Annotated in this window: 186 protein-coding genes and 7 tRNA genes (1 of these 193 cut by a window edge); 115 read left to right on the plus strand and 78 right to left on the minus strand. The window is 36.7% G+C overall.

Features of this window, described 5'->3' with window-relative positions; translation table 11 throughout:
• Position 1 precedes the first annotated feature (1 nt).
• Together K350_RS0118310 and K350_RS0118315 are read right to left on the minus strand one after the other, a co-directional pair.
• A tRNA-Leu gene (locus K350_RS0118310) sits at positions 2–85 on the minus strand.
• Positions 86–167: 82 nt separating this feature from the next.
• A tRNA-Gly gene (locus K350_RS0118315) sits at positions 168–240 on the minus strand.
• A 146-nt stretch (positions 241–386) separates the two neighbouring features.
• Between K350_RS0118315 and K350_RS0118320 the strand changes: the two genes are divergently transcribed.
• A complete protein-coding gene (locus K350_RS0118320) occupies positions 387–1,541 on the plus strand; it encodes a formimidoylglutamase (protein WP_028981132.1) in 1,155 nt (384 codons plus the stop codon).
• Entirely contained in the window at positions 1,541–2,017 is a 477-nt protein-coding gene (locus K350_RS0118325) for an RDD family protein (protein ID WP_028981133.1), read from the plus strand. Before K350_RS0118320 ends, K350_RS0118325 begins: the two co-directional genes overlap by 1 nt.
• A 1-nt stretch (position 2,018) precedes the next feature.
• Here the strand turns inward: K350_RS0118325 and K350_RS0118330 are convergent, their stop codons facing one another.
• Positions 2,019–2,855: a DUF3108 domain-containing protein gene (locus K350_RS0118330; protein ID WP_081671063.1), complete on the minus strand. Its 837-nt coding sequence runs from the start codon at positions 2,853–2,855 to the stop codon at positions 2,019–2,021.
• 253 nt (positions 2,856–3,108) lie between these two features.
• Between K350_RS0118330 and K350_RS0118340 the strand changes: the two genes are divergently transcribed.
• Both K350_RS0118340 and K350_RS0118345 read left to right on the plus strand, forming a co-directional pair.
• Entirely contained in the window at positions 3,109–3,480 is a 372-nt protein-coding gene (locus K350_RS0118340) for a DMT family protein (RefSeq protein ID WP_028981135.1), read from the plus strand.
• A gap of 52 nt (positions 3,481–3,532) precedes the next feature.
• Positions 3,533–4,525, plus strand: coding sequence for an AAA family ATPase (locus tag K350_RS0118345; RefSeq protein ID WP_028981136.1), 993 nt, complete (start codon positions 3,533–3,535; stop codon positions 4,523–4,525).
• A 231-nt stretch (positions 4,526–4,756) separates the two neighbouring features.
• On the opposite strand, the gene K350_RS0118350 is transcribed toward K350_RS0118345, so the two are convergent.
• Positions 4,757–6,754, minus strand: coding sequence for a T9SS type A sorting domain-containing protein (locus K350_RS0118350; protein ID WP_028981137.1), 1,998 nt, complete (start codon positions 6,752–6,754; stop codon positions 4,757–4,759).
• Between the two features lie 443 nt (positions 6,755–7,197).
• On the opposite strand from K350_RS0118350, the gene K350_RS31475 reads away from it, so the two are divergent.
• Positions 7,198–8,490 (plus strand): pectate lyase family protein, encoded by a 1,293-nt coding sequence (locus tag K350_RS31475; RefSeq protein ID WP_051313310.1) that lies wholly within the window; start codon positions 7,198–7,200, stop codon positions 8,488–8,490.
• A 195-nt stretch (positions 8,491–8,685) separates the two neighbouring features.
• Here the strand turns inward: K350_RS31475 and K350_RS0118365 are convergent, their stop codons facing one another.
• The gene (locus K350_RS0118365) at positions 8,686–9,384 is read right to left on the minus strand and encodes a clusterin-associated protein 1 (RefSeq protein WP_051313312.1); all 699 of its coding nucleotides are present in this window, start codon (positions 9,382–9,384) and stop codon (positions 8,686–8,688) included.
• Between the two features lie 104 nt (positions 9,385–9,488).
• On the opposite strand from K350_RS0118365, the gene K350_RS0118370 reads away from it, so the two are divergent.
• From K350_RS0118370 to K350_RS29480, 5 genes are all read left to right on the plus strand, one after another.
• A complete protein-coding gene (locus K350_RS0118370; RefSeq protein ID WP_028981140.1) occupies positions 9,489–10,400 on the plus strand; it encodes a TIGR01777 family oxidoreductase in 912 nt (303 codons plus the stop codon).
• 135 nt (positions 10,401–10,535) lie between these two features.
• A complete protein-coding gene (locus K350_RS0118375) occupies positions 10,536–11,366 on the plus strand; it encodes an LOG family protein (RefSeq protein ID WP_081671064.1) in 831 nt (276 codons plus the stop codon).
• Positions 11,367–11,369: 3 nt separating this feature from the next.
• Positions 11,370–12,404, plus strand: coding sequence for a lytic transglycosylase domain-containing protein (locus tag K350_RS29475; protein WP_051313314.1), 1,035 nt, complete (start codon positions 11,370–11,372; stop codon positions 12,402–12,404).
• A 74-nt stretch (positions 12,405–12,478) separates the two neighbouring features.
• Complete coding sequence (gene uvrA, locus K350_RS0118385) at positions 12,479–15,349, plus strand: excinuclease ABC subunit UvrA (protein ID WP_081671065.1); 2,871 nt, start codon at positions 12,479–12,481, stop codon at positions 15,347–15,349.
• Between the two features lie 175 nt (positions 15,350–15,524).
• The gene (locus tag K350_RS29480; RefSeq protein ID WP_245598675.1) at positions 15,525–16,922 is read left to right on the plus strand and encodes an NAD(P)/FAD-dependent oxidoreductase; all 1,398 of its coding nucleotides are present in this window, start codon (positions 15,525–15,527) and stop codon (positions 16,920–16,922) included.
• On the opposite strand, the gene K350_RS0118395 is transcribed toward K350_RS29480, so the two are convergent.
• Entirely contained in the window at positions 16,919–17,242 is a 324-nt protein-coding gene (locus K350_RS0118395; protein WP_156027095.1) for an FEKKY domain-containing protein, read from the minus strand. The two genes, K350_RS29480 and K350_RS0118395, sit on opposite strands and share 4 nt — an antisense overlap.
• A gap of 229 nt (positions 17,243–17,471) precedes the next feature.
• Here K350_RS0118395 and K350_RS0118400 point away from each other — a divergent pair, with 229 nt between their 5' ends.
• The 6 genes from K350_RS0118400 to K350_RS0118425 all read left to right on the plus strand — a co-directional run bounded on the left by K350_RS0118400 (position 17,472) and on the right by K350_RS0118425 (position 26,294).
• On the plus strand, positions 17,472–18,413 hold the full coding sequence (locus tag K350_RS0118400) for a hypothetical protein (protein ID WP_028981144.1): 942 nt from the start codon (positions 17,472–17,474) through the stop codon (positions 18,411–18,413).
• 91 nt (positions 18,414–18,504) lie between these two features.
• Entirely contained in the window at positions 18,505–19,185 is a 681-nt protein-coding gene (locus K350_RS0118405; RefSeq protein WP_028981145.1) for a winged helix-turn-helix domain-containing protein, read from the plus strand.
• Between the two features lie 2 nt (positions 19,186–19,187).
• Positions 19,188–20,552, plus strand: coding sequence for a sensor histidine kinase (locus tag K350_RS0118410; protein WP_028981146.1), 1,365 nt, complete (start codon positions 19,188–19,190; stop codon positions 20,550–20,552).
• A 188-nt stretch (positions 20,553–20,740) separates the two neighbouring features.
• Entirely contained in the window at positions 20,741–22,024 is a 1,284-nt protein-coding gene (locus K350_RS29485) for a TolC family protein (protein ID WP_051313316.1), read from the plus strand.
• An 11-nt stretch (positions 22,025–22,035) separates the two neighbouring features.
• Positions 22,036–23,115, plus strand: a complete 1,080-nt coding sequence (locus K350_RS0118420; protein WP_028981147.1) for an efflux RND transporter periplasmic adaptor subunit — start codon at positions 22,036–22,038, stop codon at positions 23,113–23,115.
• Between the two features lie 68 nt (positions 23,116–23,183).
• The gene (locus K350_RS0118425) at positions 23,184–26,294 is read left to right on the plus strand and encodes an efflux RND transporter permease subunit (protein WP_028981148.1); all 3,111 of its coding nucleotides are present in this window, start codon (positions 23,184–23,186) and stop codon (positions 26,292–26,294) included.
• Positions 26,295–26,412: 118 nt separating this feature from the next.
• On the opposite strand, the gene pbpC is transcribed toward K350_RS0118425, so the two are convergent.
• The 7 genes from pbpC to hemW all read right to left on the minus strand — a co-directional run bounded on the left by pbpC (position 26,413) and on the right by hemW (position 40,464).
• The gene (pbpC, locus tag K350_RS0118430) at positions 26,413–28,749 is read right to left on the minus strand and encodes a penicillin-binding protein 1C (RefSeq protein WP_051313318.1); all 2,337 of its coding nucleotides are present in this window, start codon (positions 28,747–28,749) and stop codon (positions 26,413–26,415) included.
• 13 nt (positions 28,750–28,762) lie between these two features.
• On the minus strand, positions 28,763–34,468 hold the full coding sequence (locus K350_RS0118435) for an alpha-2-macroglobulin family protein (RefSeq protein WP_028981150.1): 5,706 nt from the start codon (positions 34,466–34,468) through the stop codon (positions 28,763–28,765).
• Between the two features lie 182 nt (positions 34,469–34,650).
• Positions 34,651–35,304, minus strand: coding sequence for a hypothetical protein (locus tag K350_RS0118440; protein ID WP_028981151.1), 654 nt, complete (start codon positions 35,302–35,304; stop codon positions 34,651–34,653).
• 4 nt (positions 35,305–35,308) lie between these two features.
• Complete coding sequence (locus K350_RS0118445; protein WP_028981152.1) at positions 35,309–36,940, minus strand: M1 family metallopeptidase; 1,632 nt, start codon at positions 36,938–36,940, stop codon at positions 35,309–35,311.
• A 41-nt stretch (positions 36,941–36,981) separates the two neighbouring features.
• Complete coding sequence (locus tag K350_RS0118450; protein WP_028981153.1) at positions 36,982–38,823, minus strand: glycoside hydrolase family 15 protein; 1,842 nt, start codon at positions 38,821–38,823, stop codon at positions 36,982–36,984.
• A gap of 86 nt (positions 38,824–38,909) precedes the next feature.
• Positions 38,910–39,287, minus strand: a complete 378-nt coding sequence (locus K350_RS0118455; RefSeq protein ID WP_081671066.1) for a hypothetical protein — start codon at positions 39,285–39,287, stop codon at positions 38,910–38,912.
• Between the two features lie 55 nt (positions 39,288–39,342).
• On the minus strand, positions 39,343–40,464 hold the full coding sequence (gene hemW / locus K350_RS0118460) for a radical SAM family heme chaperone HemW (protein WP_028981155.1): 1,122 nt from the start codon (positions 40,462–40,464) through the stop codon (positions 39,343–39,345).
• Positions 40,465–40,537: 73 nt separating this feature from the next.
• On the opposite strand from hemW, the gene K350_RS29490 reads away from it, so the two are divergent.
• The 9 genes from K350_RS29490 (at position 40,538) to porN (ending at position 51,147) form a co-directional block, all read left to right on the plus strand.
• Complete coding sequence (locus tag K350_RS29490) at positions 40,538–42,274, plus strand: BamA/TamA family outer membrane protein (RefSeq protein ID WP_156027096.1); 1,737 nt, start codon at positions 40,538–40,540, stop codon at positions 42,272–42,274.
• A 25-nt stretch (positions 42,275–42,299) separates the two neighbouring features.
• Entirely contained in the window at positions 42,300–43,340 is a 1,041-nt protein-coding gene (locus tag K350_RS0118470) for an MraY family glycosyltransferase (protein WP_028981156.1), read from the plus strand.
• Positions 43,333–44,508, plus strand: coding sequence for a DUF4271 domain-containing protein (locus K350_RS0118475; RefSeq protein ID WP_211236764.1), 1,176 nt, complete (start codon positions 43,333–43,335; stop codon positions 44,506–44,508). Before K350_RS0118470 ends, K350_RS0118475 begins: the two co-directional genes overlap by 8 nt.
• Positions 44,509–44,523: 15 nt before the next feature.
• Positions 44,524–45,312: a uroporphyrinogen-III synthase gene (locus tag K350_RS0118480; RefSeq protein WP_028981158.1), complete on the plus strand. Its 789-nt coding sequence runs from the start codon at positions 44,524–44,526 to the stop codon at positions 45,310–45,312.
• 142 nt (positions 45,313–45,454) lie between these two features.
• On the plus strand, positions 45,455–46,495 hold the full coding sequence (locus K350_RS0118485) for a PorP/SprF family type IX secretion system membrane protein (protein WP_028981159.1): 1,041 nt from the start codon (positions 45,455–45,457) through the stop codon (positions 46,493–46,495).
• Between the two features lie 190 nt (positions 46,496–46,685).
• Positions 46,686–47,717 carry a T9SS ring complex lipoprotein PorK/GldK gene (porK, locus tag K350_RS0118490; protein ID WP_028981160.1) on the plus strand — a complete coding sequence of 344 codons (1,032 nt, stop codon included), beginning with the start codon at positions 46,686–46,688 and terminating at the stop codon, positions 47,715–47,717.
• A 113-nt stretch (positions 47,718–47,830) separates the two neighbouring features.
• Positions 47,831–48,631: a type IX secretion system motor protein PorL/GldL gene (porL, locus tag K350_RS0118495; protein ID WP_028981161.1), complete on the plus strand. Its 801-nt coding sequence runs from the start codon at positions 47,831–47,833 to the stop codon at positions 48,629–48,631.
• Between the two features lie 47 nt (positions 48,632–48,678).
• Positions 48,679–50,265: a type IX secretion system motor protein PorM/GldM gene (gene porM / locus K350_RS0118500; protein WP_028981162.1), complete on the plus strand. Its 1,587-nt coding sequence runs from the start codon at positions 48,679–48,681 to the stop codon at positions 50,263–50,265.
• A gap of 18 nt (positions 50,266–50,283) precedes the next feature.
• The gene (porN, locus tag K350_RS0118505) at positions 50,284–51,147 is read left to right on the plus strand and encodes a type IX secretion system ring subunit PorN/GldN (RefSeq protein ID WP_028981163.1); all 864 of its coding nucleotides are present in this window, start codon (positions 50,284–50,286) and stop codon (positions 51,145–51,147) included.
• 61 nt (positions 51,148–51,208) lie between these two features.
• On the opposite strand, the gene uvrC is transcribed toward porN, so the two are convergent.
• From uvrC to porW, 3 genes are read right to left on the minus strand one after another with little or no spacing between them, the layout of a single operon-like run.
• Positions 51,209–53,017, minus strand: a complete 1,809-nt coding sequence (uvrC, locus tag K350_RS29495) for an excinuclease ABC subunit UvrC (protein ID WP_051313322.1) — start codon at positions 53,015–53,017, stop codon at positions 51,209–51,211.
• Between the two features lie 11 nt (positions 53,018–53,028).
• A complete protein-coding gene (locus tag K350_RS0118515) occupies positions 53,029–55,320 on the minus strand; it encodes a penicillin-binding protein 1A (protein WP_051313324.1) in 2,292 nt (763 codons plus the stop codon).
• Between the two features lie 2 nt (positions 55,321–55,322).
• The gene (gene porW, locus K350_RS29500) at positions 55,323–57,923 is read right to left on the minus strand and encodes a type IX secretion system periplasmic lipoprotein PorW/SprE (protein WP_156027097.1); all 2,601 of its coding nucleotides are present in this window, start codon (positions 57,921–57,923) and stop codon (positions 55,323–55,325) included.
• 84 nt (positions 57,924–58,007) lie between these two features.
• Between porW and K350_RS0118525 the strand changes: the two genes are divergently transcribed.
• From K350_RS0118525 to K350_RS0118565, 10 genes are all read left to right on the plus strand, one after another.
• Positions 58,008–58,859: a murein hydrolase activator EnvC family protein gene (locus K350_RS0118525; RefSeq protein ID WP_037576398.1), complete on the plus strand. Its 852-nt coding sequence runs from the start codon at positions 58,008–58,010 to the stop codon at positions 58,857–58,859.
• Between the two features lie 10 nt (positions 58,860–58,869).
• Positions 58,870–59,295, plus strand: a complete 426-nt coding sequence (locus K350_RS0118530) for a bactofilin family protein (protein WP_037576401.1) — start codon at positions 58,870–58,872, stop codon at positions 59,293–59,295.
• On the plus strand, positions 59,246–59,476 hold the full coding sequence (locus K350_RS33120) for an AtpZ/AtpI family protein (RefSeq protein ID WP_367113571.1): 231 nt from the start codon (positions 59,246–59,248) through the stop codon (positions 59,474–59,476). Before K350_RS0118530 ends, K350_RS33120 begins: the two co-directional genes overlap by 50 nt.
• A 377-nt stretch (positions 59,477–59,853) precedes the next feature.
• Positions 59,854–60,879, plus strand: coding sequence for a F0F1 ATP synthase subunit A (gene atpB / locus K350_RS0118535; RefSeq protein ID WP_051313327.1), 1,026 nt, complete (start codon positions 59,854–59,856; stop codon positions 60,877–60,879).
• A 68-nt stretch (positions 60,880–60,947) separates the two neighbouring features.
• On the plus strand, positions 60,948–61,199 hold the full coding sequence (gene atpE, locus K350_RS0118540) for an ATP synthase F0 subunit C (protein ID WP_028981168.1): 252 nt from the start codon (positions 60,948–60,950) through the stop codon (positions 61,197–61,199).
• Positions 61,200–61,291: 92 nt separating this feature from the next.
• Positions 61,292–61,783: a F0F1 ATP synthase subunit B gene (locus K350_RS0118545; protein WP_028981169.1), complete on the plus strand. Its 492-nt coding sequence runs from the start codon at positions 61,292–61,294 to the stop codon at positions 61,781–61,783.
• 1 nt (position 61,784) lies between these two features.
• The gene (atpH, locus tag K350_RS0118550; protein ID WP_028981170.1) at positions 61,785–62,345 is read left to right on the plus strand and encodes an ATP synthase F1 subunit delta; all 561 of its coding nucleotides are present in this window, start codon (positions 61,785–61,787) and stop codon (positions 62,343–62,345) included.
• Positions 62,345–63,925, plus strand: a complete 1,581-nt coding sequence (gene atpA, locus K350_RS0118555) for a F0F1 ATP synthase subunit alpha (RefSeq protein ID WP_028981171.1) — start codon at positions 62,345–62,347, stop codon at positions 63,923–63,925. Before atpH ends, atpA begins: the two co-directional genes overlap by 1 nt.
• A 2-nt stretch (positions 63,926–63,927) precedes the next feature.
• On the plus strand, positions 63,928–64,818 hold the full coding sequence (gene atpG, locus K350_RS0118560) for an ATP synthase F1 subunit gamma (RefSeq protein WP_028981172.1): 891 nt from the start codon (positions 63,928–63,930) through the stop codon (positions 64,816–64,818).
• Positions 64,819–64,885: 67 nt separating this feature from the next.
• On the plus strand, positions 64,886–65,731 hold the full coding sequence (locus tag K350_RS0118565; RefSeq protein ID WP_156027099.1) for a UbiA family prenyltransferase: 846 nt from the start codon (positions 64,886–64,888) through the stop codon (positions 65,729–65,731).
• Here the strand turns inward: K350_RS0118565 and K350_RS0118570 are convergent.
• From K350_RS0118570 to K350_RS0118595, 5 genes are all read right to left on the minus strand, one after another.
• On the minus strand, positions 65,715–66,887 hold the full coding sequence (locus tag K350_RS0118570) for an AIR synthase related protein (RefSeq protein ID WP_028981174.1): 1,173 nt from the start codon (positions 66,885–66,887) through the stop codon (positions 65,715–65,717). The two genes, K350_RS0118565 and K350_RS0118570, sit on opposite strands and share 17 nt — an antisense overlap.
• 78 nt (positions 66,888–66,965) lie before the next feature.
• Positions 66,966–69,026 (minus strand): CHU_0125 family OmpA-like outer membrane integrity protein, encoded by a 2,061-nt coding sequence (locus tag K350_RS29505; protein WP_081671068.1) that lies wholly within the window; start codon positions 69,024–69,026, stop codon positions 66,966–66,968.
• A gap of 140 nt (positions 69,027–69,166) precedes the next feature.
• Complete coding sequence (locus tag K350_RS0118585) at positions 69,167–69,670, minus strand: hypothetical protein (protein ID WP_028981175.1); 504 nt, start codon at positions 69,668–69,670, stop codon at positions 69,167–69,169.
• 1 nt (position 69,671) lies between these two features.
• A complete protein-coding gene (locus K350_RS0118590) occupies positions 69,672–70,469 on the minus strand; it encodes a (Fe-S)-binding protein (RefSeq protein ID WP_028981176.1) in 798 nt (265 codons plus the stop codon).
• A gap of 21 nt (positions 70,470–70,490) precedes the next feature.
• Entirely contained in the window at positions 70,491–71,813 is a 1,323-nt protein-coding gene (locus tag K350_RS0118595) for a 4Fe-4S dicluster domain-containing protein (protein ID WP_028981177.1), read from the minus strand.
• A gap of 77 nt (positions 71,814–71,890) precedes the next feature.
• Here K350_RS0118595 and K350_RS0118600 point away from each other — a divergent pair.
• The 3 genes from K350_RS0118600 to K350_RS0118610 all read left to right on the plus strand — a co-directional run bounded on the left by K350_RS0118600 (position 71,891) and on the right by K350_RS0118610 (position 73,760).
• Positions 71,891–71,963, plus strand: a tRNA-Phe gene (locus tag K350_RS0118600).
• 281 nt (positions 71,964–72,244) lie between these two features.
• Positions 72,245–73,150, plus strand: a complete 906-nt coding sequence (locus K350_RS0118605) for a UbiA prenyltransferase family protein (RefSeq protein WP_156027100.1) — start codon at positions 72,245–72,247, stop codon at positions 73,148–73,150.
• A 13-nt stretch (positions 73,151–73,163) separates the two neighbouring features.
• Positions 73,164–73,760: an HAD-IB family hydrolase gene (locus K350_RS0118610; RefSeq protein WP_028981179.1), complete on the plus strand. Its 597-nt coding sequence runs from the start codon at positions 73,164–73,166 to the stop codon at positions 73,758–73,760.
• On the opposite strand, the gene K350_RS0118615 is transcribed toward K350_RS0118610, so the two are convergent.
• The 5 genes from K350_RS0118615 to K350_RS0118640 form a co-directional block, all read right to left on the minus strand.
• Positions 73,757–75,265, minus strand: coding sequence for a hypothetical protein (locus K350_RS0118615; protein WP_028981180.1), 1,509 nt, complete (start codon positions 75,263–75,265; stop codon positions 73,757–73,759). The two genes, K350_RS0118610 and K350_RS0118615, sit on opposite strands and share 4 nt — an antisense overlap.
• A 3-nt stretch (positions 75,266–75,268) precedes the next feature.
• A complete protein-coding gene (locus tag K350_RS29510) occupies positions 75,269–76,882 on the minus strand; it encodes a pseudouridine synthase (RefSeq protein WP_051313331.1) in 1,614 nt (537 codons plus the stop codon).
• Positions 76,883–76,979: 97 nt separating this feature from the next.
• Complete coding sequence (scpB, locus tag K350_RS29515) at positions 76,980–77,729, minus strand: SMC-Scp complex subunit ScpB (protein WP_051313333.1); 750 nt, start codon at positions 77,727–77,729, stop codon at positions 76,980–76,982.
• A gap of 1 nt (position 77,730) precedes the next feature.
• Complete coding sequence (locus tag K350_RS0118630) at positions 77,731–78,114, minus strand: TraR/DksA family transcriptional regulator (RefSeq protein WP_028981181.1); 384 nt, start codon at positions 78,112–78,114, stop codon at positions 77,731–77,733.
• A gap of 393 nt (positions 78,115–78,507) precedes the next feature.
• On the minus strand, positions 78,508–81,048 hold the full coding sequence (locus K350_RS0118640; RefSeq protein WP_028981182.1) for a lamin tail domain-containing protein: 2,541 nt from the start codon (positions 81,046–81,048) through the stop codon (positions 78,508–78,510).
• Positions 81,049–81,117: 69 nt separating this feature from the next.
• Between K350_RS0118640 and K350_RS0118645 the strand changes: the two genes are divergently transcribed.
• Positions 81,118–82,113, plus strand: coding sequence for an aspartate-semialdehyde dehydrogenase (locus K350_RS0118645; RefSeq protein ID WP_028981183.1), 996 nt, complete (start codon positions 81,118–81,120; stop codon positions 82,111–82,113).
• A gap of 325 nt (positions 82,114–82,438) precedes the next feature.
• On the plus strand, positions 82,439–83,317 hold the full coding sequence (locus K350_RS0118650; protein ID WP_245598676.1) for a YicC/YloC family endoribonuclease: 879 nt from the start codon (positions 82,439–82,441) through the stop codon (positions 83,315–83,317).
• Positions 83,318–83,324: 7 nt separating this feature from the next.
• On the opposite strand, the gene K350_RS0118655 is transcribed toward K350_RS0118650, so the two are convergent.
• The 20 genes from K350_RS0118655 to mutL form a co-directional block, all read right to left on the minus strand.
• Positions 83,325–83,693 carry a hypothetical protein gene (locus K350_RS0118655; protein WP_028981185.1) on the minus strand — a complete coding sequence of 123 codons (369 nt, stop codon included), beginning with the start codon at positions 83,691–83,693 and terminating at the stop codon, positions 83,325–83,327.
• Complete coding sequence (locus K350_RS29520) at positions 83,694–84,959, minus strand: M28 family metallopeptidase (protein ID WP_037576406.1); 1,266 nt, start codon at positions 84,957–84,959, stop codon at positions 83,694–83,696. It lies immediately after the preceding gene.
• Positions 84,960–85,020: 61 nt separating this feature from the next.
• Positions 85,021–85,404: a VanZ family protein gene (locus tag K350_RS0118665; protein ID WP_081671072.1), complete on the minus strand. Its 384-nt coding sequence runs from the start codon at positions 85,402–85,404 to the stop codon at positions 85,021–85,023.
• An 8-nt stretch (positions 85,405–85,412) separates the two neighbouring features.
• Positions 85,413–85,793, minus strand: a complete 381-nt coding sequence (gene gcvH / locus K350_RS0118670; protein ID WP_028981187.1) for a glycine cleavage system protein GcvH — start codon at positions 85,791–85,793, stop codon at positions 85,413–85,415.
• 57 nt (positions 85,794–85,850) lie between these two features.
• On the minus strand, positions 85,851–92,978 hold the full coding sequence (sov, locus tag K350_RS0118675) for a T9SS outer membrane translocon Sov/SprA (protein WP_051313335.1): 7,128 nt from the start codon (positions 92,976–92,978) through the stop codon (positions 85,851–85,853).
• Positions 92,979–92,989: 11 nt separating this feature from the next.
• Positions 92,990–93,586 carry a Holliday junction branch migration protein RuvA gene (gene ruvA, locus K350_RS0118680; protein ID WP_028981189.1) on the minus strand — a complete coding sequence of 199 codons (597 nt, stop codon included), beginning with the start codon at positions 93,584–93,586 and terminating at the stop codon, positions 92,990–92,992.
• Complete coding sequence (locus tag K350_RS0118685) at positions 93,583–95,862, minus strand: NADP-dependent malic enzyme (protein WP_028981190.1); 2,280 nt, start codon at positions 95,860–95,862, stop codon at positions 93,583–93,585. Before K350_RS0118685 ends, ruvA begins: the two co-directional genes overlap by 4 nt.
• A 351-nt stretch (positions 95,863–96,213) precedes the next feature.
• The gene (locus K350_RS0118690; RefSeq protein ID WP_037576409.1) at positions 96,214–97,674 is read right to left on the minus strand and encodes a lytic transglycosylase domain-containing protein; all 1,461 of its coding nucleotides are present in this window, start codon (positions 97,672–97,674) and stop codon (positions 96,214–96,216) included.
• A 1-nt stretch (position 97,675) separates the two neighbouring features.
• Positions 97,676–99,100, minus strand: coding sequence for an Asp-tRNA(Asn)/Glu-tRNA(Gln) amidotransferase subunit GatA (gene gatA / locus K350_RS0118695; protein WP_028981192.1), 1,425 nt, complete (start codon positions 99,098–99,100; stop codon positions 97,676–97,678).
• A 21-nt stretch (positions 99,101–99,121) separates the two neighbouring features.
• Positions 99,122–99,325 carry a Sec-independent protein translocase subunit TatA/TatB gene (locus tag K350_RS0118700; protein WP_028981193.1) on the minus strand — a complete coding sequence of 68 codons (204 nt, stop codon included), beginning with the start codon at positions 99,323–99,325 and terminating at the stop codon, positions 99,122–99,124.
• 193 nt (positions 99,326–99,518) lie between these two features.
• On the minus strand, positions 99,519–100,784 hold the full coding sequence (locus K350_RS0118705) for a murein hydrolase activator EnvC family protein (RefSeq protein WP_028981194.1): 1,266 nt from the start codon (positions 100,782–100,784) through the stop codon (positions 99,519–99,521).
• A complete protein-coding gene (gene lolB1 / locus K350_RS0118710; protein WP_028981195.1) occupies positions 100,771–101,538 on the minus strand; it encodes a lipoprotein insertase outer membrane protein LolB1 in 768 nt (255 codons plus the stop codon). The genes K350_RS0118705 and lolB1 overlap by 14 nt, the downstream gene beginning before the upstream one ends.
• Positions 101,531–103,246 (minus strand): tetratricopeptide repeat protein, encoded by a 1,716-nt coding sequence (locus tag K350_RS0118715; RefSeq protein ID WP_028981196.1) that lies wholly within the window; start codon positions 103,244–103,246, stop codon positions 101,531–101,533. Before K350_RS0118715 ends, lolB1 begins: the two co-directional genes overlap by 8 nt.
• Before the next feature lie 8 nt (positions 103,247–103,254).
• Positions 103,255–104,259, minus strand: a complete 1,005-nt coding sequence (locus tag K350_RS0118720) for a sugar phosphate nucleotidyltransferase (RefSeq protein ID WP_028981197.1) — start codon at positions 104,257–104,259, stop codon at positions 103,255–103,257.
• Between the two features lie 59 nt (positions 104,260–104,318).
• Positions 104,319–104,753, minus strand: coding sequence for a dUTP diphosphatase (gene dut, locus K350_RS0118725; protein ID WP_028981198.1), 435 nt, complete (start codon positions 104,751–104,753; stop codon positions 104,319–104,321).
• A 35-nt stretch (positions 104,754–104,788) separates the two neighbouring features.
• Positions 104,789–106,291, minus strand: a complete 1,503-nt coding sequence (locus K350_RS0118730) for an oligosaccharide flippase family protein (RefSeq protein WP_028981199.1) — start codon at positions 106,289–106,291, stop codon at positions 104,789–104,791.
• Between the two features lie 75 nt (positions 106,292–106,366).
• On the minus strand, positions 106,367–107,149 hold the full coding sequence (locus tag K350_RS0118735; RefSeq protein ID WP_028981200.1) for an enoyl-CoA hydratase/isomerase family protein: 783 nt from the start codon (positions 107,147–107,149) through the stop codon (positions 106,367–106,369).
• 42 nt (positions 107,150–107,191) lie between these two features.
• A complete protein-coding gene (locus tag K350_RS0118740) occupies positions 107,192–108,082 on the minus strand; it encodes a rhomboid family protein (protein WP_028981201.1) in 891 nt (296 codons plus the stop codon).
• A gap of 1 nt (position 108,083) precedes the next feature.
• Positions 108,084–108,875 carry a rhomboid family intramembrane serine protease gene (locus tag K350_RS0118745; RefSeq protein WP_051313589.1) on the minus strand — a complete coding sequence of 264 codons (792 nt, stop codon included), beginning with the start codon at positions 108,873–108,875 and terminating at the stop codon, positions 108,084–108,086.
• 8 nt (positions 108,876–108,883) lie between these two features.
• Complete coding sequence (gene mutL, locus K350_RS0118750) at positions 108,884–110,767, minus strand: DNA mismatch repair endonuclease MutL (RefSeq protein WP_028981203.1); 1,884 nt, start codon at positions 110,765–110,767, stop codon at positions 108,884–108,886.
• A 262-nt stretch (positions 110,768–111,029) separates the two neighbouring features.
• Here mutL and K350_RS0118755 point away from each other — a divergent pair, with 262 nt between their 5' ends.
• From K350_RS0118755 to K350_RS0118765, 3 genes are all read left to right on the plus strand, one after another.
• Positions 111,030–114,032 carry a serine hydrolase domain-containing protein gene (locus K350_RS0118755; RefSeq protein ID WP_028981204.1) on the plus strand — a complete coding sequence of 1,001 codons (3,003 nt, stop codon included), beginning with the start codon at positions 111,030–111,032 and terminating at the stop codon, positions 114,030–114,032.
• A gap of 72 nt (positions 114,033–114,104) precedes the next feature.
• Positions 114,105–115,247: an N-acetyl-alpha-D-glucosaminyl L-malate synthase BshA gene (bshA, locus tag K350_RS0118760; protein ID WP_028981205.1), complete on the plus strand. Its 1,143-nt coding sequence runs from the start codon at positions 114,105–114,107 to the stop codon at positions 115,245–115,247.
• 57 nt (positions 115,248–115,304) lie between these two features.
• Complete coding sequence (locus K350_RS0118765) at positions 115,305–115,937, plus strand: sterol desaturase family protein (protein ID WP_028981206.1); 633 nt, start codon at positions 115,305–115,307, stop codon at positions 115,935–115,937.
• A 12-nt stretch (positions 115,938–115,949) separates the two neighbouring features.
• Here the strand turns inward: K350_RS0118765 and K350_RS0118770 are convergent, their stop codons facing one another.
• The 5 genes from K350_RS0118770 to K350_RS0118790 form a co-directional block, all read right to left on the minus strand.
• Positions 115,950–116,702 (minus strand): response regulator, encoded by a 753-nt coding sequence (locus K350_RS0118770; RefSeq protein WP_028981207.1) that lies wholly within the window; start codon positions 116,700–116,702, stop codon positions 115,950–115,952.
• 7 nt (positions 116,703–116,709) lie between these two features.
• The gene (locus K350_RS0118775; RefSeq protein ID WP_028981208.1) at positions 116,710–117,207 is read right to left on the minus strand and encodes a response regulator; all 498 of its coding nucleotides are present in this window, start codon (positions 117,205–117,207) and stop codon (positions 116,710–116,712) included.
• 347 nt (positions 117,208–117,554) lie between these two features.
• On the minus strand, positions 117,555–120,185 hold the full coding sequence (locus tag K350_RS0118780; protein WP_028981209.1) for a cation-translocating P-type ATPase: 2,631 nt from the start codon (positions 120,183–120,185) through the stop codon (positions 117,555–117,557).
• Positions 120,186–120,372: 187 nt separating this feature from the next.
• A tRNA-Asn gene (locus K350_RS0118785) sits at positions 120,373–120,449 on the minus strand.
• Positions 120,450–120,559: 110 nt separating this feature from the next.
• Positions 120,560–120,633: transfer RNA gene (locus tag K350_RS0118790), tRNA-Asn, on the minus strand.
• Positions 120,634–120,900: 267 nt separating this feature from the next.
• On the opposite strand from K350_RS0118790, the gene K350_RS0118795 reads away from it, so the two are divergent.
• From K350_RS0118795 to K350_RS0118810, 4 genes are all read left to right on the plus strand, one after another.
• A complete protein-coding gene (locus tag K350_RS0118795) occupies positions 120,901–121,341 on the plus strand; it encodes an Hsp20/alpha crystallin family protein (protein WP_028981210.1) in 441 nt (146 codons plus the stop codon).
• 108 nt (positions 121,342–121,449) lie between these two features.
• Positions 121,450–122,961 (plus strand): Do family serine endopeptidase, encoded by a 1,512-nt coding sequence (locus K350_RS0118800; RefSeq protein ID WP_028981211.1) that lies wholly within the window; start codon positions 121,450–121,452, stop codon positions 122,959–122,961.
• A gap of 129 nt (positions 122,962–123,090) precedes the next feature.
• A complete protein-coding gene (amaB, locus tag K350_RS0118805) occupies positions 123,091–124,659 on the plus strand; it encodes an L-piperidine-6-carboxylate dehydrogenase (RefSeq protein ID WP_051313339.1) in 1,569 nt (522 codons plus the stop codon).
• Positions 124,660–124,739: 80 nt separating this feature from the next.
• Positions 124,740–125,153, plus strand: coding sequence for a response regulator (locus K350_RS0118810; RefSeq protein WP_028981213.1), 414 nt, complete (start codon positions 124,740–124,742; stop codon positions 125,151–125,153).
• A gap of 6 nt (positions 125,154–125,159) precedes the next feature.
• Here the strand turns inward: K350_RS0118810 and K350_RS0118815 are convergent, their stop codons facing one another.
• The 3 genes from K350_RS0118815 to K350_RS0118830 form a co-directional block, all read right to left on the minus strand.
• Positions 125,160–126,599 (minus strand): hypothetical protein, encoded by a 1,440-nt coding sequence (locus K350_RS0118815; protein WP_028981214.1) that lies wholly within the window; start codon positions 126,597–126,599, stop codon positions 125,160–125,162.
• Positions 126,600–127,072: 473 nt separating this feature from the next.
• Positions 127,073–127,146, minus strand: a tRNA-Ala gene (locus K350_RS0118825).
• 46 nt (positions 127,147–127,192) lie between these two features.
• Complete coding sequence (locus K350_RS0118830) at positions 127,193–127,738, minus strand: C40 family peptidase (protein ID WP_051313341.1); 546 nt, start codon at positions 127,736–127,738, stop codon at positions 127,193–127,195.
• A 44-nt stretch (positions 127,739–127,782) separates the two neighbouring features.
• Here K350_RS0118830 and K350_RS0118835 point away from each other — a divergent pair, with 44 nt between their 5' ends.
• The 5 genes from K350_RS0118835 to K350_RS0118855 all read left to right on the plus strand — a co-directional run bounded on the left by K350_RS0118835 (position 127,783) and on the right by K350_RS0118855 (position 134,474).
• The gene (locus K350_RS0118835) at positions 127,783–129,180 is read left to right on the plus strand and encodes an FAD-binding oxidoreductase (protein ID WP_028981216.1); all 1,398 of its coding nucleotides are present in this window, start codon (positions 127,783–127,785) and stop codon (positions 129,178–129,180) included.
• Positions 129,181–129,199: 19 nt separating this feature from the next.
• Positions 129,200–131,101, plus strand: a complete 1,902-nt coding sequence (gene asnB, locus K350_RS0118840; RefSeq protein WP_028981217.1) for an asparagine synthase (glutamine-hydrolyzing) — start codon at positions 129,200–129,202, stop codon at positions 131,099–131,101.
• 131 nt (positions 131,102–131,232) lie between these two features.
• Positions 131,233–132,345, plus strand: coding sequence for a GDP-mannose 4,6-dehydratase (gene gmd / locus K350_RS0118845; RefSeq protein ID WP_028981218.1), 1,113 nt, complete (start codon positions 131,233–131,235; stop codon positions 132,343–132,345).
• A 1-nt stretch (position 132,346) separates the two neighbouring features.
• A complete protein-coding gene (fcl, locus tag K350_RS0118850; RefSeq protein ID WP_028981219.1) occupies positions 132,347–133,273 on the plus strand; it encodes a GDP-L-fucose synthase in 927 nt (308 codons plus the stop codon).
• Between the two features lie 103 nt (positions 133,274–133,376).
• Complete coding sequence (locus K350_RS0118855; protein ID WP_028981220.1) at positions 133,377–134,474, plus strand: DegT/DnrJ/EryC1/StrS family aminotransferase; 1,098 nt, start codon at positions 133,377–133,379, stop codon at positions 134,472–134,474.
• 10 nt (positions 134,475–134,484) lie between these two features.
• Here K350_RS0118855 and K350_RS0118860 read toward each other — a convergent pair whose 3' ends face one another.
• Genes K350_RS0118860 through K350_RS0118870 form a run of 3 tightly spaced genes read right to left on the minus strand, consistent with a single transcriptional unit; the run spans position 134,485 to position 137,235 of the window.
• Positions 134,485–135,522: a Gfo/Idh/MocA family protein gene (locus K350_RS0118860; RefSeq protein WP_028981221.1), complete on the minus strand. Its 1,038-nt coding sequence runs from the start codon at positions 135,520–135,522 to the stop codon at positions 134,485–134,487.
• Positions 135,523–135,529: 7 nt separating this feature from the next.
• A complete protein-coding gene (locus tag K350_RS0118865; RefSeq protein WP_028981222.1) occupies positions 135,530–136,108 on the minus strand; it encodes an acyltransferase in 579 nt (192 codons plus the stop codon).
• A 5-nt stretch (positions 136,109–136,113) separates the two neighbouring features.
• Positions 136,114–137,235: a DegT/DnrJ/EryC1/StrS family aminotransferase gene (locus K350_RS0118870; protein ID WP_037576415.1), complete on the minus strand. Its 1,122-nt coding sequence runs from the start codon at positions 137,233–137,235 to the stop codon at positions 136,114–136,116.
• 237 nt (positions 137,236–137,472) lie between these two features.
• Between K350_RS0118870 and K350_RS0118875 the strand changes: the two genes are divergently transcribed.
• The 14 genes from K350_RS0118875 to K350_RS0118940 are packed head-to-tail and all read left to right on the plus strand — an operon-like array spanning position 137,473 to position 150,655.
• Positions 137,473–138,315 carry an ABC transporter permease gene (locus tag K350_RS0118875; protein WP_051313343.1) on the plus strand — a complete coding sequence of 281 codons (843 nt, stop codon included), beginning with the start codon at positions 137,473–137,475 and terminating at the stop codon, positions 138,313–138,315.
• A gap of 5 nt (positions 138,316–138,320) precedes the next feature.
• Complete coding sequence (locus tag K350_RS32575) at positions 138,321–139,526, plus strand: ABC transporter ATP-binding protein (RefSeq protein WP_028981225.1); 1,206 nt, start codon at positions 138,321–138,323, stop codon at positions 139,524–139,526.
• Positions 139,526–140,137, plus strand: a complete 612-nt coding sequence (locus K350_RS29525) for an acyltransferase (protein ID WP_051313345.1) — start codon at positions 139,526–139,528, stop codon at positions 140,135–140,137. The genes K350_RS32575 and K350_RS29525 overlap by 1 nt, the downstream gene beginning before the upstream one ends.
• A 6-nt stretch (positions 140,138–140,143) precedes the next feature.
• On the plus strand, positions 140,144–140,950 hold the full coding sequence (locus K350_RS0118890; protein WP_051313347.1) for a TylF/MycF/NovP-related O-methyltransferase: 807 nt from the start codon (positions 140,144–140,146) through the stop codon (positions 140,948–140,950).
• A 1-nt stretch (position 140,951) separates the two neighbouring features.
• A complete protein-coding gene (locus K350_RS0118895; RefSeq protein ID WP_028981227.1) occupies positions 140,952–141,851 on the plus strand; it encodes an NAD-dependent epimerase/dehydratase family protein in 900 nt (299 codons plus the stop codon).
• On the plus strand, positions 141,830–142,984 hold the full coding sequence (locus K350_RS0118900) for a glycosyltransferase (protein ID WP_028981228.1): 1,155 nt from the start codon (positions 141,830–141,832) through the stop codon (positions 142,982–142,984). Before K350_RS0118895 ends, K350_RS0118900 begins: the two co-directional genes overlap by 22 nt.
• A complete protein-coding gene (locus K350_RS0118905) occupies positions 142,981–143,928 on the plus strand; it encodes a glycosyltransferase family A protein (protein WP_028981229.1) in 948 nt (315 codons plus the stop codon). Before K350_RS0118900 ends, K350_RS0118905 begins: the two co-directional genes overlap by 4 nt.
• On the plus strand, positions 143,925–144,968 hold the full coding sequence (locus K350_RS0118910; RefSeq protein WP_028981230.1) for a glycosyltransferase family 61 protein: 1,044 nt from the start codon (positions 143,925–143,927) through the stop codon (positions 144,966–144,968). The genes K350_RS0118905 and K350_RS0118910 overlap by 4 nt, the downstream gene beginning before the upstream one ends.
• A gap of 1 nt (position 144,969) precedes the next feature.
• Positions 144,970–145,734 (plus strand): FkbM family methyltransferase, encoded by a 765-nt coding sequence (locus tag K350_RS0118915; protein ID WP_028981231.1) that lies wholly within the window; start codon positions 144,970–144,972, stop codon positions 145,732–145,734.
• The gene (locus K350_RS0118920) at positions 145,735–146,697 is read left to right on the plus strand and encodes a DUF6625 family protein (RefSeq protein WP_028981232.1); all 963 of its coding nucleotides are present in this window, start codon (positions 145,735–145,737) and stop codon (positions 146,695–146,697) included.
• Complete coding sequence (locus tag K350_RS0118925) at positions 146,694–147,569, plus strand: alpha-1,2-fucosyltransferase (RefSeq protein WP_028981233.1); 876 nt, start codon at positions 146,694–146,696, stop codon at positions 147,567–147,569. The genes K350_RS0118920 and K350_RS0118925 overlap by 4 nt, the downstream gene beginning before the upstream one ends.
• A complete protein-coding gene (locus K350_RS31480; RefSeq protein WP_051313348.1) occupies positions 147,559–148,557 on the plus strand; it encodes a glycosyltransferase family 2 protein in 999 nt (332 codons plus the stop codon). Before K350_RS0118925 ends, K350_RS31480 begins: the two co-directional genes overlap by 11 nt.
• Positions 148,557–149,435: a glycosyltransferase family 2 protein gene (locus tag K350_RS0118935; RefSeq protein ID WP_028981234.1), complete on the plus strand. Its 879-nt coding sequence runs from the start codon at positions 148,557–148,559 to the stop codon at positions 149,433–149,435. Before K350_RS31480 ends, K350_RS0118935 begins: the two co-directional genes overlap by 1 nt.
• A complete protein-coding gene (locus K350_RS0118940) occupies positions 149,435–150,655 on the plus strand; it encodes a glycosyltransferase (RefSeq protein WP_028981235.1) in 1,221 nt (406 codons plus the stop codon). Before K350_RS0118935 ends, K350_RS0118940 begins: the two co-directional genes overlap by 1 nt.
• On the opposite strand, the gene K350_RS29535 is transcribed toward K350_RS0118940, so the two are convergent.
• The gene (locus K350_RS29535) at positions 150,652–152,013 is read right to left on the minus strand and encodes a hypothetical protein (protein ID WP_156027101.1); all 1,362 of its coding nucleotides are present in this window, start codon (positions 152,011–152,013) and stop codon (positions 150,652–150,654) included. The two genes, K350_RS0118940 and K350_RS29535, sit on opposite strands and share 4 nt — an antisense overlap.
• Before the next feature lie 158 nt (positions 152,014–152,171).
• Entirely contained in the window at positions 152,172–153,356 is a 1,185-nt protein-coding gene (locus K350_RS0118950; protein ID WP_081671073.1) for an acyltransferase family protein, read from the minus strand.
• Between the two features lie 239 nt (positions 153,357–153,595).
• On the opposite strand from K350_RS0118950, the gene K350_RS0118955 reads away from it, so the two are divergent.
• Genes K350_RS0118955 through K350_RS0118970 form a run of 4 tightly spaced genes read left to right on the plus strand, consistent with a single transcriptional unit; the run spans position 153,596 to position 156,986 of the window.
• Positions 153,596–154,717 (plus strand): glycosyltransferase family 4 protein, encoded by a 1,122-nt coding sequence (locus K350_RS0118955; RefSeq protein WP_245598677.1) that lies wholly within the window; start codon positions 153,596–153,598, stop codon positions 154,715–154,717.
• 9 nt (positions 154,718–154,726) lie between these two features.
• Positions 154,727–155,713: a polysaccharide deacetylase family protein gene (locus tag K350_RS0118960; protein ID WP_028981238.1), complete on the plus strand. Its 987-nt coding sequence runs from the start codon at positions 154,727–154,729 to the stop codon at positions 155,711–155,713.
• Entirely contained in the window at positions 155,710–156,483 is a 774-nt protein-coding gene (locus tag K350_RS0118965) for a formyl transferase (RefSeq protein ID WP_037576419.1), read from the plus strand. The genes K350_RS0118960 and K350_RS0118965 overlap by 4 nt, the downstream gene beginning before the upstream one ends.
• A gap of 29 nt (positions 156,484–156,512) precedes the next feature.
• Positions 156,513–156,986, plus strand: coding sequence for an Lrp/AsnC family transcriptional regulator (locus K350_RS0118970; RefSeq protein ID WP_028981240.1), 474 nt, complete (start codon positions 156,513–156,515; stop codon positions 156,984–156,986).
• A 49-nt stretch (positions 156,987–157,035) separates the two neighbouring features.
• On the opposite strand, the gene K350_RS0118975 is transcribed toward K350_RS0118970, so the two are convergent.
• Positions 157,036–158,229, minus strand: coding sequence for a tetratricopeptide repeat protein (locus tag K350_RS0118975; RefSeq protein WP_028981241.1), 1,194 nt, complete (start codon positions 158,227–158,229; stop codon positions 157,036–157,038).
• Positions 158,230–158,522: 293 nt separating this feature from the next.
• On the opposite strand from K350_RS0118975, the gene K350_RS0118980 reads away from it, so the two are divergent.
• From K350_RS0118980 to dnaJ, 6 genes are all read left to right on the plus strand, one after another.
• The gene (locus K350_RS0118980; RefSeq protein ID WP_028981242.1) at positions 158,523–159,440 is read left to right on the plus strand and encodes a M20/M25/M40 family metallo-hydrolase; all 918 of its coding nucleotides are present in this window, start codon (positions 158,523–158,525) and stop codon (positions 159,438–159,440) included.
• Positions 159,441–159,552: 112 nt separating this feature from the next.
• Entirely contained in the window at positions 159,553–160,080 is a 528-nt protein-coding gene (hpt, locus tag K350_RS0118985) for a hypoxanthine phosphoribosyltransferase (protein ID WP_028981243.1), read from the plus strand.
• Positions 160,081–160,129: 49 nt separating this feature from the next.
• The gene (locus K350_RS0118990) at positions 160,130–160,708 is read left to right on the plus strand and encodes an adenylate kinase (protein WP_028981244.1); all 579 of its coding nucleotides are present in this window, start codon (positions 160,130–160,132) and stop codon (positions 160,706–160,708) included.
• Between the two features lie 48 nt (positions 160,709–160,756).
• On the plus strand, positions 160,757–161,746 hold the full coding sequence (gene obgE / locus K350_RS0118995) for a GTPase ObgE (RefSeq protein ID WP_028981245.1): 990 nt from the start codon (positions 160,757–160,759) through the stop codon (positions 161,744–161,746).
• Between the two features lie 114 nt (positions 161,747–161,860).
• A complete protein-coding gene (locus K350_RS0119000) occupies positions 161,861–162,424 on the plus strand; it encodes a nucleotide exchange factor GrpE (protein WP_028981246.1) in 564 nt (187 codons plus the stop codon).
• A 3-nt stretch (positions 162,425–162,427) separates the two neighbouring features.
• Positions 162,428–163,570 carry a molecular chaperone DnaJ gene (gene dnaJ / locus K350_RS0119005; protein ID WP_028981247.1) on the plus strand — a complete coding sequence of 381 codons (1,143 nt, stop codon included), beginning with the start codon at positions 162,428–162,430 and terminating at the stop codon, positions 163,568–163,570.
• Positions 163,571–163,688: 118 nt separating this feature from the next.
• Here dnaJ and msrB read toward each other — a convergent pair whose 3' ends face one another.
• Complete coding sequence (gene msrB / locus K350_RS29540; RefSeq protein ID WP_037576423.1) at positions 163,689–164,180, minus strand: peptide-methionine (R)-S-oxide reductase MsrB; 492 nt, start codon at positions 164,178–164,180, stop codon at positions 163,689–163,691.
• 240 nt (positions 164,181–164,420) lie between these two features.
• On the opposite strand from msrB, the gene K350_RS0119015 reads away from it, so the two are divergent.
• Positions 164,421–171,539: a T9SS type B sorting domain-containing protein gene (locus K350_RS0119015; RefSeq protein WP_028981248.1), complete on the plus strand. Its 7,119-nt coding sequence runs from the start codon at positions 164,421–164,423 to the stop codon at positions 171,537–171,539.
• A gap of 477 nt (positions 171,540–172,016) precedes the next feature.
• Here K350_RS0119015 and K350_RS0119025 read toward each other — a convergent pair whose 3' ends face one another.
• A complete protein-coding gene (locus K350_RS0119025; protein WP_037576426.1) occupies positions 172,017–172,565 on the minus strand; it encodes an RNA polymerase sigma factor in 549 nt (182 codons plus the stop codon).
• Positions 172,566–172,921: 356 nt separating this feature from the next.
• Between K350_RS0119025 and K350_RS29545 the strand changes: the two genes are divergently transcribed.
• Positions 172,922–174,310 carry a PQQ-dependent sugar dehydrogenase gene (locus K350_RS29545; RefSeq protein WP_051313353.1) on the plus strand — a complete coding sequence of 463 codons (1,389 nt, stop codon included), beginning with the start codon at positions 172,922–172,924 and terminating at the stop codon, positions 174,308–174,310.
• A gap of 161 nt (positions 174,311–174,471) precedes the next feature.
• Here the strand turns inward: K350_RS29545 and K350_RS0119035 are convergent, their stop codons facing one another.
• The gene (locus K350_RS0119035) at positions 174,472–175,305 is read right to left on the minus strand and encodes a hypothetical protein (protein ID WP_245598678.1); all 834 of its coding nucleotides are present in this window, start codon (positions 175,303–175,305) and stop codon (positions 174,472–174,474) included.
• Between the two features lie 124 nt (positions 175,306–175,429).
• A complete protein-coding gene (locus K350_RS0119045; protein ID WP_028981252.1) occupies positions 175,430–176,101 on the minus strand; it encodes a porin family protein in 672 nt (223 codons plus the stop codon).
• Between the two features lie 457 nt (positions 176,102–176,558).
• Here K350_RS0119045 and K350_RS0119050 point away from each other — a divergent pair, with 457 nt between their 5' ends.
• Entirely contained in the window at positions 176,559–178,166 is a 1,608-nt protein-coding gene (locus K350_RS0119050) for a hypothetical protein (protein ID WP_028981253.1), read from the plus strand.
• A 277-nt stretch (positions 178,167–178,443) separates the two neighbouring features.
• Here the strand turns inward: K350_RS0119050 and K350_RS31485 are convergent, their stop codons facing one another.
• Positions 178,444–179,121, minus strand: coding sequence for a hypothetical protein (locus K350_RS31485; protein WP_051313355.1), 678 nt, complete (start codon positions 179,119–179,121; stop codon positions 178,444–178,446).
• 155 nt (positions 179,122–179,276) lie between these two features.
• On the opposite strand from K350_RS31485, the gene K350_RS0119060 reads away from it, so the two are divergent.
• The 3 genes from K350_RS0119060 to K350_RS0119070 are packed head-to-tail and all read left to right on the plus strand — an operon-like array spanning position 179,277 to position 181,650.
• Complete coding sequence (locus tag K350_RS0119060; RefSeq protein WP_028981254.1) at positions 179,277–179,771, plus strand: T9SS type A sorting domain-containing protein; 495 nt, start codon at positions 179,277–179,279, stop codon at positions 179,769–179,771.
• A 2-nt stretch (positions 179,772–179,773) separates the two neighbouring features.
• Complete coding sequence (locus K350_RS0119065) at positions 179,774–180,856, plus strand: hypothetical protein (protein ID WP_037576429.1); 1,083 nt, start codon at positions 179,774–179,776, stop codon at positions 180,854–180,856.
• A gap of 32 nt (positions 180,857–180,888) precedes the next feature.
• On the plus strand, positions 180,889–181,650 hold the full coding sequence (locus K350_RS0119070) for a hypothetical protein (RefSeq protein WP_028981256.1): 762 nt from the start codon (positions 180,889–180,891) through the stop codon (positions 181,648–181,650).
• A gap of 61 nt (positions 181,651–181,711) precedes the next feature.
• On the opposite strand, the gene K350_RS0119075 is transcribed toward K350_RS0119070, so the two are convergent.
• The 3 genes from K350_RS0119075 to K350_RS0119085 are packed head-to-tail and all read right to left on the minus strand — an operon-like array spanning position 181,712 to position 186,556.
• The gene (locus K350_RS0119075; protein WP_028981257.1) at positions 181,712–182,878 is read right to left on the minus strand and encodes a PepSY-associated TM helix domain-containing protein; all 1,167 of its coding nucleotides are present in this window, start codon (positions 182,876–182,878) and stop codon (positions 181,712–181,714) included.
• Between the two features lie 47 nt (positions 182,879–182,925).
• Complete coding sequence (locus K350_RS0119080; RefSeq protein ID WP_028981258.1) at positions 182,926–184,164, minus strand: DUF4374 domain-containing protein; 1,239 nt, start codon at positions 184,162–184,164, stop codon at positions 182,926–182,928.
• A gap of 22 nt (positions 184,165–184,186) precedes the next feature.
• Positions 184,187–186,556, minus strand: a complete 2,370-nt coding sequence (locus K350_RS0119085; RefSeq protein WP_028981259.1) for a TonB-dependent receptor — start codon at positions 186,554–186,556, stop codon at positions 184,187–184,189.
• A 299-nt stretch (positions 186,557–186,855) separates the two neighbouring features.
• On the opposite strand from K350_RS0119085, the gene K350_RS0119090 reads away from it, so the two are divergent.
• Positions 186,856–187,440, plus strand: a complete 585-nt coding sequence (locus K350_RS0119090) for a YdeI/OmpD-associated family protein (protein ID WP_211236765.1) — start codon at positions 186,856–186,858, stop codon at positions 187,438–187,440.
• A gap of 72 nt (positions 187,441–187,512) precedes the next feature.
• On the plus strand, positions 187,513–188,391 hold the full coding sequence (locus K350_RS0119095; RefSeq protein ID WP_028981261.1) for a DUF72 domain-containing protein: 879 nt from the start codon (positions 187,513–187,515) through the stop codon (positions 188,389–188,391).
• Between the two features lie 139 nt (positions 188,392–188,530).
• Here the strand turns inward: K350_RS0119095 and tnpA are convergent, their stop codons facing one another.
• A complete protein-coding gene (tnpA, locus tag K350_RS29555; protein WP_051313357.1) occupies positions 188,531–188,911 on the minus strand; it encodes an IS200/IS605 family transposase in 381 nt (126 codons plus the stop codon).
• Between the two features lie 141 nt (positions 188,912–189,052).
• On the opposite strand from tnpA, the gene K350_RS0119105 reads away from it, so the two are divergent.
• Entirely contained in the window at positions 189,053–189,967 is a 915-nt protein-coding gene (locus tag K350_RS0119105) for an ABC transporter ATP-binding protein (protein WP_051313359.1), read from the plus strand.
• Entirely contained in the window at positions 189,960–191,207 is a 1,248-nt protein-coding gene (locus K350_RS0119110) for an ABC transporter permease (RefSeq protein WP_028981263.1), read from the plus strand. The genes K350_RS0119105 and K350_RS0119110 overlap by 8 nt, the downstream gene beginning before the upstream one ends.
• On the opposite strand, the gene K350_RS0119115 is transcribed toward K350_RS0119110, so the two are convergent.
• A complete protein-coding gene (locus K350_RS0119115; protein ID WP_028981264.1) occupies positions 191,204–191,710 on the minus strand; it encodes a phosphoribosyltransferase family protein in 507 nt (168 codons plus the stop codon). The genes K350_RS0119110 and K350_RS0119115 overlap by 4 nt on opposite strands.
• A 164-nt stretch (positions 191,711–191,874) precedes the next feature.
• On the opposite strand from K350_RS0119115, the gene K350_RS0119125 reads away from it, so the two are divergent.
• The 14 genes from K350_RS0119125 to K350_RS0119190 all read left to right on the plus strand — a co-directional run bounded on the left by K350_RS0119125 (position 191,875) and on the right by K350_RS0119190 (position 204,299).
• Positions 191,875–192,117: a type B 50S ribosomal protein L31 gene (locus tag K350_RS0119125; RefSeq protein ID WP_028981265.1), complete on the plus strand. Its 243-nt coding sequence runs from the start codon at positions 191,875–191,877 to the stop codon at positions 192,115–192,117.
• A gap of 79 nt (positions 192,118–192,196) precedes the next feature.
• The gene (locus K350_RS0119130) at positions 192,197–193,357 is read left to right on the plus strand and encodes a GlmU family protein (RefSeq protein ID WP_028981266.1); all 1,161 of its coding nucleotides are present in this window, start codon (positions 192,197–192,199) and stop codon (positions 193,355–193,357) included.
• Between the two features lie 80 nt (positions 193,358–193,437).
• On the plus strand, positions 193,438–194,562 hold the full coding sequence (locus tag K350_RS0119135) for a DNA polymerase III subunit (protein WP_028981267.1): 1,125 nt from the start codon (positions 193,438–193,440) through the stop codon (positions 194,560–194,562).
• Between the two features lie 11 nt (positions 194,563–194,573).
• Positions 194,574–195,026 carry an ATP-dependent zinc protease family protein gene (locus K350_RS0119140; RefSeq protein ID WP_028981268.1) on the plus strand — a complete coding sequence of 151 codons (453 nt, stop codon included), beginning with the start codon at positions 194,574–194,576 and terminating at the stop codon, positions 195,024–195,026.
• Positions 195,027–195,030: 4 nt separating this feature from the next.
• A complete protein-coding gene (gene rimK / locus K350_RS0119145; protein ID WP_028981269.1) occupies positions 195,031–195,936 on the plus strand; it encodes a 30S ribosomal protein S6--L-glutamate ligase in 906 nt (301 codons plus the stop codon).
• Positions 195,937–195,980: 44 nt separating this feature from the next.
• Positions 195,981–196,904: a hydroxymethylbilane synthase gene (gene hemC, locus K350_RS0119150; protein ID WP_037576433.1), complete on the plus strand. Its 924-nt coding sequence runs from the start codon at positions 195,981–195,983 to the stop codon at positions 196,902–196,904.
• A 45-nt stretch (positions 196,905–196,949) separates the two neighbouring features.
• The gene (locus K350_RS0119155) at positions 196,950–197,582 is read left to right on the plus strand and encodes a peptidylprolyl isomerase (RefSeq protein ID WP_028981271.1); all 633 of its coding nucleotides are present in this window, start codon (positions 196,950–196,952) and stop codon (positions 197,580–197,582) included.
• Complete coding sequence (locus K350_RS0119160; RefSeq protein WP_028981272.1) at positions 197,579–198,490, plus strand: SDR family oxidoreductase; 912 nt, start codon at positions 197,579–197,581, stop codon at positions 198,488–198,490. The genes K350_RS0119155 and K350_RS0119160 overlap by 4 nt, the downstream gene beginning before the upstream one ends.
• Positions 198,491–198,838: 348 nt before the next feature.
• The gene (locus tag K350_RS0119165; protein WP_028981273.1) at positions 198,839–199,726 is read left to right on the plus strand and encodes a ComEA family DNA-binding protein; all 888 of its coding nucleotides are present in this window, start codon (positions 198,839–198,841) and stop codon (positions 199,724–199,726) included.
• 86 nt (positions 199,727–199,812) lie between these two features.
• Complete coding sequence (locus tag K350_RS0119170) at positions 199,813–201,114, plus strand: polysaccharide deacetylase family protein (RefSeq protein ID WP_028981274.1); 1,302 nt, start codon at positions 199,813–199,815, stop codon at positions 201,112–201,114.
• Positions 201,115–201,165: 51 nt separating this feature from the next.
• Positions 201,166–202,107, plus strand: a complete 942-nt coding sequence (locus tag K350_RS29560) for a GNAT family N-acetyltransferase (RefSeq protein WP_051313361.1) — start codon at positions 201,166–201,168, stop codon at positions 202,105–202,107.
• Positions 202,104–203,120 carry a polysaccharide deacetylase family protein gene (locus K350_RS29565; protein ID WP_051313362.1) on the plus strand — a complete coding sequence of 339 codons (1,017 nt, stop codon included), beginning with the start codon at positions 202,104–202,106 and terminating at the stop codon, positions 203,118–203,120. Before K350_RS29560 ends, K350_RS29565 begins: the two co-directional genes overlap by 4 nt.
• A 7-nt stretch (positions 203,121–203,127) precedes the next feature.
• The gene (upp, locus tag K350_RS0119185; RefSeq protein ID WP_342665056.1) at positions 203,128–203,781 is read left to right on the plus strand and encodes a uracil phosphoribosyltransferase; all 654 of its coding nucleotides are present in this window, start codon (positions 203,128–203,130) and stop codon (positions 203,779–203,781) included.
• Positions 203,782–203,897: 116 nt separating this feature from the next.
• Positions 203,898–204,299, plus strand: a complete 402-nt coding sequence (locus K350_RS0119190) for a small multi-drug export protein (RefSeq protein WP_245598679.1) — start codon at positions 203,898–203,900, stop codon at positions 204,297–204,299.
• A gap of 137 nt (positions 204,300–204,436) precedes the next feature.
• Here K350_RS0119190 and K350_RS0119195 read toward each other — a convergent pair whose 3' ends face one another.
• From K350_RS0119195 to K350_RS0119215, 4 genes are all read right to left on the minus strand, one after another.
• Entirely contained in the window at positions 204,437–205,855 is a 1,419-nt protein-coding gene (locus tag K350_RS0119195) for a T9SS type A sorting domain-containing protein (protein WP_028981277.1), read from the minus strand.
• A 137-nt stretch (positions 205,856–205,992) separates the two neighbouring features.
• On the minus strand, positions 205,993–206,757 hold the full coding sequence (gene map / locus K350_RS0119200; protein ID WP_028981278.1) for a type I methionyl aminopeptidase: 765 nt from the start codon (positions 206,755–206,757) through the stop codon (positions 205,993–205,995).
• Positions 206,758–207,148: 391 nt separating this feature from the next.
• Positions 207,149–208,381: a multidrug effflux MFS transporter gene (locus K350_RS0119205; protein WP_028981279.1), complete on the minus strand. Its 1,233-nt coding sequence runs from the start codon at positions 208,379–208,381 to the stop codon at positions 207,149–207,151.
• A 511-nt stretch (positions 208,382–208,892) separates the two neighbouring features.
• Positions 208,893–209,276, minus strand: a complete 384-nt coding sequence (locus K350_RS0119215) for a VOC family protein (RefSeq protein ID WP_037576439.1) — start codon at positions 209,274–209,276, stop codon at positions 208,893–208,895.
• Positions 209,277–209,742: 466 nt separating this feature from the next.
• Here K350_RS0119215 and K350_RS0119220 point away from each other — a divergent pair, with 466 nt between their 5' ends.
• The 5 genes from K350_RS0119220 to K350_RS0119240 all read left to right on the plus strand — a co-directional run bounded on the left by K350_RS0119220 (position 209,743) and on the right by K350_RS0119240 (position 214,307).
• Complete coding sequence (locus K350_RS0119220; RefSeq protein WP_028981282.1) at positions 209,743–210,249, plus strand: NADH-quinone oxidoreductase subunit A; 507 nt, start codon at positions 209,743–209,745, stop codon at positions 210,247–210,249.
• 4 nt (positions 210,250–210,253) lie between these two features.
• Positions 210,254–210,781 carry an NADH-quinone oxidoreductase subunit NuoB gene (gene nuoB / locus K350_RS0119225; RefSeq protein WP_028981283.1) on the plus strand — a complete coding sequence of 176 codons (528 nt, stop codon included), beginning with the start codon at positions 210,254–210,256 and terminating at the stop codon, positions 210,779–210,781.
• Between the two features lie 125 nt (positions 210,782–210,906).
• On the plus strand, positions 210,907–211,401 hold the full coding sequence (locus K350_RS0119230) for an NADH-quinone oxidoreductase subunit C (RefSeq protein ID WP_028981284.1): 495 nt from the start codon (positions 210,907–210,909) through the stop codon (positions 211,399–211,401).
• A 1-nt stretch (position 211,402) separates the two neighbouring features.
• Positions 211,403–212,623 carry an NADH-quinone oxidoreductase subunit D gene (locus tag K350_RS0119235; protein ID WP_028981285.1) on the plus strand — a complete coding sequence of 407 codons (1,221 nt, stop codon included), beginning with the start codon at positions 211,403–211,405 and terminating at the stop codon, positions 212,621–212,623.
• A 175-nt stretch (positions 212,624–212,798) separates the two neighbouring features.
• Positions 212,799–214,307, plus strand: a complete 1,509-nt coding sequence (locus K350_RS0119240; RefSeq protein ID WP_028981286.1) for a bifunctional ADP-dependent NAD(P)H-hydrate dehydratase/NAD(P)H-hydrate epimerase — start codon at positions 212,799–212,801, stop codon at positions 214,305–214,307.
• 2 nt (positions 214,308–214,309) lie between these two features.
• On the opposite strand, the gene K350_RS0119245 is transcribed toward K350_RS0119240, so the two are convergent.
• A complete protein-coding gene (locus K350_RS0119245; RefSeq protein WP_028981287.1) occupies positions 214,310–214,549 on the minus strand; it encodes a hypothetical protein in 240 nt (79 codons plus the stop codon).
• A 253-nt stretch (positions 214,550–214,802) separates the two neighbouring features.
• On the opposite strand from K350_RS0119245, the gene K350_RS29570 reads away from it, so the two are divergent.
• The 3 genes from K350_RS29570 (at position 214,803) to K350_RS0119260 (ending at position 216,554) form a co-directional block, all read left to right on the plus strand.
• On the plus strand, positions 214,803–215,249 hold the full coding sequence (locus K350_RS29570; RefSeq protein ID WP_051313364.1) for a rhodanese-like domain-containing protein: 447 nt from the start codon (positions 214,803–214,805) through the stop codon (positions 215,247–215,249).
• A 324-nt stretch (positions 215,250–215,573) separates the two neighbouring features.
• A complete protein-coding gene (locus tag K350_RS0119255; RefSeq protein WP_028981288.1) occupies positions 215,574–215,933 on the plus strand; it encodes a DUF1622 domain-containing protein in 360 nt (119 codons plus the stop codon).
• Between the two features lie 129 nt (positions 215,934–216,062).
• Positions 216,063–216,554: a hypothetical protein gene (locus tag K350_RS0119260; protein ID WP_156027102.1), complete on the plus strand. Its 492-nt coding sequence runs from the start codon at positions 216,063–216,065 to the stop codon at positions 216,552–216,554.
• Between the two features lie 157 nt (positions 216,555–216,711).
• Here K350_RS0119260 and K350_RS0119265 read toward each other — a convergent pair whose 3' ends face one another.
• Complete coding sequence (locus K350_RS0119265; RefSeq protein WP_028981290.1) at positions 216,712–217,197, minus strand: DUF5004 domain-containing protein; 486 nt, start codon at positions 217,195–217,197, stop codon at positions 216,712–216,714.
• 367 nt (positions 217,198–217,564) lie between these two features.
• Here K350_RS0119265 and K350_RS0119275 point away from each other — a divergent pair, with 367 nt between their 5' ends.
• A complete protein-coding gene (locus tag K350_RS0119275) occupies positions 217,565–217,750 on the plus strand; it encodes a hypothetical protein (RefSeq protein ID WP_028981291.1) in 186 nt (61 codons plus the stop codon).
• Positions 217,751–217,979: 229 nt separating this feature from the next.
• Here the strand turns inward: K350_RS0119275 and asnS are convergent, their stop codons facing one another.
• Complete coding sequence (asnS, locus tag K350_RS0119285) at positions 217,980–219,368, minus strand: asparagine--tRNA ligase (protein WP_028981292.1); 1,389 nt, start codon at positions 219,366–219,368, stop codon at positions 217,980–217,982.
• Positions 219,369–219,538: 170 nt separating this feature from the next.
• On the opposite strand from asnS, the gene rpoN reads away from it, so the two are divergent.
• The 3 genes from rpoN to K350_RS0119300 are packed head-to-tail and all read left to right on the plus strand — an operon-like array spanning position 219,539 to position 222,472.
• Positions 219,539–221,008: an RNA polymerase factor sigma-54 gene (rpoN, locus tag K350_RS0119290; RefSeq protein WP_028981293.1), complete on the plus strand. Its 1,470-nt coding sequence runs from the start codon at positions 219,539–219,541 to the stop codon at positions 221,006–221,008.
• 59 nt (positions 221,009–221,067) lie between these two features.
• Complete coding sequence (locus tag K350_RS0119295) at positions 221,068–221,688, plus strand: hypothetical protein (protein WP_156027103.1); 621 nt, start codon at positions 221,068–221,070, stop codon at positions 221,686–221,688.
• A gap of 7 nt (positions 221,689–221,695) precedes the next feature.
• Positions 221,696–222,472 carry an enoyl-CoA hydratase/isomerase family protein gene (locus K350_RS0119300; protein WP_028981295.1) on the plus strand — a complete coding sequence of 259 codons (777 nt, stop codon included), beginning with the start codon at positions 221,696–221,698 and terminating at the stop codon, positions 222,470–222,472.
• 16 nt (positions 222,473–222,488) lie between these two features.
• Here K350_RS0119300 and K350_RS0119305 read toward each other — a convergent pair whose 3' ends face one another.
• Positions 222,489–223,196 (minus strand): outer membrane beta-barrel protein, encoded by a 708-nt coding sequence (locus K350_RS0119305; protein ID WP_028981296.1) that lies wholly within the window; start codon positions 223,194–223,196, stop codon positions 222,489–222,491.
• 128 nt (positions 223,197–223,324) lie between these two features.
• Here K350_RS0119305 and K350_RS0119310 point away from each other — a divergent pair.
• The 3 genes from K350_RS0119310 to K350_RS0119325 all read left to right on the plus strand — a co-directional run.
• Positions 223,325–223,398: transfer RNA gene (locus K350_RS0119310), tRNA-Arg, on the plus strand.
• Positions 223,399–225,240: 1,842 nt separating this feature from the next.
• Entirely contained in the window at positions 225,241–225,807 is a 567-nt protein-coding gene (locus tag K350_RS0119320; RefSeq protein WP_028981297.1) for a UpxY family transcription antiterminator, read from the plus strand.
• A 254-nt stretch (positions 225,808–226,061) separates the two neighbouring features.
• Positions 226,062–230,686, plus strand: partial view of an SDR family NAD(P)-dependent oxidoreductase gene (locus K350_RS0119325; RefSeq protein WP_028981298.1) — the beginning only. Its footprint extends 10,144 nt past the window's final position; the window shows 4,625 of its 14,769 coding nt (coding positions 1–4,625); the start codon lies at positions 226,062–226,064; its stop codon lies off the right edge, out of view.

The raw sequence follows: 230,686 nt of genomic DNA on the forward strand, positions 1-230,686 counted from the left end.
GTACCAGGGGCGGGACTTGAACCCGCACGTCCAAGCGGACACAAGATTTTAAGTCTTGCGTGTCTACCAATTCCACCACCCCGGCAAAGATTTTAAAGTGGAAGATGTTGATTTTTAATAGTCAACCCCTATTTAACAAATAACCCCGGCAACCGGGGTTTTATTTGAGCGGGAAACGAGACTCGAACTCGCGACCCCGACCTTGGCAAGGTCGTGCTCTACCAACTGAGCTATTCCCGCTTATTATTTCCTTAATGGGACTGCAAAGGTAATAGATGAATTTAATAAGTCAATAGCATCGCCCAAATTTTTTTAATTTTTTTTCCAAAAATTATTGATTTCGCTTTTAAGGTGGTTTTTGCTAATTTTGATCATCTTCTTATTGCATGAATCTCAGAATCTTTTTTGATAACATCAAGGAGCCTTTTGAAAAGCCTTCTGTCGACCCTACACTATTTGTAAACAACATTAAAGTTCACAGTGAAGATTTTCCAGACTGGAAGGAGGCTGATATAGCATTGATTGGCTTGGTAGAGGACAGGGGGAGCATGAGCAATAACAATCTTGAAAACGGCCCGGATGAAATCAGAAAGAAATTATATAATCTGAAAAGAGGAGGTGGAGCATATAAGATCGTTGATCTTGGAAACCTCCGTTGCGGTGTAAACCTTGAAGAAAGTTACCTGAGAGTTAAAGAGGTTTGTGAAATGTTGATGCAGCACAATACTATCCCGGTTTTATTTGGAGGTACGCATGATCTTGATTTTGGGCAGTTTCTCGGATATGAATCATCCGGAAAGGTGATCAATATGCTTAATGTCGATGCATTTGTTGATATGACAGCAAACAGAGAAGACATGAGCCGCCATCATATCCATAAAATTCTAGTCAACGATCCTAATATTATTTTTCATTATAGTCAGCTTGCACACCAATCTTATCTGGTAGATCCGGAGACAATCAACGTCCTGGAAAAACTCTATTTCGAAACGCGAAGGCTCGGACAGTTGCGTGAAAGCCTGGAAGATATAGAGCCAGTGGTGAGAAATGCAGATATGCTGAGTTTTGATATTACTGCTATTAAACAAGCAGATGCTCCTGGTAATGCCAATGCACAACCCTTTGGTTTGACAGGTGAAGAAGCTTGCCAGATCTGCTGGTATGCAGGTCTCAGCTCTCGTCTCAGTTCATTTGGAATTTATGAATATAACCCTGAGCTGGATTTCAGGGGACAGACTGCAGGAGTGATCGCAACTATGGTCTGGTATTTCATAGAAGGTTTTTATCTGCGTCAGGAGGATAAAGATTTAGGCAGTGCTAATTTTACCAAATATATTGTATCCCTTCAGGAAGAGCCACATAAACTGGTTTTTTATAAAAATGAGAAATCCGAAAAGTGGTGGCTTGAGGTTCCATATCCTGAAGGAAAAAGTAAATTTGCGAGAAATTCAATAGTTCCCTGCAGCTATGCAGATTATCAGGATGCCAATAATGGCGAGATTCCTAACCGCTGGTTGCTAACCCATGCAAAACTAATTTGATGCTGACAGGTTATTTCTTCAGTATGGAGAAAGAACCCATTACCGTTGTCGATAATTTCACACTGGCATCTCCTGTAGAAAGGATACTTGCTTTGTTTATCGATTATATAGTTGCAGGAGTAATTTATACTTTATTCTTTTTCATCTTGCCGGGATTTATCGCAGCGCTGGCTAGTACATTGTATTTGATTTTCAGGGATAATTTTCGTTTTCTAGGTTATAAATCTTTGGGGAAAAAAGTTTTTAAAATCGAGGTTTTAAAAAATGACTCTCCCAGAATCAGTATTAAAACTGCCCTGAAGCGTAACTTTGTTTTCCTTACAGCGCTCCTCAATATTAATCCCGGTTCCTGGTTTTATATTGCAGGTTCAATAACCCTGTTATTCTTTGCTATTGAAGGTTATTTATTGCTTACAACAGATGACAATCAAAGACTGGGAGACTATTTCGCAGATACTTTAGTTGTAAAGGAATAAGCTATTTCTTTGAATATTCCTGAAGGTCAAGATCCAGAGACCCTACCAGAACATTTGCTTCCACTTTTAAAAGAATTCTTCTTTCATCATTCGTGATCCATGCTTTTACGGGTAGTTCACCACTAAGAAGATTATTAGGAGGAAGGATGGGGGCAATTTTATATGCAGTTCCTTTGCCAAATATACTTTTGACTTTCTCTGTTCCAAGATATTTTACTTTGATGTTATATGCGCTTTCATCAAGGAACACATCTATTACCATCGTATCACCAACTGCCATGGAATTAAAATTAGCATTTCTCAATAAGTATAATGAACTGATCATATCTTCCATGTCAGCTGTTATTTCAAATGTTTTATTTTTGATATTCTCTTTTCTTGTGGTATCAGTCACAAATACTTTATTTTCAAATCTGTTGAAAATGGAAAATTCATCTTTACGATACTTGTTTTCCTGAAGGTGTCTTGAAAATTTTAAAGGAAGGAGGTCAAATGTATCCACACAAGTTTCCCAGGTATCATCAAGATTGGACATCCATCCAGCTGCGCCTTTCAACTTGCAATTGGCTCTGACGCTGTAACAAGGAGTTTTATCTGCCCAGTGAAGTTTGTTGTCATTTTCGATAATCAATGTGCCGGCATTAAGCAGGCCATAGCTGGCATTATATTTAAACCGCTCACCTTCCTTATAATAGTTATGTGTATGCTTGATTTGTTTATGTGTTGGGATAAATAGCTCCTTGCCACCTTTTTCACCTTCACAGCTACATAAAAACCATACAGGTATAAATAACAAAAGAAAATAAAGGGGGAAATATGCAGATTTATTCATGCTCATTTTTTAAGTGGGTATGACTCCAAAAAATTGTGCCATATTTTTCAAATTTAATATTTCTGTTCCAGTAAAAGCAAAAAAGAAAGCATAATGTGTCATATCCAAAAATCCTTTTAATAGGAGCTTTTGAAATAATGCTTCTATTGCAATTCATGAGAATCAATAGTTTGCAATGCTTTATAAGGTGTATCGAAAAAACTTTTTCTTTTTGAGGTTAAAGATATTTAAACTTGTACAAGTTAAAATCGAGAAAAATATGAAAGGAATTCTGGCAATAAGTCTTTTGATACTTTCCAATGCATTTATGACTATGGCTTGGTATGGTCATCTGTTTTTTAAGAAAGTGCCCTGGTTCAGCAAGCTGGGCTTGTTTGGTGTTATTATGATCAGTTGGGGAATGGCTTTTTTCGAATACTGTTTTCAGGTGCCTGCCAACCGGATAGGTTTTGAGGAGAATGGTGGTCCTTTTTCACTATTTGAACTAAAAGTGATTCAGGAAGCAGTTTCTTTAACAGTCTTTACGGCCTTTGCAATTCTTGTTTTCAAATCCGATAAACTGGCCTGGAACTACCTGGTAGGCTTTGCATTGCTCATACTGGCTGTTTTCTTTATATTTAAAAAATGGTAAGTTGCAATTGGTATAAGAATTACCTTAGACAGAAATTAATATTATTGAGCTGATGGCAGAAATTACAGATAAAGAGCGTTCGGAGTTATTATATACAAAATTAAAGCAGGTTAGAGAAGAAGTAGGAAAGGTGGTGATTGGTCAGGAATATATGCTGAATCGCTTGCTTTTGGGTTTATTTACAAATGGTCACATATTACTGGAAGGTGTTCCTGGTCTTGCCAAAACGTTAATGGTAAATACCCTTGCTAAAGTTTTACATCTTGATTTTAACAGGATCCAGTTTACCCCCGATCTTCTGCCCGCAGATCTCATTGGTACCATGATTTACAATCAGGCCAAGAGTGATTTTGAGGTTAAGAAAGGGCCCATTTTTGCCAACCTTATTCTTGCAGATGAGGTAAACAGATCTCCTGCTAAAGTACAGGCAGCTTTACTTGAATCTATGCAGGAAAGACAGGTGACGATCGGTGAAACGACGTTTAAGCTGGACAGTCCATTTTTGGTATTGGCCACTCAAAACCCCGTTGATCAGGAAGGCACCTATCCATTGCCGGAAGCCCAAATGGACCGTTTCATGATGAAAGTCCATGTTGATTATCTCGACAAGGAATCGGAACTGGAAGTCATGAGACGTATGTCAAACATGAACTTCAGATATGAACCGAAAACTATTCTTGACAAAGGTGATATTGCCATGATCAGAAATGAGATCAATAAGGTGAATATGTCTGAAAGCCTTGAGAAGTACATTATAGAACTTGTGTTTGCAAGTCGCAGACCAAAGGAATATGGACTTAACGATGAGGCAGAATACATTCAGTATGGTGCTTCGACAAGAGCAAGTATCAATCTGAACCTGGCTTCTAAGTTCATAGCCTTTTCCAATCAAAGAGACTATGTACTGCCTGAAGATGTGAAGTCAGTTGCTTATGATGTTTTAAATCACCGTATCATTCTTAACTATGAAGCCGAAGCTGATGGAGTGACCACAAGGCAGATCATCGAATCTATCTTAAGAAAAGTAACTATAGGAAAAGTATAACAATAGGGAGAAGCTGATAGGGAATCAATTTAACATTTTGATAACCTGTGTATAACTCAGGATTAATAAGAGTTTGTGATCTTTGAATCATATCCGAAATGATTATTAACGGCTCTCCTGCGTTAGTAATTGACTTTTAAATCTGAAAAGGCCGAAGAGACGCTTCGGCTTTTTTTATTTTAACCCGGAGCAATTATTTATTACTCCGGGTTTAACTCTTTCTACTATCCTTTATTCTATTATTAACTTTTCTGTGTGTGGATCTCCATCACCTGCTACTCTCAGGAAGTAAATTCCTTTTTCCAGATGTGACAAGTTTAGCGGTGTTTCAGATCCTGCTTCAGAAGCGTTTTTCTCTTCTGAATATTTTAAGCTCCCTTTGCTGTCAAAAACTTCTATTTTAACTGCAGGGCTTTCATTCAATATTTTCACATTGAAAATACCAGAACTTGGATTTGGATATAAAATCAGATTGTTTGTTGTGTGACTAGTATATTGTTCAATCGTGGCATAATCATCCGACGCAACTCTTGCATTGTTGCTTGCTGGCAATACTTCTAGTAATTTCAGCCTCCATCCCGTAGCAGTCAGTTCCGCATATTTTTTTCTATAGTCCTGATAATTCCACTCATATATCTGAACTTCTCCTGCTGAAGATGGACGCCATACTGCTGTATATTTTACTGCGCCGTTCACTATTGTTTGATTCAGAAGGAACAATCTCCAGCCCTGGCCCCACAACTGGTCATATTTGGTTCTGTAATCGGTGTAGTTCCATTCATATACCTGCACTTCGCCGCTTGTGCTTGGTCTCCATACTGCGATGTATTTTACTACTCCATTTACAACAACATTGTTAAGGATATGAAGACGGTAGCCTTGTCCCCAAAGCTGATCATATTTTGCTTTGTAATCAGCGTAGTTCCATTCATACACCTGTACTTCTGCGCTTGTGCTAGGTCTCCATATTGCAGTATATTTTACAACCCCATTTACAACAACATTGCTAAGTAGCTGAAGCCTCCAGCCTTGTCCCCACAGCTGATCATACTTGGCTCTGAAGTCTGCATAGTTATATTCATATACTTGTATTTCGCTGCTTGTGTTTTTTCTCCATATAGCAGAATAATATACCTTACCCTGGTCAACATGCTGGTCAAGCTTAAACAGTCTCCATCCCTGGTTCCATATGTCATCGTACTTTTTCCTATATTCTGTATAGCTAACTCCGATAAGCTGAATTTCTTCAGCAGTTGAAGGTGAGAATACAGCAGTGACTCTAACGGCAGGCTTATTGATGAGATTATTTCTATAGTTGTGCTGTAAAGTTTTAACAATTAGTGTTCTCTGCTGTGTAGAAAATTGCCATGGTGGCTGGCAACCACCAAAGTAGCTCATGACATTTGACTTGTTAGCCGTGAAACTAATATTGTTTATCGTATAAGTATTTGTAGCGTTACAGCCTCCTACATTGTTAGTATAATAGGCTGTTCCTGCATCCGGATTGGTATCACTCAATCTATCTCCATCCAGAGCGTTGGCATTACCACCATTGTTATTGATAAAGGCAGTAGCTTTTGCTGGTGTGTCGGTAAGATTGTCGCTCCACCCTGGAAAGGTATGATAAAGACCGAAGTAATGTCCTAGTTCATGAACAAATGTAGCTCTATTGCCCTGAGCATAATCCAGACGGTTATAGAACGCTACGAAGTTGACGTTGCTCGTAGGCAGGGGCGCAAAGGACAATGCCGGAGTATAGCCAGTGTTTGGAGGATAGGCAAAAGCATTGCTTGCTGGTGTAGCATTAGTTCCTCCGTGACGAAGGAAGATGACTGCTTTACCAGGGTATTTAGCAGCCTCATTGTTTGGTGCTACCCACCAGTTGCTTCCTCCGTTTGCCATACTGTTGAGCGTTGTGCTGTTCAATGGAGTCCAATCGGTAGCCGGATCAAATTCAAGTCTTATTCCTGCAGCGGCAAATGCACTGTTTGCATCGGCAATATGTGTTTGAAGTTGTGCAATGGTGACAGTATTACCTCTGCCTCCATTATCATCCGATAGGGGAATTACGTGCACACGAACGTAATAATTAATTGTCTGGGCAGAAGCCTTACTAAGTGCAAGAATGAATAGTAACATAAAGAGCAACGTCATTGCATTCATTCTTTTCTTCTTTCTGGCTGCATTAAAGGAGCCATAACTTTTGGAAATGAGTTTTCTTTTTTTCATTCTGGATGAAATTTTAGGTTAAATCCTTTAGGCCATGAAAGGACATCATGCCAGCCTTTTTTCGTCTGGATTTTGTGTTAGAAATTGAAAAGGAAAGATTGTTAAATTACGATATAAAATTGCTGGTAGTCAGTAATTTAACTGTGGCTAAAATAGAGAAATTATTTATTCTAGTGCGATTTAAGCTAAAAATATTTTTTATAATCCAACCAGTTTATATTCTCAAGGCCGTCCCCGAAATACTATATCATTTAAAGTATTTCTACTTAATAGTATTGTAGGACCTCATTACTTTATAAATGCTGATGGATTAATATTAATTGAATGAATTCTGATCAAAGCAGTAATATTTTTCCTGAAAACCATTACTTTTTTAATTTCCATTTTTATTTATTCATGAACAGATTGTGTTATTTCTATGGTCATTAATTAAAAATCATAATATGAATACAAAAATTCTTCTAGCTCTGATATTTCTACTATCTGCTACTTGTCTGAAAGCTCAGGTTACTTCCTGCCTTACTAATGATGTCGATGGTTATGCATCCCTTAGCGGAGAGGGTCTTGGTACAACTACCGGTGGGAAAGGTGGAACAGTAGTAAATATTTCCAGTCTTTCTCAACTTGAGGATTGGGTTTCTTCACGTGAAGATAACAGCTCACCTGAAATTGTATACATCAATGGACTTATTGAACAGCCTGGTACATCTTCTATGGTCCTGACCATTAAAAGAGGAGGAAATATAAGTATCATCGGTAATACTTATGATGCAGGATTAAAAAACATAGGTCTGAACTTCAGAGAGTATACAAATGTGATAGTAAGAAATCTTACTGTAAGAGAAGTATTTTATCCTAATGATGGAATTACCATTGATGAATGTCACCATGTCTGGATTGATCATTGTGACCTATACAGTAAAAACGGACCAGGCATAGGTGTTGACACCTATGATGGTTTACTTGATGTGAAAAATGGTTCTCATAATGTTACCATCTCCTGGAACAAACTTCACTCTCATAAAAAGGTAAATTTGCTGGGCCATACAGACAATAGTTCTGCACAATCAATTGATAAAAATATAAGAGTTACTTTCCACCACAATTATTATTATGATAATGATGGAAGAAATCCATCTTTAAGATGGGGAGCAGCGCATGTTTATAATAATTATTATAAGGACATATATGATTATGGTATAGCTGTTCGTCAGGGCGCACATGCCTTGATAGAAAATAATATTTATGAGAACGTTATCACACCTATATCTACAAATAAGTTTACAGGTGAAGGGTATGCTTGTGAAAGAGGTAATGTGTTTACCGGATGTGGACCTAACTCCATAACTCAAACTGAATGCAGCTGGTGGAATTCAAGTACTCTTCCCTATAATTATTCTTTAACACCAACTGATAATCTTATAGCTTTGCTAACAACTAAAACAGGAACTTGCTCTTCATCAACTGTAACTGATTTGCAAACGAAAAACACTTTGGGCCTTTTTAACGGTGTATTCCCTAATCCTACAAATAGGAGTTTTACCGTAAAAGCAGATAGACCAGTTAAAAGTATAAGCATTGTCGACCTATTCGGAAAACTTCTGGAAGAGCAATCCACAATAGTTGTCAGAGAGGATATAGAAGTGGGAGCGGATCTTCCTGAAGGTACTTATATGTTGATGGTTGAATATTTTTCCGGAGAGAGGGAAGCTGTGAAAATTGTTAAAGTAAAGTAATCCTAGCCTATTTGAATGTTGATTGATTAGTTATATAAGGCGAGTGGAAGATAAATAATTTACTTGTTGTATTGTAGTTGACGTAGTGTCAATCTATTTCAGGACTATAGATAGGTTTGAATAGTTAATTTAAAAAAATCCCGGCTGCCTTCTTTAAAAGCAACCGGGAATATTTTATAATATTATAATAGCTTTTTACTTCAGCTCATCAAGTTTAGCTTTCACAACATCTACTGCTTTCTTCATCTTCTCAACATCGCTTGCAGCGGCGGCCTGGTCAAGCTTGTTTTGCTCAACATCTTTTTTCAGTTGCTCAAGTTCAGCAGCATTGTCTTTTATTTTTTGTTCAAGATTTATTTTCTCCTGTTTGTTTTTATCAATATCGCGAACAAGATTTTCTCCATCTTTTACTTTTCTTTCCTGATTTTTAACAGAAGTGTTTAATGCTTTCTCTGCATCTTTAATTTGATTGTTTACATCAACTCTATAGCATTCCAAAGCAAATTCATATAATATTTTTTCAGCAGCTTTGTATGCACTGGAATTGGACTCTTTGGTTACGTGAGTGGTTCCCATGTCTATTGCCCACCATACCTTGGTTCCTTTTCCCGAACCTTCTACCTTAGATACTATTTTAACAGGGCTTGAAGAGATATCGGAAACATTCCCAGCTGGGACAGTATAAATGCCTTTAGAACTTTCCGTTTTTCCATAACTCTTTAATTGTTTCTCCCACATCTTCTCTACCATTTTCTGGTCAAGATCAATTACTACAAAGAGGCCTGACCTTTCCAGCTTATCAATTGTTTCTGTTGATTCGCCTACTTTTACTTTTTGAGCCAAAACAAATTGGGAAGCAATAAATAAGAGTAATGTAAATACTATTTTCTGCATAAGATTTTTGTTTAAATATTAATTGCTAAACAATATTAATTTCTTTAAATTATTTAATCAAAGGGTTTTGTTTTATTTCCTGAATATTTTAAAACCTAAACAGGATGAAAGGAAAAGTATTAATTACAGGTGGTACGGGAATTATAGGATCAAGGTTAACTCAAATTCTCAAAGAAAAGGGTTATGAAGTTGCTTATTTGAGCAGATCAACTGGAAAAGGCGGTATTAAGACGTTTGTATGGGATATTAAAACCGGTGCTATAGATGATAATGCAATAAAATTTGCTGATTATATTGTACACCTGGCGGGGGCCAATGTCTTTGAAAAAAAGTGGACAAACGAGGTAAAACAGGAAATAATAGATAGTCGGGTGAAATCAGCAGACTTGCTTACTGATACATTGAAGAAACTCAAACAACCATTAAAAGCATTTATATCTGCTTCTGCTATTGGTTACTATGGAGCAGATACAGGTGACAAGAGAATAGTGGAAACATCTCCTAAGGGTAAGGATTTCATCTCAAAGGTAACTGAAGAGTGGGAGGCTGCAGTGGATAAGGCGGCTGCTTTGGGAATCAGAACTGTGAAGCTTAGAACAGGTATTGTTTTCAGTAAAGACGGAGGGGCTTTGGAACAGCTGGTGAAAACTGTAAACAGAAGTATGGGCGCCTCAGTTGGGAGCGGAAAACAGCTTATTTCATGGATACATGTAGATGATCTCTGCAATATGTATATAAAAGCTATTGAAGATGAATCAATGAGCGGAGTCTACAATGCTGCAGGTGTTCATCCGGATACAAATCATGAAGTAATGAAAGAAGTTGCGGAATTACTCGGGAAAAGTTTGCTTCCAAATGTGCCATCATTTGTACTTAAGATGATGTTGGGTAGTGAAAGAGCAGAAATGGTCCTGGGTGGAAATAATATTTCTGAAGAAAAAATTCTAAACACTGGTTTTCAGTTCAAGTACAAAGAACTAAAACCAACCTTACAAGAGCTTTTAACACAAAACTAATAATTAAATCCTTCTATATCTGCTGGTTTAGGGCGTTAGGCCAAATATGACCATGGTTTTAAAAACAACCTGATCCTTAAATCCGTTTAATGTAGGTAGATAAATAATCGAGGTAGGAACAAAATTTTTTAAATTATGGACGACTACAGATCACCTAATCCTTTAAAATCAGACGATTTTTCTGGAGAACCAAATCAAAATTCTAATCCAATTAATCCTTCAAAAAATCTAAAAGTTGTTAATGAAGAGCAGCAGAGGGTAGAAGAAGAAAACAAAATCAGAAAAGCATTTAAAGAACGGGACTGGAATGAAATAAAAAGTGCGGATTCCTGGGCTGTATTTAAAGTCATGGCGGAGTTTGTCGAAGGTTTTGAAAAACTCGCTAAAATCGGCCCTTGTGTTTCTATATTCGGTTCTGCCCGTACCAAACAGGATAATCCTTACTATCAGATGTCTGTAGAAATTGCAGCCAAACTTGTGCGTCATGGATATGGAGTAATCACAGGTGGCGGACCTGGAATTATGGAGGCTGCAAATAAAGGTGCACATATGGAAGGTGGAAAATCGGTAGGGCTTAATATTCAGCTTCCTCACGAGCAATTTCACAATGTGTATATAGATCGCGATAAGATTCTTAACTTTGAGCATTTCTTTGTGAGAAAAGTAATGTTTGTAAAATATTCTCAGGGCTTTATTGTAATGCCCGGTGGCTTCGGTACACTGGACGAATTATTTGAAGCTCTTACATTAATTCAAACCAAAAAGATCGGAAGATTCCCGATAGTTCTTGTCGGTAAATCTTTCTGGAAAGGTCTGATGGACTGGATTGAGCATATCATGTACACCAAAGAAACTTGTATCGATATTAAAGATATGAGCCTTGTAACGATTGTGGATACTCCTTCAGAGGCTGTGAAGGCTATAGATGATTTCTATTCTAAATATCTGCTTCAACCAAACTTCTGATCATTGAATAAAAGCTTAACAATAGGACTTACAGGTATACTGGTATGTATTTCAGGATTCGGTTTTTATGGCACTCTTGCTCATAAACTGGAATACATACCGGAAGACCAACTCCGGCATCAGCGTAAAATTAAAAGAATACCAGAAGATATGACTTTTGCCGGGGAGAAGGTCCATTTTAAATCCCCGGATGCTTACCTAAGATATTATAGAGAACTTAAGGTTAACACACAAAGTAATTCAAGTACAAGGCTTCTTTTCAGAAATGTAAGAATCTGGCTTCCTGAAATAACAAGGATTGTACAGGCTTATAATCTTCATGATGATTTTAAATATTTGGCAGTTGCGGAGAGCAATCTGAGTAATTCTATTTCCCCTAAGGGCGCTGCTGGTTTCTGGCAGCTTACTGTGCCTACAGCTCTTGAGCTCGGCCTTGTCGTAAATGAAGAGGTGGATGAGCGTTATCATCCATTCAGGGCAACAAAAGCGGCTTGCAGATTCTTTAAAAAATCTTATAAAATATTCGGAAACTGGACCTCAGTGGCAGCTTCCTATAACAGGGGAGTTGGAGGTTTACAAAGGGCATTCAATAACCAAAGTGTAAATTCATATTACGATCTTGCACTGAATGACGAAACTTCCCGCTATCTCTATCGCATTTTAGCTATAAAAGATCTGCTTAACCATCCTGCGAAATACGGAATTACTGTTTTGCGCAAGCAGAGGCCAAAGATGAAGCTTGTGCGTGTTGATTCCACTATTACCAATCTTGACAAGTTTGCAAGATTACATAAAACCGATTTGGTAACACTAAAAGAATTCAACCCCTGGATTCTTGGTAATAAATTGACTGTCAGTAACAAAAAGATGAGTTTCGAGATAATCATTCCGTTAGAAGCTACCCGTATAGCTCTGAAACCGCAAATTGACAGCAACAAGATGCTTATTCCTGAAAAAGATGTTGACAAACTTAGCAATATCATGAATGGAGCATCCATCGGGGAGTTTGAACCCGACGCTTTTAAAAATTCCTACTAAGAGTATTCCTGTTATTGCTTTTTTCCTTTTAACTTGCATTTCGGGTAAGCGAACCTTCCCTTATAGAAATTGTTATGCCAGTGGAGCGAGTTAACGAAGTGAAAAAATCTAAAGAAACAACTTTTACAGATTCTACGGGATTTGAATACATCGAAGTTTTTGGTGCAAGAGAACATAATCTCAAAAATATAGATCTTGCCATTCCGAGAAATAAACTGGTAGTCATTACCGGTATAAGCGGAAGTGGTAAGTCAAGTCTTGCGTTCGACACCATTTACGCCGAAGGGCAGAGAAGATATATGGAGAGCTTCTCAACATATGCCAGATCTTTTATCGGTGATATGGAAAGGCCGGAAGTAGATAAAATTAATGGTCTTAGTCCGGTTATTTCTATTGAGCAAAAAACGACTTCCAAAAATCCAAGATCTACCGTTGGTACCGTTACTGAAATATATGATTTTATGCGTTTGCTTTATGCAAGAGCTTCAGATGCATTTTCATATGTTACAGGAAATAAAATGGTGCGGCAGTCTGAAGATCAGATCTTGCAGCATATTATAGATAATTTCGATGGTCAGAAGCTGAATATCCTTGCTCCTGTGGTAAAAGGAAGAAAAGGTCACTACAGGGAACTTTTTCAGGAAATCAGAAAGATGGGTTTTACCAAAGTAAGAGTAGATGGGGAACTGATGGAGCTGGTCCCAAAAATGCAGGTAGATCGTTATAAGATTCACGATATAGAAATTGTGATCGACAGGGTTCTGGTGAGAGACGAAGACAGATTCAGGATTTCTCAATCTGTTAAGACTGCCATGACGCATGGAAAAGGAATTATCATGCTTTTGCAGGAAACCAAAAATGCCCAGGCGAAATTTTATTCCAAATATCTGATGGATCCGGAGTCTGGGATCTCATATGATGAACCTGCTCCGAACATGTTTTCTTTCAACAGTCCATATGGCGCTTGCCCAGTTTGCAATGGATTAGGTCAGGTGGAAGAAATAACGGAAGATGCAGTGATACCTGATACTTCTCTTAGCATAAGCAGAGGTGCAATTGAACCACTTGGGGAATACCGTGATATATGGATCTTCAAACAGATTGAAGCCATCCTGAAAAAATATCAACTGAATGTAAGCACTCCGGTTTCAAAAATTCCCAGAGAAATACTGGATGTAATTTTATATGGAACCGAAGAAGCCGTTAGAATGAAGGCTTCATCCGGTAATGTTTACAACTTTAAGTTTGATGGAATCATCAACTTTATGAAGCAGCAGCAAGAGTATGGTTCTGAAAAGACCCAGGACTGGCTTAGCGATTATACCACAGTTAACGTTTGCCATGAATGTCATGGAGCAAGGCTGAAAAAGGAATCTCTTCATTTTAAAATCAACGGAAAGAATATCTCGGAGCTAGCCAGGATGGACATTTCCACTCTGGACACATGGTTTACCAACCTTGATAAAAAACTTACTTCAAGACAAAAGCAAATCGCAGCAGAGGTAGTTAAAGAAATCAAAAAGAGAATAGGTTTTCTTGTAGACGTAGGGTTGGATTATCTGATGTTGGACAGGCCCATGAGAACACTCTCTGGTGGTGAATCTCAAAGGATCAGACTTGCAACGCAGATAGGTACTCAACTTGTCGGTGTACTTTATATTCTTGACGAGCCTAGTATTGGTCTGCATCAGCGTGATAACGTAAAGCTGATAAGTGCTTTGAAAAATCTGAGAGATATCGGTAACTCTGTTCTTGTAGTAGAGCACGACAAGGATATGATGCTCGAGTGTGATTACATACTTGACATAGGTCCTGGAGCTGGACGTCATGGAGGAAATGTTGTAGCATCAGGAACTCCTGATGAATTCCTTAAGAAGGATAGCTTAACGGCCAAGTATTTAAAAGGTAAACTGAATATTGAAGTCCCTGCGAAAAGAAGGGATGGTTCTGGAGAATACCTGAAATTGCTAGGTGCAAAAGGGAATAACCTGAAGAATGTCAATCTTGAACTTCCGCTTGGTAAGATGATTTGTATAACAGGTGTATCAGGAAGCGGCAAATCTTCACTGATCCATGATACCTTGTTCCCGATTCTAAACAAGCATTTTTACAATTCAAGAAGAGAGCCTCTGAACTTTAAAAAAGTAGATGGACTTGAGCATCTTGACAAAGTAATTGAAGTAGATCAGTCACCTATAGGAAGAACTCCAAGGTCAAACCCTGCAACTTATACTGAAGTATTCACTGAAATACGAAATCTTTTCTCTCAGCTTCCTGAAGCTAAAATCAGAGGATATAAACCTGGTCGTTTTTCCTTCAATGTAAAGGGCGGTCGTTGTGAAACATGTGAAGGTGCAGGATTAAAGGTAATTGAGATGGACTTCCTTCCGGATGTTCATGTTTTCTGTGAAACCTGTAAGGGAAAAAGATATAACAGAGAAACACTTGAAGTCAGGTACAAAGGAAAATCTATTGCAGACGTACTTGAAATGACGGTTGAACAGGCAACGGAATTTTTCGAAAGCATTCCGAAAATTCATAGAAAAGTTCAGACCCTGTTTGAAGTTGGGCTCGGTTATATTACTCTTGGCCAGCATGCAACTACCTTATCTGGTGGAGAAGCGCAAAGAGTTAAACTGGCAACAGAGCTTTCAAAAAAAGATACAGGCAAAACTTTATATATTCTTGATGAGCCTACTACTGGTCTTCATTTTGAGGATATCAGACACTTGCTGGATGTGCTTAATAAACTTGCTGACAAAGGGAATACTGTCCTAATCATTGAGCACAACCTTGATGTAATAAAGGTTGCAGATTACATTATTGACCTTGGTCCTGAGGGTGGAGCCGGTGGTGGTGAAATCCTAGTACAGGGAACTCCTGAAGTCGTAGCCAAGGATAAACGAAGCTATACTGCGAAATTTTTAAAGGAAGAACTTAAATAGTTCTTCCTTCCTCTTTAAAATTTCTACTTTTTCTTATTGGATTATACGATAGTGGCTTTTGCTTAAAGGTTCTTTGCCATCATTTGTGTATACTGTTGCTTCCAACTGTTGCTGCCCATACCGGGAACAATAGCCATTTCCACACCGTTCTTCTTAAAGATAATGGCAATAAGATATGGACTTTATTCAACAGCCGGAGAAAGGTAAGGGTGATCCTTCTGAAAAAAGGATTCAGTTTATGAACATTCCAAATTCTACCAAACCAAGACTTGTAGTGATAGGAGGTGGATTTGGCGGGATTGAGCTTATAAAGGAACTAAAGTATTCAGGAAAGTTCCAGATTGTACTTCTTGACAGACATAATTATCACACCTTCCAGCCTTTATTATATCAAGTCGCTACAGCAGGACTTGAGCCGGATTCTATCGCGTCGCCATTGAGGAAAGTATTTAAAGGATATGACGATTTCTATTTCAGACTTACAGAAGTAGAAAAGATTAATCCGGAGAAAAATTGCATCGAAACTTCCATTGGTCATTTGAAATATGATTATCTGGTTATCGCTACCGGATCAAAAACCAATTATTATGGAATGGAAGACTTTAAGGCATTATCAATGCCTATGAAAAAAGTCTCAGAAGCACTCGATCTTAGAAGTAAGATTCTTCAAAACTATGAAAAGGCCCTTTTGATAGACGATCCTAAAGAGTTCAGCAGCACAGTTGATATTGTAATTGTGGGCGGTGGTCCTACTGGTGTGGAGTTGGCCGGTGCACTTTCTGAATTAAGAAAATATGTCTTACCAAAAGATATCCCGGAACTTGATTTCTCAAAGATGGATATTCACCTGGTAGAAGCTGGCCCAAGACTATTGTTTGGGATGTCAGATAATGCAGGGGAAAAAGCTTTAAAATATTTGAAAGAATTGGGCATTAAAGTCCATTTAAATACAGCAGTAAAATCATTTGATGGTTTTAATGTAAAGCTACAGAATGGCTCAGAGATCCTCTCTGAGACTGTTATATGGGCTGCAGGAGTAACAGGTAATGGCCTTGATGGTTTAAATCCTGAAGCTGTAAAGGCTGGTCGCTATTCTGTTGATGCTTATAACAGGATTTTGGGATATGAAAATATAATGGCTATTGGTGATGTGGCTTTGATGATCAAGGAAAAAATGCCAAAGGGGTATCCTATGCTGGCCCAGGTCGCTATTCAGCAAGGTAAACTGGCGGCGAAAAATTTGCAGGCAATATTAAAAGGTGGTGTTTTAAAACCATTCGAATATAATGACAAAGGAAGTATGGCTACAGTGGGAAGAAATAAAGCTGTAGTTGACCTCAAGAATTTTAAATTCTCAGGGATATTTGCCTGGTTTGTCTGGATGTTTGTGCACTTGCTTTTTCTGATTGGCTTTAGAAATAAAGTAACAACATTTGTAAACTGGATCTGGAACTATTTTACATTTGACCGTGCCACAAGATTGATCATAAGACCATGGTCCAGATCTGCCTGTGTAAGGGAATTTAAGGAAGAAAAAGCATATGTTGAGAAACAAAGAGGCAAAAGTTCTTAACTTTTGCCTCTTCTACATTCATCTACGCTTTTATTAAACCGCTGTCTCCAATTATCCCCATACATTTTTTTCAATTTCTTATCAGTTTTCTTATTGTTTCTGGCTAAAGCCTTTTCAACTTTTTTATTTACAACGCAGCCCAGGTCCCTCGTTCTGAAAAAGAAAAGCTCTTCTGTCTTGGATGTACACGCATCATAACTTACATGATTCGGGTCGCAATAATAAAATTCCAGATTCGTTTTCTGTTTTCTTTCAATAGCTTGCGCAAATGACAGATGCATTATTGCAAGCATTGGAATCAGTAATAATAATCTTTTCATAGGATTATTCATTTATTAAAACAACTGATAAAAATCTTAAACTGTTAATTACATTCTTTTAATCTCATTTTAAGGCTGTTTTAACATTGTTTTAAACCCCATAAATTTTCTTTGAATTATAAAAAAACATCCTGACTATTTGAATGCACCTATACTGATTTTAAATGTGTTACAGTTTTCTGCACAATTATCATCTCCAATCTTTAAAACACATTAAATACAGGGTATTATGACATCGTTACAAAACGAAAACAAAAACAAAAAAAATCAGGTAATTGCATTCGCTGCAACCGGAGCCATCATGACGGGATTGTTTGCCGGAAGTACAGTTCTTTACGTTGATAATGGTCAGCTGAAGGCAGAGAATGCTGAAAAGGTTCAGCAGATTGAAAGCCTTGAAACCATAGGTAAAAAACTGAAAAGTGACCTTCAGCAAATTAATGAAGAGCTTTCTTCAATGCAGGGAAGAAATAAAGAACTGGACCGTTTGCTGGTTTCTGCAAAGGAAGATATTAACGGCAAATCAAAGAAGATTACCTTGCTTATAAAGGATAATGCTTCCCTTAAAAAAGTTCAGAAGCAAGTCGCTGAACTCAAAAAGGTTAAATCTGGTTACTTTAGCAAGATTAAGGAGCTTGAAGAGCGCCTGGGTCTTCTTTCCAGTCAGAATGATGAATTAAGAAGAGATAACGAAAGTCTACAGGATAAATTGGATGACCTTTCTGCAAGATATTCAGAAATGGAAAGAAAGGTCGAGATAGCTTCTGTTTTAAGAGTTGAAAAAGCAACTACTTTAGGATTCAAAAAAGTAAAATCAGGTAAGCTTATTAAAAATAGTAATGCTGGTAAGGTAGACAGACTTACATTCTCTTTTGACCTGGTTGAAAACAAAGTTGCAGAGAAAGGGACAAAAACAATTTATGCAAGAGTAATAAATCCAAATGGAGAAACACTTCCTGCTCCTGCATCTGAGTCTGGTACTTTCAATAATTCAGATAACAATATAAGTTTGCCTTACAGTGTTTCAAAAGAGGTAAACTATAACAATGAGAATCTGAAAGTAGAGATGTCTTATGATTTTGCAGAGGATAAGAATGCAAAAGGATTATATAAAGTAGAGTTTTACTGCGATGGATTCTATTGCGGATCTTCTCAGATAAGACTTAAATAAGTGGTAAGCTTTCAACGTTAAAATAGTATAATTTAAATTAAAAAAAGGCAGTACATTTATATCAATTGTACTGCCTTATTCTTTTTGCCTTATGAAAATACTTTTGGTTGAAGATGAGATAAAAGTTGCATCCTTTATCAAGAAGGGGCTTGAAGAGCAATTGCATGAAGTGACAGTAGCATATGACGGATATACTGGTAAGCAAATGGCTCTGTCAAATCCATATGAGCTATTTATTCTGGATATCAATTTGCCTCAGATTAACGGCATACAACTTTGCAAAGATCTCAGAGCTGTAAATATTCAAGCACCTATTTTGTTACTTACTGCTTTGGGTACTACAGAAAATAAAGTGACAGGGCTGGATGCCGGTGCTGACGACTATTTGGTAAAGCCATTTGAATTCCCAGAACTGCTTGCCCGTCTCAGAGCACTTTCAAGGAGAACCACTTTACAAAATTCTCCCGGAACCAAGTATAAAATTGCTGACCTGGAAATGGATACTGATACCAAAACGGTTATCAGATCCGGAAAGAAAATCGACTTAACTGCAAAAGAATTTTCTCTACTCGAATACCTTTTGAAGAATAAGGGAAGAGTTATTTCCAGAGTAGACATAGCTGAAAAAGTATGGGAAATTTCATTCGATACAGGCACCAATGTTATCGATGTTTATATCAACTTTTTAAGGAAGAAAATCGACAAAGACTTTTCACCTAAACTTATTCATACACTGGTAGGTATGGGTTATGTATTAAAAGTAGAAGACTGATTATGAAGATAAGAAGTAAACTGACATTAAAGTTTACAGGTATTGTCGCGCTGATTTTGCTTATTTTCAGCATGGCAGTGTTTTATCTTTCTGAAATTAATAGATACAATGTTTTTGAAGATCGTCTTGAAGAAAGGGCACTTAATACTGCAAGGATGTTCCTTGAAGTAGATGAGATCGATGAAAAACTACTAAAGACCCTGAGAAGGAATTACCTCAAATCTCTTCCATCAGAATTTGTCAGAATCTATGATAAAAATTATAAGCCGGTATTTATAGATGATACTATAAAGTATTACTTCGATAAAGAATGGTTAAGTAAAATACAGGAAGAAGGAATTTCAAGTTATGAAGATGGTAACCGACAAGTAGTTGGTATCTTTTATTCTGATAACCAGGGAGATTTTTTAATTGTGGCCAGTGCTATTGATTGGTATGGACTAAAAAAATTAAACAACCTTGAAGCTGTATTGACAGCAGGATATTTTATATCTCTCATTATTGTGTTTTTTTCAGGACAAGTATTTGCCAGGGAAGCGCTAAAACCTATTCAGAAAGTTGTTAGTCAGGTGCAGAAAATATCAGCGTCTAATCTTCACTTAAGAGTGGATGAAGGAAATGGCAAGGATGAAATATCTGATCTTTCAATTACTTTCAACACTATGTTTACAAGGATTGAGACGGCCTTTGAATTGCAAAAAACTTTTGTCTCTAACGCCTCTCATGAGTTGCGAACTCCTCTTACCACCATTACCGGAGAAATCAGTGTAGCCTTAATGAAAGACAGAAGTGTCGATGAATATAAAGAGATCTTAAAGTCATCATTGGAAGAAGCAAAGGAATTAACCAAACTGATCAATGATCTCTTAGAACTGGCTCAGACAGGCATTGATGCAAACTCTGTGCTGATGAGTAATCTTGACTTGAGCGAAATGATCAGGAAAGCTACGGATGAGACGCTGCGGAGAAAGCCGGATGCTGTGTTAAGTCTTAATATTGCAAAGACATTTCCAAATGGACCGATTGTATTTGGCAATGAAAAACTGCTGCTCACCTGTCTTTTGAATATAATTGGCAATGCCTTTAAGTTTTCAGAAGACAAAGAAGTTCTTATTGATTTTTCTTTTAATGATCATGAGGCTTGCATTGCCATTACTGATAAAGGATTTGGCATAAGTGATGAAGAAATAAAAAACATATTTGTACCATTTTATAGATCTGAAAGGTCGGGAAATTTGCCTGGACATGGCATTGGTCTTCCGCTTACCATGAAGATTGTAAACATCCACAGAGGAAGAATAGAGGTTCAATCAGTGCCTGATAAGGGAACTACTTTTTACATTTTTTTGCCCGTTTTGTTTATTTAATACCCTTTTAATTCTCTTTTAATTAGTCTTTAACTATTAGCGAAGAGCTTTGTCTAAAGCAAGACAGATATATTTCAGCATCTATTAACTATTTGCTGGGAATTTTGTCTTAACAAGACAGATTTACTACAGAATCCATCAATTCTTTTGGGATTCAAAATTAATTAAGGGGGATAAAATCATATACAATGAAATGGTTATGCAGCATACTGCTAATAGTAGAACTACTAGTTGGGGCAGATGTTTTTGGACAAAATCAGGTATTTTCAGATACAGTTAATATTACAGTTGAGGAGGCGGATAAAAAGTTTCTGGAAAAGAATCTTTTACTATTGGCTTCCAGATATGATATAGAAGCGGCGAAAGCGCAGATCATGCAGGCGCGTTTGTGGGAAAACCCATCAGTGTATTATGAACAAGGCGTTTATAATCCTCAGACTAAAAAATATTTTGATACTTCAAAAAACGGAGAATTTATTCTTCAGGCCTCGCAGCTGGTAACGCTTGCAGGGAAGAGGAACAAAAGAATTAAACTTGGAAAGACAAGTGCCGAAATCGCAGAGTATCAGTTTTTCGATCTCCTTCGCACTCTTAAGTATGAATTAAGGTCCAATATAATAGAACTCTATTTTCTTCAGCAATCTTACCTTATGTTCAAAGATGAGATAAGAACGATGAGAAATACTGTAAGCCTTTATCAGACGCAGTATGAAAAGGGGAATATACCACTGAAAGAAATCATTCGTCTAAAGGCCTTCTTGTTTAACATGGAAAATGAAAACAAGGATTTACTTGCCCAGATTACATTAAGACAGACTACACTCCATGTGCTTCTCAATGACAGATCAAGATCCTTTTATGCTCCTATCCTGGATAAAAAGCAGGTCGATAGCCTTAATGTGAATAATGTGAAACTTCAAACACTTATAGATACAGCTAATGTAAATAGGTACGATCTTAAAGCTTATAAGTCTTCTCAGAAATATGAAGAACAAAATCTGGCTTACCAAAAAGCTCTTGCTGTTCCTGACCTTAGACTTGGTGGAGGATATGATAGAAATGGTAATTATATACCAAATTATTATGCTGTTTCTATTGCTATGGATCTACCGTTACTTAACAGAAATCAGGGGAATATAGAAATGGCCAAGAAGAGATTAGAAAGAAGCAAAGTCCTCACTGAAGAATATGAAAACAGAGTAGAAGCAGAAGTTGCAGGAGCTTTGAGCAGATCAATTGAATACAATGACCTCTATTCAAATTTTGACAATAAGTTTACCGGAGAATTTGACAGACTCATTGAAGGAATTCTTAAAAACTACGAAAAGCGAAATATAACCTTAATTGAATTCATAGACTTTTATGAGGCCTACAAAGCTTCAGTAATCCAGATGAACCAATTGCAGACAAACAGAATGAATGCGTTTGAGGAGCTTAATTTTTCAGTAGGAAAGCCTATCATTAAATATTGATATTATCTCGTATGAAAAAAATATATTTTATAATCGCCTCTGCTGTTTTGGCGGTTAGTTGTTCTGAAAAACATGCTGAAGTTCATGATGAAAAGTTTTGTCTGAGCGATACTATGAGTCGTGTGATATCCATTGATACGGTTAAAAAACAAAGACTGGCAAATGAACTTACCTTATCAGGTAAAGTTACCGCAAATGAAGATAAGGTAGTTAAAGTTTTTCCTTTAGTAGGAGGTATTATAGAAGACCTTAGAGTTGAATTAGGTGATTATGTTGAAAAAGGCCAGACCTTGGCAATAGTTAAAAGTAGTGAAATTGCAGATTTTGAAAAGCAATTGATTTCAGCTGAATCAAATCTTTCCATAGCGCAGAAAAACTTTTCAGTAACGCAGGATATGTACAAGGCTGGTCTGGCATCTGAGAAGGAAATGGTTATGGATAAGAAGGAGCTTCAAAAGGCAGAAAGTGAATTGAAAAGGATCAGAGAGGTCTTCAGAATTTATGGTATTCAGGGTAATTCTTTATATACAATGAAGGCCCCTATTTCAGGGTTCATTATCGAAAAAAATGTTACTGAAAACATGCAGTATAGAACTGAAAATGCGAATAATTTCTTTACTATTTCCGGTTTAGAAGAAATATGGGTTATTGCTAATGTTTACGAGACGGATATCAATAAGATAAAGGTTGGTTATGATGCTGAGATAAAAGTACTTCCTTATCCTGATAAGGTATTTAGAGGAAAGATAGATAAGATTTTTAATGTTCTTGATCCGGCTACACGTGTGATGAAGGTAAGGGTTAGAATGACCAATAAAGGCTTTGAATTAAAACCTGAAATGTATGCACAAGTAATTGTGAGGTATGAAGAAGGTGATAATTCCATGCTTGCCGTTCCATCTGAAAGCATTGTTTTTGATAAAAACAGAAACTTTGTGATGGTATACACTGACAAGTGTTCTATAGAAACCAGAGAGGTAGAGATTCAACAAAGACTGAATACGATTACTTACATCAAAAGTGGCCTGAAAGAAGGCGAGAGAATCATCTCAAATCATCAGCTATTGGTTTATAATGCGCTCAATAATTAATATTTATTCTGAGTGCATTTAATCATCAAAGATCTTTGAATTAAGGTCGTCCATTTACGATTACATCTATGAAACGGTTTATTGGAAATATAGTAGGGTTTTCCTTAAAACATAAATTCTTTGTTTTTTTCGCAACCTTAGTATTGATTATTGCAGGTATATTCAGCTATCTGAATACTCCTATAGAAGCATTCCCAGATGTTACTAACGCCAGGGTTCAGATTATTACACAATGGCCTGGAAGAAGTGCTGAGGAGGTTGAAAAGTTCATTACCATACCTATTGAGGTTGAAATGAATTCTGTTCCGGGTAAGACCAGCTTAAGGTCAATTTCTCTTTTCGGATTGTCGGTAGTTACTATGATATTCGATGATGATGTTGATGATTTTACCGCGAGGCAGAATGCGATCAACCGTCTTATGAATGTGAACCTCCCAGATGGTGTGGATCCTGAGATGCAACCGCCTTATGGTCCTACAGGTGAAATATTCAGATATACGCTTCAAAGTAAAACAAAAGATGTCAGAGAGCTAAAAACCATTCAGGACTGGATCATCGACAGAAATTTAAAAGGTGTACATGGTATAGCTGATGTAGTGAGCTTTGGAGGGGAAGTTAAAAGCTATGAACTAAGTATCAATCCGGATTTATTGAAGAACTATGATCTTACGGCTCTTGATGTTTATGATGCAGTTACAAAGAGTAACATGAATGTTGGGGGAGATGTAATTGAAAAGAATGATCAGGCCTATGTGGTTAGAGGTATTGGACAGCTGAAGAACATAGCCGATATTGAAAATATTATTATCGATGACATTAATGGTACACCTATTTTCGTAAAGAATGTTGCAAAGGTTCGTGAGTATCATCTTCCAAAGCTTGGATATGTTTCCAGAGATACTACAAAAAACCTTGTAGAGGGGATTGTAATCATGAGAAAGGCCGAAAATCCAAGTATAGTGCTTGCAGGACTTAAAGAGAAAATAAGCGAACTTAATGACTACATACTTCCTAATGATGTCAAGATTGTACCATTCTATGACCGGTCTACACTTATAGGTTTTACAACACATACAGTTACGAAAAACCTTATCGAAGGGATAGTCCTGGTTACTGTTATAGTATTTATTTTCATGGCCGACTGGCGAACTACTATTACAGTCTCCATTATTATTCCGTTGGCATTATTGTTCGCATTTATGTGTATGCGGATCAAAGGTATGTCTGCAAACCTCTTATCTATGGGGGCCATAGACTTTGGTATTATCATAGATGGCGCCGTTGTGATGGTCGAAGGATTGTTTGTAATGCTTGATCATAAGGCCAATAAATTCGGCATGGAACGTTTTAACAAACTGGCCAAGATGGGTTGGGTGAAAGCAACAGGCGCTGAATTAGGTAAGTCCATCTTCTTTTCAAAATTGATCATTATCACTGCGCTTCTACCTATATTCTCATTCCAAAAGGTGGAAGGTAAAATGTTTTCACCATTGGCCTGGACTTTGGGATTTGCACTTCTTGGTGCATTGATTTATACCCTTACTCTGGTGCCTGTTCTGAGTCAGATCTTGTTAAACAAAAACGTTAGAGAGAAACATAATTTCTTTGTTGAATTTGTCAACAATGCTGTAACGAAGGCTTTTTCATTTGTTTTAAAACATAAGAAAGTTAGTTTCATGACCTCACTTGGTGCGCTGGGGATAGGTTTGTTTTCGTTCACATTCCTTGGCTCGGAATTCTTGCCGCAGTTGAACGAGGGGGCCGTTTACATCAGAGCAAGCATGCCAATGAGCTCATCATTGAATGAATCGATTTCTATGACTAATAAAATCCGTAAATCTATTTCATCTTTTGATGAAGTAAATGCGGTGATGAGTCAGACAGGCAGACCTAATGATGGTACAGACCCGACCGGATTCTTTAATATTGAGTTTCACGTTGATTTGAAGCCAAAGGAAAAATGGGAAAGAAAAATCAGTAAGGATGAGTTAATCACTGAAATGAAGAATAAGCTTGCTGTTTATCAAGGTATCAGCTTTAACTTCTCTCAGCCAATTATGGATAACGTGGAAGAAGCTGTTTCAGGAGTGAAAGGGTCTATGGCGGTTAAGATTTTTGGTGATGATTTTGGAAGATTGGAAGAGCTTGGTGAACAAGTTAATAAAATACTATCTGGTGTTGAAGGTATAGAAGACCTTGGTATAATAAGACTTGTTGGTCAGCCTGAAATGCGCATTGAGCTCAATCAGCAAAAGATGGCCATATATGGTGTTAGAACTGAAGATGCACAGCGTGTTATAGAAATGGCGATTGGAGGCAAGACTGCATCAAAGATGTATGAAGGAGAAAAGAAATTTGATATTGTTATAAGGTACCTGCCACAATTCAGAAAGACAGAAGAACAGATTGCTAATATTACTGTTCCTACAATTCATGGTAACAGAGTGTTGTTAAAAGAGCTTGCGGAGATTCACCCGGAGACTGGTCCGGCATTCGTATATAGAGAGGGTAATCACAGATTTATTGCAGTAAAATTTTCAGTTAGAGGAAGAGACCTTGGAAGCACTATCAAAGAGGCGCAGGAGAAAGTTCAGAAAACAGTGAAGCTTGACAAGGGAATGAAAGTAGAATGGAAGGGTGAATTTGAAAACCAAGTAAGAGCAACAAAACGACTTGGACAGGTTGTACCACTTAGTATTCTTTTGATCTTCCTTATTCTGTTTGTAACCTTCGGGAACCTGAAAGATGCTGTGCTTGTGCTGTTGAATGTGCCGTTTGCATTGATTGGTGGAATCTGGGCATTGCTTATCACAAATACTAACTTTAGTATCTCTGCAGGTGTCGGATTCATTGCATTGTTTGGTATATGTATTCAGAATGGAGTTATTCTTACTACTGTTTTTAAGAATAATTTAAGAGAGGGAATGTCATTGGCGGATACACTTGTAGAAGGGGTTAGGTCAAGAATAAGGCCAGTAGTCATGACAGCTATGATGGCGGCTCTCGGACTTTTACCTGCAGCGTTATCAACTGGCATCGGCTCAGAGACTCAAAAACCTCTTGCCATAGTAGTAATAGGTGGTTTGATAACAGCTACAGTTCTTACACTCCTTATATTCCCTTTAATATTCGAGTGGGTATATAAGAGAAATATGGATTTTGAAAGACAGTTAGATTAAAGTTTGTTGTTCCCCATGGTTCTTAAATGTCCCGGCAATTGTCGGGACATTTTTGTTTATTAGCTTTTATGGATATTTTCAACTTTTAGCTTTAAGCCTTCAACTTTTCGCTTCAATATCATCTTTCAATTACTTCAAATTTAACCCGCTTGCTTTCTCCGGATTGATCTGTAACAGTCAGATAATGTTCCCCAGGATCAGGATTCACAGCAAGCTGGTGAAAGTCTTTAGTTGTTCCTATATAGATGTTATCTATGGACCAGAATAACTCCTTTCCAGGACTTCTGTGAGCTACTTCAAAAACAGTCTTGCCTTTTCTTTCATCTATCTCTACAGGAATAAATATTTTGCTACCATTGGAAGGATACAGTATGTCGAATGATTTATTGGTTACATAGGCCATGCAATCTTCTCTATATGGTGGTAATGTCTTGTATGAAGCATTTTTGTTTTTATAATAATACTCCATAGCAGGAGGAAGGACAAACAAAGTCTTTGTGTGCATATTTCTAACAGATTCACATTCTCCGTTTACTCTATACTGCTCTGTTACGTCCAGATGAACAAGCTTATGATATGGACATAAACCGGAAAGATGAGCTGCCTTTTGCGTCCATTGAATGGTATGTTCTTCACAATTTTCACCAGCTTTAAATCCACTTTTCAAACATACCTCTGTCTGAACCATTTCATTAAATGGCTGCAAAAACCATTGTTGTGATTTAAGATGTTTAAAGATATCAAATAATATGGGAGCTGCAGAACCAATTCCAGTAAGGTCAGGTCTGCCTTCTCCGTCTGCGTTTCCGGCCCACACAGCGACAACATATTGGGGCGTACATCCGATAGCCCAGGCATCCCTGTTGCCATAACTTGTTCCTGTTTTCCAAGCAATTTTATATGCTGAACTAAAGTCTCTCCAAGAAGCATCTTCTTCTGGTCTTGAAACTTCATTCATAGCTTCAAAGGTGAGCCAAATAGATCCTGCATCTAAAACAGTACAATAGTTTTGTTTTTCTTGTTCTGGAGTAAAAGATGGCTTCTCTGTTTTTAATCTGAATTTATGAATAAGGTGATAATCATTTAATGAAGATGCCATGTTTCTATATATTCCTGCAAGATCCCAAAGAGTACCTTCTGCACCTCCTAATATCAGTGATAACCCATAGTGTGTATGAGGTTTATTAAGTGTTGTCATGCCAAGCTTCTTCAAGTTATGATGAAATTTTTCAACCCCATATTCCTGCAGAATTCGCACTGCGGGTACATTAAGTGATCTCGCTATTGACTGCTTGAATGCCACGGCTCCATCATAAGTGAGAAAATAATTTTTGGGCGCATATCCACCGATAAGTGTTGGAATATCAGCAACCAGTGATGTGTTCAATAATTTTCCTTCTGAAAGAAGCATGCCGAACAGCAATGGTTTAAGAATGCTTCCGGTACTTCTCCTTGCCTGAATAATATCTACACTATAGCCATGGTCATCAATTTTGTCACTCAGTATATTGCCACCATAAGTGAGGACTTTACCAGTCTTCACATCAAGAATAAGAGCTGCTGCATTATACACACCATTTGCGGATAATCTTTCCTGATGATGAGCTAGTATCTTATTTACTGTTTTTTGAAGGTGAATATTTAAAGTGCTGCTAATACGCTTACCTTTCATTCCTTTTTTCTCTGAATAGGCAAGCAAATGAGGTGCAATAATTGGTAAAGCATACGGCCTGCCTGGTAATGGCTCTTTTAATGCCAGTTCATATGATATGTGATCGAGATAGCCATTTTTATACAAACTTTTGAGAAGTCTGTTTCTTTTCTTTAAAAAGATTACTTCATTTTTTCCCGGAAAAATAAGTGCAGGACTGTTAGGTAAAACTGCAAGTGCTGCGGCTTCAGCCCATGAGAGTTGACTTGAGGGAGCGTTGAAATACCTCCATGATGCGGCTTCTAGTCCAACAACATTGCCGCCAAAAGGGGCATTTGAGGCATAAAGTGTTAGTATTTCTTTTTTAGATAAAGTCAGTTCAAGCCTTAGAGCCTGCGTGATTTCTATTAACTTTTCAAAAAATGACCTTCTCTTGTTCTTTCGGCTCAGTCTTATAACCTGCATAGTAAGAGTACTTCCCCCTCTTACTATTCTTCTGCTTTTTATATTCTGCCAGGCAGAATTGCCAATAGATAAAAAATCTACTCCAACATGATTCTGGAAATTCTTGTCTTCAAAAGTTATTATGGATAAAGCGAATTTATTCGGAACTGAATCATTGTCAGGAAACCTCCATTGTCCGTCTGAAGCAATTTTTGCTGCAAGTAGTTCACCTTTTTTATCTTCAAGTATTGTGCTGGTAGGATCCTTAAAAAGCTTCGAAGGAAGGGAAAACCAAAATAGTAAAAATAGAAAAAGGAGAAGTGTAAGTATACCTAGATATATTTTGCTTCTCCTTTTCATAAGTTTAATAATATTACTTAAGAGAAATATTTTCTCCTGCTTTAAATACTTCTACCCATTTCCCTGGCACAGTTGCATTGATAGAACCATCATACATAGCTTCCGCATAAGTAGCCGGAAGGTAGAATCTTCCAAGGTATGCAGCATTCAGCATAACCCTGAACGTCTTTTTTTCATTTGCCTTTATGTCAAAGAAAGTATACACTCTGTCATCCCTTATATCTCTGTAAGTGGGAGCATCTGCCAATGGAAGTCCGTTAGAGGTTGTTTCCTCAGCTTCTTCTTCATTTTCTGATTCTTCATCGCCATAGTAAGTATACCTTCTTCTCTTTTCTTCTTTAGTCTTTTCAGTAAAGTTATCTAAACGGGAATTATTAATTTCCCATCCTGATGCGAAGATCTGCTTTAACGCCATTTGCTGGTAATCTCCTCTGAGTCCAGGGTTTGAAACAGAAACTTCAGCAATGAAGTCAGTGCCCTGCTCAAGTTTGTCAACATCTATTTCTGCTCCATCTTTTGACAAATAACGAACGGAAATTCCAAGATTGTTTTCAGCAGCTTCCTCCATTCCTGGCTTTGGTGTGCCTGTAAGTAATACTCTGGCATATGCGACACCATTGCTGTTGTTTTTAACCTGAAGGTTGAATGGATTTACATTTGGTTTCAAATCAACTTCAGCAATTTTCATATCTGTCATTGCAGTAACTGGTTTACTGTTATTGACAGAATAAGCAAAACTTACTTTAGTTCCAGGAGCAGAAACATTAGCAAACTTTGTTATTGCCATCAGACAATAAGCTGTTTCCTGCGTACTCAGCCACTTATCTGAAGACAATGCCGCTGAGATTTCTTTTGCAAGTGGTGCAGCTTGCGCTTTCATATTCATGATGCTTAATACTTCAAGGATCATGGCCTTATCTCTTAAGGTTGATCCGTAAGTATTGTCCATTTCTCTGTAATCTTTCACAGTAAGAGAGGCAGTACTTACCAGGTTTTTAGCGACTTCTGTTTGTCCTGCAAGATGGTATGCGGCAGCAAGTCTCCACTTAGCAGGAGAAGAGAGATTTCTTGATTCTCTTAGTCTGTTCATTGCGCCTATTTCAGGATCACCCGCAAGTGCCAGTGTATACAATCTATATGCCTGAGTCAAGTCATCATTATATGCATCATAGTTCCAGTTGCGGGCTTCTTTCTTCTGGCTCTTCTTCCAGTTATTGAGGAAACCTTGAGGAAGTGCATATCCTTTTTTCTCTGCTTCTACCATAAAATGACCTGCGTAATTGGTTGCCCAGGCCTCATAAGAACTTTGTCCTGGCCAATAGGTCATTCCTCCATCGGGTAGTTGAAATAACTTAAGGCGTTGAATTCCTGCTTTAACATTCTTCTCAACCATTCTTTTCATGTCCTCTGTTGGCTGCATCAACTCAAGTACATATAATTGAGGGAACACAGACGATGTTGTCTGCTCTACACATCCATAAGGATAGTGAACCAGATATCTTAAACGTTTACCCAGGTTTATCGGAGGTATTACTGATATTTCAAGTGTTGCCTTGTTTGTTCCTGCTAATCCAAATGGCGTAAAATCTGAATTCCAGGAAGCGTTTGAAGAAAGGACATTTTCATACACTTTGGTAATTTCAGTATTACCATTTCTGATGTCTATGTCAACATTATATTCCGCTCTCTCTTTTCCGCTTATTGCAGTTACAGAAACAGAACCTTTACCTGCTGCCGGTTTCGCTTTTAGATAGAAGTTTACAACTTCATCTCCAGGCTGATTAAATGTTATGCTTTTTGAACTCTCTGCAATTGGCTCAAACATATTATTAGCCTTTATCGTGACATTAACATTCTTCACGTTTTTAGTCATGGCAAAAATGTTCACAGGCAATGCTACAGATTCTTCAGGCCCAAGTACTCTCGGAAGTGTTGCCAATACCATTAATGGTTTTCTTACCGGAACAGCTTTTTCTGCTTTTCCGTAAGCCCCGTCTGGGTTTCCTGCTACAACCATTGCTTTCACAGAGCCCACATATTGTGGCATTTTTAATGTATGTGTTGCTGAGCCACCAGATGCGAGGCTGAAAGGTCCTATAAACTTTACAACAGGTTTAAACCTGTTGGTTTTATTTCCTTCGCTGCCTTTGAGTTCACCGTCACCACCAATGCTTAATATCTTATCTATTCTTTCTCCATATGCACCGATGACATAGTCATACATATCCCATGTATTTACACCAAGTGCTTCTTTAGCATAGAAGTGGTCATGCGGATCTGGGGCTTTAAAATGAGTAAGATCGAGCAATCCTTCATCTACAACAGCAAGCGTATATATCATAGGTTTGCCGTTTTGTTCTTTTATGGAAACGGTAAAGTCTTCTTCCGGTCTTAGCTCTTCTTTCATTGAGATAACAGGGGCGAGAATCGTTTGTGGATTTTCAACGGTTATAGGAATTATACCATATAACCTAATCGGAAGATCATTAAGCGTTTGTGCATGTGGTTGAATCAATGTCACATTAACAAAGATGTTTGGAGTCATTTCTTCAGTAACTTTGAATTCAAAATTATTATTACCTTTCTTGGTCTCCATCCACTGGGTTTGCAGTACTTTAGCTCCTGATTCAATACTAATCAATGCCCTACCTTCGCTGCTTCCCGGAATTGAGAGACGAGCGGTTTCTCCTACATTATATTTCGGCTTATCTGAAGAAAAAGAAAGTAATGCAGCGCCTCCTTGATTTCTTTCTCTTGAGTTGCCAGCCCATCCTGGCCAGTCTATAAATACAATCTTCCCAGTGCTATGGCCACTTTTCGTATCTTTAGCACGAATATAAAAACGACCCCATTCAGGGTAGTTCACTCTGAATTGCCATTTTGCCTTTCCATTGATAGTGACTACATTTTCTCTTACAAGAGCTTGTTTATAGTTATTGTCCAGATATGCTGAAAGGTTCTCTTCTCCTTTTTCCCACCAGTATCTCCATTCTATTTTATATAGCTCCATCTGGATGTTCATTCCTGATACAAGATTCCCATTAGGATCAAGACTTACTATTTCAATTGTATGTGAAGTATCCGTGAGCAGCATGTTTCTGGCTTTGTCGCCTTCTGGAACTCTAATACCTGTAAAAGATGTAAATGGATAATATGGCATAGAAAATCTGTCAATGCTTGAGGCACCACCTTCTTCCATTACTCTTACTTTAAAGTTGGCTGTCATCACGCCCGGAGCATTATCACCCGCTTCCAGGTGTGCATTCACCGTTGCATTACCGTCCTGGTCTATTCTGCCTTTGAAGATTTCAATTGGTTCACCTTCATATTTTTTAGCCGGATCATCAAAGATGAAATCAGAGTATTTGTTAAACTTGGTTTCACCTTTTGCAAGTTGAACTGTCACGTCAGTCTCAAGATTCTTTGCAACTGCCCCATGCAACCATTTTACATTTAAATCACCTTTGAGAGACGAACCTCCCGCTGTGATTTTATCTGTGCCAAAATCAAGGTTTATTTTAAGTCTGTTTGGCATTACGGTTTCTATCTTCAATGGATAGCTGAAAGTGGCTCCGCCAACTTTAACAGTTGCAGTCCAGTTACCAGTTGGGTCTTCAGGTGAAGTGGTTGTACTGAAGTTGTAGAATCCTTCCACTGAATTAGAGGATACTAGCTTCTTTATTACCTGACCTGATGGGTTGGTTAATTCAAAGTTTACTGGCAGGTTTTTAGGAAGGTTGTGAAGTTTGTCTTCAAGAATAAAAGTTAGAAACAAAGAATCTCCCGGTCTCCAAACTCCTCTTTCTCCATATAAAAATCCCTTTATTCCCTTTTGTACTTTGGCTCCTGATATATCGAAGTTGCTGACAGCTAACGCCGATTGATCATCCATCTTCAGATAACCAATTTGTTCTTCTTTCTTAACCTTAACTAAAAAAGGTTTCTTTTTTAAATCAATAGTAAGAACACCATCACCGTTAGTTTTATCTTGAGAAAGCAGTTGCTGCTGGTAATCATAAACTTCAACGGCAGCTCCTTCAACAGGTTTGGTTGTTTTAAGGTCGGTGACTACAAATACAAGATTTCCTGAAGAACCAGCTTTAGCGATTATGCCAAGATCGGAAGCAAAAATGTTTCTTGAAACAGATCTGTATTCGCCATAATAAGAATTATGGCATGGATTCTCTCTCTCGGAATAGTCGTATTCCTCGTTATAATATTCTTCGCTGTAGTCCCAATAGCTGGATTCGTTTTCCTCAATAATATCATCTTCATTGTCTTCCAGAGTAGTTTGCCCTGTAGCTTCAGAAACGGCCTCTTCAGAAGCATCACAACTATAGAAAATGTCTTTTTTGTCAAAGCCTATTTTAATCTGGTAAATAGCTCCTGGCTCAGTTTTGATTAAGGTTGATATATCAAGAGCATATCTTTTCCATTTACCATAATCATTGGGATTGGTATTGTTTAATGAGATATTTTTTTTCAGAATAACTTTTCCAACTCTTTTAATCTCACTGTTGCCATCATATTTGTTTACCTGGAAAAACTGAGTAACATTGTTTTCAAAGATCTTGATAACTTTTACATTAACCGATTTCAGGCTTACTGCTTCAAATGGGAATATAAGACCATCTGTGCTAGGAAGAATAACGCCTTTGCCAGTTAGTTTAACAGAAGGTTTTATTTCTTCAAAGTTAATATCAAGCGTTTGTGTCTTTCCTAAAGCTTTGCCTTTAATATTTTTAACACCTTCATTTACAGTAATAGTTTTATTGCCAATTTGTCTTACCGGAGGATAAAGCTTTAATACATTCTCATCTTTTACAATGTTGAAATCAGGTACGTCAGTAATCTGGATGAGGCCTTGAAGATCCTGATTTGGATCAAGTGGATCAGAAAACTGAATTTCTGCATACTGCTCTTCACCTTGTACAGCTCTTGCAGATACGATAGAGAATTCTCCTATAGCCGGAATTTCTATAGTTTCAGTTCCTTTAGTCTCAGACTGAATAGGAGTGCCATCCCACGTTAAGACAACAGTTCCTGCCGCTTCTTTCCTTTGGATCTTTTCAACCTGAAATCTGTGAGTTTTTCTGTCGTTTTCGTGTGTCCAGGTAATTGAGAGTGTTTTACCATCCTGGCTTGCAGTTAATACTTTTTCAAGGGTTGCATTATCTACAACATCGGCAGTACTTAGTATGCCAAGCAACTTCTGAGAGGCAAAGTTTGTAACTTCGTAAGTCCTTAATCCTTCTACATATACATCAAAGGTCTGGGGTATGGTCTGAAATGCAAAATCAAAAGTCTGAAGGTCTTCAGGCATCTGCATAACTTCTCCTATTTCAAATTTGGCATCAAACGATTGTCCCGGATTGAGAGGCTCCTCCGGAACAAATTCAATAGTGCTTTTATCTATCCATTTTGTAGTTCCCTTTATGGATGGAGAGAAGCTGAATAGGTCTGTTTGAAGGGGGTTGTTAATCTCTTCTGGCTTTACAATTTCAGAAATAAAAGAAATCCTGATTGGAGATTCTCTGGATATTATACCGCCGGTGAAAGAACTGACATAGGCTTTAAATGCCGGGTTGAATTTGTATTCACCTTTAGCTTTGTTTTTTGAAGCATACCAGTAGACGCCTCCGCCTATTGCTGCAATAGCTAATACTGAGGACAAGATAACTTTTATCTTACTGCCTGAGAGTAATGTTTTTAAGGACATAAAAAAAGTTGAATAAGTAGCTTTTCTAAAAGTTTAATGTTGATACTATTTGAAACTTTATAAAGGTTAAAATCACCCTTAAGTTAACGGAAAAGTATCTTTAAAAAGTGAAAATCTGGTAAAAATAATTGCCGTCCTTTCATTTGAAAAGACGGCAATTATAAATTCATTTTGTAAGAAAATTATTTACCGAAGCTGAATCTTCCACCGATACCACCTTGGCCATAAGCATTTGGATAACGAAGGAATGCTATAAATACGTTAGCATCAGCAAAGAAAGTGATTGGAGCCTGTTTTAGAGCATATTCAATTCCTCCGACAACATCCGGACCAATATCAATTGTGTGTACTCTGTCTTCAGCATAGTAGTAGTTTCCAAAGTTATCATAGTACTGACGCACAGGTACTACGAAAGTATTGTATCTCACCTGTCCTCCAAAGCCTATATGCCAGGTAAATCCATCTATGTCACCAATAGGGAATCTCCATAGATAATGTACTTGGAGTGCCATACCAAAATAATTATAACCATAACGACCGGTATAATATCCGTGGCCTCTGTAGTCATAATCGTATTTTCTGTCATAATATCTGTCTGCATAATGCGCACCACCCCAAATAGGGAACCCGAATACAAACTCCAGGGCTTTTTTATCCATGTACTGCTTTAAAGTTACACCTGTAGGATCTCCAAGTTTAAGACCTAATGTTAAATCATTTCTTGAAAACGCCTGATTTCCTTTTGAAGAACTTTTCTTCTTCTGTGAATATCCTGAAAATGAAATGCCAAGCATCAGGATAAATACAACTAATGTTCTGGTAATTGTCCTATTCATATATTTAGTTTAATTTTTCGCTGCTAATATAATATAAGTCTGTGGGGATTTTAAAATCTTCGAGGTCGTTTTCTTCTAATTCGACCTTTTTAAATTGTTGATCCGCTATAAGCACTATCGCTTTCCCGCTTTGTAATTTTAATTTTACAGGAATTGTAAAGCCATTCACAGATGCTCTCATACGGTAAACAAGGTAGAATTTGTTTTTCTTTCTTTTTACCTTATACTCAAATATCGGAATGTCAGTGTGTAATAAGTACTGATCAAAGAACGGCCTCAAGTTAATCATTCCTTTTTGAGAAATAAAATTTATCAATTCATCAGAACATATCTGCTTTTGAGAGAATTGGTGCTGTATTTCTTTAAGAATAGAAAACCACAGGCTATCATTGTCTATAACAGATCTTAATGTATGGAGCATCCATGAACCTTTATAGTACATGTCCGAATCTTTCCAATAGTGGTAATTGACATTTGAAGGACCTTTTATCGGCTCGCTGTTTTTAATATAGTTTCGTTGTCGAAACAGGTAATTTACGGATGAAGTAAAATCAAACATGCATTCGACAAATAACGCTTCGGCATAAGTCGTAAATGATTCCTGAATCCAGAGATCCCCATGGTCACATGCGCTAACATTGTTCCCCCACCACTCATGTGCACTTTCATGGATAACAATGTAGTCGTATCCAAGCATGTTTTTCCTGAACTTATTTCCATATGCAATAGCACTTTGGTGCTCCATTCCGAGATAAGGGGTTTCAATAAGAGCATAACCGTCTTTAGGAAAAGGATATTTACCAAAATATTGCTCAAAGCATTTTAGCATGGGCTTTACCTGTTGGAAGTATTCCCAGGCCTTATCTTTATTTTTTTGAAGTACATAATATCTGAGATCTAAAGTGCTGCTGTCTGCTCTTATATACTCATCTTTGATTTCTGCATAGTTTCCTATATTTAAGGTCACATTATAGTTATTAATGGGATAATGGACTTTCCATTTGTAGGTATGAAAATCTTTTCCGCAGACCTCCTGCTCCAGATTTCCATTGCTTATGCACTTCAATCCTTTGGGTACAGAAAAAGTCAGCTGAACACTATCTGCTTCATCAGAAGGATGGTCTTTACATGGCCACCACAGACTTGCTCCGTCTCCTTCACATGACACACCCACCCATGGCTTGCCTTCAGTATCCTTAGACCATATAAAGCCACCTTCCCAAGGAGGATTCCTTGCCTCAAAAGGATTTCCCGAATAATAAATGGAAATTGAGTCTAATGAATAAGGCTTTAATGCATTCTTAAAATTTATAAATACTGCATTACTGTCTCTTTCAAAATTAAGAGTTTCATTATGGTGTCTGATGCTATCAACCCTAAGTGTTGAATAAAGGTCTACTTGAACTCTTATGAAGGGTTCTATTACTTTAAAGTGGATAGAGTTGCTTCCCATTATATGTTTTTTATCAGGGTCAATCTGAAGTTTTAAATTATAAAAGTGAACATCATAGCATGCCCTCAATGGGGAAAGGCTTCCTCGAAGTGTATCATATCTGGTAAAAGATTTTGTCTGAGATCGTCCACAGTGATAGATAAACTGAAGTGAAAGAATGATAGAAAAAAATCTTAAATACATTTTTCAAGAAGAGTTTGCTGGTAAAATTGGAGATATTTTTACTAAAGAAAAAATTGGGGAATAGAATCCGTTTTCCCCTGTTTGTTTAATTGAGCATTTAGGTTTAAAGCGGCGCTGATAAGACCTGCATGGCTGAATGCCTGTGGGAAATTTCCCAAATGTTCACCCATGAATCCCAACTGTTCAGAAAATAAACCTACGTGATTTGCATATCCAAGCATCTTCTCGAAATAGAATTGCGCTTTTTCAAGTTGTCCAGATCTGGAAAGACATTCAACATACCAAAATGTACACATTGAAAATGTTCCTTCTTTGCCTCCAAGTCCGTCTGGTGCGGCCACTTCAGGGATGTACCTATACACAAGTGAATCGGACACGAGTTCTTTTTCTATTGCGTCCATTGTTTGTAGCCACCGTGGATCAATTGGGCTGATGAATTTAACAATGGGCATAAATAAGCAAGAAGCATCAACAGTTTTGGCACCCTGGTATTGGACAAACCCTTTTAAATCTTCGTCCCAGAATTCATTATAGATACTTTGATATATTTTATTTCTTTCTATTTTCCATGTTTCTGGAAATGGAAATGACCTTGATTCTGCAATCTTAATCGCTCTGTCAAAGGCGACCCAGCACATGAGTCGGGAGAATAAAAAATGCTTTTCTTTCCCTCGCACCTCCCATATGCCGTTATCTTCTCTTTTCCAGTTGTCAATAAGCCAGTTGATTTGAAATACTAAATTGTTCCAGAAATCATGGCTTATTGGCTCAACATATTTATTATATAAATACACTGAGTCTAGTAATTCTCCATAGATATCCAGTTGCAATTGTTTGTTTGCATTATTGCCAATTCTTACAGGTGCTGAACCTTTGTAGCCTTCGAAATGATCAAGTGTAATTTCCTGTGGATTATTGTAGCCAGCCTGAGAATACATAAGGTGCAAATGTCCGGGATTTTCTATATCATGACACTGATAATGTATCCATTTTACAAATGCCTGTGATTCTTTAGTATAGCCGGTTTTAACAAGTGCATAAAGACAAAAGGCCGAATCTCTTATCCAGCTGTATCTATAGTCCCAGTTTCTATTGCCGCCAATGAATTCAGGCAGCCCGAATGTTGGGCTTGCAATAATAGATCCGAATCTTCCGCTACAAAGCAATTTGAGTGTAAGGGCTGATCGCTGGATCGCTTCAAGCCATCTCCCCTTGTAGGTTGATTTTGATACCCAGTCTCTCCAGTATTTTACGGTTTCAAAAAAAGTTTTTGTGATAAAGTCTCCCAAAGAAATATCGGGAGGATCTTCTTTTGAAATATCTTCAAGTATAAAATCTGCCCGTTCACCTTCGTTCAAAATGAATTCAGCATAACCGTCATTTTCTGAGGTGTGCATAGGAACAGAGCTTTTCAGCCTTAATTTCAAATGACTCTCTCCCTGACTTTCGAATAGTATTTCAAAATTATGATCTCTTTTGTGTGCAATATGATTGTCCCTACCGTAATTAAATCGGGGCTTGCACTCCATTTTGAATCGAATGCTCCCTCTGATGCAGGAAACCCGTCTTACTAGTTCATTGCCATGCACCATACCTTCTATCGGCATGTAATCTGTAATTTCGCCTACTCCATCAGCGGACAAAAACCTTGTAAGCAAAATGTTTGTGCCAGGAAGGTACATTTGCTTATTCTTAACTTTTTCTTGAATAATTGGATGGATTTTGAAATAACCGCCCTTTTTATGGTCCAAGAGGGCTGCGAAAATGGATGGAGAATCATAAAATGGGAAACACAGAAAATCTATAGACCCGTTAAGGCCTACAAGCGCTATTGTATTTAAATCTCCAATGATTGCATAGTTCTCAATAGGCTGATAATTCATCCGTCTTACTAATCAGAATTCCGTCAGTAAGGAGAACCGTATAAAAGAAAATATGTTGGCGGATGATTATGTAAGCGGAAAAATATTTATTTTCTTACCAGGGTCAGGAGTTCTTTTTGTACTCCCCAGTCTCTGGCTAGTTTTAAAATGGCAGTTGCCTCCATTTCACTGATAAAACCTTTTGAATTAGTAGCCTCCCAGACCATATTCAGATAAGAAAGTTTAGTCTGAGTATCATAGGTTCCTATAGTTGCATTGAAAAATTCACGAGCTCTTTCGAAGGCAGTAAACACATCGCTGCCTATAAAGTCTTCAGCCCATTTTAATTCTTCTGCAGCACTTAGATTCTGAGCAGTTGCTTTTAAAATAGCCTGCTCGTCCTCATTTAAACCATGATAATTGAAAATTATTGATTTTAGAAGCAGAAAGGCCTTTTTCTGATCGCTTGTCATTTGGACAGTCATACCAACGCAAATATAACATTTTTAAATTTATTTTCCCCCATACAGTCGATTTTCTTCAAACGATAAAGAATGCCTCTGTGATTTTATCTGCAATCAATTTGCCTCTGGGTGTCAATTTTAAAAAATTCTCTTCTTTAATCATATAACCCTCCTCAATAAATGATTTTGCAGTATCTATATAATAATCTACCTCAAGATTAAATTTTTGTTTTATATCTCCCAGGTCACAGCCCCATTTAGTGCGTAGTCTGGTAAGGAAATATTCATTGGCTTTGTCCAGATCAGTTAGTTGCTCTATTGTAATCTCTGGTTTTAAGGTGTTTATTCCTTCAATATATTTATGATTGTTACTTATGTTGTATTGTCTTGATGTTCCATTAAACGAATGGGCAGAAGGACCCAGGCCAATATAGTGGGCTCCCAACCAATAGCTGCTATTGTGGCGAGCAATATAACCTTCCTTCGCGAAGTTGCTGATCTCATATTGTTCATATGATGCTCTTTCTAGTAAGGATACAAGATCTTCAAATTGAAGGGCCACATTCTCCTCTTCTTCTGGAGAAAAATGTCCTTTTTTCAATCGTTTGCCTAAAACAGTTTTCTCTTCAATTGTTAACGCATAGGCAGATATATGAGGAATATCAAGGTCAATAAGGGTTTGAATATTTTCATCCCATTTTTCCTTGCCAAGGCCAGGTATCCCATAAATAAGATCAGCGGTAATGTTGTAAAAGCCTTGTTCCCTCGCTTCTTTGATAGAGCTGATCGCCTTTTCGCTATTATGAACTCTGTTCAACAAGGCTAATAAATTATCCTGAAATGCCTGGACACCAATGCTAAGTCTGTTTATGCCTGCTTGTTTTAATCCCTTTAAATAATTTCGAGAAATGTCATCAGGATTTACTTCAATTGTTATTTCGGCATTATCAATAACCTTGTAAAGGCCCTTTACTTCGTCTATAATTTTTTGTATTTCATCGACAAGAAGTAGTGATGGTGTTCCTCCTCCAAAGTAAATTGTGTTTATGTCTTCATTAATGTAGCTTTTTCTTTGTTTCAACTCCATACAGATAGCCTCAACCATTTTTTCTTTGAGAGATAAATTCGTTGAGAAATGGAAGTCGCAATAATGACAAGCCTGCCTGCAAAAGGGAACATGGATATAAATTCCTGACATTTATTTTATATGCAAAATTAATCCTGGATTGAAAATAGTAATTTTACAGCTTACTTTCGTTAGTATAAACGTGTTGAAAAACTTTTTAATTCTCTTTGTCTTACTCTTAACTTCACTCTTTTCGTATGGGCAAAGAGACAGTACCCGTATTTTTCTTTCGGTTTTCTCTGAAAATAAAGGTTTAATACCTGACCATAAAATTTCTTTTAGAGATTCATTAAGTGCACTATATGAAGTTAAAGAAATCATCCAGAAGTTACACAAACAGGCATATCTTCAGGCTTCAGTAGATTCATTTACAACACACGAGGATACATTAGTATCTTTTATTTCTCCGGGAGAACAATTCAAATGGGCTGCTTTGAAAAAGGGAAATATAAATCAGTTAATTCTTAACAAAACAGAATTCCAGGAGAGATACTATCAGAATAAGCTTTTTGATATCGATCAGTTTCTGGCCTTTGAAAATGATTTGTTGACTTATCTGGAAGAGCATGGTTATCCATTCGCTTCACTTCAAATTGATTCTTTTAAGATTGAAAACAATAATTTGTATGGTGTTCTGAATTATGATAAGGGGCCATTGATAGTTTTTGATTCTCTTATTGTAGTTGGCAGTACTAAAGTGAAGAACAGATATCTCATGCGTGAACTTCATATTGAAAAAGGGCAGCCATTTAGTCAAAAAAAAATAGTTGAAGCAGATAAAGTAATATCAGCGCTAGGTTTTGTTAGGGTTTCCAGACCTCCAGTGATAGAGTTCAGAAGTGGTAAGGCGACTGTAACTATCTTTTTGGAAGATAAGAAAATCAATCAGGCTGATGGTATTATAGGTTTTCTTCCAAATGAAGGTGGAGGAAAAAAATTACTTATTACAGGCGAACTTAATCTGAACTTAAAAAATGTATTTGGGACAGGTAAAGGAGTTTTGCTTGAGTGGAAAAAACTAAAGGCATCCTCCCAGACACTTAATGTTGGATATTATCACCCCAAATTATTAGGGTCAAATCTTGATCTCCGGATGAATTTCAATTTGTTAAATCAGGATAGCTTGTTTCTTACAGTTTACAGGGGAATAAATGTGTCAAGTGCCCTTTCGGTAAGATCAAGAGTAAGTTTTTTTACTGGTCTCAAGACATCGCGCCAGTTTTCCAGTCCGGTCGGAGCTGATACTACTGTCTTACTTATGTCAGATTATAATTATTATAATTATGGCTTGAGTTATAATTGGAATAATCTGGATGATATATTTTATCCTCATAAAGGCTGGATATTTGATGTACAATTTTCCTTAGGAAATAAAATTTTGAGGGAAAATTCATTGGTTAAGCAAGAATTGTACGATCAGCTTGACAAAAAATCTATTCAGTACTCTTGCAATATTGTGATAAACAGGTTTTTTCCGGTAAGAGCCAAGTCTGTATTTTTTACAAGATTTGAAGCCGGTAAAATTTTTAATGACAAAAACACATTGTTTATTAATGATTTGTATAGGGTAGGGGGGCTCAAGTCTTTAAGAGGATTTAATGAATTGAATTATTATGCATCGACATTTGGCATTGCATCTGTTGAATATCGATATTTTACAGATCCAACTTCCTATCTTCTCGTATTTTATGATCAAGGATATGTGTCAAATGTTGTAAATCCTTCTCTTAAAGATGATTTTCCATTTGGATTCGGAGTAGGTGTGTCCTTCACAACAGGTGCAGGAGTGTTTAATTTCGTTTATTCTTTGGGGCAATCCAGAGATCAGAAATTAAGTTTGAATCTTTCTAAGGTTCATTTTGGTATAATAAGCAGGTTTTAGTTAATTTGTTCCTTTCTCAAAGTGCATGCTTTATAATTCAGTCCTTTCGTTTTGTTGGGCCTTTCTAATCGCAGTATTTGCAATTCCGTCTATAATTTATGTTGCTCACATCAAAAAATTACTGGATGAGCCAAATTTGCGTACCGTTCATGAATCTCTGACCCCTCGTTTGGGTGGACTCGCGATCTTCGCAGGATTTATGTCGGCTTTGACAATTTTTGGCTCACTCGAAAATGGTGTACAACAAGTTTTAGCCGGCTCAATTATCATTTTTTTTATTGGGTTAAAAGATGATGTAGTTCCGGTATCGGCATTTAAAAAGTTTTTTGTTCAGGTACTTGCAGCAGGTATTGTCATGTTTGTTGCAGATATAAGAATATCAGATTTTAAAGGAATGCTGGGATTATATGAGGTAGATAATGGTGTCAGTTATGTAGTTACATTCCTGGTTATTATTGGTATTACTAATGCAATTAACCTTATCGATGGCGTTGATGGACTAGCAGGTGTGATTGTAATGATCATTACTTCTACTTTTGGGATATATTTCTATTGGTATGGAGGAGAAGCTTTTGGGGCTTATTCTTATGTCGCTTTTAGCTTGTTAGGATCAGTAATTGGATTTTTAAGGTATAATTTTCACAAAGCAATTATATTTATGGGAGATACCGGTTCCTTAGTGTCCGGCTTCATTTTATCAATTCTGGGAATACAATTTGTAAGAATGGAGGCTTTTGACGCTTCTCCATCTATCGCTATTGCTGTGTTAATCATCCCTATAATGGATACGCTAAGAGTTTTTATGCTTAGAATATTAAATGGGACATCACCATTTGCACCTGATAAAAATCATATTCACCACAGACTTATGGATCTAGGCTTTTCTCAGGTAATGACAGTATTTTTACTCGCTTTGATTAACCTTTTTGCCATATTGGGAGTTAATGTACTTTCTAATCTGGAAAATAACTATTTACTATTTTTAATGATAGGATATGGTTTTTTAGTTACAGGAGTAATCGAAATCTTTTATTTGAGAATAAAGAGAGAAAATGCTGGTGCATAAATCTAGAAACAATACTACCCAGGTCAGGGCTATTTTATTTTTAATTTTGGCAATGTTGCTTCCTCATTTGGGCAATTGTGCTAAAACCGCATTTAAAATTGTAAAAGATCTAAGTTCAGATTGGAAAATATATAATGCTGATATAAATGGGTATGTTCCTTTTATAAAAGGGAAATCCCAGAAAAGCCATTTTATTTTTCAATGGGTTGACCTGGATAAATATGCCGGATATCATCTTCAGGTAAAAGCGGCTCCAAAGTTATCATTATTTGTAAATAATGAATTATATTATACTAATACAGAATCCAAATATCAGGATGTTGCTATTCCTGTTAAGGATCTTCTGAAGAAGACAGTAGGAGGGAGGAAGGATTTACTTACAATTTATCAACCTGATGCTTCCTTTAATGAAGGTGCAGTTTTCATAGGGTATTTCCCCGAAATCCAGATAGAGTCTGTCCCTGCCATTAATATTGAGGCTAAAAAGCAAAACTTTCTGGGTGATCTTGTTATGGCACTTTTTATAAGTTCATTCGCCATTATTGCAATTTTGAAAAACAGGTTTCCTAAATCATTTTCCTTATTTTTCCAAAAATCTGAATTTTCACTAAGTGCTTCCGAAGAATTATTAAGTAGTCGTATTATTGATTTTCCGCTCTTGCTGGTAATTATTTTAAATGCATTTTCACTTAGTATTTTGATATTTTCCAACAAAGAAAGCGAAGACTTTGTCAAATTTCTTACGTTAATTAAAACCCGGAATTTGTCATTATTTTCACAGTTTGCACTGTCAACTCTAATGGTAATCTTTCTGATAATAGTTAAATATTTACTCATTACTATTTTGGGATGGATATTTGACCTTAATAAACTCATTACCCTTCATTTTTATGAGTTTTTATCTATTATGCTCAAGGTCAATTTGTTGGTAGTTCCAGTCGTTTTAATTTTATTGTCGATGAATAATTTTCAACCGTTTATGTCTATTACGGCTTTGACAATTATCTTATTGATAATCTTCTTCCTGTTAATACTAAAGGTTTCCTATATCATATTTAAGTTTTCCAACTATAGAAATCTTTATTTATTTTCTTACCTTTGTATCAGTGAAATACTGCCTTTTATTGTAATTACTAAACTATTGGCATCTGACGTTATAAAATATTAATAAGGTATTGAGATAATGAGTGAAATTAAAGAAAAAGAGCTAAAGGATAGATATACAAAAGTATCAAGTATCTTAGTAACACAGCCCAAACCGACAGACGATAAATCGCCTTATTACGGATTAGCTGAGAAATATAAGCTGAAAATTGATTTTAGGCCATTTATTGAGATTAAGGCACTTGATTTCAAAGAGTTTAAAAAGCAAAAAATAGAGATACTAGCTCATTCCGCAGTCATCTTCACAAGCCGTAATGCCGTAGATAATTTTTTTAGGCTTTGTGCAGAGGGAAGAATAGAAGTGCCGGCAGAAATGAAATATTTTTGCATTTCTGAGCAAACAGCAAACTACCTTCAGAAGTATATAGTAATTAGAAAGAGAAAGATTTTTGTAGGTCAAAAAACTGCAAAAGATCTTGAGGAAATTCTGAAAAAGCATAAAAACGAATTCTATTTATATCCTTGCTCCAATATCAGAAAAGAAGAAATTCCTTTATTTCTTAAAGATAATGGATTCAAATTCAGTGAAGCAGTAATTTACGAGACAGTTCCTAGCGATTTGTCAGATCTAGCTGAAGTCAATTATGATATAATAGCATTCTTTAGTCCTTCAGGAATTAACTCACTATTTACCAATTTTCCTGAATTCAAACAGAATAAAACAAGAATAGCTGCTTTTGGTCCAACTACGGCAAAGGCGGTTAAAGATGCAGGATTAATATTGGATATAGAAGCTCCACTACCAAATGCCCCATCTATGACTGGTGCTTTGGAGCTGTACATAAAGAAAGCCAATAACATTAAGTAAAATTATCCGTAAAAGGTAAGGCAACCTAGTTATCAAAATCCCTCATTGGAAAAGAAGTGTTTATTTCTTTTTTAATTTTATTTATATTTAATTTAAAAATATTTAGTTTTGGAACTGGATTTATTATCCCAAGGTGTCTTTTATGAAAAGAATTAAATTATCTGTGTTTTTCTTTCTGATCTTTGTGTCTGCTGGATTTGCCCAACAAGATGCTCAGTTCAGTCAGTATATGTTCAATACCCTGTATTACAATCCGGGTTTTGCTGGTACTGAAGGACTAACGAGATTTACTCTCCTGCACCGGATTCAGTGGCTAGCTTATCAGCCTACTCAGTATAAAGGATCTGCACCGTATAGTACAGTATTAAGCGGCTCCTCATTGCTTCCCTTCTTTAATAAGAGGTTGGGATTGGGTGTCCATTTAGTAAATGATAATCTTGGGCCATTAAATAATACAGAGTTCCAGCTTTCAGGTTCTTATCATTTTAAAATTAAAGAGGGAGTATTGGGTGTTGGAGCTCGCGCGGGTGTCTATTCAACCAGAGTAAGAACTGATTGGTACAGGGTTGTGCAGGATGGTGATCCAATTTACGACGATCTAACTTCAGATGCTAATAATAAAATACGTCAAACAAAACCGGATTTTGGTGTAGGCTTTTGGTACCAGAGTAAAAAATTCAGCGGAGGAGTGAGCTTTGACCATTTAGGTGAAACTAAACTATCTTATAATTCTCCATCCATTAATTCTAAACTTGCAAATCACCTTTATATAAGTGGTTCTTACAATTTTGACATTGGTCCTACTATAAAGGTAACTCCTTCCGCATTCTTTCAATCTGATATGAACCAGCTCACATATCTTTTTGGGGCATTGGGAACTTATAATGAAAAGTTTTGGGTGGGTTTGAATGCACGTCAGTCTTTTGCGAAAAGAGACGTGGGTCAGGGTGGCAAAACACTTTCCAACGATGATATAATTTTATATGTCGGAGTGAACCTTTTGAAAAATAAGCAAAATATGAATGCGTTAAGAATTGGCTATGCATTTGATTTTGTCACAAATGGCGTAAAAGCCAAAAAGAGAACTTCCCACGAGATTATGCTCTCCTATATAGTTCCGACACCTTGGGAATTACCTAAACCTAAGATCAGAACGCCACGATACAGGCACGAAGAAAATTAACAAAATTTTGGAATATTGAAATTTTTTATAGAACTTGTACAACATTTCTAAACATTTTATCAATTATTTGAGTTTTTTTTGGACTTTTATAATTGCGATGAAAAAAGTTCGTTTAAGAAATAAAAATTTAGTAACTTAAAACACAATTTATTATCAAAAAATTTACAAAAGAAAATTAAACAAGTGTATTATGAATAAAATAGGTGTTATCAGAAGTCTCTGCTACATTGCACTGTTCGGAGCCTCTATTCTTATTCAGGGATGTGGGCGAGGTACCTCCGATGGAGGAGGAGACCTAGTCGGCGTTCAGGGAAGAGAAGGATGGGTTATGACAGTGCCATACGGTATGACAACATGTCCGTCGGGGACTTTCCACATGGGGCAGGCGGATCAGGATGTTCCGGCTACTCAAATTAACCTTAACAAACAGGTGACCATCGGTGGGTTCTATATGGACGAAACCGAAATTACAAACAATGAATACAGACAATTCATTGACGTAATGTTAAGCGATTCAGTTGACGTATTGGGTGAACAATATATCAGAACTGAATTGTATCCTGACACAGCTGTTTGGGTAAAGGATTTTGCTCACCACATGGGTGATCCAATGATGGAATATTACTACGCACACCCTGCGTTTGACGAATATCCAGTAGTTGGTGTTGACTGGTTCGCTGCAAGATATTTCTGCGAGTGGAGAACTAAGCACATGAATAACTGGAGAGCAGAGCAAGGACTTTGGAAAATGCCAAACTTCAGATTACCATCAGAAGCAGAGTGGGAATACGCTGCTAGAGGTGGAAGAGATATGGCTAAATATCCTTGGGGTAACCCATACATCAGAAATGCAAAAGGATGTATGCTTGCTAACTTCAAACCTGGAAGAGGAAACTATTATGATGATGGTTTCATGTATAGCTCACCAGTTGCTTCTTACTTTTCAAATGACTTCGGTCTTTATGATATGGCAGGAAACGTATCAGAGTGGTGTGAAGACGCTTATTATGATGCTGCTGTTCCTGTAGTTTGGGATCTTAACCCAACTTACTATGATGACGATGAGCCTAGAAAGATCATCCGTGGTGGTTCTTGGAAAGATATTGCTTACTTCCTTGAAACCGGAACACGTACTTTCGAGTATCAGGACACTACAAAGTCATACATAGGCTTCAGATGCGTAATGACTTATCTTGGTAGATCTTCCGGTTTCGAGTTCTAAAATCAAATCCTTTAAAGATTTAATAATTCAATAGTTGTATAATCACAAACTATATAATAATCTATTACCTAATAATTAATTGTTAAACACTTAAAATTTAAAAATTTACGAAAATGAGTTCAAACAAAGGTGGTTTTAAAGATGTATTCTTTAACAAGATCATGCCAATGGTCTACGGACTTGGTGCCGCAGTTGTAATTGTTGGTGCGATGTTCAAAATTATGCACTGGCCGGGTGCTGGTCCAATGCTTGTTGTTGGTCTAAGTGTAGAGGCATTAATCTTCGTTTTCAGTTCATTCCAGCCTGTTCCTCACGATCCAAAGTGGGAGAGAGTTTATCCTCAATTGGCTGATGATTATTATGAAGAAGAAGAAGAAGGTGAAGTTGCTTCTAACGACGGTCTTACAAGAAGACTTGATGACATGCTTTCTGAGGCAAACATCACTCAGGATGTTGTTAACAAACTAGGTGCTGGTTTCAATTCACTATCTTCATCAGTTTCTAACCTTAAAGATCTATCTGATGCTTCTGTTGCTTCTAATGAGTATGCAAACAATGTTAAGCAAGCATCTAAGTCTCTTCTTGAGATGAATAAATCATATTCTAAAACTGTAGATGCAATGTCAGAAATGGCTAATGCTTCTGTAGATGCTAAAGAATACCATTCACAAGTTCAAAATATCACTAAAAATCTTGGTGCATTGAACGCTGTTTATGAAATGGAACTTCAGGATGCTAACAATCACTTGAGAGCAATGAACAAATTCTACGGTAATCTTTCTCATGCTATGGAGAACATGGCAGATGCTAGCAAAGATACTGCTCAGTTCAAAGAAGAACTTGGTAAACTATCTAAGAACCTTGTTCAGCTTAACAACGTGTATGGTAACATGCTAACTGCAATGAGAGGTTAATTTTCAGTAGAAATTATTTTAAAAACGAAAAAGAAAAGGTTTAAAATATGGCTGGAGGTAAAGAAACCCCAAGGCAGAAAATGATTGGGATGATGTACCTGGTTCTAACAGCACTGTTAGCACTCCAGGTAAGCTCAGCTATCATACAGAAATTCAAATTTCTTGATGATAGTTTGATGAACGTGAACGAAAAAACGACTGCTGAGAATGCTAAAGTAAGTGGCAATATCAGGAGAATCGTTGAACAAGAAGGTAATAAAGATGCTCATATCGTTAAAAAAGCAGATGAAGTAAAAGCTGCAACTGCTGAGCTAATTACTTATATGGAAGGTCTTCGTAAACACCTTATTGAAGATACAGGTGGAAAAGAAGAAGATGGTAACTATAAAGGTGCTAAAGAAGAAGAAAAAGTAGCAAACTTTATGGTTGGTCCAGAAGGTAGCAAAAAAGGAGAGGCATATAAATTGAAAGAGAAGCTTAACAATTTTGTTGCGACTCTTACCAAATTTGGTGTTAATGCTCCTAAATTAGCTTTGGATGGAAATGAAGATCCTATCTTTATGAAAGATAAAGATCAAGCTAGAAAGGACTTTGCTCAGCTTAACTTCTCTGAAACTCCAATGGTTGCTGCTCTTGCAGTATTAGCGCAAAAAGAAGCAGAAGTTCTTAAATATGAGAACGATGCTCTTACTAAACTTGCAAGTGAAGTAGGTGCATCAGACATCAAATTTGATAACGTAGTTGCAATGGTTAGAGCTAACTCTAAAGTTGTAGCTGCTGGTACTAAATATGAGGCTGAAATGTTCCTTGCTGCATCTTCAAGCGCTATCACTCCTACAATGAGCCAGGATGGTAGAGCTATCCAGGTTGATGGTAGAAAGATTGGTAAAGTTTCTTTTACTGCAACTGGTGGTGCATATGACAAAGAAGGTAATGCTAAGAAAAAATGGAGAGGTGCTATCAATTTCAAATACAAAGGAAAAGATACTACTTTCCAGGTTGAAGAAGAATACATTGTTGCTAAGCCTGTAATTCAAATTCAGTCTGCTTCAGTTTCTGCTCTATACAAAAACTGCGGTAACGAACTTAATGTTCAGGTTCCTGCTTTAGGTTCTACTTACAGCCCTTCTTTCTCTGCAAGTGGTGCAAAAGTTATTCCTGGTGCTACAAAAGGTCTAGTTACTCTAGTTCCAACAGGTGCAAAAGTAACTCTTAACGTGGCAAGCAGCGGAAACGCAATTGGTTCACAAGAGTTCAATGTAAGATTGATCCCAAAACCTGAAATTCAGGCTCTATCTAACGGTAGCCCTGTAAATGAGAAACAAGGAGTTCCTGCTCCTGGTCCTAGAGCTATCACAATGAAGGCTGTACCTGATGAGAGCTTTAAAACTTTCTTGCCTAAAGATGCAAGGTATAAAATCACTCAATGGGAAGCTATCCTTGTTAGAGGTAAGAGACCTGTTACTCAAACTTCTTTCACTTCTGAAACTGGTAACCTAGCTCAGTTTGCAGCGTCAGCTCAGCCTGGAGACAGAATCATGATAGAGGTTAAGAAAGTTACTAGAACTAACTTCCTTAATGATACGGAAGAAGTTAATTTGGGAATTGTTATTAAGAACATCCCACTTAACTAATACCTAAACTGCTTAGTTATGAAAAAAATTAGTGTTATTTTGTCAGGTTTGATGTTCGCATCAAACCTGATAATTGCTCAAGAGGCAGCTGAGGCACCTGCTGAAGCAACTCCTGCAGCTGAAAATACAGGTTATAACAAATTTTCTGTTAGACCTATACATGAATCTGATATCATGTATAAGAAGACGATCATTAGAGCTCTGGATCTTAGAGAAAAACAAAATAAACCTTTGTTTTCTAAAAACAGAGAACTTACTCGTTTGCTAATCGATGCTGTTCAAAGAGGTGATATAAAGGCATATGCTTCTGATTCCCTTTACGATGGTAAAACTCTTACAATTGAAGAATTCAATGAGAGAATTAAAATGCCATCTGAGCAAGCTGAACTTAGTGCAGAAGAGTTAGAGATTATGAAGGCGAACGGGGAGGATGTTGCTGCAATCGGTGGTGGTCCTAACTTTTATTTCCCAACTGATTTATATCAGATGGAGATAAAAGAAGATATCATCTTCGATAAGCAAAGATCCAGATTGTACTATGATATTCACGCAATAACAGTGTACGTTCCTGCTGATCACCCTGCTAACATCAGAGGTATTCAGACTCCAATTGCTTCTTTCGAGTATAAAGAATTAGTGAACAAACTTTTCAAGGATAACCCTAAAGCAATTTGGTTTAATCCTCAGAACGATCAGCAGCATAAAAATCTTGCTGATGCATTCGAGTTACGTTTATTTAGCTCTTATATTATCAAAGTTTCCAATCCAAATGATGCATACTTAGTTGACATCTATGGTGGAGATCAGCAAAAAGGTATTATGGCTGCTCAGTGGGCTGCTTTCGAGCTTCTTGAGTATGAGCATAACCTTTGGGAATTCTAAGAAATTTCTAACTATAAGAAATTATAAAAAAAGGAGGTTGAAAAACCTCCTTTTTTATTTATTAATGACTTTCTTGATTATCACTCTCTTTTTCGCCTGCAAGATTTAATAGCACCAACTCCGCTTTGGCCTTCCCAACTATTTCGGCTAGTTCTTCAACACTTGCTTGTCGGATCTTACTTACCGAGCCAAAATGACTTACCAGCTTTTGAAATGTGGATTCTCCAACTCCTTTTATAGAAGCTAATTTACTTTTGGCTAAAGTACTTTTGCTCCGTTTAGTTCTATGAAATGTGATTGCAAATCTGTGAGCTTCATTCCTGATTTGCTGTATTACTTTTAACGATTCTGATTTTTTATCGATATATAATGGAAGTGAGTCATCCGGATAATAGATTTCTTCGAGTCTTTTTGCGATGCCTACAATCGGAATTTTTCCATATAAGTCCAGTTCTTGTAATGCCTGGCACGCTGCTGAAAGTTGCCCTTTACCTCCATCGATTACTATCAGGTTTGGAAGTGGTTGGCCTTCTTCTAAAACTCTTTTATATCTTCTGTGCACTATTTCATGCATACTATCAAAGTCATTAGGTCCAACTACAGTCTTAATGTTATAATGGCGATAATCTTTCTTTGACGGTTTTGCATTTTTAAAAACCACCATTGACGCAACTGGATTGGTTCCTTGGATGTTGGAGTTGTCGAAGCATTCGATATGAAAAGGTTTTTCTTTTAACCGAAGGTCTTCTTGCATTGTATTGAGTATCCTTGAATCTCTTTCATTATTTGAGATGGATTTGCTCATCTGATATGCTATATTATTTAGGGAAAGGTCCAGAAGCTTTTTCTTGTCACCTATAGATGGCACGGTAATTTTTAGCTCATCTATTTCTACAGGGATATTTGCTATAATGTCTCTGGTAGTGACTTCCATTTCTTCTCTAATGCCAATAATGGCTAGCTTTAGAAGATCTTCATCCGTTTCGTCGAGTTTCTTTTTGATCTCTAAATTTTTAGTTTGAAGAATTGCTCCATTTACTATATGCAGATAATTAATAAATGCATTCTTCTCAAGACTCTTGATAGTAAAGACATCCAGGTCGGTTATTTTAGGGTTAACAATAACTGAGCTGGTCTGGAACTTTTCAAGTAAATCAAATTTAAGTTTGAGCTTATGGGCTTTTTCGAACTCAAGGTTTTCAGCAGCTTCCTGTATCTGGTCTTTGTAGTAGGTTTTAACTACAGAGATGTGTCCTTTAAGAATTTGATGGGCTTTATCTATATTCTCGGAGTAAATTTCTTCAGTAACTAAGCCCTCGCATGGGCCTTTACAGTTTCCAATATGGAATTCAAGACAAACTTTGTATTTCCCATCATTGACATTTTTCTCTGAAAGGTTAAAAGTACATGTTCGTATAAAAAATAGTTTATGGATCAGGTCAAGGACACTATTCATAGCTTTTACACTTGTATAGGGACCGTAGTAGGTTCCTAGTGATTTGTCAAATGTCCGTGTAGCTATAACCCTTGGAAAACGTTCGCGGGATACATATATGTAAGGATAGGTCTTATCATCCTTCAAAAGTATATTATACTTCGGCTGATTATTCTTGATAAGGCTGTTTTCAAGAAGAAGGGCATCAAACTCTGTGTTTACTATAGTAAACTCGATTCTTCTTATTTGGCTGACAAGCTTTCGCGTTTTGTTGTCAACCCCTGTATTTTTATTAAAGTAATTAGAGACTCTTTTTTTGAGAGACTTTGCCTTTCCTACATATATAAGTTCTCCTTCCTCACTGAAGAACTTATATATGCCAGGCTGGTCCGGTAAATTTTTTACTTGTTCTCTTACCTCCTCGCTTTCCGCCATGATTAAACCTCCTAAAATTCGTCAGGCAATACTTGCTGATGTTTTTGCTGAAGAGAATCGGAGTGCAGGGAGCTCTTTTCTCTGTATCTTTTGCAGTCTATTTCAACAGTTAATTTCGTTGGACGAGGAAAGCGCTCTTTGACTAAGCCAAGTGTGGAATCTGCGAATACCTTTTTCATGAAAATAGCCCAAAGCGGCATCGCCATTCTTGCACCTTGGCCGAGATCCATATTCCTGAAGTGGATACATCTGTCATCTCCTCCAACCCAGGCTCCAGCAACTAGTTTTGGGGTAATCCCCATAAACCATCCGTCGGAATAATTTTGTGTTGTTCCTGTCTTTCCTCCGATTTCATAACCATTCCACAAAAGTCCGTACTTATTAAGACCAAGTGCCGTTCCCCCTTTTTCTTCTGTAGCACCTTTAAGCATATGTACCATCAGATAGGCAGTTTCTTCATCAAATACCTCAACACTTTTTGGTATAAATTCCTGAAGGATATTTCCATTCTTGTCTTCAATTTTTGTAATGAAGAAAGGTTCTGTCCAAAATCCGTTGTTCACAAAAGTACTGTAAGCTCCTACAAGTTCATAAATTGAAACATCGCTTACTCCCAAGCAAAGTGCAGGTACAGGATCCAGCGGGCTGGTAATACCCATTCTCTTGGCATTGTTCACTACAACCTGTGGTCCGATTTCTTTCATCAGGTTTGCAGTGATGGAATTAATAGAATTAGCCATTGCCTTCCGAAGCGTGAACATTTCTCCAGTGAAGCCTTCTCCATTACTGTTCTGAGGCGTCCAGGTCTGGTTTACGTCCGCTGTCGGGAATGTTACAGGAAGATCTGGCAATTCATAACAAGGAGAATATCCAAGATCAATAGCAGAAGCATACACAAATGGCTTAAATGTTGAGCCAGGTTGTCTTTTACCTTGCTTTACGTGATCATATTTAAAATGCTTATGATCTATTCCTCCTACCCAAGCCTTGATGAAGCCAGAGTGTGGATCCATCGCCATGAATCCGCAATGAAGGAAATGTTTGTAATATTTGATTGAGTCTATTGGAGACATCAATGTATCTATTTCTCCATTCCAGCTGAAGATCTTCATTTTGATCGGAGTCTTCATTACTTTCATGATCTTTACAGTATCATTTCCATACCGAAGTTTTAATGCGCGATATCTATCGGATCTTTTGGCAGCTGTTTCTATAAAATTCGGAATAACTTTTCCCTGCTCATCTGCCCAGGGACTTTTGCCCTTCCAGTGTTCGAAGAACTTACGTTGCTCTTCTTTCATATGGGATGTAACTGATTCTTCAGCATATTTTTGCATCTTGGAATCAAGTGTTGTATATATTTTTAAGCCGTCTGAATATAAATCCAGACCTCTTTCTCTACACCATGGAATTAGGTATGATGTAATCAAGCTCCTGAAATATGTAGCAGAACCTTTATTATGATTTTCTACATTATAATCTAAAGTGATAGGTAATTTCTTGATTGAGTCAGCTTTTATAGAAGTCAGATATCCATATTTGGACATTTGACTGATAACAGTATTTCTTCTTGATGTAGAAGAGTCGGGGTTATATACAGGACTATAGGTTGTTGGTGCTTTAAGCAAACCTACAAGCACAGCAGCTTCTTCTACTTTAAGGCTATCCGGAGTTGTATTAAAAAAGGTTTTTGATGCTACTTCTATACCAAAGGAGTTACTTCCGAAATCCACTGTATTAAGATACATGGTCATGATTTCTTTTTTGGTATATGCTCTCTCAATTTTTACTGCAGTTATCCATTCCTTAGTTTTATCAATTACTTTTTTTAGTTTGCCTGAGCTTATTTTACCTTTATAAAGAGCCCCTCTGGTTTCAAAAAGATTTTTTGCTAACTGTTGAGACAAAGTACTTCCTCCCCCTGAATGTTTTTGGCCTAGGATAATCGTTTTGAAGAAAACTCTGCCCATTCCTCTTAAATCAATTCCGGAGTGTTCTTCAAATCTTGAATCTTCCGTAGCAGTTAAAGCATTTACAAGATTTGGAGAAAGTTTTTCAAATTCTACCGGAGTTCTGTTCTCCTTGAAATATTTTCCTAATAAAATATTATCAGCAGTGTAAAGCTCAGATGCAACTTCACTTTTGGGGTTTTCCAAAGCTTCTAGGCTTGGCATAGGACCGAAAAGTCCTAAAAAATTAATAGAAACGAAATACACATATAGTACTAAGCTTCCGGTACCGGCAATAAAGCCGATCCATATAGTTTTGATAAATGCAGATATAAAGAAATTGCTTTTGCTCATGTTTACTTCTTATAATGTTCCTCAAAGAAATTAAGGTAACTTTCAAGTTTTTTGGATCTGTTGAACAGGGAAAAATTCTCCTCTGTTATTACAAATAAGTCATATTTTAGGTTCTTGGTTTCGGATTGGAAAGGCTGAAAATTTTTAATTTGAGTGTAATATATCATTCCTCCTGATTTATCCGCAAGGGTTTTTATACTTATTAAATTAAGAGTGTCATTTAATTGGACGACTTCAGTCTGAATTTCTCCTGGCTTATAATGTTCTCCATTATATTTTGTCAGAGCATTGACAATTTTGGCATGTTTTAAATTTTTGCCGTGAACTGCCACAATAAACATGTGAGGTTTGTCTTTTATGTCAGTTTTATATTTAACCTGATCTTCGTTTAAAGATTTTCCGCCAGCAGAAGCTAGTTTTATATATTCTTCAGTCGAAGCCAGAAGCTCTTTTGCTTTGGGAAGAAGCACACTTTCTTTCTGATTCGCTATAAACTCTTCCAGCTTTCCTTTGTAAATAAGGGCATTTTTAGTCTGCCCGATGATTAAAATTTCGAGCAGTTGTAGTTTATCTTCTATATCATTTTCTTTATATGCAATCCTGATTGCTTTGATTGCAGAATCTGCATCGAAGAACCTTTCAGCTTTATAAAGATTGTAGGCATCTCTGTACAACCCGTTGATATGTTGACTGGTTTCCCTTGTTTCAGCCATATAATTAGGGTTGCGAATCAATTTGGAATATATGGAATTGGGAAACTCTTCATGCAATAAAGATGCATAGGTTTCAAACTTAGGATCTGGCTTTTCTTTATAGAGAAGATACAGAAAATATAAAACTTCAGATTTAAGTTTAGAAGTTGGGAACCTCGTTAAATGCGTCTCAAATGATTTTATAGCATTTCCTTTTTCATCAAGTTTCTGATCATAGATTTTCCCTACATTATATAATGCATTTTCAACTTTAAGGGAAGATGCAGCTTTTGCTTCATCTGAAAAAGGAATTTCTTTGTAATATTTTGTCTTATCTACCTTAGCTTCTTTTTCCTGTTTTTCCTTTGACTCAAGTGCGACAGCTGCAGAATCTATGGCTTGATTTTCCTTTTCATCCATATTATCCTGTGCAGCTTCTTTTGTGGATCGCCTCCAATTGTCTTCAAGTTTTCTTTGCCCCCAACGTTTCGCGAACTCTGTTTTTCCCCGTGTTATGGATGCCTCATTATAATAGTGCCAGGAACTTTCTCCGCCGCCAGTGGTTGAGCCTCCTCCGTTGTTATTATTGTTAGATGCATTTTTTGCTGCAAGAGCCTTTTCTCTTGCCTCTGCTTTTTTTAAATCCTCTTTTTCTTTATCGATTACTTTATCTATATGCTTGGCAAGGGTAATGCTGTCCATTGAGGCAAGTTTCAGGAGACTGTCTTCTTTCTGGATAATTCTTAATTGGGTAACAAACTCCTGAAGTACTTCCTGGCGAGCAGCAATAAGTCTATAGCGTTTGTCTTTTTTATCCATTAAAGCTATGGTGCTGTCGTAGTATAATTTGGAGGTTTCAAAATCCTGTAGCTTCTCGTAGTGAATTTCGGCAAGCATCAGATATGAAGAAGCTTTTTGATAATTATTCCCGGTGCTTGCAGCTACTGATTTTTGCAGATATTCGATGGTGCCAGGAAGATGTCCCTGTTTAAACTCAAACTTGGCCATCTCATAATAGATTTTGTCTTTATATTCCTGATTCTTTAGGTCCTTAAGGAGCTTTTTGAAATATTTTTCAATCCTTTTTTTGTCACTGGATTTTGAAAGGTTTGTTACCTGTGCCATATATAACCTTGTATAGAAGGAAAGCTCATATGGAGGGTTGTGCTTTAGAACGGCCTTATAGTTTTTATAGGAATCTTTATCGTTATTCTGTAATTGATGTATTTGTCCGATTATAAAATGCACTCTGGATTTAACATCTTTTTTCTTTATAAGAGGCCTTGCAGTTTCAAGATCTTTAAGGGCTTCTTTATACCTTTCCTGCATTATAAAATACTGAGCTCGTGTAAGGAGATACTCCCTCTGATTTGAAGAGTTCATTTTTTCCTTTTTAAGGAAGTAGTTTACACTATTTACATAGTCAAAATTTGGAGCAGTCAGAAACAGTCTCATAAGGTGAATAATTGCCTCATGTCTTGCATCAATATCTTTGCTCTTTGAATTGACATACTTGTAAGTCTCTATTGCCTGTGGCCATTCTCCTTTGTAAAATTTTACCTTTCCAACTAGAATATAGCAGTCATCAACCCATTTGCTGTTTTTGTGTTTTTGAATAGGTAAAGAGGCCTTTTTAAAAATATCTTCAAGAAGTTGTTGCTGAGCTTTCAGTTTATTGGTATCCGGCAATGCAAGAACATGAATAACTTTATTATAGTCGTCAAGCCTGGCCTCTTCAATTTTTTTATCTACCTGCTTCATCCGCTCTCTGGCCAGAAAATAAGCATTGTCGCGAGCAGTAAGGTTATGGTAGCCTTTACTCACAAAGGAATTACTTTCAGGAGAGCAAGAAATGGCTATAAAACCGACAAGCAGGCACAGTATTTTGATATGAATTGATTTCGTTTCCAAAAAAATCAAATTGTTTAATTTATATAAATTCGAATAAAATAATTATAATGTAAGCTCGTAATAATAATAATCTATATTACAATTTTGAAACATAGAAAAACACTTTCTCACTGGTTAACGAACAGATTTCTGCTAATTATCAGAAACGAAGAAAATTTTGCAGAAAAACGAACATTTAGTTTCACTTATGCGAAATTAATTGTTTTCTGCTCAATTTTTTTAATTCTGGTTTTTTCCCTGTGCTTTTATTTAAGCACAACATTATTAGCGGCATTTTTTGATCCTACGCATAAACAAATTGTATTAAATAAAAAGATCATTGCACTTTCTGCTAAAGTGGATAGTCTGACCACCGAGATGGAGCAAAAGGCAGCATTCACTGCCATTGTTCAGAGGGTTATTTCCGGAAAGGATGAAGAATTGAAGCCAGATGCTTCCAATTCAGTAAAAGCTGTTAAAGGCAATGAAATTACCCAACTGTCAACGGTAGATTCACTTTTTAGAAAAGAATTTGAGAAAAAAGAATCGAATGTTTTTTCTGTAAAAAATGTTTCTTTTGGAAAATTATCCAACTTAATACTTTTTAATCCCGTTTCGGGAATAGTAAAGTCTAAATATAGTGCAGGAAGGCAGTCGTATGAGGTAGGTTTGCTTGTTAAGCAGGGAGAGTCTGTGAAGGCAGTTGCAGACGGAACAGTCATTTTTGCCGGGTGGACAGATCAGAATGAAAATGTAGTGATCTTACAGCATGAAGATAATCTCATGACTGTATATAAAAAAAATTCAGTAGTTTTAAAGAAAGACGGAGATACGGTAAAAGCTGGAGAAGTTTTGGGGGTAGTAAGCGATCCTCAGCCCGCGGGAAATCCTAATTTCTATTTTGAGCTTTGGTATAAAGGAAAGCCGGTGAATCCGGAAAATTTCATAACATTTTAACTAAATTGCTATGTTTCAGAATAAAAAAGAAAAAAAAGAATTGGAAGAGCTGACCAATTCCAGTACAATTGTCGCTAAAGGGACAGTTCTTGAGGGAAATATTGAAACTTTCGGGAATATCAGGATAGAAGGAAAGGTAGTTGGAAATATTAAAAGTAAATCCAAGGTGGTGCTGAGCGAATCTTGTGTTGTGGAAGGAAATATCCTTGCACATACTGCAGAAGTTTCAGGAGAAGTAAGAGGTACGATTGAAATTTCAGACGTGGTTGTTATGAAGGCAACAGCATTGATTAATGGTGATCTTATTACTAATAAAATGGTAATGGAATCAGGGGCTACGTTTAACGGCCAGTGTAAAATGGGTGCTACTATAAAAGAAATTCAAATTGGAGAAGGAGAACGAATCAAACCAATCAAACAAGAAAAAACCGCTTGAGGGTTATGCTAAATATTCCAGCCTTGTGATCCAGATGATTGCAACAATGTGTCTTGGAGCCTGGGCCGGAATAAAGCTTGACGAGCATTTTCATGTTAAAAGCCAGTTGTTTACGATTTTTTTAACTATATTTTCAGTAATTGCAGCAATTTACTTGGTAATACGGGGGCTTATGAAATAACTTTGCCCCTGTGAAAAAATTTCTATTTTGCTTTATTGTCGTTTCTTTAATAATAGTTTGTTTGACTAAAATTAAAGACCCTTTACTGGTGCATCCATTTATCTGGTATAGCCAGGTGTTTTTCTTTTCTATTTTTTTTATATCGAATAGGATTTTTTCAATAGGGGCGTTAAACGGCGATAATAAAATTCATATTTTTTATCTCGTCTCCCTCACCGTAAGATTCCTTTTGTCAGTGGCTTATGTGGCAGTTGGTCTACTTAATACCGATTTTCATCCTGTCGTTTTCGCTTTAAACTTTTTTGTTTTGTATTTGTGTTATACGTGGTTTGAAATTTATTCCTTATTAAGTAACTTGCGGGCCGATTTTAAAAACAATGAAAAATCTGAGTAAAATATTCCTTATTGCATTTCTCTTTATCTCTTTGCTAAAGGGTGCTGCATATGCTAACGGACCAGTAGAATCCGGTGAAGAAAAGAAATTTAGTCCCGGCGACCTGATTATGCACCATATCCTGGATGCGCATGAATGGGAATTTGCTCATGGTCTTGCTCTTCCCCTTCCGGTTATAATTTATTCTGAAAAAGGGTTAGATGTATTTTCATCTTCTCATTTATACCACAGTCCCGACAGAACTTATAATGGCTACCACCTAAATCATCATGATAAAATTGAAGCAGTAGATAAAAGCAGAACAATCTACGATATTTCTATTACGAAGAATGTCGCTTCAATGTTTATTAGTGTTGCAATACTGGTATTAATCTTTATAGGCATTGCTAGATCTTATGGAAAAACGAAAGGTAAAGCACCTAAAGGTATCCAGTCTTTCTTTGAGCCAATAATAATGTATATCAGAGATGACATAGGCAAAGGAACTATCGGACCAAAATACGAGCGTTTTATGCCGTACCTTTTAACTGTGTTTTTCTTTATATGGTTCAATAACCTTTTAGGATTATTCCCGGGAGGAGCTAACCTTACAGGAAATATAGCAGTTACGTTTATACTTGCTTTACTTACATTTTTAGTAACCACATTAAGTGCCAATGGGAATTACTGGAAACACATACTTTGGACTCCAGGCGTACCTCTTCCATTAAGAATTATTATTCTTCCTATAGAGATTGTTGGTATGTTCACTAAGCCATTCTCTCTTATGGTCCGACTTTTTGCAAACATCACTGCGGGTCACATTATCATATTAAGTTTTATCAGCTTGATCTTTATGTTTGAGAGTTATGCTGTTGGATTTGCAAGTACAGCGTTTGCAGTATTCATGTCTATGCTTGAGCTATTTGTAGCACTATTGCAGGCTTATGTATTTACTCTTCTTTCAGCAATGTACTTTGCATCTGCTGTAGAAGAGCATCAAGATCACGATTATGATCACGGGCATTGAGATTCAAGCCTAATCTTTAATAGAGGAGTTTTTTTAGAGAGTATTTGTTTAACTATAATTATATAATCATGCTTAACACTATTTTAATGGAAGTTAGCCTTTCTCTTTTCGGTGCTGGTATCGGTGCTGGTCTTGCTGCAATAGGTGCTGCATACGGTATCGGTCGTATCGGTGGTAGCGCAGTTGAGTCTATCGCTAGACAACCACAAGAGGCTGGTAAAATTCAAACTGCTATGCTTATCGCAGCTGCTCTTATCGAGGGTGTTGCTCTTTTCGCAGTGGTAGTTTGTCTATTGATCTATCTAAAAGGTCTTGCTTAAAAACTAAACTCCTGAATACAGACATTAGGTCTGATTCAGGAGTTTGAATTTTATAGTTAAACAAAAGAGGGAAATTTCTTAAAACAACAAATATGTTAGTCCAACCTGATTTCGGTTTGTTATTTTGGCAAACAGTAACATTCCTAATAGTACTATTTATCCTGGGAAAATTTGCGTGGAAACCAATTCTTGGTGCCCTTAAAGAGCGTGAGGCGGATATTGAAGAGGCTTTATCAGCTGCTGAAAACGCTAAGGAAGAAATGAAAAGATTGCATGCTGCAAATGAAAAATTGCTTCAGGATGCAAGACTTGAAAGAGATAAGATAATAAAAGAGGCAAGTGCTGTTGCAAATTCAATTATTACGGAAGCAAAAGATAAAGCAACTGCAGAAAGCAACAGAATTGTTGAAGGAGCAAAAATAGCAATCAATAATGAGAAGCTTTCAGCATTAACAGAAGTTAAAAACCAGGCAGCTACACTTGCGATTGACATTGCAGAGAAACTTCTTAGAAAAGAGCTTTCTGATTCTAAAGCACAAAAGGAACTAGTTTCAGAATATTTGAAAGAAGCTAAATTTAACTAAGATGCACGAGTCAAGAATAGCAGCGCCATATGCAAAATCTCTTCTTGAGCTTGCTCAGGAAAAGGGAGTGCTGGAAGAGGTGCAAAAAGATATGGCAGGTTTTGCAAAAATCTGTAATGAAAATAGGCAGCTTGTAACGGTCTTGAGAAATCCGGTAATAAAGCATGGAAAAAAATTAGCAATTCTTACTGACCTTTTCAAAGGAAAAGTAAATCCTATTACTTTTTCTATTTTTCAGATATTGACAAAGAAGAACAGAGAAGCATTTTTATATGATATCGCTGTTGAATTTGGAAATCAATACAGAAAATTCAAAGGAATAGAAAAGGCTGTTCTTACCACCGCAGCCCCAATCACAGAAGAGCAAAGAGCTGCTTTTGTTAAGATGGTAGAAACTGCCAAAACTAAAAAAGTTGAGCTTGAGGAGCATATTGACGAATCAATAATGGGAGGATTTGTGCTGAATATCGGAGGCGACAAACAAGTTGATCAGTCTATCAAAACCAAGCTAGTACAATTAAAAAGTAAATTCAAAGATAATCCATTTATTTCTAAATATTAATCATGGAAGTAAGACCAGACGAGGTTTCTGCGATATTAAGAGAGCAGTTATCAAACTTCAGAACTGAAGCTGAGTTAGAAGAAGTAGGCACCGTTCTTCAGGTAGGTGACGGGGTAGCACGTATATACGGGCTGTCAAAAGCTCAATCCGGAGAGCTTCTTGAGTTTCCCAACGGATTAAGAGCATTGGTATTAAACCTTGAAGAAGACAATGTAGGAGCCGTATTATTAGGTGAATATAGTGACATTAAAGAAGGTGATACTGTAAAGCGTACAAAGCAGATTGCTTACGTTAAAGTAGGTAATGGTCTTGTTGGCCGTGTTATTGATACACTTGGAAACCCAATAGATGGTAAAGGGCCTGTAACAGGTGATTTATATGACATGCCATTGGAAAGAAAAGCTCCAGGGGTTATTTTCAGACAGCCTGTAAATGAGCCTTTACAAACTGGTATCAAAGCGATTGACTCTATGATACCTATCGGTAGAGGACAAAGAGAGCTTATCATCGGTGACAGACAGACTGGAAAAACAGCTGTTGCTATTGATACGATCCTTAACCAAAAAGAATACTATGATAAAGGTCAGCCAGTATTCTGTATATATGTTGCTATAGGTCAAAAAGCAAGTACTGTTGCTCAGGTTGTTGCTGCTCTTGAAAAAGGTGGTGCAATGGCATATACAGTAGTTGTGTCTGCTTCTGCTGCTGATCCTGCTCCAATGCAATTCTTTGCTCCATTTACTGGTGCTGCAGTTGGTGAGTTCTTCAGAGATACAGGAAGACCTGCTCTTGTTGTTTATGATGATCTTTCTAAGCAAGCAGTTGCTTACAGAGAAGTTTCTCTTCTTTTAAGAAGACCTCCGGGACGTGAGGCTTATCCAGGTGATGTGTTCTATCTACACAGCCGTTTATTGGAAAGAGCTGCTAAAATCATTGCATCTGATGATATAGCTAAAAATATGAACGACCTCCCGGATTCACTTAAAGGTATCGTTAAAGGTGGTGGTTCATTAACTGCATTACCTATCATCGAAACTCAGGCTGGTGACGTTTCTGCTTATATCCCAACAAACGTAATTTCTATTACAGACGGTCAGATATTCCTTGAAACTAACTTGTTCAACTCAGGTGTTCGTCCTGCGATCAACGTTGGTATTTCAGTATCAAGGGTAGGAGGTTCTGCTCAGATCAAATCAATGAAAAAGGTTGCTGGTACATTAAAATTAGACCAGGCTCAATTCAGAGAACTTGAGGCATTTGCTAAATTCGGTTCTGATCTTGATGCTGCTACTAAATTGATTATTGAGAGAGGTAGAAGAAACCTTGAAATATTAAAACAAGCTCAATATTCTCCTGTAGCTGTTGAGTTCCAGGTTGCAATTATCTATGTTTCTTCTAATGGTTACATCGATAACGTTCCTGTAAAAGAAGTGAAGGCTTTTGAAAATGAGTTTTCTAACTTCCTGAAAGTTTCTCATAAAGATACTCTTGACGCTATCCGTTCAGGTAAAATTGATGATTCAGTAACAGAAGTTTTAAAGAAGGTTGCTAAAGACCTTGCGAAGAAATATAATAATTAATTATGCCAAGTCTTAAAGAGGTCAGAGGAAGGATCGTTTCCATTAATTCTACGCAGCAGATTACCAAAGCCATGAAAATGGTTGCTGCTGCTAAGCTTAGAAGAGCTCAGGACAACATTATCAAAATTCGTCCTTATGCTGAAAAGCTTAATGGAATACTAAATAATATCACTGCAAGTCTTGAAGGATCTGTAGAAAATCCATACTCTGAGGTAAGAGAAGTAAAAAATGTATTGATTGTTGTCGTAACTTCTGACAGAGGTTTGGCGGGAGCTTTTAATACTAACTCAATAAAAGCTGCTCTTGCTCTTGTAAATGGAAGATACAAAGCTCAAAATGAGCTGGGAAATGTTAAATTTCTTTGTATTGGAAAAAAAGGGTTAGATACTTTTCTGAAAAGAGGAGCTAATGTAATTCCTGATTATGCAGGTATGTTTCATGACCTGAATTTCAGTACTGCCAGAAAAGCTGCCGAGTTTGCAATGGAAGGATTCCTTAATAGGGAGTATGATGAAGTTGTTATAGTTTATAATGAGTTCAAAAATGTTGCCACTCAGGTTGTGAAGGCAGAGCAATTTCTTCCTTTAGTTCAGGAAAGTACTGAAGAGCAGAAGTCTTCTAAGGACCAGGAAGTCGATTATATCTTTGAACCTTCTAAAGAGGAGATTGTAAAAGGCTTAATCCCTAAATCTTTGAAAATTCAGTTTTATAAAGCTTTATTAGAGTCTTTTGCATCTGAACATGGTGCTCGTATGACTGCAATGGATAAAGCTACTGAAAACGCCAAAGAACTATTGAAAGAGCTTCGTCTGATGTACAATAGAACAAGACAGGCGGCTATTACTAAAGAGATCCTGGAGATTGTTGCCGGAGCAGAGGCACTCTCTAAATAAATTATAATTTACATTTAAAAAAGCTCATCTAAATTGATGAGCTTTTTTGTTTTACCCGGAAAATTATTTGATACAGAGATTTTTCCATTTTATCCTTTTCTCAAATTTATTTATTAGTGTAAGTTCCATTACACTTACACTATCTACTTTTCTTATTCTCAATACTAAATTTGAGCCTCATGATATTCCTTTCTTACTTTTTATTTTTGCATCGACTTTTCTGACCTATAATGTGCATATCTGGTATAAAAAAGAAGGTGATGATCCGGAATTGCCAAGAAATATCTGGAGAAGGCGAAATTCTTTACTTACAAAAGGCATGTTTGTCTTCTTTTTGCTTGTTCTTTTTACCTCTTTATTTTTCATATCGGGTAAAGTAATTTGGTTTACTATGCACCTTGCAGTTTTTAGCCTTTTTTATTCTGCACCATTATTAAATTTTAAAAGAATTCCCTTTTTGAAGATTTTTCTTATTTCTTATGTGTGGTCTATAAGTACGGTGATCCTTCCTTCGATCAATAAAGGCTATAGTGTGCTGGATAGGGAAGTGATTGAAATTTTTGTACAGAGAATTATTTTTATCCTGGCCCTCGCTATCCCTTTTGATATCAGGGATATAGAGGTGGATAGACGGAATAACATAGATACTTTACCTACATTATTGGGTTTTGGAAGGGCAAAGCTGCTTTCTGTTATATTACTTATACTATTTATAGTGGTGGGTTGCTTTTTTTACGGTTGGGATTACACCTTTTATTCTCGTTTAGCAATTGGAATTCTGGCAGTATATTTAATAATAAAAATAAAGAGATCCAGGTCGGATCTCTATTATATGGTAGGGATAGACGGGATAATGATTCTATCTTATGTTTTTTTATCTGTTTTTAAGATCCTTTTTAACTCTGGTAATTAAAGGTTCCTTTATCAGATTTAATCGTAAGGGTTTTTCTATCACCCTTTTCAACTCGTCCTACTACTTGTGCTTCAATATTGAATGATTTTGCAATTTTAATGATATCCTGGGCATATTTATCTTCAAGATATAATTCCATTCTATGGCCCATATTGAAGACTTTATACATCTCTTTCCAGTCTGTTCCACTTTCTTTTTGTATAACCTCAAATAAAGGAGGAACAGGGAATAGATTATCTTTTACGATATGTAAGTTTTCTATGAAGTGGAGAACCTTAGTTTGTCCCCCTCCGCTGCAGTGAACAGCGCCATGAATATTTGATCTATGTTGTTTCAAAATTTCTTTCATAACAGGTGCGTAAGTCCTTGTAGGCGATAACACTAACTTACCAAGATCAACAGGTACATCTTTTATTTTGTCGGTTAGGTTTCTTGAACCAGAATATACAAGTTCAGAAGAGATTGCCTGATCAAAGCTTTCCGGGTATTTTGTAGCTAATACTTTTGAAAAGACATCATGACGTGCTGAGGTTAGCCCATTACTACCCATTCCTCCATTGTAGAATTTTTCATAAGTAGCTTGTCCATATGAAGCCATTCCTACAATGACATCTCCTTCTTTTATTCTGTCATTACTGATCACTTCACTTCTTTTCATTCTTGAAATAACCGTGCTATCAACAATCACTGTTCTTACAAGATCTCCAACATCAGCCGTTTCTCCTCCAGTGCTGTATATTTCAATCCCATTATCTCTTAGCATTTGAAGAACTTCTTCGGTACCATTGATAATTTCGGCTATTACTTCTCCCGGAATCAGGTTTTTATTTCTACCTATAGTAGATGAAAGTAATATCGTATCTAAGGCGCCGACGCACAGGAGGTCATCAATGTTCATGATTATTGCATCTTGAGCAATTCCTTTCCAGACAGATATATCCCCGGTTTCTTTCCAGTAAATATATGCGAGCGAGGACTTTGTACCGGCTCCATCAGCATGCATAACGTTGCAATATTCCTTATCTCCTCCTAAAAAATCGGGTACAATTTTGCAGAATGCTTTTGGAAACAATCCTTTATCTAATGTTTTGATAGCATTGTGTACGTCTTCTTTGGAAGAGGAAACACCTCTCTGCATGTATCTGTCGTTACTCATTTAATTGAATTTTGGAATTACAAAAATAAAAAAAGTCCCGGTTTCTGACCGGGACTTTGTAGGATTTATCTTTGGTGATTATTCTGGCTTAATTTCCTCGCTGGTGCCTGTACTATCTTCACCTTCACCTTTCATCTTTATCTTTATTGTTTCATCCCCTTCAGCCTCATCCTTTTTCTTAATCGTTATGTTAGGGTTTGTAACATTGGTAATTGTAAACTCTGTACGACGGTTTCTCTGGTGATCTTCTTCTGTCTGAGCATTTTTGACAAGAGGCTTGTCCTCTCCATAACCTTTTGGCGTAATTCTGTCTTTTGCTATGCCTTTAGAAATAATATAATCAACCGCTGATTGAGCACGTTTTTGAGAAAGTTTTCTATTGTAATCTGCAGAACCTCTTTCATCTGTATGTGAGCTTAATTCGATTTTGATTTCCGGATTATCTACTAGCAATTGTACGATTTTTAGCAATTCAAGAGCCGCATCAGGTCTAATATCCCATTTGTTAAAGTCATAGTATATATTATCAATTACGATAGTTACACCAACTTCAATTTTAGGTAATACCATTTTATATGGAATTTTTATAAAAGATTCTCCCGGACCTAGTTTCTCAAATGGTACTTTTGTTCCAACTGTTGAGAGTTCTCCATTGCTTTCCTTTAAATAACCAAATCTTGCTCCTATAATTTTGTACCTGGTTTCAGGTTCAATTTCGTAGGTAAATTTTCCTGAAGCATTAGAGGTAAGTGCTGTAATTGTATCTCCCTTCTCGCTAACCAGCTGGATTCTTGCAGAATCCAAAGGTACTTCAGTTGGATTATCTTTTGTAATCCCTACGATTAAACCATCAAGAATATAATGAGCAATTTTAATTTTAGATTTATCAAGAAACTCGTAAATGTCATCATCTCCTTTTCCATTTGGTCTGTTGGAAGAGAAATAACCTGTTAAAGTATCTTTGAATGTTATGGCAAAGTCATCATAACTCGTATTGATAGGACGACCTAAGTTCTCAATTTTAAGTTTGTGTTTGGTAGAATCTTTTCTTACTGCAAATAAATCCATACCTCCAAGTGATGGGTGGCCATCCGAAGAAAAGTAGAATATTCCTCTGGTATCTTCATATGGGAAAAGCTCATTACCTCTTGTATTTATAGGAGTTCCAAGGTTAGTTATATTTCCCCATTCTCCTTTTTCATCTTTTGTTGCCTTATAAATATCTATACCTCCGTTTGCATCACTACTTTCTCTGTTTGAGGCAAAGTAAAGTGTCTTACCATCAGCAGAAAGAGCAGGGGAAGAGTCCCATGCATCGGGATCACTTATTGGAAGTAGTTTTGGCTCAGACCATACCCCTGCTTGTAGGACTGATTCGTAAATGTCTACATCTTTTGCTCCTTTTTTGCTACCGGTATTTCCTCGAGAGAAAATCATTGTTTTGCCATCTTTGGAGAAGGTTGCAGAAGCTTCATGCGCATCTTCACTATTGATAACTTCTGGAAGTTTTCTCGCCTGGCCACTGAAATAGTCAGCACCATCAAAAATGAACTCATATAAGTCTGTAAATCCTGTACCAGTGGCAGTATGCATTTTTTGTGCATCTCTGTTAGAGGTAAAATACAGTTTGTCATTTTTGAAAGTGGGAGAATATTCTGTAAAAGATGAATTCAGCTTGTCAAGGTTTTTAACCTCGAAATAAGACTTCTTCTCGACTATGTCATTAAGGACTTTAAGGTTCTCCATCTCATTCTTTGCTCTGTTTACCAGGTCAAAGTTTTGTCCTATTTTAACATAATTTGAAAGTTGTTTAGCTGCACCAACATAATTTCCAACCGCTTTAAGAGCAAAACCGTAATAGTAATATGCTTCTTCCTGATTGGTATTATTTTCTACAGCTTTCGCATAAAAGGGTTCAGCTTCCTGCATCCTGTTGGAGCGTCTGAACGATTCTGCGATATAATAATTCGCATCTGATGGCCCTCCTTTACTTACAGATTGCTGAAAGTTTTCAATTGCAGGTTGGTATTCAGCCTGATTATAATGTTGCATCCCTTTTTTGTAGGATTTCATGGCTGAAGGAGTACAGCCTGCAAGAATTACCAGTAAACAAAAGAATTTAGAAAGATTGAGCTTCATCTTGAGTTTTTAAATAATAGTCTAAACTATGCATTGCACAAATATGCAAATCTTAAGAGAATATGCTGAATATATTTCGGCATATTCCCTTAAAAGTATCAAATTTAAAAAACTTTTTGAAAAATATAATTATTTGCCTGTCAGTTATTAAAAAAACGGGATACCCAAGAGCTTTTAGCGGGTATTTCCCAGTTCGTTTCTAATTCCTGAAGACTGGTAATTGTATTGTTATAGATTAGAGTTTCCTGTGTAATTATACCTTGCTTTACTGCAGCAGAAACTTCATTAAATTTTACAATGTGGATTGGAGATGAGGCATTTCTGATTGCCACTAGTGATCTGTCGAGTAGATTAGCGCCAGTGTGTGCAGCTATTTCTCTTATTATTACGACAGATTTATCAATTGAACAGCCACTGGCATCTGAAACACTTTCATCAACAGCTATAATAATAAATCTGTTGAATCGGATTTCAAAAGTGCCAGCCAGTTTTCTTCCATGACTTTCCCATCCTGAAACGAATGTATTTAATTTTTCAGAAATATAGCCTTGTTCTTCTAACGAAAATTCTCTGTCTGACTGATATACCCAGACTTTTGAATTTTTTGGAAAACTGGCAATTTTTGGTTGTTCTGGAATAATCATTTTATAACCCTTCGTACTTGGCAATTAATTCTGCAATATCGTAAACTTTTATATCAGATTCTTTTTCCTTGTTTTTGACTCCGTCCGATAGCATCGTCATGCAAAACGGACATGCAGCAGCTATAACTTTTGCTCCCGTTTCAATCGCTTCTTCCGTTCTTTCAATATTTATGTCTTTGAAGCCCGGTTCTGGCTCTTTGAACATTTGTGCTCCACCGGCTCCACAACACAGACCCTTTGTTCTGGACCTTTTCATTTCAACTAACTCTGCATCCAGTATCTCAAGGACTTTTCTTGGCGCTTCATAAATGTTGTTAGAGCGCCCCAGGTAACAAGAATCATGGTAAGTTATCTTTTTACCTTTAAATTCGCCACCACCCTGCAATTTTATTTTTCCTTCATTTATTAGTTGTTGCAGAAATTCAGAGTGATGAAGGACCTCATAGTTTCCACCAAGCTCTGGATATTCGTTTTTAATAGTATTAAAGCAATGAGGGCAGGCGGTTACAATTTTTTTTATGCCATACGCATTCATCACTTCAATATTGCTCACCGCCTGAACCTGAAAAAGAAATTCATTTCCGGCTCTTTTAGCAGGTTCGCCTGTGCAAGATTCTTCCGTCCCTAAAACTGCAAAGTTAACAGATAGTTTATTTAAAATTTTAACAAATGCTGCTGTAATAGATTTTGCACGTTCATCAAAGGATCCTGCACATCCTACCCAGAATAGAATTTCAGGAGTTAATCCCTTTGCTGCCAGATCGGCCATGGTTGGAACATTTATCATATTTTCACTCATATCTATGTCAACTTCAATAATTTACTGATTTAATTTTTGAACCCAGTTTAACCTGTCTGAAGGGGAAAATTTCCATGGAGCAAAGTTATTCTCAATATTGGAGAACATGCCATTCCATGAAGCCGGAGCTTGTGACTCTTCCATGATTTTGAATCTTCGGAGCTGAAGAATAATACTTACCGGATCGATATTTACTGGACAGGCTTCTACACACGCATTGCAGGTTGTGCAGGCCATAATTTCTTCAACTGTGATATAATCTCCAAGCAGAGATTTGCCATCCTGATGGTCTTTTCCCTTCTCTTCAATATTTCTTCCCACTTCCTCCAGTCTGTCTCTTGTGTCCATCATAATTTTTCTAGGACTAAGTTTTTTTCCTGTCAGGTTAGCTGGGCATTGAGAGGTGCATCTGCCGCATTCTGTGCAGCTGTAAGCTTCCATTAAATTCTTCCAAGTCAGATCCTGAACGTCTTTTGCTCCAAACCTTCCTGGCGCAGCATTGTCATTACCTGCATCGACTGGAAGATTAAGCATTAATTTAACTTCTTTAGTTACTTCAGGCATATTTGATAATCTACCTGCCGGATCAAGTTTGCTAAAATATGTATTTGGGAAAGCAATAAATATATGCAGGTGCTTGGAATCTGTAAATACATACATGGCAAAAGCAAGAATTCCGATAATATGTGCCCACCAGCCAAATCTCTCAATAAATATCAATTCTGAATTATCAAGGCCATTAAATAAAGGTTTTAGAAAGCCAGTAAAGAAAAAATCACCAGTAGCAATATAGTGTTCCGAGCCTCTGGTTTGTAGTATTCCATCTGAAGTATTCATGCTCAGAAAACAGATCATCAGGAAAATTTCAATGGAAAGAATGATGTTTGCATCAAGTTTTGGCCAACGCTTCATTTCCTCCCCGTCAAATCTTTTTACTTTGATGATGTTTCTTCTTACTAGGAAAATTGCGCAAGAGACTAATACTGAAATCGCAAGGAATTCAAATATATTGATCAGGGATGGGTATAGGCCTTTAAAGACAGGAGCGAATATTCTGTGGGTGCCAAAAAGTCCATCGATAATAATTTCAAGCACTTCAATATTTATGATTATAAAGCCGACATAAACAAAGAGGTGAAGTATTGCTGGCAGAGGTCTTTTAAACATCTTTTTTTGACCCAAAGCAACTAGAGTCATCATTTTAAGCCTTTCTCCTGGCCTATCATACCGGTTGATGTCTCTTCCCAATAAAATATTTCTTCTTATTCTCAGGATGCTTTTTGTAATGAAAAAGCCTGATGCAGAGAGCAGAAGCAAGAAAATAACCTGGGGTAAAAATTCCATAAATGAAAATATTTTAAAATTTATGTAAATATTGTTTGTTTCGTTATCAAAACCTAATATCTTTGCGCCACTTAATCGGGAACGTAGCTCAGTTGGTAGAGCAAAGGACTGAAAATCCTTGTGTCGGTGGTTCGATTCCACTCGTTCCCACTGGGGCCTCAAAAGGGCCCTTTTTTATTTTTATTAAAGTAGAATAACTATTTAAGCTAATAGGCAAATTCCGAAAAAGATTAATCGGAAAACTTTTATGTAAGGTAGATCTCATGAAGCCATTTTTTACATTTATCTGCTTATAATAAGCATAAATTAGCTTATATTTATTATAAAAAGTTATAACGATATTTTATCGGTATATGTTGAACATATCTTAATCTTTCTTATCGTTAGTACTTTTGATTTTAAAACTTGATTAGAATAATTAAAAAATACACGTGGAAACGAATTACTACACTACTATTAGCAGAATGCCCTTAGAAATTATTAAGCTAATAAGAGTGTATCAATGGCCCAAAAATTTTTTCGTGTTTTTACCCCTTTTTTTTTCAGGTAAAATCCTTGCTTTTGAAAACTTCAAAAAGGTATTGTGGGTGTTTCTTGCTTTTTGCCTTGTAGCTAGTGCAGTATATATCATTAATGATCTTTTTGATATTAAATCTGATAAAAAGCATCCGGAGAAGAGGTTCAGACCGATAGCAAGTGGTGCAATAAGTATTCCTTATGCGATTATATTATGCGGAGGGTTATTATCATTTTCAATAACAATAGCCTTGTCTCAATTTAATACTTTGATTTTATTTTTTCTCTTGGGTTATTTTCTTTTGAACATCTTATATAGTTTAAGACTGAAGAAGATAGCGATTGTTGATTTAATGGTTATTGCCATCGGTTTTATTTTAAGAGTTTTTGTAGGCGGAGTATCAATTGATACAGCATTGTCAAAGTGGCTTGTTTTAATGACATTCTTACTGGCTTTATTTTTGGGTTTTGCCAAAAGAAGGGACGATTTGCTGATTTTGGAAGAAAAAGGGAAAGCAATGAGGACCTCATTAAACGGATATAGTCTTTCGTTTGTAAATCATTCGATGGTTTTCATTTCGAGTATCATTGTTGTATGCTATTTTATGTATTCTATATCAGAGGACGTCATGCAAAGATTGGGGAATGAGTATTTTTATATTACCAGTTTCTTTGTAATTACAGGAATGCTAAGATATTTTCAAATAACCTATGTTGAAAACAACTCCGGTTCTCCAAGTAAGATCCTGCTAACAGATGAATTTACTATTATTAATTTGTTATTGTGGGGACTTTCAGTTTCTTATTTTATCTACTTTTAGCGTGCAAGGAGAAATGGAAAATAAAGTTGCTCTTTTTGACTTTGATGGCACTTTAACAAAAAAAGATACCTTGGCTGAGTTTATTAAGTATTGCCATGGAACTCCTAAATATTTTTTAGGATTGATATTGCTCTCACCTGTTATTATCATTTACAAAGCTGGCCTTTTATCAAATAGTGTTGCCAAGAGAGCCATTTTATCTTATTTTTTTAAAGGGTGGGAAATTGATGTATTTCAAAGAAAAGGGGAGGAGTTTGCCAAAAAAATAATTCCAGCTCTGTTAAAGAAAGAAGGTATTGAAAGATTGAACTGGCATTTAAGTCAAGGACATCGGGTTATTATTATAACAGCTTCAGTGGAAAACTGGATTATAGCTTGGACAAATGATTTAGGTGTAGAACTTGTTGGTACAAAATTAGAAGTTAGTGGCAATAAGTTAACAGGTCATTATATGTTAGGAAATTGCCATGGGCTAGAGAAAGTCAAAAGACTTAAAGAACTGGATATTTTTAATGCTTCCAATTATACATATGGATATGGAGATACGAAAGGGGATATCCCCTTTCTGAATTTATCCGATGAAGCTTATTACAAGGTATTTAAGTCCTAATTTTCAAAATTATAATATCCCCAACCATCATTGAAATTAATGTTTTTAATTTGTGTGCTTAACCTTATTGAATCAGGAAGCATGTTTAACTTAAGAAAATGAAATATTAATTTTCTCGGTTTTCCTTCATTAGTAGAATATATAACGGGACTATTATCTTCTGAGACGAAACTAGAATGGAGTGTTTTGATTATAAATACATCCGGATCGGGATTGTAAAGCCATGGGAAGTTATCCATTACAGTAATAGCAAGATTGTTATGATTTCCAGTCATATAACCTTTAAAATTAAATTCTCCTGCGTTCAACAGATTAAATGCATTATAAACGAATAAAATCTGTAAAAGAATCAGTGGTTGTATAATTTTCATATTCCAACCATTATCAAAGTCAAAATTCATTACTGCATATAGGAGGAAGGGTATAGAACACCATGTAGCATATCTTGCAATGTTAGCACCTCCAAGAAAAGTGACAATAGTAATGAAGGAATAAACAACGAGAGGTACTATCAAAATAAACAGCATGTCATTCTGCCATTTTTTGGTTAAATTTTTAATTAATAAAAATATTGACAAGAAAAAAAGGAGAGGAAATGCAAGGAATAGTCCCTGATTTAAGTCAAAGAAAAAATTGAGGTAACGTGAAAAGTTATTTAAATTAGGTTTTAAATAGCCCTGATGCATTATTAGATTGGGTATTTTAAAATAGTATAAGTAAAATGCTGTTGGCAGAGCAGAAAGTGATCCAATAAGGAATAGTTTTAGAAAATTCTTATAAGAAGGCCCTTTTTCTTGTAAAAAACTCAGACAAACAGGTGCGGCAAATAAGATAATCGGAGGATTTTGTAAACTGGCTAAAACTATAAAAAAAAAAGAGAGAAGAAACTTTTTTTCATAATATAAAAGAATACCCAGAAATAGTAAACTCATTGAAAAAATTTCAGGACCAGGAAATGGGATATACCAAAGTGTTGATGAGAATAAAAAAAATATTGAAGCAAACATCCTTTTCTTTTCATTTATTCTTGAATAAAAAAGAGTGTACAGAAGGACTCCAAATACAATGAAGAAGTTTGTTATTTGGATGGACTTGAATCCATTGAAGCCGAATAACGATTGTACTGCACTTACAGGGACATTGATTAAAGGATAAAACCAAAAATGATATGAAATTTTTTCACCATCCAGGGCTGTATAATAGGCTGAGGAAGTAGACAAAAATTCCTTGTTGGTGAATAGGTTTTTGATGCCATCATTAATTTGTATTAACCAACCATTTCCGGGATAAAATTTTACTGCCATCGCATTATACGAGTCCAAATCCTCAATCCTTAAGTCAAAACTATAATGATTTTTGAAAGACTCTGTCATCAGAAAATATTCAAACATATCTCCACCAAACATAGGCTCGACAAAAAATGATAATCTGATAAAAAAGAAAATAGCGACTATTGCAAAAATGCTTATTTTAATTTTCTGATATTTTGAAATATTGTCCAACATTTTTTAATGACTTAAATGCTTCAATTTTATTACTTCTTTCTCGGTCAAATGTCTCCAATGACCACGTGGCAAATCTCTTTTAGTTAATCCGGCATACATAACTCTATCAAGGCGGGTCACTTCATATCCCAAATGTTCGAACATCCTTCTGACTAACCTGTTTCTGCCTTCGTGTACCTGTATTCCTACTACCCATCCATCTGGGGTGACAAACTCAAGCTGGTCAGGTTTAATAGGACCATCTTCAAGTGTAATTCCATTCTTTAATCTCGCAAAGTCTTCATGACTCATAGGCTTGCTCAACTCAGCCTGGTAAAGTTTTTTTGTTCTGTTAGATGGGTGCATTAATTTTTCTGCAAGTTCTCCATCGTTAGTGAAAAGTAATAAGCCAGTAGTGTTCCTGTCAAGTCTTCCCACGGGATAGATTCTTTCAGGGCCAACGTTTTTCACAAGGTCCATCACTGTTTTGCGCTCATTTTCATCATCAGTAGTAGTGATGAAATCTTTAGGTTTGTTTATGAGCACATATACAAGCTTTTCAGGTGAAAGTATTTTGCTGCCATACTTTACAGTATCGCCTTTTTTAACCTTATAGCCCATTTCAGTCACGACTTTGCCGTTGACTTTGATAAGTCCATCGGAAATAAGAACATCAGCCTCTCTTCTTGAGCATACACCTGCATTAGAGATGTATCGGTTTAGTCTTATTTCATCAGAAGATGTTTTGTTTCTTGTACCAGATTTCTTTCCTTCAGATTTTTTGAAATTTTTTGAGCTGATTTCTTCAGACAGGTTTTCGAAATCACTGAATTCGTCAAAGCCTTCGAGTTCTTCGTCCTTAGGTTTTGAGAATGTCTTTTTGAATGATGGTTTTTCTGAAGAGTTTTTTAATCCGGCCTTTTTGAAAGGTTTCTCATTGCGATCTCCAAAGCTTTTTCTTTTATCAGGACTTGATTTTGAAAAAGAACTTTTAGGTTCTGTATCGTCAAATTTTTTAAAACCTGTCTTTTTGAAAGGTCTTTCTTCCTGTTTTTCGGATCCTTTTTTCCAATCCTGTTTAGGTTTTGAAAAGGATTTTCCAGACCGCGTATCTTCACTTTTGCCTCTTGGCTTGCCACGAAATGATTTTTCGTCGGAAGATGATCTTTTTTTGCTATCAAAAGCAGAGCCTGATTTCCTCCCTCTTTTTTGATCTCTCTCTCTGTCAGTGTTATCGGAAGGTTTGGCTTTTTGATCTTCGCCAAATTTCTTTCTTACAAATTTATTTTTTTTATTTTCAGCATCACGCGAAGATGATTCTGTTTTAAAATCTCTTCCTCGTCCTGATCCGGAAAAGGAGTTTGACTTTTTGCCATCAGAGGGTTTTCTTCCTTTAAATTCGGAGGATTTTTCAGGTTTACCCGAATCTCCCTGAGAATCAAATTTCCTTCTTGGTTTTCCGGCTGGTACACGACCTGCTGGTGTTTTCTTCGCTCCAAAAGATGATTTCCTGGCAGGGCGAGCTTCGCCCGATGCCCCATCTTTCTTTGGGGTAGAAGATTTTTTTGAAGAAAATTTAGAAGCCTTGTCTCTATCCGAAGCCCCTCTTCCTTTCCTCTGAGGTTGGTCTTTTTTCATAATTCTTTAATGTTAGTATCAAAGTTCATAAAAAAATAATCAGGAAATGATTTCCTGATTAAATTAATATAAATAATTTTTTAGTTAAGTGGGAATCTTATTCCTCTGGTTCTTCAGAGGTTTGACTTTCTGAGGAAAAATCTTCTTCTGTCTGGGAATTGGTCTCAGAAGAAAGGTCTCCGAAAGTATCCTTGGTGTCGTTTTCCTGATTTTGAGTTTCCGTGTTAATATTCTCCTGAGTATTGAACTCCATTTCTTCTAACTCAGCGGCAATAATTTCATGTTCTTTTTCTACTTCGTCGCCAATCTCATTTTCGTCTTTGGAGAAATCTTTTGGCATTGGGAGGTCTTTAAGACTATTTATACCAAAATATTCCATAAACTTTGCAGTAGTGCCATAGAGGATCGGTCTGCCTACTCCATCAGATTTACCTTGAATTTCAACAAGCTCCTTTTCCAGCAACTTTTGAATAGCATAGTCGCAGTTTACACCTCTTATCTGCTCTATCTGATGTTTCGTAATTGGTTGCTTGTAAGCTATAATTGCACAAGTTTCTAGAGCAGAAGTAGATAATCTTTTTTTAGATTTTTGCTTGAGCAAAATACTAATACTGGATTGATATGCAGGTTTTGTAAGAAACTGATATCCTCCTCCCATAGAAAAAACTTTGAATGGGTAATTATCATCTTCATACTTCTGAAGTAGCTTCTCCAAAGAAGCCTGAATATCTTCAATCGGAACCTCAGCCTCAAACATTTCAGATAGGCAGGTTCTTATATCTTCCGGCTTTATAGGATCCGGAGAACAAAAGATTAAACTCTCAATATGATGTTGAAGGAAATCCAAATTAGTCTTTTCTGTTAAGTTTTGCCTCTATCGAATGCTGTGTGTGAGGAACTGCACGAAGACGTTCTTTGGGGATAAGTTTTCCTGAATCGACACAGATACCATAGGTCCCGTTTTTAATTCTGGCCATGGCATTCTCAAGCTGCTGAATAAATTTTTGTTGCCTAGCAGCAAGCTGTGTGAAGCTTTCTTTTTCGGCTGTATCAGCACCATCTTCAAGCAGTTTTAAAGTACCTGCTGTATTGTCGGTTCCGGAATCATTTCTTCTGCTCAGAGTTTCCTTAATGTAATTTAATTCTTTTCTGGCTCTATCCAGCTTGTCAGCTATAAGCTGCTCAAACTCCTTTAGTTCTTCATCGGAGTATCTGAGTTTTTCTTCTGCCATAACGCGGATTTATTTTAAATTAAAAAAACGGGACGAAAAGTTTACCACTTTTTTGTTGAGAAACGGAAATCCCTGATTTTTGGTGCAAATTTAGTATAAAAAATGGTTTTGCTGGGAAAGATCCAACAAATAATTGTTAAAGCTTTTGCATTCAACGAGTTAAAAAAAGATAATTATTTAAAATTTCCCTTAAAAGAAAATTATTTGAAATTGTAATTATGTTTTACCGCTTTTATGCGGGAAATAATTGATTGCCTGTCCATCTCAATATGATGCTTCATACGAAGGTAGCGGTCTATTACATCCACTTCTTTGTTTTTTTCCATACAGGAAGAAATTATGTCATTTACCAGGCATCTCATAGGGCAATATTTAACAATAATACTCTGAACTTCAATATGATAATATAACCGCCTTCTTAAACTTTTGTTTTTCTCCGTTCAGACGAAAAATCTCAAACATGATCATGTAAATTCCAATATCTGCTTTTCGATCATCATCAGCAATGCCATCCCATTGGAAAAAACCTTCGTTCCCCAATAGTTGATTGGAAGCAATCTTTTTTATCTCTCTTCCTTGTCCATCAAAGACTGTGATGGTCGCAATTTCACCAGGATTATCAAGTTGGTAGGTCAATAAAGCAAAGTCATTTTTACCGTCACCATTAGGAGAAAACTTTAAAGGTTGCACTGAAAAAGAATTTTCAATGGTTTCAAATTCAAAATGCTGGCTATTGAGATATCCTGGAGTTGCTCCAATTGCTGATGCTGCTGAATGCCAGTTGGAAATATCTGAAGCCGGATTGGTAAAAGAAATCCTTTCCAGGCTTATACCTTCAGACTCTTTGAGGATCTTGTGATGCATTTTTTCAGTATAACTGAAACTATCAAATAACTCACCAGATGGGCTTAACAAACTAATGTTTCCAGAGTCATCATTCAAAGATGGCATTGAACTCATTTTTATAAAATTTTTGAATTCACCCATGGGATACTGATTTATCAAAGCCTGAGGATCGGAAGTCAATACCAGGTACTGTCTGGGCTGCAGAACTAGTGGGTTTGTTGAAATTAAATTAGTAGTAGAGTTCTTATTTTCTGCATTGGATATTCTCCAGTTTTTTAGATCAATGAAATGGTCTGAATTGCTATAAATTTCAACAAAATCAACTCCGCCAGGAAGTGGATTAAAGAGGATTTCATTGATTAGAAGTTCGCCATTTACAGGTATTTCAGGTAATGCAAATGGGTTTTGATTTTCCTGTATATAGTTTCCATTACAATCTTTTACTCCGCTTATTGATATCTGATATAAGGTACTTCCCTTTATAGCATTTGTGAGGGCAATCAGAATACTTTTATTCCCTTTATAAATAACATTTTCAATCTCGACTTTAGGGGATATAGTTATGTTTTCCTCACTGATTTCTGCAGAAATATCAAGCTTTTCATCTAAGACAATAAGTATATTGAATGTATCCAGTAGTTGTAAGTCTTTAATTTTCGGGCCTTGCAAATCAGGTTTTATTGAATTCACTGAATTTTCATAACCTGGTGTACCACCTTTTGAAGCAATGGATCCATCCCAGTTATCACTCTCTCCACATGGGTTTGAAGGATCTATCATTTCTAAAGCAATCCCTCCTTCAGCATTTAATCTGTTTGTAAACCAGTCCGACGAATAATTGACAGAATGAATAATTTTACCTGAAGGATCTTTGAGAATGAGAGAATCCGATGAATTGTTCAATGAGGGCCAGGGCGTGATGCCGAGGACTTTGCCCAAAGGCTTGAATTCAGCATTTGAAGCGGATGGGCATATAATGAGATATGATTTGGGAAATAGCTCAAATGATGACAATACTGCAGAAACAGAAGGATCAGAAAATCGCCAATTAGCAAGATTGATTGTGTCTTCGGAAGTGTTGTACAATTCGATGTATTCTTCTTCAGGAAGTCCATGGCTGGGAGTGGGGTCGGAATAAATTTCTGTAATCAGTATGGATCCTGGGTTTATTTCAGGTTGGTAATTAAATTCTAAAGATTCTTTCAGGGTTTCTGCCAAGTAAAAATCCTGTATACCATCCAAGACAAGTTTATTTTTCCCTTTCCTCAATGGGACTTCTGAAGTTAGAATCAAAATGGAGTCATTGACATAAGAGAGATCCTTAATATAAGAATCGTTAATAGTTATGGTATGAGTTTTAACCTCCGGGGAAATTCTTTTGTTGAATTGAATAACAATGTTGGCAGCATTAGGAGCTTTTATATCAATTATTGAGAGAGGTGCACTATTAATTGCAAAGTCATCAAAATAAAAGTCTTTATTTCTGGTTGAGCTATGAATACAGACTACCCCAAAATAAGCTCCGGTTTTGTAGGTTGAATCAATATATGTGAGTTCGGGTGAAAAATTGAATCCACCTGATGTGTCAGAAAAGACTTTCCAATTATGCTTAAGATCTCTGGTAACTTTGATTCTTACAGTATTATTGTTTTTACCGACTCTTCCAGGTATACCGCCAGTGAGCTTTACTGAGGCCGATCCATCTTGTCTGTGCAAATCAATTGCGTCTGAGCTTCCACTTGATCCACCGATTTTCAGAAAATATCCTTGTAGTGAATTTATCAGGTCAGGAGAGGAGCTTGTTAAATAAACCCTGGCAAAATTACTGCTACTGGGATTAAATGGCATTTTTACTAAAAACTGCCATTCCACATTGGTGATCAGATTATTCGCAGTAGAAAGGTAGATTTCCTCGCTTTCTGGTTTTCCGGAACTTTGAAGCTGATGATCTGTATTTATGAAAAATAAAGCAGTGTCCCCAGCCCAATTGGGCAATGAGTGGAAATTGCTATCAGAGAAAGAGTCATTAAACTGCGCAAAACTCTGAATATAAGAAAATAAAAAAAGTAAGAAATAGCTGGTTTTCACATGATAAAAATAATAATAAATTGATTAATTTTGTCCCCCGAATAAAAATTCATTAAAAACAATACAAAAATGAAAATTGCAGTAGTAGGCGCTACCGGCTTAGTTGGTGGACAAATTTTAAAAGTGCTGGAGGAGAGAAATCTTCCTGTAACAGAACTATTACCTGTTGCTTCTGAAAAATCTGTTGGAAAAGAAATCATTTTCAAGGGTAAACCATATAAGGTGGTTGATGCAGCCACTGCAATCAGTAAGAAACCTCACTTCGCAATATTTTCCGCAGGTGGAAGTACTTCTTTGGAACTTGCTCCAAAATTTGCTGAAGCTGGTATCATTGTAATTGATAACTCTTCGGCATGGAGAATGGATCCTACAAAGAAACTTGTAGTTCCGGAAATCAATGCAAACACATTGACAAAGGATGACAAGATCATTGCAAATCCAAACTGTTCTACTATTCAGATGGTAGTTGCATTGAATCCTTTGCACAAAAAATATAAAATCAAAAGAATTGTAGTTTCTACTTACCAGTCTGTAACAGGAACAGGTAAGAAAGCAGTTGACCAGTTAATGAACGAAAGAAAAGGAGTTGATGGTCCAATGGCTTATGCATATCCGATTGACCTAAATGTAATACCTCACATTGATGTGTTTACAGAAAATGGATATACAAAAGAGGAGATGAAAATGATCAAAGAAACTAAAAAGATCATGGGAGACGACTCAATAAAAGTAACTGCGACTACAGTAAGGATCCCTGTAATGGGAGGGCATTCTGAGTCAGTGAATGTTGAATTCGAAAATGAATTTGATCTGGAAGAAGTTAAGAAAATTCTTGGAAGTGCTGAAGGCGTTATTTTGGAAGATGATGTTGCAAATCTGAAATACCCAATGCCAATGAATGCTCATAACCGTGATGAAGTATTTGTTGGAAGACTTAGAAGAGATGAAACTCAGCCTAAAACTCTTAACATGTGGATCGTAGCAGACAACCTAAGAAAAGGCGCCGCAACGAATGCTATTCAGATTGCAGAGTACCTGCTTAAAAATAAGGTTGTAGTTGCTTAATGCAATAATTAGGACCACCATTAGAAATAAAAGGGGGCTGACTTAAATATGTCGGTCCCCTTTATCTTTTAAATGGAGTCTAACGTTATGCCTGAACATTTGATTATTGGAAATAACTGCAATGCTGACTTCTGGAAATACTGATTATCAAACTTCATGAATTATTAAAGCGAAAGCTGTAGGAAACTAAAAATTAAAACATTTAGTGTGCTTTAGTAAAGAATTTATGGAGAAAAAAATTACTTTTACCTTTCGTAATTGAAAAAATTGCCTGATGTGGTCTACAGATTATTTCAGGGTTTCCTTTATTTAAAATACTTATAGAATGATGACACTTAGGTCAATGACCGGCTTTGGAATGGTAAAGTCGGATGCTGAAAATCTTGAAATTAAAGTGGAAATTAAATCTTTGAATTCCAAATTTTTGGATTTGGGACTTAGGCTTCCAAAAGAATATCAGGATAAAGAAATGGAAATCCGAAATATGGTGAGCAATACACTTGAAAGGGGAAAGATCAGCATTTCTATGGATGTGCAGACAAAAGTTGACTCCAAGCCAAGAGTTTCCATAAATAAAGAGCTTGTTAAAAAATATTATGAGGATTTAGTAGAAACGGCTGCTTTTGTAGGAACCAAAGAAACTGATCTTTTCAAAATTGCTTTAACAATGCCCAAAGCAGTGAATCAGGATTTGGATAATGAAGATAATTCTAAAGAGTGGGAAGTGATAGCTTCCGTTATTAGCAAAGCCATTGATCAATGTGATAAATTCCGATTGGCAGAGGGAGCTGCATTGGGTGAAAAATTAAAAAGCTATATCATGCGGATTAAAGAATTACTTGAGCGAGTATCAGAATTCGATCCTCAGAGAATTCAGATGATACGCGAAAGGATTAAAGCGCATTTTGTAGAGTTTGGCAATGAACAAATGGACAAAAACAGATTTGAGCAAGAGCTGATTTATTATATTGAGAAACTTGACATCACTGAAGAGAAAGTCAGACTGAACAATCACCTTGATTTTTTCCTGGAAAATATGAAAGTAGATAAGAGCGGGAAGAAACTTGGCTTTATAAGTCAGGAGATAGGCAGGGAAATAAACACAATTGGCTCCAAAGCCAATGATGCAAATATTCAGAAGTTAGTAGTGGAAATGAAGGAAGAGCTGGAGAAAATTAAGGAACAATCCCTTAATATCCTTTAACGTCGATTTACTTTTTACCGTCCCAGAATACCGAGGTGAAAATCAGGATCATTCCTATGTTGGTGTTTAACAGCTTGTTACCCATAGTGTATTTGAAATAGTCGGCGGGGAAAAGTGTAAACCAAGTAGCAGCCACAAGACAGATGAGGGTAAGGCCAAAAAGGTAATTAAATACCCTCATCAGTTTTATATTATTTGTAAAAAGTACGATACAAGCAATCAGGCCAGCATCAATATAAAACATATTTGATACAAGAGATTTGCTTAGCAGATCTGCGTTTAAGGGATAATATTGTACTGCCAGACCAATCAAAACGAAAGTAGGACCCAGAACTTTAAGCAGAAATGCGTTCATTCTTAATTCTATTGCTGTCATTTAAATTTTCTTTACAAAGTTTGTAATTAGACTGAAGACCTCTTTAAATCTTGTAAGAGGTAAAGTTTCCGGTCTGTCCATTACATCATGGTATGCACTTATGCCACCAAGGGTATAAAAGAAGAAAGCTGGTACTCCCTTTTCTGAGAAAAAGAAATGATCGGAGTTTGCTGCCGGACCTCTTCTTTTTATCGCAGGAAGTAGCTTCAGGGTTTCGTTTATTTCCATTAATTTATTGTATTCTTCCGGGTGAAGTGTGGCATTTACCACCGTCATACCGTCATCCCCTGTTCCGAGTAAGTCTAAATTGATCATAAATTTTATCTTATTCAATGGAAACAAAGGGTTTTCGGTGAAAAATCTTGACCCTATCAGACCAATTTCCTCTGCTCCGAAAGCCATAAATACTATTGTAAATTTGGGTGTATTCTCTTTTTGAGAATAGTATTTTACCAATTCCAGTAGCATTGAAACTCCGCTTGCATTGTCATTCGCTCCGGGAAAGTATACTTTTTTGCCCATTGTACCTAAATGATCGTAATGAGCAGAAATAATAATAACAGAATCGGATTTACTTGTACCTTCTACAAATCCGATTACGTTTTGTGAACTGTAGTTTTTCTTCAAAGTAGCGTCTAACTGAAATTTGACTTTTTTAACACTATCTGGAAATGCACTCTTGGCTACCTGAAAAAATGGATTACTGAATTGTTTCTGAGATAATGAAGCTGTAAGTTTTTTATCATGGAGTTCTATAATACATTTCCCTTCATGTATCTTATCCAGAATTTCAGATTTTTCTATCAGTTTATTATAAAATTTAACATCGTAGATAACCGCTTTGTTTTTGGTTTTCGCTGATAAAAAGGACTTTAGTGCATTGTCATTATAAAACACCATTGTGTCAAGATATAATGCCTTCACATTTCCATGCCCCCCTTTTGAAATACAATTGGCGATATAATCTTTTCCTGTAACTAATTTTTTCTTATCTGCCTGCAATGAAATTCGCCCTTCAAAGCAATTGACATCATATTGGAAGGTTTGGAAATAATTATCTCGGATTGCTTTAAGTCCTGACTTTTGAAATTCTGTTTTAATAAAATTGGCTGCAGTTTTGGCTCCATCGAAATTTGCTCCCCTGCCATACATAGATGGACTACATAGAGTATCAAGATAATATCTGACTCTGGGGATATCCTGAGAAAAACAGTTATGGGCGGTAAGAGCAGCAATAGCCAGAAAGAATGCCAAATTCTTTGTCATATACAACATATAATTAGTTGGAATATAATAAATGAAGGGTGAAGATAAAATGTTATTTCCCCTAAACTTTTTCAGCGGAAGATTTTTTCTTGATAAAAATAAGTGGAAAAAAAGTACCAGCAGTGTTTGCTACAATATCAAGAAGATCAAAATTTCTATCAGGGACAAAATATTGGAGGCATTCCAAGGTAAAACCATAAAGGAAACTAATTAAGAATGCCTTTCTTATTGTATTAATTTTTAAGGCCGGATAGGAGGTCTGTATGTTAAAGCTTTTCACCAACAGCCAGCTCAAAACAAAAAATAAGGTAAAATGAACCAGCTTGTCAATTTGGAAAAGGCTGGAAAATGAAAACTGGGGAATTGCTTTACCTGACATGAGGTAGAGTACTAAAATTATAAGCACCCATGTCCAGGTAAAGACAATTGTAAATTTTTTATTCATACTGGGTATTAAACTCCAATCAACTTTTTATATGCTGCGGCATCTAATAATCCGCTTAGTTGATCTGGGTTTTTAATATTGATTTTAATAACCCATCCTTTTCCGTAAGGGTCGCTGTTTACAAGCTCAGGACTTGACTCCAGATTTTTGTTAAACTCAACGATTTCAGATGTAACTGGCATGAAAAGATCTGAAACGGTTTTTACAGCTTCTACTGTTCCGAAAACTTCACCTGCATTTACTGTTTCACCCACAGAATCAATATCGAAATAAACAATATCTCCCAATTCATTCTGAGCAAAGTCTGTGATACCAACTATAGCAGTATTGCCTTCTATTTTGATCCACTCGTGTTCTTGTGTATACTTTAATTCTTCCGGAAAATTCATTTTGTCTAAATTTTTAATTTCTGTCCAAAAATACACTTTTTTTTAAATTGAAGAACATTATGACAACGTGAACCTTAATTGAACACCAAAAGATGTCGTCGCTCTTCTATATGAACTTGAAATTCTTGGGGTATTGATCGTCCTTTCAAAGTAGAATAGTAGGTTAACTCTTGTATTTACCACATAACTGATGGTAGGTCTTAACTGGAAATTAAGGTTACCGTTTGTTACAACAGCAGGATCTCCGATTTTTCTCTGAACGGTTTTCATATCACTGACAGTGACATCTAATTTTACATTTAGCTCATTCTTCAATGGAGGAATTTCCCTGCCCTGCCATTTGAAAGGGAACTTGAATCCTGTTTTGGCTACTCCGATTCCCAGTACAAGATCATTTTTATTGTTTTCTTGGATCTGAGCATTTGACATGCTCAATGCAAGTCTTCTGTCTTTTCTGTATTCTACCTTATAGGTCATTTTCCCCTTAGTCCGAACGTTAATACCAACCAAAGGAGCAAATGTTTCCTGAATAACCACCTGGTCTACTACATAAACAGGAACGAGTTTATTATCTATTATAGAAGAAGGCGGAGCATTTTCAATGTCAGTATTAGGGTTTATTTCTTTGGAGCCATATGCAAGTGACGAAGTAAAACTTGATACACTGTACTTGCTCGTATATCCATGAGAAATGATTACACTTGGGAATAGCTTTTTAATTGCATCAAGTCTTGTTAATCCTGAAAAGTCAACTCTCCAGTTTGGTAGCGGAATTTTAGGGAATGAAGACAAGCTCACTTTAGACGCATCTTTGCCGGAGTATGCAGCTATAAATGCAGGAATGAGTACCTCTTGAGAATTTAAGCTATAGGCAGTATCCTTTGGGTTTGAATATTGATGCCTTGCAAAAATAACTCTTCTGTTTTCAACAAACTGATCAAAGGTTTTTGAAGAATATTTGCCTCCACTTCCTTTTCCCTGAAAGGCAGTCGCAATGCTTATGAAAGTTACTTCATAACGCCCGTTTCTGTAAGGGTTATCGGAAACGAAATTGGTACTATTAGGAAGAGAATCCACTCTAAAGAATTCTTTATAATCGCTGGCTTTGGTCCTTGATGCTTCAATCTGAATCCTCAAATCTTTAACAGGCTCCAGAGCGGTTCTTAGATTGATGGTCTCCGTTTTTACCTGCGTGAGCGGTGTTGTCACATTTCTGAAGTAAGCATTTTTTGTAATGTATCCTTTCTCAGAAAACTCTCTCTTAAACTTCTGAAGATCCTGGTCTCCCAGGATAAATGGAAGCATTGAGCTAACATCAACACCTTCACCTATTCCAAAGAAGTTTGGTTTAGGCATATACCCTGGCATTAAAATTCCCTGTGTTAAGTTGTAAGTAAAATTTACAGTTTTAATGCTAATAAGAGCTTTAGTCACAGCCTTCAGCCCTTTCATCTCAGGTTTGGGAAGTCTTTGGGTTGTATCTTTTTTGAGTTCTGGTTTAGGCAGCTTTTTTGGTGGTGGGCTGTTTAATTCTCTCAGGAATTTAACTCTATTGTATATTTTCTCCAGGTTTATTTTTCCGTTTACCCCAATAGTACGCTCATTTCTTATAGAGTTTCCAAGTGTGTCTCTTTGATATAAGGCTCCGGAGTTCCAGGTATAGCCAGCTGTATAGCGTAGATCTGCACCAACCCAATCAGTAATGGGAAGCTTATCAAATGGCACTTTGTAATTTGCCCCGAGAGATTGATTGTAATCTTTCATACGGCCGAAATTTCTCAGATTTCTCCATATTGTATCTCTGTTTTCCCTGGAATCAGGGGAGTATTTCGCCGTTTCATCAATTATAGCATAAGCATTAGCTGAATAGTCTACAGATAAGCTTTTGGTTAAATTCCATACAAGTCCGTATACTCTGTTGAAGTTGAACATCTTTTCGTAGTATGGAGATGATAGAATCCCATAAATTGGACTTGCTTCATAGAATACCGTAGTCTTTGTCCTTCTGTCAAGATCTCCTCTGAAAGAGATAGTAGTTGGTACAAAATTGAAGTTTATATCCTTTATAAGTTTCAGATATTTTTTATCAAAAGCCTTTACATTTTTAAAAGGCTCAAATGGTTTTGCCTGGCTGGTAAAGTTATATCCAAGTCCCACCTTATACATTTTTATGGTAGAGTCTTGCACTGTAGAACTCGTTCTCTTGATATCACTATAGCCCAATGTAAGAGCAAGATTTTCTACATCCCAGAGATGGCTTTTGGCATCTTTTTTGGTCTTTACTTTTTGTATGTTGGTTAAGTTAATAGCCCTCCTTGTTGTCTGGGTAAGTATTAGATTTTTGTACGCATCTCGCTCCGCATTAGTACCAAAGCGGGTGAGGGAGGTCTTCATAAGTACGTCCGGATCAAGGGGATCGTATTTAGGAGAGATAACCTCTCTGTCGTAGCCTAGAAACAAAGGAAGACGAAGACCGAGTTTTTGCGGTAAAAACTTGTCAAGACTGATATTACTCTGGATACCCCATTGCAATGTATTATTACGCTCTCTTTGAGAAACCTTTTGCTCAAGGGTTCCAAACCCAGCTGACGTATATCTTAATGATCCTGAAACGGTGGCAAGATCGGCAAGCTTAACGTTTGCTCTTGCAGTAGCAGCCCAACCCGGACTTTCCTGAAAGTTCGTTGCTCTTAACTCATCAACCCAGATACATGCAGATTTCGGCTGTCCGTCCTTACTATATGGATTTCGCATACCTATCATGATTGTCTGAACAGAGCTTATGTCTGGCCTTCCGACAACAGTGATCTTTCTCCCATTGACAGTTTGAGAGAATGGACTGCTCAGGATCCTTCCTGATTTATCTCCCAAAACTTTAACGTCTATAAGATCTGCAATTCGTAGGTCTAGCTCGTTTTCAGGTCTCCAGATTTGGTTGACATCTCTGCTGCCTTGCGGTGTAAAGAATAGAGGAATAGAAACTTCGTAGTAGTTTTCTTTAAAATCTGTACCAATGCGGACAAAAGCTTCAAGTTGCCCATCTTTTGTATTGATATCCTCAGTTTCTGCGTGAACAAACATTCTGAGATTTTTGTAATTCAAAAGATCCAGGTTGATGATCTTATATGCTGCACCTGCTTTTTTATCCGGAATATCCTCTGCACAAATTCTCAGAGATTGTTCATTCAACCTTCTGTTGTTCTGAGCTGTAGCATCCTGATCTCTTGAGAACCCAGGAGGTAGTACATAGGGAATTTTATTCCCTTCCACCTTACCGTTTTCTTCAATGCTGACAGTTGATATATTAACAGGAGTTACTGAAGGTTCAAGAAACTCTCCTGTATTTTCATAAAGAGGTTCATTAAATGCTCTCCACTGACTTGCTACAAGCTGAAGTTTTACAAATCTCATTACAACAGGATCTTCGAATCCGGTAACATACATTCTCATAAATTTAATGGTTTTAAAACCATTAATATTTCCGACAATTGAGTCTGGCTCTCTGATAGGAATCCTGAACTGGTACCAGGTAACGCCGCTATCTCCTGTTACTTTATCTACCACGTGGTTTTTACCAATTGCAAAATCATTTTCATTAATGTTGATTTTGTATTCGTAATATTCATCAAGGTCGTTGATAGTGTTGTCCGCATTTAAATCTTCATTATCAGGTAGGGTAGAGTTGGATTGAGTAAAATTATTCTCCCCCGCTGCGATAGGAGAGTTGTTCTCCATACCATTATAGTTTTTATAACGTTGCAGGACGCTTAGTGCTTCAGCATCATTCTCTTTACCAAGGTAGTGTCTGAAATTGTCACCAGATGGGTCGGCAAGAATTTTGTTTTTTGCATCCTGAGTGATGCCAGGAATGTTAGTTACTTTTGTAAGGAAGTTATTGAAATAACTTTCTTCAGAAGCATTGTCAAGTCCATCAAGACCTATGTCTTGCCTGCTTCTTGTAGAGGGTTCGGTATCAAATGCGTTGGTAAGGAATGTTCTGGTTGTTACTTTCCCCCATTGGTTATTCTTCACTCCGTCGGCAGTGTCAGCATCTGTGGTAGGAAGTCCGTTTTCGAAAGCATGCTGCCCATCTTTCATGATATCTTCCGTGATGCTACCAAGGTTAAAGAATAATTGTCCGCCTTTGGTCACCATCTTGTTTTTACTATCATCTAGATAAACAGGCACTTTTGACTTAGGTGAGCTAGGGTTTGTTCCTTTCATAAAAGGATCCATCATCCAGAATTCTATGTATTGGATGTTTGCGTTGTCAAAGTCAATCTCATTACGGATGTCTCTTGTTATTGCACCCCAGTTCCTTGCAGGATTTTCAAATTCTCCGTCAGCATTCAGGTTCGGGTTAAAATTGTAAGGTCCTCTTTCTCTTGGAAAATATGCAAGGTCAAAGGTTACCTGGTTAAGAGTGTAAACCTGTCTATCTTGATTTGGAAAAATCTCCTGTGGTCTTACAATTCTGACAAAGTGGTTTTGGATGTGTTCCTCAAGACCTTTAGGTACGCCTGTTCCACTGTTGCGGTAAAATACGTTGTCGATATTATACCATGCAAGTTTCGCTCTGCTATAAGTATACTCGGTAGTTGTGCTGTTGCTTTGAGGAAAGCGTTTTGGGGTACCTCCGAGTTTCCATCTCGACCATGAAGTGGTCAGGTCGATTGAAGTTTTTGCTCCTTCAAAGTCATCAATAAAAGCAGTACCTCCATTTTTGGAAACGGCTTTTGAATGGCCTGGAATAAGTTGAGCAACTTCACCGGCAGCAGTTATTGTAGAAATCGCTTTCGTCTGAATTCCTGGTAAAAGGTCAACCGCTTTAGTAAGGATTCTGGAATCTTTCTTAAAGTTAGCATCAAAGCCTAACATGGTGTTTTTGCTTGGCTCATCACCTATACTAACCCTTGTAATATTTGGGGTCTCATTCTGGTGAAGGATAGTTGCGCCTAAAAGGATGTCGTCACTAATTTTATAGTCAAAGCGTGTTCCGAAGAAAGACTTTCTTCTAAAGTTAAAAATGTCCTGCTTTTCGTATCTGATTTTAATTTCTTTGTTGGAAGCAAGAATACCCTCATTAATAATAGTTACTTTGCCTTGCGCATCAACTGTATAATCTACATCCTGAACAAGAGGTACACTTCCAGCGGTAACAATTAATGATCCTTGAGCTACATTTATACCTGGAAGCTGTACGGAATTTGTTGCTGTAGACTGATAGCGGCCTTTCAGATAATATTTATTCTTAGAGGCAACAAGCATCGCATCTCTTTGGGTAGAGTCATAAAGCTCGGTAAAAACGTATTTGTTGATCAGATTTTGTTCTGTAGCCGGATCAAAAAATCTGTTCATATTATTTCCAAAAGGCTCAAGTACAGGGAAAATAATCCTTCCGTATTTTGAATCTATGGTTACATCTTCCACATAGTCAAAGTTACCGTCTGCGATAGGGTCATTGTTCATGTTTAGCCTGTCTAGTCCGGTCATTTTAAGGATGGTTTTTCCTGAAGCAATTGTACCTTCCTGGAGCACAGGCAAATCAAGACCACTATAGTCATTTTTATAAATTACCCTAAGCTGGAAGTTGTCTCTTGTGAGCTGAGTTCCTCCTATCTGATAGATGTTTTTCATCATCAGATCCCATGTAGGCAGTCGGGTTTTAGTTGCAGAAGGTTTGATCAATTTCAGAATTATTAAAGAGTCACCTGTTATATTGGTGATGTCTTCATTCATTTCACCGACTTTATATGTCTTTCCTTGGTAGGTATATTCAAATGCCACCGCTACACCGGCATCTTCCTGTATCTGTGTATTCAGTGTAATATATCCAAGGTCTGGTTGAAATTTAAAGTCAGTAGGTAGTAATTTTCGAGCACTTTTAATGACTTCATAATCGGTCCCTTTGGTAAGGCCCTGACTGTTCAGGTTAAATTCCAAATTATCAGAAGTTCTGTAAGTTGTTACCTTACTGTAGAGGTTGTTACTCTCATTGGATGCAGCCTTATTAGTGTTTCCCTGCAGGTTTTTGTTATAAGGATTAGATTCGCCGAGATCAAGATAACCAACGACACTTCTCAGATTTTGTGTAGTATTGGCTCTATTAGTTACATAAACGTCAACCCTGGTAATTTTCACTCCAGAGTTTAATACAGGTAAGCTGGCAAGAGAGCTTTCATAGTTGTTTCTGAAGAACTGTCCCAGGAAGAAGTGGCGTCTGTCTTCATAGTTGTCAGCTTTAATATTTATTTCACGAGCCTGTGAACCTCCTTGTAATCTTATTTCTTCACTTTTGCCTCGTTGGCTTGAGAATACTGAGGTAACAGATAATCTTCCGAATTGTAATTTTGTTTTAATACCAAAAAGATTCTGAGGCCCTTGCATAAGGACACTGTTTAATGGAAAGCTTACTGTACCCGCTTCTATCTTTTGTATGATATCTTCTTCAAATCCTGTATATTCAAGTTTAAGGTTGTTCTGAAAGTCAAATGTAGCCTTGGTATCCCAGTTGGCAGTAAGCTTAAGTTTTTCCCCAATCTTACCGACCACGTTCATACTGATTTGCTGGTCAAAGTCAAAACCTCCAGTTCTCTGTTGTCTTACAGGAATGTTGGGGTTATTAACACGTTGCCATTTCCCGCCAAAATCCAGCATTACCAGACCATTAGGTCTTATATCCACGAAGTTGCTTCCGAAAGGTCCTTCAAGTCCGCGCACATATATTTTGGGAATAAGGTTTCCTCTGGAAGAAACAGGAGTTTCGCCATCAAGACCTTGAGACTTAGATTTCCAGTAAGACTTCATCATTTCTTTCTGACGATACTTTGAGTATTCTTCAAAAGTCATAGAAGAAGGAGGTCTATAATCAAAGTCACCTACTTTCTCATAGATATTATAATTATCCATGCTGGAATCAAGCTCCACTTCTGTCTGCACATTGGTAGGGTTTTTTAGCAGGAAAGGAGATTTGGAGGATCTGTTAGAAAAAGGGTCACCCTCTCTGTCGCTTGGATTATAGTTAGGTCTTTTCTTTCTGTCTTTATTCTCTTCGGTGGAGTCACCGGGAGGTTCAGATCTTCTTAGTGTATAAGTGCTATTGCTGGGCTTTCCGAAGGAAACCCAGGTATAAAAAGTTACACAGCTAAGTGTTGCTACGAGTATATATTTATTCAGATTCAGCACTTGAAAAAAAATTATGCTGTTTTAAGCGCTTGTTTAATTAAATTTTCCAAAGAGATATTATCTCCCTCTTTTTTTATAATGCTATCAATACTCTTTTCAGCAACATTTTTAGCGATGCCTAATGTAATGAGTGCGGATAACGCTTCACCTCTGATTAAATTGTGTGAAGATTTTGTTAAGTTCAATAGTGCTTCGTTTCCAACTGGTTCTTTTTTGATTTTATCTTTTAATTCCAGTACAATTCGCTGGGCAGTTTTAAGACCTATTCCTTTTATTGATTGTATTGTCCGTACGTCTTCCTGGACTATGGCTCTGCTTAATTCTTCTGCATTTAATGAAGAGATAATCATCATGGCAGTTCCAGGGCCTACACCAGAGATGGATATGAGGTCAAGAAAAATTTTTTTCTCTGCAATGTGAAAAAAACCAAAAAGTGTATGAGCATCTTCTTTAATATGCAAATAAGTATGAAGCTTAACCTTTTCTTCATCTTTAATTAAAGAATAAGTTTGCAGAGAAATTCTTATCTGGTAACCTATTCCGTTAGTTTCAATTATTACAAAGAATGGGTCTTTGAACGCTAATTTTCCCTCTATATATGCGATCATATTTGCTGATTAATTGTATGGTTCTGAGTATCTACCACAGCTATAGCTGCCATATTTACTATTTCTCTGATAGAGCTGCCAAGCTGAAGTATGTGCACAGGTTTTCTCATTCCCATTAGTATTGGTCCGATTGTTTCAGCCTCTCCGATTTCCTGGAGAAGCTTATAGCAAATATTTCCTGCAGCCAGGTCCGGGAATATAAAAGTATTCGCACCTTCCTGAGCCAGAGCGCTAAACGGGTAATTTTCCTGTTGAAGTTTTGTGTTCAATGCGATATTTGCCTGAATGTCTCCCTCTATAACGAGCTCCGGGAACTTTTCTTTTGCAATTCTTGTTGCCTTTGCAGATTTTTCCGGTACTATCCCTTTAGATGATCCAAAATTTGAATAGGAGAGTACTGCAATACGTGGAGTGAAATCAAAAAAACGGACTGCATTGGCAGTTAATCCTATCAATTCAGCCAATTCTTCTGCATTCGGATTTTCATTTACTGTTGTATCTGCAAAAAAGTATGGTCCTTTTTTATTAAGAATGATATACATCCCGGCTACTTTTTTGGTACCTGGTGCTACTCCGATCACTTGCAGAGCAGGCTTAATTGAAGTTGCATAATCTTTAGTTAATCCTGTGATGAAACAATCAGCCTCTCCCTCGTCCACTAGCATAGCTCCGAAATAATTCCGGTCACGCATCATCTTTTTAGCCTCTTCCGGCGTGATGCCCTTTCTTTGACGCTTTTTATAGAATTTCTCTCCAAAGCTATAGCGTTTCTCTCTCTCTTCAATCGGGCTAATAATTTCACATCCCGTAAGATCAATCATATATTCATGACTCATCTTCCTGATCTTTTCCTTATTGCCAAGTAATACCGGTGTACCTATACCTTCATCAACTATAGTTTGTGCAGCTTTAAGTATTTTGAAATGCTCACCTTCTGCAAGTACGATTCTTTTAGGATTTTGCCTGGCTCTGCTAAAGATGCGGTTCATCAGTTTCTCATCTTTGCCTATTTTCTGCAGCAACTGATCGTGATATAAATCCCAATCAGTGATCTGACTTTGAGCTACACCTGACTCCATAGCAGCTTTAGCTACTGCAGGAGATATCGTGGTGATAAGTCTTGGGTCAAGCGGTTTTGGAATAAGGTAAGTTTTGCCAAAAGAAATTTTTTCATCTCCATAGGCTTTATTCACAATTTCCGGAACTGGTTCTTTAGCCAGGTCGGCAATGGCTTTCACTGCTGCCCGCTTCATGGCTTCATTGATATCCGTTGCTCTAACGTCCATAGCTCCTCTGAAAATATATGGAAATCCCAGAACATTATTTACTTGATTAGGAAAATCGGATCTGCCTGTAGCTATAATGGCGTCAGGCCTTGCTTCAAGTGCGGAAGTATAATCTATCTCAGGTACAGGATTGGCCAATGCGAAGATAATAGGCTGCTTAGCCATTTTTTTCACCATCTCTTTGGTGAGAATATTTCCAGCGGATAGGCCAATAAAAATGTCAGCACCTTCAATTGCCTCGTCAAGTGTATATACATTTCGGTCTGTGGCAAATTGAGTCGTTACAGGGTTCAGGTCAGTTCGGTCTTTTCTCAGAACACCATTAACATCAAGCATTGTGATGTTTTCCAACTTTGCCCCAAGGTCCAGGTAGATTTTTGTGCATGCAATAGCTGCTGCGCCGGCACCACTAATTGTGAAGCGTACAGATTCTATATTTTTCTGAACAAGCTCAAGTGCATTTAGCAATGCCGCCCCTGAGATGATTGCCGTGCCGTGCTGATCGTCGTGCATGACAGGTATATTCATTTGTTCACGGAGCTTTTGCTCTATTACAAAACATTCCGGAGCTTTGATATCCTCCAGGTTAATACCACCAAATGTCGGCTCCAGAGATTTTACTATTCTTACAAATTCATCAGGGTCTGTACTGTCGATTTCTATATCGAATACATCAATGCCTGCGAATTTTTTAAACAAAACGCCTTTGCCTTCCATTACAGGCTTAGATGCGTCTGGTCCGATATTGCCTAGTCCAAGTACTGCAGTACCATTGGAAATTACTCCTACAAGATTTCCTTTTGCAGTGTATTTGTAAACCTCTTCTTTATTCTGATGAATTTCTTTACAAGGCTCTGCTACACCAGGGGAGTATGCCAGTGCGAGGTCGAGCTGGGAAGAGAGCATTTTAGTAGGTACTACTTCAATCTTTCCTGGCTGTCCTTGACTATGATAGTTAAGGGCATCCTCTCTTCTTATATGAATAGCCATAATTTTAGTAAATAATTCGGGTTGTTTTTTTTAAGAGAAGAATTAATTCATTAAAAAAATGTAGGAAGTGCTTTGAACTGTATGCAAAAGAATTTTTGAATCTACTCGCGACAATCTGATCTTCTGAATTTCTTAATTTGTAATCCCCTTTTAAAAATTTGTTTTATAAAGAGTAAAAATAACTAATTAATCTTAAACAATTGTAAGTTTTAATGGCTGAGTTTTGACAGGAATAGGCTTAAAAATCAAAGTAAAAAGGAATAATAAAAATGAGCTGGGGAAATAAAAAAATGCTAAGTTTTAATTGTATTCTTTTAAAACTTAGCATTTGAAAATTTGTATCCGAGCTTGTTAGCTCATTATTAATTTTTGTCCGACTTTGATGTCGTTAGACTTAAGATTATTCAGTTTTTTTAGTTTTTCAACCGGGATATTGTTGGATTTGGAAATAGTCCAAAGAGTGTCACCTGGCTGTACGTAATATACTTTCTTTTTAGGGACATATTTCTTCTTATTACTCTCTGTGTGCTTTGCCAATGTTGGCTTTTCCATTATAAATCCACCTTTGTAGATGGTAAGCTTTTGTCCTGACTTAATGCTAGAGCCTTTAAGCTTATTCCATTTTTTAAGGTCAGAAAGACTTACTTCATATTTGTCTGCAATTTTAGAAAGTACATCACCTTTCTTTACGGTATAATAAACCTTTTTCTTTTGTGCAGTAGCAACTTCACGAGATTTATTTTCAGATGAAGGCTTTGTGCTGGCAAGCTGTACCGATGGTTGGGCAAGATCTTCGTCATTTTCATCACCAGATCTTTTTGAGCTTTCATCCAGAATAGCCAGTTTGTTCATCGCAAAATATTCAGATTTATCTGAAGGTATTCTGACGTGGAAAGGGTAATTGTCCGGAAGATAATTTCTTTTTATAGCTGGATTCAACTTAGTGAATTCATCTTTGCAGATATTCAGTTGATCACAGAACATATCAAGATTTACATATTGATTGATATGCACTGTATCGAAGCGAATAGGATATTCCAGTGAGTCTGCGAAGATATTATGATCCTGCATGTGGTTCATTGTGTAGGTTAGGGCTACGAACTGAGGAACATATCCTCTGGTTTCCTGTGGAAGGAAGTTATAAATTTCCCAGAAAGTATCCTTGTATCCTGATTTTCTGATAGCTTTTCTGACATTACCAGGGCCACAGTTATAGGAGGCCAAGGCTAATTCCCAGTCATCAAAAATATTGTAAAGGTCTTTAAGATATCTGCACGCAGCTTCTGTTGCCTTGTATGGATCTAGTCTTTCATCCACATACTGATCTTGTTTCAGTTTGTAGATTTTGCCAGTGCTTGGCATAAACTGCCATAGACCTGCAGCTCCTGCTCTTGATATTGCTTTAGGATTAAGCCCTGATTCAACAATTGCCAGGTATTTTAATTCCTGAGGCATATTGTGTCTTTTTAGAGCTTCTTCAAAAATTTCGAAATACAGGCGTTTTCTGCGTTCCATTACGACAGAATAGTGTCTGTTACGAACTGTGAAATAATCGATGAAACCTCTAATTTTTTTATTAAAGGTAAGTTTTACATTTTTTTCCAGACATTTTAATCTGTCTGCAATCAACTCATCCGGAACTTCAGGAATACTATCGGCAACTGCCACTGTTGTTTCCTCAGGTTGAGGCGCAACATTGGTAGTCGTATCTTGTTCAGTTGTAAACTGTCCATAAGAAACAGTTGACAGTAAAGTGCAAACAACAAGGATTAACCCCTTTAACTTTCCAGACTTGTTGAATAATTTTTCCATATTAATTTTTGCTAGTTAAGTATTTGGAGAAAGCTAATAAGCTGCTCTCTTCAAATGCTTTTGTCATGATCTGAATACCGATCGGCAAACCTTGGCTGTCGTTTCCGGCAGGCACCGAGATTGCAGGAATTCCTGAGAGGTTCGCCTGAACTGTAAACACGTCGGCGAGGTACATTGAGATGGGATCTTCTGTTTTCTCTCCTATCTTAAACGCTGTAGTAGGAGTGGTTGGTATAACCAGAAAGTCAACATCTGAAAGTATTTTTTCAGTTTGTTCCTTAATCAGTCTTCTGACCTTTTGCGCTTTGGTATAGTACGCATCATAATAACCCGCACTGAGCACAAAAGTTCCAAGCATAATTCTTCTCTTTACTTCTGCTCCGAAGGCTTCTGACCTTGTCTTTTTATAGAGGCTTTGCAAATCAGTAGCTTCAGAACTTCTGTAACCGTATTTTACGCCATCGTATCTGGAAAGGTTGGAACTAGCTTCCGCAGTTGTAAGGATATAATAGGTAGGAAGAATGTATTCCAGCAAAGAAAATTCAACAGGTTTAACTGTATGTCCCTCTTTTTCAAGGGTAGTTAAAATGTCCTTAGTTTTTTTACGGATGTCTTCGTGTACACCCGGACTTTCGACAGACTCTTTTAAATATCCGATCTTTACTTTTTTGCCAAAGTCAAGCGACTTTGAATAAGTCGGAACTTCTTTGTGTGAAACTGTGCTGTCAAAGTTATCGGCACCAGCCATGATCTCAAGTAAAAGAGCTGCGTCTTCTACTGATCTTGAGATGATACCTATAGTGTCAAATGAGGAAGAATAAGCAATAAGGCCGTATCTGGAGATACGGGAATAGGTGGGTTTTAATCCATAGATACCGCAGAAAGCTGCAGGTTGTCTAACAGAACCTCCAGTATCTGATCCAAGAGAAGCAAGACAAAGATCAGCTTGTACTGCTACCGCAGATCCGCCTGAAGATCCTCCGGGTACTCTGGTGGTATCAGCTTCATTTAAAGAGGGACCGAATGCAGAATTTTCATTGGAAGACCCCATAGCAAACTCGTCACAATTTTGCCTTCCAATGATAATTGCATCCTCATCAATAATTCTTTGAACTGCAGTTCCGTTAAACTGAGAAATAAATCCGGACAGAATTTTACTGGAACCTTGAAGTCCATGGTTTTTATGACATAGAACATCTTTTATTCCAATGACCATTCCTGCAAGTTTCCCTGCTTTGCCTTCTTTTATTTTCTGATCAACTTCGATTGCTTTGGCTAATGCTTCTGTTTCATAAACTTCCAGATAAGCATTTAGGTGAGCTTTTTTCTTGATATTACCTAAGTAATATTCTGTAAGCGATCTGCATGAAATCAGTCCTTTGTTAAGGTCTGAACGTACTTCTTCTAAAGAATTATATCTTTTCAATTCCCCTCCCTAATTATTGGTTTATTTTTTATCCTCTTTTGCGCCTTCTTCGATTTCGCTTTTGATTTCTTTAGTGGCGTCTTTAAATTCTCTGATACCTCTTCCTACTCCTCTTGCAAGTTCAGGGATTTTCTTGGCACCAAACAATAATATTACTACGGTAAGGATAAGAAATACTTCCCAGCCTCCCATATTTGGAAGAAATAAGAACATTGAATAAGCCATTTTCTTAGATATTTATAAAATATTAAATAATTTACACAAAGATAGGTAATAAACTGCAGGCCGCAAAACCCAAATCCTGAAGGCAGGAATTGAAATGTGGAAAACTTTCCTTGTAAACTTCTTTTAGTGAGTCAATTATAAATTTGCCTGACTTTCTTCAGGAGATTTTTAATTGCAATTTAATTGGCCTGGTTTATTTAATGTAAAGCCATTTTTCAGGGTCTAATTTTTCATTGTTTTTCCAGATCTGGAATTGCAGTTCAGAAACGTCATTCTTATCTGTATAAATATATCCTAGCGGTGTTTTGGCGTCAATTTCCTGCCCGGTTTTAACCAATACGGTTTTTAGCTTGGCATATACGGAAAAATACTCTCCATGCTGCACCATTACTACGTAATTCATTCCTGGTACCTCAGCTACTGCAATTACTTTTCCTCTAAAGACACTTCTAACCTGTTCATCTTTCAAGGTTTGAATGTCTACTCCCAGATTTTCTACATATACTCCTTTTAATACCGGATGTGGCTGTTTCCCGAAATGGTGGGAGACACTTCCATGAACAACAGGCCAGGGAAGCTTAGCCATATTTCCAGCAAAGGAATTGGACAAATTATTCGCCTCTGGTGTCAGATTTGGTGATACAGGGGCACTTTTACTATTAGACTTTCCCGAATGCTTATCTTTTGCTTCACGTTCTTTTGCTTCTTTAGCGGCTTTTGCAGCTTCTCGTTCTGCTTTTTCTCTTTCTTCTTTTATTAAATCTGTGATGAGTTTTTCAAGTTTCCTGATAGATTTTTTTCTATTCTCTAGTTCTTTAATCAGCTCTTTTTCCTTATTGCTTAATTCTTTTACAACTTCATTTTGCTGAACTTTTAACTCTTCAAGATTTCTGGTCTCAGTCGTTTTATTGTCAATAAGCGCCTGCTTTTCTCTTTTCTTTTGTTCCAGTCTTCTTTTTTGTTTTGCCAAAGAAGCTTTTACTTTTTCTATCACTTCAACCTGGCTTTTTCTCGCTTCAGAATACTGTCTGAAGTATTTTATCCTTTGAAGCATTTGATTGAATGATTCTGAAGCAAAAATAAATGTTAGCTTATCATAGTAGTTATTGACTTTTGAAGCGGTGTAAATCATTTCCGCATATTCATCCTTCAAGACTTCAATATCACTTTCCAAAGCAGCAATAAAGTCTTCAGTCTCAAGAATGTCCTGATCAAGTAATTCAATTTCTTTTGTTATAGAATTGATCAACGCGTTTCTGGCGCTGATTTGCTGGGTAAGTGCAGAAAGCTGTCCTAATGTCGCTTCTTTTTTAGATTTTGTTTCCTGTAGAATTCTATGAGCTTCCTGAATTTTTCTCAGATTTTCTTCTTTTTCTTTTTCTAGTTGCGATTTACTTTTTTGTCCGAAGGCAACAAATGAGGAGAGAAGAAGAAGTAAAAAAATACTAACGGTTTTCAAATCTTCTAGGGACGTTAAAGGGGAAACCGAGCTCTTTTTCAGGGAATTCCACTTTAGTGTAATCAGCGTCGATTGTAGTTTGAAGAACAGTCCCACCTTGCTTGTAATTTAAATTGACCGAAATCTTATTGGGAAAATTATAATTATTTATCGGTGCAAAGTTATCATAATTTATGATGAGATGGTTATGATTTACTTTTTCAGTTAATTCAAGTTTTTTAAGAACCATTGAAACCAATGAAATGAAGTTGGTTGCAATAAGGTTAGTTTTGTGTTGTTCTACAGTGCAAGTGCTTGTTTCAGCGTTTTTTATGATTTTATCATGGTGGTCCCTTTTAAAGGGCATATTTCCAACCAAAAGTGCTTGTATAGTAGGAAGGTCCATTGGCACATTGAATTTGTGACTTAAAAAAGATAAATCATAGGAGGAATACTTATTATTAATTCTGTCAATCATATAGACAGAATCTTTAAGTATAAGACAACGTGCTGCTTCTATGCCAAGAGCAGGAGAAATTGAAAGCCAGACAATACTGTCTTTCTTCATTCTGATATTTACAGTAAAATGAAGATCCTGTTCATTGTCTTTAAAATCTACTTTTGCTTTAGCGGAAAAATAGTTGTAGTCGATTTCTTGAACTGTAAGGTTAATTATCTCTTCCTGAGTTGCTGTTGTAGGCGTCAGATTTTTTTTACAGGAAGAGAATATTAAAGTCAGGCTAAATAAGAAAAAGAGACTTTTAATATTATTCATAAATTTTTTTGTCTCTAATTTTCTTATCAATAAACTCGCTTGTTTCGCCTGCGACTTTGGCTTTTTGCCAGTACTCTAATGCTTTATCTTTCTCTCCAAGCTGGTAGAGTACATCTCCATAGTGCTCGTAAATGGTACCATTGGTTGTGCTTAAAGCTGCCTTTTCAAGGTATATTTTAGCATTAGGATAATCTTTGAGAATATACAGCACCCATCCAAATGTATCCAGGAAAGTAGGTTCGGAAGGATATTCTTTTATAAGTCTTTCACATAATGTTTTTGCATGGTCCAGCTTATCTTTTCTTAAAGAAAGAAAATAACTGTAATTGTTCAATACATGTGCGTTTTTACTGTCAAACTTCAGCACTTCTTCATATGCGTCATCTGATTTTTGAAATTCTTTTGCTCCATTGTAGGCATCTCCAAGCTGCATGAGGAATTGAAGTTTGAGATCATTGTTTGATGAAGAAAGCTTTTTGCCCTCTTCCAGCGCTTCAATTGCTCTGTTATAATTACTTTTCATCAAGTAAGCACCTCCCTTGTATAACCAGAGTACAGCCTGATTTGGGAATATTTCCAATGCCTGTTCAGAATGTCTAATTAAGCTATCACGGCGGTTAAGATCAGAGTCTAACATCAGGATCTGATTCCAGAGATTAAAATTATTTGGATTCAGATTTTTGGACTGGGTGTAATTCAGAAGGGCTTTTTCTTTATTCCCGGCAATAAAATAAACATCGCCACTTGCACCATATGCTGCAGCATCTGAAGGATGTACTTTCTTCAAATCTTCACACAGAAATATTAACTGGTCTTGAGATAGTTTATCAGTTGGAAGTTTTTTAAGATCTTCAAGCAATGTGATTTTGGAGGCAATGTCAACTTCAGGGTTTTGAAATGCTTTAGAAATGGCTTTGAGTGACTTGTCATATTCTCCCTGATTTTTATAGTAGTCAGCCAGAGCGATCCATGCATATCCATTATCCGGCTCTTCTTTCACCAGAGTCTCTAATATAGCGAGACCTTCTTTTTCCTTATTATTAGAATATAGAATTTCAGCCTGTCTTATTTTAAATTCGCTTTCTTCAGGGTAGGCATTGATTAGACTTTCTCCCTCAGCAATAGCTTCTTTAAGTTTATTGCCCTGAAGGAAGATGAGTTGTTTCTGTTTACTTACTTCGGGAGTTTTTCCAAAGTGAGATTCAATTTTGTCATATATCTTTATTGCTTCTTCAACATTATTTGTATACAGGTAAAGTGCTGCAAGATCAAAAAGATAGTCTTCAGTGTCCGGTACTTCTGCAAGAAGTTTTTTTATTACTTTAAGAGCTTCAGGATAGTCCTGTTTTTTCTCATAGATTTCGCCCAAAAGAAGATAGTAGTATTTGTTCTTCGGGTCTTGCTTTAAAGATTTTTGAGCATAGCTGATGGCCTGGTCGTATTTGTCTTGCTGAAGTGCAAGCTTACCCAGCATGTAATTGATCCCGGCATTTTCCGGATTTATTTCGTAGGCTTTCTGAAAATTGCTGAGGGCATCAGCGTAGTTATTTAAAACATACAGCTTCATGCCCTCAGTAAAATAGCCTTCTGCAATCAGATATTTCTCCTTTTTGTCGGCTTTGGATTTTTTTTGGCCAAAACCCTCTTGAACTGACAATAAGTAAAATAGAAAAAATGGTATTGCAAAAGTAACAAGTAATCTTTTCATAAATAATATTAAAGCACAATGGTATTGAAGTCTCCAACACTTAAGTCGGATGGTTTTCCTTCAAAGGTAGCAGAATTTCCAAGCATCGAATTGCTGATGTTGGCGTTCTTAACTAAGGCCTTTTCCTGGATTATAGACTTTTTAACCACAGAATCAGTAATTTTTGTTCCATTTCCAACAGAAACGTAAGGTCCTAATATTGTATTGCTGATTTCAGCATTTTCACCCACATAAACCGGAGGTATGATTACAGAATTTGTAATTTTTGCAGATTTAGCAACAAGTTGCTGATCCTTAATGTAATCCAGATATCTTTCGTTGGTCTGAACAGTAGAGTCTTTATTTCCGCAATCGAGCCATTCGGTAACTTTTCCCGGCTTAAATTTAGTCCCTTTGTTTTTCATATTATCAAGTGCATTGGTAAGCTGATACTCACCTTTGTCCTTGATATTGTTGTCGATAAGGTACTGAAGTTCTTTTGAAAGATATTCTCCGTCTTTGAAATAGTAGATACCTATAATTGCAAGGTCGGATACAAATGTCTCCGGTTTTTCTACAAATTTAGTAATTTCTTCTTTCTCATTCAGAGTTACTACTCCAAATGGTTTTGGATCTTCCACTTTTTGTACCCAGATAATGCCTTCAGAAGCAGTGTCAAGTTTAAAATCTGCTTTAAAAAGAGTATCTGCAAATGCTACCACAAGATTTCCTTTTAGTGATTCTTTTGCACAAAGAATTGCATGAGCAGTACCCAATGCTTCTTCCTGATAGTAAATGCTTCCTTTAGCACCAACTGACGCAGCAATTTCCATCAGTTTTTTTTCTACTTCTTTTCCAAAGTTACCAATGATGAATGCTACTTCGTCTACTTTTGTCCCGCAAACCTTGGCAATATCCTCTACAAGTCTCTGTACAATAGGCTTGCCAGCGATCGGGATAAGTGGTTTTGGAACAGTCAAGGTATGAGGGCGCATTCTCTTGCCCATTCCCGCCATTGGAATAATTATCTTCATACTTAAAAATTAGTTAAGGTTATTATAGTTAAGGATTATATCAAAATATCTCTGCAAAATTATCTGGTTCCGGTACTGCCGAATCCGCCTGCCGCCCTTTGGGAATTGGCTAGCTCCTTAACAGATAACCAGCTAATTTGTTCATATTTACTTATTACCATTTGTGCAATTCTTTCTCCGTCGTTAATTAGAAATTCTTCTGTGGAAAGATTAACCAACAGAACTTTGATTTCTCCTCTGTAATCAGAATCTATAGTGCCAGGTGAATTGAGCACAGTAATTCCGTTTTTAAAAGCAAGACCACTTCTTGGTCTTATCTGTGCTTCATAACCCAAAGGGAGTTCAATAAATAATTTTGTGGAAATCAATGCCCGTTCCATTGGTTTTAATAAAACCGCATTGTCCAGATCAGCCCGCAAATCCATGCCTGCAGAACCTTCTGTCTGATAGGATGGAAGTCCGTGCTTGGAATTATTTATTATTCTTACCTGCATTTTTCAATTTTATAAGTCGGGTAAAAATACAAAAATTATGATGCTTTAAAATTCATTTGCTTTCTTTCAATCAAAAATACCACAAATAGAAATGTGCCAAGCAGAATCACCTGAAAGCCGTAGCTCATAATACTACCTTTCCCGAATGGATAACTGAGTGCTAGTATACTTAAAATAACAGCAAAGGTTAGATAAAATAGTGCGGAACCTATATTATATGGTACAGGAAAATACTTTTTACCCCATAAATAACTTACAGTAGACATTATGAAATAACATATTAATGTGGTGACTGCGCTGCCCATATATCCGAAAAAAGGTATCAGGATAAAGTTAGCAGTGATGGTGATCGCAGCACCAAGGATGCTTATCAGGGTACCAAGCTGGGTTTTGTCTGTTAGTTTGTACCAGATAGATAAATTATAATATATTCCAAGGAAAAGATTGGCCATTAAAAGAACCGGCACTACGAGTATACCTTCTCTGAAAATTTCTCCTCTCAATATTTTTTCAAATAGAGAAAGATTACAGCTGACAACAACATAAAGGAAAGCGCATGCTATCACAAACCATTTCATTACAGTTGCAAAGAGCTCCGGAGCATTTTTGTCTTTGGCCTGAGAAAAAAAGAAAGGATCGGAAGCATATCTGAATGACTGCACTGCCAGAGTCATAAACATGGAGAGCCTGTAACAAGCTCCAAAAATGCCCAAAGCTTCAAGATTAGTTCTGTTTGGGTAAAAGCCTTCTGGTAAAACATATTTAAGAATGATCCTGCTTAGCATTTCATCAACCATTCCTGCAAGTCCAATGAATAGCATCGGAATTGAGTAGACAAGCATAGGCTTAAGTCTTTCCCAGTTAAAATCTATTTTGAAACCTTTAAATGTCTTTAGTAAAAAGAAGATTGTGAAAAAACTTGCTATAAGGTTTGAGATCAGGATGTATTCAACAATATATTCTTCAGAGTAGAATGATTGAATCAATGGTTTCAAAGAAGGCAACTGTTCACCTGCAGCTATTTTTTTGCAGAACACAAGGAAAAAGATATTAAAGCCAACATTTACCAGTATGTTAAATAGTTTAGCTGTTGCAAATACTCCTGCTTTGTTCTGGAGCCTTAGTCTGGCAAATGGAATTGCCAACATCGAATCTATGGCGAGAATAGTCCCGAGAAGGATGAAGTAAGACGAATGTCCTTGATAATCCAAGCCATTTGCAATAGCAGGTGAAAGCAGAAGCACTGCGCCACTCATCAGGAGACTTGAAAAAATCAATGAAGTCTCGGACTGATTAAAAACAGTCTCTTCTGTAAGATTATCTTTAGTGGCAAATCGGAAATATGCAGTTTCCATACCATATAAATACAATATGTTAAAGAAAGCAACATAGGCGTAAAGCTCTGTTATTGTTCCGAACTGCACAGGTACTAAAACAGCGGTATAAAAGGGCACAAGCAAAAAATTGATCGCTCTTCCAAGTATACTGCTTAACCCATAAAGGGCTGTTTGCCCCGCTAATTTTTTGAGAAGTGACATAAATTAAAAAAGGGTTTTAAAACCCTCATTATATTGTATTTAAAGAATTGCTGGACTCAGAAAAACAGGGATTAATTATTTCCCTTTAAATTCTGGTTTTCTTTTATCAAGAAATGCAGAAGTACCTTCGTGGAAATCTTCCGATTTGCAGCATATTCCGAATGAATTGGCTTCAGTCTGGTATCCGTCTTCCTCTTTTGAATAAGCTGCATTGATGCACTCAACAACCTGAGCAATGGCAATTGGAGCTTTATTGGTAATTTTATTTAATATTTCAAGGCATTTTGGTATCAGTTGATCTTTGTCGGTAACATGATTTACCAGGCCAATTGAGTATGCATCGCTAGCAGTAATCATATCTCCGGTCATGATCAATTCAAATGCTTTGCCTTTTCCTACAAGTTGTGGAAGCCTTTGTGTTCCGCCATAACCAGGGAGTATGCCAAGGGTGACTTCAGGAAGTCCGAATTTAGCATTGTCAGAGGCGATTCTTATATGACAAGCCATTGCCAGTTCGCAGCCTCCACCAAGGGCAAATCCATTAACAGCTGCAATTACCGGTTTAGGGCACTTTTCAAAAGCGTCAAAAATCTCCTGACCATATTCGGAAAATTTTCGGGCATTAACTTCCGGTACTTCCGATATTTCTTTTATATCAGCTCCAGCCACAAAAGCCTTTTCTCCAGCACCAGTAAGGAGTACACCTTTAATGTTGTCTTCATCATAAGCTTTCTGAATTGCTTCTTTCAGTTCTTCCAGGGTTTTGTGATTCAACGCGTTCATTTTTTCCACCCTGCTGATGGTAATATGAAGTATTCCGTCTTTTTCTGTTACTGATAAGTTTTTAAAATCCACCATTTGCATAAAAAATATTGGGCTGAACTATTAAGATGATTAATGTTATTTTTTACTGCTTGCTCTGAAAAGCCTTTCCTTCTCTCGTTTTGTAAGACTGGAATACCCGGATTTTGAAATTTTATCCAGGATGGCATCTATTTCTTTCTGATCTGGTTCTTTATCTCCTTCATAACTGAAGTTTTTTTCATTACTTCTGTAGCTTACTTTGATTTTTCTTCTGGTAAACAGCTTATTGAAGAATTCGCTTATAGCGCTGATTGGTTTTCCGAGGTCTCTGCCTTTTTTAAGTTGTTTGATAAAAACATAACCCAATAATGCTCCTCCCAGGTGTGCTAAATTACCTCCGGCATTCATGCCGACAGAGCCAATAAAAGAAATGAGAATAAAGAAAGCTGCAATGTATTTTATTTTGACCGGTCCTATAAATACAAGGTGAAAATAGTATTCTGGCAGAAGTGTTGCTGCAGCAACAGTAATTGCAAATACGCTGGCTGATGCTCCAACCATACCTATTGCAGGTTTGTGTTGAATAAAATAAGGAACGAAATTGTAGAGCAAAAGATAAATGACAGCACCGGCAATTCCTCCTAAAATGTAAAGACTGATCAGTCGACGATTTCCAAGGTATTCTGTAATAAGTCTTCCAAACCAGTATAGGCCAAGCATATTACCAAGAATGTGAAATGGCCCGGGCACATCGTGGCTAAAGAAATATGTTAAAAGCGTCCACGGTCTTTGAAGAAAGTCTGCAAATATTGGTGGTATATGTTGATTGAAATAAATGAGGTTGAAAAAGGACATATTCTCCAATCCCCTCGAGAATACCCATAAAATGGTATCTATTAAGTAGACAATGACATTGATCAGAATGATCTTTGTCAAACCATTTTCCTTTTGTCTAAACTGATATTTTAAGTCTTCTAAAAGATTCATTTTAATAAAAACGATTTCTTTCTCTTTCCCAGTATTTAACGATCAGGAATGCGAATAACATTCCTCCAATATGAGCAAAATGAGCTACATTGTCCCCCGGATTTCTTTGGATGCCCGCGTAAATCTCGAATAATCCATAAAACCCAACAATATACTTAGCTTTTATGGGAACAGGTAAAAAAAGCAAAAACATTTCCGTATTCGGGAAAAGTAATCCGAAAGCCATAAGAACCCCAAAGATTGCTCCCGAAGCTCCCACCATTGGCCTATTAATCGTGTAATTGTAGATATCGATAATTTGATCTTTAGCGTAATTAATGAAAGTTGGATTTCCGGGGTTTTTCTCATACCCGTCTAGAAATTGGAAACTTCCAAGAAATTGATCGCCAACAGATTCTCTGATAAACTTGATAAACAATTCAGGAGAGGGATTTGAAATAAAATTATTTTTTAAAACTTCTAAATGATGCATTTCAAAATATAACACTCCTGAATACAACATTGCTGCTCCAAGTCCACAAATCATATAGAATGCCAGAAATCTCATAGGTCCCCAGACTCTTTCCAATAATGGTCCAAACATAAAAAGCCCGAACATGTTGGAAAAAAGGTGCCCCCAATCTGCATGAACAAACATGTGGGTGAAATAACGGTAAGCTTCTGTTTTCATTCCAGGAGCATTTAGATATTTAAGCCCCAGAATACCGATAAGATCAACGTTTGTAAACACCATAATTAGAAACATTCCGATATTTAATATCAGAAGATTCTTAACCATGGGAGTAAGAGACATTTGCATGACTAACTAAAATTGGGTCTGGTAAAAAACTTTTCAATTCTGTTCATGTCCAGAATTACAATGGTATGATTGCCATTTGGGGCATAATTCGGACTTTTACAGGCAAATAATTGATCAATTAAGGTGTTCATTTCCAGTAAGGTGAGCCTTGTGCCGGGCTTCAGGGAAGCTCTTTTGGCAAGGGATCTCGCCAGGTTTTCTTTCCTATCAATACTTAATTCGTCTTTATTGTTTTTAAATTGCTCAATTAGTCCTTCAAAAAGATCCTTTTCATTTCCTCCGGTAATATCTGCAGGAATTCCGTTTACAACAATGGTGGTATTCCCGAATACGCTGAAAACAAATCCTAAAGACTTGATTTCCTCTTCCATTTCCATGATGAGAGCGAAGTCTGAGTGCGAAAGTTCTATTTTCAGAGGAAAAAGAAATTGCTGAGAGGCTCCGAATTTATTCTGAAGCATATTCAGGTATTTCTCATACAAAATTCTTTCATGCGCTGCTTGTTGATCCACCACAAGCATGCCGGATTTTACCTGTGTGACAATATATTTCTGATGAAGCTGAAACGTGCTTTGATTTTCGTTGTACAAAAGATCTTTATTTAATGAAATATCCTTTTCTTCTGGTTTGGTATTTACCGCACTTCCCAGTCGGATTGTTTCAAAAGTCTTAGGCTTTTCTTCGTTTTCGAAAGATTTGTAAAGCTGCTCCCAGTTATCTTTATTTTTTTCTTCCAACGGATTAGCGGAAGAGGGGAATCGCAATCCCTGTTTGTATGAGTCGTTTCCTCTATCTATTTCATGTTCCCTGATTTTTGATGGGAAATTTGGAAAGTTCGAAGGAGTTTGCCCGAGTGAAAAGTTTATATCCTGGTCAAAATCCAGAGAAGGAGCTATATTGTGCGTTGCCAGTGCCTTTTTTACCGCAGCTCTGATGATAGCGTAAATGGTTTTTTCATCATCAAATTTAATTTCGGTTTTTGTAGGGTGCACATTGACATCGATATGTTTAGGATCTATTTCAATGAAAAGCACATAAAATGGAAAGCTATCGTCCGGAAGGAGATTGTCAAACGCATGAACTACTGCATGATGCAAATAGTTATTTTTGATAAATCTGTTATTTACAAAGAAATACTGATCTCCTCTGGTTCTTTTCGCATTTTCAGGCTTCCCGATATAACCATGAATTTTCAGCTGATCTGTTTCTTCCTGGCATGTAATAAGCTGTTCCTTATAGTTTTGACCAAAAAGGGAAATTATTCTTCTGCTCAGCTTTTCTGAAGGCATATTGAATATTTCCATATCATTCTGATAAAGAGTAAAGCCTATTGAAGGATAAGCCAGAGCGGCTCTGTGAAACTCATCCAGAATATGGCGCATTTCTACAGGGTTAGATTTCAGGAAGTTCCTTCTGGCCGGGACATTGAAAAACAGGTTTTTAACGCTAAAACTGGTACCTACAGGTGTATTCACAGGTTCCTGAGCTTTTATTTCCGAGCCTTCAATTCTGATTAGGGTTCCTACTTCATCATCGGCTCTGCGGGTTTTCATCTCAACTTGAGCAACAGCGGCGATGGAAGCGAGAGCTTCTCCCCGGAATCCGAAAGTTCTTATTGCAAAAAGATCTTCTGTAGAGCTTATTTTAGAGGTTGCATGTCTTTCAAAGCTAAGCCTGGCATCAGTGTCAGACATGCCTTTTCCATTGTCAACCACCTGGATTAGTGCCTTTCCTGCATCTTTGACTATTAACTGAATTTTATTACTTCCTGCATCTATGGAATTTTCCAGAAGCTCTTTTACCACAGAAGCTGGTCTTTGTACAACTTCACCTGCAGCAATCTGATTGGCTAAAGCATCCGGTAGGAGACGAATTATATCTGGCATTTGGTTTTATTCTGGAGACAAAAATAACCCGTTTTTTCTTATAATAATTTTAAATTAAAAAAGTTATTCATTTATCCTTTCTTAAAAAAGTATAACAATTTCTTAAACATTGATTTGAAATTCATTTCCCGCAAACATTAATTAATTTATATTTGAAGAGATTATTACCCTTACAATAAATAATTTACTTAGTTATTTAAAACATAAAATACTGGTCCGTTTGTTGTATCTGTAAAGTTTCTCTTTTAATTCCGAGTAGTTGATGTATAGCAGGTATTTATTGGTTTCGTTTCTTATTCTTTGTGGGGCTCTTTTTCTTTCGTGGAATAATCCAAAAAAGACGCCTAAAAGGCTAATGAATCAGGATGCGTGGGTGGATAGCATCATGAACTCAATGACTCCTCAGCAGAGGATCGGGCATCTATTTATGGTGGCTGCATACTCCAATAAAGGGGATAAGCATGTTCAGGAAATTGAAGAACTTATCACAAAATATGGCATTGGCGGACTGATTTTTTTCCAGGGTGGTCCCGTTCGCCAGGCAATTCTCACAAACAGATATCAATCTCTTTCCAAAGTCCCTTTGTTTATTGCCATGGATGCAGAGTGGGGACTAGGCATGCGGCTTGATAGTGTTATCAGTTTTCCCAAACAGATGACTCTTGGAGCAATTGCTGATGATAAATACATTTACAAAATGGGTAAAGAGGTTGCACGTCAATGCAGAAGACTTGGGGTGCATGTTAATTTCGCTCCTTGTGTGGACGTAAACAGCAATCCTAACAATCCTGTGATTGGAATGCGATCTTTTGGAGAAGATAAAGTAAATGTTTCCAATAAAGGAATAGCTTACATGAAAGGGATGCAGGATAATTTTGTACTGACAACCGCCAAGCATTTTCCCGGTCATGGTGATACTGAGTCTGACTCCCATCACACTTTGCCAGTCATCAATCATGGAATTCAGCGACTGACAGATGTTGAAATGTATCCTTTCCGTCAGCTTATAAAAGATAGTGTAATGGGAGTCCTTGTAGGCCATATCCATGTGCCGGCATTGGACAATACTCCCAACAGGGCTACAACACTTTCGCCTCACGTTGTTACAGACATTCTGAAAAATGATCTTGGGTTTAAAGGACTTATTTTTACTGATGCGCTGAATATGAAAGGCGTTAGCAGTTTTTATAAGCCCGGAGAGGTTGATGTGCATGCTTTGCTTTCAGGTAATGATGTCTTGTTGTTTCCTGAAAATGTTCCTGTCGCAATTGGCAAAATTGAAAAAGCAATTGAAAACAAGCAACTGTCTCAAGAGGATGTAGATCAAAAAGTAAGAAAAATATTAAAAGCGAAATACTGGGCGGGCCTGGACCACATCGCTCCTGTGGTATTAAAAAACCTACACGACGATCTTAACAGCACTGCTGCAAAAGCCGTTCAGCAGGAGTTGTATGAAAAAGCAATGACAGTTGTTTTTAATGATGATCAGCTGATACCTTTAAAATATCCGGATACTACCTCAATAGCTTCAGTTTCTATTGGCAGAGAAAAAGGAAATACCTTCCAGGAAATGTTGAGCAAATATGCCAATGTAGCCCATTTCGCTGTTGCCAATAAAAATTCAGATGAAGCTGTCTATGATGCAGTTCTAAATGAACTGAAGAAGTTTGAAGTAGTAATTGTCGGAGTTCAGAATACTAATATCTTCAATAATAAGGATTATGGGGTAAGCGAAAACTCGAGAAAATTTATTAAAAAACTGCAGGCGACAACAAAGACTATTGTCTGTGTATTTGGCAATCCTTATAGTCTGAAATTTTTCCCGACAAGTCCTAATCTTTTATGCGCCTATGAAGATAACGAGGTGACTTATAAAGTTGTACCGCAAGTGATTTTCGGTGGTGTACAAGCAACAGGTCGTACACCGGTCTCTATAGGTGAGGAGATTGCAATCAATTCAGGATATGATACTAACCCGTTTGTAAAAAGACTGCGTTATGCTTATCCGGAAAATGCCGGCATGGACGGGATGACATTGAGACAAATAGATTCGATTGCTTTAAAAGCTATTGCAGATAAAGCTACTCCGGGTTGTCAGGTGATTGCAGTGAAAAACGGAACGGTAGTATTTGAAAAGGCTTATGGACATCTTACTTATGATAAGAAAGAGCCTGTGACCAACAATACTCTTTATGATATAGCTTCCGTTTCAAAAGTAGCCGGAACTCTTCAGGCTGTTATGTTTCTTCAGGAAAGAGAATTAATTGATCTTGATAAAAAGGCTTCTTTTTATCTTCCCGAATTAAAAAATACCAATAAAGAAGATCTGGTTATCAGAGATATACTTACACATCAGGCTGGTTTGATCCCATTCCTTCCTCACTGGAAGCGTACACTTGACACCACAGGTTTTAACAAATGCTATTACAGGCCTGAAAAGAATGATACTTTCTGCAGAATGGTTATTCCGGGATTGTATTGTATCAATACAATCGAAGATTCATTGTGGAAATGGACTATCGAATCTGATATGCTTCCTAAGCCAATTCTTAAAAAAAATAAGAAAGGAAAGGTTGAAAAGCGTTCTGAAAAAAATGCCTATGTATATAGCGACCTTGGCTTTTATATCATGAAGCGCGTTGCCGAAAAAGTATTGGACCAATCACTTGATGAATTCCTCAGACAAAATTTCTTTGATCCTCTTGGCCTGAATACATTGACTTATTGCCCATTAGGAAAATTCCCCTTAAATCAGATTGCTCCGACAGAAGATGATAAGTATTTCAGAAAAGCTCAGATACGAGGAACAGTACATGATCAGGGAGCTGCGTTACTTGGAGGAGTTGGAGGTCATGCTGGTATGTTCAGCGATGCAAATGACCTTGCGGTACTTATGCAGATGAATCTTCAAAAAGGCTTCTACGGGGGCAGCAGATATTTTCTGCCTAAGACAGTTCCTTTATTCTCAGAAAAACAGTTCGAAGACAACAGGAGAGGTTTGGGTTGGGATAAGCCAGAACCAGACGGAAACGGACCAACTTCAGATTATGCTTCTCCAAACACCTTCGGACATACAGGTTTTACCGGTACTGCAGTGTGGGCAGATCCCGACCAGGAACTGGTTTATGTTTTCCTTTCAAACAGAGTTTTTCCGGATGCGGGAAATCAAAAGCTTATTAAAGGAGGCATAAGGACTAAGATTCAGGATGTATTGTATAAAGCAATATTAAATTATAATACAGATAAAAGAATAACGCTGAAGTAAGCTTATATTTGTCCGGTCGCATTGTTGTTTTAATTTTGAACTTGTTAACATAAGTCTAAATAGGACCGGATTATGAAGATTGGAATAGTTTGTTACCCTACCTTTGGAGGTAGCGGCGTTGTTGCGACAGAGCTCGGAATAGCTCTGGCAAAAGAAGGTCACCAGATTCACTTTATTACTTATACCCAACCACTAAGGCTGGATTTTTTCAACGAAAATCTTTTCTATCACGAAGTAGCAATTTCTTCTTATCCTCTGTTTCAGTATCCTCCTTATGAGCTTGCGCTTGCGAGTAAAATGGTGGATGTTGTTCTGCATGAGAAGCTTGACTTATTGCATGTGCATTATGCAATACCTCATGCTTCTGCTGCATATATGGCAAAGCAGATATTGAAGACCAAAGGAATAGTCATTCCGGTTGTTACCACACTACACGGTACAGATATCACATTAGTAGGGAAAGATGCTTCATATGAACCTGTTGTAACCTTCAGTATAAATGAATCTGACGGTGTTACAGCAGTGAGTGCTGATTTGAAGAAAGATACTTACAAACACTTTGAGGTTACTAAAGACATAGAAGTAATTCCCAACTTCATTGACCTTAACAGATTTAAAAAGCAGAAGAAGGAACATTTTAAGTTAGCTATCTGCCCGCACGGCGAGCAACTTTTGGTTCATACTTCTAACTTTAGAGCGGTGAAAAGAGTTGATGATGTAGTGAGGGTCTTTGACAAATTACGTAAGCTGATTCCGGTAAAACTCCTCCTTGTAGGTGATGGTCCTGAAAGAATTAAAATTGAAAACCTTTGCAGGGAACTGAAGACATGTTCCGATATAAGGTTTTTAGGAAAGCTTGATGCTGTTGAAGAAGTACTTTCTGTAGCTGATTTATTTATCATGCCTTCAGAAAAGGAAAGCTTCGGACTTGCAGCTCTTGAAGCAATGGCATGTGAAGTGCCAGTGTTAAGCTCTGATACCGGCGGTATTCCTGAATTGAATATCAATGGGAAAACAGGATTTATGTCTAAAGTAGGTGATATTGATGACATGGTCGAAAAAGCCATGATTATCTTAAGCCCCGAGAATCATCAGACATTCAGACAAAACGCTCTGGAAAGAGCTAAGGAATTTGACGTGGTAAATATTCTGCCGTTGTATGAAAGTTTCTATCAAAGAATTCTTACAAATGTTCGTGAAACTTTAAAAGTGTAATTAAACCAAAGTAAAGGGAAATAGAATCAATTTGTTTCTAGTAAATAAGTAAGAGATATGGAAGATAAAGGATTTACTACAAATAAGCCGAAGAATAGTGGTACTAAGCAATTATTCGACAATCCAATATTAGAAAGACTGAGCAGAACACATATATCAATACCGATTTCGATTTTTGTTTTGATATCAGGCATTCTATTATTTTACGCGTTCAAATATACTACCCTGCCCGGGTATCTGATTCCACTGTTGTTTCTAGGTGGATTTCTGTTTTTTACTCTGATTGAATATCTTGTCCATCGTTTTGTATTCCACATGGAGCCTACAAGCAATTTCAAGAAAAAGATCCAGTATAATATGCATGGGGTGCATCATGAATTTCCAAAAGATAAAGACAGGCTTGCCATGCCTCCATTATTGAGCATCACGCTTGCAGTCATTTTCTTTGTAATTTTCTATTCTTTAATGAATACCAAGGTGTTCGGGTTTTTGCCGGGGCTGCTTATGGGATATGCCTCTTACTTATTTGTTCATTATATAGTACATGCTTATGCTCCTCCAAAGAATATCTTTAAAGAACTTTGGGTGAACCATGCAATACATCACTATAAGGATAATTCTACTGTGTTTGGTGTGTCTTCACCACTGTGGGATTATGTATTTGGTACTATGCCTCCCAAAAAGAAATAATTGGAGATTGAATTAATTGAACTGCTCAAGAGCTTTTTCCGAAACAATGAAAAGCTCTTGAGCTTTTTTATAGGCTTTTTCCATTTGCTCTCTGTCCTGCTCTTTTGCATAGTTTTCCAGCTTGTGTAAAGCATCTTTAAGCTCCGGTATTCCGATTACATCTGCAGTTGATTTCATTTTATGTGCAGTATTGGAAACTGCTTCAAAATTAGATTGGCCCATGTAAAATGTCACTTGTTCAAAAAACTCTTTCTTATGTTTTTTGAATAGGGAAATCATTTTGGCCAAAACATCTTTGTTGGTAATGTTCCCAAATGTAAAGGAAGCAATAACTGGATGATTGGTTGTGATAGCTTTAGAATCATTTCCAAGGTGTTTTGCAAGAATTTCCTTCAATTCTGCTACTTCAAATGGCTTATTGATATATCCATTCATGCCGGCATCCAGAAACGCCTGTATATTGCTGTTTTCAACAGCTGTCATTGCAATGATCGGTAACTGATTTCCGGAAAGGTTATAGTCATTTCGGAGCATTTGGGTGGCTTTGATACCATTAAGTTTTGGAAGGTTAATATCCATGAAAACGATATCGTAATGGTTCTTCCGGATTTTTTCTATGGCATCATATCCTGATTCGGCAAATTCAACTTTATCCTTAAAACTCGATAGTAATTTGGAAATAAGGAATTGATTCAACTCATTATCCTCTGTAAATAAAATGGAGATGGGCTGTTCCTGAAAAAGATATTCATTTGAAATGCTCATAGATTTTTTATCTCAGGAAAAGTATTATTGAAAAAAAGATAATAAAAATTATCGCGACAATTGTGCTTATACTTTTATACTTATTGATTTTAAGTTTTAGGGTAATATTTTCTGAACGCAGGAAACGAAATTCCTGAGCTTTGCTGATAGCATTTAAAATACGCTCTACCGAATCATTGTTTTTAATAACATAGTCAAATGCACCCGATTTTATCAGATCTATTGCAACCTGAATGTCCGATTGATTTGAAAGAATTATTATTTCTGCATCAGGTAATCGGTCTCTCAAAATTCTCAACGTATCCAAACCTTTTAATCCCGGAAGGTTATAGTCAAGAATAAAAATATCGGTGTTTTTTTCAAACTCCAGATTATTAATGAGTTCTTCTGAGTTATTGTATATTTTAAAATTACAATTTAATAGGTCTTTTATCTTATGTTCAAGGAATAAAGCATATAGTTCGTTGTCCTCAACTAAAGTTATATTGATTTTTATCTCCTCCATTCTAAAGCTTAAATTTAAAGTCCTATACGCAAGCTGTTGCTAAATGATTCTTAAAAAATTATTAAAAAGACTCTGCCTCGGAGTGATTCCTCTTAAGGTAAATATATTAAAACATGCTGAAAATTAATAAGATTTGGAAATTTAGTAGGCACTAATGAAAAATAGAAAAGTGCAAAAAACAGACTACCAATGGTTTGATTGAATTTTTTTAAAAATTCTTATTGAAATAACTTTATTGAATGAAAGGTATGCAGTCAAAAGACTTTAATTGTATTTCGGCCACCCCATTCAATCATATAAAATTGATTAAGTGCAAAATAGTAACACCGTGTATTATTTTTGAAATTCTATCCGATTTTATATCTGGACTCTATAAATTTTTGGATTTCATTTACCAGGATGGGGCTGATTCCGAGAATTGTTACAATGAACCATTGAAATCTATTCAAAGGAATTACTTCAAATGTTTGTCTTAATATCGGAACGAACATTATTAAAACAGTAAGAAAGACCGATGTTAATGTTCCCAGAAACAATTTTTTGTTTTCAAGTAAACCAGTTACCAGAATAGAATCTTTGCTTCTGATATTGAAGATATTTAAAGCGGAAGATATAGACATGACAATAAAAGCCATAGAGACTCCTAATTCTCTGGACCCGATTTCAGGAGCATTTGCACCTAAGAAGAATCCTAGTAGGACAATAATTACAAAATTTAAAGAACGTTGGAAAATTTTGAATCCCAATCCATCAGCGAAAACACCGGAATCTTTTCTCAAAGGAAGTCTTTTCATGACCCCTCTTTCTGATTTTTCAAATGAAAGGAAGAATCCTGGTATACCATCTGCTATTACATTAACCATCAGGATTTGGACAGCCGTTAGTGGTGCACCCCAACCTAATGTGACTCCAGCCAGCATTATAAAGATTTGAGCAAAATTTACAGACAACAGGAAATAAATTGTTTTCCTGATATTGTCGAAAGAAGTACGTCCTTCTTTGATTGCGCTGACAATGGTAGCAAAATTGTCGTCTGTAATAATCATATCAGAAGCATTTTTAGAAACCTCTGTTCCTGTTATACCCATTGCCACTCCAACATCTGCAGCTTTCAGAGCCGGGGCATCATTCACTCCATCTCCAGTCATTGCTACAACTTCTCCTTTTGATTGCCACGCCTGTACGATTCGAATTTTATCCTGAGGAGATACACGAGCATAAACTGATATATTTTTGATTTTCTCTTTCAGTTCATCATCACTCATCTTAGATAGTTCCAGACCAGTGACTACTAATTCAGATTTTTCATCTTCTAAGATTCCGATTTCTTTGGCGATTGCCTGAGCCGTGAGCTTATGATCACCTGTAATCATGACCGTCTTAATTCCCGCGTCTTTTGCTTGTTTTACTGCTTCTTTGGATTCTTCCCTCGGTGGGTCAATCATTCCGATTAATCCGAGAAATTCTAAATTAGTCTCCAAGGTTTCTTCGTTAATTACTTCTGGATAAGCGGATAATTTTTTCGTAGCAATAGCAATAACTCTCAAAGCTTTTGAAGCGAATTCATCATGGATTGCCAGGGCTTTAATTCTTTGCTCTTCAGTTTTCCAATTCACCGGGATCCTGTCAAATGCTCCTTTTGTTACTACCAGGTGATTACCATTTTCCAGAAGATGCAGAGTCGTCATTAGTTTTCTTTTTGAATCGAATGGTAATTCTTCAACTCTGGGAAATTCCCGTTCAGCTTCTACTCTTGTTAAACCTTTTTTATGTAATAATCTGATAATGGCTAACTCCGTCGGGTCACCTACTACTTTCTCGTTTTGTTCTTCATCTACTTCTATGGTAGCATTCGAGCAGACTGTCAGTAACACTAACGTCTTCATTTCTTCTTCTGAAAATTCTTCAGTGGAATAGGTAGGTTCACCTGATTCAATCCAAATCTGTTGAATTTTCATTTTGTTTTGTGTCAAAGTCCCGGTTTTGTCAGAACAAATAACAGAAGTATTTCCAATGGTTTCAATCGCAGGAATTTTTCTGATGATGGTATTCTTCTTCACCATGTTGAAGACCCCGCGAGAAAGAATCATAGTAACAATAATCGGAAGGGTCTCTGGTACTGCAGCCACACCTAAAGAGATACCGATTAATAGCATATCCGGAGTAGAATGGTTGTGGATGAAAATGCCAATTAAGAATACTGCTATAGCTGCTAATAAGGCAATTAAAGATAATCTTTTAGATAACTGTGCTAGCTTGATTTGAAGAGGAGTTTTCAATTTCTCTGTCTCATTCAATAGCTTAGCAATATTACCCATTTCAGTATTCATTGCAGTTTTGACTACTACAGCCCTTCCTCTACCATTCGTTACAAGAGTTCCAGAGAACACCCAATCAAATCGATCACCAATGGGGGAATTATCCTGAGAACGGAAATTTTCATTTTTAAGAACAGGCTCAGATTCTCCAGTCAAAGATGCTTCGTCAACTTGAAGAGAATTCGTCTCCAAAAGCTGACAATCAGCTGTGATAATATCTCCACTGTTAAATTCTGCAATATCACCTGATACGAGCTCATTTGCTTTAATTCTGGACTTCTTTCCATCTCTTATGACAGTTGTAGTATTTGTATTAAGTCGTTTAAGAGCCTCTAGAGCTGCCTCTGATTTACTCTCTTGATATACTGCTACGACTACATTTATAATAACTATAGAAAGAATCACAAATACTTTAGCCCAACCGCTGCCTTGAGTTACAGCTACGTATCCTGCAATGGCAGCAGCTATCATCAAAATGATTGAAGTGATTTCGGTCAAATGGTGAAAAGATTTCTGGAGAAGCGTTTCTTTCTTCTGTTCTTCAAATTCATTGTATCCATTCAGATGTAATCTATTTTTAGCTTCTTGTTGAGTTAAACCATTAAGAGAATTGGTTTTCAACCGTTCCACTACTTCTTCTTTTGATTCTTTAAATGTCATAGAATTTCCTATCATTTAGCTGATCCTATTATGGAAGCATCGGAAAGAGTTAACCCTTATAAATTGGATAGGTTATTGAAAATATTAAGTGTAACACTTTTTTTTCAGGAGAAGCTTCGGAGATATGGGAAATGCTATTAGAAGAGATAAAAAAATAAAAAAGCCTTCAGATATTTCTGAAGGCTTTTGGCTCCCCCTGCTGGACTTGAACCAGCGACCCTCTGATTAACAGTCAGATGCTCTAACCAGCTGAGCTAAGGAGGAATGTCATTCGTTAGCGGGTAACTATTCGAGAAAACTTATCGAAACACCCAAAATAAGTTGTAAAGCAATTAAGCAATAAAAAAGCCTTCAGAAATTCTGAAGGCCTTTTGCTCCCCCTGCTGGACTTGAACCAGCGACCCTCTGATTAACAGTCAGATGCTCTAACCAGCTGAGCTAAGGAGGAATGTTATTCGCTAACGGAGTGCAATATTAGCCGATTGAATTTAATTATGCAATAGCTCTCGAAATATTTTTTTAAATTTTTTTTAACTGCTTAATTATATGCGTGATATAATATGGGAAAAACTATGAAAATAGGCATAGGTGTCATTTTGTCTTATGTGAATTTGTGAAAAATGAACAAACAGGACAAATTGGCATTGTGTCTTGTGAGAAAATTGAGTGGCATATTTTTTTCTTAATGTCATTTAAATCAAAAATGGAAAATAATATGACACTATTAGTAAAAGAAAACAGAGAAAAAGATTTCACTCCAAAATCATTTTCAGATTTTATCGATAGCTTTTTCAATGAGGCATCGGCTATACAGAGTAATCAGGCAAAGTATTTCTCACCTAAAGCTGATATACTAGAAGCGGAGAAAGAATTTCAGATTCAGCTGGCATTACCAGGACTTAAAAAAGAAGATATCAAAGTTGATTTTCATGATAAAAGACTAACGGTAAGCGGGGAGAGAAAAGCTGAATTTAAAGAGCAGGGGAAAAAAGTACACGCTTTAGGCACTGCCTATGGGCAATTCCACAGATCATTTGTATTGCCAGATGAAATTTCTCATGAGAGTATTCAGGCCGAGTTTAAAGATGGAATTTTATTCATTACAATTCCAAAGGCTGCAAAAGTTGAAAAGAAATCAGTGATTGAGGTGAAATAATTTGTTCCAGAATCCGGAGAAATTTTAAAACTCCGGATTTTTTTAATTAAAATACTTGTTGCATTTTTTCGTTAACGAGAAACAACTCTCAATTTTCTAAAAGTAAGTATGAAAGCAAAACACATTGTTCTTCTGGCTCTCGTCACGTCTTTGCTTGGTGGGGCCGTTTCCATTTTCGGGTACAAATACCTGGTTGGAGAAAAGTATATTTATTCTGTACAAAACAGGCCACCTGTTGTCCTTTCCAATTATTCTGCAGATACAGCTTCTGTTGTAGTGCCGGAAGGACTTAATTTTATTCATGCTGCTGATGCTGCAAGACCTGCAGTAGTCCACATCAAAACTTCTTATGAACCAAAAAGTCAGGGACAGCAGAAAGTCTACCCGGGAGGACCAATGGATCAGATGTTGAAGGATTTCTTCGGAGAAGGATTTTCAATGCCTGAAGGAAACTATCAAAACAGTGGACCTCAGGAAGCATCAGGCTCTGGTGTTATCATTTCTGCGGATGGATATATCATTACCAACAACCACGTGGTTGAAAATGCAGATAAAATAGAAGTTGTTCTTAATGACAAAAGAAGCTTCACAGGAAAGCTTCTAGGTACAGACCCTTCAACGGATTTGGCTCTTGTGAAAATCGAAGAGAATGATCTTCCTACTGTGACTTACGGTAATTCAGATAATGTAAAAATCGGAGAATGGGTATTAGCTGTTGGTAACCCGTTTAATCTTACTTCAACAGTTACAGCTGGTATCGTAAGTGCAAAAGCAAGAAACATCAATATTCTGAAGAGCAAAGACAATCTTGCAATAGAGTCTTTTATTCAGACAGATGCTGTTGTAAATCCAGGAAATAGTGGAGGTGCCCTAGTTAACCTTAGAGGTGAGCTAATAGGTATTAATACTGCCATTGCTTCTCCAACTGGTTCTTATGCTGGTTATTCTTTTGCAGTGCCTGTTGCCTTGGTAAAGAAAGTTATAAAAGATCTGGCTGAATATGGTACTGTTCAAAGAGCATTACTTGGAGTTAGTATCATGGAGATCAACTCAACTCTTGCAAAAGAAAAGGGACTTAAAGACGTTACCGGAGTTTATGTCGCCTCTGTAAATCAGTCAAGCGCAGCTGATAAAGCTGGTTTAAAAGAAGGAGATGTTATTACTCATGTAAATCAGGTTCCTGTTAACTCTTCAGCTTCATTGCAGGAGAATGTTGCAAGGTTCCGTCCGGGAGATAAAATTAAAGTGAAGTATGTGCGTGATGGAAAAGAACAAGAAGTTGATGCAGTACTTATGAATACCAAAGGAAACACTCAGCTTGTGAAGAAAGAAGATGTCACAGCTTCAACAAAAACAGTTGGAGCGAGCTTGATCGATCTTTCAAAAGAAGAAATGAAAAAGTTGGGTATTGATGGTGGAGCAAAAGTTACAAAGCTGCTTCCTGGTAAATTTAAAGATGCAGGAATTAAAGAGGGCTTTATCATTACTTCATTAGATAAGCAAAAGGTAAAAAATGCTGAAGATCTGATGCACTATCTTGATAGCAATAAATCTGAAGGCACGCTGGTGGGCGGTGTCTACCCGAATGGACAAAAAGCTTATTACGCAGTTGCCTGGTAAGAGTTGGGATTATCATTAAATAATTTGAAAGGCGTCGAATAGACGCCTTTCTTTTTTTGTTTTACTTTAAAATCAAAACAATTTTTTACAGATTAGCATTTATATTGATCAATCGAAAATTCTTCATCAATGAAACTGAATTTAAAAGGAGCAGAAAAAATAGACTTTGCAGGTATTCTGACAGAGCTGGGCTTAAAAAATATCAATCCTGCCTTTAGTACAGGAAGACTTGATGCCGGAAAAGGAAAGAGGACTATAAAAGAAATATTCTCTCCAGTAGATGGAGGCTCAATTTCTAAAGTATATTTCGCAAATGATGAAGATTATGAGCATGTAATTGTAACCGCACAAAAAGCTTTTGAAGAATGGAGAAAGTGGCCTGCTCCGAAAAGAGGTGACATTGTAAGGCAGATAGGAAACAGGCTTCGTGAACATAAAGATGCACTTGGCAAATTGGTAACCTGGGAAACCGGTAAAATAATGCAGGAAGGATGGGGAGAAGTGCAGGAGATGATTGATATCTGCGACTTGGCAGTTGGCTTATCAAGACAGCTTCAAGGATTTACAATGCATTCAGAACGTCCGGAACACAGAATGTACGATCAGTATCATCCTCTCGGATTGGTAGGAATTATATCAGCATTTAATTTTCCAGTTGCTGTTTGGTCCTGGAATGCTATGTTGGCTGTTGTCTGTGGAGATGTATGTATCTGGAAACCCTCTGAGAAAACTCCACTTACAGCTGTAGCTTGTCAGAATATCATAAAGCAGGTGCTAAAGGAAAATCAGGTTCCAGAAGGTGTATTCAGCTATATCATAGGTGGAGCAGAGATAGGATCCAAGCTATCTGAAGATACAAGGATTCCTCTTATTTCAGCTACCGGTTCTACAAGAATGGGTAAAAAAGTTGGAGAAAAGGTGGGGGCAAGGCTTGGTAAATCTTTACTGGAACTTGGAGGGAATAATGCCATCATCGTAACTGAGAAAGCTGATCTTGATCTGGCAATCAGAGCAATTGTTTTCGGAGCAGTTGGCACTTGTGGTCAGAGATGCACAACTACAAGAAGAATAATCGTACATGAAAATGTATATGATGTTGTAAAAAAGAGATTGAAAAAGATTTATAATGACCTTCCGATTGGTAATCCTTTTAAACAAGGTATTTTAGTAGGACCACTGATTGACAAGGCTGCAACTGAGAATTATCTGGCAGCACTTAAAAAAGTCGTTAAAGAAGGCGGAAAGCTCGTAACAGGTGGAACTGTTATCGAAAGCAAAGACTACCATACTGGTACTTATGTATATCCAGCATTGGTAGAGGCAAAGAATGAATTTTCAACTGTTCAGGAAGAAACATTTGCTCCTATACTATATCTGATTAAGTATTCAGGGCCTGTGACTGAGGCGATAAGAATCCAGAATGATGTGAAACAAGGATTGTCTTCTTCAATTTTTTCAAATGATATCAGAGAAACTGAAACATTTCTTTCACATTTTGGTTCTGACTGTGGTATCGCCAACGTGAATATAGGAACTTCCGGCGCAGAAATTGGCGGAGCATTTGGAGGAGAGAAGGAGACAGGAGGAGGGAGAGAGTCAGGTTCAGATGCGTGGAAAGTTTATATGCGAAGACAAACCAATACAATCAATTTTAGCTCAAAACTACCTCTGGCTCAAGGGATCAAGTTTGATTTATAGGTACCTGAGTAAAATTATTCTTTTGAAGTGTCCATTTTGTTTTTAATTTAGCGAGATATTTAAAAAAGTTAAGATTTTTTATGGCTTCCAATGGAAAGAAGTATTACGCTGTAATGCTTGTTGATGACAACGAAATCGATAATCTAATCAATCAGAAGATGATTGAAGCCGCTAATATCTGCGAGCACATTTTCGTACATTCGGGAGCAAAAAGCGCAATAGAGTTTTTGAAAAATATTGAAAAGCTCGCAAAAGGCCCGCTGGATCTTTATCTTCCTGAAATCATTTTTCTGGATATTGACATGCCTCTGATGGATGGTTTTCAATTTCTGGATGAATTCGAAAAATTGAGCGACAGTATTAAGGCTCACAGCAAGGTGATCATGCTAACTTCCTCTCTGAATCCTCAGGATATGAATAAGGCGAAGAAAAATCAATATGTCTTAAAATACATCAATAAACCTTTAACTCAGGAGAATCTAAAAAAACTTTAGATTCTCTTAAGTTAATCTGTTTATAAAGTCCTCGTCCAGCTTCAGATATTTCAATGGTGAGAAATACGGAGGATTGATGGCTTTTATTTTTTGGATATATCCCTGAATTTTTCCTGACTTGCTCTTCTTTACATCATTCAATGATGTCTTTAATATTTTTGTAAATAAAAGGATATGAACGCAGTTTCCTTTGCCCAATAATCTTACCTGGCGTTGTATGCTGTTTACAAGCTGATTAAATAAATCATAATCCTTCATCAGGCAATATTGTAATGCTAGGAATAGCTTTATCTCCAATTGAGTGTATGGATACTTTTTCAGACTCAGGTCATTCAGCATGTTATTTACATACTTTGCCGCTTCATCATATTTGTCTCCATAGTAACAGGATATAGCACGGTAAAGTACATAGATGATATATTGAGGAACGTTGTTCTTGTCGATATCAAAATCTTCGAAAATGGATTTATTTTCTTCATATAATAAATTCTCATTTTCCAGACGCATATGTCTTTCCAGTTTTGTCAGAAGAAACTGGGGAGTAAAAGTGTACAGGTTGTAATTAGAAATAAAGATTGCTGCCGTCTCATTGACCTCTTCATAATATTTTTCGGCTTTTCTGTATACCGCAACATTGGTGTAGTATTCAAGCTTCAGATATTCAAAAACCAGTTTTAAATGATAGTAGATCGGATCTAGGTAATAAGAATCGAAGATAGTTTGAACCTTATCAAATATATCTTCAATAGGGTCTTGCTGACCTTCCGAATTAATGCTCTTTTCTACAAATAACCAGTGGTAGATGTTCAGGCAAGACATGTAAATATAAAGACGGTGCGACTGATAAAGATTGGAAACATTCTCCAGCTCTTTTTTCAATAATGTCAATCCCAGTTTTTCAGTCTCGTCGTAAGTGAGGAAGTATACTCCCAGTTTCTTAAAATACTCAGCAAGCAGATCTTCTGCTTTATCAACAGCTAGCATATAGGCTACGTGTCTGTTATAAAGCTGAGAATAGTTAAATTGATCAGGGCTGTTGATCTGAAGTTTTTTCAGAGTCTTATAAATGATTGTCAACTCATTTGAAAGATCATAATCGAGCAATTCTTTTTCGAGTTTTCTTAATGTCGCAAGCGCAATCGCCTTCTTTTTGGTAAAAACTATTTCGTTAATTGTGGCTACTTTTTTCAAAAGGGTAGTCCTTGGACTTTCCATCTGATGAAGCAGGTATTCCTCAATTTTCTGATTAAGTCTGGAGCGTAAAGTGTAATATGCATTGGTATTAACATCCAACTCCTCCATAATTTTTGTGTCAGATAATTGCTTTTCCCTCATAAATTTGAGGAGATAAGCAGACTTTTCTGCATTACTTTCAATCAGGGAATCATAAATAGAATTATAATTCTTGGGTGAAAGCTGTTTTATAATATTCTTGAGCTTTGACATTTGATTTTCCTGGGGGATAAGGATGTTATCACGCTTAAACTTGTCAAATCTACTAAAAAAAACATCGACTGGAAAGAGAAAAACCTTTAAAAGTTACATTTTTAAGGTTCAAGCGGAAAGTTCCAGGAAGAATGTAATTTTTAGAAAATGAAATAATGGAAATTAAAGTAAGAAAACACGGTGAAAATGAGTTATGTAAGATTGGTGTAATGGGCCTTTTATCAAATAATCTCATAAAAATATTAACGTACAATAATTTAGATATTATTTTTTTATACGCTTAAAAATGGAAAAAGGTAAACAACGTCTGAAATTTTAATTTCAAGTTTGGCTGAAAATGTCACTTTTTTTTATGCGGAAATCATGAATCTCGAAAGCACAATTATAAAAATAGTAATAATTCAGTGTGCAGAAACTGTTAGGTTTGGGGTTGCTGTAAAAAACAAAAGCCCCTGAACTTCAGGAGCTTTTTGTGGAGAATACCGGATTCGAACCGGTGGCCTCTTGCATGCCATGCAAGCGCTCTAGCCAGCTGAGCTAATCCCCCGTTTGCGCTGCAAATATATTAAAAAGGCAGAATAAACAAGAAATCTTTAGTTTAATATCCTGACCGCTTTCACAAACCGCGGATGATAATAATCCGAATATAGGTCATCTTCAATAACCCCCATTTTGGTTGTTGAATGAATGAATTTGACACTGTTGCTCTTTACCTCTGTAACAAGACCAACATGGTTTATTTTATTTCCACCTTTATTATCGCTAAAGAATAGAAGATCGCCTTCTTTGACTTCTCCTATTTTTACAGTTTTTCCAAATTCGCTTTGGGCCGTTGAGGTCCTGGGTAGAGTAATCTCAATTGTTTTGTAGGAATTGCAAACCAGACCTGAGCAATCAATGCCTGATTTTGTTGTTCCTCCATACTTGTAGTGGGTACCAAGATATGATCTGGCAGAAGTGATTACCTGATGAGCCTTGTCTTCACTGGCCTTATCGGTTTTTACTATCTTAGTATTCGAATGATGATTTTTCGCGGATATACTTTGTTTCGATGACTTACAGGAAACCATCGCAGCAACAAAAATCGTTGAGAATAAGATTGGGTTAACTACTGTTTTGATAACTTTGAAGAAATGCATACCAAAGTTTTTGTAAATTTAATAGAATAAAATAAAGGGCTACAATGAATACGCAAACGATTACGGAAAATTTTATTGATGAGTTGGTAAAAATTACTGGCCCTGAGTTTGTGTTCACAGATTCTGAATCATTGGAAAAATATGGTCAGGATGAGACAGAAGATCTTGTTTTTCTCCCTCATGTGGTTGTGAAGCCTGCCAATCCTCAGGAAATCAGTTTGATAATCAGGCTTGCCAATCAACATAAAATTCCTGTTACACCCAGAGGTGCTGGTACTGGCTTGAGTGGTGGAGCATTGCCTGTTGAAAAGGGGATTCTTCTTTCTACAGAAAGACTTAATAAGATTATTTCCATAGATGAAAAAAATTTTCAGGCTACTGTGGAGACTGGGGTTGTGACTCAAATATTTCAGGAAGCAGTAATTGCTAAGGGCCTGTTTTACCCTCCTGACCCTTCAAGCAGAGGAAGCTGTTTTATCGGAGGAAACCTTGCAGAGTCTTCAGGGGGGCCGAAAGCAGTAAAATACGGTGTTACCAAAGATTACGTATTGAACCTTGAAGTGGTTTTGCCTACAGGGGAAATTATCTGGACGGGTGCCAATGTATTGAAAAATGCAACCGGATATAACCTCACGCAACTAATGATTGGAAGTGAAGGTACACTCGGTATTATAACAAAAGTAGTTTTCAGGCTTATACCTCACCCTCCTAAAGACATTGTAATGCTTATTCCTTTCAGATCTTCAGAACAGGCTTGTGAGGCTGTTAACACAATATTGCATACAGGTGTAAGACCTTCAGCACTTGAGTTCATGGAAAGAGATGCTATTGAATGGAGTGTTAGATATCTCAATTTAGATTTGGATCTTCCTCAAGATGTTGAAGCTCATCTTCTGGTAGAGGTAGATGGAAATGATCTTGACTTGCTTTCTCGTGATGCTGAAAAAATTTATGAAGCTGTAAGTGGCTTTGACATTTATGAGCCTTTGTTTGCAGATTCGGCACAACAAAAGGAAGACTTATGGAAAGTCAGAAGAAATGTTGGTCATGCAGTAAAGTCAAACTCAATATATAAAGAAGAAGATACTGTTGTTCCCAGAGCGGAGTTGCCTGCGCTTATTAAAGAAATTAAAAGAATTTCCAATAAATATAATTTTAAGTCTGTTTGCTATGGACATGCCGGGGATGGTAATCTGCATGTAAACATTGTAAGAGGAAATCTGAGTGAAAAAGAATGGAATGAAAATATTCAGGAAGGTATTAAAGAATTATTCAAATATACAGTTGCAGTTGGTGGTACAATCTCTGGAGAGCATGGTATTGGCTACGTTCAGCGTCCTTATATTGAAATAGCGATTGGAGAAAAACAGCTGGAGTTGATGAGAGAGATCAAAAAAGCTTTTGATCCCAATGGAATTTTAAACCCGAATAAAATTTTTTAAGTCAAAGGATATACTTTAAATGTGTGGAATAACAGGAATATTTGCCTATAACCAGATCGGAAGCTTGTACATGATCAACCTTGTAAAGGCAATGAACAAGCTTGAAAACAGAGGGCCTGACTGGAGAGGGAGTTATATAGATGATACATTTGGTTTAGGCCATAGAAGGTTATCAATTATAGATACCAGCAGAAACGGCGATCAGCCGATGAAAGATGAAACCGGAAGGTACATTCTGGTATATAACGGGGAGGTCTTTAACTATCAGGAACTAAAGACAGGCCTTATTAATAAAGGTGTTTCTTTCAATTCTAATTCAGACACTGAAGTTTTACTAAAGCTTTTGATTTATGAAGGACCTGGATGTCTCCAAAAGCTAATCGGTTTTTTTTCCTTTGCACTGCTTGATTTAGAAGAAAATTCAATACTGCTGGCAAGAGACAGGTTTGGAGTAAAACCTTTATACTATTATGAGGATGATGATAAGTTCCTGTTTGCTTCGGAGCTGAAGTCTTTACTAGCTTATAATATTGAACGACATGTAGATAATACTGCTGTGCTGCAATATCTGCAGTTTGGTTTTATTCCGGCACCACATTCAATTATTAAAGGAGTTAAAAAACTTGAGCCTGGCACCTATCTGAATGTAAAGAAAAGAGATTTAAGGATTCACAGATATTATGATCTATCTGAAAAATCAGTTCCGGTAACTGATTCCTATGATGCAGCAAAGCAGAAGATCATCGAATTACTTGATGATTCTGTGAAGAAAAGGATGATCTCAGATGTCCCTCTGGGGGCTTTTCTGAGTGGAGGGATAGATTCTTCGGTCATCGTTGCATTGGCTAGCAATCATAACAAATATCTGAATACCTTTTCAATTGGCTTTAAGGATGAGCCATTTTTTGACGAGACAAAGTATGCGAAACTTGTTGCGGATAAATTTCAGACAAATCATACTGTATTTACACTAACCAATGAAGACCTACTTGAAGAGGTCTATAATGTGCTGGATTATATAGATGAACCATTCTCCGATTCATCGGTCCTTCCATTGTATATTTTGAGCAAACGCACATCCAAGAAGATGAAAGTCGCGTTGTCAGGTGATGGAGGAGACGAGGTGTTTGGTGGATACAATAAACATTTTGCGGATTACAAGATTAGGCAGGGAGGTTTTCTGATGAATGCTGCTACTGCTTTATTACCATTGCTTAAGCAATTACCATCTTCCAGGAATTCTCCTTTTTATAATAAGGTCCGTCAGGCAATTAAGCTTGCAGAAGGGGCGAGGCTGAAAGATGCAGACAGGTATTTGCTTTGGTGTTCATTAAATAATGAAGCGACATTGAAAGGAATATTTACAGAAAACTTTTGGGCAGAGGCAGGAGTAGGGGAGTTGGGGCAGAGAAATAAATATTATCAAAGATTTTTCAAAGGAAAGCCGGACATCAACCAGGTGCTTTTGTCGGATATAAATTTTGTACTTCCAAACGATATGCTGTTCAAAGCAGATATGATGTCTATGGCCAATAGTCAGGAAGTCAGAAGTCCATTCCTGGACCATCGTCTCGTTGAATATGTAAATGGCTTGCCCTCATCCTATAAGATCGGCGAATCTATGCAAAAAAGAATTTTGCAGGATGCCTTCAAGGAGGTCTTGCCTAAAGAACTCTACCGCCGGCCTAAGCAAGGATTTGACGTTCCAATGATGAAGTGGTTCAAATTTGAGTTGCGTCCATTGATCAAGGAACAACTGCTTGAAGACGAATTTATTAGGGAGCAGGGAATTTTTTCTCCAGAGTATATTAAAGGAGTAAAAGAGCAGCTTTTTGGGGGAAAAGCCTTAGATCAGGATAAAGTCTGGAATTTACTGGTTTTCCAATACTGGTATAGAAAATACATTTTCAGATATAATTAATTAATTTACTATTTTTGAAAATAGTTTAAATTAAATAGTGGCTTTTGGTATTACCAAAGGTCAGAATATAAATATTTTAAAACAGGAGAGGGACTTTCAGCGTAAGGTTGAAAGTTTCGATATTTTAAAAAATGAAAAAAGCTTTAATTACTGGAATTACAGGTCAGGATGGTGCATATCTGGCAGAACTTCTTCTTAAAAAAGGTTATGAAGTTCATGGAATAAAGAGAAGAACATCTCTTTTTAATACAGACAGAATCGATCACCTTTACATGGATCCCCATGAAAAGAATGTTAATCTGAAGCTTCATTACGGCGATCTTACAGATTCAACAAACATCATCAGGATTATCCAGGAAGTACAACCCGACGAGATTTACAATCTTGGTGCGATGTCGCACGTGAAGGTTAGTTTTGAAACTCCTGAATACACTGCAAATGTTGACGGGCTGGGTACATTGAGGATTCTGGAAGCAGTTCGTTTATTAGGGTTGACGGAGAAAACTAAGATCTATCAAGCTTCTACTTCTGAGCTTTACGGTTTGGTACAAGAAGTTCCTCAAAGTGAAAAAACCCCTTTCTATCCAAGATCTCCATACGCAGTAGCTAAAATGTATGGTTACTGGATCACAGTAAACTACAGAGAAGCTTATAATATGTTCGCGGTAAATGGTATCCTGTTTAACCACGAATCTCCTCTAAGAGGTGAAACTTTCGTAACAAGAAAAATCACAAGAGGGGTTGCACGTATTGCACTAGGCCTTCAGGATAAACTTTATCTCGGCAACCTTGATGCTAAAAGGGACTGGGGGCATGCTAAAGATTATGTAGAGGCAATGTGGCTGATGCTTCAGCAGACAAAACCTGAAGACTTTGTAATTGCCACCGGTATTACAACTACAGTAAGAGACTTTGTAATCCTTGCATTTAAAGAAGTGGGTATAGAACTTGAGTTCAAAGGTAAAGGAGTTAAAGAAGTTGCAAAGGTTAAGTCCTGCTCTAATAAGGCCTTCCAGTTGAAAAAAGGAACAGAGGTTTTAGCAGTTGATCCGATGTATTTCAGACCTACCGAAGTAGAACTATTAATCGGAAACCCAACTAAGGCTAAGAAAAAACTTAAATGGAAGCCTCAGTATAATTTAAAGTCTTTAGTTAAGGAAATGGTAAAATCGGATGTTGAACTATTTAAGAGAGACGAATATCTGAAACAAGGCGGACATAAGATTCTGAATTATTTTGAATAGTATGCAGAAGGACAGTAAAATTTTTGTTGCCGGGTCGAGGGGAATGGTAGGTTCTGCCATTGTAAGGAAGCTGCAGAAGGAAGGATTCTCCAACCTGGTCCTTAGAACCTCTAAGGAGCTGGATCTAAGAGATCAGAAGCAGGTGCAGGATTTCTTTGAAAAGGAAAAACCTGAGTATGTATTTCTTGCTGCAGCCAAAGTAGGAGGAATATTGGCCAACAACACTTACCGGGCAGATTTTATCTATGAAAACCTGATGATACAGAATAATGTGATTCATCAGGCCTATGTACATAAGGTGAAGAAGCTGATGTTTCTGGGCTCTTCCTGTATTTATCCAAAACTGGCGCCCCAGCCTTTAAAGGAAGAAAGTCTTTTAACAGGTTTACTTGAGTATACTAACGAACCTTATGCAATTGCTAAAATTGCTGGAATAAAGATGTGTGAAGCATACAGAGATCAGTATGGATGCAATTTCATTTCTGTAATGCCTACTAATCTTTATGGTCCTAATGACAATTATGACCTTAAGAATTCTCACGTATTACCTGCACTGATCAGAAAGTTTCACACTGCAAAAAAGGAAGCTCAGGAGACTGTTGAGATATGGGGAACCGGTTCTCCAAAGAGGGAGTTCCTTCATGTGGATGACCTTGCGGATGCATGTTTCTTTTTGATGCAAAACTATAATGAAAAAGGATTTCTGAACATCGGAGTAGGGGATGATATCACTATCAAAGACCTTGCGCTACTTGTCAAAAAGATTGTTGGCTTTGAAGGAGAGTTGGTTTTTGATACATCTAAACCTGATGGAACACCAAGGAAATTAATGGATGTAGGCTGCCTTAATGGTTTGGGCTGGAAGGCAAGTATTCCTCTTGAAGAAGGAATTGCTTCTGTGTATAGTGAGGTCAAATCAATATTGTAGATAATTGGAACGCCGCCTGTAGCTTATAATTAAAAGTGCAGGTGGCGTTTATCTTTTTATTATTTTTTTGTGTAATAAAATAAATCCACCTCAGAGTTATAAAATGGACTTCATTCCTTTTCTTGATCTAAGCAGACAATATCAAAAGATAAAGCAAGAGCTGCTTAAGGCAAGTGAAGAGGTTTTTGAAGCTTCAACATTTTCACTTGGTTCCGACGTTGAAAAATTCGAGGAACAATTTGCTTCTTTTTGTAAGGTAAAACATGCTGTAGGCGTCGATAACGGAACTTCAGCAATTGTACTAGCTCTAAAATCCTGCGGAATCAAAGAGAACGATGAAGTTATCGTTCCGGCTAATTCATTTATCGCTACAGCAGCTGCCGTCTCGCACATTGGAGGAGTCCCGGTATTTGTGGACTGCACAACTGATACATGGCAAATAAGTCCGGAAGATGTGAAGAGAAAAATTACGTCAAAGACAAAAGCGATTATAGGTGTGCATCTTTATGGAATGCCATTTGATGTTGAAGGCATTCGAAAAATTGCAGAAGAAAATAAACTATTACTTATAGAAGATTGTGCTCAGGCACAGGGGGCGACCTACAACGGAGTGTCTGTCGGAAATTTTGGAAAAGCGGGCACCTTTAGCTTTTACCCGGTAAAAAACCTTGGAGCGTATGGTGAAGCCGGAGCTGTGGTAACTAATGATGATGAGGTTTCGGAGAGAGTTAAAAGATTAAGAAATCATGGAAGTGTTGAAAAATATGTCCATGAAGAAATAGGCTTTAACATGAGGATTGATGCTCTTCAGGCGGCATTTTTATCAGTAAAATTAAAGCATTTGAATGAATGGAATTTTAGACGAAGAGAGATTGCTGAATTTTATATAGGTACTATCAAAAATCCTAAACTGACATTTCAATATGTACCTGAGAACTGTCATTCGGTGTATCATCTTTTTGTAGCGACTATCAAGGACAGAGATGGTTTTCGGGATTATTTAAACCAACATAAGATAGGAAGCGGCCTTCATTATCCCATACCTTGTCACCTTCAAAAAGCATATTCATCTTTGGGCTATTCAAAAGGGGATCTGCCGAATTCCGAATATCTTGCAGAGCATTGTCTTTCGCTTCCAATGTTCCCTGAGTTAAGACAATCTGAGCTGGAATATATTGCCCAGGTGATAAATAAATATTAAGATTCTTTTTTCAGAAAGGCAGTAAATGTTTTTTACCGGCCTTGATCATTCTTTCGATCATATCAACAACCTGCATTCCTTCTTCTGCTGTAGTGGTAGCGCGGCTTCTGCCTTTTAAAGTATCCACCACATTTTCTATAATGAAATGATGATTCGCAGCAGAACCTTTGTAATATCCATAATCATTCGGTGGATTGGATGGCGCAAGCTCAGGCATTGTATAATCTTTGACATTGCAATAAACCACTTCATTCATATATTGTCCTCCTACTTTTATTGTACCTTTTTCGCCGATTATGGTAATACTGCTTTCCAGGTTTTTATCATAAACAGAAGTGGTAAAATTAAAAGAGCCTGTTCCTTCATGTACAAAGTCAAAGTTAATGTATCCTGAGTCTTCGAATTCTGTGAGGCCGTTGTGTGAAAAATTATGAAAAGTAGAACGAATATTCTTGATGTCTCCAAAAAGCCAGAACATCATATCTATGAAATGAGAAAACTGAGTGAATAAGGTTCCTCCATCAAGCTTTTTAGTTCCTTTCCAGGTATGTTTATGGTAATAACGTTCATCCCTGTTCCAGAAACAATTGATCTGCACCATGTATATTTTACCCAGTCGTTTTTCTTCCATGATATTTTTCAACCATACAGACGGCGGACTATATCTATTCTGCATAACACAGAATACTTGCTTGTTCATTCTCCTGCTTTCTTCAATTACCTCGCGGCATTTATCTGAAGAAATATCCATAGGCTTTTCAATGACTACGGATTTATTTGCCTGAAGAGCGATTATTGCCTGATCTGCATGGAGCGCATTGGGTGTGCATATATTAATTACGCGGGATTCGGGATGATTTTTTAATAGGGCATTTATAGAATTATAAAAAGGAAGATGACTAAAGCTGGCCAGATCTAAATTTTCTTTAGGTTTTATATCGCATAGAGCGACAACTTCAGCCTCAGGATGTTGCTCAATCATTGCAGCATGTCTTTTTCCAATATGACCGCAACCTATGATTGCAAATTTTATCGTTTCTTCCTTCACTATAATATTAACTAATTCTATTTACTGTACTGTTTTTTAACTCGTATTGTTGTCCGCTTTCTCTGCAAACAGCAATTCCGGCTTCGTTAAACTGTAATTTATGTCCGTATTCGCTCATCCAGCCTTTATGTCTGCCAGGGTTTCCTATAATCAGGGCAAATGGCTGAACTGATTTTGTCACTACGGTACCTGCTCCGATAAAGGCAAATTCTCCGATGGTGATTCCGCAGATAATTGTAGCGTTGGCGCCAATCGTAGCCCCTCTTTTAACAAGTGTCTTTTTGTATTCGCTTTTTCTGACAATAGCGCTTCTCGGATTTATTACATTGGTAAAAACCATTGAAGGTCCAAGAAAGACATCATCTTCACATTCGACACCTGTGTATACGGAGACATTATTCTGAATTTTAACATTATTGCCAAGAATGGTTCCCGGTGATATAACAACGTTTTGACCCAGCGAACAATTGTCTCCGATTTTGGAATTAGGCATAATATGACAGAAATGCCAGATTTTGGTGCCTCCCCCGATGACACAACCAGGATCTACGACTGCGGTTTCATGTACAAAATAATTCTCAGGCATAAAAATTAGGCTTTGAAGAAAGCCAGTAATTTATTCGCAATATAAGATAATTCTTCGGGATTAAGATCCGGATGCATGGGCAGAGAAAGTACCTCTTCTGCCAACATTTCAGCTACCGGAAAATCTCCTTTTTTATATCCTAAATACGAATAAGCCTTCTGAAGATGAAGGGGAACCGGATAATAAATCATTGAAGGAATGCCATTTTCTTCAAGGAATTTCCTAAGGTCGTTTCTTTTTTTCTTTATTCTTAGAGTGTATTGATGAAAAACATGGCTGTTTCCTGAAGAAATAGCAGGAGTGACAATTTCTTCAATGCCGGCAAATTTTTCATTATAAAATTCTGCGGCTTTTTGTCTTTTTGAAATGTCTTCTGCAAGATATTTTAATTTGACAGATAAAACTGCCGCCTGAATTGTATCCAGCCTGGAATTTACCCCAACTAATTCGTGCTGATATTTCTGAGCCTGACCATGATTGGCTATCATTTTGATTTTTTGGGCCAGGTTATTGTCAGCGGTAAAAATAGCTCCACCATCACCAAAGCATCCTAAAACTTTGGATGGAAAAAAGGAAGTTGTACTGATGTCACCAATTGAACCGGTCGTGACCTTTTCCTGCTTTAAAATGTGCTCAGATCCAAGGGACTGTGCATTGTCTTCAATAATTTTGATCCCAGTTTTTTCAGTAAGTTTTTTAATTGTTGCCATGTCACATGCCTGGCCAAACAAATGAACCGCAATAATAGCCCTGGTTTGCGAAGTGATCAGTGGAGGAATTTTTAGCGGATCGATGTTAAAGGAAGTCGGGTCAGAATCTATCAATACTGGCTTTAATTTTAATATTGCTGCTGCTTCCAGAGGGGCGACATAGCTGAAGGCAGGGATAATAATTTCAGCGTTTTCCTGTAATTCGCAAGCCATTAAAGCGATCTGAAGTGCATCTGTTCCATTTCCACAACTGATGCAGAAAGGGATATTTACAAATTTGGAAAGTTCAGATTCAAAAGCTTTTACTTGAGGACCTTGAATAAAATGAGTTGAAGAAATGACTCGTCTCAGTTCATTATCTATTTCAGTTTTATATCGGAAATATTGTTTTTCCAGATCAACCAGCTTTATTTGCATTCCTTGTTTTTTAACTCAATAATTTAAAAAGTTGTTGCTTCCTTTGAAGGAGAGATTATTAAAATGTAAATTTAAATAAAAGACTTAAAACCGCGTCTTTTAGCATGAAGGTCCCCAAAAATATTAAAATATAAATATCCTTAAAATAGCGTTTTTATTCCGGAAGGATGAAAAAGGGACGTAGAAATAAACTGAAAGTCATTTCTCAGCGTAAAAATCCATTATTGAATAGTTTTCATGAGTGAAATAGAAAATTTAGAACGAATTGAATATGAAATAAAACCCGCCGGAAATCTTTCGTTAAACCTTAGTGAACTTTGGCAATATAAAGAACTCTTTTATTTTTTTACCTGGAGGGATATTAAAGTTAAGTATAAGCAGACCTATCTTGGAGTAGCCTGGGTTGTATTACAACCTTTTATTACAATGATAGTGTTTTCAGTTTTCTTTGGAAGATTGCTTAAAGTCCCGTCAATGGGATTGCCATATCCTTTATTTGTGTTTTCCGGATTGATGTTCTGGAACATTTTCTCCAGCGGGCTTACCAATTCTGGTGATAGCATGGTTTCAAATGCGAATATTATAAAAAAGATCTATTTCCCAAGACTGATAATTCCGGTATCCGCATTACTTGTATCAGTGTTTGATTTTGTTTTTACATTTATTCTTTTTGTGGGGCTGGCACTGATTTTAGGATTTTCAGTTCCATTCAGGTTCTTTGCTTTTCTTCCATTAGGACTTTTGTTAACTATTTTAACCACTTTTGGATTAGGCACCTTGCTTTCAGCCTTAAATGTAAAATATAGAGATTTTCGCTATACCATACCATTTATTATACAGCTTACATTATTTCTCACCCCAGTGATATATCCTGTTTCTATTATTAAATCAGATTGGGCTAAATATTTTTTTGCCTTAAATCCAATGACAGGAGCCATAAATCTGAGCAGAGCAGGTCTTACAAATACTTCAGTAGATATCATACCTCTTTTGATAAGCGTTGGCTCTGCCTTAATTATAGCTGTTCTGGGTATTTTGATTTTCAAAAAAACAGAGGCTTACTTTGCTGATTTGGCCTGATAATTATGAAACCGATACTTGAAGTAAAAAATATTTCGAAAAAATACCGGATTAATAAGGAAGGAGCAGGGTACCTGTCTTTGCGAGATACTATAACGGATTTATTTACCGGTAAAAAGGCAAGTGCAAAAGAGGACTTCTGGGCATTGAAGGATCTTTCATTTGATATATATCCAGGTGAAAGTATTGGAATTATCGGAAGAAACGGAGCCGGGAAATCTACATTATTAAAGATTCTATCAAAGATCACAACTCCCACAGAAGGAAAAATTATATCCAGAGGACGAATTTCAAGTCTGCTGGAAGTCGGTACCGGCTTTCATCCTGAATTGACCGGTAGAGAGAATATTTTTCTTAACGGATCTATTCTTGGGCTTAAGAAAAGCGAGATTGTCAAGCATTTAGATTCAATAATAGATTTCAGTGGTGTAGAAAAGTTTCTTGAAACTCAGCTGAAACACTATAGCAGCGGAATGCAGCTAAGACTGGCATTTGCTGTTGCTGCTCATCTTGAGCCGGAGATATTAATTATTGATGAGGTTCTTGCTGTGGGTGATGCAGAATTCCAAAAAAAATGTATTGGAAAGATGGGGGAGATTAGTAAAAGCGGAAGAACAATTTTATTTGTCAGTCATCAACTGGGAATAGTTTCACAACTCTGCAGGAGAGCAATATTACTTAATAATGGCACTCTGGTTCATGATGATACACCAGCCTCTGTTATCGATCTTTATATAAATAACCATCAGAGTAAGGAGGATCAATACATTAATGAAAGCTCTTCAAAAGAAATTTATATAAGTTCAGTCAGAACATTGAATGACAAAAATGAGCAAACAAACTCCTTCGTTTTCGACCAGAAAATTCTGATTGAAATTATTATCAAAAATACATCTGTCGCAAGAGGTGTTAAACTTTCCTGTACAATTCAAAGCAAGACCGGAGAATATTTAACAACATTGATTGAAGATTTGGATAAATTTGAAAATCTTGGTGAAGATATCTATAAATTAAAAATTGAATATCCGGCAAAAATAATTGCTCCAAATAGTTACGCTTTCAGAGTTGCTTTGTTTTTTCCGCATGGCAAAGTATATGACCTGGTAGAAATGATATGTCCGATTAAGATTCAGGATAACGGGTCTAATATGGCTCTGTTTGAAGGGGTGGACTACGGAAATTTTATTCTCGATTATAAAGTGGTGAATTAATGGAATTGTATCTGAAGAAGCTTTATTATCGGTTAAGATATTTTTTTGACAGCAGAACACTTAAGATGAAAATGTATGCTGTTAATAAAAATTATACTATTGGAAATAGAACTGATATTCATGCTCTGGATATATTAATAAATGGTCCGGTAAGGGGAAATACCAATGTGAGTATCGGAAACGATTCTATTATTCATGGTGAGATAGTATTGTATAAACATGATTCAAAAGTAATCATAGGAGATCGTGTATATATAGGGCCTGGCACGAAAATTTATTGTTATGATACAATCGAGATTAAAGATGATGTAATGATCTCCTGGGGATGTACCTTGATAGATACGAATGCACATTCTCTCCATGCTGAAGAACGCAAAAATGATGTACTTTCATGGGCAAAAGGATGGCAATATAAAGACTGGTCCAATGTAAAATATGCAAGAATTTTAATTGAAAATAATTGCTGGATCGGATTCAATAGTATACTTACAAAAGGTGTGATACTGGAAGAAAATGTTGTAGTAGGTGCTGGAAGTGTTGTAACAAAAAAGGTGGGCAGAAATTCTGTAGTTGCAGGAAATCCTGCTCAAGTGATAAAACAAGTTGATTAAGTAAGTATGAATCTTAGAGATCTTATACCAGACAGACTAAGGCTTTTAAGGGTAAGACTTAAATGGTTTTTAAATAATTATAATTCTATAAAATACAATAGTGAATTATTCACTCCTGAAGAACTTCAGGGGCCAGTCACTTTTTTTGCTGACGGTTTAATCACTAGCAATAATTGTGACTTTATTACTGAGGAAAACTTTTCCAAAGCTTATCAATTGGCTAAGGAAACCAATCCATGGCCTAATTTTACTTTGCAATGGAGGGTTTATACAGTTTGTTGGTTTGCAAATTTTGTAAAAGATCTTGATGGTGATTTTGTAGAATGTGGTGTAAATACCGGAGCATACGCAAGAGCCATTATTGAATATGTAAAATTTGAAAAGCTTGAAAAACAGTTTTATCTTTTTGATACCTATGAAGGATTGGTAGAGTCAATGGTCTCTGAAAAAGAAAAAGAAGCTGGCATTGGAGGTTATGTAGGGTTTTATAATGATGTTTACAATCAGGTTAAGGAGACTTTTGCACCATTTGAAAATGTCAGGATTGTCAAAGGCATAGTCCCTCAGAGCCTTTCATCAGTTAAGGTTGACAAGATTTGCTATCTGAGTATAGATATGAACTGTGTGGAACCTGAGATAGCAGCAGCGGAATTTTATTGGGATAAGATTGTTTCCGGAGGAGTTATAATTCTGGACGATTATGGATTTCCTAAACATATCGAACAAAAAAATGCCTTTGATGCATTTGCAAAGAAAAAGAAGGTACAAATACTTTCTTTGCCAACAGGACAGGGCATTATTTTAAAAAAGTAAAATGAAAGTTTTAATCATTGGTAGTTGTGGATTCATAGGAAGACATATTGTTGAGTACTATCAGAAAAAAGACTATGAAGTCTTTGGAATGGATCTCGTCAACAACATTTCTCCCACATATAAATACTTTAAGGTATTACCGAATGTAATTCCGTATGAGAAGATATTAAAATCAGTACAGCCGGATTATTGCTTTTTTACAGCAGGTAATGCCAACATAAATTTTTCAATAGAAAATTCTCAGGCCGACCTTGAAGCTAATACCCTTCAGGTTTCTATCATTCTTAATGCAATAAAGAATCTTGGACTAAAAACTTTATTTGTCAACTTTTCAAGTGCGGCAGTTTATGGTAACCCTGCCTCTTTGCCCATTAATGAAGAGAGCAAGATCAATCCTTTATCACCTTATGGCTGGCATAAGTATATGGCAGAGCTGGTATGTCGGGAATATTCACAAATATATGGTGTACCAACCTTCAGTGTAAGACCATTCTCGGTTTATGGTCCCGGGCAAGCTAAATTATTGCTGTGGGATCTTTATCACAAGAGCAAGAAAGAGGAAAATGTTAGCCTGTTTGGAACAGGTAAAGAGTCCAGGGACTTCATTTATATCACCGATCTGCTTGAGGCTGTTGATCTGATTGTGAGAAAAGGTAAAAAGCATGGAGAAGCTTATAATATAGCCAATGGTAAAGAATTTACAATAGATTGGATAGCTAATCACTTTCTTAAAGCAGCTGGATACAAAGGGGAAATTGTTTTTACACAGCAGGTCCGTGAGGGAGATCCGCTAAACTGGAGAGCTGACATCAGTAAAATAGAAGAACTTGGATATTCACAAAAGGTGGATATAGAGAGTGGGATATCAATGTACTTAAAATGGTTGAAAGAAAACGTATAGGGCTGTTTCTGGAGAGCTACAGAACTTTCCCTTCTATTGTAATTTATATTTTAAATATCATCAGAACTTGTAATTTGATTGATGATAATAAGAAACCGATATTTGTAATTCTTCATAAAGAGGATAGTCCTTTAGATGAGCTCAAGCAATTCAACTATCCTTATCTTGAACTTTATGAATTGAAAGATATTTACGCAAGCGCATTACAACGAGCAGTAAATAAAATATCAAGAAAGATCTTGGGGAAAAATCTTACACCATTTATTGATAAAGGATTCCCCCAGGATTTAGATTGTATTTTTCCTTATTCTGAAAGACCTGAATGTACTTACATTAAGCATAAGATTATCTGGAAACCTGACTTTCAGGAATTCCATTATCCTGTTTATTTCTCACCGGCGGATCTGGATAATCATACGATCTTTCTTGATCACATTTCGAAGCTTGAATGTGATCTGATCTTAAGCAGCGATGATTCAAAGAGAGACTATGAGAGGTACTATCCATCTCATGCCAATAAAATTAAAGTTGTAAATTTTACATCTTTTCTTCCTCCTTTTAATCAAATAAACATAAGTCAGCTTAAAGGTAAGGTAAACATTAGCCGTCCTTATTTTCTTGTAGCGAATCAATTCTGGCCTCATAAGAATCACATCAATGTGCTGAAGGCAATGAGCCAGGTTAAAAAAAAGTTGGGCTATATGCCTTTCCAAATGGTATTTACAGGAAAGACATCCAGCGACAGAGACAAGGACCTTAAGAAGAAATTAGATTACTATATCAATCTTAATCAACTTAATGAGGACGTAATCTATACTGGTTTTATAAATAGAGAAGACCAACTTGCCTTAATGAAGAATTCTATTGCAGTAGTGCAGCCATCGCTGTTTGAAGGATGGAGCATCGTTATAGAAGATGTTAAGGCGATGAATCATAGAGTTATTGCTTCCAGTATAAGCGTGAATAAAGAACAGATTGTCGACAACGCATATTTTTTCGATCCATTTGATTTTAAAGAGTTGGCTGAAATTATGCTCAAAGTTTTTGAATCACCTGAATCTATCAAGGTAAAAGATTATTCAGTCGAAATAAATAAGTTTAAAGAGAATCTTGAATTGGTTTTTGAACTATGACAACTCTTTTCTCCATAATAATTTGTAGTTACAATCCTGACCTTCGCCTGTTAGAGAGGTGCATTAATGCGGCACTTAATCAAAAAACTGATGGTTTTGACTATGAAATTATTTTGGTAGATAATAATTCAAAAGAAAAGTTAAAAAACATTCAATTTGTTCAGGATGCATTAAAAAGGAAAAATGGAGTACTGAGAGTTGTGGAAGAAGTTACACCTGGGCTTGCCTTTGCAAGAATAAAGGGTGTACAGGAAAGCAAAGGGTCGTATGTGGTTTTTGCTGATGATGACAATGAGCTTTCTTTCCATTATCTTATTACGCTTAAATATCTTTGGGATAATTACTCTTTTGTTGGAGCGTGGGGGGCAGGTGCTATAGAGGTAGACTTTATTGACAATGCACCTTTGTGGCTCAGGAAACATTTCAAAGATATGTTTCAGTATAGAAAGCAGAAATATGTACAATATGGATGCATAGTGGGGTGGCCGGAGTATTATCCTGTAGGCTCTGGTATGGCAGTGAGAAAGGATGTCTTTGAAATGTATAGAAGGAATTTCGAATCAGGGAAAATAACTGCCATAGACAGAAAGGCGGGAACTTTGTCCAGTGCCGGGGATTCACAGATTGTATGGACTGCCATTCTTAACAAAATACCAGCAGGCTCATCTCCCGACCTTGCATTAACCCATATTATACCTTTTAAGAGGACGCATCTGAAATACCTTACAGATCTTAATTATAATATCTCCAAATCATATTATACTGCTTTGTTTGAAATGTTTCCGGAAGAAAAGAACAATCATATTCCTTATAATATCTTTTCAGGTGTTGGTTTTGCAGTAAAGCAAATGGTTAAGGCAGGAGGTAATCCATTTTTGTTTTATAAGTTTTTTAAAGTCAGAAATGCCTGGAACAGGGGGTTAAGGGCATCTTTAATTCAATGAAGAGCGTCAGAACTATATATTACCCTGCGTGCTTAAAAAGAGCAGCCCCTGCAAGAATGAGGGCCGGTGATCAAGATTCATTTGAAAATTTGAAATTCTCAACTTTTAATAAGTCAGATTTACTAAGATTTGACAACGTTCTGCTTACTTCAAACGGAGTCATTTTCCAAAATTTTAAACCATATAAAGCTCTTGTTAACTGCTTTGAACAAGACTTCCAGAAATATTGGTTTCGCTTTTTAATCAAAGTTTTACTTCTTTCAAAAGGAAGAGTTCTTTCAGGGAAAGAAAAATACCTTCTTGTTTATGATAATTATTCAGGACCCAAAGGCTTTTTTCATTGGATTTCGGATTGCCTGACCAGGCTTGTCGAGATTAAAGATGAGATTAACGAATATGTTGTTATAGTCCCATTCTACTTTAAGAATGAGCAGCTGTACCAGGAAACGTTATCTTTATTTAATATTAAAAGAATTGAGTACATTGAAGAGAAGGAGTATTTTAGAATTTCAAATATGTATAGCCTGAACTACATAGCTCCCTCTGGCATTTTTCGCCCGGAAAATGTACAGAAATTAAGAGATCATGTGTGGAATAAGCTTGAGGTAAAAGATTTAGGAAGCGATAAAGGGGAAAAAATTTATATTTCCAGGGCAAAAGCTTCTCGCAGAAAAGTTCTTAATGAGGAAGAAGTAACTACTGTTTTAAAGAATGAATATGGCTTCTCAATAGTATATCTGGAAGATTTTTCATTTTTTGATCAGGTGAAAATAATGTATCACGCAAAATATTTGGTTGGCATACATGGAGGGGGCCTAACGCATATACATTTTTTGAAGCCAGGCAGCGGCGTATTAGAGCTGAGGAAAGAAAATGATTTCGAAAACAATGTTTATTATTTTCTTGCGGATTCATTGAGTGTAAATTATAACTATCTTTTTTGCGAACACAATCAAATTTCTTCTTCTGCCAATAATTTTGATTTAAAGGTGGAAATTACAGAACTAAGAAAATCAGTTGAGGATTTGCTAACTTTATAAAATGAGAACTGAGTTATTATATAATCCAATTCTGCTTATCCAAAGGTTAGGGGAGTTTTTTTTTGATAAGAAAAGATTAAGGAAGGTCAAAGGCACGCCTGCAGCTTCATTAAGCCTGAATCAACTGGATTCTCTGGAATTCCTTCAAATAATAATGGAGGAGATTGAGGTAAACACGATCTATGATTTAGGTGCTAATGTTGGTACATGGTCTTTGTTAGCAAAGACAATGGTCCCTAAAGCAGCTATTCATGCTTTTGAGCCTATTAAGGAATACCAGGAAAAGTTTTTGGCTAATACAAGGAAGGTTGATAATGTTCGCCTTCATAAGATTGGCATCGGAAATATGAATGGTGAAATGAGTATGCATATTGCAGGTCATTCATCAAGTTTTCTTGAAATTACTGAAGCTATAACAAACATTTTTCCCAATGAAAGAAAGACCGGTGAGGTCTTTACTCCTGTCAGAAGGTTGGATGATTATGTTCATGAAAATAATTTACCATATCCACAGCTGATGAAACTTGATGTTGAAGGATATGAGCTTGAAGTTTTAAAAAATGCTTCAGAATGTTTGAAGAGATGTCAATATCTGATTCTGGAAGTAAGTTTCTCCGAAAGGCATAAAGGACAGGCTTTATTCCATGAAATAATTTCTTTCCTGGGAAAGAATAATTTTTATGCATATGCTTTCCCTTGCAACATGCATGTGGGGCAACCAATTACAGTTACAGATATTTTGTTCAAAAAGCAGGAGGAGTTGTAAATGAAAATTGGTCTTGTTGCTTGTTTCATAGGCGATTTGCCAGGTTATTACCCATATTTTTTATTAACTGCAAATAATAATCCATCGATCGATTTTTTTATCATAAATGATCAGTTAACTGAAAATAAACATGACAAGAATATTCATTTCGTGAAAATGAATTTAAAGGATATTGAAGATAAGGTATCATTAAAACTTGGTAGGACATTCACGATTCACAATAGCTGGAAGTTAAATGATTATAAGCCCTCGATCGGTTTGGTCTTTGAAGACCTACTGAAAGAGTTTGACTATTGGGGCTGGTGTGATCTAGATATTATCTGGGGTAATCTTACCAATTTCTTATCTGAAGAAAAATTGAAGAATATTGATGTGTTTTCTACAAAGGAAAATTGGACTGCGGGGCATTTTACTCTTTTTAGAAATGATAGAAAAATTAATCAATTATTTCTTCAAAACCCTCAGGTGTATGACATGTTAAATTCTGAAATATACTATGCATTTGAGGAGTGCTGCCATAGATGGGATGGGAAGTTTCGCTTGATTGATGAACTTGTCTCTGAAGGAAAAATGGTTAGCATGTTTGACATAGTTCAGAATGCGATGCATAATGGAAGCATTAGCGCAAAGTTCGGAGAAGAGATAAGAGAGTATCCCGATAAAATAAATTATGCATATTCGAATGGTAAGCTTATAGATCTTTCTGATGGAAAGGAGTTAATGTATTATCATCTGATTACTGTAAAGAAAATCTGGAGGTTTTTTATTCCGCTGTTAAAACCTGGAACCGAAGAATTATATATTTCCCCTTTTGGAATAAGATCAAATTTTGATTCAGGATTTTTGGGGAAAGGTATATGGTTTTATAGGCGGTTGAGATATTGCATCAAAGGCATTAAGAAAAGCTTTGTCAGGGAAGGAGTTTTAAGTATCCTTAAAAGAAAGGTAGGGTTTGGAGAATGATTATAATTTGTAATAAACCTGGACAATTGGGGAATAGATTAATCGTCTTTGCTTCATTCATAGCCTTTGCAAGAGAACATAATCTGAAATTGTTGAATCCTGCATTTGATGAATATACAGTTTACTTTGACGGCAGCGGACCTGCAGTGAGTATGTATCCGAGAGCATCAAAAAGCTGGTTCAGCCTGTATAAATTAAGGAGAATAAATTACTTCTTCTTTTACTACTTATTTGCAGTTATAAAGAGACTTAGATTTTTCAATGGTTTTATAAAAACTATTGCTATTTCGGAAAACGAAGAGCTTGATATAGAAACCAATAAAATTTTAAAAGAAAGCAAAGGTAAAATCATACTGGTTAAGGGTTGGAAGTTCAGGGCTAATACGCTGTTGGTAAAAAACAGGAATGAAATAATTAAATATTTTATTCCTTCAGAAAAGTATTTCTCAAGAATAGAATCATATGCTGAGAAAGTAATTAAATCAGGTACCAGAATTTATGTAGGAATACATATCAGAAGAGGGGATTATAAGAGTTTTGAGAATGGGATTTACTATTATTCGGATGAACAGTATTTACAACAGATTAAAAGAGTAAGCCAATTATTGAAAGCAAGAGACTTAACTTTTATCTTATGTTCGAATGAAACCCTAAACCTTGATTACTTTAGGCAAAATAATCTTTCTGTCGAAACAGGCCCAGGTTTTGAACTTGATGACTTATACACATTAAGTAAATGTGATTACATTATCGGGCCACCAAGCACCTTTACAATGTGGGCCTCGTTTTATGGGGAGAAACCATTATATATGATTAAAAATCCTCAAACCCTTTTCGAACTAAAGGATTTCGAAGTAATAAATGAATTCTAAGTTAAATAAGATATCTATCATCACTCCATCATATAATCAGGGAATTTACCTGGAGGAAACTATATTGTCGGTACTCAATCAGAACTATCCAGATGTAGAGCTTATTATTATAGATGGTGGAAGTAAAGATAATTCGCTTGAAATTATACAGAAGTATAGTTCAGGATTATCTTATTGGGTAAGTGAGCCGGACAGCGGACAAAGCGAGGCGATCAATAAAGGCTTTGATAAAGCTACCGGTGATATATTAATGTGGTTGAACAGTGATGATGTTCTCCTTGAAGGATCATTAAGTAAGATCAATGAACTCTTCAATCAGAACCCCGATATAGATATTATTCATGGCCAGTCACTTCTTTTCGGAGATGATATAAAGAATCAAATTATTGGAAAAGATGATGTTGATCTTGAATACAAATATCTGGCATATATTCCTTTTCCCCAACCAGCATCATTCTTGAGAAGGAAAGTGTTGAACAACCTGTTAAGAGTAAATACATCTTTGCATTACGGGATGGATTTTGATCTTTATGTCAGAGCTTATCTTCAGGGATTTCAGTTTATGAAAGTAGATTACTTATTTTCTAAATATCGCATTCATAAATCCAGCAAGTCTAATGATGATTTAAAATTTGCTGCAGACTGGGCAAAAATATTTTCTTCTGTAGCAAGGTCCTTAAAAGGTAATGAAGAAATCATTAAAATTTTAAAGGATGCTGAGCTGTATACTTTTGATAATAGCACCTACGATGTAACTCAAAAACTGAGTGCTGAGCATTTAAAGAAATCTTTACTGTACCATCTGTATATTCAGGCTCATTATAACTATAGCGCTCTGGAACTCGTGAGAGCTTTCAAGCTATGTAAGATTATAGAACGGACAGATCCGTTGTTTTACAGGGATATGAAATTATCTGCACTTAGTTTCAGATCACTTTATTTTCCTAAATCTTTGATATCCTTCCTAAGAAAATTAACCAGAAATTAATGTTAATATCTGTTATAATACCTGCATACAATAGGGGGGATATAATTATCAGAACCTTAAATTCAATATTAAATCAAAATTTTAAAGATTTTGAAGTAATAGTTGTGGATGATGGTAGCACTGATAATACAGAAGGAAAGGTGAAGACTCTAAATGATTCAAGGATTGTTTATATAAAGAAAAAAGTTAATGAAGAAAGAGGGGCAGCACGAAATACAGGTATTCTTGCAGCAAGCGGAGATTATATAACATTTGTGGATTCAGATGATCTCTTCTATGAGAATCATTTTTTGACAGCATATACCTCTATCTTAGGGTTTAATAGGCCAGAAGTTTTTTGCCAGAGATATGAGGTAAAGAATGAGGTTGGAAAGCTATTATGGCAAATGGATGAAATGAATGAGCACATTAATGAAAAGCTGATAGAAGGAAATTTTTTAAGCTGTAATGGCGTTTTCCTGAGAAAAGATATAGCTATAAAGAATCTGTTTGTTGAAGACAGAAAGCTTGCAGGGCTTGAAGATTGGGAACTTTGGCTGAGGCTCGCATCAAAGTTCCGGTTCCGGTTTTCTAATATTATAACCTCATCAATGATCAATCATACAGGAAGAAGTGTTTATGATGTAAAACCGGAAATATTAGTTAATAGGTTTGAATTGTTTTTTGAAGTGGTAAGTAACAATAAAGATATTCTGGCTTTTTATGGAAATAGAATAAATAAGTTAAAGGCAAGTAGCTATACATATATTTCTCTTCATCTTGCGATTTCAAAAAGGTATCGATTAAAAAGTATTAAGTATTTATTGATAGGCTTATTGCTTGATCCGTTATTTCTTATGAAAAGAAGATTTTATGCCATTTTAAAATACTTGTTTTAATGGGGGAAAATAAAAATATATTAGTGCTTACTTACTGGAGTTATAATGACGCTCTGGTTCAGACTTATACCCTTCCTTATGTTAAAATAATGAAGGACTTGTGTTTAAAGGATGCTCAGTTATTTCTTGTAACTTTTGAACAGAAGAAGTATCAGGAACTTAACAAGAAATCTGTATCTGAAGACTTACAAAAGAAAGGCCTATCCTGGCTTCCTCTTACTTATAATCGTTTTGGATTGAGAGGTATTTTGAGACAGATATTTAATGTTTTATATCTTATCATCTTTTGCAAAATAAAGAAGATAGATACAATCCACTCTTTTTGCACTCCGGCGGGATCTATGGCATATGTCCTTTCAAGATTATTAAATATAGAGCTGATCATTGATAGTTATGAGCCCCATGCAGAAACCATGGTTGAAACAGGAACATGGAAAAGCAATGGTTTAGCATTCAGAATTTTATTTAAGCTTGAACAGTTACAGGGCAAGCGCGCTAAGAAAGTTATCACAACTACTGAAGGCATGAAAGAATATGCTCGGGAAAAATACAAACTTGAGAATACATCTGAGTTCTTTGTAAAACCTGCATGCGTGGATTTGCAGATGTTTGATAAGTCAGCAAAGAAGAATAAAGACCTGCTTAACTCTTTAGATCTGAACAACAAGATCGTTTGTGTTTATGCAGGAAAATTCGGAAGTATGTATTTGGAGCAAGAGGTATTTGATTTCTTTAAAGCAGGACATGATTATTGGAAAGACAAGTTTAAGGTCCTTTTATTGACAAGCCATTCCAAAGAAGAAATTTTAAAATATTGTATGGCATCCAACTTAGATCCGGATGTTGTCATAACCAGGTTTGTACCACATTCTCAAATTCCACTATACATAGGATTGGGAGACTTTGGGCTTACGCCCTTTAAACCTGTTCCATCTAAAAGATATGGTTCTCCAATTAAAACAGGTGAGTATTGGGCCATGGGATTACCTGTAGTTATTACAGAATTTATTTCGGACAATTCAGAGCTTATAGAACAAAATGGAATAGGTAGTATATTGAGGAAATTCAACCCGGAAGGATATATTTCTGCAATAAGAGAAATAGATTCAATTCTGAAGACAGATCAAGAAGCGTTGTTTTACAAGATCAGATCAGTGGCCGAAAAATACAGATCTTATGATATTGCCAAAAAAGTTTATCAGCAGGTTTATTGTGGCTAATTCTGGCTTTCTAAAGACATCCTTTGACCTTTCCTCTCAGACTTTTTTTCTCTTTGTTTATAATAATTATTTATGATAAAAAGAGCTGACATATAAAACGACATCATTGGTGTTTTATATCTAACAAGGCTACCGAAGTTGTAAGTAGAAACGCCGACTGCAAATGAAAATGTGAGGGCAAACAATAGAGCAAATTGTAAGTAAGGATCACTGTTAATGACTCTAAATAGACTTACCGGCCCTTTCCTGAAAACATAAAGTGTGAAAATTAAAAATATGAGACTTTCTAACGAAGAAAGCGTCATTACTATATTTTTGGATTCCCAGGGATAAGGCCTGAACAAAGTAACCCACACAGCAGAAGGTGCTATTTTTAACATTCCTGATAATGATGCATCATAGGTTCCCAGTGTGTAATAAGAACCACCTTCCTTAACACTTACATATGAAATCCAACTGGAAGTTTTTTTAGCAGTCTGAACGAAGTTGTCAAGACTATATCTTGAATCAGTTTCTGAAAGCTTTGATATTGCCAAAAAAGCAAGGGTAAAACCGGTAACAAGGAAGACTGGTTTTATAAAAAGTCTTAATGTTCTGGATCTGATTTTAAAGTTAAAATAGACAAAGAGATAAATTAAAGCAGCCGGAATGAAGCACAGGGCTATATATATTTTAACTGATTTCAGGACAAACAACATTATTAAAATGATCCCTAGATATAATGTTTTCCTTTCCTTTAATATGAAATACTTGAGGAAATAGCTGAAGGCAAAAGAAAGTGCCGCAAGAGTCAGGCTATCTTTCATTAGTCCGGATCCCCAGAAGGAAACAGATGGGATAAAAAATATACTAATGGCCAGTTCTTTGTGGAGAGTAGGGTATATCTTAATCAATGTAACATACATTTTCCACAAGCCGCTGAAACTGATAATTGCAAAGAAAAGACCGATAATACTATATGTTCCAAACGAAAATACAGAAAGGATTGCACCTATTCTGATTAGGAAATAGCTGGATGGATCCTGAGAAAAATAAAGATTGCTTGTATGCTGAAGAATCTGATAGTTAAAATTATTAATGTCAAGGAATATCAGCTTCAAAGCTTCTTCCGGTGAGGAAAAAAAGAGATCGAAAATGTATTTTATATCGTGAAAATAATTAAAAGTATCACCTCCGGAATAGTAAAATTGATAAATTATGCCAAGGAATAAAGCTCCGATCAGTTTTAAAGATAATCCATATATAAAGTATTTTTTATCATCAGACCTTTTTACAAATTTTGTTCTGTAAAAAAAAGCCACGAGGTATATTAGAATTAAGTAAACCGGAGTGAGTAATAAATCCTGAATTCCGAGCATTTTCTCTTTTGAATTGGGTCGTAGGTGCTTGCCAGAGCTATAATCCTAGCAATTTACACAAATCTGATTCTCAATAACGAAATTTTTAACCTTATAATATTTTTGCAGACATTATAAGGCTTAGTTTAAATCTTACTAGAGGAAGGGTAATTTAAAACTTATTGCAGAGGCGTTTCCAATGAGATTTTTTTATGGTGTTGATCTTTAAGTTTCAAGAAAGGGCTTTCGAAATATCTGAAGCTTAATATACTGAGAATAAGGGTAAGTCCTATGCAGAAAAGCATTCCTGGATAAAAATAGGCCCACAAATAACTATAATCGATTTTAAATACAATCAGTAATTTTTGAAGAACCATAATGGAAATTAAATGATAGGCGTAGAAACCATAACTTATAGTACCCAGTTTTTCAAGGTATGGAATTGTACCGGCTTTGAATCCCTTTAAGGAGAACGATTGGTGAAATATGATCAGTATAAAGAATATTGATATGATCATCCTGTTCAAAATATTTATGGAATAATAGGCATTGCATATTTCTTTTTGAAAACCTACATAGATGATAAAGCTCAGATATAGAAGAATAATAGTAAGGTTGCTGGTGTCAATTATGTACTTTTTTATACTTGGAAATAATTTTAAAAGAGTAGCACCAAGACAACCTACCAATATATCATTCATTACAGAAAGCGAATGAAAATAAAGCAGATGCTCATTTGAAAGATAGGTAAATCTGAATACTAATGAAATTGCTATGAAAATGATTAGCAATATTGAAAGTCTTTTTAATGGGAATAATATAAACATAAGAGGCCAGAATAGATAGAATTGCTCTTCTACACAAATAGACCACATAATGCCTGCCAGGTCGCAACCCATTCCTGAGAAGTTTGTATATGCTCTGTCCAAATTACCTACGAAGGCGAAATACCATGGAGCGTGGGTAGCAAATACTTGTAAAGAAAAATTGTTACTTATGATGGGGTAGATACTAAATGCAATGAATAGGATTAGAAAATAAATAGGCCAGATCCTTAAGATTCTTTTATAGTAGAAACTTTTCAAAGAAATCTTACCTGTCGATTCCTGTTCATTTATGAGTAAATGAGTGATTAGAAATCCACTTAAAACAAAAAAGAAATTTACACCTAGGCTGCCTTTCTGTATAATATTCTGATATATAAATAGGCCGATTGGATGATCGTATACTTGTTTATAATTAATATAGTTGAAATAGTGTATAAGGAAAACGAAGAGCGCAGAGATGAATCTCAGAGCATTGAGATTGGGAATAATTTGCTTCTCGTGTTTTTCTTTAAGCATGGTCTGACTTATTAGTAGCATTCATGGAGTGCAAATATATTTGATTTTTATAATATGATATAAGAAACATAATCTCCTTGCAGATACATAAATTCTTCATAATTAAGTTATGAATGCATTTGAGTAAAGATGGCCTATGGGAAAAATTCGACTTACTGCTTTTCTTCATTTTTAGCAATAAAGAAGGTGATGCTTTTTTATTGTCAAATAATAGGAGTATAAATTTCAGGAAAGATTTACGTTTAAATAAAAATCGGAAAATGGAGTTAATTTTTTATTACTTTTCCGAAAGTATATTCAGGAATCGTTTATATATGCCGAAAGTCCTCTTCTTAATCCCTTATCCCTTAAATTCCGCTCCTTCTCAAAGATTCCGTTTTGAACAATATATTCATCTATTAAAAGCAAATAATATAGTACCTGTTTTCCAGTCATTTATTGGACAGGAGACATGGAGTATTCTGTATTCCAAAGGAAATTTGTACTTAAAAATTAATGGTTTCTTCTCTGGTTTTTTCAGAAGAATTACCTTATTAACTACAGCATTCAGGTATGAATATGTTTTCATTCACAGGGAAGCTTCTCCTGTCGGCCCACCAGTCTTTGAATGGTTTTTTGCCAAAGTACTTAGAAGAAAGATTATTTATGATTTCGATGATGCTATTTGGATGGCTCAGACAGGTAAGGAAAATTTTCTAACTAAAGTGGCAAAGAATCCTGGCAAGGTTAATAAAATCATCAAGTGGTCTTATAAGATTAGTTGTGGTAATTCTTACTTGAAAAATCATGCACAGGAGTTCAATAAGAATGTAATGATTAACCCGACAACCATCGATACCGAAGGACTTCATTTTAAACTAAAAGATCAAAATACTGACGAGGTGGTAATTGGCTGGACTGGCACACATTCCACAATGATTTACCTCGAACAGGCAATTCCTTTTCTGAGAAAATTATATCAGATTAAAGAATTTAAGTTGTTAGTCATATCCAATCAAAAACCTGATTTTGAATTTCCTCAGATGAAGTTTGTTAAATGGAACGAACAGACTGAGCAGGAGGATCTCCTTGCTATGAATATAGGCATTATGCCCCTTGCTGATAACGAATGGACGAGAGGCAAATGTGGATTTAAAGCATTGCAGTATATGGCGCTTGGAATTCCCGCTCTAGTGTCTCCTGTCGGCGTAAATACCGAAATTGTAGACCATGGGATCAATGGTTTTGTATGTGATTCTGAAATAGATTGGCTAAAGCATCTCACAGATCTTATTGATAACGCTCAGCTGCGTTCTGAAATGGGTAAAAAAGCCAGGGAAAAAATTGTAAATAAATATTCCGTAAAATCAAATCAGGAGAATTTCTTAAGTTTATTTTCTTAATAAAAAATTATGCCTGCTTACTTTGTCATATCGCTGGATTTTGAATTACTATGGGGGGTAAAAGACCATCGTACTAAGGCCGATTATGGTGAAAATATTTTAGGAGCTCGTAAGGCTATTCCATTAATGCTTGAACTTTTTGAAAGAAAAAAAATTCATGTATCCTGGGCCACTGTTGGTTTTTTGTTTTGTGATAATAAAAAAGACCTGTTAAATTCCTTTCCTCAAGTAAAGCCAGAATACCAGAATACGAAGTTATCCAACTATAACCAGTTGGCAGATCTCGGTGAAGATGAACAAAGTGATCCATACCATTATGGGAAATCATTGATTCGTCTCATTCAAACAAAAAAATATCAGGACCTAGAAACGCATACATTTTCCCATTACTATTGTCAGGAGCCCAATAAGCAGGAAAGAGCATTTGAAGCAGATATCAAAGCTGCTGTGCTTGCTGCAGAAGGATTAGGCGTTAAAGTTAAATCTATTGTATTTCCGAGAAATCAGGTGAATAGGGAGTATCTCCAAGTACTTGCTGATAATGGTATAATAGCTTATCGTGGTAATCCTTCTTCCTACTATTACGATGCAAATAGCCAGAAAGAAAATACTATGTTTAAAAGAATTATAAGGCTGCTGGATTCATATTTCCCATTAATAAAAAAATCCACTCCTTCTTTTAAGAAAATTAATCCGGAAGTGCCTGTAAATATTGCTTCGAGCAGATTCCTCAGACCATATTCTTCGAAGCTCTTCTTTCTGGAAAGGTTGAAAATAAAAAGGATAAAATCAGAAATGTATCAGGCTGCAATATCAAATGAAATTTATCATCTTTGGTGGCATCCCCATAATTTTGGAAAATCGACAAATCGAAACATGGAACAACTGGAGGAGCTGCTGGACTGGTATACTTATCTGAACAAACAATTTGGAATGGCATCAGCAAGTATGACTGAGTTGGCTACAGATGTTTTAAACAAGCATAAGCAATTATGATGGGGCAAAAGATCATATTGCTAGCAGTAGATTGCGACTTCACAAATATGATTTATCATGCATTAAAAGAATCATATCCTAACATTGAAGTGATCATTGAAGAGCCAGTATCCAAAGGAAAACTGATCAGAGGAAGAATTCGGAAATTGGGATTGTTCAAAGTATTTGGCCAGCTTGTTTTTCAGGTAGGAGTTTATCCTTTTTTAAAGAGAAGAGCTCAGGCAAGAATCAAAGCGATACTAAATAAAGCAGGCATGTCATCAGAGTCGATTCCTCCTGGGATAGTGAAAAAGATTGGGTCCGCAAACAGTAATGAATCAATTGACTTGATAAAAGCCAAAGCTCCGGATCTCATTATCATCAATGGAACAAGGATTTTGTCAGAAAAATTTGTTAAGACCTTTCAGGGGAAAATAATGAATATTCATGCGGGGATTACTCCCACATACAGAGGGGTTCATGGAGGGTATTGGGCTCTTATCAATAACGATCCGGAAAACTGTGGCACTACCGTGCATTTTGTCGATTCCGGAATTGATACGGGAAGCATACTTGCTCAGGACAAAGTGGAGGTTGAACAAGAGGATAATTTTGCAACCTATCCGTATTTGCAGTTTGTGAAGGGAATCAATCTCCTGCTGAGTTCGATGGATAAATTTTTTGAAGGCAACCTGAAAGTTATTTCGGCTGAGTCTGCAAAATCAGCATTATGGTACCACCCGACATTCATTGAGTATTTTTATTATTGGAAAACAAAAAAAGTTAAATAGTTTTAAGAAAAGTTTTAGCTTTAACGCAAATGCAAAATATTTCTAAACTGGATCCAATTGACAGGCAGATACTGGAGAAGCTGCAAGCAAATGCTAAAATTACTAATTCTCAATTAGCTCAGGAAATCGGCCTTTCCCCCGCACCCACTTTGGAGAGGGTTAGAAAATTAGAGAATGCAGGACTGATTAAAAGTTATCATGCTCAGGTAGATACAGAAAAACTAGGACTTGGAGTAGGTATATTTATTCTCATCTCACTTTCAAGTCATAAAAAAAATCAGATTAAATCTTTTGTTGATAAAATAAACAAGATTCCTGAAGTTATTGAGTGCCATCATATTACCGGGTCAGGTGATTTCCTGTTAAAAGTGCTGACTCATAATATTTCCAGTTATCAGGAGTTGATCCTTGAAAAGCTTGTGGATATTGAAGAAATCGGGAATATGCAGTCAATGGTAATCCTTTCCACATACAAGGATTCTAAAGTAATGCCCATTCTTTAACTGCTTGAAAATAAAAAACACGCATTGTGTTAATGCGTGTTCGTAAAATTTATTTTTTCTTTTTGTCTTTCTTCTTTGGAGGGTCAAGATATTCCTTTGCTTCTTTATAAAGAGGATCTTTCTTCTCAGCCCTTTTCATCAAGGTTTTATAATACCTCTTTGCAGTTTCATAGTCTTTTTCTTCGTGAGCGATCTGCGCCAGATTAGATAAAGAACTCAGATAGTAGTAGGAGTCAGTAAGATTGGTTTTCTCAGAAAAGATAAGCATCCTCTGAAAATAATCTTTCGCTTTTTTATTATCTCTGTAATTGTACTTGTAGACATACCCGAGAAAATAGGCAGCATACCTTCCTGCTCTCTCTTCATAACCCGGATATTTTTGGTCAAGCTTATTAAGAATCTCAAGCGATGCGACTTCAGCTTCATTCCGCTGACCATTTACGAATGCCAGCATTGCATACATTCTCTGAAAGTAAGGATTGTCTGGGAAAGTTGTAGACAGATACCTGGCAATCGGAAATGCTTTTGCGTAGTTTTCTTCTTCCAGGTAGTGAATTCTCATTAAGAAATACTGAGCCTCAATCCTCGTATAAAATGCGTTGTATGAAACTTCTTTGAGCTGCTTCATGCCCAGCTCTTTATTCCCGTCCGGAAAAAATGCCAGCACTGGACGCAGTAAAGGATATTCTTCTTTAATCCATACTTCGTAGTAGTTGAAAAGAGCTTTTCCAAATAAGAATTCGGCGGTAAGGGTATTGTTGTCAGAGTATTTACTTAGGTAGTATAAAGCTTCTTTACCAGCAAAAGCAGCTTTGCTGTATTTTTTTCTTTCTCCGTAAAGCCTGCCTTTAAACCCATAAGCACCGGATAGAAAGAAGGCAGCTTCGTAATTCTCTTCATTTTGTTCAAAAAGCTCTTTCGCAACTGTTATAGAAGAGTCCATGTATGCCTCAAATGTTGCATCATAAGCTTCATTATCAATATTGGGCATTATTTTCCACCAGGTGCTTAGTCCCATCAGGAAATAAGGCATGGGGTGCCAAGGCCATTTCTCTTTAAATTCCCTGAATTTTTTTTCAGCAAAATCAAATTTGAAATTATACATCGCGTTCACTGCATCTGTTGCTTCAAGCTGCAGAAATTCGTCAGACAATAGCATATTTGAATTTTGCTTTGGCTGAGCAATGAGAGTAGTTCCTGTAAAGGAAATAATAAATAAAAAGAATAAAAGTGCTTTACGCATTATCAAAAGAGTCCTTCAATTTTTTACAAAATGACTAATAAGGATTTAACCATATCCCCTCATTAAACGAGGAAGGCTTAAAATTTAACGCTTTAAATTATGAATATTTTTTTTGAAACAATAACTATTCATGAAACGTGCCATTTTTTGGTATATATTTAATACGAATAAATCATTAACCGTTGAAAAATCCCTTAATCATAATAATCAATCATTTGAATTGTGCTCATGTGTTGATTCTGATGAATGATTTTTTTATTGCTTAATCCCATTTAACTCATTCAATTCTTTATATGGATTTTAGTTTACTTAAAGAACTTTGCTCAGTTCATGCACCTTCTGGAAATGAGATTGCAATGAAAGAATTTCTTATTGCATATATCACGTCCAATCAGCACAGCTGGAAAGTTAAGCCTCACATTATCCAAGGCGATGAATTTCAGGATAGTTTTTTACTTGTCTTTGGAAGTCCTGTTACAGCTGTATTTGCACACATGGATTCAATAGGTTTTACAGTAAGATATGGCCACCAGCTTGTTCCGATCGGCGGTCCGGAACAGAAGTCGGGATATAAACTTAGAGGCAGTGACAGTCAGGGAGAGATTCTTTGTGAAATGGAAGTTAGCAAAGAGGAGGATATTACCTATAAATTTCCCCGACAGATAGACCGTGGAACAGAGCTTGTATTCGACTGTAATTTCAGAGAAGATCTGCATTATGTTCAATCATGCTATCTCGACAACAGGCTTGGTGTTTTTAACGCTTTGAAGCTGGCAGAAACACTTGAAAATGGAATTATTGCATTTTCATGCTGGGAAGAACATGGAGGAGGTTCTGTCTCAGTACTTGCGAAATATGTATATGAAAATTATAAAGTTCGCCAGGCACTGATTTCAGATATTACCTGGATTACCGAAGGTGTGAGGCATGGACAAGGTGTGGTTATTTCCATGCGTGACAGAAGTATTCCCCGAAGAAGTTATTTAAATAAGGTAATAAATCTGGCTAAAACATCCGGAATACCATTTCAGCTAGAAGTGGAAGCATTTGGGGGAAGTGATGGAAAGGAATTGCAATCATCTCCATATCCTTTCGATTGGGTATTCATCGGAGCTGCAGAAGACAACGTCCATTCGCCTGATGAAAAGGTTCATAAAGAGGATATTACTTCAATGATTGAAATGTATAAGTTCTTACTGAAAAATCTCTGAAGAGGCAAGAGAAAGGTTTCCTTATGTATCATTTATCACTAAATGGGGTATGGAAATTTTTGTACCTTTAGGATAATTGAGATTTTAACATTTTAGCTTTTGGCCAGGGCCAATGAAAATATTAGATAAGGAATTTGAAATTTTTATCCCAAAGGAAAAAATTCAACAGAGAATTCAGGAATTGGCAAACGATCTTTCATACAAAATGGAAGGGAAAGACCCTTTGTTTGTTGCCATATTAAATGGAGCATTTATGTTTGCTTCAGATTTATTTAAGGAAATTTCCATTCCTGCCAGAATTACTTTTATCAAAACGGCTTCCTATGAAGGCACCGAAACTACAGGAAGTGTTCAAAAACTGATCGGACTGAAGGAAAATATTAAAGGACAGCATTTGGTCCTTGTAGATGATATTTTTGATACTGGCCTCACCATGCAGGCTGTTTGTGAAGAAATGAGAAAGCAAAATCCTGCATCTATTTCAATTTTAACTTTACTTGACAAGGTCTCTAAACATAAAACGGATTTAAAGATTGATTTTAAAGGATTCGAGATTCCTGATAAATTTGTATTGGGTTACGGCCTCGATTACAATGGCTATGGAAGAAATTTAAAGGATATTTATGCATTAGCCGACTGAATAAAGATTTAAATCATTAATTTTAGCCCCTCAAAAAGAAAACGAAACTATGTTGAACATCATTCTATTTGGACCTCCTTACGCAGGTAAAGGCACTCAAAGCCAGAATATCATTGAAAAGTATGGTTTGATTCACCTTTCTACAGGCGATTTATTAAGAGCAGAAATGAAGGAAGGTACTGAGTTAGGTAAAAGCGCTCAGAAGCTCATTAATGATGGTTTGCTTGTTCCTGACGAGGTAGTTATCGGAATGATCAACAACAAAATAAAAAGCAACAAATCGTCAAAAGGCTTCATTTTTGACGGATTTCCAAGAACAGTTCCTCAGGCAGGTGCATTAGACCACCTTTGTGTCGAAAATGGTATTACCGTTGATGCAGTAATCGGACTTACCGTAGAAAAAGATGAGCTAACTAAAAGAGCTGTACTTAGAGGTCAGACATCTAACAGGGCGGATGATAAAGATCCGGTAGTAATCAGCAAGAGAATAGTTGTTTATCAGGAAGAAACAGCTCCCGTTGCAGACTATTATCGCAAAAAGGGTATCTACAAAGAAGTAGACGGAATGAATTCCATTGAACAGGTGTTCAAAGATATTTCCAAGATATTGGATTTAGTAAAACAGTAATTAAAGGAGGAAATTCCTCCTTACTTTATATTCTTAAAGCTATTTCATTTGGCTTCTTCAAATTTTATTGATTACGTAAAAATCTGCTGCAGATCTGGAGCAGGAGGTGCAGGTTCTGTTCATTTTCGACATGAAAAATTTGCAGATATGGGTGGTCCCGATGGTGGAAATGGTGGTCATGGCGGTCATATTATTCTTAGGGGAAACTCTCAGCTCTGGACATTACTCCATCTAAAATACCGAAAACATGTTATTGCTGAGCCTGGTCAGAAGGGTGAAGGCGGAAGACGTACCGGAGCCAGCGGCGAACATGTAATTCTCGATGTTCCGCTGGGTACTGTTGCCAAAGATGCAGAAAGTGGAGAGTTTATGGTAGAAATAAGCGAACATGGGCAGGAAGTAATACTTGTCCCTGGCGGTAGAGGCGGATTGGGGAATGATCATTTTAAAACACCTACCGTTCAGGCGCCGAGAACAGCACAACCGGGGGAGCCTGGGATTGAACAGTGGGTGGTTCTTGAGCTGAAACTTTTGGCAGATGTTGGTCTCGTGGGATTTCCAAATGCAGGAAAATCTACCCTATTATCCAAAGTCTCTGCTGCTAAACCTGAAATCGCAGATTATCCATTTACCACACTTACGCCCAATCTTGGAGTTGTAAGCTATAGGGATGACAAGTCATTTGTTATGGCAGATATCCCGGGAATTATTGAAGGGGCATCTGAAGGGAGAGGTCTGGGACTGCGTTTTTTAAGACACATAGAAAGAAATTCTATTTTACTTTTTCTTGTTCCTTCAGATAGCAAGGACATAAAAGCAGATTACAATGTTCTTTTAAACGAATTGAGAGAATTTAACCCGGAACTGCTTGATAAAAAGAGAATTTTGGGAATCTCTAAAACCGACCTGCTTGATGAGGAACTTGAAAATCTGATAGAAAAGGAACTTCCTAATGTACCTTTCGTCATGTTTTCATCCTACACAGGGAATGGGCTGATGAAGTTAAAAGATCTGATATGGCGCACATTAAATGAATAATGTCATCTTGTCAGTGCGAATTCTTTTGGCAAAATAATTGAATCTCCACTGCCAATGTCTTTTTCCAATTAAGTGGAAATATAATTTATAATTGAAAACCTAGCGATATAAGTAATGATACCGGAAGAAAAGAACGAACAAAAAGATTTTCAGACAGAAAATGCGGATCAGGAGACTGTAACTTCGGAAGGAAAAGAAAATACTGAAGGAACTTCTCAGGGGGCAAATGAGGTTGAAACTTTGAAAAAGGAAAATGAGGAATTGAAAGATAAATATCTGAGATTATATTCCGAGTTTGACAATTTCAGAAGAAGAACCTCAAAAGAACGCGTTGAACTTTTGAAAACTGCGGGGGAGGATGTTCTTACTAGCTTACTGCCAGTATTAGATGATTTTGAAAGAGCATCAGTATCAATGGCAAAAGCTACTGAAGTTTCCGCAATCAAAGAAGGAGTTTCCCTTATTCATAATAAAATATATAAAACCCTTGAGCAAAAAGGTCTTAAAGTAATGGAAGATCAGAGGGGAAAAGAGTTTAACAGCGAAATTCATGAAGCTATTACTCAAATTCCGGCTCCCACACCAGACCTTAAAGGCAAAATTGTTGATGTTGTAGAAAACGGATATTATCTGAATGAAAAGGTGGTTCGTTTTGCAAAAGTTGTTATCGGAGCATAAAAAATGGCTAAAAGAGATTACTACGAAATTCTTGGTGTTTCTAAATCTTCAAGTGCTGAAGAGATAAAGAAAGCCTACAGAAAAATCGCAATTAAATACCATCCTGACAAAAATCCTGATGATCCTTCCGCTGAAGAAAAATTCAAGGAAGCTGCGGAAGCCTACGAGGTATTAAGCAGCCCCGAGAAGAAGCAAAGGTATGACCAGTTTGGTCATCAGGGAGTTGGCGGCGGCTTCGGCGGTGGCGGCGGCATGAACATGGACGATATCTTCTCTCAGTTCGGGGATATTTTCGGGGGCGGAAGTCCTTTCGAAAGTTTCTTCGGTGGAGGTGGTGGTAGAGGTGGACGTGCGCAGCGCAGAGGAAGTAATCTCAGAATAAAGCTTAAGCTTACCCTTCAGGAAATAGCTCAGGGTGCCGAAAAGAAAATAAAAGTAAAGCGCTACGTTGCTTGTGATGATTGCGGCGGAAATGGATCAAAAAATGGCGCAGCGCTTCAGAACTGTCCTGTTTGTCAGGGAACTGGCCAAACCAGGAAAGTGGTGAATACCATGCTTGGACAAATGGTGAGTACGTCTACTTGTCATGCTTGTCATGGTGAAGGAACGACAATCTCTCAGAAATGTCCGACATGTGAGGGAGAAGGAAGAGTGCTGAAGGAAGAAGTGATAAGCATAAAAGTACCTGCCGGTGTGGCTGAAGGTATGCAATTGAGCATGTCTGGTAAAGGTAATGCCCCAAATCGCGGAGGAATACCTGGCGATCTCCTTATATTAATAGAAGAAGTTGAAGATGAGCTGTTAAAAAGAGATGGGCAAAACATTATTTATGAGCTATATATCAGCTTTATAGATGCAGTTTTGGGAACCTCTCTGGAAGTGCCAACAATTGAAGGTAAAGTGAAGATCAAAATAGATCCGGGAACTCAGAGCGGAAAGATATTGAGATTGAAGGAAAAAGGTTTGAGAGAAGTGAACGGATATTCCAAAGGAGATCAACTTATTTATGTAAATGTCTGGACACCACAGACATTATCTAAAGAAGAGAAAAATATCCTTACTTCTCTGAAAGATTCTGAAAGCTTCAAGCCTAATCCGGGAAAGCATGATAAAGGCTTCTTTGAGAAAATGAAAGAATTCTTTTAAGCTAAAAGCAAAAAGTTAAAAAGGTTGAAGTTGTCCAAATGGTTAATTTCAACCTTTTTATTTATATAGGTATTTATATAGATCAACCTTATGTATTTTTGCTTTAAGTTTTCAGATTTCAGCTTTTCGCATTTTTCTTCCTTTTTACAAAATCCAAAGATGCCGAATTCATACAATACCTGAGGCCTGTCGGCTTTGGCCCATCTTCAAATACATGTCCGAGGTGAGCGTCACAGCGGTTGCATCTGACTTCCACTCTGTCACCATCTTCCAGATATTTTACATGTGTTTTGTCAATTGGTTGCCAGAAACTTGGCCAGCCTGTGCCTGAATCAAATTTTTGGTATGAGCTAAAAAGGCTGTTTCCGCAACAGATGCATTTGTAAATACCTTTTTCTTTATTTTTATCATACTTATTATTAAATGGAGGTTCAGTTCCCTGTTCTCGGGTAACAGTATATTGCTCAGGCGTTAACTGCCTTTTCCATTCCTCATTAGATTTAGCTACGGTATCTGTCTGATTGAAGTTTTGGAATTTCGGAAATTGACTGGTTTGAGAACATCCGGTAAATAGACGAAGTACGATGGTTACCAAAACAAGGTTTTTCATATTAATAGAGCGATCTGTGCAGGATCAACTACGCACAAGTGCTTAGGTTTGAATTTAGAATGGGGAATAAAAAAGACGAAGATTTCAACAAAAGCATGCCTTTTTTAGTTTGGTACGTCTAAAATAGTAGAACTTTCCAATAAAAATTTGTATATTTCTGACTGGTATCAATGATTAAATAAGAATAGTCATATTTTACAACTAAAAAATCCCATTTGAATTAACTTTAACCTATCTAATATGAAAAAAGTTATACTTTTTCTCCTGTTCCTGACTATAGCAATAACAGGTTCCATGGCGGGAACTGTATTTGTGGTAGATAATAATGGAGATGGTGACAATGGAGCCGGCTATACAGCTAGTGACAATACCAATACCTTGAGAAAGTGTATTCGTCTCGCCAATAATACAGGGAACGGAGGAACGCCTCATCAGATTGTATTTAGACTAACTGCCGGGACAGTAATTCAGGTAAACTCTGATCTGCCTACTATCAATAATAATGGTAATGCTGGTGGTTTGGTTATTGATGCAACTATTGCACCTATGACTGGTTTCAGTGGGACACCACTAATTGGGATTTTTAGAAACAATGGTCAAAATGGAAATGGTTTTAATATTGATGGAGCGAGCAATGTAACAGTTAGAGGTATTGCCATTCAAAATTTTAATGTTGGTATCAGGGTAAATAACTCAACAGGTTCAACTCTTGATAAAAACTTCATAGGAACTAACCTTGCCGGTACTTCAATCGCCGGAACTACAATAAAAACAAGTGGTATATTTCTTGATGCAAATGCGTCCAATACAAATATTACTAACAACGTAATATCAGGTTGTATGTCAGTGGGAGATGGAAATTTTTATGGTGCAATTAACATTAGACCAGGTTCTCACGGAGTTAAAATTACCTCAAACTTTATAGGTACGGATGCAACCGGTTCAAATTTACTTGGAAATGGAACCAATCAGCCATACAGACAACAAGGTATTTATATTGATGGTGCTTCAACTGTTGCAAATCCGATAGTAATCAGTGGTAACGTAATCTCGGGTAACATCGGTAATGGTATTTGGGCTACCAATACAGCAGGTCTGAAGATTGTAGGTAACCACATTGGTACAGACTTAGCAGGTACGAAAGCAATCGGTAATAAAGCAGCTGGTATCAGGGTTGACAGATCTAACAACGTAACGATTGGTGGATCTACAGTTGCAGATAGAAATATAATTTCCGGAAACGGAGGTGCAATTGATAGCAGACCTTGCGGACCTGATTATTGTGGTGAGTCATGTAATTTTAATGCTTGTCCTACTGGATATGATGCAACTCTGCAGACTGGGATTTACTTTTCAGAAGTTACATCTTCTAAAATATCAGGTAACTATGTAGGTACAAATGAAACAGGAGCATCTACCGGAACAGGTAATTCACTTGGAAACTTTTATGCAGGTATAAAACTGGAAACAAGTTCTTCCAATGTAACCATCGGAGGGAATACTGCTGCTGAAGGTAACGTGATCGGTGGCAATGGATTTGGTATTTATCCAAACAACGGAAAGGCATATAGAGGCCATGGTATTCAGCTTAATGGAGGATCTGTTAGCAACATCTTTGTTTATAACAACAGAGTGGGAGTTGGTCCAAACAATGAAGAAATTGGAAACCGTCAGGATGGTATATCACTTCTAGGTGCTCATGATTGTAAAATCGGAGACGCTGCTTCAATAGCGGATCCTGCCGGAAAAGGAAATATTGTAGGAAACAACTCATGGGGTATTTTCCTTCAGTCTGATTTCAGCAATAACGATAATAGTAACCAGGCTAGGAACAATTCAATTAAAGGGAATTACCTTGGAAATGATGGTACTGCATTATTAGGTAACGGTACAAGAGCATTAGATGATGAGGGTGCTGGTATTGGTATTCAGCATGGAAGTAATAATAACGTAGTTGAGCTTAACGTCATTTCAGGTAACAGGGATGGGATTACTTTCAGAGGGCAAGGTTTTGGAGCCGGAATCGCTAATAATTCAGAAACTACTTCTAATATAATCAGATCAAATTATATCGGTACTGATCAAACTGGCAAAACTGCCATGGCTAATAAAAACAATGGTATCCTTGTTACAGAAGGTGCACAATATATTACCATTGGTGGGACAGTCGCAGGACAGGGAAATATTATTGCAGGTAATACTGCAGATGGTATTCATATGGAAGATGGTGACAGGGTAAAAATATTCAATAATAAGATCGGTGTAGAAAAAGACGGACTGGCATTAGCAAACGGTGGAGATGGTATTGAGTTGAAGCAAAGCGCAGGTACGACAGGCGGAAGCTCCAATAATATAATTGGTGGTGTTAACGCTGGTGAGTCTAACACAATTGCAAACAATGCCGGAAACGGAGTGGTAGTTGATGGAACAACCTCAATCAATAACTCCATTCACCATAATTCTTTTTCTTGTAATGCGCTAAGAGGTATTGTTCTATCAAACGGTGGTAATAACAATTATGCTAAACCCACATTTTCAGGAACTCCTACAAACTTCACAGTTACAGGTCCGGCAAATTCTTACATTGAAATATATGAAATTGACGCCTGTCATAATTGCGGATTGGATCCTGATAAAGTGCAGGGTAAAACATTAGTAAAATCAGGGCTTTCGCCTCAGTCATTTGTACCAGCAACAGGTAAGACAAATAAAGATTATACAGCTATTGTTTCAGTAAATGGAACAACTGCAGCACATAACACTTCAGAATTTACTTCTTGTGTGGCTCTTTGCATAGAGCCAAAGCCAGATATCACAGGAAGCGCATATGCATTTTGCGATAATACTCAAAATGTAACATTCTCTACACCAAATGTTTCCGGAAATACTTATAGCTGGACTGTTACTGGTGGATTAACTATAGTCGGCTCATCTACCGGAAGTAGCGTTACAATTAATGTAGGGGCAACGGGAGGAACACTTTCCGTTAAAGAGCTAGCTGGGGCTTGTGAAGGTATCCATAGTAGAGTAATTACAGTTAACCAAAGACCTGAAACTCCTGGAATAGTTGGAAATATAAGCCCATGTGAAAATTCGACAGGAGTTAAATATAGTGTTCCTTTGACTGCTGGAACGACATATACCTGGACTGTTCCGACAGGAGTAACATTGGTTTCTGGCCAGGGCACTAATGAAATCACTGTTAATATTGGAGCAGCAGCAACCACTTCTGGGAAAATTACTGTTACTGCTAAAACCAGCAGTACAACTTGTGAGGATTTAACGCCAAGTGAAATTACTCTTGACGTGAAACCTCGCCCTGAAACTCCGGGAATCGTTGGAAATGCTACGCCATGTGAAAATACACCAGGTTTAAAGTATAATGTACCGGCTACAGCAGGTACTACTTACACTTGGACTGTGCCAGTCGGAGTAACGATTGTTTCTGGTCAAGGTACTAATGAAATCACAGTAAACATAGGAGCTGCTTCAGCGGCTTCAGGAGATATTACAGTTACTGCTAAAACTACCAGTACAACATGTGAAGATTTATCTCCAAGTAAAATTACACTTGACGTAAAACCAAGGCCAGAAACTCCAGGGATCGTTGGAAATGATGCTCCATGTGAAAATACACCAGGGTTCAAGTACAGTGTAACAGCAACAGCAGGAACAACATATACCTGGACTGTCCCTGGGGGCGTAACTATTGTTAGTGGTCAAGGTACTAATGAGATTACAGTAAATATAGGATCTGCAGCAACAGCTTCAGGAGAAATTACAGTAACTGCTAAAACTACCAGTACGACTTGTGAAGATTTGTCTCCAAGCAAAATTACACTTGATGTAAAACCACGTCCTGAGACTCCGGGAATTGTTGGAAATGCCGCACCTTGTGAAAATACTCCTGGATTAAAATATAGTGTTCCTTCAACGGCAGGTACAACTTATACCTGGGCTGTTCCAACTGGAGTAACAATTATCTCCGGTCAGGGGACAAATGAAATCACTGTAGATATAGGTTCTGCAGCAACAGCTTCGGGAGAAATTACAGTAACTGCTAAAACTACCAGCACGACTTGTGAAGATTTATCTCCAAGCAAACTTACACTTGATGTAAAACCAAGACCAGAAACTCCTGGTATAGTTGGAAATTCTACTCCTTGCGAAAATACTCCTGGTTTAAAATACAGTGTTCCTTCAACAGCAGGTACAACTTATACCTGGACTGTCCCAGCGGGTGTAACTATAGTATCCGGTCAGGGAACAAATGAAATAACAGTTAATGTAGGATCTGCATCGACAGCCTCAGGTGATATAACAGTTGCAGCGAAAACAACAAGTACTACATGTGAGGATTTGAGCCCAAGCAAGTTCACTCTTGATGTGAAACCAAGACCTGAAACGCCGGGTATCGTAGGAGAAGCTAACCCTTGTGAAAATAGTCCAGGTCTAAAGTATAGTGTTCCATTAACAGCAGGTACAACTTATACCTGGGTAGTACCAACTGGAGTAACAATTGTATCAGGTCAGGGGACAAACGAAATCACTGTTGATATTGGAACTTCTGCTACAGCTTCAGGAGATATCACAGTTTTTGCAACTACGACTTCAACAACTTGTGAGGATTTGTCTCCAAGCAAAATTACGCTTAATGTAAACCCAAGACCTGAAACCCCGGGAATCGTTGGAAATGATGCTCCTTGCGAAAATACACCTGGTTTAAAATATAGTGTTACTGCAACGGCTGGCTTAACTTACAACTGGACTGTCCCTGCAGGAGTAACAATTGTATCAGGTCAGGGCACCAACGAGATAACTGTTAATATTGGTCCGGAAGCAACAGCGTCTGGAGATATCACGGTTTATGCATCTACCGGATCTTCTGCAACAGCTTGCTCCGATCTTTCACCTAGCACTATAACACTTGATGTACAACCAAGACCAGAAACCCCAACAGTTAATGGTGATGATGAAGTTTGCGAAAATAGCAGTGGACATATTTACACTATACCTTCAGAGACAGGTGTAGAATATAAATGGACAGTCCCTGCAGGATTTACAATTACAGCAGGAGATAATACAAATAGCATCACTGTAAGTGTGGCAGAGGGAGCTTCGGATGGAATAATTAAAGTATATCTGGTAAATTCTACAACTAAGTGCGAGGATTTATCCCCAAGTGAATTTGCGGTAAAAGTAAATCCAAGACCAGTAACTCCTGGAATAACAGGAAGTGCTGAGGTCTGTGAAGATACTAAGGGACATATTTATTCAGTTCCTGCTGTAAGCGGAGTTGACTATAAGTGGTCTGTTCCTGCTGGATTTACAATTACCTCTGGAGATAATACAAATAGCATTACAGTAAGTGTTGCAGCTGGCACAACAGATGGCGTGATAAAAGCGTACTTGGTAAATCAGCAAAGTAATTGCGAAGATTTGACCCCAAGCGAAATTAGTATTAAGGTTAATACTCTTCCAGTTCTAACGTTGACTCCTGATGCTAATGAAATATGTGTAGGTTCGTCTACAGTATTAAAAACTGTTGTAACGGGAGGAAATGGTGCAGTTACTTATAATTGGACTGCAACTCCAGGACCGAATCCATCAGGAGAAAGCCCAACAGTGAGTCCTGCTGATACTACAATCTATACTTTAATAGTAACCGATACTAAAGGTTGTTCAGCTGATACACAATCTGTGCAAATTGATGTAAACGAAAATCCTGTTCTTGTAATCTCTACCACTGTTAATGACACTATTTGTAAAGGAACTTCGGCGGTTTTATCTACCAATATAACTAAAGGATATAAACCATATATATCTTTAGTTTGGACAGCAAATCCAGCACCTGTACCAAATCAGGATGATTTTAACCCTTCTGTTAGTCCGACAGTAACAACTGATTATACTGCTACAGTTACAGATTCTAAAAATTGTAAGGCAACAGATGCAATAAAGATTACTGTTATAGATGTTCCGGAAGGACCTCTCTCAGCGAATGTTGACAGATCAGTTATCTGTAATACTGATACCAGAAATATCGAACTATCGGCTACTGCAGGTACCGATCCTAAAATTAAACCAATCTGGTACAAAGAAGGGTGCGGATTGGATTCTGTGACTACTGGATACACGGTTTCCATGGCTCCTCCGGATACAACAACTACCTATTATATAGCATTGAAAAATGTCTGTGGAATATCTGAATGTAAATCTGTAAAAGTAAAAGTCAACAAAGATCCTAAAGATGATCTGATAGATGCAATTGTTTCAGATACTTCAATTTGTAGCGCATATGCTGGAGTGATTGAATTGAGTGTGGATACCATTTATAATCCTGATGCAGTTATAAACTGGTATATGAAGGATAAAAATCTTAACGATAGTTTGATCGGTCACGGAACACCTTATGCTTTACCTAAAAATCCAAAGGATACTACATATTATTATGTAAATCTGTTTGTTGAAGCATGTTTGCCTTCACCAACTGATTCAGTTCCTGTAAATGTAATTGATCCTAAAGTGGATGCCGGACCAAACAAAGCAGGTCAGTATATCTATTGTAAGAATAATGATAGAGCTTTAATTCTTGGAAGCGTTATACCTACCACTGGTGTGGATTGGAAATGGGTGCCAGAAAATCCGGCTGCTCCATTGTTGTTTGATACTACAAGGTTAGTTTCCCCGGTGAATACCAAAGCACCAGCTGAGAAACAAAAATGGTATCTGATTGCGGATAATGGAATATGTGAACCGGTTGTAGATTCAATGTATTTAACGGTTCATGACCTTCCGGTAGTAACACTTGATATTCCTCAGGATACACTTTGTTCCAAAGTAGAGTTTGATGCAGTTGCAACAGCTGTTAAAGGTGTACCTAATGCTTATGTATGGTTCACTCCAAACTCAAGTATTCCTGATACAAGTTATGTAATGGTAGATCATACTAGTCCATTAACGAAGAGATTTACTGCTGAAGTTGTTGGCAGAAACTACTTCCTCGTTACAGTTGTAGATACAAATAACTGCTGGGCTGAATTACCTGCAATAGATTCCGTAGAAATCTTTGATCATCAGGAGCTGGTTATTCCTAACCTGATGACGCCTAACCATGATGGTAAAAATGAAACATACATCATCAGAGACGTAAACAACTATGACATTCTTCCCGGAGCTAAACTTGAAGTTTACAACCGTTGGGGTGAGAGAGTTTACAAAAACTCAAGCTATGATAATAGCTGGGATGCCAAGAATGTCAATGATGGTATGTATTACTTCTACCTGAAGACCGGTTGCGCTAAAGATGAATACAAAGGCTGGCTGCATATTATAAGTAATAATAACAGACATGAGTAATTAAAAATATTATCAAAAAGAAAGAGGCCGGTCAGAATTGATCGGCCTCTTTCTTTTGATCTCTAAGGAGGGCGGAAGGTTGCAATAAAAAATATTCAAGAGGTTTGTCTACTTTTTATTTTTCGTGATGCAGAGGTTAAAAATTTCTTTAGACTATAGGCAATACTCATCGTTATACAGGCCGGGCAAACACCAAACCGGAAGAACAAAAGCAACACCTTTTTATACCAATGTAGTTTAGCCGGGATATATGGACAACTTGTACCAGTGTCTTCATATTCTTTAATTCCCCAAATGTTAAATGACTTTTCCATCTTTTGTACTCATTAGTGTCCGAAGAAATAATAAATACACATAGCAGTTAGTCCGACCGAAATAATGCAAAGCAGGATTTTAGTTGATTTATTCATAAAGTTTTTCTAATTAATACCAGAACATTCAGTCTATCACCCAAAGTAATAAAATAAAAAAGGGATATTAAATCCCTTCTTCTATAGCCTTTTGTTTTTTCAATTGCTGAATGCATTTGTACTGCTGGTTGGCACCAGTATGTTTATTTTTCCATCCCATTTTCTTTATTAGATTATCCATGGGTTCTTTATAGAAGAAAATAGCAATTAAGATCTTCTGACAATTTTCTGTGATTCTTTTCAGCCATTCTGAAAGTTTCTGGTCTAAGCTTTTTTCAGATGCTTCATGTGGCAACTCCACATCATTTTGCCAGGATTCTATATTGTTAGAAGAGATTACTTTTTTATCTCTAAGCTGTTTCAACCAAAGGTTTTTTGCGATAGCAAACAAATAGGTCTTTAATCCAGATGTCAAAATAAAGTTTGGTTGCCTTATTTTCTGCAAAAGAACAAGCACAGCTTCCTGAAAGATATCTTCAGCATCTGCTTCGTTTCCTTTATTACGTTTTATAAAAGATAAGATAGTCGGGAAATAATACTTATATAGTCTTTCATAAGCTTCACTATCTTCCGACTTTAATTCCTCGACGATATTATTGTCCGTAACAATTCCCATTATCTGAATATAATTGGTGATTTAATTAATACCTAAAAACTTAAAAAATCACCCATAGATTTATAAATTATAAATGACCCCAAAGATTTGTTTCTCACTCCTTTTGTTTACTTTTTTGACTTTCAGTGTATATATTACATCGTTGATAATTGAGGGATTATCATCTAGCCAGGAATTTCCTGGCCTCCAAATAATAATAGCAACACTTACATTAAAATTTGAATGATTTTAAGCCCCAAACTGAGGCTCTTTAATCATGCGGCCGTTTTCCATCTTTCTAAAATCGATGGTTTATGGCTTATAATTTTATTTATACCATAACCTTAATTTTAATTAGAACCCATTATTTACGCATTATGAAAAAACAGTTCTACTTTACATTGGCCATTTTAATGTCTGTCTCGGTCCTAAAATCCTTGGCACAGGCTCCTACACTTGAACTAGATAAAGTTCTTTTGTCTTCTAATGAAATGGCACAACCCTGGGGCATGTGTTTTATTTCTCCAAATGAATTACTGTTTACAGAGAAAAGCGGAAAACTATTCCGATATGTAGTTTCCTCTGATACAAAGACACAGATCAGCGGAGTTCCTGCTGTCTCAACCTCCGGCCAGGGTGGACTACTAGACGTAGCTATTCATCCTGATTTCTCCACCAATAAGTACGTTTATCTTTCGTATTCAATTTCTGGATCTGGTGGCTCCACACTTGCAATAGGCAGAGCCGTATTAAATAACAACCAGCTAACGGGCTTTACTGAAATATTCAGAGCCCTGCCTTTTAAAAGCGGTACAAATCACTATGGCAGCCGCTTAGCTTTTGATAAAGATAACCACCTTATTCTTACCTCAAGTGAAAGGCAGGAACAGGATAATGCTCAGTTACTGGAAAATCATTTGGGGAAAATCATACGTCTGAATGACGATGGGTCCGTTCCAAGTGACAATCCATATGTAGGAGTAAGTGGAGCAAAGCCTGAAATTTATAGTTATGGACACAGAAATATGCAAGGGTTGGTTATTCACCCGGAAACAAATAAAATTTATGCTCATGAACATGGGCCTATGGGTGGAGATGAGCTCAATTTAATTGAAGCTGGTAACAACTATGGCTGGCCAAAAATAACTTTTGGTAAGAATTATGACGGAAGCACGATTACCAAGGATACTGCAAAAGAAGGAATGAAACAACCTATCAGGTATTGGGTTCCTTCTATTGCCCCTTGCGGTTTAGCTATTGTAAATGTACAGAACCAGCAAGCCAATGAGGTGAATTTTATTTTAGGAGCTCTTGCAGGAAAACAAATTCAATGGGTGAAAATAAAGGATGATAAGCATGTGGCCACTTATTCATTCATGCAGAATTACGCGAGATTCAGAGATGTTGAAGTCTCACCTGATGGGAAGATTTATGCTTTGACAGAAAGCCCGAACAGTCTTATTCTTTTAAGGACCAATCAGGTGGTAACAGGGCTGTTTGAAAGTTCTCCAAACAGCGGCAACATAAGTTTATATCCGAACCCCGTTACTGATATTTTTACGATTGATGCGGCTGATTTTACAGGAAAAAATGAAGTAGCAATTTGTAATAATCAGGGCAAAGTGCTTCGCACATTGCTTGTGACAGATAATTCATTCGATTCCGGGAAAATGAAAATAGATATTAGCGATCTACCTTCTGGTATGTATCTGATCATTCTTAAATCAAAAGAAAGCAGCAAGACAATAAAGTGCCGCAAGTTATAATAAATGCAATTCTGAATTAAGAAAGGTGTTTTGATCGTGATGTTATTCTAAGTCAGGAGACTTTTAATATTAAAAAGCCAGTTAGTAATGACTGGCTTTTTAAATAGTATAGAGCAGTTGGGCAACTGAATTAATTATATATTATAAGCAAATGCTCTTCTTCAAAATTTATGACCGATCGGTATATTGATGCCTGCTGCATAAGTATATTGAAGGGAAAGAAAGTTATGTTTTACTCTTCCGTTATAGATTTTTCCCCATGTATAGAAAGCCTCTGCAGCCTGTAATCCCGTATCAAGGAAGAAGTATTTAAATAAATCAACTCTTAGAGATCCTGTTACTCCTACAACTATGCCTGATAGTTTAAAAGGACCGTCATTATGATAGCCGAGAACTCTTGAATCCGTTTTTGGAATCAGTACACCACCTCCTGGTTTTACAAGCCCTCCAAAGCGAATATTCTTATTTTTTGACTCATATATAACCATCCTTTTCACTAAAGATATCATTAGATAGTTGTTCCCATTCGTATGCTCGAATTTAACAAAGTCAGGGCTAATCAATGTATCCTTATCAATTTTCTGTCCATAGATTTCACCTTTTACATGCCTGACCTCATTGTCGTGCATTACATACTTCAAGTGGTTCCAGCTTCCTTCAATACCCCATCCTTTCTTTTCGTTGAACATGAAACCTATATTCAAATTGTATTGAGGAACGGTTGGAGGAGTGCGAAAGAAATTATCCATATCCGGCTGGTCGTGGGCCCGTGCTTTTTCTACTTTAAAATCATAATTACCATTAGGATTACTTCCTGCAAAGTGCAAGGTAGAGCGTGAATACATATCTCTGTTATATCCCCACATCAGGTAAAATGAGCTACCATTCTTTCCGGAAGAGGAAGTGTTATCTTGGGCATTGGCAATGAACACGAAAGATGAGAAAGAGAGGAGGAATAAAAAGCTGCGTAAGCTTTTTCTTAATAATGACTTCAAAGGAACCAACAAATTAATGATCAATCTGAAAACTTGCTGTAAAGTTAAGGCAGGAGGATATTAATAAGCGGACCTTTGTATTTCGATTTCTTACATGCTTTGGTAACACATAAGTTTTAGATGGTTATTTACTTATTTGGTAATGTATGCCTAAAAGGATAGAAATGGTGCGGTTTCTCAAAGGTGTTGATTGACTGTTACTTTGTATGTTTGTTAACCCATAAGTATATCTTGTGTCAAATATGAAGTTGGCCCTATCTCCGATCCTGTATTGAAATCCCGCCCCACAAATCAGACCAATATCATTTTTTTTGTAATCACTTGATTTTATTTGAGTCCCGGAAAAGCTTTCAAAATCGCCATTAGGCAGGTCTTTAGTATATCGCATTGATTCTGAAGCTTCCAATCTAAAAGCTGTAGATACACCTCCAAAAAATTTAGGTCTGAAGGATTGATCTTTTTTTCTTAAGTATATTTCAATTAGTAAAGGAATTTCAAGGTATACAAGATTTAAATATGAATTCCAGTTTAGGTTGGAAGAGTCTGTACTTATTTGTCCTGTTCTTCTCGCTCCTTTTGAAGATATGAGGAAATCAGCATTAAATCCTACATTATGGAACTTTTCCCATGTGACCGAAAGTCCTGCAATTGTGCCTGGTCTTGTCTTCCCATCAGACAATCCTTTAAGCCGACAAAGATTTAATCCAGCTTTAGGGCCAATGTACAAAGATTGTGAAGCTGCTTCGTGAATACTTATGAATAGCAAAGCATGCAGAAAAAAAGTAAGACCTTTCATAAAAGTGAATTATAATATTTTAACCTCTTTACTCCACTAATGTTAGGGTTCTGGCGATAAATCCCAATAATGATTGGACAGGCCTATGTAAATATAATGGAGAAACAGAGGTTTGCCAAAATAACCGGGTGCTGGTTTTAATATAATTTAATTGATAGTCTGCAATCCGTATTCCAATGATCATTCAAATTGCTGGTCTGAAGTGGAGGGGGAACTAGTGTTTGTGAAGATTCAGAACAAATATTTAATGCTCAGCGTATTAGGAATGGTAAATTTTTAATCAGAATTTTAAGGGTATTTCGGCGTATATTTTAGGGGGATATGCGTGAAGATTTATAATATATCACATTACTTCTGAAAAATTTATAATTAAATAATCTGTGTTGCCTTTTAAATAATTGGCACACAATGAAATTGTATTAAATTTAAACTTTAAACTATAAACCTTTTTTTTAATATGAATAGACTAAAACTTTTACTAGCACTTTTACTAACAATTCAATTTGCATCTTTTGGACAAGTTAATTTATCAAAAGATTTTAAAGTAACTGTCAGCGAGCCTTTTCAGGTAATTGATGGTGCAAGTAAGGAGTATTTTTCCGATGGAAAGGGCAATGCAATTTCTGTAAAAACAGACGCAGAGAAGGTATTCATTCAGCGTTTTAATGCTTCTACAATGAAAGAAGTAAGTAGAAAAACATACGAAGATTTTCCTCCTTATAATAAAGTTCAAAGGGTAATGAAGGTTGGTGATAAATTATACTACATCTTTAGCTCATTTAACAAGAAAGCCAAGGTAGAAGACCTTTATGTAAGAGAAATAAATATGGCTGACGGAACTTTCCTTAGTCCTAAATTACTTTTTTCTACCAGCTCAGAAGTAACTGTCAGCTCATATGTAGATGGAATGCCAGGTATGTTTGGTGCTGGAGCAATAAGATTTGAAGTATTAACTTCATTCGATAACTCCAAAATAATGCTTCGTTACAGAACAAAGCCGGAAACCAAAAAAGATTCAAAAAGCTTTGATATCATCGGTTTTTATGTGTTCGATGCAGCGTTTAACAAGCAATGGGGCGGTGAAGCTAAAATGCCTTACACTGAGAAGCAAATGAATAACCTTGCTTATGCTGTAAGTAAAGATGGTAAAGCATTTATGCTTGCTGCAATAAATGAGACAAAGGAGTTTCAATTGCTTACAATCAATAAAGACCTTTCTGTTACTCCTCACAAAATAGATATTGATGGTAAGTTGTTCTTCCAGGAATTTAAACTTCGCGAAGCTGCTGATGGAAATATTACATGTACAGGTTTTTATGCAAATGGAATGGATGTAACGGTAAACTGGACAGGAGCAGGGGCATTAAGCTTTAATACAAATGGTATTCTTCACTTCAAAATGGATCAGAATGGAAAGATTCTTGAAAAACACGATTATGAATTTCCAATTGAGTTGATCAATCAATTCGAGTCTGGAAGAGCACAGGCTAAAAATGCTAAAAGAGAAGGTGAAGGTAAAGCAGGTATCAATGATGTAAAAATGACCAACCTTGTGCAGGCTGAAGATGGAAGTACTGTCATTGTTGGAGAGCAGCAATATATCAGAAATGAGTTTGTAGGTACGAGACAAACTACAGTTTATTATTATGCTGATGTTATTGTAACCAAAATTGATGCTAAAGGAAAACTGCTTTGGATGAAGAAATTACCTAAAACCCAAGTGGGAACACTTGGTAAAGGTGGAATGGGTATACGTTTCATCAAGTCTAAAGATGCTGAATATGTACTATTCCTGGATAACATTAAGAATGCAGACATAGGAAAAGATGAAGCTCCTGCTAAGCATCAAGATGGAAGAGGAGGATTCCTGACTGCATTTAAAATTAATGATGCAACAGGTAACTATGAAAGACATCCTCTTTTCAATATTGAAAATATCAATGGAGTTGAGGCATTTCAGTTTAAAACGCCAAGGATATTTGATTCAGCAGATAAAACCTTCCTTTTGGAAATTTACCTGAAAGGAAAGCAGGACGGAATGGTTAAAATGGAATTGCTGAAATAATTATTCTTTAAAACTAAAAGAAAAGGGCAGCTCTGAATCAGGACTGCCCTTTTACTTTTTGTCCTGATATCTATTCGAAATATCAAGGAAAAGTCATTATTAAGCATTCTTTTATAACCAAGAAAAGAGTACAAGAGCGAAGAATGTTAGCTATAATGCCTGGCAGAGTAGGGATTGGAATGAGACACTTTATAAAGCTATCATAATAAAAAAGTGCCGGAAGACGATTGGCTTCAGGCACTTTTAATTAAAAGAAGTCTCTTGGATAGATTTTATATTAACTCACCCCCAAAAGCTTCTTTAAGAATTTCCTTATAGATTTCTTCTTTTTAGATGGATTTACAAAGTCACTTTCAATAAACTCATTGTGTTTAGGCACACATAGGATATATCCTTCATCATTGTATAGTCGGACAATTTTATGGGTATTACCAAGAAGTTTATATACAAAATCAATATTCCTGTTTTTAGGGCGGGCTATGTTGCCTGGCATATTACCATGATCAAAGTTTCCGTCTTCATAGATTCTTAAGTCATCAATCAGGAATACATCATTAGCAATCTGTTTTTTTACAGCAAGAATCTGCTCTATTTCTTTTTCCAAAGGATATTTTACTTCCTCTATTTTCTCATCATTGTATCCTAATATTCCTCCGTCAGCACCAGGGAAATGAGCATCTAGCCAGTAAAATGTTGGTAGATCAGTGTTCGTTAAAAGTTGTGGTACAAGATCAAAACTATTACCTTTTACAATTTTTACATTGGCATTGGCCTTGAATCTTTCTCTACATAAATTGTAAAATTCATCCATGATTTCTGTAGAAATGATTTCCTGAAAGCCTGCATCTACGGCTACCTGAATGCCATCACCTTTAAAAGAACCCGTTTCAAAAAATGATTTTAATTTAAATTGATTAACAAACTTGTCAAGTTTAAACCTTGCTAATGTACCCATTTAATCTTTGGTTATAGAATTTGTGAAAAATATCAATTTAAATTTATTACTATTTAAGCGAAAAAAAAATTTTCCCCCTTAAAGTCAGGTCATTATTAAGGTATGTAAAACTCATCTTAACACTTTGTCGTATTTTTTTGCATATTTAGGGTGGTATGAAATATACATTTTTACTTATATCCGCATTACTTGTTTATATTCAGGTTAATGGACAGGATGAGACACATATAGTTTCCTCATCAGGAAATGCTTCTAGTTCAGAAAAGTATTCTCTGACATTCACATTAGGTGAGCCGGTAGCAAGAACCTATCAATCTGAAAGTTACAAACTTTCTTTAGGCTTTATTGGCAAGGATCTGACTGATGTAGATTTGGTCAATTCTGTTTTCCCACCTAGAGAAGATAAGTCAGCCTTGAACTCAGTAATTTTTCCCAATCCTGTTGCAGACAAATTCCAAATCAAAGGAGATGAAAATGCCAGTTACGAGGTGAATATATTCAATATGCAGGGTAATCTTATCAGTAATATAAATTATGTAAGACCAAACAATGATATTAATTACCCAAGGGTTGTAGAGGGATGCTATTATATTGAAATTATCAATAAAGAAACTTTGGAAAGAACATTCGAAAAGATTATTAAAATATAACAATGAAGAAAATTTTTACAATAGCAATCCTTTTGATGCTTCAATTGGCTTGCTTTGCTCAGAGTGGATTTTATTATCAGGGAGTTGCTAAGATGAAGAGCGGTGCTCCGATTGCGGGTCAAACTATTTCAATTTACATTTCTATTTTGAGTACTTCTCCTGATGAGTTGTTTTATAAAGAAAGTCATTCTGTTAAAACCGATGATGATGGACGATTCTCACTGGTAGTGGGAGAAGGGGCGCCTTTACAAGGGACTTTTAATGAGATTAATTGGAGAAGCAAGGAAATATGGATACAGACTGAAATGGACGCTGGACAAGGGCTGGAGGATATGGGTAAGTCAAGGATTCTGCCTGTTCCTATTGCTACTTATGCTTTAAAAGCGGCCTATGATTATCGAATCTATACTGCAACTCCTGATTTTCCAAGCAATCTTTTTGCACTTAAGCAAGGCGAAACAAGGGGGAATCTGAAACTTGGGGTTAACTCCTACATGTATGATCATGAAGCCGTTCAATTAACGGTTGAAAATCCAATTCAAGGTTTGACCATTCAGCCAATGAGTTTTACAGTAAATGCTCAGGAATCAAGCACCCAGATTCAGGAAGTGAAAGTGAGTGCAAATGCGGGACTAGCTGCGGGTATCTATAATATTCCAATAAAAGGGCGATCTACTTCTGGTAAAGTTGTCTCCTCTACTTTTCCAATAAAAGTATTGCAAGCTTCTCTAAGCAGTTACCTGGTGGGAAGATATAATGTCGCAGATGTAATTGTAGGTAAGACAGATACTATTTTTCATGAAGAAAATATTGAAGCGGCTGGCATTGATTCAATAAGATTTACGAGCAATATTAAGCATGAAGATCATTATTTACTATACAATCGCGTAGCTGAAGTTAACAATTCTGGTTTGGGCGTGGCACTCGATATCAAGTTTCCGATAGCCTACACTGATGTGATGGTATATACTTCTGGAGCCCAGCAGGTGAGCAATTTAGATGAGTTTATGATTCCTTATACAGTTTATTTTTCTATGAAAAATATAAATGAGTATCGACAAGCAATTTTTAAAAGAATAAAGTAAGTTGAAGCACTAAGAATCAATGTAATTTTTTTATGTCAACTTTAAGAGACGAAGCTAAGAAGAGTAAAATCAATAAATCGGACAGACCAGTCCTGATATATATTGCCATTGGAGTTGCTACATTATTTGCAATAGCACTAAGATGGTTCGATGAGGATTTATCTTTAAATATATTATCTGAAGTCATCGGTGCTGCATTTACGATTTTTGTAATCGATGTGCTATTGGTAAAATCCAAGACTAAAAGATGGCTAATTGTGCAGGAGCATATCGATTATCTTATCGGAAGAACGATCAACAGAGTCAGAGATGGTGTAGCAACAAGAGTGTTTGGGTTCAAAGCTGAATTTAACCACAGAATGACAGAAGAAGAAGTTGTCTTGCAGTTAAGAAAGCAAAGAGAAAAGTTTTTAAACGAATTGGAGGTTCTTTCCGCAGAGAAGCTTTCTGAAAGGATAGATCTTACTTTTTTTAACAAAGATAGCTATGACTATTTTGACGAGAAGGCTGAAGATATCTGGATGTTGATTAACATGAAATATGCAGAATACCTGGCTCCGGAACTTGTATCCTTACTTATTGACCTTCATACAAATCTCGTTGATGTCAGTGCCCATATTCGCACGTATGATAAGGCTGAGAGATTCCCAGGTGAAAAAGATCATTATCACAATGTGGCGTTACAAGCAACTGCGAGAAATTTAAAAGAGATTATTCGTATTGTGATCAAGCTGAAAGAAGAAGGTTATTCGGATGCTGCAAGAATAATAGGAACAAGAGAAGAAGAAATCTGATTTTAAATTTACCTTAAAATAAAAGGCCCTGCATTGAGTTATAAATGCAGGACTTTTATTATTAAACCGTTTGTAATGTGGCCTTATTTTTTGATTTAAGTTTATCTTTCTTCTGTTTTTTATTTCTTCCCCACCATATATAAAAGCCTGTAAGAGGAAGACTTGCGCATATCAGACTAATGCAGAAAACAAGGATTTTCCCTGGTAGGCCCAAGATAGCACCAACATGGATGTCATAGTTCATTCGTCTTAGCTTATTTCCAAAACCTGAATTTTCATACTTGATATTATAGGGACCTTCTCCATCAGGAAGGGGCTTTCCTGTATACTGATCGAAATAGCTGTTGTCGGCTTTGTAATATGTACCTCGGGCTGGGTTGACATTAATACTTATAGGGTCTTTATGATCTCCAGGCATATTTACAGAAAGTGAATGACCTGGATTTGCTTTTACAGCCTTTGACCATAATAGGTCTATCATCTGTCCTTCGTTGCTTGCTGATGGAGTTATGGTTGTATCTGATAATGGCCTGTTATATGCAGGTAAAGATTTTCCTCCCGAGGTAGCCCAATAAACTGATTTCGAAAACCACTGGAAGCCCCACACCAGGCCTGTAAGAGCGAGTATTAAGGCAAATGCCATCGCATAAAACCCAAGTATATTATGCAAATCATAATTTTTTCTTTTCCATTTGGTCGTTTCTTTCCATTTGAAAGAAAAGCGTTGTTTGGCTGCACTGCTATTCTTGGGCCACCATAAAATAAGACCACTGATAAGCATTATAGCAAATATAAGAGTTGCTGAAGCAATCACCGGCTGTCCGATAGATTCTGGTAGCCACAAATAGAAGTGACCATGAAGAACGATATGAAAAAAATCCTTATCCATATCAGAGACTTTTAAGACTTTCCCTGTATATGGGTTTAAATATACTTTCCAGTAAAAGTCTTCACCAAACGCATAAGCAGCTGCCGAATATGGCGCGCCTTTATATTCAATGCTGTTGACCTTATTACCTGGTGTATGTTTTGATGCAATCTTTTTTAATTGAGAAGGAGGGAGTATCTTTCCTGAGATTGGTTTTGTAAACTGATATGGCTCAGTGAGTTCTTTAATTTCAGTTTCAAAAGCCAGTATACATCCTGTAATACTGATTATAAAAACAATAAGCCCGGACGCAAGCCCAAGCCACAAGTGAAGTTTGCCTGTCAATTGTTTGAAGGTCATAAATATAGAGTTATGAATATGACCCCGTTTCCGGGGCCATTATTATATTATTCATCTTTTAATTTAAAGATAGCAGGTATTTCGATGCCTTTAACAACAGCACCTTTGGTTCCGGTTGCAGTCGTTGGGTCAATTTCATAAATAGCACATCCATTACTTCCTCCGGCGTTGATAGAAGTATACATCTTTCCATTTTCTACAAGAGCTCTGGAAGCGTACTGTCCGCCATGCATTGGTACACCGCTGATCTCGGAAATAGACTGACTTTCAAGATCTATTATTATAATTTTGCAAACAGGATTGTCAGACTGAAGAGCAGCCCATTGCCAATCTTCGCTTTGTTGCTCATCAACAATTACACGGGCCACAATTTTACCATTGCCAACATAAGTTCCGGAAAGAATTTTATAATGCCCGCCACTGGCAGCCTGCACATCAAAGAAGTAATCCTTATCAAAAGATGAAGCGCCTTTTTTGATTCTCAAAATACCTGAACTTTTGGTTACCTGTGTATAACCAGCGCCAAATGAGTTAGGAGAAAATGTATAGATATCTCCATCTTCAGTCATGATCATGCTTTCAGGTCCTGCATAAAACCCGATAGGGCCTGTGCGGGTATCTTTAATCGTTTGAATATAGTCAAGTCCCGGATAGGTAAATACAGAAACGTAAGCTGTATCGGTTGATGGAGTTAACCATGATTTACCACCAACCGGATAAAAGCTTACGTACATTTTTCCATCTCTTACAAGGATCCCTGTAGGCCATTTGTTAAGTGTGTCCGAAGGGCTGCTTAGATAAATCGGACTGGTCTTTTTGGTCATCAATCCTACAGTGTTAACATCTATCAGTTGGATTTCAGTATTAAGTGTACCTCCGCCCCATGGAGCACCGATTGCTATAAGAGTATTGTCATCTCCTTTGCCCATGCAGTCCATACGATTAAACATCATGCTGCCTTTTTCCTTCAATTCTCCATTTACTTTATGGTATCCTATACATTTGTTGCTGGCGTTTCCATAACTAAAGCTGAAAGCAGTATTACCTACAGTTGCGTAGTAGCACCACCCCAGTTGTTCTATCCCTCTGCCTTCGGCACTTATTTCTCCGTTCAAAAGGTTCCCTTGAAGCAAGGCATAATCACTGGTACCTTCTTTCCCCTGAGTTCTCAGAGATACAAAGTAATCACCACTCATTACATCAACTTCTTCTTTTTCTTTGCAAGAAAATAGCATAGAAGTTACAATGCAGGCAAGACCTACTTTGGAGAGTAATCGTTTTTTCATTGATAAAATTTATTTTAAAAGGTTAATTGTGTAATTGCATTCTGAATTTTACATAAAAGGCTCTGCCGGGCTTTTGCAGCTTGAAGTTGTCGTAAACTCTCACATCTCCTATGTTATTGCATTCAAGACTTATATTATATCGTTCGTTTTTAAAAGAATATGTAACTCCGATGTTTTGTGTGAACTGACCTGGAATGTCAAATTTCCCTCTTCTGCCACCTTGCTTCGGCCAGAAAAGCCAAAATTTGTTGACATAGTTGATTCCGAGGTTTAAAGAGATATTATCTTTCTTTGAAAAAATATCGCTAAAGCGAACACCTATATCCGAATTGCCGAATAGATAGGGGAAATTTGGAATCCGGTCATTTCGGTTAAAGTTTATTGCCCCATCTTCAAAATACTTGTATGTAGAACGAAGATCCTGGTATGTTCCATTGGCTGTTATATAAAAGAGTGATTTGTACATGTATCTGAATCCGCCTTCAATACCCTTAATGGTAACCTCCCCTTCATTCATATAGGTAACAGTGGGGCCACCTGAGGCATTGGGTCTGATAAAGTCAAATGCTTTTCTATAGATGACTCCTGATTCAAAATCAATATGGTGATTGCCTCTTTTGAAATTGGTTATAAAGCCCAGATTAATGTTGTTACTTCTTTCCGGTTGTATAGTCATGTTAGCTTTATAGGTTATTCCGTTCCCCATTAGCTCTAATTCATCAGGAAGGCGATAGGCATGTTCGAAAGAAGCTTTGATCTGTAAAGTGGAAGTTAGAAAATAAGATGCCGCCACTCCATACCCCGGATAGCTTTTGGATTTTGATACAGGCACTTTGTTGTCATCATATCCCGATGCATCCGTTGTGCTTACTTTTTGCTGAAAGTATTTTCCGAATATTGTTCCGGTAAAACGGTTGTTCAGGCTTTTATAATTGTATGCAGCACCAAGTACATGTTTTCTTAATATGTTCGGATCTTCAAAAGCTATTGCAAATCTGGCTATAGGGTCTGAGCCTTTCCTTCTGAACCGATTGAAGGTATGTGTAAGTCCAACAGAACTTCTTTCAGAAATCTTATAGCTCAGGTTGGTTGTTGTTAGGAAATTTTGATCTGTAAACTTAAATAAGGTTTTTTCATCTATTTCTCCCGAAATAGTATTCATAGCTGAATTAATTATTTGACCTTCCCAGTTATACTTTCTCGACGAGGTATCAACATTCAGAGAATTGGTAGAATTGAATGAACCATAAAAGCTAAGAGATAGTCCTTGAATGAAAAGATTATCTTTTTTGTATTTAAGTGTTGGCATTAATGATGTACTCTTAGTAAAGGCTTCTCCCACCACGTTTTGCATGTTCATGCCAGTCTGAATTTCTTTGTTATTGCCGGAAGCAATAATTCCGAAAAGTAATTTGTCAGCAAATTTTTTGTTAACGATTCCAGCTTCCAACTGCAGCGTTCCTGACTTGTATCTATCATGAAATCTTTTGTATGACTTTTCAGGGCCATATTTCATAGTAATTGGATCAGCAGATTCTACATAAGTTTTATAGCTATTATCTGAATAATTGTAAAATGCATTTACATTTACCATAAACCCACTGCTATCCGCAAAGCGGCTATTTAAAGAAGCACGGTGAGTGTTAAAAGATCCATAGCTGTATGACAGATCAGCAAAGCTTTTGACCTTTTGATTGGTTACAACATTAATCGCTCCTCCAAGGGCATCACTTCCTAACCAGATAGGTACAACTCCTTTATAAACCTCTATTCTTTCTGCAAGATTCGCAGGGATATTATTCAGTGTGAGCGATGATCCGAAGTTGTCCATTGGAACTCCGTCCAGGAAAAATTTAACCTGTTTACCACTGAAACCATTCAAAGTAAAGTTAAAATTAGAGCCCATTCCGGCTTCCTCACGTACCTTAATTCCTGATGTTCTGTTTAGTATCTGATTAAGATCTGTAGTAGTGTTAGCATATGTTTTTAGATCAACAACATTAACATTATATGATGATTCTTTTATTTCCTGAGCTTTGGATTTACCTATTATCTGTACCTCCTTCAGGTGTTTATCAGATTCTATAAGTTTGATTTGAGCTACATCCGTTATTTCACCAGCTTTTACCTGCACTTTAATTAATATTGGTTCATGATCCAGCATTTGGACCTCCAGTGTATATGCTCCTTCAGGATGTTCAAGTTTAAAAGTCCCATCAGCTTCAGTCAATGTCGATTTTCCGGTTTCTTTTATAGCAGCCAATGTAAATGCCGCTGGTTTTCCATTTGAATCTACAACTGCTCCCTTGATGGTACCAGAAGTTGATTGTCCATAAAAAAGGAGAGGGGTAAAAATGAAACTGAGGGTGAGTAAAATTTTGGAAAATGACATTGTTTAATCGGTACTTAATTTCTTTATGGTTTTGATTCGAATTTTGACGTTGTGGGATTGAGCTGACTCACTTATATCTTTTGTGGGTGTTTTTTTCTTACCATTTCACATTGTTTACTAATTTTAATTAGACTAAATCTAAACAGCGCAAAAATAAATAAATTATTTAGAATGGTTCCAAATTATGTGAAAAAATATTTTTTGATTTTTACCCCTGTTTAATCTACTGTTAATCAGTATGTTATTGGATTTTGGTACTTATTAAACTGATAAAGGTGGTTTTTTTGTTTAAAGAATAAATGGAAACGGGAATTAAAATGGGGCACATGGGACCAATGTTTTTTACTGAAGAGCAAGAACTTCGGAATTGGTTTGAAAAAAATTACCAAAAGAAGAAGGAGCTTTTAATCGGTTATTACAAAGAGGATTCTGAAAAAAAAGGCATCACCTTGTCCCAATCTGTGGATCAGGCTCTCTGCTTTGGATGGATAGAGGGAGTACGCAAATCGCTTGATAAAGAAGGGTATATTATCAGATTCACACCAAGAAAACCCAAAAGCGTGTGGAGTCCTTTGCATATAAAGAAAGTAGAAGAACTTTTGGAAAAAGGATTAATGAAGTTTGAGGGTATTGAGGTTTTTAATAACAGACAAGGATGTGATTCGGGTGTATTTCCCTTTGAAAAGGTAGAAGCAAAACTGGATGATTTTTTAGTAGAAAAATTTAAGGCGCATAGTAAAGCCTGGAATTTTTTTAATGCAACAGCTCCTTCCTATAAACGCACAGTACTCAACTGGATCATGAGCGCAGATCAAAGAAGTACAAGAGAAGAAAGGTTGGAAGCTTTGATAAGAGAAAGCGAAGCTGAAAAGAAACTAAGCTGAGTTTGGGTACTTTTCTATTTGGATTAAATATTTATATTGCCAGAATAAATGTTTAACCAATAACGAGAACCTATGAAATTTGGCCAGGTAGAGAATCCCGAAGAGATCGATTTTAAGTTACCACCAGACCATAAAGACACAGGAAAGATGCTTTCGGAGAATAAGAAGGACAAGCCTTTCAAAGTGTATGTCGGCTGTGCAAAATGGAATAAAACAGACCTAAAGAATTTTTACCCTAAAGGAACAAAAGACGAACTGACATATTATTCATCACAATTCAATAGCATAGAGTTGAATGCTACTTTTTATAATGCACCTTCCAAAGAGCAAGTCTTAACATGGAAAGAAAAGACTCCTTCGGACTTCAGATTTTTTCCTAAACTCACTAATAGTATTAGTCATTTTAAAAGACTAATAGATGTACAACCTGTTGTAGAAGAGTTTTGTGATGCTGTATCCGAATTTGACAAGAAACTCGGAATGGTGTTTTTGCAGATGCATGATAATTTTGGGCCTAAAAATTTTGATAGGGTTGAGACATTTATCAACGATTTTCCAAAGGCAATTCCGCTTGCTATAGAACTCAGGAATAAAGCCTGGTTCGAAGATGTTAAAGAGGCAGAGCGTTTATATAAGTTGATGGAAGCTAAGAAAAAGACAAACATTATTGTAGATACTGCCGGAAGAAGAGATATGCTACACATGAGACTTACAACTCCGAAGGCATTTATTAGATACGTCGGAGCCAATCATGAAAGTGATTATGCTCGCCTTGATGACTGGTTGAAGAGAATCAAGAAATGGAGAGAAGAAGGACTACAAGAATTGTATTTTTTTGTCCATCAAAATGTGGAGAAAGAGTCACCGCTTCTTTCAGCTTATTTTATTAAGAAATTAAACAAAGCTTTTGATCTTGATATCCAGATTCCGAAGACGTTGGATAGTAAGTAGAACCTTTATTTAAGAAGAGCGCAGGGTTTTACCCTGCGTTATCAAAAAGCCGTCTCTTCCAGGGACTGGTTTCTGGAAGACGTAATATTTTCTTAAAGCCCCCGGAGGGGTGGTATTTTGTCAGCATAGGGTGTAAGCCCTATACAAACTGATGACGTATTTTTTGATTTGAAATATATGAGATAATTTTTTCTTTCTCGGAAGGATTTACAGAAAAGGCTCCATATCCATCCTGCCAATAAAAATTTTGGAGGGATGAGTCTTTGGTTTTGATCCATTTTGAAGATTTGGATTTAACATATTCAACGAGTTTCATCAATGGGATTTTTTGAGAGAGCATACATAAAATATGGACATGCTCCTCTGCACCTGCTATGGCGATGGTTGGGCATTCAAGATCCTTACATTTAGCACATAAGTATCCATGAATTTCTTTCTGAAAAAGAGGCTGAATAAATGGAGTTCTGTATTTTGTGATAAATATTAGATGGATGTAATTTTTTACCAATGATTGTCCCATAGCTGTTTTATTTTAAGTAGCTGGATTTGAAGATAATATTAGCTAAATATTCTCATCAATCTATATCTACGTTTAAGTTTCTTCACAAGTGAATCATAATCTCATTTCTCCTTATTAATTTTACTCCATACACTGAATCTTTTGGAAATAGTAAAAACAGAAAATCTTTCTAAATCATTTGGAGCATTTCAAGCTCTAAGCGAAATATCACTCGGGATAAAGCAAGGTAGCATCTATGGTATCCTTGGTCCGAACGGAGCAGGAAAGACAACCCTACTCAGGATACTAACCGGTATATTAGGTCCTGATAAAGGAGTGTATTTTTTCCAGGGAAACAAATTCACTTCTGCTTGTCAGCAAAGAATCGGCTATCTGCCTGAAGAAAGAGGCTTGTATAAAAAGATGAAGGTAGAGGAGCAACTTGTTTATTTTGCCAGGTTAAAGGGAGTTACTGCATCTGATGCTAAGGCTAGGACTTCATCATTTTTGGAAGAAACCAGCCTTGACAATTGGAAGAATCACACTGTTGACTCTCTTTCAAAAGGAATGCAGCAAAAGGTACAATTCATTGCCAGCATTATTCATAATCCCGACCTGATTATACTCGACGAGCCTTTCTCAGGCTTTGATCCGGTAAATGCTGAATTACTAAAAAACTATATTTTCAGATTTAAAAAAGAAGGAAAAACCATCTTGCTTTCAACGCACAGAATGGAAAACGCAGAAGAGTTGTGTGATAAAATTGTGCTTATAAACAAAGGAAAAAATGTTCTTGAAGGGGAGGTCAAAAAGATTAAAGAAGGAGTAAAAAAGAACAGACTTATAATTGAAGGAGAAGGTTCTTTGTCTGAAAATAAACTCTTATACGATATAGTAGAAACAGAATCACTCTCCGGGAATCAGTTTGTTGCCACGCTGGCTCCAGCCCAGGGAGTAGCTCTTAATAAAATCATTGAAGTGTTAATGCCGCATGTGAGTTTTAAGAGCTTCAAGGAAGAGCTACCTTCGCTTCATGAAATATTTATAGATAAGATAAAGGGAGATAGTAATGAATAAAGTTTGGTTGATCCTTCAGCGAGAGTACATTACAAGAGTCAGAAAAAAAGCTTTTCTTATACTTTCTTTTTTAGGACCTCTGATTTTTTTGGTTTTGATGATTGTTCCTGCATGGCTCACAACGCCACAAGCAAAGGAAAAGGAAGTAGTGGTTATAGACCAGCATCATGTATTAAATGAACAGCTTGAAGCGCCGTTTATTATCTTTTCAAATCAGGAGACTCCAGGTGGAAGTAAGCCTTCACATCTCATAATTCTTCCGTCTGATTCATCTGGAGTTATTAATGCAAATTTTATCAATGTCTCAAATATATCTTCAGAGGAAAGGAAAGGAATAGAGCAGGCTTTAAAACTGGCCATTGCAAGAAATAAACTTAAGGAGGTACTCATTCCTCAACACGGATCTTTACCGGATTTAAATTTCAAAGAAACAAGATTGACGGAGAAGAATGCTGGTGAGGCATCGGCATCGGTCGGCTTGTTCTCTGCCATATTAGTTTACTTTTTTATATTCTTATATGGAGTGCAGGTAATGAAAAGTATCATTGAAGAAAAGGCCAACCGAATACTTGAAGTGGTAGTGTCTTCTGTGACTCCTTTTCAGCTTATGGTAGGAAAGATATTGGGAGTGGCGTTGGTGAGCCTTACTCAATTTTTAATTTGGGTAGTCACTACATTTACTATATCCCGTTGGATTTTTGACAGATTTAAGTTGGAACGCTTTTCTGACGAAAACATCAATCAGACTTTAAAAACAAGTCATGATGCGGCTCAGGCAATGGAAGTAAACGATATGCTTAATTTTGTAGGACAGATAAATTTTGGTTTGATTATTCCTGTATTTATCTTCTTTTTTCTTGTAGGATATCTCTTTTATAGTTCTCTGTTTGCTGCGATTGGAGCGGCTTCTGATGCGGAGACAGAAACCCAGCAATTTATGCTGCCTATAACACTGCCTTTAATTTTTTCATTTATTATGGCTCCCCGAATACTGGAAATGCCGGACAGCACTTTGGCAAAAATCCTGTCTTATATTCCTTTTACCAGTCCCGTCGTGATGATGTTGAGAATACCATTTGGCATTGCATCCTGGGAGATTGTATTGTCGATGGCTACGCTATTCACCTTCTTCTTGCTGGCGGCATGGTTTGCCGCAAAAATATATAGAGTAGGAATTTTAATGTATGGTAAAAATGCCACCTGGAAGGAACTCTTCAGGTGGCTTTCTTATAAAGACTAATGTAAATAAACTCCGTAATCGTGCCCATCCAGAACCACATCAATTCTTTCTCTCAATGTTGTAGCCAGGGAATAGCCCACATAATCTGCTGCGATAGGAAATAATTGATGGCTTCTGTCCACAATTACCACTGTCTGCAATTTGTTTAATTCTATATTCAGGAAAGGTTTAAGGGCATAAGCCAGTGTACGGCCTGTATTCAAAACATCATCCGCCAGAATGACAGTTTTGTTTTTAAGACTTTCAATGTCAATGTCCAGGTGAACTTCACTTTGCACTCCGGCAAGTTTATCCAGCTGAATTTTAACAAGAATGACTCTCAAGGGAGAAATATTTTCAATTTCATTTTTCAGAAGATTGGCAAAAATATATCCTTTTTCATCGATCCCGGCCAGCACAATTTCTCCTTCAGAAAAATTATTTTCATATATTTCAAAAGATATCCTCTTGATTTTCTGTAATATCTGTTGTTTGTTAAGGATTAAATTTTTTTCACCAGCCATATATTTCTTGTTAAAAAAGGAACCAATTAAAGCCCCAGTGCTTTTTTATTTAATGGAGGGCAATTTAATGAAAAGGGTAATTTCTAAAAAATTAATCATGAGTTTGGTAGATAAAATCTATTTTACTAAATTTGTTACCCTTTTACAATAGATAGTTAGCGATTATGAAAAAAGATATTCACCCGGATTACAGAGCAGTTGTTTTTCAAGATTCTTCTAGTGATTTTAAATTTCTTACAAAATCAACTATAAAGACTTCTGAAACAATTAAATGGGAAGATGGAAATACCTATCCTCTCGTTAAAGTTGAGGTTAGCTCAGCTTCTCACCCATTCTACACTGGCAAAAAATTATTTGTTGATGCTGCAGGTAGAGTTGAGAAATTCAAGAAAAAATACCAGAAGTAATAAAAACATTCTGAATAAAGTTTTCTTTAAGTATAGAAGTCTTCATGATTCCATGAAGACTTTTTTATTTTTGTAAAATATGCATTTCATTTTATTCGACGAACCTTCTATAAGGCAGGGTCTCCTTCCTTTTACCTTTACCAGGCCGGTTGCTGAGGTAAGGATCGGTATTTTAACCATAGCCGAAAAATGGAGGTTAAGATCCGGATTAGACGTCTCTTATATCACAGAAGAATATCTGAGCGATCGCTTCACTCTCAATCCGGGAAAAGAAAATGTATTTATTAATGGAGGTGTTTGCCCTACTGATGACCTTGTTGCAAAAATTATAGGCCTCAAAGACGGAGAAGTTATTGTCAAGGACGGTGTCATTATCGCCTATAAAAAAGTTGCAGAAGGCAAACAGATTGAATTTAAGGGTGCTTTGAATATAATAAGAAGACCCTGGGATATTTTTTTGAATAATGGTAAAGAAATAACTGAAGATTTTGACCTGATTACCAAAGGCCGAACTTCAGCACCTCTTTCAGATCCTTATACCAGGATTTATAATCAGGAAAGAATATTTATTGAAGAAGGTGTATCTATTAAAGCTGCTATTCTTAATGCTGAGAATGGACCCATTTATTTGGGTAAGAACTCTGAAGTCATGGAAGGAGCCATCATTCGTGGACCATTTGCTCTTGGTGAAGGTGCATCTGTAAGTATGGGTGCAAAATTCAGAGGTGATACAACTGTTGGTCCTTATTCAAAAATAGGCGGAGAAGTAAGCAATTCTGTAATATTCGGTTATTCCAACAAGGCCCATGAAGGATTCCTTGGTAATTCTGTAATTGGTGAGTGGTGTAATATAGGCGCAGATACAAATACTTCAAATCTTAAAAATACCTACTCAGAAGTTCAGGTTTACAGCTATAAGGAACAAGACTTTGTAAACACGGGAAAAATGTTTTGCGGTCTGCTAATGGCAGATCATTCCAAATGCGGGATCAATACCATGTTCAATACTGGCACTGTAGTAGGAGTCAATGCAAACATCTTCGGCGAAGGATATCCTGCCAAATTTGTCCCTTCATTTGCCTGGGGCGGCGATAAAAATTATTCCAGATACAACTTTGAAAAGGTAGTTCAGGTAGCCGAAAGGGTCATGGGTAGGAGAAATATCCAGCTATCCAAGGAAGAGATCAAGATACTCAGACATGTGTATGAAATTGAAGATCAGCAGGTGAGAAATTTCTAATCCCTGCTTAACAATTTTACAACATATTACCTTTTATTTCTACCTCAAAAATTTATAACTAGTACCTAAATTTATTAATTGTGTTATTTTCTCAGATTAAAGGTCTTGAAGAAACCAAAGCCAGCCTTATTGCTTCTGTCAAAAACAGACATGTAGCGCATGCTCAGCTTTTTGCCGGACCAGAAGGAAGCGGTAGCCTTGCAATGGCCCTGGCTTATGCGACTTATATCAACTGTGAGGAAAAAGGAGAAACAGATTCTTGCGGCACTTGTGCTTCCTGCAATAAATTCAATAAGCTCATCCATCCGGACCTGCATTTTGTATTTCCGGTAAGCACAACAAAAAGTGTTTCAAAGGATGCTTCAAGTGCCTTATTCATGAAAGAATGGAGGAACTTCATAGCGGAAAATCCTTATGGTGGATTGATAGAATGGGGAAACTTTATAGGAGCGGAAAATAAGCAACTGAATATATCTGTAGATGAAAGCAGAAATATCATTAAAACTGTGACCATGAAGTCTTTCGAGGCTGAATATAAAATTATGGTCATCTGGCTTCCGGAACAAATGAATTCTTCTTCTGCGAATGCTATTCTTAAGGTGCTTGAAGAGCCTCCGGTAAAAACTATATTTCTGCTCGTTACTCAAAATCCCGACAAGATCATTACAACGGTTCTATCTCGTACTCAGCGAGTAAAGATCAGGCCTTTCACAGATGATGAAGTGACTAAATTCCTTGTGGAAGATAAGCGCCTGGATGAAAAGCAGGCAAGACAAGTTGCTTATCTCGCAGATGGAAATCTAAATGAAGGATTGAGATTGCTGCAACAAGTAGAAGAAGATAACCATCAGATGTTCAGAGAATGGATGAGACTGTGTTACAAAAAGGTTAATGTTCTCGAGCTTGTAGACTGGTCAGAGGCCTTCCAGAAACTTGGAAGAGAAGGTCAAAAGAATCTTTTTCAATATGGCTTGAATATTCTGAGAGAAACCCTGATCTGTCGTCTGAATAGCAAAGAGCTGTTAAGACTTAATGAAGAAGATCTGAAATTTGTGGAAGGTTTTTCAAAAGCCTTAAACGAAATTAAAATCGAAAATATAAGTAAAAGCCTGAACGAGGCATATTATCATATAGAGAGAAACGCCAATGCAAAAATCGTTTTTCTTGATCTCTCTCTGCAAATATCCGGAATGATGAAGTCTTGATATGACTGCTCATGAAGAAAGAGAAGCTAACGATAGGCCGCAGCGATATTATAGATCTCCCGGATCTTAAAATATTTAAGGTAAAAGCAAAAGTGGATACCGGGGCTTATAGTTGCTCAATCCACTGCAGTGATCCTAAAGTTACTGGCAAATTAAGGAAGAAGCTTAGCTTCACCTTACCTTATTTTAATGGTAAGCAAAAAGAAAAAGTTGTTTTTCAAACAAGCGATTTCTCCGAAAGAACGGTGAAAAGCTCTTTCGGTCAAGTCGAAAAGCGATTTGTGATAAAGACGAAAGTTCTCGTTTTTAACAAACTTATTGAAACAGAGTTTACCCTTTCAGACAGATCTAACATGAAACACCCAATTTTATTGGGTAGAAAATTTTTGATGAATGGTTTCCTGGTAGATGTCTCCAAATTCAATTTATCCTACAAACACAAACGGAAAAGCTTAAATAAGTAAGATGATGCGTATCGCAATTCTTTCCAGAAATGCAAGCCTTTACTCCACAAAGAGGCTTGTGGAGGCTGCTAAAGAGCGTGGTCATGAAGTAAGAGTTCTTGATCATTTGAAATGTTATGTCGGGATAGAAGCTGGAAATCCAACCCTTTATTATAATAAGGAGAAAATAACTGATTATGATGCTGTCATTCCAAGAATAGGGGCTTCTGTTACATTTTATGGGGCTGCTATAGTGCGTCAATTTGAAATGATGAATGTGTTCAGTGCAACAAAATCACAAGCCATCACGAGATCAAGAGATAAGCTGAGGACTCTTCAGGTATTGAGCGAAGCCGGTATTGGAGTTCCGAAGACAGCTTTTGCAAGCCAGTCAAAAGATGTTGATAATCTTATAAATCATGTTGGTGGAGCACCCGTCATTATTAAATTATTAGAAGGTACCCAGGGTATAGGTGTCGTACTAGCTGAATCAAAAAAAGCAGCTAAGTCTGTTATCGAAGCATTCTATGGCCTCAAGGCGGATATTCTCATTCAGGAATACATAAAAGAAGCCAATGGCTCAGACATACGAGCGTTTGTGGTAGACAATGAAGTGGTCGGCGCTATGAAAAGGCAGGGTAAAGAAGGTGAGTTCCGCTCAAACCTGCATCGTGGAGGCGAAGGCGAAATGATTGAGCTTACTCATGAAGAAAGGGATGCTGCGCTATGTGCTTCAAGAGCACTAGGCTTATCTATTTCCGGAGTTGATATGCTCAGAAGCACCAGAGGTCCTCTAATCATTGAAGTCAATTCTTCTCCAGGCCTTCAAGGAATAGAAACTGTTACTCAGATAGATGTAGCAGGCAAGATCATTGATTTTGTGGAACGCAATAAAAAGAAAAAGGCAGAGCGGGATTTGATTGGAGTTTAGCCTAAAAATTTCTAAGTTGCTTCTTAGAACGCTTGATTATATTGATGGAGAGTAAGATCAGAATTGGTACCAGAGCCAGCAAACTGGCAATGTGGCAAACGGAGCATGTAGCCGGTGTATTAAACAATGCCGGTTATGAAACAGAGATTATAAAGATTGACACCAAAGGAGATAAGCAACTTACTTCTGCCTTTGCCGAAATAGGGACCAAAGGAATTTTTACAGAAGAGCTTGAACTGCAATTGAAAGATGGTTCCTTGGATATCGCAGTCCATAGTGCAAAAGACATGCAGACAGACCTTGGTCCCGACCTGGAAATTATTGCATTCACCGAAAGAGAAAAACCAAACGATGTGCTGGTCAGCTTTGACAAAGATTTTGCTCTGGAAGACCTTTCCAGGGTATTGGTCGGTACTTCTTCCACAAGGAGAAAAGCTTTGCTAAAGCATTACTATCCTCACCTTTCTACAACTGATGCGAGAGGAAATCTCCAGACAAGACTTAAGAAAATGGAAGATGGCCTTTTTCCGGCAATGATTCTAGCCTATGCAGGCATGCATAGAATGGGATATAATGATTTTATTGTAAAAGAACTTCCCGTTGATTTATTTACTCCTGCTGTAGGACAGGGAAGTATTGCCATTGAAGCTGCACTTTCTCTTGCTTCTGATAAGAAGGCTGTCATCAAAAAATTACTAAATCACATACCAACCGAAACCTGCCTTATTGCTGAAAGAACTTTCCTTAATAAACTGGAGGGTGGTTGTAGCATTCCTGTTTTTGGCCTAGGCACAATCGAAGGAAATCTATTAAAAGTAAGCGGTGGGGTTGTAAGTCCTGATGGTTCTAATATTATTAGAAAAGAGGTAAAGGGAAGTCTGACAGATGCCAGGAAATTAGGCTTGCAACTGGCTGAAGAAGTACTCAGCTCCGGAGGTAAAGAAATATTAGATGCCTTGAAGAAATAACTTTTGAGGAAAATCCTTGTTAAAAATGTCTTAAAGTTAGTGTATATGAAAAGTAAATTTTTTGCGGTTTTATTAATTTTTATTTCGCTTGCAGCATTTGGTCAATCAACAAAACCCTCTAAAAAGGATTATGTAGTGACAATAAAAACAGAGTTTGGAGATATGGTTTTGCTTCTTTCTGACCTAACTCCAAAACACAAAGAAAATTTCTTGAAGCTTGCTCAGCAAGGTTTCTATAATGGAACAACCTTTCACAGAATTATTGATGGATTCATGATTCAGGGTGGAGATCCTAATTCTAAAGATGCAGATCCAAATAATGATGGAATGGGAGGCCCTGGCTATACAGTGCCTGCAGAGTTTAATGAGAAACTGAAGCATAACAAGGGCGCTGTTGCTGCAGCAAGAATGGGAGATCAGGTGAATCCTAAAAGAGAATCCAGCGGATCTCAATTTTATATTGTAGAAAATCAGGATGGTGCGCACTTTCTTGATAACCAATATACAGTTTTTGGTCAGGTGGTGCAGGGGCTGGATGTAATTGATAAAATTGCCACGCAACCAAAAGATCAGCGTGACAGACCTTCTAAAAATATTACAATGGAGGTTTCCGTTAAAAAACTAAAAAAGAAAAAAATCATAAAACTATATCACTGCGAAAACTTTTATAAAGCATGAAAAAGAAAGTTTTAATAACAGGTTCAAATGGCCTTTTGGGACAAAAGCTGGTAGGGCTTATAGCTGATGACGAAAACTATGACTTGATCGCTACTGCAAGAGGCGAAAACAGACTTCCTATGGAGCCTGGGGCATATGTATATAAGTCAATGGACATTACCAACCGAAACCAGGTTATGGATATAGTTTCTGAGACCAAACCTGACTTTATCATTCACACTGCGGCCATGACCAATGTGGATCAATGTGAGACAGAGAAAGAAGCTTGCTGGGCTCAGAATGTTGATGCAGTTAAATACCTGATTGAAGCATCTGAAAAAGTAAAATCACATCTGATCCATTTATCAACAGATTTTATTTTTGACGGGAAAAATGGTCCTTATGATGAAAATGCTAAAGCCAATCCTTTGAGTTACTATGGAGATAGCAAGCTGGCAGCAGAAAAACTTGTATTAAAAAGCAAAGCCAAATGGGCTATTGCAAGAACTGTACTTGTTTATGGTATTGCATGCGATATGAGCAGATCCAACATCATCCTTTGGGTTAAAAAAAGTCTGGAAGAAGGGAAGAAAATTCAGGTTGTTACAGATCAATGGAGAACTCCTACATTGGCCGAAGATTTAGCGATGGGATGCTATCTTATCATGGAAAATCAGGCTACAGGAATCTATAACATCAGTGGAAAAGATTTCCTCACACCATATGAAATGGCCATTAAAACTGCCGATTTCTTTAAACTGGATAAATCTCTAATCACAAAAGCAGATAGTACAATATTCAAACAACCGGCAGTAAGACCCCCGAAAACAGGCTTTATTCTTGATAAGGCCATGAATGATCTGGGGTATGATCCTCATTCATTTGAAGAAGGAATTAAATTGTTGGCTGAACAAATAGCTGAAGTTTAGTTATTTCTTTCCAATAACAGGTTTTTCACATTAAACGATTTAAGGAAATCTCGAAGATTCTTCTAAGGGTTTTCCCTTATTTACATGCGTTCATTAATAAAGTAATTTTATAGTGTAATTGAAATGTAGATAAGACGGCAGTTTCAAATCGGGATTTTAAGTTGATAGTGGTTGAAAAGCTGTGTTTGGTGATTTGACTTATTAGTACGCTTTTGTTTAATAAGTTAGTAAATAATTTAGTAAAGGTTAATGAGCCCTTCGGGAGTGGAGGGCTTTTTTTATTGCCCTCATTTTTATACTTTTAGGCAGAGTTTAATCAGCTAATTACTCCACACATTACCAGCTTTTATGAATCTTATCGAAAGATGTAAGTACTTTTTTGGCATATCAAGGAAGGAAGCTCAAGGATTTATTATCCTCCAGGTTATACTGTGTATTGTATTGACCGCCCCTTTTTTTACGGACGTTATTTTCCCTCAAAAAATCATAGATAAATCAGAAAGCAACGAATCGCTGGATAGTCTGGCCAAACTATTCGAAACAGAGCCACAGTCAATCACTCTTAAAAATAAATCCATACAAATTCCTGCAGATAAGCCGGGAAATTTTGATCCGAATACTGCTTCCAAAGAGACTATGCTGAGGACAGGCTTAAAGCCCAATCTGGCGGAAAGAATAATTAAATTCAGGGAGAAAGGGGGGAAGTTTTTTGTCAAAGAAGATTTACTTAAAATTTATGGATTAGATAAAAATGAATTTGAAAAGATTGCACCATTCTTAACTTTTCAAATACTTCCTAAGTCTAAACTAATTGAGAAAAAGGCGCCAGATGTATTTGATATTAACAAAGCAGATTCGACCAGATTGGAAAAGCTGAGTGGTATAGGTCCCGCACTTGCAAAAAGAATTCTTAAATATAGAAATGCACTCGGAGGCTTCGTCAGTAAAGACCAATATGAGGAAATTTACGGTTTGACGGAAAATTCCCTTGCTCAATTAGTTGCATTTACATTCATAGAAAATACATTTGAACCGGTGAAAATCAATCTTCAGGATGCTGAATTTAAGGCAATCGCAGGTCATCCTTATTTAGGATATCAGGCAGCCAAATGTATTTCAAAAATAAAAAAGACAAACTTCTCTGCCGAAACCATTCATTCAATAATTCGAAACGATACAGTTTTTAAATGCAGAAAACCAGCAGTACTTTATAGATACATTGAGATTGGGCATTAAAAAAATAGATTTTCGGCCTAAATTGAGGAAAACAAATATTATTTTTACGTGAAATAGTATTAACTCTTTAATTTTTTCGGTAGGGAATGATATTGGTATTAGTGCCTCAGATTACAAATAGGCTTACATATATTTTTGATTTTTATTTTAAAGAAATATTCAAATCAGATTATGAGTTTACTACTGATGCTGTGAAATTCAAAGACTATAGTGAAGCAAAGTTTTCTTATGGATTTAAGCAGGTAAACGATGAATTATTTTTGGAAGCAGATCCTATATTATTTGAAACAACTGTTTCTATAAGGCAAATTAAAATCGGAATATTTAATGGAATAAAGACTTTATTTTCCGTCTCAACCGGATCTCTGCCGTTTGATCCGTTCGCCGCCGGGTTTTATATGATCACAAGGTATGAAGAATATCTTCCTCATAAAAAAGACAGGCACAACAGGTATAAACCAGAAAGCAGCATCGCTATTTCAGGAGGGTTCCTTGAAAAACCAATTGTCAATTTCTGGGCTCAAATGATTAAAGAAACAATCAATAACAAGTATCCTCAAGCTATAACTTATTCTGGAACTTATTCTTTCCTGCCAACTCTTGATATTGATAATGCATATGCCTATAAATTTAAAGGTATTTTAAGAACAAGTTTGTCATTTGCTCAAAGACTTCTTAAGCTTGAGTTTAATAAATTGCGCAAGCGTATCAAAATACATCTGGGGAAACTTCAGGACCCCTATGATACTTATGATAAACAAAGAAGAATTCACCAGACCTATAAAATAACTCCTAATTACTTTTTTCTTTTGGGGGACTATGGCAAGTATGACAAAAACCTTCCCTATGATAATGAACATATGGTGAAGCTTGTCAAAAGTCTTGGTGAGGAAGCAACTATTGGTTTACATCCTTCTTACGGCTCGAATACTTCAGAGGAAAAGCTCTTAATAGAGAAAAAAAGGTTGGAAGGTATACTTTCTCGTCCGATCACAAAAAGCAGACAGCATTATATAAAGCTTACTCTTCCGGGAACCTACAGAAATCTTTTGAATGCCGGCATCAAAGAGGATTATTCAATGGGTTATACAACAAAGATAGGATTCAGAGCCGGTACCTGTAGTTCTTTCCTGTTCTTTGACCTGGAAAAAAATATAACGACAGACCTTAGAGTCTATCCCTTTGCTTTTATGGACAGCACATTAAAGTTTTTCCAGAAAGTGCGTTCAAAGGAAGTAATCAATCACATCACCCCACTTGTCAATGACGTGAAAAAAGTAGGAGGGCAGCTTATATTCATTTTTCATAATGAGTCTTTGGGAAATGAAAGACAATGGAAGAACTGGGGAGAGGTCTATGAAAAAGTAATACGATTGGCAAAAGAGTGACTTTCTGATTAATTTCAAAAACTAAACTCCTTAAAAGCCTAAGTTTCCTTGATGAATAAAAAAGACGATTTCAGAAGTTATTGTACGACGCAAAAAGATATACCTCTTTTTCTTACACCTGCATGGATGGATCTGATCTGTGGCGATAACTGGGACGTCTTGATAGAAGCAAAAGGAAAAAATATTCATGGCTTTTTAATTTTCCCTCTGAATCAAAAACTGGGATTTAAAAGAATACTGCAACCTCAACTGACTCCGTATTCAGGAGTCTGGATCAATTACCCCGATGGACAAAAGGATCTGACAAAAATTGCTTTCGAGAAAAAAGTATTATCATCTTTAATTGAGCGTCTGCCAGAGTTCGATGAGTTAAACATTAACCTTTATCCAACTTTTACAAACTGGCTTCCTTTTTATTGGAAGGAGTTTAAACAAACTACGAGATATACTTATAAAATATTTAAAGGTCAAAGTCCTGAAGCACTCAGATTACAGGTTAAAGATTCTGTGAGAAGAGAGCTTTCAAAGGCAGAACGCACTTTGCAGGTATATCTATCGGTAGATGTTAAGGATTTATTTGACTTTAAAGTAAGATCATTCAAAGAGCAGAATCTTAGTTTTAATTTAAGTTATTCCTTCATCAAAAGGTGTGTTGATTGGTGTATCAGTGAAGGGAAGGGGCAAATATTATATGCCAAAGATGAAAAAGGGGCCATACATGCAGGCGTGTTCCTTGTGTGGGATAAGAATTGTGTTTATTACTTATTCGGAGCAGCTGACCCTGAGTATAAAAATTCCGGAGCTTTGACGTATTTGCTGTGGAATGGAATTGAAATGGCTCAATCGCAAACCAAGGATTTCGACTTTGAAGGCAGTATGCTGGAACCAGTTGAGCAGTTTTTCAGAAATTTCGGGGCAACCCAACTTCCTTACCACCAGATACTGAAAAGAAATTCTCTTTTATTAAAACTTAAAAGTATTCTTGGGAAATGAACATTAAAGACAACCTGTTCATCCCTGTTCTTAATACTTGGGCATCTTTTACTCCCTTTTCCGTTCTTAAGAAATTAGGAGGACAAAAGGTTATATTTCCGACATACCATCTAGTCTCTAATCAGGAGGTGCCACATGTTGGTAATCTATATAAAATTCGAAGTGAAAAATTATTTTGTGAAGACCTTGAGTTTATGCTCAGGCATTTCAACCCGATATCTATTGATGATCTTTTAAAATGGAGAAATGGCCAATTAAATCTCAATAAACCTTCTTTTTTTTTATCGTTTGACGATGGTTTAAGGGAAGTAAAAGAAGTCATTGCACCTAATCTTATAAAGAGGGGAATACCTGCAGCATTTTTTATTAATCCTGCCTTTGTAGACAACAGGGAATTGATGTTCCGGAATAAGGCAAGCTTGCTAATAGATTTATTCAAAAAAAGGAAGATCAATTTTCAAAGAACATTTGAAAGAACTGGAGTTAAGGAAGGCCAATTCATTCAAATGGTGAAGTCTGTGAAATACAGAGAAAGGGATATACTTGATCAACTAGCTCTTGCTTCCGAATTTTCATTTTCTGACTATCTGAAAGAAAAGAAGCCATATCTGGATTCTGAAGAAATAATGCAGCTAAAACATCAAGGTTTTCATATCGGTGCTCATAGTATGGATCATCCTTTATATGAAGAGCTTACACTGGAAGAGCAGGTTGCGCAAACTTCTGAAAGTATTGATTCTATTATCAGTAAAGATTTTTCCAGCTTGAAAACTTTTGCATTCCCTTTTACTGATCATGGAGTTTCTGCGGCCTTATTTAATCAGATGTATGAAAATATGAGAGTGGATTGTTCTTTTGGAGTGGCGGGAATAAAACATGAAAATTTTAAATTCCATTTTCAAAGAATACCAATGGAAAAAAGTCTTGATTCTGCCCGCCATATTATTGCTGCAGAATACATATATTATATCCTGAAAAGTCCTTTAGGGAAAAACCATATAAATAGAAAGTAACGTGTTTGTGCTCACTCAATCCCCATCCATTGCAGATCGTTTTTTAGCTGAACTTAGATCTGTTGAAATTCAAAAAGATAGTATGCGTTTCAGACGCAATATGGAACGTCTCGGAGCTTTAATTGCCTATGAGATTTCAAAGGAATTAAATTACAAAAAAGAGGAGGTACAAAGTCCTCTGGCAAAAGCTTCAACTTATGCGCTGGAACAAAAAATTGTAATCGGTGCAATTTTAAGAGCTGGTATCCCATTTTTTCAAGGGTTTCTAAATATGTTTGATCAAGCCGAATCTGCTTTTGTTGCTGCTTATAGAAGCACAAAATCAGAAGAAACCGGCAAGGTGGAAATAAATATGGACTATGTTGCATCGCCAGATTTAACGGGTAAAGTGCTGATACTTACCGATCCAATGCTCGCAACCGGTAAATCTCTTGTGGTAGCTTACCGAACTTTATTAAAATACGGAAATCCGTCAGAAGTGCATCTGGCAGCCGTATTATCCAGTAAAGAAGGAATTGAATATGTAAAGAAGGAAATTCCGGAAGCAAAACTTTGGACTGTTGCAATTGACGAAAAAATGAATGAGAAATTTTTTATAGTTCCTGGTCTGGGAGATGCAGGAGATTTAGCTTTCGGTCAAAAAATAACTAAGGGGGATTAGAAAATTAAGCAAACTAAAGAAGGTCGATTTCCGTTATTTTTTAAACCACTCAAGTACACAGGTTCAATTTTATGGTTAGCTTAATTCTCAAATACCTCATGGTTTTCCTTACAAGTATGTTAAAATTCATCGGAGGACCACTGCTTGGTGTAGCCTCAGGATTAAGCATATGGGAAACAGCATTACTCACAATACTTGGTATGATGACTACAGTTTTTCTGATGGTAAGCTTTATCGGCAGGCCATTTAAAAACTGGATAATGAAGACTTTCTATAAAAACCGGAAACTGTTTTGTGATAGAAACAGAAGAATGGTAAAGATCTGGAGGAATTATGGATTAAAAGGTGTTGCATTTTTAACCCCAGTACTTTTCAGTCCGATAGGAGGAGCCTTACTTGCCAGCTCATTCGGCGAGTCGGCCAAAAGAATTTTTCTTTACATGCTAGCCAGTTCAATTTTCTGGTCAATAATTTTCACCAGCATAATTTTCTTAATCAAGAAGGTCCCTGGTGTTTAATCGGGATTTTGGGGATTATAAAAGAATTAATAGGATTTAGGTTTCCGCTTTAATCTGGTTAATCCTTAAAACGGGACCAACAATATAATTCTTTTAGGATGAGGCACATAATATAATCCCGTTTATCCATAATCTGCTTAATCCCGATTCAGAACTATAGATTTTATACTTTTGAATGTTCCATCACTCAATTCAAGCAAATACAAACCTTCAGGAATCATATCCGGCAGTTGCATTGTATGAGTTCCATTGTTAAAATTTGCATCCTCTCTTTTTAAAATTTCTTTCCCTTTTATGTCAAGTACACGAATATTTATTGGTGCACTGAAATTTCCTTTAATTGTTAAAAACGACTTAGCAGGCAGGGGATAAATGGAGAAGGCAATTTGATCAGGACTATTTATTGATGATGGTCCGAAAATAGATTTTACAAATAATTGATTACCGGATATATAATCCGTAGTGTATAAATTTCCCTTGCCATCTTCCGTAAAGATATATCGCCCAAAGCTCTCCTGAAGGCCCGCCATTTCAAAGTTCCAGGCTTTGCTTTCTAAAGTTTTACTTGAATAGATGTTGTTGAAAATTTCATTGTCTGGTGTCGATATACTTGACCAGTAGTAACCATTACTGTCTTTATATAATGAGGTTAGTTGGTGGTAGTAAGAACCAGTTAAAGGTATGCTGTCTGTAACCCAATGTATTCCCCAGCTATTTTCTCCTTTATTTATATCTCCTGCCTTGCTTTTTATAGTAAAACCAAATCCAAAATTTCCATATATGCCTATAATTGAAGCAAAGACAATATCATCTTCGATAGCAATATTTAAAACATGACCAATTCTTAATTTGTCGTCATGATATTCTATGGAGAATGGCGCTTTTATATTTATGGAAAGTCGCTTCCACGAATTACCAAGGTCCTCAGATATGTACAGTCCGAAACGCCCATTCAAACCTGCATCTGGATCAGCAATACCAGCAAAGATGTTTCCATTGGATGCTATGGCAAGAGATTCAATCAAAGGATTAGTTTTATCAATACCAGTATTTGCTTGAACCCACGTTTTAGCAGAATCTCCTGAAATTAATATCCCTTTGCCTTGCGCTTTTCCCCATTGGTCCCAAGGGCTTCCTGTTCCTAAAATGATCTTTCCTGAAGGATGGAGTGCTATCTTGTTTACAGCTACTTTAAATGGAAGTATATGAGTAGTCCATGTTTTTCCGCTGTCGAGACTTTTATAAATGGCACCTCTGCCCCCTGCAATAAGGTACTTATCATTGCTGGCAAAAAGAGAAAACAATGAGTCTTTAATATCTCCAACCTTTAGCCAGGTCTTTCCGGAATTGTTACTTATGAAAAGGCCATCCCTCAAAGTGCTTACTATTATTGCCGATGAAGTTTTGCTGGCATATATACCTGTAATGTTTGTAGCAGGAAAATTGCTTGAAACAGGTTGCCAGTCTTGAGAAGCAAGAACCTCTTTTGTATTTGCAAATATTATTATGCTTAAAGAAAGCAGTATGAGGTGGAATTTATTTAAGGTTGAAATCATATGAAAAGGGCATAAAGCTTAAAGCAAAAGCATAAAGTTTTGAAAAGATAATGAAAGATTACCAATTTCTGTAAATCAATTCATTGCTCACCATTTAACTTTAAGCTTTCCGCTTTGTGCTTTAGGCTTAAAAAAAACTAATCCCAGATTTTGTTTGCCTCTGTGAGAATGATAGGTTTCCCATCAGTAATGATCAAAGTGTGTTCATGTTGTGCAACATAACTTCCATCTTTGGTAATATATGTCCAGCCATCTCCTTTATCGTGAGCATAGGTCGCTTTAGTGGAGATAAAGGTTTCTATCGCTACGACAGAGTCTTTTTTAAATCTCTGTTTATTGTTTTTATCATTGAAACAAGGAATCTCTTCTGGAGCTTCATGCAGGCTTCTTCCTACACCATGTCCAACCAGGTTTTTAATAACTTTAAATCCTGCTTTTTTAGCTTCTGTCTCAATCAATAAACCAATGTCAGCTATTTTAACACCGCCTTTAACCTGATGAATAGCCTTATATAGGATACTTCTCGAAGCTTCCACCAATGGATTATGATTATGAATGTCTTTTCCCAAAACAAAGGAGCCTCCATTGTCAGACCAGTATCCGTCCAGTTCAGCTGATACATCTATGTTTATAAGATCTCCTTCTTGAAGAATTCTTTTTTCAGAAGGAATGCCATGAGCAATTTCGTCATTCAGGCTGATGCAGCTCCAGCCTGGAAAGCCATAGGTTAGTTTAGGTGCAGATCTCGCACCGAAGTTTCTCAGAATCTCTCCGCCAAATTCATCCAACTCTTTGGTACTCATGCCAGGTTTGGCATATTCACGCATTTGTTTTAATGTCAAAGCAACAGCATCGCTGATTCTTTGCAAACCCTCTATATCCGCCTGTGATGAAATTGACATACCCCTTATTTTTAATATTACTTTATATTGGGGATTAAAGTTTAATACTGTTCCCGGATGCAAACCTAAGAATTTTTTAAGACAGAATATATTATGTTATTATAGCAGCTGAGGAAGTCTGAGCGTTTGGCATAGTGGAGCTAAATAAATGGTTTAGGATCAGGTAATAATATAAATGAGAGGATTTCAGTTTCAATTTTTGTGGAATCTCAAATTCAATTTTCGGTACGACAATCTGATTTTCGGAAGCTATAATTGAATTTGCGGTTGCCCATACCGGATTGTGGTGGCCGCATTTTTAAATTGCGGACCCACAATTCAATTTTCGGATAAAGCAATCTGATTTTCGGAAGGTATAATTGAATTTGTTGTTGCTTTCTGTCTGAAGCTTTTAATGAGCTATCGGCCCGCTGTTCACATCTGCCATAACAACTTTTCCCGCCATTTTCTTTTCACCTCTCCATAGCAAAAACAGTGCAAATGAAGACGTTGCCACCATTGATGCAATCATCGGAAGAATACTAGCTGCTTTAAACAAACCTACAGCAATGGAAGCTAATGCTGCAATGCCGATCTGCGAACAACCCAGCATAGCAGCCGCACTGCCAATGTTCTTTGTAAAAGGTGCCAGTGCCAGCGTAGAAGCATTTGGATTGATCAGTCCTACACAGCTCAGGAAAATAAACAACATCAAAATCGTTGAATAGAGATTCATCCCGCCATACAAAGCGACCATAAGAAAGATAAAGCCGGCAAGCACCTGTACAATCAGTGAGAAACGAAAGATCGCATTGCTCGGAAATTTTCTAACCAGCAAAATATTCAGCTGGCTGGCACCAATAAATCCTACTGATAAGAGTGCAAAGATAGCACCGTACATCTGCGGACTTACGTGGAACAATTCAATAAATACAATGGGAGAACCTGCCACATAAATAAACAATGTAGCAAAAGCAAAGGAACCGGAAACCGTGTAGGTAAAAAATTGTGTATCTGAGAGAATCGACACATATGTTTTTGCCATTGGCTGCAGCTTCAGCGTAACCTCTCTGTCGGGTTCCTGTCCTTCCGGTAAAAAAAGAAAAACAATTGTCATCGCAAACACCGCGATGAAGGCAAGCAGAACAAAGACTGCCTTCCAATTAAATGATTCAGCAACAAAACCTCCTATGCTTGGCGCAAGCAGAGGTGACAAACCAATGGTGAGGATCAGCATTGCAAATATTCTCGGACCTTGAGACGCTGTAAAGAAATCTTTAACCATGGCCATAGCAGCAACTCCTGCTACGCTCCCTCCCAACGCCTGTATAAAACGCAGGATAATCAGCTGTTCTACTCGGTAAGAAAAGGTACAACCCAGACTGGCGATCACAAAGATGATCAAACCGGCAAACAGCGGCGGCTTTCTTCCGTACCGATCCAGCAAGGGACCATATATCAGCTGCCCCAATGCCATGCCTATAAAATAACTGGAAACCGAAAGCGAAATCCTTGCAGTACTTGTTTGGAGATCTTCGGCTATCTGTGAAAAAGCAGGAAGATAAAAATCGATGGCGAAAGGTGAAACAGTAGCCAGCATTCCAAGGATTAGGGTAATGACATTTTTATTTTGAGTATGTCGCATAATTCGTTAATAAATCAGATCGGGGAGAAGATAAAATATTTTTTCGCTCCGGATAGATGTATTTATTTCCAAATATACCCTTTATAAAGTCCATTTTAAACCTCCTGTTATTTCTATCCGGACAACACCTTTGTAATCAATATTTTATTGTAATAAATAAGTTTTTTGTCAAGAATAAAACTAAGTGTAATACCATTCCACTCACTTTCAGACATGGACACATCGGAAGAAATTGCTGCTCGTTTCAATGAGCTTGCATAGCTGAAAGAATGGTTTGAGAAGGGGAAATAAAGAAGGTAAGGGGCCTATACTCATATATGAAAAACTTCGTGAACACCAGCAGATGTGCCGCGCTCAACAAACCCCAGCCCCTGCGGAAAAGCAGCAGATCGGCAGCAGTGCAACCGCATCGCCAAACAAGACCACAAAAAAACTCAACGATCAAATCCGTTACTATTTGATGAAGAATTTAATTCAAGCCAGATTTTTAAAAGGATAATAACCTGTTGAATTATTTCTTTTGTACAACAGTTAGCCTATTCCCATAGAGGTCCAGGCAATGAAAAAATTTACTGTCCTGCGTTGAAACCAATGGCTCGGCAATCTTTACTCCGTTTTTCTTTACATGAGAATAAAATTGTTCTATGGCATCAGTGTATATCACCAAAGTTGGTGCTCCTCCTGTTTGTTTTCCTATTGGCAGCTTTGAAGGATCTGCTTTCATAAACCAAATTCCAAAATCATCATCATCGGAAAATGCAATATGCAGATACCTTTGTCCGTCTGGAGTTTCGCTGTCGTGAAGTATTTTGCACAGAAAGTTTTTTTGATAAAAATCCCAGGCTTTATCATAATCTTCCACAAGGATCACAGCCCGCCCTAATTTGGTATTCATAGTTATGTTTTTTATAGCTATAGCTTTATTACTTTTTCAAGCCTAAATAATTTACCATCCATCTTAGCCTTCTTTTACCGCAGAGTTTTCCTTGCGGAATTTCTTTACAAGTTGGCACAATAATAAGAACAGCAAACCAAAGGATAGGTTAATATTTTTTCGAAATTTTCTTGAAATACTCTTTATAGCGAGAATTTGAATCTTAGAGTAAATTTAAAATAAATGTTATGGATTAATGGAAATAATACCTCAAAAAGGTGGAATTAAAATTGGGGGTGATTGGATTGAAATACGATTTTAATGTATTGAAAAATAGGGTAATGTAAATTAGTTTGCTTAAAATTTAATCCTAACCTTATTAAGGTGTAGATTTGTATATACCTATAATCAGGAACAGAAAAAGAGGGTTTGTCTTCACTTGAAATTTCATGTGTAAAGTCCTGATTTTAAAATTAATTTCTAAAAAATGAATCAGGTTAAAAATAGTCAGCTATCTGAATTTGGAATCGTTTTCCTTTTTATAATCAGCGGAATATTATTTGCCGGACTGGTTATGATTACTTCAAAAATATTAAGGCCTCACCGTCCGAATGAAGAAAAATTAACCAGCTATGAATGTGGCGAGGACCCTGTCGGCAATGCCTGGGGACAATTTAACATGAGGTTTTATGTCATCGCCTTAATCTTTATTCTGTTTGAAGTAGAGGTGGTCTTCCTTTTTCCATGGGCGACAGTTTTCGGAAATAAAAAACTTATTGCAGCAACTGATGGCCTTTGGGCTTGGTTTTCAATTGGAGAAATGTTCATTTTTATAGCTATTCTGGCTTTGGGACTTGCATATGCTTGGGCAAGAGGATATCTGGACTGGGTAAAGCCAAGTCAGGAAATTTCGCAATTCAAATCTCCGGTTCCGAAGAAATTATACGAAGATATCAATACCAAGTATTCCGAAAAGACTAGATTAGAAAGGTAAACAAGTGGGACTATTAGATCATAAATATGGACAAGGTGGCATAATTCTTACAAAGGCAGATGATGTCATCAACTGGGCCAGGCTATCTTCCATCTGGCCGATGGGATTTGGTATTGCATGCTGTGCCATTGAGATGATGTCTACGTTTGCTTCCGGTTACGACCTGGAACGCTTTGGGATATTTCCCAGGCCTTCACCAAGACAATCTGATGTCATGATCGTTGCAGGAACAGTGACCTTCAAAATGGCCGACCGTATTAGAAGATTATATGAGCAAATGCCTGAACCCAGATATGTAATCTCTATGGGATCTTGCTCCAACTGCGGCGGACCATATTGGGAACATGGATATCATGTTGTTAAAGGAGTAGACAGAATTGTTCCTGTTGATGTTTATGTTCCAGGATGCCCTCCAAGGCCAGAAACACTTATCGGTGGCTTTATGAAACTTCAGGAAAAAATAAGAACAGAAAGCATAAAGGAACCGAAGCTTATCAACAAGGTGCTTGAGAAGAAAAAAGCTTTAAGCTGAAAGCACAATGCGAAAAGCTGAAAGTATTTGATTTGAATCAAAAGCTTTAAATATAGTGCTATACTGAAGTCTTTCTCCTTTAGGAGAAGGACTTAAGATGAGGTGAACTTTTAAATCATTTAATTATGACCTTTCAGGAAATTAAAGAACTGATCATACAGGAATCTGGTGCGGAAACGGTAGTTGCTGAAAATTTGTCAGGGCTTCAACCTATACTAACTATTGCAAAGGAAAAACTTCCTCTGGTAGCAAGATTACTGTGGAGTAATGAAAAAACTTATTTTGATTACTTATCCTGCATTACGGCAATAGATAATCCGAAGACAGGAACACTTGAAGTCGTATATAATTTCTATTCCATTCCATACAACCACCATTTTACTCTCAGAGTGGAAACTTCAAGAGGAGATGAGAATGATTTACCTAAAGTCCCATCTCTTTGCGAAATCTATAAAACAGCCAACTGGCATGAACGTGAAGCTTTTGATCTTTTCGGAATTGTATTTGAGGGGCATCCAGATCTCAGGAGAATTCTTCTTCCTGCAGACTGGGAAGGATATCCTTTAAGAAAAGATTATAAAGAGCAGGAATATTATCACGGTATAAAAGTAGCTTATTAAGATGCCAACCGACAGGATTCAATACATTTACCATAAAGATAATCTCCAGAAGTCTGAGCCAACCCGCACGAAACCTGAAGACCTTAAAAGCGAGGAGATGATTATCAACCTCGGCCCTCAGCACCCATCAACGCATGGGGTTTTGAGGCTTGAGGTAATTACTGATGGTGAGTTTGTCAAAGAGGTCATTCCTCACATGGGTTATTTGCACAGATGTTTTGAAAAACATGCGGAAAACCTTCCTTACAATCAGATTATCCCATTTGTAGACCGAATGGATTACCTCGCTTCTATGAACTCAGAACATGTTTATGTTATGGGATTGGAGAAGATGCTGGGTATTGAAAATACTTTGCCTAAAAGAATAGAATATATCAGAGTGCTAGTTGCAGAGCTTAACAGGCTCGCTTCTCATTTTGTAGCAATCGGAACTTACGGTATAGATATCGGAGCATTTACTCCATTTCTCTGGCTGATGCGCGATAGAGAGCACATTCAACGTCTTTTGGAATGGGTATGCGGAGCCAGAATGCTATACAACTATATCTGGGTAGGCGGTTTGTTTTATGATCTCCCGGTCGGCTTTGAAGAACGTTGTGCAGACTTCATTAAATATCTTAAGCCGAAAATGAAGGAATTGGAAGCGCTGGTAATTAATAATAAAATTTTTATTCAGCGTACAGCCAATATAGGAGTGTTGCCTTTGGATCTTGCTATCAACTATGGTTGTTCAGGGCCAATGTTGAGAGCTTCTGGTTTAAAATATGATTTGCGGAAGGTTGATGGTTATTCTGTGTATCCCGAACTGGACTTCGATATTCCTGTTGGAAAAGGTGATATGGGAACAGTAGGAGATTGCTGGGATAGGAACTATGTCAGAGTTCTGGAGTGCTATGAGTCCATTAAGATTATTGAACAGTGTCTCGTGCAGCTTACCGGAACTCATATGAGAACAAGGGAATTTGATCCCCAGGCAATGGTCCCTAAAAAGATTAGACCTAAGGCAATGGATTTTTATGTAAGAGGTGAAACACCAAAAGGAGAGCTAGGCTTTTACTTTAGATCTACCGGCAATACTGATGTTCCTTATAGATGTAAAGGACGTTCTCCATGTTTTGTAAACCTTTCTGTTATTAATGAATTATCAAGAAATACAATGCTCGCTGACTTAATTGCTATCATTGGATCTATAGATGTGGTAATGGGAGAAGTAGACAGATAAGTTAAGTAGTAAGTTATAAGTTTTAAGTTGAAAGCTGACAAAGCCTAAAGTGCAAAGCTGAAAGTCCTATTACCTTGCTGATTGTCTTTAATTGAACCAGAAACATAAAATATTGCATTGAACTAAAGTCCTTCTCCTTCAGGAGAAGGATTTAGGATGAGGTCTTTTTCCCCTTATGAAAATCCTTTCTGCTGATCAGATCAGAGCACTAGATGCTTTTACAATTCAAAATGAGCCAATCTCATCAATTGATCTGATGGAAAGGGCTTCTGCAACTTTTGTAAATTGGTTTATAGAACACTTTAATCCTGATAGAGAAGTTTATATTTTTTGTGGTCCGGGAAACAATGGCGGAGACGGACTTGCAGTTGCCCGATTATTGACCCAGGTTCAATATTCTGTTAAGGTATTTGTTTTTCCTTCCGACAAATATAGTGCTGACTTTGAAATTAACTTTAGAAGACTTGAGAAGCTGATAACAATTAGTAAGATCAGTTCAACAGAACATATTCCTGTCTTTCCTAAAGCAGCAGTTGTTATCGATGCAATCTTTGGCTCAGGTTTATCAAGACCTGTAGGGGGCTTATATGCAGATGTTATAAAATCCATTAATGAATCTTCAACGATTAAAATTGCGATCGATATAGCTTCAGGACTATTCTGTGACTCAAATAATGAAGATTCTGTTAAAGTTAAGGTTGATTACACCTTTACATTTCAGCTACCAAAACTTTCTTTTTTGCTTCCTCAGAATGAAAAATTCACAGGCTCATGGATTGCCAGAGATATCGGATTGGATAAGACTTTTATAGAAGATCAAAGCTCTGTTTTTTCTTATGTAAACGAAGGTGAAATTTTTCCTCTTGTAAAACCAAGAAAGAAATTCAGCCATAAAGGTGATTATGGAAAAGCTTTGATTATGGCAGGTAGCTTTGGCATGATGGGTGCAGCAGTTTTAAGTGGCAAAGCTTGTTACAGGGCTGGAGCAGGATTAGTAAAATTCTATACACCAAAATGTGGTGTTCAGATATTGCAGTCAGCTTTACCAGAGGCTATTCTGAGTGCTGATCCGGAAGAAAATTTTATCTCAAAGCTTCCTGACCTAGCAGGTTTTAATGCTGTGGCGGCTGGACCTGGATGGTATGAGGGAGATGAGTCTACAAATGTATTGAGACTCTTGTTTGAGAATAAAAATTTAAAACTTGTTCTTGATGCTGGTGCTTTAAATGTGTTAAGTAAAAACAAGGATCTTTTGAAATCGCTACCAGACAATACCATTCTTACTCCGCATCCCGGGGAGTTTAAAAGGCTTGCAGGAGATTTTCCTGATGATTATTCAAGATTAGATGGGCTAAGAAAGTTTTCAGCAAAGTACAAATGCATAGTCGTGCTAAAGGGAGCCAACACCATGGTTGCTTCACCGGATGGGAATGTGAGTTTTAATAGCACCGGCAATCCGGGGATGGCAACTGCCGGAAGCGGAGATGTATTGACTGGAATCATTGTATCCCTTCTGGCGCAGGGTTACACCCCATCATTTTCAGCAAAGCTTGGAGTCTATCTACATGGATATGCCGGAGATAGTGCAGCTTCTAAATACGGAACCGCATCCATCATTGCAGAAGATATAATTGAAGGGATAAAAGATTTTTACCTGAAGTGTGACAAGTCCTTCAGTAATTAATGTTATGAATCGACTTTCACTACTACCCCTGAAGAGTCATAAAGAACTTCTCTGAGTTGTCCTCTGTATTCAAAGTTAGCTTCATATTGTTTGTTTTTCTTTTCTTCCCATTTAACTTTTACATCAGTAGGAAAGTCGCTGTAAAATGCATTGATAACAGGATCAGGAACCTGAGTTGGATCCAGATTTTTGTTGCAGGCAAATGCTATCAATATCAGGAGGCAAATGACGATTTTCTTCATTTCTTATACTCTTTAGAAATAAAACCTCAAAAAATTGAATATTGTTGGAAACAAATTCGACTTATCTCTTTTGGCCTGATGTTTGTTGACCAATAATCAATTACTTCATTAAAAACTTTAATGAATTGATTGACAGAGGTAGTTTAAACGATTAATGCCGATTAAAATTTAAAGGAGTTTTATCCGTTTTATAATATCTTGCAGACCTTACGAATAAGATTTAATTTTACCTTTAGAAGCTCAATAAGAATATATGAAACTAACTTCAAAATTTACTGTGATTTTCATTATGCTGATTTCTGTCGGCATTCTTTCTTTTACTTTAAATAAAAGTGACAATCCATTTACTGAGGAATATCTGATCGAACCATCAGAATTGGCAAGGATTCTGAACAGTTCCACTGCTAAGCAGCCCGTAATTTTTAATATGGGGCCTATGCAACATATTAAAGGTTCTGTAAATGTAGGTATTGGAAACAGTACTTCAGGTATGAATCAGCTTCAGGCTAAAGTTAGCAAGCTAAATAAAAATCAGTTTATAGTTATTTATTGTGGATGCTGCGCCATGCAAAATTGCCCTAATGTGAAGCAACCATATGATTACCTCAAAAACGCTGGCTTCGAAAATTTTAAAATTCTTAATATTAAAAGTAGTTTGAGTGAAGATTGGGTAAATAAAGGCTATCCAATGAATAATTAATCTAATGGTAATAGATTTCAGAAAAGGGCTTTTTTTAAGCCCTTTTTTTGTTTGTCGGCATTTTTTATTTTTTCATCGAAGAATCCACTTTTTTAAGGAACGTTTTCAAAACTCGAAGTCTGATTGATATAAGTATTAAAAGTTGTACCAAAAGGGAGTATATTTTTTTAATTGATTGTCCTAAATATTCCCTTAGGGTTTTTTATCTTTTTAACTCTTATTTTTTAAACTTTTTATTTTTACCTGGGAGGCTGAAGTGATATTCAGCCTTCTTTCTTTTTAATAAAAAGGCAAACAAATGCTTTATCAGGTTGTTCCTTTTTTATGGAAGAAATAGTAAAATCAATAACAACGGCATTGGCAAGAGGGGTAGAAATTGCAGCCGCAATGGTTATTGGTATTGCTTCTGTTAGAGCAATTGTAATGTTTTTAGGTAATTATTTTAAAAAGTTAGCACCTAAAAAAATATCAATAGAAGACATTCGTTTGTCTTTGGGACGTTCTCTGGCATTGGCTTTAGAGTTTCTATTAGGGGCAGATATACTAAAAACAGCTGTCGCTCCCACATGGAATGAAATCGGACAACTGGCAGCAATAGCTGTATTGAGAACAGCCTTAAACTTTTTTCTGGACCGGGAACTTAGAAATAATGAAATAAGCAGGTCTGCCGAGCCAAGAGGATAATAGAGAAAAGTTTGGTGTTTTTTTGCTAAAAAAGGAACGGCTATTTTGCTGGAAATTTTTAGGTATTGTTTAATTGTTTTACGGTTTATATATTAAAAGATGCAACTGAATTTTTTAAAACTTTTTTTTGTGAAAATCCTGATAGCAATATTTTTAACCAGCATATTCGTCTCTTGCGGAAAAACTGAAGACCCAACACCTTCATCGCACAGCAACTATGTTGATGAAAGAAAAGACTTTATAGGTGAAATAAAGGCATTAAGAACAATCTATAATTCTGAAAACCCCAATTTATCAGATCTCAAAGATTCAATACTTGTAATTATTGAAGAAAGATCAACCAATAACAGAGCCCTTTTGATTACAATGAGGGATATTTCGGGAAAAGATATAATATCCAGGTTCGAAGCAGAGGTTTTCGAATTTTCAAATGAATCTATGAAGTTTTCCGTACTTCCTTCAACTTCTGGATCTGCAGTATATGGCCCGTATTATCAAGCTGGAGCATCTACAAAAGACGGAAACTACAATCCTTCCGGAAATTATCTGAATATCACTTTCACTCAGACTGAAAATAATGTAACAAGGCAGGTGTTGGTTTTGAAGAGAAATTCTAATTAATAGAGCTGAAAGCTAAAGCACAAAGCGTAGAGTGAAGAAAAAGTGCCTGTATCGCAATCCTTTTTCTGAAGTCCTTCAATGCAGGTTATTCTATAAAAAGTATTAAAAAAGGCAGCCATTAAAGATAGCTGCCTTTTTTCTTATTTAACCTAATTTTTTATTGAGCAGTGAAGGTTCCCCTTGCAGTGATGCCGCTATAAGTAGTAGTAGCATTAATAGTTGTACTTGATACTGATATAAGATTCAGAACTCTTTCATTGTCGGTGCCTTTATCAGTTGTCAGAGTTTTTTGGTCTGCCGAAAGCTCCCAAGTTCCTGATGTTGGAAGAGCTGGGCTACAAACTGTTGTTTTTGGATCTAAGGTATATGTGCCATCTGCATTATAAGTTATGATATCATCTTTTATGCAGTCTACAAATTGAGTAACTAGAGGATTAGTAGAATTGTAAATATCTGTTGTATCAGTTGATATAATGGGTATAAGTGCTTTTGCTGCAGTTAGTTTCCAGTTTTTTCCTACAATAAGTTCTTTAGTTTTAGAATCTTGTTGTGGGTTATTAGGAGTAGCATCATCCTTGTCTTTTTTACAACCTGCGAAAACCAATAGGCCACAAAAAGCCAATAGTGTCAGTTTTAATTTCATAATTTTTAATATGGAATGGTTAAATTAATTATCGATAAATATGTCAAATGGCTAAAAAGTAAACAGGAAAATTAAAACATCTGCGGTTGATATCTTTTTCCGGTAACTTTTAATCGAAATTTAGTATTAATGTTTGAGCTATGCGAAATTATTTTACTAAAATAAATATAGGGAAGGCTCCGTTTTTAAAATTGTCAAGATTTTAAATTGTCTGTATGGTTCATATAATTTCATTCATTTTTATGATATTAGTGATGGGGTGCGCCCACAATACTTCAGAATCCTGTTTTACAGATAAAAAAAGACCTAAGAAAAACAGGAAAAAGGAGGTTATCATCATTTATGAACGTCAAAAACCAAGTTTCCAATGAATAGAAAATTACAGATTTTATCCCTGACAATACTTGTGCTTATATTATCAGCTTGCGCAGCAGGAAAGAAAGGCTGCAATACCTGTCCGGATTTTGACAAGAAAGGAAAAAAATACCCTAAAGCTAAAAATAAAAAAAGAGCTTCAGTGGCAAAACCTGAGACCTCTTATCTTTTTGCTTAAATCATTTCTATCTTTTTTATTTAAGATTTTTAATTCTATGAAAAATGCATTACTGCTAGTTTTCGTAATACAGATGGTTATGGTATCGGCCTGTACGGTATTTAAAAAGTCCTGCGCAACCTGTCCATCTTATCCGAAGAAACCGAAAAAGCCTAAAAGCAAAAAGAGGATATCTTATTCCAATCAGGGAAAAGATATCCTCTTTATTTAAAATTAAATTTTTTTTCTATTAAAACTCTGCGCTCTGCGGGGTTCTTGGGAAAGGAATAACATCTCTGATATTACCCATTCCTGTTACAAATAACATTAACCTTTCAAAGCCAAGTCCGAAACCTGAGTGAGGTGCAGTTCCGAATTTTCTGGTTTCAAGGTACCACCAGATATCCTGCTCATGTATACCTACCTCTTTAACTCTGCGAAGTAGTTTTTCATAGTTTTCCTCTCTCTGAGATCCTCCGATGATCTCACCGATACCAGGGAAAAGCACATCCATTGCTCTTACTGTTTTTCCATCCTCATTTTGCTTCATGTAAAAAGCTTTGATTTTTTCAGGATAGTCTGTCAGAATTACCGGTTTGTTATAGTGTTTTTCAACAAGATAACGCTCGTGCTCTGACTGAAGGTCAGTTCCCCAGTCAACTTTGTATTCGAATTTTTGTCCGCTTTTTTGAAGTATTTCAACCGCAGTTGTATAGGATACTCTTTCAAAAGGTGTACTTACAACCGATTTTAATCTGTCGATCAGTTCCTTATCATACATTTTGTTCAGGAATTCAAGATCGTCAGTGCAGTTGTCAAGCGCATATTGCACTAAGTATTTTAGAAATTCCTCAGCAAGATCCATATTGTCATGGATGTCATAAAATGCCATTTCAGGCTCAATCATCCAGAACTCAGCAAGGTGTCTTGCAGTGTTTGAGTTTTCGGCTCTGAAAGTTGGTCCGAAAGTGTAAATTTCTCCAAGCGCCATTGCTCCCAATTCACCTTCCAGCTGACCTGATACTGTCAGGTTAGTTTCTTTTCCGAAGAAATCCTCCTTATAGTTTACTGAGCCATCAGGATTTTTAGGAGGATTAACAGGATCCAGGGTTGTTACTCTGAACATTGCGCCTGCACCTTCAGCATCAGAACCGGTAATAATCGGTGTATGCAGATATACAAATCCCTTGTCATTGAAGAATTTATTCACCGCAAACGCCATATGGTGTCTGATTCTTAAGACAGCTCCAAAGGTATTCGTACGAGGACGTAGGTGTGCAATCTCTCTTAAAAACTCCAGAGTATGTCCTTTTTTCTGTAATTGGAAAGTTTGAGGATCAGCAGTTCCAAGTACCTCGATTTCTATTGCCTGTAATTCAACAGGCTGTCCCTGAGCAGGAGATTCAACCAGTTTACCAGTTACAGAAATACAAGCCCCGGTAGTAACATCCTTCAGATTTTCTTCACTGAAAGAAGATGCTTCTGCTACGATTTGTATATTATTAATAGTAGAACCGTCATTAAGCGCTATAAAGGACACATTCTTATTTCCTCTTTTCGTCCTTACCCAACCTTTTACATTGAATGATTTTCCAAACTCCTTAGAATTCAGGAGGTGTGTTATTTTTGTTCTTTTCACAGTCAAAAAAGAATTAAAACTAAAATTGAAACAATAAAATCTTATAATCTGTTAGCAAAAAAAGGATATTTTACCTTTTTAGGCAAAGTTTTATCAAAATATAATAATTTTGTCAGGGTCGGCATGGTTTTTGGCATCCCAGAATTTTCAAATTTTTAATGTCGGTTTTTATGCAAAAATTAGGAATAAACCAGACTTTACAACAAAAACTTTCACCTCAGCAGATTCAATTTATAAAACTGCTGCAGATCCCTACTGCCGAGCTGGAGAGCAGAATAGAAGAAGAGCTTGAAATTAACCCGGCACTGGAAGAAGGGAAAGAGGAATATTCCTCGGAAGAAAGTCAGTCTGAAAACGAAAATGAATATGATCAGGAGGAAGGTGAAGGAGATGGCGATAATTATAATGATGACGAATTGAGCGTAGAAGACTATATCCGTGACGATGATATCAGTGGATATAAAATGGTCGGAGATGGTCCAAGTGAAGAAGAAGACAAAGAGATGCCCATTGCCAGTGGTTCCACCCTGGCCGATGCACTTATCAGTCAATTGGGCTTTTTGAAGCTGGACGAACGCCAAACGAACATCGGAAAACAACTTATCGGGAGTATCGACAGCGATGGCTATATTAGAAGAGAGTTAGAACAAATCGTAGATGACCTTGCCTTTGGGCAGAATATAGAAACGAATGCAGAGGAAATCGAGAAGATACTTTTCCGAATTCAGCAATTTGATCCAGCAGGAATAGGGGCACGATCGCTTCAGGAATGTCTGGTTCTTCAGCTTGAAAGAAAAGATGACAGTGACCCCTCAGTTGAAATTGCGCTTAAAGTCGTTGAAGAAAACTTCGAAGAATTTACCAAAAAGCATTACGATAAAATACAGAAAAGACTGGATATCGATGATGACCTGATGAAACAGGCAATACATCTGATTACCAAATTGAATCCTAAACCAGGAGGAGGTGCGGTTGACGATGTGAAAACTCAGTATATCATTCCTGATTTTATTTTAGTAAATAATAACGGAAAACTTGAGCTTTCTTTGAACTCCCGAAACGCTCCTGAGTTAAGAATCAGCAGATCTTACACAGAGATGTTTGATACCTATGACAAGAGCTCTAAAAAGGATAAAAAACTTAAGGAAGCTGTGTCGTTTGTCAAGCAAAAGCTTGATGCCGCCAAATGGTTTATAGATGCCATAAGACAAAGGCAGCTGACGCTTATGCGGACAATGGAAGCTATTGTGAAATATCAGTATGACTTTTTCCTTGAAGGGGATGAAGCCAAACTGAAGCCAATGATATTAAAAGATATTGCAACTGAGATCAACATGGATATTTCAACAGTATCCAGAGTTGCAAACAGTAAATCTGTTCAGACAGAATTTGGAATTTATCCATTAAAGTATTTCTTTTCAGAAGGAATTTCCACAGAATCGGGAGAAGATGTCAGCAGTAGAGAAGTGAAGCATATTCTAAAGGAAATTATTGATGCAGAAGATAAAAGGAAACCTTGTTCAGATGAAAAACTTGAAAAACTTCTGAAAGAAAGAGGCTATCCCATTGCAAGAAGGACAGTAGCAAAATACAGGGAGCAATTGAATATCCCTGTTGCCAGATTAAGAAAGGAATTATAATAGTGGTAACGAGATACAAGCAAGCTAAAAGGAAATTCAATATCTTAAAAAGTACAGCAATGATTCTTTCTGTACTTTTTCATCCTGTAATATTGCCAACCTATGTGTTTGCTTGTTTGATATTTTTTGCTCCGGCTACTTTCAGTACGCTGAGCGAACAAGGTAAATATTATCTCTTGCTGCTTATATTTATTACAACCTGCATTTTACCCATTTTCCTTATGACCATCTTTCTGCAACTCACAAACAGAACGATGAATCTCAAAACTTTTTTTATGGGAAACAGAAGGGAAAGGATTGTTCCTTACCTTATAACTGCGATATTTTATAGCAGTCTGGCATACTTTTTTGATACCTATCTGCACATGAGTGGTCTTATAATTTATCTGATTGCTGCTATAGGAGTTACCATTCTGGTGCTGGCTTTGATCACTCTTTTTTATAAAGTAAGCGCTCATTCTACCGGTCTTTCTGGATCTATTGTAATATTGGTAATGCTTTCAATGAGATTTACAGATAATGATTTGTTCTATCCTATTTTAACTTTTATTCTGATATCCGGTTTTGTCATGAGCTCCAGGCTATTTCTTAAAGCCCATACTGGAATGGAAGTCGTGACTGGAGTTTTAACAGGATTTATTGTTAACTTTTGCATATTTTATTTTCTTTTAATCGGATAACAAGGCTATGTACCAGCATATTTTATTGGAAAAAAAAGGTGGAGCGGTCAGATTAACTCTGAACAGGCCGGAAGTGTATAACGCTCTTAACGAAACCCTCTGCAGAGAAATCCAGCAGGCTTTAAAAGAGATTAATGAGGATAAAACGATAAAGGTTTTAATATTGACGGGAGCAGGAAAGGGCTTTTGCAGCGGTTTAGATCTGAAGTCAATAAATATTAAAGATGCCAGTGTATCGGATGTTGTTAAAGAGCTGTTTAACCCTATAGTAACAGGGATAAAAACGCTCAATATACCTGTAATAGCATTGATAAACGGACCGGCAGTCGGAGCAGGATGCTCATTGGCATTGGCCGCAGATATGGTGATTGCAAATGAAAATGCAACTTTTGGGTTTACCTTTGTAAATATAGGTCTGATCCCGGATACTGGTATTTCTTATTTTTTGCCACGATTGGCTGGCAATCTCAAGGCATTTGAGCTATTTGCTCTCGGAAAAACAATCCTTGCTACCGAAGCTCAGCAATACGGACTTGTAAATTCTGCAGTCAAAGTCGAAGAATTGGAAGAAACTGTGGATAAATTAGTAGCGTATTTTGCAACTGCTCCGACCAAAGCCATTGGTTTTATAAAAAAACTGGTGACGGAATCAAGTGAAAACACCTTGTCTTCTATGCTAGATCAGGAAGCTAAGTTTCAGGAGAAAGCTGCTCACACAAATGACTTTAAAGAGGGCGTTGCAGCGTTCGTAACTAAAAGAAAACCTGATTTTAAAGGAGAATAGAAGCCTTTTAGCCTTCCTAAAAAGAAGAAATCGTTATTCCAACAAGAAACGGAGTTGCTTCTGGTCCTTTGTTATCTTTAAAGAGTTTGTTTAAGCTGTAGTATCCATATAAGCTTAACCCCCCAATTCCTATCCTGGCAGTAAGACCATAGCGAAACCTGTTTAAGTTAAAATCTCTTATTTCTTTTTCCTTAATGGTTTCATCATTTTCTTTGAATTTGACTTTTGTCATTGATTTTAAAAGAAGGCCAGCTTTAAAACCTACGGCTAATTTTACAGCCCTGGGCCAATACCGTTTAGACTGAAATCTTAATTCAAGCGGAGCATCAAGATAAGTTAGGCTAAGTTTTGACTTTTTGTATGTTTTTTCAGGATCCCTATCTACAAAGAATACTAAAGAGTCCTGAGATATAAATAGATTGGTGTTCTTTGCCGAAAAGGAATAATTATCAAAGGCTATACAGAGTCCGGAAGTGAAATACAATTTTTTGGAAATTTTTATATGAGAATAGTGACCAAAAGCAGCACCTCTTGATCCCCAGGCTCTTAAATCTAATGCTTGAGGGTGATCTGACCATTGATTTAAATAAAGATCTAACCTGAAAGCCCTTATAAGGTGCCTTCCTTTATATTCGTCATGTTTGGAAAGGGTATCAGTAGTAGTTTGTGCACCGGCAGCAAGGGCAAAAAGGAGAAAAGAAAGGTTAAAAAAGATTTTTTTCATGAAGCGAGTTTTACTTTTGGTAAACTTAGGTAAAAAAGGAATTGTTTTAGGAATTGTTTGAAGTAATTTGAATTCTATTTTAAAATAGCAGATTTATTTTATAAATTTGCACTCCTTAATTGGAAAATGCACTCGTAGCTCAATTGGATAGAGCATCTGACTACGGATCAGAAGGTTTGGGGTTCGACTCCCTACGAGTGCACGAAAGGCAGTCATTTTAAAATGATTGCCTTTTTAATTTTAAGGTAAGTAGTTCTTCATTTGTCTTGGATATTAGTCACCATTCAGCTTTAATAATTTAATTAAAATAAACCTTCCCTATCAAATTGAAAATTTGCATGGTGCCAAGCCAGATTATTACAGCAGGAATGAGGAACTTTTTTATTATTGTTAAAAACATATTCAAGTAAAAATTTAAAATCCATTAAAAAAATAAGTATTCAATATCTCTTCAAAGATAACTCGATAACACCACGGATCACATCTATTAGATTTCTCTTCGATAAATAAGTCTTTATTCTTCTCCTCTCAAACATGATATTTTATAAGGTTGAATATGTAATTTATGTCTAATCTTATAAAACTATATTTCAGTATTCTTTCAACTCCGATATAAAAATCAATAAACACATAATGATTATTCTTTATTGAATGATTTAAGGATAACATAAAATCTTCTGTCTTTCATAAAAAGCAAGCTGTATAGCACTCTGAAAATTATAAGAGAAATAGGCGTATGCTATTTTCAAAATGATAAGAATGCTTTAATAGATTGGAAATATCAAGTGATATTTTGTTGACATCAACTCAGATAAAAACATATCTTGGGCAAAACCTATATGACATAAAAATGAAATATCAAATGATAAGGCCAGAACTTAGAAGCTAAAGTTTAAGATCACATACAAAAATTAATGTTAAATAATTTGTTAAGATATTGTTGATAGCATTTAGACTTGAGATAGCTTGAATCATTGATATTCTTAATGAAAAGAATATATGTCAAATGAAGAATTCTTCTAAAGTATGCTTACAGGTTTTTAGACATAATTAAAAATTATTTTTCAAATTGATGAGATAACTTATCCTTCTAAATGCCCCTGTTGATGCGTCTTTTAAAAAATATTTATTCGTCGAAGACAACTAAATATTCAAGCGATTTAATTGTGGATTGCTTTATGACTCTATGACTTTATAGACGTATGTTTAGCCGAATGCTCAAGTAAAAATATGCCAAAGAGTGTTTTATTTTGATGTTTAAACATGTTCATATTCAGCTAATTTTTTGTTAAATCTTTGTTGTAAATTTGGAGAACCAAAAAATAAAGTATAGTTTTCGAAACAATCAGTAAAGCTCAATAATCATTAGGATTTTTTCTTGTTAAACTTGTCAAAAGCTCATACTTGCTAATTGACCAAGCGAAGCTATATTTAATCACACTATTCAATAAGAACCGCCTATGCTTAAAACATATAAATAGTAATCCAATCTACGATGATGTAGGTATTCTGATTTAAAACCTGCATTAAAAGCAACCTTGTAAGTCTTTTTAACCGCGCCAGAAGCGGAAAGAGCAGTTGAACGTGAGATATCATTAGGAGTTAAGATGTCTTTTGACCAGCATCAAAAACATAGCTAATCAATAACCACGTACTTTCAACTCGTTTTTCAATAAATTAATATTTGTAATTTTTCTTTGTCAGAAGCACTGTCTGCTAATTGACCAAGCGAAGCTATATCAATCTTAGAGTACTTTGAAACCGCTATGCATTCTGATAAGATAGTAATCCAAGTTACAATTGATGTTAGTATTTAATTTGTAAATCCAGCATCAGAAACAAACTTGTGGATTCTATATGCATGCATAGAAGCGGGAGGTAATTTTAGCAGCTATAATTAGTTTAGATGTTTCCACTTAACATATAAACTGTAGCTTCAATATTCACATCTTTTTGAACAAATAATTATTAAAAATTTTTCTTGTCAAAGCATTGAATGCTAATTGACCAGGCGTAGCTATAATGAATTTAAAGAGAACCACCTATGTCCACTACATTCAAACAGAAATCCCAAATGGATGTTGGTATTTCTATCTTAGAACCGACATCTAAAAAAAATTGGTATGTATTTCACACCGCACCAAGAGCGGAAAAAGTAGTTCTACGTGAATTGTCAAATAAGGGGTACGATGTTTTTTTACCAATAACAAAGACTTTAAGAGTCTGGAACAATCGGCAGAAAAAAATTATAGATCAGGTACTTTTCCCAAGCTATATTTTTGTAAATACAGAAGAAAAATACCTTCCTAAAATATCTCAAACACCTAAAATCACTACTGTTATACATTGCGGCGGTAAACCCTCAAAAATCAACAATAAGTGCATTGAAGGAATTAAGAATATGTTGGACTTAAATCAGGAAGTTTCCATAGAGGCCAATTTTTCTGAAGGAGAAAGAGTAAGGATTGTAAAAGGACCGTTGACTGGTTATGAAGGAGTCCTTTTGAGACAACAATCTAAAACAAAGTTTGGTATCAAATTGAAAGAAATTAATCAGACAGTATTTATTGATATTTGCACTAGTTTGATTGAGAAAATACCTTCGCTTTGAAGCTTCAGCATAAGGTTTTAAACATGGATTTTCGCATATTGCTTTCCCCAAAAACAAAACAATAACCTTGTCTGCAGCTGCATTAGAAATAATTTTAAATTATTATTCTGCTACTTTTTTAGCGGAATGATCCTCGGGGCTGGAAGTATAAAAAACAATTTTTAAGGCTCTTGCTGCATATATGTTTAGCTTGATTATAACATAATTTAAGCTGAATACCTGCTATAAAATCACAATTAATTCTTGAGAGTAAAATGTTAGATAAAGAAATATTATTAGAATCTACGGAGTCTTATCTTAAGTCTCTTATATCTGAGGTTGCCAATATATCAATTGGAAATATTGTTGCATCAACCCCATTTCAGGAGTTAGGGATTGATTCATTTCGCATCTTACAAATCATCAAGAAATTGGAAGAAGAATTTGGTACTTTGCCAAAGACTTTGCTTTTTGAAAATTTCAACATAAGTGATTTAAGTCAATATTTTGTTAATAAACATGAGCAAACACTTTCTGAAAAATTTGCGAAGGGAAAGCAAGCGGTTTCTTTTGTTCATTCAACAAAGCCTTCATTAAAGCCAGCAGAGAGCATTTCAAAGCCTGTTGTTACATATCCAACAAATATATCTTCGAGAGTAAGTCCAATTCTCATATTGGAAAAAGATGCTTATGCTCATCCTGAATTGAAGACATTGGTTAAAGACCTATTTGATAGATATAAAAATGAGGGGTCTTCTTCCAGAGGAACAAGAAATATTGCTCCCAATATTTTTATTGGTAGTGCAAGACGTGGGTATTTTAATTATAGCAGAAGTAAAAATATAATTTTACTTTATACATATACAGGACCCAAAGAGTACTTCCCTGCCATTGCAGAGGAAATGTATCGATATTGTGTCAGTCATAATTTCGAACTTAACATCTTTTCTCCAGATCAATTAGAAGCTGTTGGAGGTGTCGCTTTTTCTTCTACTCCTTTTGGAGTCTTGTCAAGGGTAGTAAATATAAAAGAGTTTACTCTTCAGGGAAGCAAGATGCGGCGCTTACGATATCAAGTATCTAAATTTGAAGATGCAGGTAAGTGCAGAACAGAGGAATACCAGAGCGGTACTAATAAAGAGACAGATACTGCTATTGCTGCCATTATTGATCAATGGTGTGCTCCTAGAACAATGGTCAACCCTCTCATTCATATTGTAAAAGAGGAAATCGTTGCTGGTAATTTAAGCAGTGAGCACAGGCTTTTCACTACTTACCTTGATGATGTCCTGCAAAATGTTATCCTTATCTCTAAGTTGTCATCAGAGGAAAATGGCTATCTAATGGACTTAGAGTTTTATCCTCAAACTATGCCCTTGGGAGGACTAGAGTTTGCAATTGTTAAGATAATAGAAGTGCTGGCGGCGGAAGGTTGCGACATGTTAAGTTTGGGAGGTACATATGGTTGTAAATTAGAACCTTCTTCTAATGCAGACCCTTATTTGGACAAGACATTAGACTATTTGAGAGAGCAAAAGATTTTTAATGATGAAGGAAATCTTCAATTTAAAAATAAGTTTCGTCCGGAAAACAGAACAGTTTTTATTTGCCGTCCTAAAGAGAATAGTAATCCTGATAATGTAACTGATATTATCATGATGATTGCAGATCCTACAAAAATGCAAACCTCAGATGTGGAGAATCATACCTTTAACAAATCTAATCTTCACGTTGCTTTACCCGCAGAGAAGGAAGAGATGCAGAAGGTTTCAAGTACATCTGTAGTTACAGATATTGTCTCATGTGAAGCTGGTGAAAAAGGAGTGATGATTGAAGGTGAGGAGAGATCAATCATTCTATCAGATTATGGATATAATCCATTAAACATACCGGAGAATAAAGTTGAGTTTGATTTAAAAACAGATTCATGGGCTCAATTGGAAATGCCCGCAATACAGAATCAAAATCAGTATTTATATACGCAGCTCCAGCAATCAGTCGATTTAAATGAAAGTATAAAAGGTGTTTTCCCTTTTAAATATTTTGCATTTACCACATCTGGTCGCACCGCGGAACGCGCTTTCTTTAAATCATGGTCTAAAAAAGGTATTGTTCCGCAGAACTTACTTTTTCCAACTACAATCTTCAATCAAATCGATAATGGTTTTAAGCCTTTGGAATTGCCACATCCAGAAGTCTTTATTTTAGATTCAAAGGATTTATTCAAAGGAAATTTAAACTGGGACGCGTTTCAAAAGCATATAGAACATGATCCAAAGTCAATTGCGTTTGTTATAATTGAAACGAGTGACAATGCAGCAGGTGGAGCTCCTGTCTCTATGCAACACCTGTGGGATTTGAAATCATTGCTTTCTAAATATTCAATTCCTTTGGTTATGGATGCAACCAGAACCGTAGAGAATGCCAAATTTATAATTCAGCATGAAAAGGGATTTGCAGGAAAGAATATTTGGGATGTTGTTCGTGAGATTCATTCTACTGCGGATGCGCTTATCTCAAGCTTAACCAAAGACTTTTGTGTAAGTAAGGGAGGGCTGATCGCAACCAATGATCCTGTTCTTTATAATAATATTCAGAACCTTATTCAGGAAGAAGGAATAGGTTTGGATGTGATAGAAAAGAAATTTATTGCTCTTTCATTGAACAACCTAACTAAGATAGAGAACCGCATACTGGAGAGAATAGAGTCTGTGAATTTGATCTGGAATGCATTAAACAAACATGGTGTTCCCGTAATGCAGCCTGCAGGTGGGCATTGTGTATTAATTGATGTTAATCAGGTAGCAGAGTTCAGGGGTTTCAAATATCCTGTTGCTTCGTTTGTTGCCTGGATGTTTTTGAACACCGGAATTAGGGCAGGTGCGCATAATGCAGGAATGCAAAAGAATACTTCAATTAATAACCTAGTACGTCTTGCAATTCCTGTTGGTTTAAAGCGAAGACAAAGTGAGGAAATAATTAGTAGACTAATATCACTTTTTGAAAGGAAGGAAAATATTCCTGAAATTATATTAGAAGGGAGTAGCACGGAATCTATAGGTGATATCAATGCTAAGTTCAAATTACAAAGCTATCATAATGCTTCTGGTAAAATTGTTCCAAAAACCTCTGTTCCAATTTCTGATCATGAAGGCCAACTGTTTCTTAAAGATCATAGTTTGACTTCAGCACCGAAAGGAAAAGAGACAACATTTACCACAGGTAAACAGGTTCAATATTCTCAAGATATTGCTATTATTGGGATGTCAGGTCGTTATCCTAAATCAAAAAATCTTGATGAGCTGTGGACGAATCTGGTGCAGGGAAAAGATTGCATTGAAACCATTCCGGATGCTCGTTTTAATCAGCGTATGCATAGTGAATTCACTAAGAAATACAGAAGTGGATTTATTGATGATGTAGATAGGTTTGATTCTATGTTCTTTAATATTTCTCCTAGAGAAGCTGAAATAATGGATCCCCAGGAAAGACATTTTCTTGAGGTCGCATGGGAGGCAATTGAAGATGCTGGCTATTATCCTGAAACTTTGACCAAGGGAAATGAATCCAGAAACATTGGAGTCTTCGTTGGGGCAGTATGGAATATGTACCAGATGATTGGTGTTGAGGAAAAACTGGCAGGAAATAATGTAACCCCAAATTCATTCTTCTGGAGTATAGCCAACCGAGTTTCCTACTGGATGAATTTCACCGGTACAAGCTTAACATTAGATACTGCATGTTCTTCTAGTTTGACAGCAGTTTATCTGGCCTGCGAAGCAATTAATAATGGAAGTTGTTCAGCCGCTATTGTAGGAGGAGTAAATCTTGATTTGCATCAAAGCAAATGGGACATCGATTGGGCAGGAGGTGTAGGAGCATTGTCAAAAGACGGAGTTTGCCGTACTTTTGGAAATGGTGCTAATGGTTATGTTCCTGGCGAAGGAGTAGGAGCTCTGCTTCTCAAGCCATTAGATAAAGCTATCAAAGATGGTGATAATATACACGGAGTTATTAAAAGTGCAGCTGTAAATCATGGCGGTAAAACAAGTGGGTACCTTGTCCCAAATCCGCATGCGCAGACTAAGCTAATACAAGCAGCTCTGGAAAAAGGTAAGATAGACGCTCGTAGTATTGGTTACATTGAGGCTCATGGCACAGGAACCGAATTGGGAGACCCCGTTGAAATTTCAGGACTGACCAATGCTTTTAAAGATTACCATGTAGAGAATGAGAGTTGCTCAATTGGTTCAATAAAAACCAATATCGGTCACTTGGAGGCTGCAGCAGGTATCGTGGGTGTGCAAAAAGTACTGTTAATGATGAAACACTCTCAGCTTGTTCCGTCCTTACATTCTTCGCAATTAAATGAATTTATAGATTTTAAAAATTCTCCTTTTTATGTCGAACAAACTGTAGAAGCTTGGAAGACAAAAGAAGTGGATGGGGTATCTTTCCCTCTTAGAGCAGGGGTAAGCTCTTTTGGCGCAGGAGGGGCGAATGCACATGTCATTGTAGAAAAGTATGAACCTTTGGTTCAGGACAAAGATGAATCGACTTCTGAGCCAAGCATATTAATCTTTCCTCTTTCTGCCAGAAATGAGGATCAGCTGCGCGAAATGGCAGTTAGATTAAGAAATTATATTCAGCATAACCTCACTCAAGTCTCTCTTCAATTAAGATTGAATGATATTTCTTACACTTTACAAATAGGAAGGAAATCATTTGATTATCGTTTGGCTATTATTGCTGGAACTATAGAAGAATTAGTTGGGAAACTAAATTTGTTTGTTGAAGGAAAAAAAGGTGAAGGTATCGTTCTTGGTCAAAAACAAAATGCAGAAGGAATAACCAAGTTGTTAAATCGTAAAGAGAAGGATGAATTTATAAACTTGCTTTC

This window comes from Sporocytophaga myxococcoides DSM 11118 (genome assembly GCF_000426725.1).
Taxonomy (GTDB): Bacteria; Bacteroidota; Bacteroidia; order Cytophagales; family Cytophagaceae; genus Sporocytophaga; species Sporocytophaga myxococcoides.

What these genes read in the sequence shown, in the direction of transcription:
- K350_RS0118855 (WP_028981220.1), top strand. Translation starts at nt 133,377, where the DNA reads ATGGACTTCATTCCTTTTCTTGATCTAAGCAGACAATATCAAAAGATA.
- K350_RS29535 (WP_156027101.1), bottom strand. Translation starts at nt 152,013, where the DNA reads ATGCTCGGAATTCAGGATTTATTACTCACTCCGGTTTACTTAATTCTA.
- K350_RS0118715 (WP_028981196.1), bottom strand. Translation starts at nt 103,246, where the DNA reads ATGAAAAGATTACTTGTTACTTTTGCAATACCATTTTTTCTATTTTAC.
- porK (WP_028981160.1), top strand. Translation starts at nt 46,686, where the DNA reads ATGAATAAAATAGGTGTTATCAGAAGTCTCTGCTACATTGCACTGTTC.
- K350_RS0118585 (WP_028981175.1), bottom strand. Translation starts at nt 69,670, where the DNA reads ATGATTATTCCAGAACAACCAAAAATTGCCAGTTTTCCAAAAAATTCA.
- K350_RS0119115 (WP_028981264.1), bottom strand. Translation starts at nt 191,710, where the DNA reads ATGGCTGGTGAAAAAAATTTAATCCTTAACAAACAACAGATATTACAG.
- K350_RS0118835 (WP_028981216.1), top strand. Translation starts at nt 127,783, where the DNA reads ATGAATACGCAAACGATTACGGAAAATTTTATTGATGAGTTGGTAAAA.
- msrB (WP_037576423.1), bottom strand. Translation starts at nt 164,180, where the DNA reads ATGAAAAACCTTGTTTTGGTAACCATCGTACTTCGTCTATTTACCGGA.
- K350_RS0118700 (WP_028981193.1), bottom strand. Translation starts at nt 99,325, where the DNA reads ATGGCTTATTCAATGTTCTTATTTCTTCCAAATATGGGAGGCTGGGAA.
- tnpA (WP_051313357.1), bottom strand. Translation starts at nt 188,911, where the DNA reads ATGGGACAATCATTGGTAAAAAATTACATCCATCTAATATTTATCACA.
- K350_RS0118445 (WP_028981152.1), bottom strand. Translation starts at nt 36,940, where the DNA reads ATGTATTTAAGATTTTTTTCTATCATTCTTTCACTTCAGTTTATCTAT.
- K350_RS0118950 (WP_081671073.1), bottom strand. Translation starts at nt 153,356, where the DNA reads ATGCTACTAATAAGTCAGACCATGCTTAAAGAAAAACACGAGAAGCAA.
- asnB (WP_028981217.1), top strand. Translation starts at nt 129,200, where the DNA reads ATGTGTGGAATAACAGGAATATTTGCCTATAACCAGATCGGAAGCTTG.
- mutL (WP_028981203.1), bottom strand. Translation starts at nt 110,767, where the DNA reads ATGCCAGATATAATTCGTCTCCTACCGGATGCTTTAGCCAATCAGATT.
- K350_RS0118650 (WP_245598676.1), top strand. Translation starts at nt 82,439, where the DNA reads ATGATGACACTTAGGTCAATGACCGGCTTTGGAATGGTAAAGTCGGAT.
- K350_RS0119025 (WP_037576426.1), bottom strand. Translation starts at nt 172,565, where the DNA reads ATGGGAATTGTTACGGACAATAATATCGTCGAGGAATTAAAGTCGGAA.
- K350_RS0118570 (WP_028981174.1), bottom strand. Translation starts at nt 66,887, where the DNA reads ATGAGTAACGACAGATACATGCAGAGAGGTGTTTCCTCTTCCAAAGAA.
- K350_RS0118325 (WP_028981133.1), top strand. Translation starts at nt 1,541, where the DNA reads ATGCTGACAGGTTATTTCTTCAGTATGGAGAAAGAACCCATTACCGTT.
- K350_RS0118935 (WP_028981234.1), top strand. Translation starts at nt 148,557, where the DNA reads ATGTTAATATCTGTTATAATACCTGCATACAATAGGGGGGATATAATT.
- K350_RS31480 (WP_051313348.1), top strand. Translation starts at nt 147,559, where the DNA reads ATGAATTCTAAGTTAAATAAGATATCTATCATCACTCCATCATATAAT.
- K350_RS0118405 (WP_028981145.1), top strand. Translation starts at nt 18,505, where the DNA reads ATGAAAATACTTTTGGTTGAAGATGAGATAAAAGTTGCATCCTTTATC.
- K350_RS0118905 (WP_028981229.1), top strand. Translation starts at nt 142,981, where the DNA reads ATGACAACTCTTTTCTCCATAATAATTTGTAGTTACAATCCTGACCTT.
- K350_RS0119130 (WP_028981266.1), top strand. Translation starts at nt 192,197, where the DNA reads ATGCATTTCATTTTATTCGACGAACCTTCTATAAGGCAGGGTCTCCTT.
- K350_RS0119085 (WP_028981259.1), bottom strand. Translation starts at nt 186,556, where the DNA reads ATGTCATTTTCCAAAATTTTACTCACCCTCAGTTTCATTTTTACCCCT.
- K350_RS0118480 (WP_028981158.1), top strand. Translation starts at nt 44,524, where the DNA reads ATGAGTGAAATTAAAGAAAAAGAGCTAAAGGATAGATATACAAAAGTA.
- ruvA (WP_028981189.1), bottom strand. Translation starts at nt 93,586, where the DNA reads ATGATCGCATATATAGAGGGAAAATTAGCGTTCAAAGACCCATTCTTT.
- K350_RS0118530 (WP_037576401.1), top strand. Translation starts at nt 58,870, where the DNA reads ATGTTTCAGAATAAAAAAGAAAAAAAAGAATTGGAAGAGCTGACCAAT.
- K350_RS0119275 (WP_028981291.1), top strand. Translation starts at nt 217,565, where the DNA reads ATGAATAGAAAATTACAGATTTTATCCCTGACAATACTTGTGCTTATA.
- K350_RS0118370 (WP_028981140.1), top strand. Translation starts at nt 9,489, where the DNA reads ATGAAAGGAAAAGTATTAATTACAGGTGGTACGGGAATTATAGGATCA.
- K350_RS0118960 (WP_028981238.1), top strand. Translation starts at nt 154,727, where the DNA reads ATGCCTGCTTACTTTGTCATATCGCTGGATTTTGAATTACTATGGGGG.
- K350_RS0119320 (WP_028981297.1), top strand. Translation starts at nt 225,241, where the DNA reads ATGTCCACTACATTCAAACAGAAATCCCAAATGGATGTTGGTATTTCT.
- K350_RS0118470 (WP_028981156.1), top strand. Translation starts at nt 42,300, where the DNA reads ATGCTTTATAATTCAGTCCTTTCGTTTTGTTGGGCCTTTCTAATCGCA.
- atpB (WP_051313327.1), top strand. Translation starts at nt 59,854, where the DNA reads ATGAAAAATCTGAGTAAAATATTCCTTATTGCATTTCTCTTTATCTCT.
- K350_RS0119245 (WP_028981287.1), bottom strand. Translation starts at nt 214,549, where the DNA reads ATGAAGAAAATCGTCATTTGCCTCCTGATATTGATAGCATTTGCCTGC.
- K350_RS0118925 (WP_028981233.1), top strand. Translation starts at nt 146,694, where the DNA reads ATGATTATAATTTGTAATAAACCTGGACAATTGGGGAATAGATTAATC.
- K350_RS0118775 (WP_028981208.1), bottom strand. Translation starts at nt 117,207, where the DNA reads ATGGAGGAGATAAAAATCAATATAACTTTAGTTGAGGACAACGAACTA.
- K350_RS29485 (WP_051313316.1), top strand. Translation starts at nt 20,741, where the DNA reads ATGAAATGGTTATGCAGCATACTGCTAATAGTAGAACTACTAGTTGGG.
- K350_RS0118420 (WP_028981147.1), top strand. Translation starts at nt 22,036, where the DNA reads ATGAAAAAAATATATTTTATAATCGCCTCTGCTGTTTTGGCGGTTAGT.
- K350_RS0118755 (WP_028981204.1), top strand. Translation starts at nt 111,030, where the DNA reads ATGTATAGCAGGTATTTATTGGTTTCGTTTCTTATTCTTTGTGGGGCT.
- K350_RS29505 (WP_081671068.1), bottom strand. Translation starts at nt 69,026, where the DNA reads ATGAAGCTCAATCTTTCTAAATTCTTTTGTTTACTGGTAATTCTTGCA.
- rimK (WP_028981269.1), top strand. Translation starts at nt 195,031, where the DNA reads ATGCGTATCGCAATTCTTTCCAGAAATGCAAGCCTTTACTCCACAAAG.
- gmd (WP_028981218.1), top strand. Translation starts at nt 131,233, where the DNA reads ATGAAAAAAGCTTTAATTACTGGAATTACAGGTCAGGATGGTGCATAT.
- K350_RS0118410 (WP_028981146.1), top strand. Translation starts at nt 19,188, where the DNA reads ATGAAGATAAGAAGTAAACTGACATTAAAGTTTACAGGTATTGTCGCG.
- K350_RS29510 (WP_051313331.1), bottom strand. Translation starts at nt 76,882, where the DNA reads ATGAAAAAAGACCAACCTCAGAGGAAAGGAAGAGGGGCTTCGGATAGA.
- K350_RS0118795 (WP_028981210.1), top strand. Translation starts at nt 120,901, where the DNA reads ATGACACTATTAGTAAAAGAAAACAGAGAAAAAGATTTCACTCCAAAA.
- K350_RS32575 (WP_028981225.1), top strand. Translation starts at nt 138,321, where the DNA reads ATGAAACCGATACTTGAAGTAAAAAATATTTCGAAAAAATACCGGATT.
- K350_RS0118815 (WP_028981214.1), bottom strand. Translation starts at nt 126,599, where the DNA reads ATGTCAAAGCTCAAGAATATTATAAAACAGCTTTCACCCAAGAATTAT.
- K350_RS0119295 (WP_156027103.1), top strand. Translation starts at nt 221,068, where the DNA reads ATGATTCTTTCTGTACTTTTTCATCCTGTAATATTGCCAACCTATGTG.
- K350_RS0118595 (WP_028981177.1), bottom strand. Translation starts at nt 71,813, where the DNA reads ATGGAATTTTTACCCCAGGTTATTTTCTTGCTTCTGCTCTCTGCATCA.
- map (WP_028981278.1), bottom strand. Translation starts at nt 206,757, where the DNA reads ATGTCAATTTCATCACAGGCGGATATAGAGGGTTTGCAAAGAATCAGC.
- K350_RS0119195 (WP_028981277.1), bottom strand. Translation starts at nt 205,855, where the DNA reads ATGATTTCAACCTTAAATAAATTCCACCTCATACTGCTTTCTTTAAGC.
- K350_RS0118425 (WP_028981148.1), top strand. Translation starts at nt 23,184, where the DNA reads ATGAAACGGTTTATTGGAAATATAGTAGGGTTTTCCTTAAAACATAAA.
- K350_RS0119190 (WP_245598679.1), top strand. Translation starts at nt 203,898, where the DNA reads ATGTTAAAATTCATCGGAGGACCACTGCTTGGTGTAGCCTCAGGATTA.
- K350_RS0118395 (WP_156027095.1), bottom strand. Translation starts at nt 17,242, where the DNA reads ATGAAAAGATTATTATTACTGATTCCAATGCTTGCAATAATGCATCTG.
- K350_RS0118455 (WP_081671066.1), bottom strand. Translation starts at nt 39,287, where the DNA reads ATGACTGTCCAAATGACAAGCGATCAGAAAAAGGCCTTTCTGCTTCTA.
- K350_RS0119065 (WP_037576429.1), top strand. Translation starts at nt 179,774, where the DNA reads ATGAAGAAAATTTTTACAATAGCAATCCTTTTGATGCTTCAATTGGCT.
- uvrC (WP_051313322.1), bottom strand. Translation starts at nt 53,017, where the DNA reads ATGGCGGAAAGCGAGGAGGTAAGAGAACAAGTAAAAAATTTACCGGAC.
- K350_RS0118765 (WP_028981206.1), top strand. Translation starts at nt 115,305, where the DNA reads ATGGAAGATAAAGGATTTACTACAAATAAGCCGAAGAATAGTGGTACT.
- K350_RS0118735 (WP_028981200.1), bottom strand. Translation starts at nt 107,149, where the DNA reads ATGGTGGATTTTAAAAACTTATCAGTAACAGAAAAAGACGGAATACTT.
- K350_RS0119110 (WP_028981263.1), top strand. Translation starts at nt 189,960, where the DNA reads ATGAATAAAGTTTGGTTGATCCTTCAGCGAGAGTACATTACAAGAGTC.
- fcl (WP_028981219.1), top strand. Translation starts at nt 132,347, where the DNA reads ATGCAGAAGGACAGTAAAATTTTTGTTGCCGGGTCGAGGGGAATGGTA.
- rpoN (WP_028981293.1), top strand. Translation starts at nt 219,539, where the DNA reads ATGCAAAAATTAGGAATAAACCAGACTTTACAACAAAAACTTTCACCT.
- porL (WP_028981161.1), top strand. Translation starts at nt 47,831, where the DNA reads ATGAGTTCAAACAAAGGTGGTTTTAAAGATGTATTCTTTAACAAGATC.
- K350_RS0118810 (WP_028981213.1), top strand. Translation starts at nt 124,740, where the DNA reads ATGGCTTCCAATGGAAAGAAGTATTACGCTGTAATGCTTGTTGATGAC.
- K350_RS0119215 (WP_037576439.1), bottom strand. Translation starts at nt 209,276, where the DNA reads ATGAATACCAAATTAGGGCGGGCTGTGATCCTTGTGGAAGATTATGAT.
- K350_RS0118910 (WP_028981230.1), top strand. Translation starts at nt 143,925, where the DNA reads ATGAAGAGCGTCAGAACTATATATTACCCTGCGTGCTTAAAAAGAGCA.
- dut (WP_028981198.1), bottom strand. Translation starts at nt 104,753, where the DNA reads ATGCAGGTAAGAATAATAAATAATTCCAAGCACGGACTTCCATCCTAT.
- K350_RS0118440 (WP_028981151.1), bottom strand. Translation starts at nt 35,304, where the DNA reads ATGAATAGGACAATTACCAGAACATTAGTTGTATTTATCCTGATGCTT.
- K350_RS0118900 (WP_028981228.1), top strand. Translation starts at nt 141,830, where the DNA reads ATGGTTGAAAGAAAACGTATAGGGCTGTTTCTGGAGAGCTACAGAACT.
- K350_RS29525 (WP_051313345.1), top strand. Translation starts at nt 139,526, where the DNA reads ATGGAATTGTATCTGAAGAAGCTTTATTATCGGTTAAGATATTTTTTT.
- K350_RS0118770 (WP_028981207.1), bottom strand. Translation starts at nt 116,702, where the DNA reads ATGAGCATTTCAAATGAATATCTTTTTCAGGAACAGCCCATCTCCATT.
- hemW (WP_028981155.1), bottom strand. Translation starts at nt 40,464, where the DNA reads ATGTCAGGAATTTATATCCATGTTCCCTTTTGCAGGCAGGCTTGTCAT.
- K350_RS0118875 (WP_051313343.1), top strand. Translation starts at nt 137,473, where the DNA reads ATGAGTGAAATAGAAAATTTAGAACGAATTGAATATGAAATAAAACCC.
- K350_RS31485 (WP_051313355.1), bottom strand. Translation starts at nt 179,121, where the DNA reads ATGGGTACATTAGCAAGGTTTAAACTTGACAAGTTTGTTAATCAATTT.
- K350_RS0118915 (WP_028981231.1), top strand. Translation starts at nt 144,970, where the DNA reads ATGAGAACTGAGTTATTATATAATCCAATTCTGCTTATCCAAAGGTTA.
- K350_RS29565 (WP_051313362.1), top strand. Translation starts at nt 202,104, where the DNA reads ATGAACATTAAAGACAACCTGTTCATCCCTGTTCTTAATACTTGGGCA.
- K350_RS0118730 (WP_028981199.1), bottom strand. Translation starts at nt 106,291, where the DNA reads ATGTCACTTCTCAAAAAATTAGCGGGGCAAACAGCCCTTTATGGGTTA.
- K350_RS0118970 (WP_028981240.1), top strand. Translation starts at nt 156,513, where the DNA reads ATGCAAAATATTTCTAAACTGGATCCAATTGACAGGCAGATACTGGAG.
- K350_RS0118345 (WP_028981136.1), top strand. Translation starts at nt 3,533, where the DNA reads ATGGCAGAAATTACAGATAAAGAGCGTTCGGAGTTATTATATACAAAA.
- K350_RS0118665 (WP_081671072.1), bottom strand. Translation starts at nt 85,404, where the DNA reads ATGAATAAAAAATTTACAATTGTCTTTACCTGGACATGGGTGCTTATA.
- lolB1 (WP_028981195.1), bottom strand. Translation starts at nt 101,538, where the DNA reads ATGAATAATATTAAAAGTCTCTTTTTCTTATTTAGCCTGACTTTAATA.
- K350_RS0119075 (WP_028981257.1), bottom strand. Translation starts at nt 182,878, where the DNA reads ATGACCTTCAAACAATTGACAGGCAAACTTCACTTGTGGCTTGGGCTT.
- K350_RS0119125 (WP_028981265.1), top strand. Translation starts at nt 191,875, where the DNA reads ATGAAAAAAGATATTCACCCGGATTACAGAGCAGTTGTTTTTCAAGAT.
- K350_RS0119205 (WP_028981279.1), bottom strand. Translation starts at nt 208,381, where the DNA reads ATGCGACATACTCAAAATAAAAATGTCATTACCCTAATCCTTGGAATG.
- K350_RS0119230 (WP_028981284.1), top strand. Translation starts at nt 210,907, where the DNA reads ATGACCTTTCAGGAAATTAAAGAACTGATCATACAGGAATCTGGTGCG.
- K350_RS0119220 (WP_028981282.1), top strand. Translation starts at nt 209,743, where the DNA reads ATGAATCAGGTTAAAAATAGTCAGCTATCTGAATTTGGAATCGTTTTC.
- K350_RS0118940 (WP_028981235.1), top strand. Translation starts at nt 149,435, where the DNA reads ATGGGGGAAAATAAAAATATATTAGTGCTTACTTACTGGAGTTATAAT.
- K350_RS0118330 (WP_081671063.1), bottom strand. Translation starts at nt 2,855, where the DNA reads ATGAGCATGAATAAATCTGCATATTTCCCCCTTTATTTTCTTTTGTTA.
- atpH (WP_028981170.1), top strand. Translation starts at nt 61,785, where the DNA reads ATGCACGAGTCAAGAATAGCAGCGCCATATGCAAAATCTCTTCTTGAG.
- K350_RS0119060 (WP_028981254.1), top strand. Translation starts at nt 179,277, where the DNA reads ATGAAATATACATTTTTACTTATATCCGCATTACTTGTTTATATTCAG.
- K350_RS0118545 (WP_028981169.1), top strand. Translation starts at nt 61,292, where the DNA reads ATGTTAGTCCAACCTGATTTCGGTTTGTTATTTTGGCAAACAGTAACA.
- K350_RS0118800 (WP_028981211.1), top strand. Translation starts at nt 121,450, where the DNA reads ATGAAAGCAAAACACATTGTTCTTCTGGCTCTCGTCACGTCTTTGCTT.
- dnaJ (WP_028981247.1), top strand. Translation starts at nt 162,428, where the DNA reads ATGGCTAAAAGAGATTACTACGAAATTCTTGGTGTTTCTAAATCTTCA.
- K350_RS0119095 (WP_028981261.1), top strand. Translation starts at nt 187,513, where the DNA reads ATGAAATTTGGCCAGGTAGAGAATCCCGAAGAGATCGATTTTAAGTTA.
- K350_RS0119045 (WP_028981252.1), bottom strand. Translation starts at nt 176,101, where the DNA reads ATGAAAGGTCTTACTTTTTTTCTGCATGCTTTGCTATTCATAAGTATT.
- uvrA (WP_081671065.1), top strand. Translation starts at nt 12,479, where the DNA reads ATGCCAGTGGAGCGAGTTAACGAAGTGAAAAAATCTAAAGAAACAACT.
- K350_RS0119080 (WP_028981258.1), bottom strand. Translation starts at nt 184,164, where the DNA reads ATGAAAAAACGATTACTCTCCAAAGTAGGTCTTGCCTGCATTGTAACT.
- K350_RS0118895 (WP_028981227.1), top strand. Translation starts at nt 140,952, where the DNA reads ATGAAAGTTTTAATCATTGGTAGTTGTGGATTCATAGGAAGACATATT.
- K350_RS0119255 (WP_028981288.1), top strand. Translation starts at nt 215,574, where the DNA reads ATGGAAGAAATAGTAAAATCAATAACAACGGCATTGGCAAGAGGGGTA.
- K350_RS0119155 (WP_028981271.1), top strand. Translation starts at nt 196,950, where the DNA reads ATGAAAAGTAAATTTTTTGCGGTTTTATTAATTTTTATTTCGCTTGCA.
- K350_RS0118920 (WP_028981232.1), top strand. Translation starts at nt 145,735, where the DNA reads ATGAAAATTGGTCTTGTTGCTTGTTTCATAGGCGATTTGCCAGGTTAT.
- K350_RS0118400 (WP_028981144.1), top strand. Translation starts at nt 17,472, where the DNA reads ATGACATCGTTACAAAACGAAAACAAAAACAAAAAAAATCAGGTAATT.
- pbpC (WP_051313318.1), bottom strand. Translation starts at nt 28,749, where the DNA reads ATGAAAAGGAGAAGCAAAATATATCTAGGTATACTTACACTTCTCCTT.
- K350_RS0119140 (WP_028981268.1), top strand. Translation starts at nt 194,574, where the DNA reads ATGAAGAAAGAGAAGCTAACGATAGGCCGCAGCGATATTATAGATCTC.
- K350_RS29570 (WP_051313364.1), top strand. Translation starts at nt 214,803, where the DNA reads ATGAAACTAACTTCAAAATTTACTGTGATTTTCATTATGCTGATTTCT.
- K350_RS0118965 (WP_037576419.1), top strand. Translation starts at nt 155,710, where the DNA reads ATGATGGGGCAAAAGATCATATTGCTAGCAGTAGATTGCGACTTCACA.
- atpE (WP_028981168.1), top strand. Translation starts at nt 60,948, where the DNA reads ATGCTTAACACTATTTTAATGGAAGTTAGCCTTTCTCTTTTCGGTGCT.
- K350_RS0118615 (WP_028981180.1), bottom strand. Translation starts at nt 75,265, where the DNA reads ATGTTGGACAATATTTCAAAATATCAGAAAATTAAAATAAGCATTTTT.
- K350_RS29545 (WP_051313353.1), top strand. Translation starts at nt 172,922, where the DNA reads ATGAAAAAACAGTTCTACTTTACATTGGCCATTTTAATGTCTGTCTCG.
- K350_RS0119015 (WP_028981248.1), top strand. Translation starts at nt 164,421, where the DNA reads ATGAAAAAAGTTATACTTTTTCTCCTGTTCCTGACTATAGCAATAACA.
- K350_RS0118980 (WP_028981242.1), top strand. Translation starts at nt 158,523, where the DNA reads ATGGATTTTAGTTTACTTAAAGAACTTTGCTCAGTTCATGCACCTTCT.
- K350_RS0119305 (WP_028981296.1), bottom strand. Translation starts at nt 223,196, where the DNA reads ATGAAAAAAATCTTTTTTAACCTTTCTTTTCTCCTTTTTGCCCTTGCT.
- K350_RS0119160 (WP_028981272.1), top strand. Translation starts at nt 197,579, where the DNA reads ATGAAAAAGAAAGTTTTAATAACAGGTTCAAATGGCCTTTTGGGACAA.
- K350_RS0118655 (WP_028981185.1), bottom strand. Translation starts at nt 83,693, where the DNA reads ATGACAGCAATAGAATTAAGAATGAACGCATTTCTGCTTAAAGTTCTG.
- K350_RS0119170 (WP_028981274.1), top strand. Translation starts at nt 199,813, where the DNA reads ATGATATTGGTATTAGTGCCTCAGATTACAAATAGGCTTACATATATT.
- K350_RS0119070 (WP_028981256.1), top strand. Translation starts at nt 180,889, where the DNA reads ATGTCAACTTTAAGAGACGAAGCTAAGAAGAGTAAAATCAATAAATCG.
- K350_RS0118720 (WP_028981197.1), bottom strand. Translation starts at nt 104,259, where the DNA reads ATGAAGATAATTATTCCAATGGCGGGAATGGGCAAGAGAATGCGCCCT.
- K350_RS0118435 (WP_028981150.1), bottom strand. Translation starts at nt 34,468, where the DNA reads ATGTCCTTAAAAACATTACTCTCAGGCAGTAAGATAAAAGTTATCTTG.
- K350_RS0118870 (WP_037576415.1), bottom strand. Translation starts at nt 137,235, where the DNA reads ATGCAAATAAAGCTGGTTGATCTGGAAAAACAATATTTCCGATATAAA.
- porM (WP_028981162.1), top strand. Translation starts at nt 48,679, where the DNA reads ATGGCTGGAGGTAAAGAAACCCCAAGGCAGAAAATGATTGGGATGATG.
- K350_RS29560 (WP_051313361.1), top strand. Translation starts at nt 201,166, where the DNA reads ATGAATAAAAAAGACGATTTCAGAAGTTATTGTACGACGCAAAAAGAT.
- amaB (WP_051313339.1), top strand. Translation starts at nt 123,091, where the DNA reads ATGAAACTGAATTTAAAAGGAGCAGAAAAAATAGACTTTGCAGGTATT.
- atpG (WP_028981172.1), top strand. Translation starts at nt 63,928, where the DNA reads ATGCCAAGTCTTAAAGAGGTCAGAGGAAGGATCGTTTCCATTAATTCT.
- K350_RS0119240 (WP_028981286.1), top strand. Translation starts at nt 212,799, where the DNA reads ATGAAAATCCTTTCTGCTGATCAGATCAGAGCACTAGATGCTTTTACA.
- K350_RS0118485 (WP_028981159.1), top strand. Translation starts at nt 45,455, where the DNA reads ATGAAAAGAATTAAATTATCTGTGTTTTTCTTTCTGATCTTTGTGTCT.
- K350_RS0118955 (WP_245598677.1), top strand. Translation starts at nt 153,596, where the DNA reads ATGGAGTTAATTTTTTATTACTTTTCCGAAAGTATATTCAGGAATCGT.
- K350_RS0118865 (WP_028981222.1), bottom strand. Translation starts at nt 136,108, where the DNA reads ATGCCTGAGAATTATTTTGTACATGAAACCGCAGTCGTAGATCCTGGT.
- K350_RS0118375 (WP_081671064.1), top strand. Translation starts at nt 10,536, where the DNA reads ATGGACGACTACAGATCACCTAATCCTTTAAAATCAGACGATTTTTCT.
- K350_RS0119050 (WP_028981253.1), top strand. Translation starts at nt 176,559, where the DNA reads ATGAATAGACTAAAACTTTTACTAGCACTTTTACTAACAATTCAATTT.
- K350_RS0118340 (WP_028981135.1), top strand. Translation starts at nt 3,109, where the DNA reads ATGAAAGGAATTCTGGCAATAAGTCTTTTGATACTTTCCAATGCATTT.
- K350_RS31475 (WP_051313310.1), top strand. Translation starts at nt 7,198, where the DNA reads ATGAATACAAAAATTCTTCTAGCTCTGATATTTCTACTATCTGCTACT.
- K350_RS0118630 (WP_028981181.1), bottom strand. Translation starts at nt 78,114, where the DNA reads ATGGCAGAAGAAAAACTCAGATACTCCGATGAAGAACTAAAGGAGTTT.
- hemC (WP_037576433.1), top strand. Translation starts at nt 195,981, where the DNA reads ATGGAGAGTAAGATCAGAATTGGTACCAGAGCCAGCAAACTGGCAATG.
- K350_RS0118365 (WP_051313312.1), bottom strand. Translation starts at nt 9,384, where the DNA reads ATGCAGAAAATAGTATTTACATTACTCTTATTTATTGCTTCCCAATTT.
- K350_RS0118745 (WP_051313589.1), bottom strand. Translation starts at nt 108,875, where the DNA reads ATGTCTCTTACTCCCATGGTTAAGAATCTTCTGATATTAAATATCGGA.
- K350_RS0118590 (WP_028981176.1), bottom strand. Translation starts at nt 70,469, where the DNA reads ATGAGTGAAAATATGATAAATGTTCCAACCATGGCCGATCTGGCAGCA.
- K350_RS0118690 (WP_037576409.1), bottom strand. Translation starts at nt 97,674, where the DNA reads ATGGAAAAATTATTCAACAAGTCTGGAAAGTTAAAGGGGTTAATCCTT.
- K350_RS0118990 (WP_028981244.1), top strand. Translation starts at nt 160,130, where the DNA reads ATGTTGAACATCATTCTATTTGGACCTCCTTACGCAGGTAAAGGCACT.
- K350_RS0118830 (WP_051313341.1), bottom strand. Translation starts at nt 127,738, where the DNA reads ATGCATTTCTTCAAAGTTATCAAAACAGTAGTTAACCCAATCTTATTC.
- K350_RS0119235 (WP_028981285.1), top strand. Translation starts at nt 211,403, where the DNA reads ATGCCAACCGACAGGATTCAATACATTTACCATAAAGATAATCTCCAG.
- K350_RS0118780 (WP_028981209.1), bottom strand. Translation starts at nt 120,185, where the DNA reads ATGACATTTAAAGAATCAAAAGAAGAAGTAGTGGAACGGTTGAAAACC.
- K350_RS0118610 (WP_028981179.1), top strand. Translation starts at nt 73,164, where the DNA reads ATGGAAAATAAAGTTGCTCTTTTTGACTTTGATGGCACTTTAACAAAA.
- porN (WP_028981163.1), top strand. Translation starts at nt 50,284, where the DNA reads ATGAAAAAAATTAGTGTTATTTTGTCAGGTTTGATGTTCGCATCAAAC.
- K350_RS0118890 (WP_051313347.1), top strand. Translation starts at nt 140,144, where the DNA reads ATGAATCTTAGAGATCTTATACCAGACAGACTAAGGCTTTTAAGGGTA.
- bshA (WP_028981205.1), top strand. Translation starts at nt 114,105, where the DNA reads ATGAAGATTGGAATAGTTTGTTACCCTACCTTTGGAGGTAGCGGCGTT.
- K350_RS0118740 (WP_028981201.1), bottom strand. Translation starts at nt 108,082, where the DNA reads ATGAATCTTTTAGAAGACTTAAAATATCAGTTTAGACAAAAGGAAAAT.
- K350_RS0119000 (WP_028981246.1), top strand. Translation starts at nt 161,861, where the DNA reads ATGATACCGGAAGAAAAGAACGAACAAAAAGATTTTCAGACAGAAAAT.
- K350_RS0119300 (WP_028981295.1), top strand. Translation starts at nt 221,696, where the DNA reads ATGTACCAGCATATTTTATTGGAAAAAAAAGGTGGAGCGGTCAGATTA.
- K350_RS0119165 (WP_028981273.1), top strand. Translation starts at nt 198,839, where the DNA reads ATGAATCTTATCGAAAGATGTAAGTACTTTTTTGGCATATCAAGGAAG.
- K350_RS0118320 (WP_028981132.1), top strand. Translation starts at nt 387, where the DNA reads ATGAATCTCAGAATCTTTTTTGATAACATCAAGGAGCCTTTTGAAAAG.
- K350_RS0118685 (WP_028981190.1), bottom strand. Translation starts at nt 95,862, where the DNA reads ATGGCTATTCATATAAGAAGAGAGGATGCCCTTAACTATCATAGTCAA.
- K350_RS29480 (WP_245598675.1), top strand. Translation starts at nt 15,525, where the DNA reads ATGGACTTTATTCAACAGCCGGAGAAAGGTAAGGGTGATCCTTCTGAA.
- K350_RS0119090 (WP_211236765.1), top strand. Translation starts at nt 186,856, where the DNA reads ATGGAAACGGGAATTAAAATGGGGCACATGGGACCAATGTTTTTTACT.
- K350_RS0118350 (WP_028981137.1), bottom strand. Translation starts at nt 6,754, where the DNA reads ATGAAAAAAAGAAAACTCATTTCCAAAAGTTATGGCTCCTTTAATGCA.
- K350_RS0118645 (WP_028981183.1), top strand. Translation starts at nt 81,118, where the DNA reads ATGAAAATTGCAGTAGTAGGCGCTACCGGCTTAGTTGGTGGACAAATT.
- K350_RS29520 (WP_037576406.1), bottom strand. Translation starts at nt 84,959, where the DNA reads ATGACAAAGAATTTGGCATTCTTTCTGGCTATTGCTGCTCTTACCGCC.
- hpt (WP_028981243.1), top strand. Translation starts at nt 159,553, where the DNA reads ATGAAAATATTAGATAAGGAATTTGAAATTTTTATCCCAAAGGAAAAA.
- K350_RS0118450 (WP_028981153.1), bottom strand. Translation starts at nt 38,823, where the DNA reads ATGAATTATCAGCCTATTGAGAACTATGCAATCATTGGAGATTTAAAT.
- K350_RS0118515 (WP_051313324.1), bottom strand. Translation starts at nt 55,320, where the DNA reads ATGAGCAAAAGCAATTTCTTTATATCTGCATTTATCAAAACTATATGG.
- K350_RS0118975 (WP_028981241.1), bottom strand. Translation starts at nt 158,229, where the DNA reads ATGCGTAAAGCACTTTTATTCTTTTTATTTATTATTTCCTTTACAGGA.
- gcvH (WP_028981187.1), bottom strand. Translation starts at nt 85,793, where the DNA reads ATGAATTTTCCGGAAGAATTAAAGTATACACAAGAACACGAGTGGATC.
- K350_RS0119265 (WP_028981290.1), bottom strand. Translation starts at nt 217,197, where the DNA reads ATGAAATTAAAACTGACACTATTGGCTTTTTGTGGCCTATTGGTTTTC.